The organism is Alteromonas sp. KUL42 (assembly GCF_006538325.1).
In the GTDB taxonomy this organism is placed as follows: domain Bacteria; phylum Pseudomonadota; class Gammaproteobacteria; order Enterobacterales; family Alteromonadaceae; genus Alteromonas.
Map to the genome: position 1 here is coordinate 1 of NZ_BJKK01000006.1, position 230,686 is coordinate 230,686.

At 43.2% G+C, this 230,686-nt stretch carries 188 protein-coding genes, 1 tRNA gene, 5 pseudogenes and 1 riboswitch (1 of these 195 cut by a window edge); of the genes and pseudogenes, 122 read left to right on the forward strand and 72 right to left on the reverse strand.

Annotated elements, in window-relative coordinates:
- Nucleotides 1–8 precede the first annotated feature (8 nt).
- Nucleotides 9–497, forward strand: a complete 489-nt coding sequence (locus EYR97_RS10160) for a hypothetical protein (protein ID WP_242634987.1) — start codon at nt 9–11, stop codon at nt 495–497.
- A 56-nt stretch (nt 498–553) separates the two neighbouring features.
- Here the strand turns inward: EYR97_RS10160 and EYR97_RS10165 are convergent, their stop codons facing one another.
- Nucleotides 554–1,774 (reverse strand): acyl-CoA dehydrogenase family protein, encoded by a 1,221-nt coding sequence (locus tag EYR97_RS10165; RefSeq protein WP_131093712.1) that lies wholly within the window; start codon nt 1,772–1,774, stop codon nt 554–556.
- 164 nt (nt 1,775–1,938) lie between these two features.
- Between EYR97_RS10165 and EYR97_RS10170 the strand changes: the two genes are divergently transcribed.
- From EYR97_RS10170 to EYR97_RS10185, 4 genes are all read left to right on the forward strand, one after another.
- Complete coding sequence (locus EYR97_RS10170; protein WP_131093713.1) at nt 1,939–2,862, forward strand: LysR family transcriptional regulator; 924 nt, start codon at nt 1,939–1,941, stop codon at nt 2,860–2,862.
- Nucleotides 2,863–2,901: 39 nt separating this feature from the next.
- Nucleotides 2,902–3,663 (forward strand): MBL fold metallo-hydrolase, encoded by a 762-nt coding sequence (locus tag EYR97_RS10175; protein WP_131093714.1) that lies wholly within the window; start codon nt 2,902–2,904, stop codon nt 3,661–3,663.
- Nucleotides 3,664–3,854: 191 nt separating this feature from the next.
- Nucleotides 3,855–5,240 carry a YcjX family protein gene (locus EYR97_RS10180; RefSeq protein ID WP_131093715.1) on the forward strand — a complete coding sequence of 462 codons (1,386 nt, stop codon included), beginning with the start codon at nt 3,855–3,857 and terminating at the stop codon, nt 5,238–5,240.
- 2 nt (nt 5,241–5,242) lie between these two features.
- A complete protein-coding gene (locus EYR97_RS10185; RefSeq protein ID WP_131093716.1) occupies nt 5,243–6,148 on the forward strand; it encodes a YcjF family protein in 906 nt (301 codons plus the stop codon).
- A gap of 27 nt (nt 6,149–6,175) precedes the next feature.
- Here the strand turns inward: EYR97_RS10185 and EYR97_RS10190 are convergent, their stop codons facing one another.
- The 11 genes from EYR97_RS10190 to hemC form a co-directional block, all read right to left on the reverse strand.
- The gene (locus tag EYR97_RS10190; protein WP_131093717.1) at nt 6,176–7,402 is read right to left on the reverse strand and encodes a threonine/serine exporter ThrE family protein; all 1,227 of its coding nucleotides are present in this window, start codon (nt 7,400–7,402) and stop codon (nt 6,176–6,178) included.
- Nucleotides 7,403–7,621: 219 nt separating this feature from the next.
- Nucleotides 7,622–8,764, reverse strand: a complete 1,143-nt coding sequence (gene thiH / locus EYR97_RS10195) for a 2-iminoacetate synthase ThiH (protein ID WP_131093718.1) — start codon at nt 8,762–8,764, stop codon at nt 7,622–7,624.
- Nucleotides 8,761–9,531: a thiazole synthase gene (locus tag EYR97_RS10200; protein WP_131093719.1), complete on the reverse strand. Its 771-nt coding sequence runs from the start codon at nt 9,529–9,531 to the stop codon at nt 8,761–8,763. The genes thiH and EYR97_RS10200 overlap by 4 nt, the downstream gene beginning before the upstream one ends.
- Nucleotide 9,532: 1 nt before the next feature.
- Complete coding sequence (gene thiS / locus EYR97_RS10205; RefSeq protein ID WP_131093720.1) at nt 9,533–9,742, reverse strand: sulfur carrier protein ThiS; 210 nt, start codon at nt 9,740–9,742, stop codon at nt 9,533–9,535.
- Nucleotides 9,739–10,485, reverse strand: coding sequence for a HesA/MoeB/ThiF family protein (locus tag EYR97_RS10210; protein ID WP_131093721.1), 747 nt, complete (start codon nt 10,483–10,485; stop codon nt 9,739–9,741). The genes thiS and EYR97_RS10210 overlap by 4 nt, the downstream gene beginning before the upstream one ends.
- On the reverse strand, nt 10,478–11,998 hold the full coding sequence (gene thiE, locus EYR97_RS10215; RefSeq protein WP_131093722.1) for a thiamine phosphate synthase: 1,521 nt from the start codon (nt 11,996–11,998) through the stop codon (nt 10,478–10,480). Before thiE ends, EYR97_RS10210 begins: the two co-directional genes overlap by 8 nt.
- Nucleotides 11,995–13,893 (reverse strand): phosphomethylpyrimidine synthase ThiC, encoded by a 1,899-nt coding sequence (thiC, locus tag EYR97_RS10220; protein ID WP_131093723.1) that lies wholly within the window; start codon nt 13,891–13,893, stop codon nt 11,995–11,997. The genes thiE and thiC overlap by 4 nt, the downstream gene beginning before the upstream one ends.
- A 257-nt stretch (nt 13,894–14,150) precedes the next feature.
- Nucleotides 14,151–14,262: riboswitch (TPP riboswitch) on the reverse strand.
- A gap of 132 nt (nt 14,263–14,394) precedes the next feature.
- Nucleotides 14,395–15,570, reverse strand: a complete 1,176-nt coding sequence (locus EYR97_RS10225) for a heme biosynthesis protein HemY (RefSeq protein WP_131093724.1) — start codon at nt 15,568–15,570, stop codon at nt 14,395–14,397.
- Nucleotides 15,567–16,751: a uroporphyrinogen-III C-methyltransferase gene (locus EYR97_RS10230; protein ID WP_131093725.1), complete on the reverse strand. Its 1,185-nt coding sequence runs from the start codon at nt 16,749–16,751 to the stop codon at nt 15,567–15,569. Before EYR97_RS10230 ends, EYR97_RS10225 begins: the two co-directional genes overlap by 4 nt.
- Nucleotides 16,752–17,504 (reverse strand): uroporphyrinogen-III synthase, encoded by a 753-nt coding sequence (locus EYR97_RS10235; RefSeq protein WP_131093726.1) that lies wholly within the window; start codon nt 17,502–17,504, stop codon nt 16,752–16,754. It lies immediately after the preceding gene.
- Between the two features lie 20 nt (nt 17,505–17,524).
- Complete coding sequence (hemC, locus tag EYR97_RS10240; protein ID WP_131093727.1) at nt 17,525–18,463, reverse strand: hydroxymethylbilane synthase; 939 nt, start codon at nt 18,461–18,463, stop codon at nt 17,525–17,527.
- 233 nt (nt 18,464–18,696) lie between these two features.
- Between hemC and EYR97_RS10245 the strand changes: the two genes are divergently transcribed.
- Nucleotides 18,697–19,758 (forward strand): GGDEF domain-containing protein, encoded by a 1,062-nt coding sequence (locus EYR97_RS10245; RefSeq protein WP_131093728.1) that lies wholly within the window; start codon nt 18,697–18,699, stop codon nt 19,756–19,758.
- Nucleotides 19,759–19,789: 31 nt separating this feature from the next.
- Here the strand turns inward: EYR97_RS10245 and EYR97_RS10250 are convergent, their stop codons facing one another.
- Complete coding sequence (locus EYR97_RS10250) at nt 19,790–20,461, reverse strand: alpha/beta hydrolase (RefSeq protein ID WP_131093729.1); 672 nt, start codon at nt 20,459–20,461, stop codon at nt 19,790–19,792.
- A gap of 220 nt (nt 20,462–20,681) precedes the next feature.
- Between EYR97_RS10250 and gmk the strand changes: the two genes are divergently transcribed.
- The 5 genes from gmk (at nt 20,682) to trmH (ending at nt 25,141) form a co-directional block, all read left to right on the forward strand.
- Entirely contained in the window at nt 20,682–21,323 is a 642-nt protein-coding gene (gmk, locus tag EYR97_RS10255) for a guanylate kinase (protein WP_131093730.1), read from the forward strand.
- 167 nt (nt 21,324–21,490) lie between these two features.
- Complete coding sequence (gene rpoZ / locus EYR97_RS10260) at nt 21,491–21,763, forward strand: DNA-directed RNA polymerase subunit omega (protein ID WP_131093731.1); 273 nt, start codon at nt 21,491–21,493, stop codon at nt 21,761–21,763.
- 144 nt (nt 21,764–21,907) lie between these two features.
- Nucleotides 21,908–24,019: a bifunctional GTP diphosphokinase/guanosine-3',5'-bis pyrophosphate 3'-pyrophosphohydrolase gene (spoT, locus tag EYR97_RS10265; RefSeq protein ID WP_131093732.1), complete on the forward strand. Its 2,112-nt coding sequence runs from the start codon at nt 21,908–21,910 to the stop codon at nt 24,017–24,019.
- 24 nt (nt 24,020–24,043) lie between these two features.
- Nucleotides 24,044–24,430: a RidA family protein gene (locus EYR97_RS10270; RefSeq protein ID WP_131093733.1), complete on the forward strand. Its 387-nt coding sequence runs from the start codon at nt 24,044–24,046 to the stop codon at nt 24,428–24,430.
- Nucleotides 24,431–24,433: 3 nt separating this feature from the next.
- Complete coding sequence (gene trmH, locus EYR97_RS10275) at nt 24,434–25,141, forward strand: tRNA (guanosine(18)-2'-O)-methyltransferase TrmH (protein ID WP_131093734.1); 708 nt, start codon at nt 24,434–24,436, stop codon at nt 25,139–25,141.
- Nucleotides 25,142–25,246: 105 nt separating this feature from the next.
- Here the strand turns inward: trmH and EYR97_RS10280 are convergent, their stop codons facing one another.
- Together EYR97_RS10280 and EYR97_RS10285 are read right to left on the reverse strand one after the other, a co-directional pair.
- Nucleotides 25,247–26,527: a serine hydrolase gene (locus EYR97_RS10280; RefSeq protein ID WP_131093735.1), complete on the reverse strand. Its 1,281-nt coding sequence runs from the start codon at nt 26,525–26,527 to the stop codon at nt 25,247–25,249.
- Between the two features lie 85 nt (nt 26,528–26,612).
- Nucleotides 26,613–27,668, reverse strand: a complete 1,056-nt coding sequence (locus tag EYR97_RS10285; protein ID WP_131093736.1) for an AraC family transcriptional regulator — start codon at nt 27,666–27,668, stop codon at nt 26,613–26,615.
- A gap of 230 nt (nt 27,669–27,898) precedes the next feature.
- On the opposite strand from EYR97_RS10285, the gene recG reads away from it, so the two are divergent.
- The 21 genes from recG to EYR97_RS10390 all read left to right on the forward strand — a co-directional run bounded on the left by recG (nt 27,899) and on the right by EYR97_RS10390 (nt 49,171).
- Nucleotides 27,899–29,971, forward strand: coding sequence for an ATP-dependent DNA helicase RecG (recG, locus tag EYR97_RS10290; protein ID WP_131093737.1), 2,073 nt, complete (start codon nt 27,899–27,901; stop codon nt 29,969–29,971).
- Nucleotides 29,964–30,752: a class I SAM-dependent methyltransferase gene (locus EYR97_RS10295; RefSeq protein ID WP_131093884.1), complete on the forward strand. Its 789-nt coding sequence runs from the start codon at nt 29,964–29,966 to the stop codon at nt 30,750–30,752. The genes recG and EYR97_RS10295 overlap by 8 nt, the downstream gene beginning before the upstream one ends.
- A gap of 9 nt (nt 30,753–30,761) precedes the next feature.
- Entirely contained in the window at nt 30,762–31,235 is a 474-nt protein-coding gene (locus EYR97_RS10300; protein WP_131093738.1) for a peroxiredoxin, read from the forward strand.
- A 281-nt stretch (nt 31,236–31,516) separates the two neighbouring features.
- The gene (locus tag EYR97_RS10305) at nt 31,517–32,326 is read left to right on the forward strand and encodes a hypothetical protein (protein ID WP_131093739.1); all 810 of its coding nucleotides are present in this window, start codon (nt 31,517–31,519) and stop codon (nt 32,324–32,326) included.
- Nucleotides 32,327–32,335: 9 nt separating this feature from the next.
- The gene (locus tag EYR97_RS10310) at nt 32,336–33,370 is read left to right on the forward strand and encodes an extracellular solute-binding protein (protein ID WP_131093740.1); all 1,035 of its coding nucleotides are present in this window, start codon (nt 32,336–32,338) and stop codon (nt 33,368–33,370) included.
- Complete coding sequence (locus EYR97_RS10315) at nt 33,367–34,887, forward strand: iron ABC transporter permease (RefSeq protein ID WP_131093741.1); 1,521 nt, start codon at nt 33,367–33,369, stop codon at nt 34,885–34,887. Before EYR97_RS10310 ends, EYR97_RS10315 begins: the two co-directional genes overlap by 4 nt.
- Nucleotides 34,887–35,918 carry an ABC transporter ATP-binding protein gene (locus tag EYR97_RS10320; protein WP_131093742.1) on the forward strand — a complete coding sequence of 344 codons (1,032 nt, stop codon included), beginning with the start codon at nt 34,887–34,889 and terminating at the stop codon, nt 35,916–35,918. Before EYR97_RS10315 ends, EYR97_RS10320 begins: the two co-directional genes overlap by 1 nt.
- Nucleotides 35,919–35,921: 3 nt before the next feature.
- Complete coding sequence (locus tag EYR97_RS10325; protein WP_131093743.1) at nt 35,922–37,103, forward strand: NAD(P)/FAD-dependent oxidoreductase; 1,182 nt, start codon at nt 35,922–35,924, stop codon at nt 37,101–37,103.
- Between the two features lie 165 nt (nt 37,104–37,268).
- Nucleotides 37,269–37,673, forward strand: coding sequence for a PssD/Cps14F family polysaccharide biosynthesis glycosyltransferase (pssD, locus tag EYR97_RS22685; RefSeq protein WP_404840962.1), 405 nt, complete (start codon nt 37,269–37,271; stop codon nt 37,671–37,673).
- The gene (gene pssE / locus EYR97_RS10335; protein WP_131093745.1) at nt 37,670–38,122 is read left to right on the forward strand and encodes a PssE/Cps14G family polysaccharide biosynthesis glycosyltransferase; all 453 of its coding nucleotides are present in this window, start codon (nt 37,670–37,672) and stop codon (nt 38,120–38,122) included. The genes pssD and pssE overlap by 4 nt, the downstream gene beginning before the upstream one ends.
- A gap of 2 nt (nt 38,123–38,124) precedes the next feature.
- A complete protein-coding gene (locus EYR97_RS10340; RefSeq protein WP_131093746.1) occupies nt 38,125–39,312 on the forward strand; it encodes a glycosyltransferase family 4 protein in 1,188 nt (395 codons plus the stop codon).
- A 35-nt stretch (nt 39,313–39,347) separates the two neighbouring features.
- Entirely contained in the window at nt 39,348–41,543 is a 2,196-nt protein-coding gene (locus tag EYR97_RS10345) for a glycosyltransferase (RefSeq protein ID WP_165478020.1), read from the forward strand.
- A gap of 276 nt (nt 41,544–41,819) precedes the next feature.
- On the forward strand, nt 41,820–42,638 hold the full coding sequence (locus EYR97_RS10350) for a nitroreductase family protein (RefSeq protein ID WP_131093748.1): 819 nt from the start codon (nt 41,820–41,822) through the stop codon (nt 42,636–42,638).
- Entirely contained in the window at nt 42,628–43,779 is a 1,152-nt protein-coding gene (locus tag EYR97_RS10355) for a polysaccharide pyruvyl transferase family protein (RefSeq protein ID WP_131093749.1), read from the forward strand. Before EYR97_RS10350 ends, EYR97_RS10355 begins: the two co-directional genes overlap by 11 nt.
- Nucleotides 43,776–44,897, forward strand: a complete 1,122-nt coding sequence (locus tag EYR97_RS10360; RefSeq protein ID WP_131093750.1) for a glycosyltransferase — start codon at nt 43,776–43,778, stop codon at nt 44,895–44,897. Before EYR97_RS10355 ends, EYR97_RS10360 begins: the two co-directional genes overlap by 4 nt.
- A gap of 26 nt (nt 44,898–44,923) precedes the next feature.
- Nucleotides 44,924–46,231 carry an arylsulfotransferase family protein gene (locus EYR97_RS10365; protein WP_131093751.1) on the forward strand — a complete coding sequence of 436 codons (1,308 nt, stop codon included), beginning with the start codon at nt 44,924–44,926 and terminating at the stop codon, nt 46,229–46,231.
- A 20-nt stretch (nt 46,232–46,251) separates the two neighbouring features.
- Nucleotides 46,252–46,536: a hypothetical protein gene (locus EYR97_RS10370; protein WP_131093752.1), complete on the forward strand. Its 285-nt coding sequence runs from the start codon at nt 46,252–46,254 to the stop codon at nt 46,534–46,536.
- Nucleotides 46,523–46,900: a hypothetical protein gene (locus EYR97_RS10375; RefSeq protein ID WP_131093753.1), complete on the forward strand. Its 378-nt coding sequence runs from the start codon at nt 46,523–46,525 to the stop codon at nt 46,898–46,900. The genes EYR97_RS10370 and EYR97_RS10375 overlap by 14 nt, the downstream gene beginning before the upstream one ends.
- Nucleotides 46,893–47,375, forward strand: coding sequence for a hypothetical protein (locus EYR97_RS10380; protein WP_131093754.1), 483 nt, complete (start codon nt 46,893–46,895; stop codon nt 47,373–47,375). The genes EYR97_RS10375 and EYR97_RS10380 overlap by 8 nt, the downstream gene beginning before the upstream one ends.
- Nucleotides 47,376–47,491: 116 nt before the next feature.
- Nucleotides 47,492–47,980, forward strand: a complete 489-nt coding sequence (locus EYR97_RS10385; protein WP_131093755.1) for a hypothetical protein — start codon at nt 47,492–47,494, stop codon at nt 47,978–47,980.
- Between the two features lie 39 nt (nt 47,981–48,019).
- Entirely contained in the window at nt 48,020–49,171 is a 1,152-nt protein-coding gene (locus EYR97_RS10390; protein ID WP_131093756.1) for a phytanoyl-CoA dioxygenase family protein, read from the forward strand.
- A gap of 157 nt (nt 49,172–49,328) precedes the next feature.
- Here EYR97_RS10390 and EYR97_RS10400 read toward each other — a convergent pair whose 3' ends face one another.
- Complete coding sequence (locus EYR97_RS10400; protein ID WP_131093757.1) at nt 49,329–49,718, reverse strand: Cd(II)/Pb(II)-responsive transcriptional regulator; 390 nt, start codon at nt 49,716–49,718, stop codon at nt 49,329–49,331.
- An 84-nt stretch (nt 49,719–49,802) separates the two neighbouring features.
- On the opposite strand from EYR97_RS10400, the pseudogene EYR97_RS10405 reads away from it, so the two are divergent.
- The 4 genes and pseudogenes from EYR97_RS10405 to EYR97_RS10420 all read left to right on the forward strand — a co-directional run bounded on the left by EYR97_RS10405 (nt 49,803) and on the right by EYR97_RS10420 (nt 55,445).
- Nucleotides 49,803–50,537, forward strand: a pseudogene (locus EYR97_RS10405) (transglutaminase family protein).
- Between the two features lie 117 nt (nt 50,538–50,654).
- Complete coding sequence (locus EYR97_RS10410) at nt 50,655–50,996, forward strand: hypothetical protein (RefSeq protein WP_131093758.1); 342 nt, start codon at nt 50,655–50,657, stop codon at nt 50,994–50,996.
- Between the two features lie 64 nt (nt 50,997–51,060).
- Complete coding sequence (locus EYR97_RS10415; RefSeq protein WP_131093759.1) at nt 51,061–52,284, forward strand: efflux RND transporter periplasmic adaptor subunit; 1,224 nt, start codon at nt 51,061–51,063, stop codon at nt 52,282–52,284.
- Between the two features lie 11 nt (nt 52,285–52,295).
- Entirely contained in the window at nt 52,296–55,445 is a 3,150-nt protein-coding gene (locus EYR97_RS10420; RefSeq protein WP_131093760.1) for an efflux RND transporter permease subunit, read from the forward strand.
- 96 nt (nt 55,446–55,541) lie between these two features.
- On the opposite strand, the gene EYR97_RS10425 is transcribed toward EYR97_RS10420, so the two are convergent.
- Nucleotides 55,542–56,126 (reverse strand): hypothetical protein, encoded by a 585-nt coding sequence (locus EYR97_RS10425; protein ID WP_131093761.1) that lies wholly within the window; start codon nt 56,124–56,126, stop codon nt 55,542–55,544.
- 96 nt (nt 56,127–56,222) lie between these two features.
- The gene (locus EYR97_RS10430; protein WP_131093762.1) at nt 56,223–57,107 is read right to left on the reverse strand and encodes an ArgP/LysG family DNA-binding transcriptional regulator; all 885 of its coding nucleotides are present in this window, start codon (nt 57,105–57,107) and stop codon (nt 56,223–56,225) included.
- Between the two features lie 172 nt (nt 57,108–57,279).
- Here EYR97_RS10430 and EYR97_RS10435 point away from each other — a divergent pair, with 172 nt between their 5' ends.
- A complete protein-coding gene (locus tag EYR97_RS10435; RefSeq protein ID WP_131093763.1) occupies nt 57,280–57,882 on the forward strand; it encodes a LysE/ArgO family amino acid transporter in 603 nt (200 codons plus the stop codon).
- A gap of 116 nt (nt 57,883–57,998) precedes the next feature.
- On the opposite strand, the gene EYR97_RS10440 is transcribed toward EYR97_RS10435, so the two are convergent.
- Nucleotides 57,999–58,709, reverse strand: coding sequence for a DUF1499 domain-containing protein (locus tag EYR97_RS10440; protein ID WP_131093764.1), 711 nt, complete (start codon nt 58,707–58,709; stop codon nt 57,999–58,001).
- Between the two features lie 126 nt (nt 58,710–58,835).
- On the opposite strand from EYR97_RS10440, the gene EYR97_RS10445 reads away from it, so the two are divergent.
- The 6 genes and pseudogenes from EYR97_RS10445 to EYR97_RS10470 all read left to right on the forward strand — a co-directional run bounded on the left by EYR97_RS10445 (nt 58,836) and on the right by EYR97_RS10470 (nt 67,671).
- The gene (locus EYR97_RS10445) at nt 58,836–59,510 is read left to right on the forward strand and encodes a DNA-J related domain-containing protein (protein WP_131093765.1); all 675 of its coding nucleotides are present in this window, start codon (nt 58,836–58,838) and stop codon (nt 59,508–59,510) included.
- A gap of 326 nt (nt 59,511–59,836) precedes the next feature.
- Nucleotides 59,837–60,979 carry an efflux RND transporter periplasmic adaptor subunit gene (locus tag EYR97_RS10450; protein ID WP_131093766.1) on the forward strand — a complete coding sequence of 381 codons (1,143 nt, stop codon included), beginning with the start codon at nt 59,837–59,839 and terminating at the stop codon, nt 60,977–60,979.
- Nucleotides 60,980–61,000: 21 nt separating this feature from the next.
- On the forward strand, nt 61,001–64,102 hold the full coding sequence (locus EYR97_RS10455) for an efflux RND transporter permease subunit (protein ID WP_131093767.1): 3,102 nt from the start codon (nt 61,001–61,003) through the stop codon (nt 64,100–64,102).
- Nucleotides 64,103–64,160: 58 nt separating this feature from the next.
- Entirely contained in the window at nt 64,161–64,658 is a 498-nt protein-coding gene (locus EYR97_RS10460) for a YqiA/YcfP family alpha/beta fold hydrolase (RefSeq protein ID WP_131093768.1), read from the forward strand.
- Nucleotides 64,659–64,866: 208 nt separating this feature from the next.
- Nucleotides 64,867–66,709: pseudogene (locus tag EYR97_RS10465) on the forward strand (GNAT family N-acetyltransferase).
- A complete protein-coding gene (locus EYR97_RS10470) occupies nt 66,706–67,671 on the forward strand; it encodes a histone deacetylase family protein (protein WP_131093769.1) in 966 nt (321 codons plus the stop codon). The pseudogene EYR97_RS10465 and the gene EYR97_RS10470 overlap by 4 nt, the downstream one beginning before the upstream one ends.
- Before the next feature lie 56 nt (nt 67,672–67,727).
- Here the strand turns inward: EYR97_RS10470 and EYR97_RS10475 are convergent, their stop codons facing one another.
- Both EYR97_RS10475 and EYR97_RS10480 read right to left on the reverse strand, forming a co-directional pair.
- The gene (locus tag EYR97_RS10475) at nt 67,728–68,249 is read right to left on the reverse strand and encodes a DUF6436 domain-containing protein (protein WP_131093770.1); all 522 of its coding nucleotides are present in this window, start codon (nt 68,247–68,249) and stop codon (nt 67,728–67,730) included.
- Between the two features lie 3 nt (nt 68,250–68,252).
- Nucleotides 68,253–69,734 (reverse strand): methyl-accepting chemotaxis protein, encoded by a 1,482-nt coding sequence (locus EYR97_RS10480; protein WP_131093771.1) that lies wholly within the window; start codon nt 69,732–69,734, stop codon nt 68,253–68,255.
- A 317-nt stretch (nt 69,735–70,051) separates the two neighbouring features.
- Between EYR97_RS10480 and EYR97_RS10485 the strand changes: the two genes are divergently transcribed.
- Complete coding sequence (locus EYR97_RS10485; protein WP_131093772.1) at nt 70,052–70,927, forward strand: RimK family alpha-L-glutamate ligase; 876 nt, start codon at nt 70,052–70,054, stop codon at nt 70,925–70,927.
- 53 nt (nt 70,928–70,980) lie between these two features.
- Here the strand turns inward: EYR97_RS10485 and EYR97_RS10490 are convergent, their stop codons facing one another.
- The 5 genes from EYR97_RS10490 to EYR97_RS10510 all read right to left on the reverse strand — a co-directional run bounded on the left by EYR97_RS10490 (nt 70,981) and on the right by EYR97_RS10510 (nt 78,426).
- Nucleotides 70,981–72,516, reverse strand: a complete 1,536-nt coding sequence (locus EYR97_RS10490; protein ID WP_131093773.1) for a DUF3300 domain-containing protein — start codon at nt 72,514–72,516, stop codon at nt 70,981–70,983.
- Nucleotides 72,517–72,734: 218 nt separating this feature from the next.
- Nucleotides 72,735–73,349, reverse strand: a complete 615-nt coding sequence (gene ribA, locus EYR97_RS10495) for a GTP cyclohydrolase II (protein WP_131093774.1) — start codon at nt 73,347–73,349, stop codon at nt 72,735–72,737.
- A 357-nt stretch (nt 73,350–73,706) separates the two neighbouring features.
- A complete protein-coding gene (locus EYR97_RS10500) occupies nt 73,707–76,523 on the reverse strand; it encodes an EAL domain-containing protein (RefSeq protein ID WP_242634976.1) in 2,817 nt (938 codons plus the stop codon).
- A gap of 179 nt (nt 76,524–76,702) precedes the next feature.
- Nucleotides 76,703–77,029 carry a hypothetical protein gene (locus EYR97_RS10505; protein WP_131093776.1) on the reverse strand — a complete coding sequence of 109 codons (327 nt, stop codon included), beginning with the start codon at nt 77,027–77,029 and terminating at the stop codon, nt 76,703–76,705.
- Nucleotides 77,017–78,426, reverse strand: a complete 1,410-nt coding sequence (locus EYR97_RS10510) for a YdiU family protein (RefSeq protein ID WP_131093777.1) — start codon at nt 78,424–78,426, stop codon at nt 77,017–77,019. Before EYR97_RS10510 ends, EYR97_RS10505 begins: the two co-directional genes overlap by 13 nt.
- 233 nt (nt 78,427–78,659) lie before the next feature.
- Here EYR97_RS10510 and EYR97_RS10515 point away from each other — a divergent pair, with 233 nt between their 5' ends.
- The gene (locus EYR97_RS10515; protein WP_131093778.1) at nt 78,660–79,328 is read left to right on the forward strand and encodes a glutathione S-transferase; all 669 of its coding nucleotides are present in this window, start codon (nt 78,660–78,662) and stop codon (nt 79,326–79,328) included.
- Nucleotides 79,329–79,364: 36 nt separating this feature from the next.
- Here the strand turns inward: EYR97_RS10515 and recQ are convergent, their stop codons facing one another.
- A complete protein-coding gene (gene recQ / locus EYR97_RS10520) occupies nt 79,365–81,206 on the reverse strand; it encodes a DNA helicase RecQ (protein WP_131093779.1) in 1,842 nt (613 codons plus the stop codon).
- Between the two features lie 266 nt (nt 81,207–81,472).
- On the opposite strand from recQ, the gene EYR97_RS10525 reads away from it, so the two are divergent.
- The 5 genes from EYR97_RS10525 (at nt 81,473) to rarD (ending at nt 86,847) form a co-directional block, all read left to right on the forward strand.
- Nucleotides 81,473–81,967: a thioesterase family protein gene (locus EYR97_RS10525; protein WP_131093780.1), complete on the forward strand. Its 495-nt coding sequence runs from the start codon at nt 81,473–81,475 to the stop codon at nt 81,965–81,967.
- 46 nt (nt 81,968–82,013) lie between these two features.
- On the forward strand, nt 82,014–83,351 hold the full coding sequence (gene mgtE, locus EYR97_RS10530) for a magnesium transporter (RefSeq protein WP_131093781.1): 1,338 nt from the start codon (nt 82,014–82,016) through the stop codon (nt 83,349–83,351).
- Nucleotides 83,352–83,434: 83 nt separating this feature from the next.
- Nucleotides 83,435–83,863 (forward strand): lasso peptide biosynthesis B2 protein, encoded by a 429-nt coding sequence (locus EYR97_RS10535; protein ID WP_165478021.1) that lies wholly within the window; start codon nt 83,435–83,437, stop codon nt 83,861–83,863.
- 55 nt (nt 83,864–83,918) lie between these two features.
- Entirely contained in the window at nt 83,919–85,670 is a 1,752-nt protein-coding gene (locus tag EYR97_RS10540) for an ABC transporter ATP-binding protein (RefSeq protein WP_242634988.1), read from the forward strand.
- Nucleotides 85,671–85,932: 262 nt separating this feature from the next.
- Entirely contained in the window at nt 85,933–86,847 is a 915-nt protein-coding gene (gene rarD / locus EYR97_RS10545) for an EamA family transporter RarD (RefSeq protein ID WP_131093784.1), read from the forward strand.
- A gap of 10 nt (nt 86,848–86,857) precedes the next feature.
- On the opposite strand, the gene EYR97_RS10550 is transcribed toward rarD, so the two are convergent.
- From EYR97_RS10550 to uvrD, 3 genes are read right to left on the reverse strand one after another with little or no spacing between them, the layout of a single operon-like run.
- Complete coding sequence (locus EYR97_RS10550) at nt 86,858–87,760, reverse strand: diguanylate cyclase (RefSeq protein ID WP_307722611.1); 903 nt, start codon at nt 87,758–87,760, stop codon at nt 86,858–86,860.
- A complete protein-coding gene (locus EYR97_RS22345) occupies nt 87,649–88,116 on the reverse strand; it encodes a hypothetical protein (RefSeq protein WP_242634977.1) in 468 nt (155 codons plus the stop codon). Before EYR97_RS22345 ends, EYR97_RS10550 begins: the two co-directional genes overlap by 112 nt.
- Nucleotides 88,117–88,160: 44 nt before the next feature.
- Nucleotides 88,161–90,332 (reverse strand): DNA helicase II, encoded by a 2,172-nt coding sequence (gene uvrD / locus EYR97_RS10555; RefSeq protein WP_131093785.1) that lies wholly within the window; start codon nt 90,330–90,332, stop codon nt 88,161–88,163.
- A 247-nt stretch (nt 90,333–90,579) separates the two neighbouring features.
- On the opposite strand from uvrD, the gene EYR97_RS10560 reads away from it, so the two are divergent.
- The 3 genes from EYR97_RS10560 (at nt 90,580) to EYR97_RS10570 (ending at nt 93,585) form a co-directional block, all read left to right on the forward strand.
- The gene (locus EYR97_RS10560) at nt 90,580–91,773 is read left to right on the forward strand and encodes a hypothetical protein (RefSeq protein ID WP_131093786.1); all 1,194 of its coding nucleotides are present in this window, start codon (nt 90,580–90,582) and stop codon (nt 91,771–91,773) included.
- Between the two features lie 205 nt (nt 91,774–91,978).
- On the forward strand, nt 91,979–92,776 hold the full coding sequence (gene cysE, locus EYR97_RS10565) for a serine O-acetyltransferase (RefSeq protein ID WP_131093787.1): 798 nt from the start codon (nt 91,979–91,981) through the stop codon (nt 92,774–92,776).
- Between the two features lie 95 nt (nt 92,777–92,871).
- Nucleotides 92,872–93,585: an ABC transporter substrate-binding protein gene (locus EYR97_RS10570; protein ID WP_131093788.1), complete on the forward strand. Its 714-nt coding sequence runs from the start codon at nt 92,872–92,874 to the stop codon at nt 93,583–93,585.
- A 17-nt stretch (nt 93,586–93,602) separates the two neighbouring features.
- Here the strand turns inward: EYR97_RS10570 and EYR97_RS10575 are convergent, their stop codons facing one another.
- Together EYR97_RS10575 and EYR97_RS10580 are read right to left on the reverse strand one after the other, a co-directional pair.
- Complete coding sequence (locus EYR97_RS10575; protein ID WP_131093789.1) at nt 93,603–95,108, reverse strand: diguanylate cyclase; 1,506 nt, start codon at nt 95,106–95,108, stop codon at nt 93,603–93,605.
- 66 nt (nt 95,109–95,174) lie between these two features.
- Nucleotides 95,175–95,543, reverse strand: coding sequence for a VOC family protein (locus tag EYR97_RS10580; RefSeq protein ID WP_131093790.1), 369 nt, complete (start codon nt 95,541–95,543; stop codon nt 95,175–95,177).
- Nucleotides 95,544–95,811: 268 nt separating this feature from the next.
- Between EYR97_RS10580 and soxR the strand changes: the two genes are divergently transcribed.
- Nucleotides 95,812–96,255 (forward strand): redox-sensitive transcriptional activator SoxR, encoded by a 444-nt coding sequence (gene soxR, locus EYR97_RS10585; protein ID WP_131093791.1) that lies wholly within the window; start codon nt 95,812–95,814, stop codon nt 96,253–96,255.
- An 18-nt stretch (nt 96,256–96,273) separates the two neighbouring features.
- Here the strand turns inward: soxR and EYR97_RS10590 are convergent, their stop codons facing one another.
- Genes EYR97_RS10590 through EYR97_RS10625 form a run of 8 tightly spaced genes read right to left on the reverse strand, consistent with a single transcriptional unit; the run spans nt 96,274 to nt 102,597 of the window.
- Entirely contained in the window at nt 96,274–97,014 is a 741-nt protein-coding gene (locus EYR97_RS10590; protein ID WP_131093792.1) for an HAD-IA family hydrolase, read from the reverse strand.
- Nucleotides 97,015–97,025: 11 nt separating this feature from the next.
- Entirely contained in the window at nt 97,026–97,946 is a 921-nt protein-coding gene (gene xerC / locus EYR97_RS10595) for a tyrosine recombinase XerC (RefSeq protein ID WP_131093793.1), read from the reverse strand.
- A 5-nt stretch (nt 97,947–97,951) separates the two neighbouring features.
- The gene (locus EYR97_RS10600) at nt 97,952–98,647 is read right to left on the reverse strand and encodes a DUF484 family protein (RefSeq protein ID WP_131093794.1); all 696 of its coding nucleotides are present in this window, start codon (nt 98,645–98,647) and stop codon (nt 97,952–97,954) included.
- Entirely contained in the window at nt 98,644–99,474 is an 831-nt protein-coding gene (gene dapF / locus EYR97_RS10605; RefSeq protein WP_131093795.1) for a diaminopimelate epimerase, read from the reverse strand. The genes EYR97_RS10600 and dapF overlap by 4 nt, the downstream gene beginning before the upstream one ends.
- A gap of 35 nt (nt 99,475–99,509) precedes the next feature.
- A complete protein-coding gene (gene lysA, locus EYR97_RS10610) occupies nt 99,510–100,760 on the reverse strand; it encodes a diaminopimelate decarboxylase (protein WP_131093796.1) in 1,251 nt (416 codons plus the stop codon).
- On the reverse strand, nt 100,760–100,957 hold the full coding sequence (locus EYR97_RS10615) for an LPS translocon maturation chaperone LptM (RefSeq protein ID WP_242634978.1): 198 nt from the start codon (nt 100,955–100,957) through the stop codon (nt 100,760–100,762). The genes lysA and EYR97_RS10615 overlap by 1 nt, the downstream gene beginning before the upstream one ends.
- Before the next feature lie 52 nt (nt 100,958–101,009).
- A complete protein-coding gene (locus EYR97_RS10620; protein WP_131093797.1) occupies nt 101,010–102,077 on the reverse strand; it encodes an MJ1255/VC2487 family glycosyltransferase in 1,068 nt (355 codons plus the stop codon).
- A 1-nt stretch (nt 102,078) separates the two neighbouring features.
- Nucleotides 102,079–102,597 carry a phosphatase PAP2 family protein gene (locus EYR97_RS10625; protein ID WP_131093798.1) on the reverse strand — a complete coding sequence of 173 codons (519 nt, stop codon included), beginning with the start codon at nt 102,595–102,597 and terminating at the stop codon, nt 102,079–102,081.
- 336 nt (nt 102,598–102,933) lie between these two features.
- On the opposite strand from EYR97_RS10625, the gene rraA reads away from it, so the two are divergent.
- Nucleotides 102,934–103,419, forward strand: coding sequence for a ribonuclease E activity regulator RraA (gene rraA / locus EYR97_RS10630; RefSeq protein WP_131093799.1), 486 nt, complete (start codon nt 102,934–102,936; stop codon nt 103,417–103,419).
- Between the two features lie 57 nt (nt 103,420–103,476).
- Here the strand turns inward: rraA and EYR97_RS10635 are convergent, their stop codons facing one another.
- The 3 genes from EYR97_RS10635 to mpl all read right to left on the reverse strand — a co-directional run bounded on the left by EYR97_RS10635 (nt 103,477) and on the right by mpl (nt 106,359).
- Nucleotides 103,477–104,280: a S1/P1 nuclease gene (locus EYR97_RS10635; protein WP_131093800.1), complete on the reverse strand. Its 804-nt coding sequence runs from the start codon at nt 104,278–104,280 to the stop codon at nt 103,477–103,479.
- Complete coding sequence (locus EYR97_RS10640; RefSeq protein WP_131093801.1) at nt 104,274–104,915, reverse strand: flavin prenyltransferase UbiX; 642 nt, start codon at nt 104,913–104,915, stop codon at nt 104,274–104,276. Before EYR97_RS10640 ends, EYR97_RS10635 begins: the two co-directional genes overlap by 7 nt.
- A 94-nt stretch (nt 104,916–105,009) precedes the next feature.
- Nucleotides 105,010–106,359 (reverse strand): UDP-N-acetylmuramate:L-alanyl-gamma-D-glutamyl-meso-diaminopimelate ligase, encoded by a 1,350-nt coding sequence (gene mpl / locus EYR97_RS10645; RefSeq protein ID WP_131093802.1) that lies wholly within the window; start codon nt 106,357–106,359, stop codon nt 105,010–105,012.
- A gap of 318 nt (nt 106,360–106,677) precedes the next feature.
- Between mpl and EYR97_RS10650 the strand changes: the two genes are divergently transcribed.
- The 3 genes from EYR97_RS10650 to EYR97_RS10660 all read left to right on the forward strand — a co-directional run bounded on the left by EYR97_RS10650 (nt 106,678) and on the right by EYR97_RS10660 (nt 108,882).
- On the forward strand, nt 106,678–107,646 hold the full coding sequence (locus EYR97_RS10650; RefSeq protein WP_131093803.1) for a class 1 fructose-bisphosphatase: 969 nt from the start codon (nt 106,678–106,680) through the stop codon (nt 107,644–107,646).
- A 141-nt stretch (nt 107,647–107,787) separates the two neighbouring features.
- Nucleotides 107,788–108,318 (forward strand): inorganic diphosphatase, encoded by a 531-nt coding sequence (gene ppa, locus EYR97_RS10655; RefSeq protein WP_131093804.1) that lies wholly within the window; start codon nt 107,788–107,790, stop codon nt 108,316–108,318.
- Between the two features lie 78 nt (nt 108,319–108,396).
- Nucleotides 108,397–108,882, forward strand: coding sequence for a DUF3299 domain-containing protein (locus EYR97_RS10660; RefSeq protein WP_181409141.1), 486 nt, complete (start codon nt 108,397–108,399; stop codon nt 108,880–108,882).
- A gap of 38 nt (nt 108,883–108,920) precedes the next feature.
- Here EYR97_RS10660 and EYR97_RS10665 read toward each other — a convergent pair whose 3' ends face one another.
- Nucleotides 108,921–110,138 (reverse strand): aminotransferase class I/II-fold pyridoxal phosphate-dependent enzyme, encoded by a 1,218-nt coding sequence (locus EYR97_RS10665; protein ID WP_207308053.1) that lies wholly within the window; start codon nt 110,136–110,138, stop codon nt 108,921–108,923.
- Nucleotides 110,139–110,317: 179 nt separating this feature from the next.
- Between EYR97_RS10665 and EYR97_RS10670 the strand changes: the two genes are divergently transcribed.
- Both EYR97_RS10670 and EYR97_RS10675 read left to right on the forward strand, forming a co-directional pair.
- Nucleotides 110,318–111,211 (forward strand): dihydrodipicolinate synthase family protein, encoded by an 894-nt coding sequence (locus tag EYR97_RS10670; RefSeq protein ID WP_131093805.1) that lies wholly within the window; start codon nt 110,318–110,320, stop codon nt 111,209–111,211.
- A gap of 27 nt (nt 111,212–111,238) precedes the next feature.
- On the forward strand, nt 111,239–112,420 hold the full coding sequence (locus EYR97_RS10675; protein WP_131093806.1) for an MFS transporter: 1,182 nt from the start codon (nt 111,239–111,241) through the stop codon (nt 112,418–112,420).
- Between the two features lie 76 nt (nt 112,421–112,496).
- On the opposite strand, the gene EYR97_RS10680 is transcribed toward EYR97_RS10675, so the two are convergent.
- Nucleotides 112,497–113,195: a 2OG-Fe(II) oxygenase gene (locus EYR97_RS10680; RefSeq protein WP_131093807.1), complete on the reverse strand. Its 699-nt coding sequence runs from the start codon at nt 113,193–113,195 to the stop codon at nt 112,497–112,499.
- 18 nt (nt 113,196–113,213) lie between these two features.
- Entirely contained in the window at nt 113,214–113,633 is a 420-nt protein-coding gene (locus EYR97_RS10685) for a thioesterase family protein (RefSeq protein WP_131093808.1), read from the reverse strand.
- Between the two features lie 318 nt (nt 113,634–113,951).
- Between EYR97_RS10685 and EYR97_RS10690 the strand changes: the two genes are divergently transcribed.
- The 3 genes from EYR97_RS10690 to EYR97_RS10700 all read left to right on the forward strand — a co-directional run bounded on the left by EYR97_RS10690 (nt 113,952) and on the right by EYR97_RS10700 (nt 117,455).
- Nucleotides 113,952–114,425 (forward strand): MarR family winged helix-turn-helix transcriptional regulator, encoded by a 474-nt coding sequence (locus tag EYR97_RS10690; RefSeq protein ID WP_131093809.1) that lies wholly within the window; start codon nt 113,952–113,954, stop codon nt 114,423–114,425.
- A 46-nt stretch (nt 114,426–114,471) separates the two neighbouring features.
- Complete coding sequence (locus tag EYR97_RS10695; RefSeq protein WP_131093810.1) at nt 114,472–115,779, forward strand: S41 family peptidase; 1,308 nt, start codon at nt 114,472–114,474, stop codon at nt 115,777–115,779.
- Between the two features lie 173 nt (nt 115,780–115,952).
- Nucleotides 115,953–117,455, forward strand: a complete 1,503-nt coding sequence (locus EYR97_RS10700; protein WP_131093811.1) for an Hsp70 family protein — start codon at nt 115,953–115,955, stop codon at nt 117,453–117,455.
- A 116-nt stretch (nt 117,456–117,571) separates the two neighbouring features.
- On the opposite strand, the gene EYR97_RS21885 is transcribed toward EYR97_RS10700, so the two are convergent.
- Complete coding sequence (locus EYR97_RS21885; RefSeq protein ID WP_165478022.1) at nt 117,572–117,739, reverse strand: hypothetical protein; 168 nt, start codon at nt 117,737–117,739, stop codon at nt 117,572–117,574.
- Between the two features lie 110 nt (nt 117,740–117,849).
- Nucleotides 117,850–120,672 carry an excinuclease ABC subunit UvrA gene (gene uvrA / locus EYR97_RS10705; RefSeq protein ID WP_131093812.1) on the reverse strand — a complete coding sequence of 941 codons (2,823 nt, stop codon included), beginning with the start codon at nt 120,670–120,672 and terminating at the stop codon, nt 117,850–117,852.
- Between the two features lie 279 nt (nt 120,673–120,951).
- On the opposite strand from uvrA, the pseudogene EYR97_RS10710 reads away from it, so the two are divergent.
- Nucleotides 120,952–122,290 (forward strand): annotated as a pseudogene (locus tag EYR97_RS10710) (MFS transporter).
- A 117-nt stretch (nt 122,291–122,407) separates the two neighbouring features.
- Nucleotides 122,408–123,010 (forward strand): HAD family phosphatase, encoded by a 603-nt coding sequence (locus tag EYR97_RS10715; RefSeq protein WP_131093813.1) that lies wholly within the window; start codon nt 122,408–122,410, stop codon nt 123,008–123,010.
- A 10-nt stretch (nt 123,011–123,020) separates the two neighbouring features.
- Here the strand turns inward: EYR97_RS10715 and EYR97_RS10720 are convergent, their stop codons facing one another.
- Entirely contained in the window at nt 123,021–123,638 is a 618-nt protein-coding gene (locus tag EYR97_RS10720) for a hypothetical protein (protein WP_242634980.1), read from the reverse strand.
- Between the two features lie 272 nt (nt 123,639–123,910).
- Between EYR97_RS10720 and EYR97_RS10725 the strand changes: the two genes are divergently transcribed.
- Nucleotides 123,911–124,798 (forward strand): alpha/beta fold hydrolase, encoded by an 888-nt coding sequence (locus EYR97_RS10725; protein ID WP_242634981.1) that lies wholly within the window; start codon nt 123,911–123,913, stop codon nt 124,796–124,798.
- A gap of 455 nt (nt 124,799–125,253) precedes the next feature.
- On the opposite strand, the gene EYR97_RS10730 is transcribed toward EYR97_RS10725, so the two are convergent.
- The gene (locus EYR97_RS10730) at nt 125,254–126,255 is read right to left on the reverse strand and encodes a LacI family DNA-binding transcriptional regulator (RefSeq protein ID WP_131093815.1); all 1,002 of its coding nucleotides are present in this window, start codon (nt 126,253–126,255) and stop codon (nt 125,254–125,256) included.
- A gap of 308 nt (nt 126,256–126,563) precedes the next feature.
- Between EYR97_RS10730 and EYR97_RS10735 the strand changes: the two genes are divergently transcribed.
- From EYR97_RS10735 to EYR97_RS10755, 5 genes and pseudogenes are all read left to right on the forward strand, one after another.
- On the forward strand, nt 126,564–127,592 hold the full coding sequence (locus tag EYR97_RS10735) for an aldose epimerase family protein (protein WP_131093816.1): 1,029 nt from the start codon (nt 126,564–126,566) through the stop codon (nt 127,590–127,592).
- A 202-nt stretch (nt 127,593–127,794) separates the two neighbouring features.
- Nucleotides 127,795–128,850, forward strand: coding sequence for a UDP-glucose--hexose-1-phosphate uridylyltransferase (locus EYR97_RS10740; RefSeq protein WP_131093817.1), 1,056 nt, complete (start codon nt 127,795–127,797; stop codon nt 128,848–128,850).
- On the forward strand, nt 128,843–129,982 hold the full coding sequence (gene galK, locus EYR97_RS10745; protein ID WP_131093818.1) for a galactokinase: 1,140 nt from the start codon (nt 128,843–128,845) through the stop codon (nt 129,980–129,982). The genes EYR97_RS10740 and galK overlap by 8 nt, the downstream gene beginning before the upstream one ends.
- Before the next feature lie 391 nt (nt 129,983–130,373).
- A pseudogene (locus EYR97_RS10750) lies at nt 130,374–131,937 on the forward strand (sodium/sugar symporter).
- 246 nt (nt 131,938–132,183) lie between these two features.
- Nucleotides 132,184–132,756, forward strand: coding sequence for a single-stranded DNA-binding protein (locus EYR97_RS10755; protein ID WP_131093819.1), 573 nt, complete (start codon nt 132,184–132,186; stop codon nt 132,754–132,756).
- Between the two features lie 111 nt (nt 132,757–132,867).
- Here EYR97_RS10755 and EYR97_RS10760 read toward each other — a convergent pair whose 3' ends face one another.
- Nucleotides 132,868–134,544 carry a bifunctional 2-polyprenyl-6-hydroxyphenol methylase/3-demethylubiquinol 3-O-methyltransferase UbiG gene (locus EYR97_RS10760; protein ID WP_165478023.1) on the reverse strand — a complete coding sequence of 559 codons (1,677 nt, stop codon included), beginning with the start codon at nt 134,542–134,544 and terminating at the stop codon, nt 132,868–132,870.
- A 271-nt stretch (nt 134,545–134,815) separates the two neighbouring features.
- Between EYR97_RS10760 and EYR97_RS10765 the strand changes: the two genes are divergently transcribed.
- From EYR97_RS10765 to EYR97_RS10800, 9 genes are all read left to right on the forward strand, one after another.
- Nucleotides 134,816–135,679, forward strand: coding sequence for a hypothetical protein (locus EYR97_RS10765; protein WP_181409142.1), 864 nt, complete (start codon nt 134,816–134,818; stop codon nt 135,677–135,679).
- A gap of 111 nt (nt 135,680–135,790) precedes the next feature.
- Complete coding sequence (locus tag EYR97_RS10770) at nt 135,791–137,641, forward strand: asparagine synthetase B family protein (RefSeq protein WP_131093822.1); 1,851 nt, start codon at nt 135,791–135,793, stop codon at nt 137,639–137,641.
- 76 nt (nt 137,642–137,717) lie between these two features.
- A complete protein-coding gene (locus EYR97_RS21890) occupies nt 137,718–137,876 on the forward strand; it encodes a hypothetical protein (protein WP_165478024.1) in 159 nt (52 codons plus the stop codon).
- A gap of 98 nt (nt 137,877–137,974) precedes the next feature.
- Nucleotides 137,975–138,811 (forward strand): hypothetical protein, encoded by an 837-nt coding sequence (locus EYR97_RS10775; protein ID WP_131093823.1) that lies wholly within the window; start codon nt 137,975–137,977, stop codon nt 138,809–138,811.
- Between the two features lie 6 nt (nt 138,812–138,817).
- The gene (locus tag EYR97_RS10780; protein ID WP_131093824.1) at nt 138,818–139,651 is read left to right on the forward strand and encodes a sulfotransferase domain-containing protein; all 834 of its coding nucleotides are present in this window, start codon (nt 138,818–138,820) and stop codon (nt 139,649–139,651) included.
- Nucleotides 139,652–139,978: 327 nt separating this feature from the next.
- Nucleotides 139,979–140,893, forward strand: coding sequence for a PleD family two-component system response regulator (locus EYR97_RS10785; RefSeq protein WP_131093825.1), 915 nt, complete (start codon nt 139,979–139,981; stop codon nt 140,891–140,893).
- 5 nt (nt 140,894–140,898) lie between these two features.
- Nucleotides 140,899–141,099, forward strand: a complete 201-nt coding sequence (locus tag EYR97_RS10790) for a hypothetical protein (protein ID WP_131093826.1) — start codon at nt 140,899–140,901, stop codon at nt 141,097–141,099.
- Between the two features lie 44 nt (nt 141,100–141,143).
- On the forward strand, nt 141,144–142,196 hold the full coding sequence (locus tag EYR97_RS10795) for a hypothetical protein (RefSeq protein WP_181409143.1): 1,053 nt from the start codon (nt 141,144–141,146) through the stop codon (nt 142,194–142,196).
- A 153-nt stretch (nt 142,197–142,349) separates the two neighbouring features.
- A complete protein-coding gene (locus tag EYR97_RS10800) occupies nt 142,350–143,639 on the forward strand; it encodes a dienelactone hydrolase family protein (protein WP_131093827.1) in 1,290 nt (429 codons plus the stop codon).
- Between the two features lie 85 nt (nt 143,640–143,724).
- On the opposite strand, the gene EYR97_RS10805 is transcribed toward EYR97_RS10800, so the two are convergent.
- From EYR97_RS10805 to glpK, 4 genes are all read right to left on the reverse strand, one after another.
- Nucleotides 143,725–145,854 carry an alpha-galactosidase gene (locus tag EYR97_RS10805; protein WP_131093828.1) on the reverse strand — a complete coding sequence of 710 codons (2,130 nt, stop codon included), beginning with the start codon at nt 145,852–145,854 and terminating at the stop codon, nt 143,725–143,727.
- Nucleotides 145,855–145,974: 120 nt separating this feature from the next.
- Entirely contained in the window at nt 145,975–147,411 is a 1,437-nt protein-coding gene (locus EYR97_RS10810; RefSeq protein WP_131093829.1) for an SLC5 family protein, read from the reverse strand.
- 67 nt (nt 147,412–147,478) lie between these two features.
- Nucleotides 147,479–150,223: a TonB-dependent receptor gene (locus EYR97_RS10815; protein ID WP_131093830.1), complete on the reverse strand. Its 2,745-nt coding sequence runs from the start codon at nt 150,221–150,223 to the stop codon at nt 147,479–147,481.
- A gap of 305 nt (nt 150,224–150,528) precedes the next feature.
- Nucleotides 150,529–152,013 carry a glycerol kinase GlpK gene (glpK, locus tag EYR97_RS10820; protein ID WP_131093831.1) on the reverse strand — a complete coding sequence of 495 codons (1,485 nt, stop codon included), beginning with the start codon at nt 152,011–152,013 and terminating at the stop codon, nt 150,529–150,531.
- Between the two features lie 164 nt (nt 152,014–152,177).
- Here glpK and EYR97_RS10825 point away from each other — a divergent pair, with 164 nt between their 5' ends.
- From EYR97_RS10825 to EYR97_RS10885, 13 genes are all read left to right on the forward strand, one after another.
- The gene (locus EYR97_RS10825) at nt 152,178–152,936 is read left to right on the forward strand and encodes a DeoR/GlpR family transcriptional regulator (protein WP_131093832.1); all 759 of its coding nucleotides are present in this window, start codon (nt 152,178–152,180) and stop codon (nt 152,934–152,936) included.
- A gap of 287 nt (nt 152,937–153,223) precedes the next feature.
- Nucleotides 153,224–154,759, forward strand: coding sequence for a glycerol-3-phosphate dehydrogenase (gene glpD, locus EYR97_RS10830; RefSeq protein WP_131093833.1), 1,536 nt, complete (start codon nt 153,224–153,226; stop codon nt 154,757–154,759).
- Between the two features lie 26 nt (nt 154,760–154,785).
- Nucleotides 154,786–155,376, forward strand: coding sequence for a phosphoglycerate mutase family protein (locus tag EYR97_RS10835; RefSeq protein WP_242634983.1), 591 nt, complete (start codon nt 154,786–154,788; stop codon nt 155,374–155,376).
- Between the two features lie 96 nt (nt 155,377–155,472).
- A complete protein-coding gene (locus EYR97_RS10840) occupies nt 155,473–155,979 on the forward strand; it encodes a hypothetical protein (RefSeq protein WP_131093835.1) in 507 nt (168 codons plus the stop codon).
- 308 nt (nt 155,980–156,287) lie between these two features.
- Nucleotides 156,288–157,331, forward strand: a complete 1,044-nt coding sequence (locus tag EYR97_RS10845; protein WP_014947909.1) for a rod shape-determining protein — start codon at nt 156,288–156,290, stop codon at nt 157,329–157,331.
- 37 nt (nt 157,332–157,368) lie between these two features.
- The gene (gene mreC / locus EYR97_RS10850; RefSeq protein WP_131093836.1) at nt 157,369–158,259 is read left to right on the forward strand and encodes a rod shape-determining protein MreC; all 891 of its coding nucleotides are present in this window, start codon (nt 157,369–157,371) and stop codon (nt 158,257–158,259) included.
- The gene (gene mreD, locus EYR97_RS10855) at nt 158,252–158,728 is read left to right on the forward strand and encodes a rod shape-determining protein MreD (protein WP_131093887.1); all 477 of its coding nucleotides are present in this window, start codon (nt 158,252–158,254) and stop codon (nt 158,726–158,728) included. The genes mreC and mreD overlap by 8 nt, the downstream gene beginning before the upstream one ends.
- Before the next feature lie 31 nt (nt 158,729–158,759).
- A complete protein-coding gene (locus tag EYR97_RS10860; protein ID WP_131093837.1) occupies nt 158,760–159,344 on the forward strand; it encodes a nucleoside triphosphate pyrophosphatase in 585 nt (194 codons plus the stop codon).
- 2 nt (nt 159,345–159,346) lie between these two features.
- On the forward strand, nt 159,347–160,813 hold the full coding sequence (gene rng / locus EYR97_RS10865) for a ribonuclease G (RefSeq protein WP_131093838.1): 1,467 nt from the start codon (nt 159,347–159,349) through the stop codon (nt 160,811–160,813).
- A gap of 56 nt (nt 160,814–160,869) precedes the next feature.
- Entirely contained in the window at nt 160,870–164,847 is a 3,978-nt protein-coding gene (locus tag EYR97_RS10870) for a YhdP family protein (protein WP_131093839.1), read from the forward strand.
- A complete protein-coding gene (locus EYR97_RS10875; protein WP_131093840.1) occupies nt 164,840–165,658 on the forward strand; it encodes a carbon-nitrogen hydrolase family protein in 819 nt (272 codons plus the stop codon). Before EYR97_RS10870 ends, EYR97_RS10875 begins: the two co-directional genes overlap by 8 nt.
- Complete coding sequence (gene tldD / locus EYR97_RS10880) at nt 165,651–167,093, forward strand: metalloprotease TldD (RefSeq protein ID WP_131093841.1); 1,443 nt, start codon at nt 165,651–165,653, stop codon at nt 167,091–167,093. Before EYR97_RS10875 ends, tldD begins: the two co-directional genes overlap by 8 nt.
- Before the next feature lie 46 nt (nt 167,094–167,139).
- Entirely contained in the window at nt 167,140–167,883 is a 744-nt protein-coding gene (locus tag EYR97_RS10885) for an ABC transporter substrate-binding protein (RefSeq protein ID WP_131093842.1), read from the forward strand.
- Nucleotides 167,884–168,007: 124 nt separating this feature from the next.
- On the opposite strand, the gene yjgA is transcribed toward EYR97_RS10885, so the two are convergent.
- A complete protein-coding gene (yjgA, locus tag EYR97_RS10890) occupies nt 168,008–168,562 on the reverse strand; it encodes a ribosome biogenesis factor YjgA (RefSeq protein ID WP_131093843.1) in 555 nt (184 codons plus the stop codon).
- Nucleotides 168,563–168,634: 72 nt separating this feature from the next.
- Here yjgA and pmbA point away from each other — a divergent pair, with 72 nt between their 5' ends.
- Nucleotides 168,635–169,966, forward strand: a complete 1,332-nt coding sequence (gene pmbA, locus EYR97_RS10895; RefSeq protein ID WP_131093844.1) for a metalloprotease PmbA — start codon at nt 168,635–168,637, stop codon at nt 169,964–169,966.
- Here pmbA and EYR97_RS10900 read toward each other — a convergent pair.
- The gene (locus tag EYR97_RS10900) at nt 169,963–170,826 is read right to left on the reverse strand and encodes a helix-turn-helix transcriptional regulator (protein WP_131093845.1); all 864 of its coding nucleotides are present in this window, start codon (nt 170,824–170,826) and stop codon (nt 169,963–169,965) included. The genes pmbA and EYR97_RS10900 overlap by 4 nt on opposite strands.
- Nucleotides 170,827–171,038: 212 nt before the next feature.
- On the opposite strand from EYR97_RS10900, the gene EYR97_RS10905 reads away from it, so the two are divergent.
- A complete protein-coding gene (locus EYR97_RS10905; protein WP_131093846.1) occupies nt 171,039–174,215 on the forward strand; it encodes a beta-galactosidase in 3,177 nt (1,058 codons plus the stop codon).
- Nucleotides 174,216–174,333: 118 nt separating this feature from the next.
- Here EYR97_RS10905 and arcA read toward each other — a convergent pair whose 3' ends face one another.
- The 6 genes from arcA to EYR97_RS10935 form a co-directional block, all read right to left on the reverse strand.
- Complete coding sequence (gene arcA / locus EYR97_RS10910; protein ID WP_131093847.1) at nt 174,334–175,041, reverse strand: two-component system response regulator ArcA; 708 nt, start codon at nt 175,039–175,041, stop codon at nt 174,334–174,336.
- A gap of 155 nt (nt 175,042–175,196) precedes the next feature.
- The gene (locus EYR97_RS10915) at nt 175,197–176,843 is read right to left on the reverse strand and encodes a sensor histidine kinase (protein ID WP_131093848.1); all 1,647 of its coding nucleotides are present in this window, start codon (nt 176,841–176,843) and stop codon (nt 175,197–175,199) included.
- 124 nt (nt 176,844–176,967) lie between these two features.
- The gene (glgA, locus tag EYR97_RS10920) at nt 176,968–178,389 is read right to left on the reverse strand and encodes a glycogen synthase GlgA (protein WP_131093849.1); all 1,422 of its coding nucleotides are present in this window, start codon (nt 178,387–178,389) and stop codon (nt 176,968–176,970) included.
- A 168-nt stretch (nt 178,390–178,557) separates the two neighbouring features.
- Nucleotides 178,558–179,640 carry a methyltransferase gene (locus EYR97_RS10925; protein ID WP_131093850.1) on the reverse strand — a complete coding sequence of 361 codons (1,083 nt, stop codon included), beginning with the start codon at nt 179,638–179,640 and terminating at the stop codon, nt 178,558–178,560.
- Nucleotides 179,640–180,359: a tRNA (guanosine(46)-N7)-methyltransferase TrmB gene (trmB, locus tag EYR97_RS10930; protein ID WP_131093851.1), complete on the reverse strand. Its 720-nt coding sequence runs from the start codon at nt 180,357–180,359 to the stop codon at nt 179,640–179,642. The genes EYR97_RS10925 and trmB overlap by 1 nt, the downstream gene beginning before the upstream one ends.
- Before the next feature lie 91 nt (nt 180,360–180,450).
- Complete coding sequence (locus EYR97_RS10935) at nt 180,451–181,155, reverse strand: alpha/beta fold hydrolase (RefSeq protein ID WP_131093852.1); 705 nt, start codon at nt 181,153–181,155, stop codon at nt 180,451–180,453.
- A gap of 113 nt (nt 181,156–181,268) precedes the next feature.
- Here EYR97_RS10935 and mutY point away from each other — a divergent pair, with 113 nt between their 5' ends.
- The 8 genes from mutY to EYR97_RS10975 all read left to right on the forward strand — a co-directional run bounded on the left by mutY (nt 181,269) and on the right by EYR97_RS10975 (nt 191,868).
- On the forward strand, nt 181,269–182,327 hold the full coding sequence (gene mutY / locus EYR97_RS10940) for an A/G-specific adenine glycosylase (RefSeq protein ID WP_131093853.1): 1,059 nt from the start codon (nt 181,269–181,271) through the stop codon (nt 182,325–182,327).
- Nucleotides 182,328–182,336: 9 nt separating this feature from the next.
- Complete coding sequence (locus tag EYR97_RS10945; RefSeq protein ID WP_131093854.1) at nt 182,337–182,609, forward strand: oxidative damage protection protein; 273 nt, start codon at nt 182,337–182,339, stop codon at nt 182,607–182,609.
- A 150-nt stretch (nt 182,610–182,759) separates the two neighbouring features.
- Nucleotides 182,760–182,835: transfer RNA gene (locus EYR97_RS10950), tRNA-Phe, on the forward strand.
- 357 nt (nt 182,836–183,192) lie between these two features.
- Nucleotides 183,193–185,874, forward strand: a complete 2,682-nt coding sequence (locus EYR97_RS10955; RefSeq protein WP_131093855.1) for a TonB-dependent receptor — start codon at nt 183,193–183,195, stop codon at nt 185,872–185,874.
- 72 nt (nt 185,875–185,946) lie between these two features.
- Nucleotides 185,947–187,440, forward strand: coding sequence for a phosphoesterase (locus EYR97_RS10960; protein WP_181409144.1), 1,494 nt, complete (start codon nt 185,947–185,949; stop codon nt 187,438–187,440).
- The gene (locus EYR97_RS10965; protein WP_165478025.1) at nt 187,433–187,963 is read left to right on the forward strand and encodes a sigma-70 family RNA polymerase sigma factor; all 531 of its coding nucleotides are present in this window, start codon (nt 187,433–187,435) and stop codon (nt 187,961–187,963) included. Before EYR97_RS10960 ends, EYR97_RS10965 begins: the two co-directional genes overlap by 8 nt.
- Nucleotides 187,963–188,904, forward strand: coding sequence for a FecR domain-containing protein (locus EYR97_RS10970; RefSeq protein WP_131093857.1), 942 nt, complete (start codon nt 187,963–187,965; stop codon nt 188,902–188,904). The genes EYR97_RS10965 and EYR97_RS10970 overlap by 1 nt, the downstream gene beginning before the upstream one ends.
- A 6-nt stretch (nt 188,905–188,910) precedes the next feature.
- Nucleotides 188,911–191,868, forward strand: a complete 2,958-nt coding sequence (locus EYR97_RS10975) for a TonB-dependent receptor (protein ID WP_131093858.1) — start codon at nt 188,911–188,913, stop codon at nt 191,866–191,868.
- Between the two features lie 267 nt (nt 191,869–192,135).
- Here the strand turns inward: EYR97_RS10975 and EYR97_RS10980 are convergent, their stop codons facing one another.
- On the reverse strand, nt 192,136–192,318 hold the full coding sequence (locus EYR97_RS10980) for a hypothetical protein (RefSeq protein ID WP_131093859.1): 183 nt from the start codon (nt 192,316–192,318) through the stop codon (nt 192,136–192,138).
- A gap of 39 nt (nt 192,319–192,357) precedes the next feature.
- Between EYR97_RS10980 and EYR97_RS10985 the strand changes: the two genes are divergently transcribed.
- The 5 genes from EYR97_RS10985 to EYR97_RS11005 all read left to right on the forward strand — a co-directional run bounded on the left by EYR97_RS10985 (nt 192,358) and on the right by EYR97_RS11005 (nt 200,449).
- Nucleotides 192,358–193,701 (forward strand): amidohydrolase, encoded by a 1,344-nt coding sequence (locus tag EYR97_RS10985; RefSeq protein WP_131093860.1) that lies wholly within the window; start codon nt 192,358–192,360, stop codon nt 193,699–193,701.
- Nucleotides 193,698–194,111: a Dabb family protein gene (locus EYR97_RS10990; protein WP_131093861.1), complete on the forward strand. Its 414-nt coding sequence runs from the start codon at nt 193,698–193,700 to the stop codon at nt 194,109–194,111. The genes EYR97_RS10985 and EYR97_RS10990 overlap by 4 nt, the downstream gene beginning before the upstream one ends.
- Before the next feature lie 95 nt (nt 194,112–194,206).
- Entirely contained in the window at nt 194,207–195,292 is a 1,086-nt protein-coding gene (locus tag EYR97_RS10995) for a peptidase M42 (protein WP_242634984.1), read from the forward strand.
- A gap of 179 nt (nt 195,293–195,471) precedes the next feature.
- Nucleotides 195,472–199,944, forward strand: coding sequence for a S8 family serine peptidase (locus EYR97_RS11000; RefSeq protein WP_131093862.1), 4,473 nt, complete (start codon nt 195,472–195,474; stop codon nt 199,942–199,944).
- A gap of 163 nt (nt 199,945–200,107) precedes the next feature.
- Entirely contained in the window at nt 200,108–200,449 is a 342-nt protein-coding gene (locus EYR97_RS11005; RefSeq protein WP_131093863.1) for a hypothetical protein, read from the forward strand.
- A 12-nt stretch (nt 200,450–200,461) separates the two neighbouring features.
- Here the strand turns inward: EYR97_RS11005 and EYR97_RS11010 are convergent, their stop codons facing one another.
- The gene (locus tag EYR97_RS11010) at nt 200,462–202,720 is read right to left on the reverse strand and encodes a TonB-dependent receptor (RefSeq protein ID WP_131093864.1); all 2,259 of its coding nucleotides are present in this window, start codon (nt 202,718–202,720) and stop codon (nt 200,462–200,464) included.
- Nucleotides 202,721–203,020: 300 nt separating this feature from the next.
- On the opposite strand from EYR97_RS11010, the gene EYR97_RS11015 reads away from it, so the two are divergent.
- From EYR97_RS11015 to EYR97_RS11025, 3 genes and pseudogenes are all read left to right on the forward strand, one after another.
- Nucleotides 203,021–204,043, forward strand: a complete 1,023-nt coding sequence (locus tag EYR97_RS11015; RefSeq protein WP_131093865.1) for a LacI family DNA-binding transcriptional regulator — start codon at nt 203,021–203,023, stop codon at nt 204,041–204,043.
- A gap of 150 nt (nt 204,044–204,193) precedes the next feature.
- Nucleotides 204,194–205,427 (forward strand): annotated as a pseudogene (locus EYR97_RS11020) (MFS transporter).
- 78 nt (nt 205,428–205,505) lie between these two features.
- Nucleotides 205,506–206,972 (forward strand): trehalase family glycosidase, encoded by a 1,467-nt coding sequence (locus tag EYR97_RS11025; RefSeq protein ID WP_131093866.1) that lies wholly within the window; start codon nt 205,506–205,508, stop codon nt 206,970–206,972.
- A gap of 132 nt (nt 206,973–207,104) precedes the next feature.
- Here the strand turns inward: EYR97_RS11025 and EYR97_RS11030 are convergent, their stop codons facing one another.
- The gene (locus tag EYR97_RS11030; RefSeq protein ID WP_207308054.1) at nt 207,105–208,691 is read right to left on the reverse strand and encodes an RNA polymerase sigma factor; all 1,587 of its coding nucleotides are present in this window, start codon (nt 208,689–208,691) and stop codon (nt 207,105–207,107) included.
- A gap of 304 nt (nt 208,692–208,995) precedes the next feature.
- On the opposite strand from EYR97_RS11030, the gene EYR97_RS11035 reads away from it, so the two are divergent.
- From EYR97_RS11035 to EYR97_RS11045, 3 genes are all read left to right on the forward strand, one after another.
- Entirely contained in the window at nt 208,996–209,589 is a 594-nt protein-coding gene (locus EYR97_RS11035) for a CIA30 family protein (RefSeq protein ID WP_207308055.1), read from the forward strand.
- Between the two features lie 76 nt (nt 209,590–209,665).
- Entirely contained in the window at nt 209,666–210,898 is a 1,233-nt protein-coding gene (locus EYR97_RS11040) for an acyltransferase family protein (protein WP_219996018.1), read from the forward strand.
- Nucleotides 210,899–211,075: 177 nt separating this feature from the next.
- Nucleotides 211,076–213,337, forward strand: a complete 2,262-nt coding sequence (locus tag EYR97_RS11045; protein ID WP_131093869.1) for an ATP-binding protein — start codon at nt 211,076–211,078, stop codon at nt 213,335–213,337.
- 112 nt (nt 213,338–213,449) lie between these two features.
- On the opposite strand, the gene EYR97_RS11050 is transcribed toward EYR97_RS11045, so the two are convergent.
- Complete coding sequence (locus tag EYR97_RS11050; RefSeq protein ID WP_131093870.1) at nt 213,450–215,228, reverse strand: diguanylate cyclase domain-containing protein; 1,779 nt, start codon at nt 215,226–215,228, stop codon at nt 213,450–213,452.
- A 248-nt stretch (nt 215,229–215,476) separates the two neighbouring features.
- Nucleotides 215,477–216,373, reverse strand: coding sequence for a DMT family transporter (locus tag EYR97_RS11055; protein WP_131093871.1), 897 nt, complete (start codon nt 216,371–216,373; stop codon nt 215,477–215,479).
- A gap of 270 nt (nt 216,374–216,643) precedes the next feature.
- Here EYR97_RS11055 and EYR97_RS11060 point away from each other — a divergent pair, with 270 nt between their 5' ends.
- Nucleotides 216,644–217,159: an HAD family hydrolase gene (locus EYR97_RS11060; RefSeq protein ID WP_131093872.1), complete on the forward strand. Its 516-nt coding sequence runs from the start codon at nt 216,644–216,646 to the stop codon at nt 217,157–217,159.
- On the opposite strand, the gene EYR97_RS21895 is transcribed toward EYR97_RS11060, so the two are convergent.
- A complete protein-coding gene (locus EYR97_RS21895) occupies nt 217,156–217,314 on the reverse strand; it encodes a hypothetical protein (RefSeq protein WP_165478026.1) in 159 nt (52 codons plus the stop codon). The two genes, EYR97_RS11060 and EYR97_RS21895, sit on opposite strands and share 4 nt — an antisense overlap.
- Before the next feature lie 79 nt (nt 217,315–217,393).
- Between EYR97_RS21895 and EYR97_RS11065 the strand changes: the two genes are divergently transcribed.
- The gene (locus tag EYR97_RS11065; RefSeq protein ID WP_131093873.1) at nt 217,394–221,287 is read left to right on the forward strand and encodes an ATP-binding protein; all 3,894 of its coding nucleotides are present in this window, start codon (nt 217,394–217,396) and stop codon (nt 221,285–221,287) included.
- A gap of 23 nt (nt 221,288–221,310) precedes the next feature.
- Here EYR97_RS11065 and EYR97_RS11070 read toward each other — a convergent pair whose 3' ends face one another.
- The 3 genes from EYR97_RS11070 to EYR97_RS11080 all read right to left on the reverse strand — a co-directional run bounded on the left by EYR97_RS11070 (nt 221,311) and on the right by EYR97_RS11080 (nt 223,762).
- On the reverse strand, nt 221,311–221,634 hold the full coding sequence (locus tag EYR97_RS11070) for a DUF3392 family protein (RefSeq protein WP_131093874.1): 324 nt from the start codon (nt 221,632–221,634) through the stop codon (nt 221,311–221,313).
- Nucleotides 221,635–221,802: 168 nt separating this feature from the next.
- Nucleotides 221,803–222,726: a sugar phosphate isomerase/epimerase gene (locus EYR97_RS11075; protein ID WP_242634985.1), complete on the reverse strand. Its 924-nt coding sequence runs from the start codon at nt 222,724–222,726 to the stop codon at nt 221,803–221,805.
- 25 nt (nt 222,727–222,751) lie between these two features.
- The gene (locus EYR97_RS11080) at nt 222,752–223,762 is read right to left on the reverse strand and encodes a LacI family DNA-binding transcriptional regulator (RefSeq protein WP_131093875.1); all 1,011 of its coding nucleotides are present in this window, start codon (nt 223,760–223,762) and stop codon (nt 222,752–222,754) included.
- A 530-nt stretch (nt 223,763–224,292) separates the two neighbouring features.
- Between EYR97_RS11080 and EYR97_RS11085 the strand changes: the two genes are divergently transcribed.
- The 6 genes in view from EYR97_RS11085 to EYR97_RS11110 are tightly spaced (at most 44 nt apart) and all read left to right on the forward strand, a layout consistent with a single transcriptional unit that may run on beyond the window.
- Entirely contained in the window at nt 224,293–225,450 is a 1,158-nt protein-coding gene (locus tag EYR97_RS11085; protein WP_131093876.1) for a Gfo/Idh/MocA family protein, read from the forward strand.
- 36 nt (nt 225,451–225,486) lie between these two features.
- Nucleotides 225,487–226,554, forward strand: coding sequence for a sugar phosphate isomerase/epimerase (locus tag EYR97_RS11090; RefSeq protein ID WP_131093877.1), 1,068 nt, complete (start codon nt 225,487–225,489; stop codon nt 226,552–226,554).
- A 26-nt stretch (nt 226,555–226,580) separates the two neighbouring features.
- Complete coding sequence (locus EYR97_RS11095) at nt 226,581–227,855, forward strand: nucleoside permease (protein WP_242634986.1); 1,275 nt, start codon at nt 226,581–226,583, stop codon at nt 227,853–227,855.
- Nucleotides 227,792–228,688 carry a hydroxypyruvate isomerase family protein gene (locus EYR97_RS11100; RefSeq protein ID WP_131093879.1) on the forward strand — a complete coding sequence of 299 codons (897 nt, stop codon included), beginning with the start codon at nt 227,792–227,794 and terminating at the stop codon, nt 228,686–228,688. Before EYR97_RS11095 ends, EYR97_RS11100 begins: the two co-directional genes overlap by 64 nt.
- 44 nt (nt 228,689–228,732) lie before the next feature.
- Complete coding sequence (locus tag EYR97_RS11105; protein WP_131093880.1) at nt 228,733–230,418, forward strand: GMC oxidoreductase; 1,686 nt, start codon at nt 228,733–228,735, stop codon at nt 230,416–230,418.
- Nucleotides 230,418–230,686, forward strand: the start of a protein-coding gene (locus EYR97_RS11110; protein ID WP_131093881.1) for a gluconate 2-dehydrogenase subunit 3 family protein. 349 nt of this gene lie beyond the right edge of the window; only the first 269 of its 618 coding nucleotides appear in the window; it begins with the start codon at nt 230,418–230,420; the stop codon falls past the right edge of the window. The genes EYR97_RS11105 and EYR97_RS11110 overlap by 1 nt, the downstream gene beginning before the upstream one ends.

Here is a 230,686-nt window from a genome sequence, read left to right on the forward strand (position 1 = left end):
TGGCGTTAGTGGTATTGGCTAGCTTAAGTAGCCAAGCATTTGCACAGTTAGATAAAAAAGACATTGAGCACATTGAAGTACTCGGTCAACAAACCACGCCGCAATTAGTGCGCGCGTTTGAACAACAGCGTTTTGCATTCTTAGAACTTTACAACAGCATTAATGAAGTAGCGAAGTTTGACATGATTTGTAGTACTGTTAAGCCTATAGGCAGTCAGATTGCTCGCAAAGAGTGTGAGCCTCGGTATCTAAAATCATTCCGTGCGTTAATGGTACAGGCAGCAGGTAATACCTCAACAAACAATACAAGAATGTCTATTGATTTAGGGCGCTTGGCAAGTAACGATGATGCTCTATTTCTAACCAAGGAAACACGTGAAGAGAGCTACGAACACGTTGCCGCGCTAATTGCGACGCATCCGGAGTTATTCGAAAGCTTTGTAAAGCTTGATGCTATTAATCAAAAAATTAAACAGCGTAAAGAAGATAACAATTAGTTGGTAAAATAAAACGCGGTGCTGAAACAAGCACCGCGTTTTTTTCATGTATATGGTTACTGGTATTTCTTTAGCTCTAACCGAGATACCATTCCCTTATGCACTTCATCTGGGCCATCAGCCAAGCGCAATGAACGCGCACCAGCAGCAAAACGCGCCAGTGGGAAATCACTGCACATACCTGCACCACCGTGAATTTGAAGCGCCATATCAACAACACTTTGCAGCATATTAGGTACCACCACCTTAATAGCAGAAATTTCTGTCATGGCGTGTTTTACGCCAAGGTTATCTATTTTCCATGCGGCATGTAACGTTAGCAATCGCGCCTGTTCGATGGCCATACGCGCATCGGCTACACGCTCTAAATTACCCCCTAAACGGATAATTGGCTTGCCGAATGCTACGCGCTCGTGACCGCGTTTAAGGGCAAGTTCTAACGCTTTTTCTGCCATACCAATAGCGCGCATACAATGGTGAATTCGACCAGGGCCCAAGCGACCTTGTGCAATGGCGAAACCTTTACCTAAGCCCATAATTAGGTTGTCTTTACTAACCCTAACATTGTCAAAGTGCATTTCACCATGACCATAGGGAGCATCATAATCGCCGTAAGCATCCAGCATACGCTTTATGGTGATCCCCGGTGTATCAAGGGGAACCACAACCATACTGTGACGACTGTGCTTGTCATTTTCTGGGTTAGATAAACCCATAAAAATAGTAATGGCTGCATTGGGATGACCAAGCCCCGTAGACCACCACTTTTTGCCGTTAATGACCACATCGTCACCATCTTCAATAATAGTGGCGGCCATATTGGTGGCATCAGAGGACGCGACATCCGGCTCAGTCATGCCGAACACAGAGCGGATCTCGCCAGCAAGTAAAGGTTTCAGCCATTTCTCTTTTTGCGCCTCGTTGCCGAAGTGATAGAGTACTTCCATGTTTCCCGTATCAGGTGCGTTGCAGTTGAATATTTCTGGTGCGAAAATATAACGGCCCATGCGCTCAGCCATAGGCGCATATTCTAAGGTGGTTAAACCTTGGCCTAACTCTGCATCGGGCAAAAACAAATTTGCAAGCCCAGCTTCGCGAGCTTTTGCTTTAAGGGCTTCAGTTCCAGGGTGCAATTTCCAGTTTTTCCAGTCGCCGTGATTATTCTCTTTGTGGTGAAAGTCATACACTTCGTCTTCAATAGGTACAATGTGCTGTTCAATAAAAGCATCTAGTTTGTCTAGCAAGGCTTTTGTCTTGTCGTTATGAGAAAAATCCATAGGGCACCTTTTTATCAGTTAGCTTCTATAAGCAAGCGTAGTGTTTTGTCTAATAAGCATACTAATGAAAGTTGTTTAATGAATGAAATGAAATATAATCTCAATATGTTATGAATATTATTCATTGCTATGGTGGTGAATATTTCCTTTAAGAGGGTGACGCGTTGCTCGAAAGTAGACAGTTTGAAAAGCTCGATCTTAACTTACTCAAAGTTTTTGAAGCGCTTTGGCAACACAAAAATATGACACGTGTTGCTGAAACACTGCATATAACGCCTTCTGCAGTTAGCCATGCAATGAGGCGTTTTCGCGATATTTTGGGTGATCCACTCTTTGTAAAGGAAAAGCAAAGCATGTTGCCAACGGCGGCATGTGAGCGTCTTGCACCTGCCATATTGCAAGCCCTCGGTGATATTAGAAAAGCACTCGGTGAGTTCACTGTATTTAATCCACAGCAAAGTCATCAGCGATTTGTTATTGCTATGCAAGAGTCGTTAGAACTTGGCGTTTTACCTACGTTACTCGCCACCTTAGAGCAACAAGCCCCTAATATTGAGATTGTAAGTACACGACTTCATCGCGACAGTATGTTGGCAGACTTAAGTAACCGAAACTTGCATTTGGTTATAGATATAGGGCGGGCTATTTCCGCTCCTATAGCGCACTCACTACTACGCCGCGACAATTACCGCGTCCTAATGAGTAAGTACAATCCGCTGGTCAATGCGTTAGATAAACGGAAATACTTGCAGGCGCGCCATATCACGGTTTCTAACCGTGCTAAGGGACCATCCGTAGAGGAAATTGCACTTCAGCAATTGGGGGTAAGTCGACCGTCAATATGGCGCTGTCAAAACTACCGCGCAGCGGCTGACGTGGTATCTAAAACGCAGGCAATACTCACTTTACCCGGGTCTGTGGCCGACTCTGTGCACGATGAAAATCTCATAAGCTTTAAATTGCCTTATGGACTACCTGCATTAGAAACGCACTTATATTGGCATACCCAACAAGAAGGCGAGCCGGGGTTAATGTGGTTAAAAAACTTAATGCTACAACTGTTCGCTGAATCTGGTCTAACCAGCTAGTTTTTGCTAGTATGCTGGCAGTTAGCGAAGAGTCTTTTTATGAAATTACATACACTGTCAGGTTACATTCAGCACATATATTTAGTTGAAGACAATGCTGGGTTGCTGTTACTTGATGGCTGTAGCAGGGCCGATGTCGATATGGTGTGCGACTATATTACCCAGACGCTTGGCCGGCCTTTGAATGACCTGAAGCTAATTGTGGTAACACACATGCACCCTGATCACGCTGGTGGTGCTATGCGACTTCGAGGCCGCACCGGCGCACAGGTTGCCGCCCACCCCAAAGCGTCAAATTGGTATTCGGGTATAGCTGGGCGCACAGCGCATAGTATCGATTTATTACTGACGTTGTGGGTTGCTAGCCGAATAGGCAAACATAAAGCGCCGGTATGGTACAACCCAATTTTAGCACCTGACTTGATAGTTAAAGACGGGCAACGACTACCACAATTTCATGACTGGCAAGTCATGTACACGCCGGGCCATACTGATCACGATTTGTCCTTGGTGCATTTACCTACCAAGCAAGCCTACATTGCTGATGTACTTGTGAAAGTGAAAGGTGAATTAGTTCCCCCATACCCACTTTGTCATCCCAACCAATACCGCGAAAGTCTCAAAATACTCGCGCAGTCACAAATTGATACATTCTTTTGTGCCCATGTTCCACCGACCGCTAAAGCGGATATCGATTTTGAACACGTTATAGAGAATGCACCGCGAAAGCCCAAGAATCATTGGCACTCAAGCAAAAATCGTATTAAGAAAAAGTTGTTCGGATTAACCCGTGAGCACTAAATATTGCTTCGTGCTAACGCGCTGATATTGCGTTTTAGATGGCAAAGCGCCTGCTTACCCTTGCATTTGTTTGCTTAGTGACCACATTTATATAATGCTGGCAGTTTCTTTATTTGGGGCTGGTTTTGCTAGTTTTAAACTACTAGCAGGTTAAGCCTTGTAGCGGAAGTACTAGGAACAACATCACTCATATGCAAGAAAATATCGCAACGATTTTTGATAAGACACGAGCTGTAGCGTCGCTTACGGGCGATAAATTGGCCGATGTGTTTAGTAAAGAAACCCACAGATTTACGATTACTGGGTTAAGTCGTAGCGGCAAATCTATGTTGTTTACCAGCCTGATAACGATGTTAAAAAGTCGCAGTGAGGAAGGTTACGCCTGCATGCCTCTACTGCGTTATTTACCTCCGTCACAAGTACTCGATATGCACATTGCGCCCATTGATGGGTACCAACCCTTCCCACATTTGGACAATCTCGAAGCACTAAAGCTAGGTGAATGGCCTTCAGCAACCGAAGAGGCTTATGGGTTTAAGCTTATTGTTAGATTGAAGCAAACAGGGCCTCTGAAGAAACATTTGTTACCACACACAGACGTGGTTTTTGAGTTTATTGACTACCCAGGTGAGTGGATCACCGATATTCCCATGCTTAATAAGCCATACGCACAGTGGTCAGACTCTGCGTGGGCACAACTTAGTAGTGGTCCTCAGCAGTATTTTGCCACGACTTGGAAGCAGTTTGTCAATGAATTCGATTTCGAACAAGCCCCAACACCAGAGCGAATAACGCAGCTCATTAACGCCTATCGCGACTACTTAATTGAAGCGAAAGCCAACGGTATATCCCTGTTACAACCGGGTAGCTTCTTATTGGAGTCGAGTGATTTTGATTGGAAGAATTTCGGCTTTACACCGTTGCCGTCAAGTATAACCAGTGATATTTCCCACCCTTGGTTTAAGGCTTTCGACAAGCATTATGGTTCGTTTCAAAAAGCGTGGTTAACCCCGCTGAAGCAGAACATTTTTAAAGAAACAGATAAGCAAATCATATTGGTCGACTTGTTTGAAGGTCTTAATCACAGCAGGCAGCATCTTTATCAACTAAAAGAAACATTAAGTCATTTGGCCGACACCTTTGTGTATGGGCAGAGTAGTTGGTTTTCACGTACTGTGCTTAAAAAGCAGCAAATTGGTCGTGTGGCCTTTGTTGCGACAAAGGCCGATCTTATTCCTTCAAACCAGCGACAAAACTTACTGAGTTTACTGACGCAAGTTACAGAAGGTGCAAGGGCGCGCTTTAACGATAAGCCCATAGAATTTGAGCACTTCTTAGTGTCGGCGCTACAGGTTACCGACGAGGGTGGAAATGCCAATGCCATTCGTTACAAAAATAGCGAAGGTCAATATGTAGAGTCAACCTTTGAAGCATTGCCGCGAACACTGAAAGAGATGGAAGAGGGCAGTCACTTTCCCGTGCCTCGCGTTACCGTTCCTCAAGACTTTAAAGCACGTATCTTAGCGGGCAAAGGCATCGACAGATTACTGCAGTTTTTACTGGGTAAAGGAGAATAGTTATGAGTGAGCAACCTCAATACAAAGCCAAAATTACCACACAAACGTTAAATATTGCCCAGCCTGAAACTGCGCTACCTCAGCAAATTGAAGACGATAATTGGGACATAGAAACACCATCAAAAGGTATTTCATTGGGCACAGCTACCTTGGGGTTTGGGGTCTTTTCTCTTATTGGTTTTTTCGTGTTTGAAGCATACACCACATTGGTTGCCAACGTCGCTGAGCACCCTATTGGCACTACAGTTTTAGGTACTATGTTAGTGGGCTTTGTTGGCTGTCTGAGTTTACTGAGTGCGAAAGAGTGGCGTGGTTACAAGCAAGTGAATACTGCTATGTCTGATGCAAACGCTATTCGCGCTTTGTATACGAATTCAAGTGCTCAAAGTGATGTGCACAAGGTTGAGCGTACGTTAACGCAGCACGGTAAACGCTTTTCAGCTGACTCTTATGCGGCGTATTGCTTTTCACAGTACCAACGACAAATTCAAGCTGATATGACTGCCAAAGAAAGGTTAGGGTTGTATGAAGATGTTGTATTGAAGCCTGTGCAAGACAAGGCGCAAAAGGTGCTTAATAAGGAGTCGTTAACGGCAGGCAGTGTGGCCTTTATTAGCCCGAACAATTTAATCCAAACCTTTGCGGTTATTTGGATAAGTTTTCGTACCATAAGACGTATGGCTAGGGTTTATGGCTTACGACCTAGTACAGTAGGGAATTGGAAATTACTTAAAGTGCTGGCGCAAAACATTGCTGCGCAGGGCATATTTGATTTAGCAACAGACGAAGTTGCCAATCAAATTGGTGGAAGTTTGTCGGCGAAGTTTATGGAAAACTCCGCCGAAGCCATTGCAGCAGGTGCGTTAAACGCGAGACTTGGGCGAGCCTTAATTAAGCTGCTGAAGTAGAGCTGTTTTACATTCCAAAAGGTGCTTTTACAGCGCCTTTTTTGTTGGCATGACGACGTTGGCAAAAATAAGCCCCGCCAACAGTGACATGAAAATCAAAAACACTTCTTGCCCTAGATGATCGGCTTTGACGAAATCCTGCCCAGTCATAAAAGAGTTTAAGCCAATGTAGGTTTTAGAGCCCGGAACCAGCACAATTAACCCGTGCATAGCGACTATGGTGGCCGGTTGGTTGGCAATACGGGTAAAGGCATTGGCAAATATGCCTAAAGCAAAAGCGCCAACGAAGGCCCCTAAACCTGGGCTCATGTAATCCGAACTCCACGCGGTAGCGCTATAGGCAATAAATGCCGCAGCAAGTGCCCAAGGTATGTGTTTTACACGGGTACGAAAAATAGCAACAAGGGCAAAACACAACAGAAAAACGGCTAGCCATGTCGCCCAATAAGGCAATGACTCTGCAGGGGTATAAATGTTTTCGCCAAAGGCACTAAAGCCCACAGAAACACCAAGAAAGGCACCGAAGTAGAGTTTAAATAACTGCATAATGGCATCCATGGTGCGCGCAGTGCCCGACACCATATTGCGAGATGACAGTTCCGCTAAGCCCATGGTTAGCGCAAGACCAGGCACAAACACAATTACTGACGACAGCACTACAAGGGGTATATTGATGCCAGGGTCGATATAACTACCGATGGCACAGGCGAGTATACCTCCGAGAAAGGCAGTAACAGGCTCAAGCATCAGGTTCACCCGTTTTGAGCGCTGTGCCCATAGTGTCCACATATAGGCAATAATACCCAAAGCCCCTGACCAACCTATTTCACTCCAACTGGCACCCATCAACATGGCAAATGCGCCCGTTGCCATAGCAAAAGCCACACCTGTAATAACTTTGCCGTAAGGGCTTCCCATGGCATCTATTTCGTCAAGGCGGTTGTCCGCTTCGCTTAATGTTAGCTTGCCCGCTAGTAGCTCACTGGCTAATTCGTCGGTAAGCGACAACGCGTTCATATCAAGGTCGCCCGGTAGAAGACGAGCGGCATGGTTGTACTCGTCTTCGTGACGATTACTCCAAATTACAAAGGTTAATGACGTAGGGGTGGAAATGAATGACGCATTAACCCCTAAATACGTCGCTACTTCGCCAAGATAAGCTTCTAGCCTAAATGCGGGCGTACCGTATTTGTGCAGCATTTTCCCTAGCTTCACTATAAATCTACGAATTTGAATAAATTCAACGGTATCCAACGCAATGTCCTTTATAAGCCCTAATTAAATATGAGGGAAATGTGAGAAAAAAGCCAGACGAGAAGTTTTCGGTCTGGCTAAAATTTGGGCGGATTGTACGGAGTGAAAACAGGGAAATCAAAACATATTTTTTCTATTTTTATGATAGAAAAACTAATGTGTTAAAAATACTTAAATAACGCATTTTACAGCGCTTTTTGCATTTGTTGATTGCACTTGTTAAACCGACTTATCCCGCAACTGAAAGGGCAACCAGTCTTGCCAAATTGTGTCTAAGCCATTAGCGTGAATGGCATTAACTACTTCGCTCACGGTTCTGTTGTCATCAATATCAAACTGATTAAGTGCTTGGGTGGGCTTACTGTAACCCCCTGGTTGTGTTTGTGATGCTGCACTCATTGATGTGATACCCAGTGTCATCGCGCCATCTCTGAATTTAGCGGATTCTCGGGTAGATAAGGTTAATTCCGCATAAGGATTGTAGATGCGATGTGCGCATATAAGCTGCAGTAGTTGCCTTTCGTTCGGCAAGTTTAGGTTTCTATCTATACTGCCAACTTCACTGTTGCCTTCACAGCGACGAAGCCGAGGGAAAGCAATAGACACACGGCTTTGCCAATAATGTTGCTGGATAGTTTGTGCATGCAACGCGGTCATTACACTGTCTACACGCCAGTTGCCTAAGCCCAGTAGCGCCCCAATACCTATTTTATCGATACCCGCTTGACCAAGGCGGTCGCTGGCTTCAAGTCGCCACATAAAGTCCTGTTTTTTCCCTCGCGTATGATAGTTGCTATAATAACTGGGAGAATAGGTTTCTTGGTAAACCAGTACGGCGTCTAGCCCCAGTGTTTTTAGCTTTTCGTATTCTGTGCAATCGAGTGGCTGTACTTCCATCATTAAATAACTAACGTTATCGCGAATGGCATCAATAACTTGCTCAAAGTAGTGCATACCCACTTTGCTCTCATGTTCACCGGTTACTAGCAGTACCTGCGAAAACCCCATTGTGTTAATTGCGTTTATTTCCTCAAGGGTTTCGTTTATAGAAAGGGTGGTGCGCTTAATTTTGTTGCTCATGGTAAAGCCGCAATAGGTACACTCGTTGGCACATAAGTTAGAAAGATACAAAGGCACAAATAACTGCATGGTATTGCCAAAGCGCTGACGTGTTAATGTGTGCGCACGTGTGGCCATATTTTCCAAATAAGGTGTTGCCGCCGGGGAAATAAGTGCCATGAAGTCGTCTAAATTCAGCACACTTTTACTTAACGCCACCTCGACATCCCTCGCAGTCTTGCTGTTCACTGACAAGGCAATGTGTGAAAGGTCTTGCTGCAATAAGGTTTGCGCTACTTTCACAATGCATCCTCCAAAAACGCAGTAAACGGGCTAGATGCGATCCCTTGAGAGCGCGTTATACCAAACCCTGCTTCAAACGCTAATCTTCCCGCTTCAACGGCATTCGCAAACGCTGTTGCCATGGAGGTTGGGTTGCTTGCGGTGGCGATGGCAGTATTGACCAGTACGGCATCCACTCCCATCTCCATTGCTGCCATGGCCTCGCTGGGCTTTCCAATACCCGCATCAACAATAACGGGCACATGGGCTTGCTCTACGATTATTTGTAAAAACGGCTTAGTTTGAAGCCCTTGATTACTGCCGATAGGGGCACCTAACGGCATAACAGCAGCGCATCCAACATCTTCAAGGCGTTTGCACAAGACAGGATCGGCGCCGCAGTAGGGCAGTACAGTAAACCCTTTTTTTACTAGTGTTTCTGCTGCAATTAATGTTTCGATGGGGTCGGGGAGTAAATAACGTTGGTCAGGGTGAATTTCGAGTTTGATCAGGCGGCTTTGAATGGCTTCAAAAGCGAGTTCAGCCGCAAAGATCGCTTCTTTTGCATTCCTAGCGCCAGAGGTATTAGGAAGCAAGGTTACACCGAGTTTACGCAACACTTTGAGGGTGCTATCTCCCTCACTGTTATTGGATATGCGTTTCATGGCAAGAGTAACAATATTACTGCTCGATGCCACAAGGGCTTGCTCCATGCTATCGACACTGCTGAATTTTCCCGTTCCTGTCAGTAGCCTTGATGTGTATTGATGGTTGGCGAGTGTGAGCATGTTAACCTCCTGCGACAAGTGTAAAAACATCGACTTTGTCACCACTATTCAAATAGGTTTTTGACCAGTCGGGTCTACTTACGATGGTGTGATTTTGGGCGATGGCAGTGCCGATGTCGTCGAGTTGGTTCAGAGCAATTAGCTCTGCAATCGATATTGGTGATATAACCGACATAGGCGTGTCGTTTACGAAAATATTAATTTGTGTCATTGGCAAACCTTGCAGTGAATAGAGCGCGTAAGAGCAAAAGCGCGAATAGTGCTTTGTGCGGCGTCACAATGGATGTATTGGCCCCATTTAATATCTGCGTTGTTGCCTTTGGCTAAAAACAGTAATGCTTGTGTGGCTTGGTGGCAGGCAGCCATGCCCACCACAGGACCTAAAACGCCTTGAGTTACGCAGTCTTCTCGCACTTCTATGGTGTTGGTTAAACAGGCATAACAGCCCGCATTGGATTGATTCGGAAGAAGGTTTACTGCTTGCCATGTGCAACCGCTGGCTGCGGCGATAAAAAGCGGTTTGTGGGCAAAAAAGCAGGCCTGATTGATTAGCTTTCTAACTGCTAGCGTATCTGTGCAGTCGAGCACGCAGTGAGCGCTTTGAATAATGCACGGTAAATTATCACGGTCTGCATAAATACATTTACCTTTGATGTTTACAGATGGGTTTACCTTCCTTAATTCATTGAGTAGGGCTTTCGCTTTAAGCTCTCCCAAGTGCATTTCGTTATAGGTTACTTGGCGTTGTAGGTTACTGATGTTTACGATGTCACCGTCAACAAGTGTTACATTCCCTACGCCAGCACCAACCAGAAAACGCGCAGCTAAGCTACCTAAACCACCTAGCCCTATTATGACGACATGAGACTTTGCAATGTTCTCATGGCCTTCTTCTTCTATCTGAGGCAGCATGAGCTGCCTGCTGTAACGTCTTATTTCGCTACTACTAAGCATGCTCTACCTCCCGTATCAACGCATTACAGGCGTGCAGCGGGTCACTCGCTTCGGTAATAGCCGTGACTACGGCAACACCCTGTACCCCAGTGGCTTTTACGGGCTTAATTCTAGATTGTGTTATACCGCCGATTGCAACAGCTGGAATGTCACCACACAAAGGCACATAATTGGCTAGTCGTTGTAACCCTTGTGGTTTCGAGGGCATGACTTTAGTGGTAGTGGGAAAAATATGACCTAACGCAATGTAAGACGGATTGAGTTGTTTAACTCGCTGAATTTCCGCATAGCCGTGGGTGGATATACCAAGGCGTAATCCTGCTTTTCGGATAGCATCAAGGTCAGCTGTTTCAATATCTTCTTGCCCCAAATGCACCCCATAGGCACCCAATTCTATGGCCAATGCCCAATGATCATTAATAAACAACTGACATTGGGAGTGTTTTGTTAACTGAACGGCGTTAGCGATCTGTTCCCTAATTTCATCCTTTGAACCTTCTTTTATACGAAGTTGAATAACTTTTATGCCTGTGGGCAGCAGTGCTTTTATCCATGCAACACTATCGACAACGGGGTAAAGACCAAGGTTGGGGTTAAGCAGCGGGAGAAATGAAACATCGTCGTTTATGTTAGGGGCAACGTGCCCGTTTATTTGTGTATTTGCGCATATAGTCAAACGTGGAAACGCATCGGGGTTAGAGGGAAACCCGTTTATGCTTGCAACAAAATAGTCGCCGGTGCTGCGTAGTGCTAAAGAGCGAGTCTCTCTTACATAAGCGATAGCTAGCGTCACCGCATCAATAAGGCTATAGCCTTTGACCACAAAGCCACAACAGGCACTGGCTAGCATACAACCTGTACCTCTGAGTAATACTGTGTTGTGTGTAGATAGAGTAAAGTAAACTATCTGCTCGCTAGTGAGTAATACGTCTACCATGTCATCTTGCCAGTGCGCATGACCTCCTTTCACCAAAACCGCTTTTGCCCCCAGTGATATAAGCTGCTGCGCTGCCGCTACTAAAGAGGATTGATCGGTGATGGGTAACCTAGATAGTGCAGCAAGTTCTTCTATGTTGGGAGTAACCACATCTACCGTGCGCAATAACTGTGTAATCGCAGTATGAGTCAAACTGCCCAGATGGCTTAAATGACCGCCCGATGAGGTAATGAACACAGGGTCCCACGCTATAAAAGGGCGGGGTGAAGACAGGCGCTGAATGTTGCTGCAGATAGTGTGAGCTTGTTCGTCATTTGCCAGCGCACCAATTTTTATGGCATTGGGTGGTAAGTCGTTTTCAAGTACTTGCCACTGTGTGTTAAATACATTCGATGTAGTGCCCTCACTGCGCAGCAGGTTTGTATGAGATTGAGCACTAAGCAGTGTGGTGATGGCGCAAGCGTGAATGTTTAAGCTTGTTAGGGTTGTGATGTCGCGGGTTATACCCGCGCCACCACTTGAATCTACGCCGCCGACACACCATACAACAGGGCTTGGTATTGCCGGGGTTGTCATGGCAGCTCTACCTTACTGTCTGTTGAGTGGTAAAGCTCGGCACCTGAACGATTAAAGGCCTTTGCCATGTCTTGCATGCCCTGATTTTTTTGTTCAGCTTGCTTTGCAACATCGCGTACTTCTTGTGAAATTTTCATGCTGCAAAATTTAGGGCCGCACATAGAGCAAAAGTGTGCAACTTTGCCTGATGCCTGTGGCAAGGTTTCATCGTGGTATGCACGCGCTGTGTGTGGGTCGAGTGCCAAATTAAACTGATCTTCCCAGCGAAATTCAAAGCGGGCTTTTGACATGGCATTGTCTCGAATTTGCGCGCCAGGGTGGCCTTTCGCTAAATCAGCAGCATGTGCAGCAATTTTGTAGGTGATGAGACCTTGTTTGACGTCTTCTTTATTGGGTAACCCCAAGTGTTCTTTAGGCGTGACGTAGCACAACATGGCGCAGCCGTACCAACCAATCATGGCGGCGCCAATGCCTGAGGTAAAATGATCATAGCCTGGTGCTATATCGGTCGTTAATGGGCCTAAAGTGTAAAACGGCGCTTCGTGACAGTGTTTCAGTTGCTCTTCCATGTTGGCTTTAATCATGTGCATAGGCACGTGACCTGGGCCTTCAATCATTACTTGAACATCGTATTGCCAAGCAATTTTAGTGAGCTCGCCTAGGGTGCGTAGCTCAGAGAATTGAGCCTCATCGTTTGCATCGGCAACACTGCCAGGGCGCAACCCGTCACCTAATGACAATGCAACATCGTATTGTGTGCAAATCTCACAGATTTCAGCGAAGTGTTGGTATAAAAAGCTCTGTTTGTGGTGGCTTAAACACCATTTCGCCATAATTGAACCACCACGGGATACAATACCCGTAACCCGTTTAGCTGTTAGGTGCACATACTCAAGCAACACGCCTGCGTGAATAGTAAAGTAATCCACACCTTGCTCTGCTTGCTCAATAAGGGTGTCTTTAAATACTTCCCATGTTAGGGCTTCTGCAACACCGTTAACTTTTTCCAGTGCTTGATAGATGGGAACAGTTCCCAGTGGCACAGGACTATTGCGCAAAAGCCATTCGCGAGTTTCATGGATATTGCGACCTGTAGATAAATCCATGATGGTGTCTGCTCCCCAGCGCGTAGACCAAACGAGTTTTTCCACTTCTTCTTCTATGGACGACGTAACCGCAGAGTTACCAATATTGGCGTTAATCTTTACTAGAAAGTTGCGCCCAATAATCATTGGTTCAAGCTCTGGGTGATTGATATTACATGGGATTATGGCTCTACCTGCTGCTACTTCTTGGCGTACAAACTCAGGTGTAATCGTATCTGGCAAGTTGGCGCCAAAGTGTTCACCGTTATGCTGCTGCGTTAACTCCGCATCTTTGATCGTTTGCCTTCCCATGTTTTCTCGAATAGCGATGTACTCCATTTCAGGGGTAACAATACCTTGGCGAGCATAGTGGAGTTGGGTCACATTTTTGCCTAGCTTGGCTTTGCGTGGTTTTCGCTCGCTTATGAAGCGAAAATCTTCGGTGAAAATATCATTTTGACGGGCTTTGGCGAATGTAGAAGAGACACCGTCAAGTGAGTATGTATCACCGCGTTCGTCTATCCACCGCTGACGGCGTGGCGTTAACCCTTTATGTACATCAATGGTTTCGGCTGGGTCGCCATAAGGACCTGAAGTATCGTATACGGGAATAGCTGGGTTGGGTTGAAACAGTGGGCTTTCTTCTGTACCTCCTACCAAGCTGTCGTGCTGGTGGATGTGGCGCATGGCCACTTTAATATCTTCGCGGCTGCCTGTTTCGTAGTAGCGAGTAGAGTTGGGGTATGCTTCACCCGCGAGTTCATTGATAAATTGTTGCGCTTGTTCGCGCTGTTTACGTCGAGTCGACATAGCATTTTGGCCTTAAGTGTTTAGGTTTAAAAATGCTTGTCAGGAGTGAAGGAGAATATAACGTGAGCGTGATTGCCGTTAAACCGTGATTACCGTTAAACGATATGCCCAGCGAAAAAATGATTCATGTAAATGCTAGTTACTGCTTCTTAACCGCATTCAACAAACCGTTTGACCGTGGTCGCCTATCGATACCTATTTCTATTGTTTCAGTTGTTCATCATCAACTGAGTAGCAGAAATATTCATGGTATTAGTACGTTATATTTTCTTGTTCCCTTCGCAGGTATTAGCCTGATCAGGTTCAACGGATCCCGCTTTCGCGGTCTCAGCTTACTGGATATCCAGTGAAGCACTCCGACAAGTAACTTGCTTTTTACTATATCTTTAAGTCGTGATGTTTGACAACCCTAGATCAAATTATTGCTTTGGCTTGATGATATTGAAATGCGACACCACACGACAATGTTGTCATTGCCGTGTGGTGGATAAAAGTAATCGCTTATTGCGGTAACTGTTGGCTTTCTTTGAAAAACTTAAGTGCAGTGACCGAATCTTGATTGCGTTCGTTAATAGCGGACAACAACAGTAAATCATCCTTGCGGGTTTTCAATTTAGTGGCCTTTAGCAGTGCTTTTTCTGCCAACATATCGTCACCGGAGTTGAACGCCACTTGACCCAGTGTTGAATAAAGCGCCACATTATTTTCATCCTGCTTTATCCAGCTTTCAAGCAGGCGTAGTGAAGGTGAAGAGTCTGGTAAATTCAACTGGGCAAAAAGCGGAAATAATGTTGCGTTTCGCCCGCGCTTTTGCCACTCGACCAGTAAGGTTTGTGCATCAGCATGCATACCTTGATCGAGCAATTGCTGAACGTACGCAGCGCGATAAGCGTCATCGTGACGCAATTTTCGAGGCAAGGTTTCCCAATACGCTTTGAGCTCAACCGCACCTTGTTTACTGGCAATTTCAGCAAATTTCCCTTTCGCAATACGCTGTGACCAACTGATATAAGCGTCCTTCGGCAGAGCCTTTCGCCACTGCCCAAGATTGTCTTGAAGTACCTGCCATTTGCCTAACTTGGCGAGAATTTGTGCCTTTAGCTGAACAACTTGTTTGTTGTCACGGAATTGTTCATCTAGCGCTTCAAGCTTCTCTAGCGCATCAGTGTACTTTTGCTCTGTAATATCGATACGCGCTTGCATGATGGTTGCTGGCACTAGCGCATTAGAAAATTCTATTGCTTGCTCTAAAAAGTAACGGGCTTTGGGTAAGTCACTATTGGTTAATGCAATTTGAGCAGACGCAAGATAGTTTACCCCTTCAAAATCACCGTTGGTGGTTTTACTTAGGGCTTTTTGTGCAGTCTCAAAGTCGCCCGACGCCATGGCGTGTAAGCCATCATAAAACGCTCGGCGGCGTTTACGTGCACCTAACGCACCAATCCATTTATGCGAACCGGTTATCAGGCTTAATGCCCACAGCACCAAGCGTGATAGTACATACCATGCGACCAATGCACCAATAAGTAAAATACCAAAGCTGATGATGTTCATCTCAACAGCGGTACTACCTAAACTAAACAGCACATACCCTTGGTCACCAAGTAACATTGGGCCAACAATTAGTGCTGCGACAAATGCGGCTAATACCGCAAGAGCAATTGCTAACCATCTCATAGTACGCTTGCTCCTTGACCAAATACTTGCTTAACACGACTGTCCAGTAAGCGTTCCAAAGGTTGTTGCGAGGCGAGTTCGCTAGGAATAGGGCGCGAAACATCCGTATTTAGTAAGTTTTGTAATGCACTCACAAAGCCACTTACTTGACTGGTTTGCGTATCAAATTTTTCAATCAACAAGGTTTGTGCATATTGCAACGACTGGTTGTACAACCCGGCATCACTTTGCAACGCAGCAGTTTGTGCGTGCATTAATTGAAGGCGTAATTGCTCTTTGACTAGAAACTGTGCTTCTAGTGATAATACTGGCTCAACAGGCCCTTCAATTGTCTTGATAGTAAGAAAATCATCGACCAATGAGCGCCATACTTTCGCGAGGTTGTCTTGCCAGTCGTCAGTTGAGTTAGACAGTGTGGTGTCTTGGGCATCAACAGCTTTTGGTTTTTCGAAGGTATCAAGGGGGAGTTTATCAATTTGCGCAATCATGCCGCTAAGTGCAAGGGCAACTGAGCTTTGTGATACAGGGTTTAATTGTTGTAGCGTTTGAATGTCTTCTGCCAGTGCTGCGCGAACGGGAAGCACAGACGGGTCTGCTAATGACTTTAAACGTTTGTCAGCGTTTACTAACAACAATATGGCAGTACGAACGTCACTCTCTAGCCACAATTTACGTCCCGCCATGCGAACTAAATAATCCGCCTCAGCAATAAGCCAGTCTGCGGGACGGCGACCTTCCATATTTTTAATTTGCTCCAACGCAGATTCTGTTTGAAGGGCCAAATTTGCATTTTGTGTTTGCAGCTCGGTAATGGCTTTTTCTAATTCACTATTAGATTTAGTCGCATCGCGAAGCGCAGCTGATAGCGTCGCGCGTTCACTTTCAATTGCCTTAATTTGATCAGTATTGGTTTGCTGTGCTGCGGTGATAGTCTGACTTGTAGATACCTGTTGCATATAATACCAATAGCCTGCACCAGCCATAGCAATGACACTGGCAAAAAGTATTAATACAACAAACCATAGCAACCCATTACCTGAGGACTTTGGTTTTTTCCCTTTGGTTGAAGAAGTGTCTGAAGTGCTTGGCGAGGTGTCGACAACATCGTTCTGTGTTTTGTCGCTCAATCTGTCGCTCAATAACACTTCATCTTTCGTTGTGCTCTCTTTATCGTTAGCCATTCAATACTCCCAGTTATCCTTTACCCAGGCAATCAGTGCCTGATCGGTGGCCCGCGAACACACTGAAACCCGCGTTGCCCCCATTTTAATTAACGACGCTGCTATGCGCTCACTAACACACACCCAAGGTAATGGAAGTAGTGCGTTACCGAAGTACGCTAACAATTGCATCGCCATTGATTCGCTTGTTGCGATAATGCCGCTAACGTCGCTTATTTTCCAGTATTTTGTTGAAATAGGGCTAGAAAGTTGCTCTCTTTTATAGACGCAAAAAATACTGATATCTAGCACTTTTCCAAGTTGTTTATGTCTGTTGCGAAGCCCCTGCTCAATAGCGTCACGGCCTCCTTCACCTTTAATAATAACGACGTGTTGCACGTTTTCATCATCAAATTGGTGCATTGCCAATATACCCTCAGACGTATGAGTACTTGGCGTTAACACGGTGGCACCTTTAATATTGGCTAATCCAAAGCGGAGCTTTCGCGCCGTTGCATCGCCAACGGCAATGAATATAGGAAGCGCTTGGCTTGTACTTTTAGCAACACTTGCCACAGCTGTTTCCACAGCATAAACACTGGTGACGATAACAATATCCACGGTGTTATCACGTAAAAACTGACGAGCAGCATCGCTTTCTGTTCTTACATACACAATGTCAGTAGTTGCAACACCCACAGCGTCAATTTCTGCTTGCTCAAAGGCAGCGGCACTGACATTGAGTTTGGGTAGTGGGCGCGTAAACAACAGCATCAGATAAACCTTTTTGAAACTCAGTTGTACAAGGCTCTTAAGATATCGCCCGCGCCTTGCGCAAGTAATGCTTCAGCTACTTCAATGCCTATTGATGTGGCGCTTTCTCGCGGTGCGGTGGCAGAAGCAAAAAGCAATTCAGTTCCGTCGGGCTTACCTACCATACCTGTAAGCGTTAAGCTGTCGCCATCCAATGTCGCGAAACTACCAATCGGCACCTGACATCCTCCTTCTAAACGTTCGTTCATCGCACGCTCGGCGGTTACGCGGGTGTTTGTATCGTCATGGTTTAATGCTTGAAGTAAAGCAATGAGTTCCTCATCATCGTTTCTACATTCAATACCTACCGCACCTTGTCCAACGGCAGGAAGTGAAATATCAGCCGTTAATGGCATGCGAATTCGAGAAGCCATTTCTAGGCGGATAAGGCCTGCAGAGGCAAGAATAATAGCGTCGTACTCACCAGCATCAAGCTTAGCCAAACGCGTGTTAACGTTTCCGCGCAAATCCTTAATCATAAGGTCTGGGCGATACTTTCTAATTTGGCATTGGCGTCGCAAACTCGATGTGCCGACTACGGCGCCCTGTGGCAATGCATCAATACTGTCGAAGTTATTCGAGACGAATGCGTCATAAGGGTTTTCTCGTTCGCAAATAGCGTGCAAACCAAATCCTTCTGGAAATTCAACAGGCACATCTTTCATTGAGTGAACAGCGATATCGGCGCGACCTTCTAACATGGCCACTTCTAGCTCTTTAATGAAAAGCCCTTTACCGCCAATTTTAGCCAGAGGGGTATCAAGAATTTTGTCGCCTTGGGTACTCATTGGCACTAATTCAACAACCATTGAAGGGTAGTGTTCCAATAGTTTGGCCTTCACATATTCTGCTTGCCAAAGTGCAAGCGCACTTTTTCGTGTTGCAATTCGAACGGTACGTGTGGTGTTGAGTTGACTCATGCTATTTCCAAAACAATAAATAAATTAACGACTAACCTTTCAAAGACATATGTAGATTAAACAGCGTGCCATTTCCGTATGCTGTTAGATGCGTTATGCCCTTTGGTAGTATACGCATTTTCTTGGTTAATGTTTGGAATTGCAAAGAGATTTCTGCTTGGAGATATGTTCCAGATCAGTCTATGCTGTGATTTTATTATGCAATTGAAATGTAAGTGGGGATTGCGGGCTGCATGGACACATCATCAATTCGACAACTATTGAGAGGTGCACAGCAAGACGAGGCTGAAGCTAAGCGCAGGCGTTTAACACTGTACTTTATATCTTATGTTGGCGGCATCATCATGGCCGTAATGGCATGGGTTAATATGGGTCGTGGTGATACTTTGTTAGTGGGCTCGCTAGCAGTATCTTCTGCGGTAGTGTTTGCTAACGTACTTCTTTCGCATATTTATTCCCGAAGCGATATTTTTTATTACATTGCTGGCGTCATTGTATTTTTTACTATCAATGCTTTGGTGTATACCGGCGGTCTACATAACACCGGTTTGTATTTTATCTATCCACTACTGTTTATTCAGATTATCGTCGTCACATTCAAGCCTGCTATTGTGTATGTGTCGGTAACAATGGGCGTGGCTATATTTATGCTGTTTCACCAAGACAATATTGCAGCAAACTACCCGCCAGAACATGTTTCACGTTTTCTTATCTCAACCCTTGCTTTTATTTGCGTAGCTTTTATCGGAGAGAATTTCTGGCACCAAAGTAGAAAGGCGCTGTTAAAAGAAAATCTAGAACGTATGCGCCAAGCCAATACAGACCCATTAACGAAATTACCCAATAGAAGGTTTTTAGAAGCGGTATTTTTTGAAAAGGCGATGCAAGATCCCACCGCTTACTTTCCTATCAGTGCCGTGGTTGTGGACATCGATCATTTTAAAAGAATTAACGACTCCTACGGGCATGATATTGGTGACGAAGCGTTAATTCACGTTGCCACTTTGATGAAAGATACGGTTCGAACAAGCGATATTGTTGCGCGCACAGGAGGAGAGGAGTTCCTTATTCTATTTCCACATGCAACGCTTACTCAAGCGGTAAAACTGGCAGAAAAGATACGAGCAACAATAGAACAAACCCCTTTTGAAAAAGGGGATATTCATCACGTGATTACAGCGAGTTTTGGCGTGGCGACGGCATTAACGGATAGCAACTTAAACGCCACACTCAAACAAGCAGATGACAACTTATACAAAGCCAAAGAACAGGGTAGAAACCGAGTCGTTGAATGAGTGGATAATGAATAGACTGTCTAGTGTGTGCTCAATCAAGCACCTTTTTTAGCCACAAACCTATATCAGTTAATTCTTGCATACACACATTGTGCTGCATGGTGTAGGTTTGCCATGTGGCATTAAAATTGTTCTCTTTTAGGGCGTTGTACGCTGCGTTGCCCATGAAAACAGGAACGACTTCGTCCTCTTCTCCGTGAGCCATCATGATGGGGGTATCACGGTTGATGTCTATAGCATCCTTCGCCAATAAATCGGGCTCACACATATAAGTAGACAAGGCCAATACGCCGGCCAGTTTTTGGCCAAAACGGGGAGCTAGGTGTAATGCAATCACACCACCTTGTGAAAAGCCCGCCAATACAATTCGATTTGCGGGAATTCCACTTTCAATTTGTGTGTTTATTAACTGCTCGACTTGTGCCGATGACTCTTGCACACCACCTAAGTCAGCCCGACTTTTAAAATCCAGTGATTTGATGTCGTACCAAGCGCGCATTCGCATGCCGTTATTTATGGTAATAGGGCGCTCAGGCGCATGTGGAAATATAAATTTTACAGCCATAGATGCTGGCAGTTTTAATTCGGGGACAATAGGCGCAAATCCATGGCCAGAATCACCTAATCCGTGTAGCCATATAACACAAGCGTTTGGTGACGCAGATGGGCTAACCTCTACGAAAGGAAGAAGTTGCTGATTCATTCTGTTAGTTCCTTTAATAAGTATCGTTTCCTGAAGTTCACAATACGGCAAATTAGATTCATGAACTCTTGCTGTTATTATTTTTTATTTTCCAAGCGAAACATCACTTAATTTTACTGTGCAAAACAGCGCGTTAAACATTCGCTATTACGGCAATACTGTTTACTATGCTATCATTGCGTTTCGAGATCATCATATTTTAAAAGAATTTTAATACTCTATGGCTTTACAACTTGGCAATCTCTTCATTCTTGCAGCGCCCTCTGGTGCGGGTAAATCAAGTCTCATAAAAGCATTGATGGAAAAGTATGAGGGTAATACCCATTCACCCATGCAGGTGTCCGTGTCTCACACCACTCGACAGCCTCGACCTGGTGAAGTCGACGGTGTTCATTATCACTTTGTGAGCCGAGAAGAATTTGAAGCGCTTATCGAGCAGGGTGTCTTTTTTGAATACGCTGAGGTGTTTGGTAACTATTACGGTACGTCACGCGTGACAATTGAGCAAACGTTGCATCGCGGTATTGATGTATTTTTAGATATTGATTGGCAGGGCGCACGCCAAGTAAAAGCGTTAATGCCAGATACTTGTGGTATCTTTATCCTTCCACCTTCATTAGAGGTGTTAGAGCAACGCTTGACTAATCGTGGTCAAGACAGTGAAGAAGTGATTGCTGGGCGCATGTCTCAAGCCGTGTCTGAAATGTCACACTTTAATGAATTTGACTATGTGATAGTAAATGATGATTTCGCAACGGCCCTAAATGACCTTGAGGCTATTGTGACGTCTCAGCGTTTGAGAAGCATTAAACAGCAAATGCGTTATCAACCATTGTTAGATGAATTACTGGGTACTGCTTAAGTTAGGTTTTACCCACTTAGAATATTGAAATTGTTTTTAAAGTGCGGCGATCAAAGTGATCGCGCTGCTTTAATTTCAAACAAAACACTAGGATCGCGTATGACATCTGTGTATACTACGCGGCCGTTTTTTGAATTACTTGCTCAACCTAATTTTCGGAGAAATACATGGCTCGCGTAACTGTAGAAGATGCCGTAGATAAAATTGGTAACCGCTTTGACCTAGTGCTTGTTGCCGCACGTCGTGCGCGTCAAATTGCCACTGGAGGCAAAGATCCTATGGTTGATGTTCAAAACGACAAGCCAACGGTTACAGCGCTGCGTGAAATTGAAGAAGGTTTCGTAACTGCAGCAACCCTAGAGCAAGCTGAGTTACAAGCGCAAGAACAACAAGAACATGTTGAATTTGCGTCAGTTGCTAGCATACTTTCTGATCAGTAAAAACTCCCTTTTAAGGGCTTTTACAGGTTATTTGGCGCCAGTGCTTTGAAAAAAGCACTGGCGCTTTACTTTTGGCGTATTGGCTTATAGCGCAATAAAACGTATTCTAAACACTGTAACGTTATTCAAGGGTCATGCTGCACTGTGTATTTGTTTGAAGGTTTAAAGCAAAAAGTAATTGAGTATTTACCAGCCGATCGGGTACAGCTGGTGCAAGATGCTTTTGTTCTGGCGCAAGAGGCGCATGACGGCCAAATGCGTTCAAGCGGCGATCCTTATATTACACACCCAGTTGCAGTTGCGGGTATTCTTGCTGACATGCACCTAGACCATGAAACTATCATGGCTGCACTACTTCACGATGTAATAGAAGACACTCACTACAGTCAAGAAGACCTAGCTGAGGCATTTGGCAATACGGTGGCTGAATTGGTTGAGGGCGTCAGTAAACTCGACAAACTCGCTTTTAGTACCAAACAGGAAGCACAAGCAGAAAACTTCCGCAAAATGATGATGGCCATGGTGCAAGACATCAGGGTTATTCTGATCAAGCTAGCCGACCGTACGCATAATATGCGTACTTTGGGTTCACTTCGCCCAGACAAGCGACGTCGTATCGCTTTAGAAACACTAGAAATATACTCGCCTATTGCCCATCGTTTGGGTATTCACGATATCAAAAATGAGCTTGAGGATTTAGGTTTTCAGGCCATGTATCCAATGAGACATCGCGCGCTTAAGTCGGCTGTACGTCAAGCACGAGGCAACCGAAAAGAAATTATCGAGAATATTCGAGAAGAGCTGAATACACGGTTACAGGCATACGAAATAGAATCTGATGTACTGGGGCGCGAGAAGCACCTTTATTCCATTTATCGTAAAATGAAAAACAAAGAACTGATGTTCAATGAGGTAATGGATATTTATGCGTTTCGTATCGTGGTGCAGTCGGTTGACAATTGCTATCGCGCACTAGGTGCAATGCACGGTTTATATAAGCCCATCGAAAATCGCTTCAAAGACTATATCGCTATACCTCGAACTAATGGGTATCAGTCTTTACACACCTCACTTATTGGCCCGCACGGCATTCCTGTTGAAATTCAAATTCGTACACAGGAAATGGATCAAATGGCCGACAAAGGTGTGGCGGCGCACTGGTTGTACAAAGAGCCTGGTGACAATGGCACCACAGCACAATTGCGAGCTCGTAAGTGGATGCAAAGCCTGCTTGAACTTCAGCAATCAGCGAGTTCATCTTTCGAGTTTATTGAATCGGTTAAGACTGATTTATTCCCCGATGAAATTTACGTATTTACACCCGATGGACGCATCATCGAACTACCGATGGGCGCAACTGCCGTAGATTTTGCCTATGCGGTGCACTCTGATGTGGGAAATACCTGTGTAGGTGTACGTGTAGAGCGTAGAAACTTCAGCTTAAGTAAGCCACTTGAAAATGGACAAACGGTTGAAATTATTACCTCTCCTAAGGCAAAGCCGAATGCCAATTGGCTCAATTTTGTGGTGAGTGCTCGGGCGCGCACGCGTATTCGTCAGTACCTGAGGAAGCAACATTCCCAAGAAGCGGTAAATATGGGTAATCGTCTGTTGCGCCATGCATTAGGTGCGGTGAAATTAGACGAAATTCCGCAAGAAGATATTGACCGTGTAGTGGCTGAGACAAAGCACGACAGCTTTGACGATTTACTCGTAGATATTGGCCTTGGCAACGAACTAAGTGCCATTGTGGCTCGCCGTTTATTAGGAGAGAGCACATCTGATCTTTCTGATAAAAAAGGCAATGTGGCCATACGCGGAACGGAAGGTTTGTTGGTGCATTATTCGCGCTGTTGTCACCCAATTCCCGACGACGAAATTGTGGCTGTTTTAAGCCCAGGGCGAGGAATGACTATTCACCAAACAGGCTGTAATAACATTCGCAAGCTCACTAAAGAAGAGCCACAGCGTGTACTGCCTATGCAATGGGATGATGAGCCTCAAGGCGAGTTTAAAGCGTCACTACGCATAGAGCTGTTTAATCACCAAGGCACACTGGCAACATTAACTAACACTATCTCAGGGTGTGATTCTAATATCATTGGTCTGCAAACTGAGGAGAAAGAGAGTAATATTTACTTTATTGACTTAGAACTCACTACGCACAATCGTGTGCACTTGGCCCGCGTAATGAAGAAAATTCGTACCATGCCTGAGGTTCAAAAAGTCTCACGTCACAGTAAATCTCGACACTAATTTAAAACATATTTAGGAAATATTATGTCTAAGTCTATTATTCAGACCGATAAGGCACCTGCTGCTATTGGTACTTACAGCCAAGCTGCTAAAGCAGGTACTACGGTTTATTTATCGGGCCAAATTCCACTGGTACCAGAAACCATGGAAATGGTGTCTGAAGAGTTTGAAGCGCAGGCAGTGCAAGTATTCGAAAACATCAAAGCGGTTTGTACTGCAGCTGGTGGAACCATGAATGATTTGGTGAAGGTAAATATCTTCCTTACTGACTTGAGTCATTTTGCAAAAGTAAATGAGATCATGAGTCAGTACTTCAATAAGCCTTACCCTGCGCGTGCAGCAGTACAAGTGTCTGCGTTACCTAAAGGGGCGCAAATTGAGATTGATGGTGTTATGGAGTTACCGGAGTAAGCCATGTCACCTGAGCGTTACCAGCGTATAAGAAACGTGCTGGATAGAAGACAAACGGATTTAACCGTTTGTCTTGAAAATGTGCACAAGCCACATAATGTGTCTGCTGTTGTGCGAACTTGTGATGCAGTTGGTATTCACCGCGTCCATACGGTATGGGAAGAGAAATATCAGTTTCGTCGCGGAACGGCGATGGGCAGCCAGCTATGGGTTCGCCAAACGAATCATGACAATATTCAAGATGCAATGACGGCCTTAAAAGGGCAAGGAATGCAAGTACTTGTCACCCATTTGTCTGATACTGCCATAGATTTTCGCGATGTAGATTACACTAAACCTACCGCTATTTTGTTCGGTCAAGAGAAGTACGGTGCTACCGATGAAGCCATTGCTATGGCCGATCAGGACATCGTTATTCCGATGATGGGCATGGTACAATCGCTAAATGTATCGGTTGCCGCTGCCTTGGTGTTGTATGAAGCGCAACGTCAGCGCACTATTGCAGGTATGTATAATACTCAGCATTTGCCAGAAGCTGAATGTCAGGCACTCGCTTTTCAAAACGGCTACCCCAAGCTATTTAAGCTTTGTCAGCGCAAAGGGCTTCCATTCCCGCCAATCAATGAGTTGGGCGAAGTTGCCGCCGAAGACAGTTGGTGGCAAGAAATGCAAATTACCCAAGCTGAGGCTAATGCGCTCGAGGCCAATTAGTAAAAAGCGAAAAGCCTTAAGCACAGTGCCATAATTTGGTTTTAAAGCCTCGTTATGGCACCGTCTTAGTGCTTAGCAACACTCGTAGCTCTGCACAGTAAAATCTCACTCGCTTTCGCTTTTGTTTTGCTGTGTTGACACAATGCTGGAATCTAAAAACAGGCGAATTATGTCGCCAACAATACTGCTAAATTCTTGAAACTCGGCTGTATTAGTATTTATATTAACAGCTAGTGACAGCTTGTATTTGGGTACAACTACCAAAAAGCTTTGGGCTCCTCTGGATACACCGCCGTGGTGTGCGTACTTAACCTCTTCATCATTATTCAATGTTAATGTATGTATCCTCCAACCAATGCCGTAATTTTGCGGGTTCACTTTGCCACTGTTAAGCACTTGTGGTGTCCAAAACTCAGTGCGTATCGACGGCTCAACAAAGCTATCATTAAGAAACCCTTGCCCAAGCTTTGCTAAGTCCTTAGAGGTAGACAGCCAACCACCGCCGGCAAGTCTGTGACTTAAGTCAACACTTCGCCAGACGCGCACGTTTTTTTGCTCACTTCTATCCTGCCAATAGAAGGTGGACGATGACTTGTCTGCCGTACTTTGACCTTCAGGCATTGTATTGCTCATACCAAGAGGGCTTAACACTTGTTGTTGCATCCATTGCTGATAAGTCTGTTCCACACTGTTTTGCATAGCCGAGCTGAGAAGAACAGTGCCAAGACTTGAATAGTAAAATTGCTCGCCAGGTGTAGATAGCAATTCACTGTCGTCAAACAATGAAACCGCATCATCAACATTGTCGTAGTGGGTATTTAGGGTAATTGATTTTAGCAAGCCGTAGCGGTCTGTATTTTCTTTATAATGAGGCATGCCAGCACTGTGTGATGCCAAAAGGCGAGGTGTAATGTTTGCCCATTCAGGGTTTGGTAAAGAAGTGAAAATAGCGCTCAAAGGGGTATCAAGGGCGATGTGGTTTGATTGTACCATGCGTGCAAGACCTGTAGATGTGAGTGCTTTTGATGTGCTACCTATGCGCAGTTTTGTGTCGGCAGTCATAGCCTGCTCACTTTCAATATCTGACCACCCAGACGCTGCTGCCCAAACAAGTTTCTGGTCGATTGCTACAGCAATAGAAAGCCCCGGTGCGTTTATTTTCTTCCTATGTTCACCAATAAGTGCTTGGGCATTTTCAGCAATTTGCGCTAGGTCTCGCTGGTGTAATTCGCTGTATTGCGGAGCCTCTTCCGGTATCGATATGTCACCCCATGGCACTAACATTGGCACTTTATATCGGTGTGCATAAAACTGGTAAATAGGAAGAGAAAAATAAATAAAGAGACTAGTGATCACAATGAAGATGACCGATTTTTTGTATTTCATTAACGCGTACTCATAAAAGTTTAATACGCACTAGTTAACTGAAAAATATTGGTTTTATCTTATCGTTTTTAAAAAAATATGATCATTATTGAAACTGATCACGATATTGACTTGGTGTTTTGCCCATATGATGTTTGAAAGCGCGATTGAACGGTGCAATAGAGCCATAGCCTGCTTCAAGTGCCAACGTCAAAATAGGAATGTGTCGTTGTTGCTTATCTTCTAATTGACGACATACATATGGAATGCGATAGCTATTTAGGTAATGTGAGAAGTTACTGAATCCGAGTTCCTGGTTAATGACCTTTCGCAATTGATGTTCAGGTATGCCTATTGTTTCAGATAGGGTACCAATGGAAAAAGCCTGTTGTTTGTAAATACCCGAATCCATCGCTGCGGCTAATTTGTCTGCATGTAAAGAGCGAGGTTTTGGTGCGGTATGAACATTAGGTGAAGGTATATCAGTAGTGTTGGTAGCAGTTGCACTCTCAATATGCGAACTCTGCGCTATGTATTTAGCTGTATATAAGCTCGATAGTAGCGCGATGATTAGGGCATTTATGAAGCTAAACAGGGTAAAGTTTTTTACCTCAATCAAAACCAATTCGAACAGTGTTAATACTGCCATGTAGATACCACAGCCAATAACAATACGAAGCCTTGCATTTCGACGCTTATCTATGAGGTCATCAAAGTATCCGTAAGAACAGACAAAAACCACATAGGCCAATGTAATAAAGCCGATAACGTGATTTATATCGTGCATAATTCCCTTCGCTGAGGAAAAGAGGAAAAAATACGCTAAGCCCATACACCAAATAGCAACAGGAATGGTTACCCACTTGGGATATTGTAACAATGACTTATTTGGTTTAAGTATCTTAAGAGCAAGAAACCAAAGTGAAAATGCGGTTAGATCTGTGATTAGCAACAGTGGACGTCGCAACCAGCCATAATCTTCATCTGCAATAGGTGTAGTTAGCAGTATGTAGCTGATGATACATAGCACAAAAAACTGATAGGCACGCTTTTGACCAACTGCAGTCTTTCTACCAAACCAAAACATCAATAGAGACAGTTGACCACATGCCGCAAAGCGCAGTGCTAAATCTACTATCTCTAATTGCGTTAAGCTGATCATTATTTTAAGTGCTGCTTATGCCAATATTTTTTCGAAAGGTATTAGTTACTGTAAACAATCGCAACCACAGTTTACACAAGTGTATTAATTTATGTTTTAGCCTTGTTGATGTTTATTCTATGAAAACTGACCTAAAGCGTACTCGCCAACTTTCACGCAATCCTTTACACTTCGTTTAAATTTAAGCGCTTAGCGTTTGTATCAATAATGTGAAAGAAGGACGTCGACCAATGCAAGCACTGGCCACTACACCAATTACTGCGCTAAAGGGCGTGGGTGCAAAGGTGGCAGAAAAGCTCAATAAAATTGGCTTGTTTACCCTTCAGGACATTTTGTTCCATTTACCGCATCGCTATGAAGATAGAACCCGTATCTATAGTGTTGCAGAGTGTCGCCCTTTCACACACGTGAGCGTACAAGGCGAAGTCATGAGCGCCGATATCCAATATGGCAAAAAGCGTATGCTGGCGGTAAAGCTTAGTGATGGAACCGGCACTATTACACTGCGTTTTTTTCACTTTGGTGCAGTACAGCGTTCAATGATGACGCCAGGCAACACAGTTCGCTGCTTTGGTGAAGTACGTACGGGTAAATGGGGCATTGAAATGATGCACCCTGAGTTTAAGTTGGTAGACCAAGACGCTCCACCAAGTGAAGAGTCGTTAACTCCCGTCTATCCAACCACCGATGGCGTTAAGCAACTCACTTTGCGCAATTTAACCGAACAAGCCCTTGTCCTTCTGGATAAAGGCGCGCTAGCCGATTTGTTACCTGAAGGCATTTACGATGAGCAAATTAGCTTAAATGAAGCGTTGCATTTGGTGCACAGGCCACCGCCTGATGTTGATGTGCATGAGATGGAAGAGGGCTTACATCCAGCGCAATATCGTCTTATTTTAGAAGAGTTACTCTCGCATCACTTAAGTGTACTCAAGGTGCGCAAACTTTCTGACGCACAGCCTGGTATACCTATAGCTGTAAATCAAACCTTAATTGACAAAATGCTAGCCCAACTGCCGTTCTCACCCACTGGCGCCCAAGCCAGGGTTGTCGCTGATATTCAAAAAGATATGCAGCACGCGCGACCTATGATGCGTTTGGTACAAGGTGATGTGGGCTCAGGTAAAACATTGGTTGCGGCGCTTGCAGCGTTGTCTGCAATTGGCGCAGGGTATCAAGTTGCGTTAATGGCGCCCACTGAACTATTAGCAGAACAGCACGCTAATAATTTTAGAGGGTGGCTAGAGCCGTTAGGTATTGAAGTGGGCTGGCTTGCTGGAAAGCTTAAAGGCAAAGCACGTAATGAAGTGTTAGCGCGTTTAGAAGCTGGTGATATTCAAATGTTGGTAGGTACACATGCCATATTTCAAGAGAGTGTGAACTATCAACAATTGGCGTTAGTGATTGTTGATGAGCAGCACAGATTCGGTGTGCATCAACGGTTAGCGCTACGTGATAAAGGTGAGCAACAAGGTCGTTACCCTCATCAGTTGATCATGACAGCTACGCCTATTCCAAGAACACTGGCCATGACTGCCTATGCTGATTTGGATACATCGGTTATCGATGAGTTACCTCCGGGGCGTACCCCTGTGCAAACGGTGGTTTTACCCGATACTCGTCGTGCTGATGTGATTGAGCGCGTACGGCAAGCGTGTAAAGAGAATGGGCGACAAGCTTATTGGGTTTGTACCTTGATTGATGAGTCGGAAGTGCTTGAATGCCAAGCAGCTGAAGATGCAGCAATTACCTTGCGAACGGCGTTGCCTGATTTGCAGGTTGGCTTGGTACACGGACGACTAAAACCTGCTGAAAAAGCGCAAGTGATGGCTGACTTCAAAGAGGGTAAACTAGACTTGCTAGTGGCAACCACGGTAATTGAAGTAGGTGTAGATGTGCCTAATGCCAGTATTATGATTATAGAAAACCCAGAGCGTTTGGGGTTAGCACAATTACACCAGCTACGCGGCCGTGTTGGACGGGGGGCGGTAGAAAGTCAGTGTGTTTTGATGTACCAAAGTCCGCTGTCTAAAACAGCCACACAGCGTTTAGGTGTTTTGCGCGAGTCAAATGATGGTTTTTATATCGCCCAGCGAGACTTGGAAATTCGAGGTCCGGGTGAGTTTATGGGAACCAAACAAACCGGTATGGCTGAACTGAAAATAGCCGACTTGGTGCGCGATGCCGCACTTATTCCTAAAGTACAGGAAATTGCCTATACCTTGTGGGAAAAATACCCCAGCCATGCCCAAGCAATTATCAATCGATGGATTGGTCATAAGGAGCAATATGGCCATGCTTAATGTACTTCCTCTTGTTGTAACAACTAACACCGCCAGTTTGCATTACGCTGCTGATACTCAATTGGCAAACAGTATTGCTGATAAATGGGGCTTTCCTATTACTCGCGAAGAACATAAACCCACAGAAGGGTTTTATCTGCTTGTAAGTGACAACGTGTTAGGGTTAGCGGATGCCAGTGAAAAAAAGGTACTGCCGATAGTGGTAGGTTTTGCGTCGCCGGCGAGCTTGTATCGCAAACAGCACGGCGGAGGCCGCAAAGAGCCCATTGTTAAAGCGGTTGGACTAAAGGGAAATGAGCAATGGCACGTAGTAGATGCTACCCCTGGCCTTGGACGTGACGCTTTTGTATTAGTGAGTGTGGGCTGTAAGGTCACAATGATAGAGCGTTCGCCTATTGTCGCGGCGTTATTAGAAGATGGGATCAGGCGACTTGCTATTAATTTCCCAGAGCTAGCACAACGAATGGCACTTCAGCATGGAAATAGTGCTGAGGTAATGCAATACTTCAGTGGTGAACATGTAAATGCTGTGTATTTAGACCCCATGTTCCCACACAAAAAGAAATCTGCCTTGGTGAAAAAGGAAATGCGACTGTTTCAGCAATTACTCGGACACGATCCCGATGCTGACGCGCTATTGGCACCAGCGCTTGGGCTAGCAACACATCGTGTTGTCGTCAAACGCCCTAATAGTGCTGATGTGCTAGCCGGTGAAAAACCATCCATGGCTATTGAAAGCAAGAAACATCGATTTGACGTGTATTTGTGTCAGAAAAATTAGGAGAACCGCATGATACAAGTTGGTAGCACTCTACCTGAAGTAGATTTTAGCCTGTTAGAAAATGGCGAGGTTACAAACCCAGGTACTAACGAACTTTTTACCGATAAACGTGTTGTAGTTTTTGCGGTGCCCGGTGCATTCACGCCAACCTGTTCACAAGCGCACTTACCTGGTTACGTTGCATTAGCAGACAAAATTAAAGCGAAAGGCGTAGACAGCATTATATGCTTAAGTGTTAATGATGCGTTTGTTATGGATGCATGGGGTAAAGCGAATAATGCTGAAGACATCATCATGCTAGCTGATGGCAATGCTTACTTTACTAAGCAAATTGGTTTAGACATGAACACTGGTAACTTTGGTGGCTTGCGTTCATTGCGTTATTCAATGCTTGTTGAAGACGGTGAAGTGAGAAAAATTAACGTCGAAGATCCTGGTCGCTTCGACGTAAGTGACGCGCAAAGCATGTTAGATAGCCTCTGATTGCCATAATTGTCTTTACTCATAATTTAAAGGCTCGCAGCGTCAATGCTGTGGGCTTTTTGTTTTTATAGTAAAGTTAAATATTGGGCAAAGATGATCTTACGCATAATAATTCCCGTTGAATAGCGATAAGATAAAGATGTCTTTTATCTGCTATTTATCACTACAAAAATACACATTTTGTAGTGAGTCATATGGCATGTATGTTCGTTCAGTTACCTTTACTTGCTTAATGATAATAAGTATCATTTGCGCGATAGGACAACCTCATAGGAAATAACATGACAACAACACTGAGAAAAATGGGCGCGATGGTATTCGCTTCAGCAGTTACGCTTTTTACAATGACAGGTAACGCGTTTGCTAATGGCGATATTGGTGATCACGTAAACAACTTGCACGCGCATATCGGTGAATATACAGAGGAAGTTCACTGGCTTGAAAGTAAGTTTGGCAGTGTTGTTGATGGATATGCTGCAAGTGATAAGTCAGTAAAGACCGATGCGCTTATTGAGTATTGGGAAGAAGTCGATTTTCATTCGGCAATTGAGACACAATTCGTGCCGGTTTACGCCCTAATCTGGCAAGGTATCTACGGCGTAAAAATGGCTATTGATAACGGCAAACCGCTTAAAGAAGTGCGTGAAGAGCAAGAGAAGCTAAATCACGCCTTGTGGCAAGCGCTAGGCGCAGTTAAACTTGCGGCCCAATACCAAAAGCAAGGCTTAGTCAGTAAAGTTCAGACCACTGAAAAAGAACCGACAACGGGCCCAGAAGTTATCGACGACATTAAAAAGCGTCTCGACCGCGTTGTTGCAAAATACGCAGAGCAACTTCACGAGGTAGCTACCACACTGGTTCACGACACTTATCTTCAGCGTTTTGAAGGTGTGGAAGGCGATCTAATTGCACAAGATGCGGCATTGGTAGAAGATTTAGAAAAAGACTTTAACGTTACGCTTCCACAAGCTATCTCAAAAGACCTAGGGGTTGATGCAGTGCGTAAAGCTGTAGAGGCCATGCAGGTGAAATTAGACCGTGCACGCGAGCTTCTTGTAAAAGCAGAGAAAAGCCGTAAAGACGTATTTTAAGGAAGCAATATGCAAAGAAGAACATTCTTACAAGGCTTAGCCGCAGCAAGTGCGCTAGGTAGCCTGCCACTTGGTTTGGGTCATGCAATGACACAGACTTCCAGTGTATCAGTGGAAACATTGCCAAAATTAGAAGGCGAGTTAACGCTTTATCTTGGGCGAGGTGAGGGCGGTCTGTACGAGAATGTTCTGAAGGCTATTGAAAAGCGCAACCCTGAGTTAAATCTCAAAATTCGCAGAGGTGGCTCCGCTGCCTTGGCGAATACCATAGTGGCAGAGACTAAAGCAGGTGTGAAACGGGCTGATTTGTTTTGGGCCGTTGATACTGGATCTATCGGTATGGTTACCGATGCTGGTGCGGCAAAACCTCTGCCAGTCGATTTAACCGCACAACTCAAAGAAGGGTTTCAATACCCAAGTTGGTCACCGGTTACGGGTAGAGTGCGCACATTGCCGTATAATACTCAGCGGGTAAAGCCTGAAAATATTCCAGACAGTGTGATGGCATTAGCCGACAGTGACTTGAAAATTGGTTGGGCGCCAGCGTATTCGTCATTTCAATCGTTTGTTACCGCTATGCGTATTTTAGAAGGTGAAAACGCCACTAAGGCTTGGCTGAAAGGTATCAATCGCAACGCTAAAAAATACGCGGGTGAATTAGGCGTAGTAATGGGCGTAGAACGTGGCGAAGTGGATATTGGCTTTGCTAACCATTATTACACGTTGCGCTTAAAATCGGGTAAGCCCGATGCTAATGTCGCCATTGCATATACCAATAATGATGCAGGGTGCTTAGTTAATGCATCTGGAATTGTGGCGCTCAGTGACGGCGATTTACCTGTAAACTTCATCCGTTACCTACTAAGTCATGAAGTGCAATCGTATTTGGCAAGAGAAGCCTACGAAATCCCACTGGTTCAAAATGTAGCACAGCCAGAAGGCCTAGCAAGCTTGAGCAGTTTGTCACCACCTGATATGGACTTGCGTAAACTCGCAGACTTGCGACCTACACTGAACATTATGAGGGAAGTAGGCGTACTGTGACAAATTGGCCTAAGTCGTACCCTCTAGCGCTACTTGTGGCGCTAATGGCATTGTTGCCGGTTGGCGTTTTATTCTCGCTTGCCCAAGACAGTGCGCAACTGTTTGATACTCACAACCTACGCGTGCTGGGCAATACACTTTCTTTGGTATTGTTGACCATTGTCGGCTCTGTGTTAATTGGCGTGCCATTAGCTTTATTTACTGCTTACGTTCACATGCCTTTTAAACGCTTTTGGCTAATTGTATTAGCAGCGCCACTGGCGTTACCCAGTTACATTGGGGCTTTCGCCATGTATTTTTCTTTCGGGCAAGGGGGCGAGATAGAAAACGTATTGGGTATAAGTACACCGCCCATCAATGGCCTGTGGGGCGCTGCACTGGTAATGAGCCTGTATACTTACCCCTTTGTTATGATGACTACCCGAGCGAGCTTGTTAAGTTTGGACGCGAGTTTGGTTAACGCTGCGCGTACCTTGGGGTTAACGTTAGCTGCAAGTTTGTGGCGTGTAGTACTTCCACGTGTATTTAACAGTATTGCAGCGGGCGCATTACTTGCTGCGCTGTATGCACTATCAGATTTCGGTACGCCGGCTATTATGGGTTTAGACACCTTCACCCGAGTGATATTCGTGGAATACAACGCCTTTGGGCTTAGCCAGGCTGCCATGCTAAGCCTTCAATTGATGGTCATTGTCGGCCTAATTCTTTTTATTGAAAGTCGAATAGGTAGTGCCAAAGAGCGCCCCGGTCGTCACTTAATGTTGTTCCTTTCCCGTTGGCAACGCTATCTGGTGTTAATTGCTACTATGCCGGTTGTATTCATGGCAATTGTATTACCCCTTGCTGTATTTCTTCTGTGGTTGGTACGCGAAGGTACCGGTGGTTTTGAGTTTGAATACGCGTGGAATTCCGCACACGCCTCATTTATTGCAGCCATAGTGGCTGTCTTACTGGCAATACCGGTGGCTAACGCAGCAATAGCGGGTAAAGCAGGGCGCTTTATGGAGCGTATTACTTACTTTGGATTTGGTGTGCCGGGTATTGTGATGGGCACCGCACTGGTTTATGTAGGGTTACAATTACCCGCGTTATATCAAACCTTAAGCTTGTTGGTTATGGCCTATGTACTGCGCTTTATTCCTTTAGCAGTAGGTAGTGTTAGAACAACTTCAGAGAACATCGACTCTGGTTTGGTGAAAGCGGCAAGGGTATTGGGTGCTAGCCCGCGAGAAGCGTTTATGCGCATTACACTGCCGCTTACGCTTCGTGGTATGATAGCAGGTGCAGCACTGGTCTTTTTAGAGGCAATGCGCGAGCTTCCTGCTACATTGATGCTAGGGCCTACCGGGTTTGAAACGCTAGCAACCTATATGTGGCGAGTGTATGAGGCGGGCTATTTTGGTCGTGCTGCTGTGCCAGGGTTGCTACTTGTTTTGTTATCTGGTGTGGGTTTAATACTCATGCTGTCGGGCGAACGCAAAGCCCAATTTACCGTTACCGAGGATGAACGTTCGTAATGCTAAGTGTAAATAATTTGTCAGTGAATTATGGGTCTACCCGCGTAGTCGACAAGTTAAATTTTGAACTTGGGCAAGATGAAATTCTCATGCTGGTAGGCCCAACAGGCTGCGGTAAAACAACTATACTTCAGGCGCTAGCGGGTCTTATTCCTATCTCTGAAGGGGAAATGACATTAGGTAGCTGGCACAGTACGGCGAAAAAACACGTTCCGCCAGAAAAGCGCAATGTGGGTATGGTATTTCAAGATTTCGCCCTTTTTCCTCACCTAACTGTACAGCAGAATGTTTGCTTCAGATTAAAAGACACTAAACTTGCCGATCATTGGCTGAACTTACTTGGGTTAGATGCGTTTCGCGATGTAAAGCCATCGCGTTTATCCGGTGGGCAAAAACAACGTGTAGCTTTGGCAAGAACCTTGGCCCATGAACCTGCTTTCATATTACTTGATGAGCCGCTTTCTAATTTGGATGCAGCGCTTAAAGACAGTTTGCGCTGGGAAATTCGCGGTGCATTAAAAAAGGCCGGCGTGCCTGCTATTTGGGTAACCCATGATCAAGATGAAGCCCTTAGTGTGGGTGATAGAGTGGGTATTTTGAATAAAGGTGTGCTTGAACAACTAGACACGCCAGAGGCTTGTTATTCAACACCTGCAAGCCGTTTTGTTGCGCGTTTTATGGGCGAGGCGAGTTTTTTAAGTGCCACCTTCGATGACAGTGACAATAACCCTGAAAATATCGTTACAACCGATATCGGGAACGTTCCTGGCACACCGCTTCAAGGCGCAAGTGGCGAGGTAGATTTGCTTGTTCGCCCTGATGACCTAAGCTTAAGTGCATCACATCCACAGCCAAATGGTACTGTGGATTGGGTCCGTTATGAAGGTGAAAGCCGTTTATATGCAGTAACCTTAGACAATGGCAGCCAATTAAAAGTGCGCGTGAGCCACGAAAATGCCATTAAGCCAGGTGCACGTGCACACATGGCATTAATTACTACCCATCCACTCGCTGTATTTCCAAGAGACTAAAGCGTGATAAAACGCGACGTAATCATTATTGGCGCGGGCGCAGCCGGTTTGTTCTGTGCAGCACAAGCCGGTGCACGCGGGCGCAGTGTTGAAGTTCTTGATCACGCCAAAAAAGTTGGGCGTAAAATACTGATGTCTGGCGGAGGTCGCTGCAACTTCACTAATATGTATGCAAGCCCAGAAAACTTCCTGTCGAACAATCCGCATTTCTGTAAATCTGCATTAAGCCGCTACACACAGTGGGATTTCATAGGCCTAGTTGCCGAACATGGCATTGCTTATCACGAAAAGACCTTAGGGCAATTGTTTTGTGATGACAGTGCTAAAGACATTGTGGATTTATTGCTAAATGAATGCAGCAAAGCTGGTGTGACTATTACCACGCGCTGTGAAATTTTAACGGTTGAAAAAGATGAAAGTGGGTACTTACTTTCAACTTCTAATGGCGATTACAGCTGTGAGTCATTAGTGATAGCAACGGGCGGCTTAAGCATGCCTAAGTTGGGGGCAACGCCATTTGGTTACAAAGTCGCTGAGCAATTTGGCCTTAACGTGCTGCCGACACGCGCTGCACTTGTGCCATTCACCCTGCATGACAAAGACAAAGAAACCCTTGCCGAACTAAGTGGCATTGCTACTGATGTTTATGCCACTTGTAATGGCACCACATTTAAAGAGGCTATGCTATTTACACATCGCGGGTTAAGCGGCCCGGCAATGTTGCAGGTTTCCAGTTATTGGGAAGCGGGAGATACGCTAAGTATCAATATGCTGCCGAATAATGACGCCCATGAGCTTATTAATAACGCGCGAGAAGCCGCGCCAGATGCTTTATTAGCGACGTGTTTAAGCAAAGTTTTTCCAAAGCGATTGGTACAGAGTTTTATCGAATATAACGGTTGGCGCAATGTACCTGTGAAGCAGTTATCACACGGCGAATGTGATGCCATTGCCAATACGCTCGAGAATTGGCAAATAAAACCCAATGGCACAGAAGGCTATCGTACCGCAGAGGTCACTATTGGTGGTGTTGATACCAACGAACTATCTTCTAAAACCATGATGGCCAAAAATGTAGATGGCCTTTTCTTCATAGGTGAAGTTGTTGACGTGACCGGCTGGTTGGGTGGCTTTAATTTCCAATGGGCGTGGAGCAGTGGGTGGGCAGCTGGCCAGGTTGTCTAAATTGAAACTGGCAACCGAACTTTTTGAATCTTTACGCACTTACATTTAATATATCGTAAATGTAGTAAATATGTAGAGCAAACTGTGCACGCTAAACAAAAAGTATTGTTGTTAATATACGGAGAAGGCGGGCATAGAACGGAAATGGTTCGTTTGGTAAAACAAATGACTTCAAGTTCCAGTTCTTTATTGTACGTATCCTTGGGGAGTTCACCGTTAAAGTCGGGAGAAGTCGCTCACTATTTCGCACCGTCAACTCGACATAAATACAGCTGGATAAAAACGTTTTTTTTGCTACCTGGAATTATAGTAACTTTTTTGAATTTGCTGAGAATCCTATACAAATATGAAGTTACGGGTGCAATATCAACAGGCCCTGGTTTGTGCGTTACCCCCATGTTAATCATGAAGTTAATTGGTATAAAAACCCTTTACATAGAGTCTTTCTGTCGTATTTATAGTCGTTCTATTTCAGGAATAATAATGAGTAGAATTGCAGATAGATTTCTTGTTCAATCTGAAGAACTTCTATCTCTATATCCAAAAGCTGAATACAGCGGTAGATTATGAATATTTTGGTGACAGTGGGGACTACACCATTTGATTCTCTTATTAAAGCCACAGATGAGCAGATCTCCAACAAAAAACATGCAGTTATTTGTCAAATCGCTTCAGGTCGATATTCGCCAAAAAATCACTCTTACTTTACTCATTCAGAGACTTTTCAAGAGTTTGTTGCACAAGCCGATTTAGTTATCACGCATGGCGGTGCAGCAACAATATTTGAATTATTAGAGCAAAGTAAGAAAATCGTTGTTGTCCCTAATCTAGTGCGTATAGATAAACATCAGTTGGAACTTGCGAAATATATAGAAGCAAATAATTACGGTGTTGTTTGTGAAAACTTAAATAAGCTGAGCGAAAAAGTAGTTGAATGCTGGGCGTCTAGTTATAGCGCCTTTGAGAGGAAACCTTTTTTTATGCAAAATGAAATTTTGAATTATTTTGAGATTTCATAGCAATGAGACTTTTGTTCTTAACCCCTAAACTTCCTTTCCCTCCTATAAGTGGAAGTTCAATCAAAAGTTTTAGAGTATTAGAGCATCTTTCACAATTACACGATGTATCAATTGGCTGCTTTCTAACTAATGAAGAAGATGAAAGAAATACTGAGAGTCTTACTGCGCTTATATCAAATATAGATGTGTTCCACTCTTTCTTGAATATTCCTAGAACACCGAAGAATTTATTCAAAAGTTACTTCGCCAACATACCATTAACTATTTACCGAAATCATTCAAAAGCGTTTAGAGCATTAGTTGAGGAGCGTGCTTATAACTATGATGTTATTTTTGTTGATCATTATCTGATGTATCAATACGTGCCTAAAAGTTATCAAGGGCGAGTAGTCGTACATCAGCATAATGCAGAGCATGTGATGTGGTTTAGGTATGCAGGTTTAACGTCGAATATCATAAAAAAATTCGCCATTTACTTTGAGGCTCTTAGAATAAAGCGGTATGAAATCGACATGTGCCGTGTAGCGAATAAAGTGCTGACTGCACCAAATGATAAGATAGCGCTGACTAAAGCGGGTGTGTCAGTTCAAAAGTTTATCGATACATATCACTTGGGAAATGAATCGTCACTCACTGCGCCAGAAATGGTATTTGAGGATACTTCCGTCAGCATACTGTTTATAGGAACACTAACATGGGAGGCAAATGTAGATGGGCTAATTTGGTTCTTAGAAGTATGTTGGCCAATTATTCAACAGAGTATTCCAGAGGTTACATTTAGTATTGTAGGTCGATATAACGACGCTATAAAGCGAAGGGTTCATTCCCTCAATCAAAACATCCAGTTACTTGGTTATGTTGAAAATTTAGAAGAAGTATACAAAACGCACCGTGTATGTGTTGCACCACTGAGGTTTGGCAGTGGAATAAAAGTCAAAGTTGTCGATGGCTTGTATCGCGGAATACCAATGGTTACTACAAATATTGGTGCGGAAGGTCTATCTCTCGTACATGGTGAACATCTATTTATAGAATCAGATAAAGAAGGTTTTGCGCGAAGTGTTATTTTACTTTTGAAAAATAAAGCCGAGTGGCAGCGTCTTAGCAGCAACTCACGTCAAATTATGAAGGAAAAGTACACTTGGGAAAGCGTATTTGAAAACATCGATGAGAGTTTAAAATACGTATGAGAGAGTATGACCAGCAGCCGTTAGTTAGCGTATATATGGCAACGAAAAATCGTGCATATTTACTCAAAAGAGCTATTGAGTCTGTACTTTCTCAAGACTATTCAAATATGGAAATTGTTATTGTTGATGATGCATCAACCGACGAAACTTCGGTGCTATTGAAACGTTACAGCGGGAATGATGAGCGGGTTTTCTGGCTTAAAAATGATATTAGCCAAGGCGCAGCCGCAGCGCGTAATAAGGCACTTGAAGCCTGCCGAGGAAAATTTGTTACTGGACTTGATGATGATGATTATTTTTTACCGAGTAGAATTAGCTCACTGTTAAATGCTTATGATAAACGATATGCGTTTGTATGCAGCGGTGTCGTTTGGGATTTTGGGCATCGCAAGAAGAAAGTAGATACGAAGCCTTTGGAATTCAATTTAGAGCAACAGCTTAATTATAACCATGCGACGACACAGGTGTTTGTAGAAAGAAAACGATTCCTTGAAATTGGTGGGTATGATACCAAGCTATGTGCTCGCATAGACTATGATGCATGGACACGTTTGATATTAAAATATGGTAAAGGGCGACGCATTAGTTGCCCAACTTATGTTTTAGATCGAACTGAGGGCATTGATCGGATAACAAATAGTGATTTCAATGCAATAGGCAATCATCAATTTATAGCAAAGTTTAAACACTTAATGAGCCGGAAAAATTTACTGAACCAAGAGTTTTGGGCTCTATATGCTAAAGGAGAACGACTGCACTTTCGTGAATTAGTACCTCAATTGCTGGCTGGTAATTCCATGATGAAATTAAAGCATGTAGTGCGTAAGTTTTTTTGCTCCTTAAACGCCAGTGAAGTTGTCCTAAAAAAACACCATGCGCTAAGAGACGGCATGTTAAGCATTAGAAAGAGCGATAAAGAAGTGCAACAAAAAAGTGAAAAGCAAAACCTAATTTGGTTATTGATTGAAAAAGTGTTTAATCTTTTTTTGAACTTTGCTTTTTTTCTTATTCTAGCGCGTTATCTAGGACCTTCAGATCTAGGTCAATTCTCCGTTATTGTTTCACTATTCTTTTTATTGATCCCTATTTCTAGTTTAGGCCTAACGGGGATAGCTACAAAAGAGTTTCTAGTAAAAGGTGAAGACGAGCAGACGGTGTTTGGCACTGTAACAGGCATACGGTTAGTTGGAAGTATTTTAGCGGGTTTAATTGCAGTAGCTTCGGTATTAGCAGGCGTATTTAATATTTCGTCAGAACAATACTCTGTTGTTGTGATGCTCGCATTTGCCAATTTGAGTAGAAGTTTAGGTGTCATAGAGCTTTATTATAAAGCAAACGCTATAAATCATTATGCTGTCATAGTTCGTTTAGTGGTTCTTTTATTTTCTTCAGCAGTGAAATTCTTAGGAATTTATCTGGAATGGTCGCTTAGTACATTCTTGCTATTCGTAGGAGCAGAGTGGATAACCATACATCTAGGGTACTATTTAACACTTTTGTATAAAAAGACCGAAATAGCTCGGTGGAAGTTTTCGTTCAAGTACAGCAAACAGCTGATACGGCGATCACTTTGGTTAGTCTTTTCTGGGCTTGCTTCTTATGTGTATTTAAAAACAGATATACTAATGATCGCTTACTTGATTGATGAAAAAGAAGTTGGACTCTATGCCGCTGCCACGAGAATGTCTGAGATTTGGTATTTCGTTCCTGCATTGATAATGACGGTGTTTTTTCCAAAATTACAGAGTCTTAAACATGACTCACATACTGAATATACCCAACTACTTTCAAAGGTACTGCAGTGCCATCTAATATTGGCTTTTGTTATTGCCACAATTACTACTGGGTTGTCACAGTGGCTTATTGCACTACTTTATGGAGTAAGCTATAGCAATTCATCTTCAGTGATCGCAATTCAAATATGGGCTCTGATATTTGTTTTTATTCGAGGAGTTTACTCTTCGTGGTTGATTTTAGAGTCACATTATAAATATTCATTGGTTTCTCACTTAGCAGGAGCTGTGACAAATATTTCACTCAATTTATTCCTAATTCCCCAGTTTGGGGGCAAAGGAGCCGCAATTGCAACGCTAATTGCTTATTTTGTCTCGAGTATTTTGGTTGTATACGCTTTTTCTAAAACTCGTGAATTTTGGAATATCACAGTTTGCGCTACCAAAGCGATATGTACATTTCCATTAAATTTTTTGTCAGGGATTACTCAGCGATGAGCAACATCAGACTACTACTAAAGAAATTGGTGCCGAAGAGGACCAAACGTTTGATTTTGATCCTGCACGCCTTGTCTTTACGATACACATTGCATTTTTTTACTCTTAGACCATTTCTATCTTCTGTGTATTATTGCTTTTTTAGTCGAAAATTTGATCGCGAGCATCTCTCTGTACTGTCAGGTCGACTTGCCTATCTCAAAAAAAACTGGTCAACAAACTACCAGCAATACGCTATTGAGAAGGAATATACATAGGATTGAGAAAGGCTTGATAATGGAGCCTAGAAAGTGTGTCTTTGCTTTAGATTATATAGACGAGACAGTTAATGCCTTTTATGAGGCAAGTCGAAATCCGTATCATAGTGAGCGAGAGATTAAATGGGCCAGCGACGTTCTTTGCGAATATTTTGATGTCATCGAGAGAGAGCACCTTTCACTCAAAACAGTATTACTCCTTGAGCAAGTAAAATGTAGAGTTAATAAAATAGCTAGACACAATGCAGATGCGCATATCCCTTATACCTTTTCAAAAAGGAAGCTGGCGAATATTTCATATGAACAGTTAAAAATGCTATTCGAACAAAGAAGGTCAGTTCGTTGGTTTGAAAATAAACCAGTACCGAAGTCTGTGATAGAAAAAGCCGTAGATCTTGCGACTTTAGCGCCGAGTGCCTGTAACAGGCAGCCATATCACTTTTTAGTTATAGACGATGGACAATTACTAGATGAGTTAATGGCTTTACCCATAGGGACCAAAGGTTTTGCGCACAATGTTCCCTGCTCGATAGTTGTGACCGCTGATTTGTCTTATTTTCCCACAGAGAAGGACAGACACTTAATATATATCGATAGCGCATTGGCGACAATGCAACTTATGTTGGCTTTCGAAACATTGGGGTTAAGTTCGTGTCCAATTAATTGGCCAGACATAGAAGAGAGGGAAGAGAAAATATCTTCACTACTAGACCTAGACACTACTGTCAGACCCATTCTGCTGCTTGCGGTTGGTTATGGCTCGGAAACCGGAAAAATCCCATATTCTCAAAAGAAGGGCGCGAGTCAATTAGTGAGCTACATTAACAATGAAAGTTGAAATAAAAGGCGTTGAGTTTTGCAATAAAGGCGCCGAGCTTATGTTGTATGCCATCATTCGTGCACTTACTTCTCATGTTCAGGGTTGCGAAATTGTTTTGGCTCCAGGTTATTTGTTGCCTTACGAGCGAAGAGCTAAATTAGGTGCATGGCAAAAGTTTAGCTTTCGCTTTTTGGGAATAGACTGGACATGGTTAGGTAATGTTTTGCCGTCACCAGTTAGACAGCAACTTCGTCACTTTGGTATTGTCGCCGAAAGAGACATTGATGTTGTGCTAGATGCATCAGGCTTTGCTTATGGGGATAAGTGGGGGGCAAACAACTTCAAGCAGACACTCAAACAACTGAAGCGAATTAAAAAACGCAAAGTACCTTACATCTTCTTACCACAGGCGTTTGGTCCATTTAAAAATGAAATTAAAAATAAACTAATGAGAAATATTGTTTCTCATTCAACGTTTGTTATTGCTCGCGATCCAGTTTCGTTGGCTCATCTGAAAGCGCTAAAGGCGCGACAAGGTGATAACAAAATAACACTTTTTCCAGATTTCACGCCTTTGGTGGATTCACGATATATAGAGGTTCCAATCAGCCTACCCGATAATTTGGTCAGTATTATTCCAAATTACAAAGTGTTTTCTCACCAAGATGAGCAACGTTATGATAAGTATATTCAATTTTTGGTAGATACGATTACTTGTATTCGGTCATTTGGGCTTACCCCAATTCTACTTAATCACGAGGGTGAGCGAGATCACCAAATTTGTTTAGATGTTTCTGCGATGCTGCAAGAGAAACCTTTAATTTTGTCTGAGTTAAATGCACTTGAAGTAAAGAAAGTTATAGCCTCAAGTTTGTTTTGTGTTTCTTCTAGGTTTCATGGCTGTGTAAGTAGCTTAAGTCAAGGCATTCCTGCTTTAGCGACAAGCTGGAATCACAAATACGAAGAATTATTCGACTACTACGAATGTTCAGATTTTATTATCGATATAGACACATCAATTTCTACTACATATGACTTAGTGGCACATTTGATTGAAGAAAGAGAAACCATAGCAGAGGGTTTACATGTTCGAGCTAAAGCACATAGAGCATCTGTTGAAATGATGTGGACAGAAGTGCTAGAGCATGTAAAAAGATGAGAGTAGCCATACTTGCAAACGACAAAGCTAGCTTTATCAAGCCGATGGCTGAAGGGTTGGCTAACATGCTGCGCCGTTTGGATGCAGAGCCTGAGGTTTTTTATGATGGTTTGGCAATTCTAGACTTCAGTGTATCGGAATCGCTAAAACGCAGTACTAAAAATGGTATAAAGATCCTCTTAAATGGTTTAGGTCAACGTCATCATGTACTTGAACAAACAATATCTCGAGAGCGATTATCCAGTTTTGAGAAGCAGTTAAAGACGTTTGATGTATTGGTTGTTGTTTGCAATATTCCCGATGCTTTTCTTGCTAGTAGGCTTATCGGTATAGAGCGCTTTCGAAGAAAGTTCAGCCTTCCAGTTGTTCTTTATCAAAACTATTATCTTGCGACTCGCGGTCCATGGATAAACAAGATAAAAAAGTGTGGTGGTTTTGGCTTAGAGCGATATGACTGGTATTTAGCTGCTTCTATGGTCAGTGAATATCCTTTAACTACGGCTCGTCATCCGTGTTCACTGATAGGTCATGATCTAAGGTGTAATTCACTTAATAGTGAAAAGAAAAAGCATTTTCGAGTGTTACTGGACTTTGAGCGAAAGGGAAATGAGAAAGAAAGAGCGCTCCAAATTCAAGCACTGGAAACGCTGAAAATAGATTACTTACAATTGGAAGGTCACTACAGTCAACAAGAAATCAGGCAACTCTACAGTCAATATAGCGCTATATGTTTATCTTCCCGAGAATCATTTGGACTGCCAATAGTAGAGAATCAATTATGTGGAAATTTAATATTCACGCCACACAGAAACTGGGCTCCTTCTCATTACATCAATAAATCTGTGCTTGAACCGGGAGAAGCCTCATTGGGTCGCAACTTTTATGTCTACAACAATGATATGAATACATTAAAAGAACAGTTGTCTTATGTTCAACAACATTACGAGCCTAAGCATGTAATTGAGAACTTTCGGCAAGAATATCCTCATCTATATCATGGCGATCTAACAGCATTAAATGACTGCATAACGAAAGTACGCAAAGGAGACATTACCTGTCATTCTCACTTGGAGTATGAGAAGTTAAATTCAGAAGTTGTGGCAGATAGTGATTGTTAATTGAAAGCGCTAGCGAAGTATTACATATGAATAGCCGTTCTTTTTTTCTTATTGCGCTTACTATTATTAGCATGGCTTACGGTATCGCATCACAAAAATATCAGTGGTTTCCTGCTCCTCAAGCCCGTGCAGTTATAGGGCAAGCAAGGTTGGCCTTGGACGAACTGTTCTTCTCTGGAGAGCGTTGGTATTACTTACCTTCTGAAGGTCGTGCACTAGTTCCTACTTATGAGGCGGAGCAGGTACAGCCAGGATTTACTCTGATTACCGGCATTGCACAAGACAATACCTTACAAATCAGGATCGTTTCATTTAAGGGAGAAATTATCCACAAGTGGAATGTAGACTGGTATAGCATATGGCCAGACGCAGAGCATCTTCCTCAGTATCTTCAGCCCAAAGGGAAGCCAGGTACTCACATTCATGGTTCCAAATTGATGGACAATGGCGATATTGTATTTAACTTTGAAAATTTGGGCCTTGTAAGGCTTAATGCATGTGGTGAGACTGTTTTCAAACTGCCTTATTTGACACATCACGCCATTAATGTTGATGACAACGGACACTTTTGGTTACCTGGAAGAGTAGATTATGTTACCTCGCTCTCTGACTTCCCGAATTATATCCCACCTTTTAAAGACGACACAGTCATAGAAGTTACCAATGATGGTCATCTAGTTAGAGAAATTTCTGTTATGAAGTTACTTAACGACAATGGTTATGCTGGTTTAATGTACTTGGCTGCTGCAGGGACCAAAGAAACTTATGTTAGTGGTGATGTATATCACATGAACGATGTGGAAGTTTTCCCTTCTCATCTTAACCAAGGCGTTTTCCGTCATGGTGATATCATGGTTTCATTGCGAAATATCAATACGGTATTCATTTTTAATAAAGATACACTGAAGATACGTTACCTCACGACTGGAAAATTTGTGAGGCAACATGATCCTGACTTTATCGATGGAAATACGATATCTGTCTATGATAATAATCACATTGCTCCCGATGATTTTGGTCACAACAGCAGGATTGTGCTCGTCAATGCAGATACCAATGAAGTCTCTACGTACTTTGAAGGTAATGATGAGGTGCCTTTTTATTCCCATAAAATGGGAAAACATCAGTGGTTGGAAAATGGAAACCTTCTCGTTTTAGAGTCTATGAATGGCCGAGTGTTTGAACTCTCTAAGGAGAAGGGTATTGTGTGGGAATATAATAACATTATTGAAGGCTCGGAAGTGGTTGGTATTATGGAAGGCGCAGAGAGAATATCATTAAAATTTAATAAGGCTTTCTTTAGCAATAAGTTGGCTTCTTGCAAACCGCACTAGTTATCCTCTAGAGAAGTAAAATGACGAATGTTAGAAAAGTAGCTATATCAATCATTTTCATGGTGGTGTCTTGTGATGCTTTCTCCTATATGGGGCCTGGTGGCGGGCTTACCGCTATCGGGGTGTTGATTGCCTTAGTTGGGTTCATTTTTTTCACTGCTTTAGGGTTTGTTTGGTACCCGATTAAGACTTTCTATAAGAAAATTAGAAAGCAGTCTTTAACTCCTAATAATACCGATGAAATGCAGCTCAAGGATGCTGAAGACGAAGGTGCAAGAGAGCAAGCAAAAAATGATAGCGTTTAGTGTGTCTCTCGTATCAGTATGTGTATTTGTATGGCTAATTCACATATTCAATATTGTTGGCCTACTATTATCAGCCACTCGCTTAATTTACCAAACCAGTCAAAAAGTCGTAACTTCAAATATTAGTGATGCAGAGAAGCAAGCCATAGCGCAAAGCGTGGCGGTAGATCTGTTTGCAAATATGGTCAAAGTCATCCTTCGTTGTTCAATGGCATTATTGGTGTCTCTGCTTCCTGTGCTCATAGCCGTAATACTTGGTGTTACTTCGAAAGACGCCATGCTTGACGTTTTGGGCTCTCCAATTCTCCTAATACTGAGCGCAGTGGCCTTTGGTATTTCTTTTATGGCAATAAGACGTGTCTGAATTTGAAGATAACTACAATACCTTAGACAAGACCTTGCATCGCTTGGCTTTTAATACAGTCAAAATACAAAAATGGTTGGCAGAATTTGAAAGCGATTTATATAGAACACAATTGCGCAGTATAGAGGTAGAACGCCCTGTATTTATTTCTGGACTGCCTCGTTGTGGCACAACGGCGCTTTTAAATGTTCTGTGTAGAGCAGAAGAGTTTTGTTTTCACACGTATCAAGATATGCCATTTCTCTTTACTCCTATAATATGGTCACAGCTATCACAGCGGTTTAAGAAAAAGTTGCCGTGGACAGAACGAGCACACCGAGATGGACTTAAGATAAATCAATCAAGTCCAGAAGCGTTTGAAGAGATGTTGTGGCAAGCTTTTTGGCCTACAAAGTACTCATCATCTATATCAGTGTGGTCAACAAATAGAAGTGAGCAGTTCGATTCGTTTTTTGTCCAACACATAAAAAAATGATGTTAAGAGAGCAGAAAAGCGGAGAATGTAGACACCAGCGATATATTTCAAAAAATAACCTTAATATCGCGCGCATTTCATATATTAAATCGCTTTTTCCTGACAGTATAGTAGTTGTGCCATTTCGAGAACCCGTTCAGCACGCTTACTCATTGTATAAACAGCATCAAAATTTCATTGAACTGCATAAAAGTAATGCGTTTGCTCGGTCTTACATGAAAGCCATAGGGCACTACGATTTTGGCATCGATTTCAAACCAATTAATTTTAACTTGTGGCATGATAGCGCGAGTTCGAATCCTAATGAGCTAATTTTTTGGCTTGAATATTGGCATCAAACTTACCAGTTTGTTCTGAAGCACTTCGCACAGTCATGTATTTTTGTTGATTATGACTATCTCTGCCAAAACCCTCAAAACAGTATTGAAGTGTTGTCAGCAGCATTACAAATACAACCTAGTAATATAGAGTCACAGGTTTCTGGCATACGTTCGGCAACGAAGCATAACCTGAATACTACAATGTTGAGTGAATCACTTGTTTTATCGTGTTCTAATATTCACGAACAACTACAAACAATCTCCGTTAATAATTCTCAGCGGTAATCTGTGTGATTTAGCAAAGTAGTAGGGTAGTGGGAAACAATGAACATTAAAAAAAACTTGGGTTTTTACTATAGGCTAGTTCAGCAATATCGCAAAAATAAAGCGGTATTTGATAGACTGTTAAAATTAGAACATCACCCACTTACTTACTATTCTGTTTTAAACAAAGCGTTGATCGAAGAGCGAGATGTAATTCAGGCCACTATGGCTGGTGATATTGTCATCGTAAAGGACATCATCGGAAATCTGCAGTTGACGGCTCTTGTTGATGAGTTGTGCAGAGACCACTTTGATCATGGTTATGAAAACTTAGAAAACATTCATGCAACAAAAACGCTTCATGAAATGATTGATTGTGCGTTGCAGGTCAAAGATGCATTACCCACATTAGTCATTCAGTCTTCTATAATGCAAAGACTGCTCGCCCCCCATTCCGAAACTTTCTTTTTAGAGCAGCAACCTAATTTTAGACTACATTTGCCTTATTCAACGGTTTCGCAGAACGAAGATTATATTGAATCTAGAATAGGAAGAGGGAAATTGAATCCTCATGGCCAGCATAAGGACTCATGGCGATATCATCCACAAAATACGATAAATGTTTGGATTGCGTTAACACATGCAACTGAGAAAAACGGTCTTTCACTATTACCGAAGAGCTCAGAATATCACGCTAAATTCAATGCTGATGAACGGGAAATAGATCCACGAGTAAAGACATACCCTGCTTTGCAATATGTAACAAATTTGGATCCGGGTGACGCATTGATATTTCACGCTGAGTTACTGCACGGCTCTATTATTAACACCACAAATAAAACCAGAGCAGCCTTATCGATGCGATGTACACTAGATAAGCCAGAGTTTCATAAAAAGTATCAATACAATTACATCAAAGTCGACAAAGGATATTTTAACAACTTAACTAAGGAAAAACTCTCTCCACAAGGTCGGTTTGAGCCAAAATCACAATCGCTAAGTTGCCTTGCTTTCGATGAAAGAGGATCTGAGTTGCAGCCCCAGAGCTATGATGAAAGTCATATATACATCAAAACACTGGGTGAGACGCGCAGGTTTCCTAGAAAGTGTCCACATGCTGGTGCTGATTTGTTAAACGGCGAGTTGGATGAATCTGGGAAACTCATTTGCCCTTCTCACAGGTTGTGTTTTCACGGCGAAGTATGTAACTAACAGACTTGGATTAATGCGTAAATATATCTTCAAAAAAACCAAGCTGTCAGTACGTAGTGCCCTTCTACTCCAGACTTTGAATACACTGAGCATGCCTGCTGTCTAACGGTTTTTTCTTTGGTGTTTCGCGCAGCGGCTATGCTGCAATGAGCCATATTCAGACTTCTAGTGTTTTCATAATCCCACATTTTTCAACGGTATTTTCTGTTGAACAAGCTTTCTTCATAACTTGAAGCTCTAATTTTAGTGCTCGCAAGTCCTCAATACGTTTGCTGACCAAATCAAGTTGGTTGGCAATGAGACTATTGATTGAAGAGCAGCTTTCTTCAGGTCTGTGTTTTAGCTCAATTAAAGTCTTAATATCAGTCAAAGGAATATCAAGGCTTCGACAGTGTTTTACGAACACTAGTTCTTTCAGTGCTTTCTCGTCATATAGCCGAAAATTCCCCTCACTACGACTAGGTGACTTTAGTAAACCTTCCTTTTCGTAGTACCTAATTGACTGTATGGAGCAACCAGAAGCTTTAGACAGTTGACCTATCTTCATATTTTCAAAATCTTGCTTGACTCTATAGTTACTATAGATTTTATAGTTGTGGAATGCAAAGCTCATTAAAAAAGTGTATGTGACATGAACGAGAGTTATTTATCCGAAACAAAAATACTGAATTTTAATCACGAGGCTATCCAGCAATTGATCATAGAACGAGATTGGATGAATTTAGATAGCTACAACAAGATAGGTGCTGCTTACACTTTTGTTAAAGATGAAATTTACTTCGGTTACAACCGCAGCGATGATATAGCGGCAAATGAAGTGTTAGCTGATGGATACGGACAGTGCAATACCAAGGGAAATTTGTTGATGGCACTATTACGGGCACTGGGAATTCAATGCCGATTTCATGGTTTCACTATTGAACAAAAACTTCAAAAAGGTGCTATTCCCTCTTATGTGTTTTGGCTTGCGCCTAAATACATTATCCATAGCTGGGTCGAAGTTTTTTAACGGTGAATGGATTAATTTAGAGGGTTTTATACTCGACAATACTTATCTGAGCGCAATTCAATGTAAATTCAGCAAAACCAAAGAGAGTTTTTGTGGTTATGGTATCGCTACAAACTGCTTAGAAGCGCCAAAAACTGAATGGACTGGAAAAGCCACTTATATACAAAAAGAAGGAATTCACGATGACTTCGGTTTATTCCATTCCCCCGATGAGTTTTACAATCAAAAGGAACTAATTTATCGGGTTTAAAGCGTTGGATATATCAATCGGTGATACGTCATCTTATTAATATGAATGTCAATAGATTGAGAAATAGTCAAAGCCAAACTGGGGATGAGAGAGCGCAGCCACAATGATAGTGAATGCCGTTATTGATTTGCTCTCCTTTATCAATACTTTCACTTTATATCAGGCTTAGATTCTTACTGATAAATTTGTTATCTTACACCCGTCTAATCGAAGAGAATAGCGCTGTGAATACCAAGGTTGCTGTAAAGATATTGTTGATAATATCGATTGTTTTACAATCGCTCTTTGCTGTATCTGCAACTATGGAAAGCCATCAGTTAGACGTAGAGCATTTGCAAACTGTTCATGATCACCAGACCGATCATTCATCTAAGGCTGATAATGATAAAGACCACGATATGGAAGACTGTCACCATTGTGGGCATTGTAGTGGTAATCATACCAGTTGGATTTTGACAAAAGTGTTTGCATCAAACCTGTCGTTGAATCACCCTCATGATTTCAACAGATTGACGCTATCACCTCTTGGTATTTCAAATAGGCTTTATCGACCACCTATAGCTTAACTTTTTTCCATACAGCGCGTATTCGCGCAGACACAATTTGGTTTAATAAAAGTTAAGAGTAACTATGAATAGTATTTATCGAACTATTGGCGTAGCGTCAGTGGTCATTATTGCTGTATTTGCAACAAGCAAAACATTGGCTAGTGAAAGTCAAAACTCATCCCCTCAACATGAACAATCCCACAAACATAATAAGCTCAAAAATGAGGCTTACTACAAACGCGTTGACAATGAAGAAAGCAAAACAACGGGACTTGTGGAAAAGGAAGAACAACATGAAGAGAGGATTTCTTTAAGTGCTGAAAAAATAAAATTAGCAGGCATTAAAGTTGAATCAGTGCTCCCTAGTATACACATAAATATGGTGTATGCACCGGGTGAAGTTAAAGCCAATGGCTATAAGAGCTACATTGTTTCGCCTCGCACAGACTCGGTAGTGATTAATCGTCACGCAAGTTTAGGTGACCAAGTAAAACAAGGTCAAAAATTAGTTACCTTGTTCAGTGAAATAATGGCCCAAAATCAGGCTGATTTTTTAATTGCATCGTCAAACTGGGAGAGAGCCAAAAAGCTAGGTAGCGATAATTTAAGCGAACGTATGCTAGTTGAAGTCGAAAATATTTATAAAGGCGCCTACGGTAAGCTAGTTGCATTGGGTTTAACAAAGCAGGCAATTGAAAAAATATCTCAACAAGATAGTTCGACGTTTGGGAAATACGATCTTATTGCTGAACGAGACGGTGTTGTCTTGCAAGATGACTTCGTGCAAGGACAACACATAAAGGCTGGCGAGGCGATTATGTTACTCGCCGATGAGAACGATCTATGGATAGAAGCTAATGTTGCCCCATATAAAGAGTTAAATTTAGCGTTAGGAAGCTCTGCGCTAATTGATTTGAATGGCACTAAATACCCAGCAAATGTCATACAAGAAGCTCACACCATCAACCCTGTTACTCGTACTCGAACCGTCAGATTGTCGGCAAGTAACACTGAACATAAATTGCATTCGGGTATGTTTGTGAAGGTATATTTTCAGTTTGACTCGAACAGTGAAGTAATAGCCGTACCAGAAGAAGCGCTGATAAAAAACAGCGATAGCGATTGGAAACTGTTTGTCGAGGAGCATCCAAATGAGTTCAGAGCGGTTGAAGTCACAAGAGGCCGATCTTTTGGTGAATATCGGGAAGTCTTGGGAATTGAACCTGGAACTAATGTCGTTACGCGTGGCGCTTTTTTTATAGCCTCAGAGATGGCAAAGGGCGGGTTTGATCCGCACAATCATTAAGGAGGCCCGTCATGTTTAATCGAATTGTAGATTGGTCTATTAACAACAGGTTGCTTGTAGTACTTGCATTAATTGTATTGATAGCAAGTGCGGTTTTGGCACTACCAAAATTGAATTTAGATGCGTTCCCAGAGGTAACTAACGTACAAGTTGCTGTTAATACCGAAGCATTGGGCTTAGCTGCTGAAGAAGTAGAGCAACTTATTACTTATCCCATAGAAGCGGTAATGTATGCGTTACCAGATGTTGAACAAGTGCGTTCTATCTCTAAAACAGGATTGTCTGTAGTTTCGGTAATATTTAAAGAAGGAACCGATATTTATTTTGCGAGGCAATTAGTTTTTGAACGCCTACAGGCGGCGAAAGAGCTTATCCCGGCTGGCGTTGGAACGCCCGAGATGGGCCCTAATACTTCAGGATTAGGGCAAGTATTTCAATATCTTTTGATATCTGATGATACAAGCAAGTATGACTCAATGGCGCTTAGAAGTTTCAATGATTGGATCATTAAACTACTAATCATGCCTGTGGATGGCGTGACGGATGTATTGTCATTCGGTGGAAATGTTCGTCAATATCAGGTTAATGTCGATTCATCCAAGCTAATGTCATACCAGTTAACTCAAGAAGATGTAGTTTCAGCGCTAAAAAATAACAATGTTAACGTTGGTGGCTGGTACATGAATCGCGGCCAAGAGCAACTTGTTATTCGAGGGACTGGTTGGTTTGATAGCGGTGAGAAAGGCATTGAAAATATTCAACAAGTGCCTGTGAAAATATTTAATGGCACTGTTGTTACCGTCTCTGATGTAGCTGAGGTACAGCTTGGCGCAGAGATCAGACAAGGTGCCGTGACCATGACACGTAAAGCGGACAATGGGAGAGTAGAAAAGTTAGGTGAGGTAGTATCAGGAATAGTACTGAAGCGCATGGGGTCCAATACCAAAGCAACGATAGACGGTATTACTGCAAGAACTAAACTTATTAATCAGGCACTGCCAGAAGGTGTCAGATTTGAGCCTTTTTATGATCAAGCTGATTTAATTGAAAGAGCAGTGGCTACGGTTGTTGAAGCGCTTATCTTAGCGTTTATTTTTATTAGCATTGTACTTGCGCTTTTTCTGATGAATTTAACAGCAACATTTTTAGTACTGATATCTATTCCCATTTCTATTGGTATCGCATTAATGGTGATGGCTTGGTTAGGCATTTCAGCCAATTTAATGTCGCTTGGTGGTATCGCTGTTTCTATTGGAATGTTAGTGGATGGTTCAGTTGTTATGGTTGAAAACATGTTTAAACACCTAAACAGACAACCAGAAGACAACAGTGATGGATCAGATTACGCAACGAAGACGAAACTTAAAAAGGCAGGTAAAGAAGTTGTTCGACCGATTTTTTTTGCAGCATCAATTATTCTCGTAGTTTTTTCACCACTATTTAGCTTTGAAGGAGTAGAAGCAAAGCTATTTCAGCCAATGGCTATTAGCATTATGCTAGCTGTGGTATCCGCTATCGTCGTTGCACTATTTGTTGTTCCAGCGCTTGCTACTTTTATGTTTCAAAAAGGGGTTAAAAACAGAAAAAGCCTGATATTGAAACCTATCGATATTTTGTATCGAAAGCTTTTAAATGTCGCTTTAGAACAAACCAAGCTAGTTGTGTTTGTATCAGTGGCATTTATGATTTCTGCATTGACCATTCTTCCACAAATTGGTACTGAATTTGTTCCCGAATTAGAAGAAGGGACTGTCAACCTCCGGGTCACTTTAGCGCCATCAGCAAGTTTGGAAACAGCACTTTCGGTCGCCCCTGTGTTGGAGGAAAAACTAATGGCTTTTCCAGAAGTAACTTATGCGCTAAGTCGTATTGGTCGGGCAGAAATTGGCGGTGACCCAGAGCCTGTTAACAATATAGAGATTTACATTGGCCTTAAACCGGTATCCCAATGGAAAAGCGCATCTAGTCGACATGAGTTGCAAGATAAAATGAAGCGTTCATTGGAAGAGTTTCCGGGTTTACTGCTAAATTTCTCGCAACCCATTGCAACCCGTGTTGATGAATTGCTGTCAGGTGTGAAAGCGCAACTTGCCATTAAACTATTTGGCGCTGACTTGCAGGTTCTAGCAAACAAAGGACGAGAAATAGAAACCGCCATTAAGTCAGTTGATGGCGCTAAGGACGTAGCTTTAGAACAAATTTCAGGCGAAGCACAACTTGTAATAGTACCGAACAGACTCGAGCTCTCTAGATATGGTTTGTCTGTTAGTGATGTCATGGAAGTAGTTCAAAATGGAATAGGTGGTATTACTGCTGGACAAATTATTCAAGGTAACGAGCGTTATGATATTTATGTGCGACTTGATGAAGCGTTCAGGTCAAACAGTGACGCAATTGCTGATATCCGACTGCAATCTCCTACTGGCGCTTGGGTTCGAATCGGCGATGTTGCTTCTGTGTCCTATGAATCAGGTCCACCACAAGTTAGGCGTGACGATGTACAACGACGAGTGGTTATTCAAGCTAACGTCCAAGGCCGTGACATGGGGAGTGTGGTTGAAGATATTCAAGAAGCAATAGCAGCCAATGTCCGATTGCCCGTAGGTTATTCAGTATCGATAGGCGGTCAATTTGAAAATCAGCAGAGAGCACAATATCGACTTTCTATTGTCGTGCCGTTATCGTTAGCATTGATAGCTTTACTTCTTTATTTTGCGTTTGGCTCAGTAGGACAGGCGATGCTTATCTTACTCAATGTCCCATTAGCAGTTATCGGCGGTGTATTTTCACTCTACCTTTCAGGTCAGTATATATCAGTTCCAAGTTCTGTCGGTTTTATCACTTTATTTGGGGTGGCTGTGCTCAATGGTGTTGTCATGGTGGAAAGTATAAACCAACGCATCAAAGATGGGCTTGCAACTGCTGATGCAATATTTGATGGCGCTACATCAAGGTTACGTCCCGTTCTAATGACTGCTATCACGTCAGCGTTAGGGTTAATACCTATGTTGATGTCAAATGGACTCGGTTCTGAAATTCAAAGGCCACTTGCTAGTGTAATTGTAGGTGGCTTAATTACGGCTACGTTGTTGACGCTTTTTGTTGTGCCATGCCTGTATAAGCCTTTTTCTAAAGGTAAAATTAAAGAGTACACGCAGTAGGAGCATAACCTAGCTGTAGTTTTTTCTGAGTATCAGAGCGTTAACTCTGGTACTCAGATTTATTTGTCTAACGTTTCTTCCCGCTGGTGGGGTTAATCAAAACTGGTATCGGGCGAACAAGCCGAAGACCTGTGAGTCTGAGAATTTCGTGTATTCAGCACCAACTGAAATTGCATCCCAGTGGTATTGGGCACCAAGGTTATATGCTTTTTGGTCGCTGCCTTCATCCCAAAACTGCCATTCAAGCCCTGCAAATAGCTCCCAATTTGCATTTAAACTATGGCGTACATTAGCTTCCGCCATGTAGTAATTTGTGCCAGTCGACACTGATTCCTCACCATTACTCAGGCCTAGTTCAATGTCGCCGTAGCCTACTTGATAGTCAAATACCGTTTTTGACGAAAACCTGTGAATATAACCAACGGCCACTTCCCATTTATCGGCATCAAAATCGAGCCCATTCTTGTCGTCGCTGGTATCAAAGTAAGTCGCTTCACCGAAAAAACCGTATCCCAGTTCTTTACTCGCCTTTAATTCAAAGCCACGGGCGTCGAAAGGCGGAATGTCGGCGAAGTCGGTTTGTACTATGCCCGCTTGTACATAGTCATAAGAAAGCGGAGAGTTTTGTGCTGTTGCCACTGCACTAATTAGCAGTGAAGAGATAACGAGTAACTTTTTCATCTTCATATCCTTATTGTGTTGAGAACGACGCAAAGGTTAATCGTTTGAAAGTGAATGCAAGGTGAACGGAGCACGCTTTAGTATAAATTACTGATGTTACTTGAGTTGTTGTTTTGCTATGCCTTTAACTGCACGGGTTAAGTCAGCCAAGGCCGCAGATTCTAACGTTGTCCAATGCCAAAATAGCGGCACGTCTAACTCTTTCGTTGGGAAAAGCGGTACAAGTAGGCCATCTGCTACTTCCTGCTTTACTTGCAGAGTAGGTAGTAGGGCCCATACCACACCATCAAGAGCCATTTTGACAAAGCCATGTGATGAAGGATACCAGTGGCAGGTTGAGAATGTAGGGGGCATTTGTAAACACTCGCGTTGGTAGTCAGTAAGCAAGCTTACGTCATGTTCGTCGTATAATAACCCTGGCGTTAGCATAACCTGCTCTGGCGTAATACCGTTTTTAAGATACCGTGTAATGAATTGCGGTGATGCATAAAGTTGGTACCTCATGGTACCTAAGCGCGTTGATTGCCCACCGGTCACAGGGGTGCCGGTTTGGCTAATGCAGGCCATTACTCTTCCTTGCTGCAATATGTCGCGCGTTTGTGTTTGATCAGCGTTGACTATGTGAACTGGGTTGGGGCGTTTATCGCTAAACGTGGCCATCACTTGTGAGAACCAGGTAGCCAGTACGTCATTATTCACCGCCACACTTAACGGTGCTGCATGGGAGGCTAAGCCACTTTTAATATTAAGGGTTTCCTCTAATACGCTGACTTTTTGTATATGGGCGAGAAGTTCTCTCCCCAAAGGAGTAGGTCTAAGTGGTTTGGTGCGGATAAGAATTGGGCCGCCAACACTTTGCTCTAAACGCTTTATCTTTTGTGACACGGCTGATTGTGTCAGATTGATTGCTTGTGCGCCTTTCTCAAAACCACCATACCGCAATACTTCGTGAAAACAGTGTAATGCATCGTAATCTAACATCGCTCGAGTACTCGAAATACGTCTTGTTATTAATTTTATTTATTAAATAAAAAAATCATTAATTTAATTTAGCTTGATGAGCTGTATAAAATCAAGCCAAAGTTTAGGTCTATAAAGAATATAGAGTTAAACCTCGACGACGCATTTCACATATTTTAAAGAGGCATTGGTCATGTTGGCGGCAGCAACAAGCGGTTTTGTAATGGGTGGTACACTGATTATTGCAGTAGGTGCGCAAAACAGCTTTCTTATTGAGCAATCTATGAAGCGACAATGGACTGCATTGTTCGTTATTTTGTTTATTTTGAGCGATACCATTTCCATAAGCTTAGGGGCTATGGGTTTTGGACTATTGCTACAAGAATTTCCAATGTTAATTACAATAACAAAGTGGGCTGGTGTAGCATTTTTACTTTGGATAGCGTTTAACAAAATAAAATCTTCAATGGCAAATGATGCATTGGTTTTAGAGATGGCTAAAAAGCAGTTGTCGTTAAAAAAAGCAATGCTAATTGCGTTGGCTGTTACATGGTTAAACCCGCACTTTTATTTAGATACATTGCTTTTAATGGGAAACTTGGCAAGCCAGTGGCAAGAAAATAAATGGTGGTTTGTGGGTGGCGCTATTGCTGCGTCATGCGTCTGGTTTATCGGTCTAAGCACACTAACGGCAAAGTTTTCACACCATATGCAACGACCTAATTTCTGGCGCTGGTTTAACCGCATAAATGCGGTAGTTTTGGGTATGGTTAGTATTCAGTTGGCAAGCTTATAGCGTAAAGTAAACCACTCAAAAGTGCCCGCGATTTGCATAGCTTTCATAGTATAAATAGTGCAAAGAGCGGGCACTTCTTTTCTTAATGAACCGACTTAAGCGGCGACGCTAGTTGATTAGTTGCTTAGCTGCTTGCGTAGCTCATCAAAAAATGCGTTGATGCGCTGTGCATTTTTTCCTAAATCACTTTTACCCACACGAGACTTACTTCTTACATCCACTAAAGTATTGTTATTCTTGGGGGTTAAGCGAATAACCACATCGTCTTTAAAACCAAACCACAATGTTGTGTCTGTGGCTTCTAGGGTATTCGGCAAGGCGCCTTGCGCACGTTCCCAACCTAAAGCCACAATGGTGTTTTCCGCTGCTGATAATACAGCTTCAAGGTTTTGTGGTAATAACTGTGTTTTGATTTCGGGGTATGCCTCAAGTTGTTGCTTGGTTACTTCGCCACCTTCATAGGTAATGGGGTTAGGTGCACCCTCTCGAAGTGGTGCTACCGCAACAAAGGCCGGAGGATTGGTAACATCCGTGGTAATGTCGTGAATAGGAGGAACTGTACTTGCTTTGCTCATCATGCTTACTGGCATTGCCACTGCTACAAGGGCTAAAGCAGCGTATACAAGTGTGCTACTCCATTGGATGTTCTTTCTGTTCAGTAGTACGTTCAAAACAATAAGAATAAACGCCGCACCACCAACGTAAACACCAAATCGCAATGAAGTAAATGCCGTGCCTAAGCTAACGCCGGCAAATTGATACAAAGGGCCGGGCAATAGAACCATTAAAAAACCTACAATACTCGCTAAGGCAATAAGTACTTTCACGGGAACTCCACGTTTGTTGATTTAATATAAGTTGTTATATTAACAGTGAAGGTGGCATTTTGGTTTAATTGTTGGGCTAAAAACTCTTTTTAGGTATTGTTCAACAGAGAGGGCTAAGGACAAATATTGGAAACTACATCATTGGCGTCAAAAAAATACGAGCTCAAAGCTGAGCTATTGATAGATGTACTTTCAACATTTAAAACTGAGTTTAAAGCAGGGATTAGTGAGTTTTCTCTTATTACTCGTTTAAAGCAGTCGCCACAAAGTCTATTTGATGAACAGTCGCTGCGTGACCCATTGCTACTTTTTAAAACTCACTTTGTGTTATTTCATGCGCTCTATCGATTGCGCGAAAAATGGCAAGCAGACAATACGGGCTATCTCGATATTCACGCACTAAATATTCAGCTTCAAGAGCCTACAGGGCCTTGTACTTCAAGCCTAGGCTCAAAACCTACAGGTGCCCGCGATGTTGGAGAGCATGATGCTTTAGCGGCTTACTACCTTGACTGGCGTAACTTTGAAGAAACCCAGCGGGGCGAAGTCGATGCGCTGCTTGATGAATTTTGGCACAAAATGCAACAAGGCGGCGCTCAGACATTTTCACAGGTTGAAGTGGATAATGCCCATGCCACACTTAATATGACAAAAAGTGATGACATTTCATTAAGCGTGCTTAAAAAGCGCTATAAGAAAACCTTACAGCGCGCCCACCCTGACAAAGGTGGAAGCCAAGAAGAGGCGCAAGCTGTTATTAACGCCTATCATCTTTTGCTGGGCTATTATTCGTTTTCATAGAACAAAATGGCCCATATTTCATCGTTTTATCTGTGCGGACTGGTATAAAGAGGCAGTTGACCGATAACTTCAGTAACTTCGACTACCTTTACTTTCAAAATAGCGATTTAATGCGCACAATATAGTCTATAAGAGCGTAGCCTCGTTTTAAAACGAACACCTAACTATGCCATATCACTTCCTGTTATTCATATCGCCACGGCTTACGTTCAAACAAAGAGCACATCGGCGCAAAGGAAGCACAAACTTAATTTTAATATCACATGTTGGGTGTGCGGGTTACTAACCGCGTCTATACACATTAGTTATTGGGAAACGGAAAATTTATGAGTCGCATTTTTTATGTTACTGCAGCAATGATAACGCTGTTAAGCGTAGTCGGATGTTCTAACGAGGCTGAGCAAACTCAAGGGCAATCACAAGGTATGCCAATGCCTTCAGTGTCAGTTGTGACATTGAAAAAGCAACCTGTAGTACATGAAATGGTGTTACCTGGCCGCGTAAGTCCATCGCGTCAATCTCAGGTTCGCCCGCAGGTCGATGGTGTTATTACCGAGCGTTTGTTTGAGGAAGGCGCGCGAGTTGAGAAAGGTCAGCAACTCTATCAAATTGATGAGGCACGCTATCTTGCACAACTTAACAGTGCAAAAGCTGATTTGAAAAGTGCAGAAGCGAATTTAAAAACCCTTGAAGCCAAAGCCCGTCGATATGATGACTTAGTGGCAAAAAATGCTGTTAGCAAGCAAGAGTACGATGACGTTATTGCGCAAAAAGAGCAAGCCGAAGCGGCAATAAGCGTGGCAAAAGCAGCGGTGGATGTGGCCAAAGTGAATATGGGTTACACCAAAGTGTATGCGCCTATTGGCGGACGTATTAGTCGTTCATATGTCACAGAAGGTACGCTGGTTACAACAAACCAAGCGCAACAACTCGCCACCATTACACAATTAGACCCTGTGTATATTGATATGCAAGAGTCAGGAGCTTCAATTCTTACCTTGCGTCAGTCGATGAGTAAACAAGGTGCAATGGACGTTGAGCTTACCGTAGACGAAGTAACGGGTGAGCGCTATTCACAAACTGGCAGCGTTAAGTTTTCTGAAGTTACCGTTGATGAGAGCACGGGATCAGTGACGTTACGAGCGGAAATGCCTAACCCCAATGGTGTGCTTTTGCCAGGGCTTTTTGTAAAAGGGCATGTTATCACCGGTAGAGAAAACGCTTTGTTGGTGCCTCAGCGCGCAACAACGCGACAGCCAGATGGCTCGTTATCTGTTTACGTAGTGAATGGAAATAACGAAGTGGAAGGTCGAACGTTAGAAATAGGCAAAATTTATCGCGATAGCTATGTGGTACACGGTGGCGTGAATGAAGGTGAAAAAGTCATTATTACCGGTTATCAAAAAGTGAAACCTGGGGCGAAAGTAAACGCATCAGCATGGCAACCCTCTTCACGTGGCTCTCGCTAAGCAAGCAAGGAATTAAGTATTATGGCTCGCTTTTTTATCGACAGACCCGTCTTTGCATGGGTGCTGGCAATTATTACTATGATGGCTGGTGTACTGGCCATCTCCACACTACCTATAGAACAATACCCTAAAGTAGCACCGCCTTCAGTGAGCATTAGTGCGGCTTATCCTGGTGCGTCGGCGGAAACGGTTGAGAATTCGGTGACGCAGGTTATAGAGCAAAACTTGTCGGGTATTGACAACTTGCGCTATTTTTCGGCCAGTAGTTCAAACGGCAATATGTCAATAAACTTGACCTTCGAGCCGGGAACCGACCCTGACATCGCACAAGTTCAAACGCAAAACAAGGTGCAAGGCGCGTTGCCGCTATTGCCCAATCCTGTGCAGCAACAAGGTGTTACGGTAACTAAATCAAATAGCTCATTTGCGTTGGTCATCGGCTTTTACTCAGAAGACGATACCATGACTCAATACGATTTGAGTGACTTGCTTATCTCTCAATTTCGTGACCCCATTTCTCGGGTTAACGGTGTGGGAAATGTACGCGTTTTTGGCGCACAGCGCTCTATGCGTATTTGGTTAGACCCAGACAAACTATATAGCTACAACTTGACACCTAACGATGTTCAAGCTGCGGTTCAAGTGCAAAACACCGATGTATCAGCCGGTCAATTAGGTGGCATGCCTGCTATTGAAAATCAGCAAATAAACGCGACCATTCAAGCGCAAAGCCGCCTGCAAACTACCGAAGACTTCGAAAGCATTGTACTGCGTGTTAACACCGATGGTTCTCAGGTGCGCGTGCGTGATGTAGCGCGAGTTGAACTGGGTGCTGAAAGCTACGACGTTATTGTTCGTTATGACAGAAACCCAGCATCAGGTATGGCGGTGAGTTTAGCCTCTGGTGCAAATGCGCTCGATACCATTGAAGCAGTAAAAGCCCGTGTTGAGGAACTGCGCGCAAACTTACCGGATAGCGTGAAAGTGGTGTATCCACTAGACAGTTCGCCGTTCATCGAATTGTCAATTGAGTCAGTTGTACACACTCTCATTGAAGCGGTAGTGCTGGTGTTCTTAGTGATGCTGCTGTTTTTACAAAATTGGCGTGCAACGCTTATTCCTACTATTGCTGTTCCCGTCGTTCTGCTAGGTACATTTGCGGTATTGTTGGCATTTGGATTTAGCATCAATGTACTGACAATGTTTGCCATGGTTTTGGCAATTGGTCTGCTGGTCGATGATGCCATTGTGGTAGTGGAAAACGTTGAGCGGATCATGGAAGAAGAAGGTTTGTCGCCAGCAGAAGCAACCAAAAAATCAATGACCCAAATAACCGGTGCGCTGGTGGGTATTGCTGCTGTATTGTCTACCGTATTTATACCAATGGCCTTTTTCAGCGGCTCTGCAGGCGCTATTTATCGTCAGTTTTCTATCACTATTGTTTCTGCCATGGCCTTTTCAGTATTGGTTGCCATTGTGTTGTCGCCGTCTCTGTGCGCTACGCTGTTAAAGAAACACCCAGAAGATCACGACAAGAACAAAGGCTTCTTTGGTTGGTTTAATCGCACCTTCAATAAGGGCCGTGACAGCTATCAACGTACAACCACACACATGGCACAACGGGTTAAGCGTTATTTTGTCGTGTACGGTTTGCTTGTTGGTGGAATGGCATTTATTTTCAGTCAGTTGCCGGGGTCATTTCTGCCAAACGAAGACCAAGGCCGCTTGATGGTACTGGTTAGTACGCCACCCGGCGCAACTGCGGGGCGTACGTTGGAATCTGTGAAAGATGTTGAAGACTATTTCTTGAATAATGAGCAGGGCGCGGTAAATGGGCTATTTACTGTTGTTGGTTTCAGTTTCGCAGGTCAAGCTCAAAACGCAGGTATGGGCTTTTTGAACCTAAACGATTGGAGTGTGCGAGATGAAAGTAACTCAGCCTTTGCTCTTGTAGGTCGTGCTTTTGGCGCCTTCACCCAAATACAAGATGCTTCTGCTTTCCCTATTGTTCCGCCACCTATTATGGAGTTGGGTAACGCCACCGGTTTTGATATGCAATTGGTCGATCGCGGTGGAAACGGACATGAAGCCTTGATGAATGCGCGTAATCAATTACTGGGGATGGCAGCACAGAACCCTAAGTTGGCTGGCGTTCGTCCAAATGGTTTAAGTGATGTACCGCAATTTAAAATCAATATCGATAGTGAAAAAGCTTCTGCACTGGGATTGAATTTAAGTGAAATTAATAGTGCACTTCAAATTGCCTGGGGCTCGAGCTATGTGAATGACTTTATCGACAGAGGCCGTATTAAGCGTGTTTATATGCAAGCTGATGCGAAACACCGTATGACACCTGAAGACGTGGATAAATGGTTTGTGCGCAATAGCGACGGCGAGATGGTAGCGTTTAGTACGTTTGCCACCACAGAGTGGGTGTATGGCTCTCCCAAACTAGAACGTTTTAACGGTGTGTCGTCAGTCAATATTCAAGGTAGCCCAGCAGAAGGGATTTCTTCAGGCGAGGCGATGGCTGAAATGCAGAAATTAGTTGCACAATTACCACCTGGCTTTGCTATTGAGTGGTCTGGCCTATCATTTGAAGAACAACAAGCCGGTGCACAAGCGCCTATGTTGTATGCTATTTCAATATTGGTGGTCTTCTTGTGTTTGGCAGCGCTTTATGAAAGCTGGTCGGTACCATTTGCGGTAATGCTTGTAGTACCTCTGGGTATTTTGGGGTCAGTGACAGCAGCATATTTGTTTAATTTGCCCAACGATGTTTACCTGCAAGTGGCATTCTTAACAACGGTTGGTCTTGCTGCCAAGAACGCTATTCTTATTGTCGAGTTTGCTAAAGAGCAGTACGAGAATGGTGAAGATATTATGGTGGCAGTATCGAATGCGGCATCGCAGCGTTTCCGTCCTATTCTTATGACATCGATGGCCTTCATACTGGGTGTTACTCCGCTGGCACTGGCAAGTGGCGCAGGGGCTGCAAGTCAAAATGCCATTGGTATTGCTGTGATGGGTGGCATGTTTGCAGCAACTTTCTTAGCTATTTTCTTTGTGCCTATGTTCTATGTATTAGTAGAAAAAATGTTCCACAAAGAAGACAAACAATAAGTGGTTGCGCTACATTGAATATAAAGCAGCTGATTTTATTAAATAGGAATGTTGGGTAATGACCACTGTTGTATTTTCTCATGGAAAAGAGAGTGGCCCTTGGGGCAGCAAAATAACCACACTTTCTAATGTGGCGAAAGATATGGGGTTTGCGGTAGAAAGTATAGACTATCGCGACCTTGACTGCCCCGAAGACCGGCTAGAACGATTAAAGGAAACCATTACACAAAAGAGCAATGACGTTATTTTGGTGGGTTCCAGTATGGGAGGCTATGTGTCTCTTGCTGCTGCCAGCGAAGTGTCTGCTCGCGGTGTTTTTTTAATGGCTCCGGCGCTCTATATGCCAAAATATAAAGTGCAAAATTACCCTTATGATGGATATGTTAGTGTTGTTCACGGTTGGAATGACGACGTTATTCCTATTGAAAACAGCATGAAGTACGCACAACAGCAAAAAGCGCAACTCTTGTTGTTAAATGATGGTCATCGCTTAGCAAATAGCAAATCTGTCATCTCGCCGTTTTTTCGGAATTGGCTGGAAAAATTTCAGTTCTAAGTTTTACATTGTTCATTCTCATTAAAAGGCCCGCTTAATATTGCGGGCTTTTTTATGTAAAGGTGAAAGCGAGCCAAGTCAGGCAACGCATGCACTTGATTTGGGTCAACCTACGACCAAACGACTATATTTTTCAGCGCATTGTACTGCAGGAATAATGTCGAGTTGTGGCATGATAGACCTCTCGCGATAGTAAAGGCAGAAGGATATGGCTATTAAATTACCCCAAGCGCCTAATTGGCCTGCATTAATTAAATCGGGTTGCCGTGTTTTTGTTGGTGGCAATGCTTCCGTTCCTCACGCACTCGTACAGCATCTTATCGACAACAGTGAAGGCTTTAGTGACATTGAGCTCGTACATATGTTGGCGTTAGGTGATACTCGATGGGTGAAAGACGAGTACCGCAACCTGTTTAAAGCCAATACGTTTTTTTATTGGCGGCGAAGCCATGCGCAAAGCAGTGGATGAAGGTCGTGCTGACTATACGCCTGTCTTTTTATCGGAAATCTCCAGTTTATTTAGCGATGGCACGCTTTCCTTAGATGCTGCATTAGTGAATGTTAGCCCGCCAGATGAATTTGGCTATTGTTCATTAGGCGCTGCTGTTGATATTGCTATGTCCGCTATTCGTCAAAGCAAAAAAGTCATTGCACAAATTAACCCGCAAGTACCGCGCACAGCAGGGCACTCTTACATACATATTAGTGAGATTACCGCTTGTATTGAGGCGGATGAGCCGTTGGTGGAAGTACCACCACCACCTATTGACTCAGTAGCAGAGCGGATTGGTCAGTATGTGTCTATGCTGGTTGACGACGGCGCCACTTTGCAATTTGGTATTGGTAAAATACCTAGCGCAACACTCAAGTACTTGTGTCATCACAAAGATTTGGGGATCCACAGTGAAATGCTCACCGACAGTATTATTGAGCTATTAGAGTCTGGTGCAGTAACCAATAAAAAGAAAACCTTCCACCCAGGTAAAGTAGTTACTAGTTTTGCTATTGGAACCCGTAAGCTATATGACTTGATTGATTGCAATCCGCACATTGAGTTTTACCCAAGTAGCTACGTAAACAAACCCACTAATATTGCAAAAAATGACAATATGGTGGCCATTAACAGTGCTTTGGAAGTGGATTTGACCGGCCAAGTTGTGGCCGACTCATTAGGCTATGATTTTTACAGTGGTATTGGTGGTCAGGTCGATTTTGTTACTGGCGCATCTATTAGCAAAGGCGGGAAGGCAATTATCGCGCTTCCGTCTACCGCTAAAGGCGAAACGGTCTCGCGGATCACCCCGAGGATCAGCGAAGGTGCAGGTGTGGTAACCTCACGAGGCAACGTGCAATATGTAGTCACTGAATACGGTATTGCTTCGCTTAAAGGCAAGAGTATTCGCGAGCGAGCGCTTGAACTTATTAGGGTTGCGCACCCCAAGTTTCGCGCCGCCTTGTTAGAAGATGTACGCCAGCATTACTGGGTGCCGCACTATCAGGAAAAATATCCCACCGATATTCCGGAGCTTGGTGCGATACAGCTTAAAAAGTTGACTATCCAAGGGGAAACTTATTACATGCGGCCGTTAAACCCTGCTGATGAACGTCGACTTCAAGAGTTCTTTTACTCTCATACCAAAGAGACATTGCGGTTGCGTTATAACTACGACCCCAAGCAAATGTCACGAGAGAAATCATGTAACTTGGTGTCGGTGGACCAAAGTAGCGATGCTGCCTTATGTATTGTAAGGCAAGAGGGGTCGCGTATCACCATTCACGCCGTTGGGCGTTTTTACTACAACTCTTCAGACAATTCGTGTGAGGCGGCATTTGTTACGCGTGAAAACCAGCAAGGAAAGGGAATGGCAAGCCGCTTACTCAACGAACTTGTGAATATCGCAAAAGAACGTCGTATTGGAAAAATGATGGCGTATGTACGTGGTGATAACAAACCCATGATAGCAATATTTGAACAGATGCAGTTTAAACGTAAATTTACCGGTGATCCGAGCGACGTCGAGCTGGTCTTAGATGTGGCGTCACTGACATGACAGTAAGAATTTTTCGCGGTAAACACGGTACAAAACACGACCTTGGAAAGGACCATCCTGAGTCACCAGACAGGCTTTTCGCAATTGATGACCAGCTATTATCATCGGGTATAGACATGATTTGCGAACATGCTGATGCCACGCCAATAGCTGAGGCTTACCTTCAGCTCGCTCACGACCCCTATTATATAAAGAGCGTTTTTGAACGAGCAGCACAAGCGAACTTTAGTGAAGAAGAGAAAACCCTCTATTCAGGTAATGCGCAAACCATAGCGTGGTTAGATGAGGACACTGGACTAATGCGTCACAGCCTTACCGCTGCGCTTGAATCTGCGGGAGCAGGGTGTAATGCAGTAGACTGGGTAATGGAGAGTAATGACAGGCAGGCCTTTTGTGCCACCCGGCCACCAGGGCATCACGCGACTTATGACAGTGCTATGGGTTTTTGTATATTCAACAATATCGTTTTAGCTGCCCGTTACGCACTGCAAACTTATGATTTAAAGCGTGTGGCTATTATCGATTTTGATGTACATCACGGTAACGGTACTGAGCAAATAGTAGCCGGTGATCAACGCATTATGTTGTGTAGTAGCTTCCAACATCCATTTTACCCTCACTGTGGTTCACCCGTATCAGCCAGTAATATTCTTGCTGTACCACTTGATGCCGGTGCCAATGGGACAGAATTTAGAGAAAAAGTACAGCACTGGTTTGCCGCACTCAAAAACTTCCAGCCTGAACTGATTTTGATATCTGCAGGCTTTGATGCGCACGCTGAAGATCCTATGGCACACTTACGGTTAGTTGAAGATGACTATTTCTGGATAAGTCAGCAATTACGACGTATTGCCGATGAATGCTGCGATGGCCGAATTGTTAGTATGCTAGAAGGCGGCTATGAACTAAGCGCATTGGGCAGAAGCGTGGTGGCACATATTAAAGGTATGAGCCAGCCATAAGTGCTACTTTGCTCAAATTCCAGAGGGACCTTTGTAAAAAATGAGGCAAAACAACTTTAACAAAAGCAGCCGACAGCATCGGCGTTGATCACTGCGCCATGGTAAGGGGTAGTTTGGGTGTAACTAATAATTTGCTGTACTAAATTCTTACCAGTGAAGCAGCCGTATCCCGTGGCGTAGGGCCCTAAGTAACGAAGTTGGTAGTGTTTATCGACAACAATGAGTGCGGGAACTTGCGAAAGCAACGCGCGCAACGGCGCTGCATCTTCGATATTTATATTTTGTAAGGTGTATGCATCACTTTCTAAGTAATTGGCCAATTGTGTTTGATGTGGTGTGGTGAGCGACTCGCAATAGCAGTGTTGATTACTGCCTATGTGCACGATACTGGCTGCACGAACGTCGAGTTGTTTCAGTATGTTGGTAAGCTGGTGGTCAAAGTTTGGTGACGTGGATTGATGCAATAGTAGTCCATCTGGATCAAATTCGGTGAGTTGTCGCTGTGCATAAACAAGCAGGGCGGTGAGAATACCCACCGCCCACAGCAACAATAAAACCCAACTGACGCTTTTTGACATGGGTTAAAGTTTGAAACGCTCTATGGCTTGGCGCATTTGCTTAGAAATGCCCGATAAGGTTTCAACTTCTGATGCCAATGATTTAGCGGTATCTAGCTCTTCTGATGTGAACTCACTTAAGCGAGCTGTACTTTTCGCAATAGCATGAGAAGCGGTTTCTTGCTCCATAGCTGATGATGCCACTTCTGTCATACTTTCGTTGGCCTCGCGAATTTGTTGCATTATTTCGCTCATAGCACCTGTGGTATTTTCGCTGGATAACACCGCTTCATCAACCAGTTCAATACAGGTTTGCATTTGTTCTACAGAGCTCGCTGTTTGGGCAACAAGCTGCTCGGTAATGCTGGTAATTTGGTCGGCACTTTCTTTTGAACGAATAGCCAAAGTACGCACTTCATCAGCAACCACTGCAAAGCCTCGTCCGTGTTCACCTGCACGGGCTGACTCGATTGCTGCATTTAATGCCAGCAAGTTGGTTTGATCAGCAACGGCAGTAATTGAACGCATAGCATCAGAGATATGAGAACACTGTTCGTTTAAGGCAATATTTGTTTTTGCCGCATCGTTTAAGGTGCTGCGCAGAGAATCAATAGTTTGACTCGTATTTGTTATCGCATCGCGAGTGCGCTGTGAGGCATCTGTTGCTGCATTCGCTTTGTCACTTGCTAGCGTGGCTTGCTCTGTTGAAATTTGCATTGTTTGGGCGATTTCTTCAGATGAAGCTGAAACTGCTGTAACCTCTTGGTCAGTATCGTGGCTAATTTTAAACATACTATTAGCCACATTTTCCATTCGGCCAAGGCCTTTAACAACGTCATCAGTTAGAGACGATGCCGTTTCAACCAACGATTTCACTTGAGAAACCAAAACTGCGAAGGGCTTGAGTATCGCGTGTTCCTGATTGATTTGTATCGTTAAATCTAAGTGTCCATCTGCTCGTTGCATATTTTCAATGGCTAGACGTAATTGTGCAGCGCCAGCTCCTTCGTCATGGGCATGTTTGGCCATATACATCAACACTAAGCCTTCTGCTAGTGCAAACGCTGCGTGCATAAGTAAAATAGAAAAGGTCACATGCCCTTCTTCGAAAATAAACAATGCCGCCCCACCAGACTGTAAGAAAAAGAAACTGATATGGTGCACTGCAACAACAGCAGTGCCTATTGCAACAACGGTCCAGTCGCGGAAATACGACAAAAATGCAAGTAAGACGAAAATCTCAAAGTGCATTTCAATAAGACCAAAAGATTGATGAATATGCAGCGCCGTTAACAATTGCACACCAATGGCCATAGCGTGTCGACTTAGACTCGAGAAAGGGTCTTGAAAACTTAGTAGTAGTGGCACAATCGCGATGGGGATTCCAAATATAAACGCAGGAAGTAACTCGCCCGTGATTAAACCGATAACTACCGAAATAATAAGTTGTGCAATTATGACAACGCGAAAGATTTTATGGCCTTCAAGTAGCCAAGGATACTGCATATCATTCTCCGTCGAGACATTTCGAGTAAGTGTAGGTGAAAAATATAGGGAATGCCCAATCAGTAAAATTTTAATCTAATTACACTGTTGTGCCATGTAACTTTGGTATAGCATTTTGACAAAAATTGACGAAGATCAAACTTGAAGCCACTGCATAACAATCAACCTTATTCTGTTTCACGATGGCACATCGATAAGTAATTTAGTCGCATGGGCTGCTCTGTAAGTTACAAGCGTTAATTAGATAGACGCCTTTAAATGCAGTAAAGCTGTATTTAGATCACATTTTTTCGACCATAAGGCTTTAAGGAACCGCCATGCCACACATTGCTTTTTTATCTACAGATAACCTAGAAGATTTCTTTGTCTATGATGAATTGCTTATTCCGCACTTCGAAACGCTAGGTTGGCAGGTATCTACGGTGTCATGGCATTGCCAAACCGTCGATTGGGATTCTTTTGACTATGTGATAGTAAGAAGTACATGGGACTATCAACAACACGCTGACGAATTTATGCAGTGTTTAAAAGGCATAGAGCAATCCAAGGCGGTTCTTCTCAATTCGCTGGCATTAATGCAGTGGAATATCGAAAAATATTACTTAAAAGACCTCTCGGAAAAGCAAGTTCCTATTGTTGAGACCTGCTGGCATGATGACTTTTGCGATGCCTATATTGAAGAGGCTTTTCTTCATTTTGACTGCGACACTATTGTGATTAAACCGGTACTAAGTGCGAATGCTGATGATACATTTAAGTTACATCGCAATACGTGGAGAGAACAAGTAACGCTATTAAGTGAAGTTTTCGACCAGCGGAAATTTATGATTCAGCCTTTTCTTTATAGTGTTGTTGAAGAGGGTGAGTACTCACTTTTTTATTTTTCTAGGCGCTACAGCCATGCAATCAAAAAAGTACCAGAAAAAGGCGACTTTAGGGTGCAAGAAGAACACGGTGGAAGTTTGTTTTCTGTTAATGCAGATTCAGAGCAACAGGCGATAGCGGAAAAGGCGTTAAATGCGATGCCACAAAATGCGTTGTACGCCAGAGTTGACTTGGTTCGACAACGTGGCCAGTGGGCTATCATGGAATTAGAACTTATCGAACCCTCGTTGTATTTTAATCTAGATAGTGAGTCGCCTAAGCGCTTTGTAGAGGCGATGTTGAATTTGCACTCTACATATCAGAATTAATGCGCGGTAAAAGGGCCCCAGCGGCGCAGTTCAACCGCCGAGACCAAAAAGGACTACTCTTTAGATAAACGCGCTTGTGAAATGGACTTTTCGTTTCGGGAAACACTGCGTTGTGACTTCACAGGGTTGTGCTCTCTTCCCATGTTTACCGATGCCTTAGAAGAAGCCTCTGGTCTGCTGTAACTTTTACTACTCGATTGTGAAGGCAATCTGACTGGCTTTTCAGATTTGTAGACCTTATTTTGGGGTCTAGGTTGTACCGCTTTAGCACGCTCCGTTACCGACCTATTAGTGCGAACGTCTGATCTATCAGTTTTAATTGAACTCGGCTTATTATATTTTTGCTTAAAATCGGGTTTATTGTAAGCATGCTCACTGCGCAGAGACGGTGTTGTTACAGGCTTACTTGTCATCACTTTATCGTGCTTTAGCCGCTTTAAAGTTTGCTCGCTAGTTTTGCGTTTGGTCGACGCCACGCTTTGGTTACGCTTTAACGCGTGTTCAATGGTCTCTTTTCTGTTCACTGTTGGTTGCTGATGATTTTTTATAGCATTTGCCTTGTACTCACGAAGCGGTGTGACAGTTTTCGGCGGAACCTTTTTCGTTGTATTAATGCCTTTGTCCGTGCGCAACGACGCATTCTTGGCACTATGCTTCATTTCTGCAAATGACTGCTTGTGATTGCGCACAACGCCTTTTGATTCAAATCGCGTTGGTGCACTTCGCACCACTTGTGATGAATACCGTGCACGACGATGGTCACTGCGGTGCTCCCAGCGCTGATAACCTGTGCTAACAACGCGTTTTCTTGGGCTGCCATGATAATAGCGGCGCACAGGCTCACGGTGGATCACTACATGTCGGTTATGCCAATGGACACCACCAAAATAGAAGAATGTCGATAGGCGTATACGGGGTGACCAATAGACATTGTGATGGTGATGGTAACTTACACGGTGACTCCAATAGATAGGCGTGTTGCTATGCCACCAATGACCGTACACAACATGAGGGTTATAGTAGGGCACATACACCACTTCTCGTTGGCGAGGTTCAATATAGATAATCTCTCTATTGCGTTCGCGTTCCGTTTCTACTTCTATGTAGTCGTTGGTAACCAAATTTCCGGTATTGTGGGCGTGTTGACGCAGCACTTGAACTCTGTCGAGCACGCGTTCTTGACTTATCAACACGTTATCACCTAATTGCTGTAACCACTCTAAATCTTCAGCCATGGTGTTGAGTAAATCAGTAAATGGTGCAAGTGCTTTGACACTTGGGTCCCAGCTCACGCTTTCCAACACATTTTCAACCTGCTCAGGTGTCAAGTGCTGGTTACTTTGACGCCATCTATCAGCGGCTATGACATCTAGTGGGTAGGTGGCAGCGATGAGAATATGGGTTAGTAGTGTATCTGGGTAAAGAGCAATAGGGGCTAAGATACTATCGAGATCCGCATCGGAATACTGTTGCTCGTTTACTGCAAGCGCTACAGTGTCGGCAGTATTTAGCGCGCTAGTTTGGGCAATCGCCGGCAATGCGCCAGTTGTTGATATAGCCAATAGTACAGATAAGGTTATGTTTTTCATACATTCTCCTTACATTGCGCTGTTTATTCACTGACAATGTGAGGTCGCAATGTGGTAAGTCTGTATACGTTATAACCAACCTTTAATTAACGTAACCTGAATACTGTGAGTATGTTGTTCTTATTGAAGTGATGAAAAGGCTAAATAGAAGAGTCTTGATGGGTAGTTAATAAAACGCCCACTTGATGGTGGGCGCAGTGTTACTTATGAATGTAGGACTACTTGAAAACGTGAGGATCGAAGGCGTGTCCAAGCTTTTCGGTTTTGGTTTTAAGATAGTGTTTGTTGTCTTTAGTGATCCCATGATCAATGGGCTTTCTGGCAACGACATCAATACCCAACGCCTCTAGCGCGGCTAATTTCTTTGGATTGTTCGTCATTAATTCAACACGCTTAACGTTCAAGGTATCTAGCATTAACTTACAAATGTCGTAGCTTCGTAAGTCGGCATCGAAGCCTAAGTGTTCATTTGCTTCAACTGTGTCCATGCCACTGTCTTGAAGGTTGTAGGCGCGAATTTTATTCAGCAGCCCAATCCCACGGCCTTCTTGGCGCAAATACAACAAAACGCCATGCCCATTATCTACGATATTTTGCATGGCCTTTTCTAACTGAAAACCACAGTCACAGCGTGTACTGAAAAGAGAATCGCCTGTTAAACATTCAGAGTGGATACGGATCGGCACCACATCATCTTCATTCCAGGTACCGTAAGACAAGGCGACATGTTCTTGTCCACTGGCTTCCACGAAGCCGTGTATTTTGAAATCACCAAGGCGTGTTGGTAATTTTGCTGAACTGACATATTCGTATTTGGGCTGTTTGCTACTCATGTTACTTCTACACTTTGGACAGTAGGCATTAAGTGGGGTTAAGTTTTGGTTTTGCAAGATACCAAATCGCAAATACCACCATGCAGCTTATTGATATGGCATTTGCGTATACAGCACACATCAAATGCGTTAACTGATGGACCTATTTGGTATCTGTATTCAAATTGAACTAGGCCTACTATGCTGCCGCCTTAATGCCTTAGACGATCTAACTTTTCATTTCCTTTATTATACGCTTTTTCAGCGCATTTAGGGGAATTGCCACATCAATCTTTTTTATACGCAAGCTGAATTTTGGCGAATGTTAGAGAATAGTGATAGCGGCAAGTCCATAAACTAAAAAAATTTGTTGAATACTTACAGTGGTGTGAAGTCATGCAGAGGACGGGGTTTGGCTACGCCATAGCCTTGAGCAAAGTCGATGCCCATTTTTCCAAGTTGTGCCATAGTAGCCTCGTTCTCTACGAACTCTCCTACCGTTTGCATCCCCATCGCTTTGGCTACATCGTTTATTGACGCAACCATGGCGCTATCGACACCATCCTTGAGCATATCTTTAATAAACAAACCGTCTATTTTTACTTGGCTTACCGGTAAGTCTTTAAGGTAACGGTAAGATGAAAAGCCGCTACCAAAATCGTCAAGAGAAAATGAACATCCTAATTGATTGAAGGTTTGCATAAAGGCAAGGGTATCTTCCATTTTAATAATGGCAACTGATTCAATAACTTCGAAACAGATCTTGCTGTAAGGAATGCGGTAGGCTTCAAATGCATTGAGAATGAACGAGGTGAAGTCTCTGTCTGCTAAGGAATGGCAATTCAGGTTGATACTACAACGTTGCAGTTCAGCCAAATGCTCTGGATGTTCCGATAGCCATTTAAAGGTATTGGTTATTACCCATTTATCTATGTTTACGTTCATTTCAAAGCGTTCGGCTGTTGGTAAAAAGTTGGCAGGTTCAACCAAAACACCATCTCTTTCGCGCAGTCGCAGGAGAACTTCATAGTAATGACCATCATTGGCTTTACTAAGTGGTCGTAGCGATTGATAAAACAATTCAAAACGACCTTCTTCTAAAGCTTGATTTATTGAGGATACCCAGTCGAGTTCACGTTGATATCGCTGCATACTTTCATCGTCTTTGTTGTATCGATGAATTTGATTGCGACCTTGCTCTTTTGCAAAGTAGCAGGCTGCGTCCGCCATACTGAGATATTCCCCTGCACTGAAGGCAAGGTCATTACAGACCACCATGCCAATACTCACGCCCAAATTGAATATGCGGTTGTCCCACATAAAACGATATGCTTGAACTGCATTGAGAATTTTCTCTGCGTTGGCATACACTTCATCTTCTGTGGCTTCTGTGTAGATAATACCGAACTCGTCGCCACCTAGTCTCGCCAGTAATGCATTGTTATTAATGGCATTATCTATAAGCCGAGCAATGTCTTTTATCATTACATCACCAGCCTTATGACCACAGGTATCGTTGACTACTTTAAATCTATCGAGGTCTAAAAAGAGTAAACATACGGGAGGTTCAGCTGGTGCAGATACTCTTGCCTTAAATTGGTTCTCAAACTGCCTTCTGTTATATACACCTGTTAATGAGTAGTGAGTTGCAAGGTATTGCAGGCTTAAATCAGATTGCTTCTTTTCAGTGATATCAATGATAGAACCATACAGAAAACTGCCTTCATTATTTTCTCTGCTTTGACAAGATAGCGAAAACCAAAATTCACTACCGTCTTTTCGCTTGCCTCTTATTTCTTTACCCGTTACATGACCTTGCTGAGATAACTCCCCTAGCAATACATGTCTGTCTTCAGGTGATACATAAAACTGTTTTGTGCTACTTACATCTGCAAGCATTTCTTGTTCATTGCTGTAGCCAAAGACCTTACACATAGCGGGATTTACTGAAATCAACTCACCATCCCAGGTTGACGTATAGTGACCTTCTGCAGAGTTCCTGAAGAGATCATAGAAGTGGTTTAAATTATTAATGGTTTCAGCTTGTTTTGACAAAGCGAGCTGGTTGATTGAATGGTCTTTTGTAACTGATGAGTAACCGAGACACAAATAACCCGTGGTGATTAGCATTATCATACCTAGTGCAATATCAAAGGTATAGGCAAGGCCGCTAAACAAGTTAAGAGTGATAATGGCGAAGAAAAGAAAGAATGTTAGCCAAGCAACAATATAAGCTCTGCTAATTACAATGTTGTTCTTCTCGTGAAACACAAGTGCTAAACAGACGTTGTATAAACCAACCAAAGTAAACACCACAAGTGTACTTAGCGTGCTTGTATGGGCATCGAGAGTGAAAGCCAAAACAACTGCCGTAACAGGAATGCAGTAGTTAGTAATTCGCCAAAAAAGTGGAATTCGAGAGAAGATGTAATGGGTGACTTTGGTAATAGTGAGTAAAAGCATACATATACATGCGGAATAGGTTATTTCAGCAGTATTGGTAAGTGAGGGCCAAAACGCGAGTCCACCTTGGGTGGCAAATAGAAAAGCAATTGCGGCACACGAAGACATGGTGAGCCAAAATCGAGATGGCATTCTTTGGTGAACGTAGGACAGTAGAAAATAGGCCGCGAGCAGAAAAAATATACCGAATGTCGCCCCGAGTAATAAAAGCATTTGTGTGTCATGTTGCTTTAAGGTTTCCCTTTCCCATAGCGTAATGGGGAAGGGAATGACGCCGGTGTCTTTAATGCCGACAAGTACACGTGCATTTTGATAAGGCTGTAAAGTGAAGGACAATCGGATATGAGGAAGTAGATAGTCTAGCGAGTAGTCGCCTTTACCTGCCTGATAGCGATACGATTTTATGATGCGATCACTGCTGTCTAAAACGTATATTTGCAAATCATCTATGTTGAGCCTGTCGATATTAAGTACCAGCCCAATAGTACTATAGCCGTCGTGAATAACGGGGGTGAAAAGCCAAGTTCTCGCCTCGTCGGACAAAAGAGCCTGAGTGCTGGTGCGAACGCCTTTTATTACATCAAAGTATGTCGCTGAGTGGTTTGCAAAAATTTGCGATGCATGTTCATTGATGAGAGTGTGTTCGAAAGATTCATCAATATAAAGCGCTTGATTTTGTGATGCATTTGCACCCATACACATCCAGCTTAATAGCAGGAACAATGCGAACATGTAAAGCCGCTTTGTTGGCATGGGCATGGTGACCTTTAGCTGTTAAATATGTGTTTTCTTTACATTAATACTAGAACATACCAATCGCCAAGTACATAAAATATACGCTAAATAAGTGGCTAGCATTTAATGTGGCTACAACCGTGTCTGCAAGAAAAATGTAAACCAAATCTCACAACTTAAACATTGCCCGAGCGATGAAGGTAGTTTGCTAGGGTCTCAGTATTTTGTTGTACTCCCGTAGGCTCCAGCCATATGCTTTCACACAACCATTCAATGCACAAAATACAACGCAGTTCGTGCTCTTCCTCTGAGGCAGACAACATTACTTGATAGCGATCAGCGCCCCAATCTCCCTCGGTACAATGAAAACAAAATAGAGTAGCGAATTGCGCTACCCATTGTTTTGTCTTCAGTGGTGTAGAAGGTAAGGGGAGGCGGATTTCCAGTGTTTCATTGTGTACTGATAAATGTGAAAGAACGTCCTGTCGCGTTAACTGCTGCATGACAAACTAACCTTGTGTGTTGATGTCGGTGGAGTAGAGAACGCATGGTCATCCCAAGATGTACTAAATGGCGTTTTTACTGCATCTAGCAGTGCTTGGGCGAAGTCTAAATTTCCTTGTCTAGCGTTTGCAATCGCCTCTTCTAATACGTGGGTTCGGGGTACTAGCGAGGGGTTGAGCGACAGCATATCTTGTGGTGAAACACATTTGAGGTAACGCTGATACCAGCGATCAAAGCGGCTGCGATCGACAAAGTCATCGCGCAAATTAGTAGGTAACAGGTCATGCTGGGCAAGCGCTAAGCGTCTAAAAATACGTGTATAGTCTTGTTGTTCACTATTGATGATAGAGATAAATTCTTGCATGAGCGCCACACCCTCATCATTGGTGGGCAATCCCATTCGCTCAACCATTAAACCTTGATAATGGGCAATAAATGTGGGTTCAAATAACGTAAGTGCGCCTTTGATTTCTTCTACCGAGCAATAGGTTGAAAAACCATGTGCCAACGCATTGAGGTTCCACAACGCGATACCTGGTTGCTGATTAAAGGCATATCGACCACTATAGTCTGAGTGATTGAATACGGCATCTTCTTGATAAGTGTCCATAAACGCATACGGACCATAATCAAACGTAAGCCCATGTATAGACATATTGTCGGTATTCATAACGCCGTGCACAAAACCATAGGTTTGCCACAATGATACGAGCCTTGCTGTGCGTAGTACTATTGCTTTGAGTAGTGCTGCATGAGGATTAGTGGCAGTAAGGCATTCACTGAAATGATGAGTAAAAATAAAGTCAAACAGCGCGTCTAGTTTGTCTTTTTGTTGAGTGTAATGAAAATACTCAATATGTCCAAAGCGAATATGACTCGGCGCTGTGCGTATCATCATAGCCCCGTCTTCTGCCTGTTCCCGATACACAGTGTCGTTACTGGTGAACATTGCGAGCGAGCGACTTGATGGGATACCAAGGTGATGCAGCGCTTCACTACCGATATACTCACGAAGGGTAGAACGCAATACGGCTCTCCCATCAGCATGTCTGGAATAGGGGGTTGGTCCCGCGCCTTTTAAGTGCAAGTCTGTTACAGCGCCTTTTTCATCAGCGACCTCGCACAGTAAAACACCACGCCCATCGCCTAATTCGGGGTTCCACTGACCAAACTGGTGGCCTCCATATTTTTGTGCAAAAGCCTTCTTGGTAAAAGGGGTTGTGGGTGAAAGCAGCCAAGGTAGAAGCTTGTCCTTAGAACCAATAGATGGCATCAATCCAATATCAGAAGCTAGGGTTTGGTTGAAAAAAGCCAGTTGCATATCTTTTAGCGGTGAGGGCTTAACTGCATGTCCAAGCGATGACAATGTATCAGCGAATATATTAGTAATTGCCACGTTGGCTCCTAACTCGAATGCAGAGACACAAGGTGTAGTATTGTCACTAGTTACCCCGATAACTCTTGATAGCTACGAAAAAGATAACTACGAAAATTTACAACAAAAAAATACTATATAAATTTCTGGTGAGAGAATGAATAAGTAAACTTTCATACGCCACTGTCTGTATATAACTTTATATATTACAACACAAAAGCTTTAGCGTTAATTAAAGTGTCTTAAGGATGGATATGCTAACACTACATCATTTAAATAATTCTCGGTCTCAGCGGGTTCTATGGCTACTAGAAGAACTGTGCGTTGAATACAATATTGAATTTTACGAAAGAGACAAAACTACCAACTTAGCACCAGATGCGTTAACTAAAGTGCATCCATTGGGGCGCTCTCCTGTGTTGACCACGCCGCATGGTAATATTGCAGAGTCTGGTGCCATCGTTGAGTATTTAGTTAAAAATCACGCTGATGAAACATTTGTTACTCCCCAAGATGGTGAGGCGCTGCAGCAGTATTGGTTTTGGATGCACTTTGCCGAGGGCTCGCTAATGCCACCATTGGTTGCCAATTTGGTATTAGAGAAAGCGCGTCAAAAAGGTTCTAAGCCCTTTTTTATTAAGCCTATTACTAACAAACTCATCGATGGTATTTTAAATGCGTATTACGGGCCGAATCTTGCGAAAAGCCTACAATATGTTGAATCCTATTTAAGCCGTAATACATGGTTTGCCGGAGATGCACCAACAGGGGCTGATGTGCAAATGATATTTCCCCTTGAATCACTGGTTGCCAGTGGCAAGGCGAAAGATCTCAAAGCTATACAAGAATTTGTGGAGCGTGTGCATGCGCGACCTGCTTATCAAGCTGCGCTGGCAAAAGGTGGCGAGTACGCCTACGCGTAATTTCTGGTGCTGAGCTTTGCCGTGAAATTCAGCACTCTAACCTTCGCGACTAATGTAGTCGCTAATCAGCTGCATAAAAGCTTCGCCATAGCGTTCGAGCTTAGTTTGGCCAACACCACTAACATCTAACATGGTGTTACGTGTTGTGGGTAACTTACACGCCATATCAACCAGTGTTGCATCGCTAAACACCACGTATGGCGGCACCTCGTTTTCCTCTGCAAGTACTTTGCGCAAATGTTTGAGTCGTGTAAACAGCGTGCGATCATAATTGGCAGGCGCCAATTGTGATTTCTTTTTATCTGGTTTGAATTCAAGGCGAGGTACTGCCAGTAATACCGCTACTTCGCTTTTTAATACAGGGCGTGCTGCTTCGGTTAAACGCAGCGCTGCATGTGCGGTGATATCAACTCGAATAAGACCTTTGTGGATCAGTTGGTTGATAATGTTGTGCCAATAACTGTCCGACTTATCTTTACCAATACCATAGGTCGAGAGTTGATGGTGCCCCGCTTCCTGTAACCTTCTTAGTTGCTTGCCGCGCAATACATCAATGACATATTGGCTGGAGGCTTGTTGTGACAAGCGCAATATGCACGACAACACCTTTTGCGCAATGACTAAGCCATCTATCATCTTCGGCGGGTCAAGGCAGATGTCGCAGTTGCCACAGGCACTGTCGCTGAACTGAGAAAAGTAGTTGAGTAAAACTTGCCTGCGACAGGTTTGTGCTTCGGAAAAGGCTTCCATAGCCGCAAATTTTTGCAGCTCAATATTGTTTCGCTCGGCAATTTCACCTTGCTCAATCCACTGTTTCACTCGTGCCGCGTCTTTTTCATCAAATAGCAATAGTGCTTCAGACGCCAGGCCGTCTCGCCCAGCTCGTCCGGTTTCTTGATAATAACTTTCAACACTGCGTGGTACATCGTGATGAACAACGTAGCGTACATTGGACTTGTTAATTCCCATACCAAAAGCGACGGTGGCAACCACAATGTCTATCTTGTCGCTGAGAAACTGTCGCTGTACCAGTTCTCTTTCATCGCTATCCATACCGGCATGATAAGCCGCACAACGAAACCCTTGGCGGAATAATTTGGCATGTAAATCGTCTACCTTAGCGCGGCTATTGCAGTAAATAATACCGCTGCCTTCTTGCTGTTTTACGTAAGCGACAACTTGATCGAAGGCTTTGTATTTACTCATCACGCGATAGCGAATGTTAGGGCGGTCGAAACTGCCTTTATAAACTAACGGTTCGTTCAAGTTTAGTTGCGTAAGAATATCTGCTTGAGTAGCGGTGTCTGCCGTGGCTGTTAACCCAATAACCGGAATGTGTGGAAAACGCGACTTAATTTGTCCCAGAGCACGGTAGTCTTGTCTGAAGTCATGCCCCCAATGGGAAACACAGTGCGCTTCGTCTATGGCAAACAAAGCAATGTTGGCGTTGCTGAGTGATTGTTGGAAGTGGTATTGCATCAGCCTTTCAGGTGATACATACAACAAATCGAGCTCGTTTGCATGTAGCGCGCTATTGATTTGGGCTTGCGCTTCGACTTCCAATGTTGAATTGAGATAGGCCGCTTTTACGCCTAACGCTTTAAGTTGTTCAACTTGGTCTTGCATTAAAGATATGAGGGGAGAGACAACAATACCTGTTCCCGAGCGAACAAGGGCGGGAATTTGATAACACAAGGATTTCCCTCCACCAGTTGGCAATAGCACGAGGGCATCTCCACCATTACAAACGTGGTGTATAACGTCACCTTGCCCGTCGCGGAAAGTATCGTAACCGAAAACATCCTTTAAGATGCGCTCCGGCGAACTTGCCTCCTCAGCAGAATTAGGTGTATTGGAAATGTCTAGTGCAGTTGTCATGGCTCGGGATTTTACGCGTTTTTCCCTCATGCTTCACGGGGCAATTGCAAAAACTAGACTAAAATCCAGCGAATTCATTTTTCACTAGAGTGCAAAAGGTCAACAAGCTCTAGTGATAAGCATCGCTGATATCGAATTATTGTTGGTAAGAATTTCCTCTGACATTGTGTTCAGTAGTAGTGTTATTAATCGGCGACGACTAAAAGGGCAAAGACTGGAACAAAGCAACGTCGCATTGAGACTGTTTATTAAGGAGACATATAGTCATGCAAAAAACACCTCAAAATCAGCAGAATATTACGCACAATGTCATGATAGAGCATGTGATTTCGCTCTTTCGTGATACCATGCCTTTCAACCAATTGTTGGGTCTAGAGTTTGTTACTCAAGGTGTTGGGTTAGAAACTGAAATTGCCTTGCACCTAAACTGGCAACCGTCACTCACAGGCAACCCCATGCAAAAAATTCTTCATGGTGGTGTGACGGCTACTATGCTCGATACTATCGGCGGTCTTGTTTCCATTGTTGAAACAATCAAACAGACGCCCAAGGATGAACTCGTTAACCTTCAAAGCCGCTTGTCCACAATGGGCACAGTAGATATGCGTGTCGATTATCTTCGTCCGGGACGCGGAGAACAATTCATCGCCACGGCTTGTATTATTCGCAAAGGCAGTAGGCTGGTGGTTTGCCGCATGGAGTTGCATAATGAAAAGGGCGATCACATCGCGTTTGGCACGGGTACCTATATGCTTGGCTAGATTTTCTCGCGATTGGTGATGTCTTCGTTTTTACAGGAGGTGTTTTATGGCTGAGCCATTACCAGATTTAATTGAAGAGATTGTCACTGACAGTATGGGGGATGACCCTGCTACATTGTTGGCTACGCTAAGTGGTCAAGACGACGTTTATATTGCATCTTTACTTGAGTCACTTCCTGTCGAAAAGCGTTTGGCTGTATGGGAAGGGATTTCTCGCGACCGCAAAATCGACGTTTTGGTTGAGATGCGTAGCGACCCCCGTGAAATTCTCATCGACAACACGCCTCATGACGAATGGGCATCTATTTTTTCTGACATAGACGCTGAAGATTTGCTTGAGCTACTCGACTCACTGCCCCAGCGCTTAGTTGATATGGCCTATGAATCACTTGATTCAAAAGAGCGTAAGTACTTCCGAGAGGCTACGCAATTTCCAGACAATCAAATTGGCCACTGGGTGAACCACGAACAGCTTGTGCTTCCGTCTAACGCCAAAGTACGTGAAGGGTTGCGTCTGTTAAGACGGGATGTGCCTCAACACTGCGATAGTATTTTCTTAGTTAATCGCTCGGGGCAGTTTTCCGCGTTAGTTAAAATTAGTCACCTCTTTACAGCGCAAGATCACGTTTCACTGTTCGATTTATCTGAAGAGAGCGTAACGACCATTCAGGGAACCGATGACACCACAAATGCCTCTTTACTTGTCCAGCGCTCTGGACTAGCGTCACTGCCTGTTGTAGATGAAAACAATAAATTGTTAGGTCGCCTTGATGTTACTTCTGCCAGTGAACTGGTAAATGAGTTTTACGAACGACAAGTTATGGCATCTGCGGGTATGGATGAAGACGAGGATTTGTTCTCACCTGTTGCAAAAAGTGCGAAAAATCGCGCCTTGTGGCTGGGTATTAACCTGCTAACAGCGTTTCTAGCCTCTTGGTTTATCGGCTTATTTGAAGGAACACTTCAACAAGTTGTTGCCTTAGCGGTACTTATGCCGGTGGTCGCCAGTATGGGAGGTATAGCAGGAAGCCAGACGTTGACACTCATAGTGCGAGGACTTGCTCTTGGCCAGGTGACACCCGCGAACTTAAGAGTACTTATGGTGAAAGAGCTGAAAGTAGGTGGCGTAAACGGTGTAATTTGGGCTTTGGTGATTGGTATTGTGGCTTATTTCTGGTTCACAGATGCCATGCTCGGTATGGTCATTTGTTTAGCGATTTTGTTTAATATTGTCGCTGCTGCATTAGCTGGTGTGTTTGTACCCGTAATTTTGGACAAGCTAAAAATAGACCCTGCATTATCAGGTTCAGTGATCCTTACCACAGTAACCGATATTGTTGGCTTTGTGGCTTTCTTGGGGCTGGGGACGCTTTTTTTATTGTGAGTACAATTGGGCTATTTAGATGAACACTGTATTTAGAACAATCGCTTATGTTTAAAAAATTGCTCAGTTTTACGCGACTGCCAGTGCGCGAAAAAATATGGTTCATTTTATTCTATCCACTTAGTGGCATTATCAGAGCCATGATTCTGACCATTCCATATCGTTATTTGTCCAAATTCTTTGGCGAGTATCGTCGAAATGATCAACTGTCTGTGTTGGTAAATGAAACCGAAAAAATGACGGCATGGCGTATAGGTAGGATTGCTGAACTCTGCTCTGCCTATACGCCTTGGGAATCAAAGTGTTTAGTGCAAGCGACGATGGTTCGCATTTTATTAGGTTATTATGGCATTCCTTATATTATGCATTTGGGAGCGACGCTAACCAAAGATCTGAAAGAGCCCATGAAGGCTCATGCTTGGGTTAAGGTCGGTCCTTGGGTTGTTTCGGGTCGAGATGGGCATACAGCATTTGGTATTACCGCAACCTACACCTCACGGTCTATTGGTTGAAAATAATAGCGAGTCATCGAACTGAGTTACGAATAAGGTTTAGTATTTGACTAATATGAAAGGGAATAAAAAGGTTGTACTTTGGCGTGCATTCCTAGACTACTACCGTTTTGCGCCAAAGCGCCAGTGGCAACTAATGTTACTAATGCTGATACAGGGGCTCGGGTCTGGTGTAGGTCTGCTGTTTATAATTCCTTTGTTGCAACTAATTGGGCTGGATTTAGGGCACGCAAGTTCAAAAAGCATTTCTGGTTTTGCAATCGAGTCTTTTCATTTTCTACATATACCCTTAACCTTGGCGAGTGTTTTATTGTCCTATGTTGTGATTGTAGTGTGTCTTGCCAGCGTTAGGTATTTATTATCTGTTCAATCAACCCAGTTGCAGCAAGCCTATACGGGTTATTTACGTGATAGCTTATACAGAATACTGCTTCATAGTCGCTGGGCCTTTATTACACAGAACAAAATGTCAGATTTCACCCATACGTTGACCGGACAAGTGCAGTCGATAGGTCATACCGCGTATTTGTTGATGCAGTTTTCGAGTCAAATTGTGGTCAGCGCCGTTTTGGCTGTGCTTGCGTTTGCTTTGTCTTGGCAGTTGAGTTTACTGGCATTGGGGCTTGGTCTGTGCATATTGCTGGTACTTCTGCCTATCAACAAGCGTGTTTACAAGTCAGGAGATAGCCACTTAATTAATTACAAAAGCATTTTTCAAATGTTGTCTGATCAGCTTGGTAGCCTGAAGATGATAAAGAGCTACGCGTCCGAACAGTATTACGCTGATCGGCTTAAGTTGACAAGTGATCGACTTGAAATACAACAAGTAAAACTAAATCAGTTAAATGCCCTTACCAGTTGGGTATATCTGGTTGTTGCAGTGGTGGCTTTCAGTGTGTTCTTTTATGTTGCGCGTCAGTATTACTCTGTACCGATCCCGACTCTACTTTTGTTGTTGATAGTTTGTGCTCGTCTATTGCCTCTTCTATCAAACTTACAAAAAAACTATCAGCAATTACTACACAAAGTGCCCTCGTTGCGTGATGTTGAGCAAATGCGACTTTCCTGCCAACAACATCAAGAGAATCTGTCGAGCGCTAAAGTCCCCGTGTCATTCGAAGACAAGTTGGTTGCCAGGAACATTTCCTTCCGATACCCAACAAAAAGCGAACCAGTATTTGAAGAGATTTTTTTGTCCATTGAGAGGAATGAAACAGTTGCACTGGTTGGTCCATCTGGCTCAGGAAAGTCTACCTTGGCAGATATTTTGGGAGGACTTCTATTGCCGGATGACGGTAAGGTAGTCTGCGATAACGTGGAAATTAATCAAAATAATTTATTAGCTTGGCGAAGTAGAGTGGCTTACGTTACGCAAGAAGTGTATCTGTTTCACGATACGATCCGTAATAACTTGTGTTGGGTCTCCAAAAAAACTGTGTCGGATGAACAATTATGGGAAGTACTCAAACTCGCCGCAGCCGAAGACTTTGTAGACGCATTACCTGAAAAGCTAGACTCCGTCATAGGTGATCGCGGTATTCGCTTGTCCGGTGGAGAAAGACAGCGTCTAGCGATGGCGAGAGCCCTGCTATCTAATCCTTTATTGCTTATCCTTGATGAAGCAACAAGTGCCCTTGATAATGAGAATGAAGCACAAATACAGAAATCTCTGGAACGGCTCGAAGGCAAATTAACTATTTTGATCATCGCTCATCGTGAAACCACGATTCAACATGTCAAGAAGCGTATTGAGCTAGGTAAACAAGCTAAAGCTGCAAGGGTTGATACAGAAGTATCAGTGCCATAACACGCTTCTTTCGTAGGTTGAAAGTACCCCATGGAGTTTTGAGTTGGCGTTATTTTTTGCCAAATCAGCCGGCGCACATAAAATTGTATCGAGCCGTATTTTTAGTTCATTGAATTCCGCCGTTTTTTACTTGAAATACAATCATAAAATAAATAGATGTTGGTCACTTTGCCTCATCGGAAAGTAATAAACCTTGTGTAGAATGCCTCTGTGATAAACAATACGCGCCTTCTACCTTCTCAATCTATGTGTGGAGCCTCCCTTGTCTAAGCAAACCAATGCCGCTCAAGTTGGTGTTATTTGTGCCATCGCCGCTTACAGTATGTGGGGAGTTGCCCCTGTTTATTTTAAACAGCTGATTGTATTACCCGCGGCTGAAATTCTTATGCATCGGGTTATTTGGTCGGCGCTACTTTTAATCGGGCTTATTGCAGCATTAAAGCAATGGCCAAAAGTAATCGCGGCAATTAACAACAAACGTGTTATGCAAATTTTGTTTGTGGCTGGTTTACTACTTGGTGCAAATTGGCTGTTGTTCATATGGGCAATTAATAATGACCATATCTTAGATGCCAGTTTGGGCTATTACATAAATCCACTAATTAACATCTTCTTGGGTAGACTTTTTCTGGGTGAGCGTCTTCGCACGTTGCAGCGTGTTGCCGTTGGCCTTGCCGTTGTTGGCGTTGCAGTGTTAGTGTTTTCTTACGGCCATGTACCTTGGATAGCACTAGTGCTGGCAGGAAGTTTTAGCGTGTACGGTTTGTTGCGAAAGCAAGTTGCCGTAGATTCTTTGCCGGGCCTTTTCATCGAAACCCTGATGTTGTCACCGTTCGCTATTGTGTACTGGATATTTTTCGGTTCTCAATACAGTAATTTGTTTAACAATGACACCTCGTTAAACTTACTTATTCTTGCCGCGGGCATTGTTACTACCGCGCCATTGCTGTGCTTTACTGCCGCAGCGCGACGTATCATGTATTCAACGTTGGGCTTTTTCCAGTATATCGGTCCAACGCTCATGTTTATTTTGGCGGTGTATCTATATGGAGAGCCATTAGAAGAAGCAAGATTGGTAACCTTTGGCTTTGTGTGGTTTGCACTACTCTTATTCAGTGCCGACTCATTAGTCAACTATCGCCAGCAACGAAAAATGCGCAAGCTTGCAGTGGAATAGTGTGTTAGTGCTATTTGGGTAAGCAGTCTATTTGGTCGCATATCACTTGATTGCGGCCATTGTTTTTCGCTTCGTAAAGTTGTTTGTCTGCTGAGCTCAATAACTTGTCCACCCGCTGGGTAGATTCGCCACATACACCAATGCTACAGGTGACTTTAATATTAGCTTTAGGCAATTGAATTACTTCAGCTTCTACAACTTTTCTGAAATCGTCTAAGCGCATACAAGCCTCTGCAACAGGCGTGTTGGGAAAGTAAATGCAGAACTCTTCTCCACCAAAACGAGATATAATTTCATCAGGAAAGTAGAATTCAATTAAGGCAGCCATGGCTTTTAAGACGATATCTCCGGCATCGTGTCCATAGGTATCGTTAATAGATTTGAAGAAATCCAAATCTATCAGTGCAAGGGCGTGTTTGTCAGACAACAACTGGCTTTGCACCGTAACCATATAAAAGAAATGACGGCGATTGGGTAACCCTGTTAGGTAGTCGGTATTAGCAACTCGGCGAATTTCTTCAACACTTTCAATGTATTCAACGTTTTGCATTACCCGACATAAAAACTCTTCGTGGCAATAGGGCACACGTAGAAAGTCGTTGGCACCACTTTTTATAAAGTGAGCTGACATCAGCATGCCTTGTCCACCGGCAATGCCCATGATCGCAAGTTGCTCTTTAGAAAACGCTTTGCGCAAACTCGCCACAAATTGGGTGCCTGTCATATCGGGCAGGGTGTTGTCTGTGATAACTAAACGAATATTATTGTGTTCTGACAAACATTGCATGGCATCGTTTGCTGTTAGGCACTCAAATGCAATGAAGTTATGGCGCTGAAGTAGTGATACGGTTCGTGTTCGCAGTACGCGATTAGTGCTAACGACGATAACACCGGTAGATTTATTTTTTCTAATCGCCCAATAAGTCGACTAAGGTAATCGTAGTTCTGTGAATTCTCCTTTGGAACGTAATCAACTACATCACGCTCAAGTACTTTATCGCGAATGTCATTATCAAGAGATTCTGTGGTGGCAATAGTTGGGATAAACGCATTGATAGCAAAGTCGATAGCTTGGCCTTGTTGGGCATCTGGGAGTGAATAAGCGACAATTGCACACAGGAACGTTTCGGGCATATTCTGCTTGAAGCGAGCTTTGCCTTCTGTGAGCGATGTAGCGCCTACGGGAGTCAAGCCCGCACGACGCACTAATTTCGCGATAAGTTCAAGGTTGCTTTCACCGTTTTCGATGATGAGCACATGTTGCTGCATACATATCAACTATGGTTTGTGGCTGCCGTGCCTTAAAAAATTATCTACACCTTTTCTAGCTTAGCATAAGCGAGGACAAGCCACTTACTTCCGAACTCGTCAAAGTTCACTTGTACTCGACCATGCTCTCCGCTGCCTTCATAGTTAAGTACTATGCCTTCGCCAAATTTGCGGTGTACCACACGCTCACCTAACTGGAAGCCAGTTTCTGCGAAACTCGCATGAGAAGCCACCTGACTAAATCGATTATGTACTGGGCGAGAAATTGTTGATTTCAAACGTACTTCTTCTACACAGTCCGATGGCATTTCACGGATAAAGCGCGACGCTGTATGATACTTATCTTGACCATATAATCTACGACTTTCTGCATAAGTTATATACAACTTTTGCATAGCTCTGGTCATACCCACGTAACACAGGCGTCGTTCTTCTTCCATTCGACCGGGCTCATCGTTCGTCATCTGACTCGGGAACATACCTTCTTCAACACCCGCCATAAACACGAGGGGAAACTCTAAGCCTTTGGCTGTGTGGATGGTCATCATCTGTACTGCATCCTGGTCCTTATCGGCCTGAGTTTCACCCGCCTCCAGTGATGCATGTGCCAAAAATGCAGCTAATGGCGTCATTTCTTCGGCTTCTTCAGGAACGATAAAAGTTTTACAGGCCGATACAAGCTCTTCTAAGTTTTCAAGTCGTGCTTGCGCTTTCTCTCCGCGCTCGGCTTGATACATGGCGTACAAACCAGATTGACGAATGGCTTTGTCGGCTTGCTGGTCAAGTGACTCATCGAGCGTTGCTTGTTCAAGCTCAGTGATAAGTAACACAAAACTTTGCATGGCATTGAGTGCGCGTCCTTTAAAACTGCCCTCATTGATCAAAAGTTGACTGGCTTGCCACATTGAACAGTTGTGCATTCGCGCGGTATCACGCACTTGGCTAAGAGTTTTTTCGCCAATACCGCGGCTTGGTGTATTGACGACACGTTCAAACGCCGCATCGTCATGTGGATGGCTCACCATACGCATATAGCCTAAGGCATCTTTAATTTCTTGACGTTCGAAGAAGCGTAAACCACCATAAATACGGTATGCCAAACCTTCGTGAAGTAAGGCTTCTTCCAGTACGCGAGATTGTGCGTTATTGCGGTATAAAATAGCCGTGTCACTTAGCGCATGACCTTGATTAAGCCAGTCTTTAATTTTTGAAACGATGAAACGTGCTTCATCTAATTCGTTAAAACCTGCGTAAACTGATATCAGTTCACCTTGCGCATCTTCTGTCCAAAGCTCTTTACCTAAACGTCCCGTATTGTTGTCGATTACTGTGTTTGCTGCTTTGAGTATATTTCCTGTTGAACGGTAATTTTGTTCAAGGCGAATAGTGGTCGGCTGAGCAAAGTCTTTCAAAAAATGCTGGATATTGTCGACGTTGGCCCCGCGCCAACCATAGATAGACTGGTCATCATCACCAACAATCATAATATTATTAGTACCACCGCTACACAGCATGCGAAGCCATGCATATTGAATATTGTTAGTATCCTGAAATTCGTCGACCAAAACGGCTCTGAAACGGCGTTGATAGTGCGCTAATACTTCGGGATTCTTGGCCCATAATTCGTGTGCGCGTAATAGCAATTCCGCAAAGTCGACTAGCCCTGAGCGGTCACATGCATCTTGATAAGCCGCATACACTTCACGCATGGTTTTTTGGATATGATCACCATGGGTTTCGATGTGCTGTGGGCGCAGTCCTTCGTCTTTGTTGCCATTGATGTACCACTGAATTTGACGAGGTGCCCAGTGCTTCTCATCTAGGTTCATGGCCTTCAAAATGCGGCGAATAAGACGGTATTGATCGTCAGAATCGATAATTTGGAAGTTCTCTGGAAGGCTAGCTTCAGCATGGTGTGCGCGCAATAAGCGATGAGCAAGACCGTGGAATGTACCAATCCACATATTGTGAAGGCTTCGGCCCATAAGCGACTCGATTCGACCGCGCATTTCTTTTGCCGCCTTGTTGGTAAAGGTGACGGCGAGTATTGAAAAAGGCGCGATATTCTCAACGTCCATGAGCCAGGCAATTCTGTGAACTAAAACACGGGTTTTACCGCTACCTGCACCTGCTAGTACTAACGCGTTGGACAGAGGCGCCGCTACTGCCTCGCGTTGTTTGTCATTGAGCTCGTCTAGCAGTCGAGATACATCCATAATGTGGCACCTATATTGTCGAATTTTGTCACAGAAAAAGCAGCGGTATTATGCCAGCTGACTGTGAATTTATACAGTCTAGTTTTGTTTGGGGTTGCTAAAGCCTAAAATAACGTACGGTGTTGCAACGCTTTTTATCGCGGTGTGTAATGTGGAATCTAGATAGGGTTTGCGGTTTCTCAAGTGCTCATAACTCGTTACATGTAAATTCATCATTGATTTCATTGTCGGAACAAACTGTTATTTTATGAAAATCCTCGTGCTTGGCACTTCAAACTCAATACTAAAAAACGGCTATATTAGCGGTATGAAGCGCGCTCTCGCCAGAGCGTCATGGACTAATTTATCTTCTGGCGCGTCACCAGGTGTGCAGTTTGCGAAATATGCTCACATGGATTTTAGCGCTTACGATATCGTACTGTTTGACTCTGTTCCCAATGATGAACAGTATGCTTTGCAAACCCCTGGTTATAGTTATAGTGAGGACTTCAAAGAAATTCTTTTTGAATTACTATCAACTATATCCTCTCAAACACGGTTAGTCGTTATAGGCATCTCTGTGCGAGAGTTTTTGAACAAAACCTCAACAGTTTATAAAGACAGAGAGCGCTTAGCGCAGTTAACCAACGCACAGTTTATACATTTTTCAGAAGCACTGATGATATACAAACATCTAGAAAAAGAGGTGTATTCTGACCACCCTGCTCATCCAAAATTAGAGCTTGCTGACCGCATTGGCTTCTATATTGGTAATGCAATTCAGCAACATTATAGCCAATTAGAAAAAGGACACGCGTGTGAAAATTTTAGTCAAAATTTCGAGCGTGGCGTTGAACATTTTGCTTGCGAAGGAGAATTCGTTAAGCACTTCAAGAACTCTCTGACAGAGGGTAAATTTCTGGCGATGAGGTTGGGCGATAAGGTTGAGATTCAGAGTAATCATGTGCTCATCGGATTCCAAGTTAACAGTTTGCAAACAAACGCTAGCGTTAATTTGTTAACTGAACATGGGCAAAGCATACGTTTCAATTTGTTTTATGAGCGAAAACACAATGGCTTCTTGAGTTTGTTTGTACCTTTGAAAGATTTTCAAAAAGTAAAATGGATACAAATGCAAAGTAATGACGAGCAAGACAAGGACAAACTGGCTACAAACGTACAGCCAAGAATGACACATGAGTGCAGAGATAAAGAGGAAGCGAACCTGCAATTAGGTGAGCTACTCTATTGGAACAATAGATCTGGGTATTATCATAAAAGCGCGAAGCCATCGCAGAGAACAAGCCATTTATGTCTTAACACAGATATTCAAAAAAGCGTTATCGATGAAGTTTTAGTATCAATGAATAGGGCATATGAAGCTGGTTCGTTCGTCAAAAAACTACAGTATTTTTTTCGAATACTACGTTTCAAACGTTGTTATAGGACAAACAAGCTTTAGTGTTTTAATACTCGTTTGGCATTGCGTCGGGGGAATTTAGGCAATGGCTCGAGTATAGGGAGTAAAGGGTAATAAGTAATAACGAAACAATTCGACAGGTTGGGTGAATTTTACGCTTGGCAGGTGTTACATAGGTATTGAAAGGTACCAAACTCAGGTAAACTGTTCATAACAGTCAACTCGATAATTACATTGGAACATGCCCATGACCGCACTTTCTATCCCAATCGATTTTTGGTCGACGCTAAAGCAAGAGGCGAACGTTGTTGCAAACAGCGAACCTTTGTTGTCTAGCTATGTTCATGCCAGTGTACTAACCCACCATAATTTCGAATCAAGTTTGAGTTTTATCTTATCGAATAAAATGGCTGATGACGTAATGCCCGCATTAGCTATTCGTGAAGTATTCGATGAAGCGTATTTGTTAGAGCCTGGCATTAGCGAGTCAGCGATTGCTGATATTCTCGCTATTAAATCAAGAGATGCTGCGGTTAATGATTACCTAACTCCATTGCTGCATTTTAAAGGTTTCCATGCTGTACAGGTTCATCGGATGGCGCATTATTTGTGGGTGCATGGCCGTCACCAGCTTGCTTTGTTCTTGCAAAGCCGTAATTCAGCCAGTTTTGGTGTTGATATTCACCCTGCTGCGCGCATTGGAAGTGGCGTTATGTTCGACCACGCAACCGGTATTGTTGTGGGGGAAACGGCTATCATTGAAGATAATGTGTCTATTTTACAAAGTGTTACCCTTGGTGGTACGGGTAATGAATCTGGTGATCGTCATCCTAAAATTCGTCAAGGTGTGTTGATTGGTGCGGGTGCGAAAATTTTGGGTAATATCGAAATTGGTGAAGGCTCTAAAGTAGGGGCGGGAAGTGTTGTGTTAGATAACGTGCCACCGCATGTGACGGTTGTGGGTGTACCTGCGAAAGTTGTAGGACGACCCGTGTGTAAAAGCCCATGCGAGTCAATGCGACAAAACGTTCTAGAAGATAATTAGGCGCTAGCTCCTAAGAAAAAATCTTATCTTGACGGCGTCTATTTCAATGGCTTAGATTGGATATTGTAAACGTTTAATGCTCAGCTGGATTTTTCATGCGTTGGATATTACTGGCTTTATTGGCGTTGCTCATACCTTGCCAAACAGTTTTTGCTAATCAAACCCTCAAGGTGGCGGTAAATATCGGGCCGCCGTGGGCTTTTTATGAAGAAGAACAAGGTGTCATTGGTATCGATGTTGATATCATTACGCATGTGCTCAATTCTCTTGGCTATGACGCAGAATTTCATTTACTGGCGTACAGTCGTCTTATAAATGATTTCAATGCGGGTAAGTATGATATTGCTAGTCCTGCAGCATTCGAGTCAGATGTGGGTTCTTTATCCGATGTTTACCTACCTTTTAAAGATGTTGCTATCTCTCTAAAAAGAAAGAATTTTGATATTGATGATGTAGAAGACTTAAAGGGTAAAACGATTGTTGCTTACCAATCTGCAACTCAGGTGTTGGGGCCGGAATTTGCTGATGTGGTACAAAATGAAAATTATCTTGAGTTAGCGGAGCGAGAAATACAAATTAAGCTCCTAGTCAATGAGCGCACGGATGTTGTTGTGGGTGAATGCCGATTACTCAGTTATATTGTGCAAAAGAATTACCCAAATGTTGAAGTGGTTATTCACCCTATATTTCGTGAAATTTCATACGGTGCCATTATTCAAGATCCTATTTTGCAGCAGCAATTTAATAGTGAATTGAAAAATATGATGGCTTCAGGTCGTTTCCAAGAAATTCTCTCTCGTTGGCCTTAATCGTATATCAGGGTGTTTTATCCCAACGTAACCGAATTTCCACCTTCTTTTTTTGATACATAAAGAGCGGTATCTGCGCGCTTAATTAACGATTCCAACGTATCCTCTGGTGCTAACTTTGTAATCCCAAAGCTAGACGATAGCTTCATACGAGCCACCGTTATAGCATTAATTGCTGTTCTTATTTTATCAACTAACTTTAACGCCTTGTCTTCGGTAATATCCGGTAACAAGAGTACGAATTCGTCGCCGCCATAACGGGCAAAAATGTCGGTCTTTCTCAAGATTGCTTTTGTTGTGGCGCTAAGGCGCTTTAAGGCATGATCGCCGTCAATATGTCCCAGTTCATCATTGATGAGTTTAAACTTGTCTAGGTCAAAGATGACAAAAAAGAGGGGGCTGCCTGACTCGTGGCTTTGCGCAATTTCCAGTTCAGCGCGTTGCGTGAGGTATTCACGGGTATAGGCTTGAGTAAGTGTATCTATGAAGACTCGATCTTTTAACAGCTGATTGTCGGCTTGCAATTGTGGTATCGCAATTCCAAACAACGCATTGGCGGCGATCACATTAAGTGCAAATTGATAAACCTTTACGTGATCCATCAGTGAAAAAAAGTGAACTAATAAAACAATAAATACGCTACTTATCGCAAGGCTTATTACATTGAGTTTCGGGCTCTCCGTGCAGGCAATCCACATGTGTGTAATCGCTAGGAAAAATATCGCAAATGCACTGTCTCTTGAGCCTGTAAGCTTCGCTAGTAGCATAATGAAAAATATCAAAAGTAAATTAATGCTAACCTTTTTGAAGAAGCTCGCCAGGCTGGGTGAGTTAAATTGTGAAAAAGGTAATAAGTCTATTTTCGAGTTGATATAAAACTTCGTTAGCATGCCTGCAAGTAGTGGCGCTAGCACAACTACCCCTGCCATATCGCCTATCCAAAATGGGAGAAAAGCAATAGACATTTCACTCATGGCCATTTGGCCAGAAAAAACCAATGAAACGAGCACGAGTTTTGTAGTTAGTAGTGAAGAAATACAACCAATTAATAAGAACGACACAATCAACTGCGGTGTCGTGATGTCTTGTTTACGGGCAAGAAAACTAAGCAAACTTGCTCCGACATAATAGGGCAGCATATGGGCAAAGCCGAACAATACGCCTCCCCAGATTAACTCGCGATCGGATAATGCCAACTCATAGTGATGACCGTTCCATAGCGTAGTGAGTATGGCGGCTATCATAATAGGTAGAGATGCTCGAATACCTATCACTAGGAAACAAGAAAATGTGAAGCCCGCTGCAGGAAACCATACGCTCGCGTGGTCGGTATACTCTACAATTCGTCCCACTTGCCAAATAGCTAACCAAAACGACACGATAAAGATGTCGGTAGTGATACCTGACAGGCGCATTACGCTCAGCCGCTCGAACAGCGTCGCATGGCTCGACGTTGATGCCAACCACGCATTTGATTGATATTCGCTCTGTGACTTAGCTTTTGAAACTGCCGGCTTCTTCATGTAGGTAAAATATAATGCACCTAACTTGAGTGTAACGCGTGTATAAGCTGAGATCCACTAGCTTAATTACGATACTCTCCATGGTGGGTTGAGCCGGTTTTCTCCTGCCCAATAGAATATCAAACTATTTCCTGAAGGGTCTTTCAATGAGGCCTCTCGCCACAAATAGCGCTTGTCTTCAGGTAGATGTGTGAATGTCACTCCCTTTTTCTCCAATTCAGCAACACATTCGTCTACATTCGGTGTTTCAAAGTAGACACTTACTCCTGTGCTTGCATGGTCTGATGCACTAAGTGAGAAAGAAGCACCGTCATTAGGAGATGCAAAACGCAAGTAGTGCGGGGTATCAACAATCAGGGTAAAGCCCAATGTAAGGTAAAAGTCTTTTGACGCTTTTATATCGGTGCAGGCCAATGTTACTTGGTTCATATTCATTGTCTATCCCTTCTTTAGCTATTCACGTTTGACGAGTTGCAGTGTTGTCTTGTGTTGTCCGCTATTACTTTGTTGTGCGGGAATTCACTTCCAATGAGTGTCATGCTCCACATTTTGAAAAAAGAATGCTGATTACATGTGTTGTTCATTGTGTGGAAAAGCGCATTCATATATTTCGATATCATGGTTTTTATCTCCTTGAAGTTGGATGATAAAAAGGTTAAAACCTCAACTTAGGTTGAGGTAAAGGCTTTTTTTAGAAAATATTATGGAACGAGTATTGACGGTAGGCCAATTGGCTAAACGAAGTGGTGTTAAGGTTTCTACATGCCATTTTTATGAGCAAAAAGGGCTCATTAAAAGTCGTCGAAATTCGGGGAATCAGCGTCGCTATCACCCTGATACATTGCGGCGTATCTCTGTTATTAAAGCTGCGCAGAAGTTAGGTATTTCGCTTCAAAGTATAAAGGCCGCCTTTGCGACCTTGCCTAACGAGCGAACGCCTACTTCGCATGATTGGAAACGGCTGTCACAAACCTGGCAGCATGAGCTTGACGAGAGGATCTACGCGCTTCAGCGTTTAAGGGATAACCTTGACAATTGTATTGGTTGCGGTTGTTTGTCATTACATAGCTGCCCTCTGTACAATCAAGACGATCATTTAGCGAGTCGCGGAAGCGGGCCTGTTATTTTAGAAGAGCGACACCGATAAGCAGGCGAATGATCTCACTCAGATGAATGCAAGCAGCTCGTCCAGTGAATCTAAGACAAGGTGAGGGAGTACTGCTACAGGCTCATTAACTAAGTTCATGGGGCGATTACACGCAAACCACGCTGACTGGTAGCCAGCATTCACAGCACCCTTTACATCCTTAATGAGGTTGTCGCCTACATGTAATATGTACTTGGACTCAATGCTTAGCTGTTGCGATGCCTCGTTAAACATTGCGGGAGATGGCTTCATGGGGCGCTGAGTACTGGCGTGTAAAACGGTTTTGAAGTAGTTGTCTATGCCTATCTTTTGTGTGTCCACATTGCCATTTGTGATACCAACAAGCGGTATATGTTGGCTAAGTGCATGTAATACGCGATGAACATTTTCATCTAAGGTAAAGTCACTTCGGGCGTCGTAAAAACAGTTAAAACAGGCTTCCACATCTGCATTGAGTTGGCCATCTAGAGGAGGTGCGGTGCTTAGTTGACTGGCAGGTGTACCAGATAATGCGCCAGCAAGTACTACTTTGCGCAATCGCCCCATATCAGATGCTAAACGTTTGTCTTTGCGAATAGCTGCGCGCTTTAATACCAACCAATCTCTAGGGGTTAGCATTGCCGCTTGCTTGTGATACTTAGCGATGTGTGCTTGCAATGCAGCGTCTGCACGTCGAATAATGGGCTCATTGTCATAAAGGGTATCATCTAAGTCGAAGGTCATTGCCTTTACAGCATTAAGCGGTTTGAAGAACTGCATGGAATCTACCTTTATTTCTTGTGCGCGCGAGGGTGGGCTGCGTCGTATACTTTTGCGAGGTGTTGGAAGTCAAGGTGTGTGTACACTTGCGTTGTGGACAAATTCGCATGGCCCAGTAACTCCTGCACTGCACGCAAATCGCCACTAGATTCTAACACGTGTGTCGCGAATGAATGTCGCAATTTGTGGGGGCTTACTTTTTGCGAAAGTGATTGTTCATTCGCCATCTTGTTTAAGCGGTTTTCCACCTGTCGATTTGAAATACGGGTTTTTCGCTTGCTAACAAACACAGCACTTTCATAGGGTGATGCGTAGGCAGGACGTACTTTTAACCATGCGTTAAGGGCTTTTTGTGCTTGTCGGCCCAGTGGCAATATCCTCTGCTTACTGCCTTTGCCCATGACTTTTAGCGAGCCATCCTTTAAGCAATCAGCCAAATTTAAGCCTGTTAACTCACTAAGGCGCAATCCACATCCATACAAAAGCTCAAACATAGCAATATCGCGAAGCAGCATTCCTTCGTCATTATCGTCACTAGAAACGGTTGAGTTAAGCAGCTGCTGCATATCGTCAACGCTTAATTGTTTAGGAAGTGGTTTGCCTTGCTTGGGGGCTTGAATACCTTCTAATGGATTACTAAAAAGCTGCTGTTGTGCAATTAAATACTGGCAAAATGTTCGCAGTGCAGAAAGTCGCAATGCAATACTGCGAGCACTGTGACCAGACAACTTAGCATCTGCCATGACGCGCTTAATATCACTAGGTGTGAGACCTGACCATTCGACTAGGTCAAGGAGCTTAGCGACTTCAGTAAGTTGGCGTTGATAATTTTTTATCGTGTGAGGCGATAAGCCACGTTCTACTTGTAGGTGTAAAAGGAACTTGTCTAACCAATGTTGGCAGTTTTCGCTAATAAGGGCGTCCGCAGACACAGCACCTAGTATCCAATCATGTCAGGCAAGGTAATATTTAGCACTTGCTGAAGCTGTTGAAGTAACAAGGTGTCCATCTCTGGCGTAAAGTGGCTTGCGTCACTGCTACCGATACCTAAGATACCTAAGTCTCGTTTATCACCAAGTAACATTAGTGCTACAGATTCGGCTTCACTCTCACCGAACAGTAATTGACGTTCATGCTGTGAAAGGCGCCCAAAAAAGAACTCTGTGTTCTTAAAGCGTTTTTCGGTAAACAAACGCTGTTGCAATTCGGGAATAGCGTGCGGCCCTTTAAAGCTTTTAATCACAGCACAAGAAAGATTCAAACGCTCCTGCAACACATCTTCTAATGTGAACTGTACTTCAGCCACGCTTTCACAGCGCAGTAACTGCACATTAAGGTCGGTATAAACCCGATAAATTTTTTCGTTTTGCTTAGCAATAGTAACAAGTTGATTAAGCTTGAAGTTGAGTTGGCGTACTTTTTTACGCAGTTGCTCACTTTGAATTTCTACCAGCGAAACACTGCCTTTTTGTTCGTGGGGTAGCTTTACTTTTTCAAGCAACTCAGGATGTTGAACGAAAAAGTCAGGATTTTCTAATAAAAACGCTACTACGGCGTCAGGCGACAAGTCAGCCTTATCGTTAAACGGCTCAATTAACTGGGTAGCGCTAGCTTGTCCTGACAATTCACTCATATATTTATTTGTCCATCAAACACGTGTTCTGCGGGGCCGGTCATTTTTAGGACGCTGTCTATACCAGGCCAACGTATTCGTAGGCTTCCCCCAGGTAAGTCCACTCTGACATCTTTGCTTAATTTACCTTGTATGTGACCAATTGCAACAGCGGCGCATGCACCACTACCACAAGCAAGGGTCTCACCTGAGCCTCGTTCAAATACGCGTAGCTTAATATGAGAATCGTTGATGATTTGCATGAAACCCACATTTACGCCTTCTGGAAAGCGCTCGTGTTTTTCTACTTTAGGGCCAATTTCTGCAACATTTGCTGTGTCTACATCATCGACTTCCATCACACAGTGAGGGTTACCCATAGAAGCAGAGCCTATAAATAGTGTGCTGTCATCAACACGCAAAATATAAGTGTTTTCCTGCTTATTGGCTTTAAGAGGAATATTTGCTGGGTCAAATTCGGGCTTGCCCATATTAACGGTAACCTGGCCGTCTTTTTCCAAATACAGCACCATCTTTCCGGCTTTCGTACTCACCACAATTTTATTGCGATTAATCAGGCCTTTTTGCTTTACAAAACGCGCAAAGCAGCGCGCTCCGTTGCCACATTGTTCAACTTCGGAACCATCAGCATTGAAAATGCGATAATGAAAATCTTGCTCGGGATCGTAAGGTGGTTCAACCATCAATAGCTGATCGAAGCCAATACCGAAATTACGGTCAGCCAGTTGTTGTATTTTCTCTTTTGAGAAAAATACGTTTTGAGTAACGTTATCAATGACCATGAAGTCGTTACCCAAACCGTGCATTTTTGAAAATTGAACCTGCATTAACCGCGCATCTTTCTTATTGAGTTGGCCTTAGTTTACGGAAGTTTATACTCACCTTTCCAGAGATCTTTTTGATTTTCTCTCTCACGCACAACGATTACCTTGTCGCCATCAACCATAATTTCTGCTGGGCGGCAGCGGCTGTTGTAGTTTGAGGCCATCACAAAGCCATAAGCTCCAGCACTTCTTACCGCTAATAAATCTGTCGGCTCAATAGCCAATATGCGGTCTTTACCTATAAAGTCACCTGTTTCACATACAGGGCCTACCACATCGTAGGTGTGAGGTTTCACCGTCGATGCTTCTTTGACGGGAATAATCTTTTGCCACGCAGAATAAAGGGCAGGGCGAAGTAAGTCGTTCATGGCTGCGTCTACAATAGCGAAGCTCTTCTCTTCCCCTTCTTTAATGAACTCTACCTCGGTAACCAAAATACCTGCATTGGCAGCGATGGCACGGCCTGGCTCTAGAATCAGTTTGAGGTTCTCTCTGCCAACCATCTTTTCAGCCATGGCTTCTGCATAGGCTTTTGGATGTGGTGGTTGTTCTTCGTTGTATGTAACGCCTAAACCACCGCCAACATCGAGGTGTTCAATAACAATACTGCGTTCAGCGAGTTCATCGATTAAAACTAATAATCGTTCTAGTGCATCAACGAAAGGGCCAATTTCTGTAAGCTGAGACCCGATATGGCAATCCATGCCCACAACGTTCAAATGGGGCAGAGAGGCTGCTAATTCATAGGTTGCCATGGCGCGCTCGCGCGCAATGCCGAATTTATTTGCCTTAAGGCCAGTTGAAATATAAGGGTGAGTCTTGGCGTCAACATCGGGATTGATACGTAGCGATATTGGCGCTTGTACACCAAGCTCGCCAGCTACTTCGTTTATGCGATGTAACTCGGGCTCAGACTCAACATTAAAGCACATGATGCCTTGTTGTAGTGCATAGCGAATTTCATCGTGCTTTTTGCCTACACCTGAAAACACAACTTTGCTGGCGTCACCGCCGGCTTCTATCACTCTTGCAAGCTCTCCGGCTGATACAATGTCAAAGCCCGAGCCAAGCTTAGCCAAAGCACTCAACACGCCAAGGTTTGAATTTGCTTTCACCGCATAGCAAATAAGATGTGGATGAGAACCAATTGCATCATCGAATGCATGCCAATGGCGCTCTAGCGTTGCGCGAGAATAAATATAAACAGGCGTTCCGTGGGTGGCCGCGATGTCTGCAACAGCTACATTTTCAGCATGCAGTTGACCTTGGCTATAGGCAAAATAATCCACTAGTTCAGCTCTCCAGAAGTGGGCGCGGGTAAAGTACTGTTAATGTTTGAGGAGGAATTAACACTTTGGGTTTCATTGGATGTAGATTCTGCCGGTGCGTTTTGCTGTGGTGCATCAGGAATATACAAAGCCCCTTTGTAGCCGCAGCCACTTAGCACGCTGAGTGAAAATATTAGAAAAACCGACTTTTTGAGCACGAAACAATCCCGCGAAGAATACGACAAATGCCGCTATCATCGCATTGCCGTGCTAAATTGCAAGAGCCAAAAGGCGTTCTCGTGTTTTATCGCCATAATGGACGTTTTTCCACAGTGCATCACACAAACTTTGGATGTCAGAGAAATCGCCTTTCTTAAGCCAGTCAATTAGTATAGTGGGATCATCAGGAAAGGTGATCGCTTCATTTTCGGGGGCTTCTAACCACTCTTCAACAATATCTGTGTCTAACTGGAATAGCGTTTGGCATAGGTCAAGTTTGTTGAGGGTTAACACGTTAGAGAGCTGCTCAAACTGCCCATGTAATGGTTTGATGAGCAATTTCTTGCCCAATTGCAGAGCTTCACTCGACAATTCGAAACCACCATTGGCGATAACGCCATCACAATGCTGAAGTGCGCGCTGAAAATGTTTCTTGGAAGTAGGATTCCAGCGAATATGACCTTCTTCTCTAACTTCCCCAATGTCGGGATGAAAGCACTCAAAAGCCTGGTCGCTTAAGGGTTCAAGCATTTGCTGGATATCGTCGACTTCTTCGAAAGGAAGATAAACCAGTACATGCCCTCGGGCAGGCGCAATGGCGGGCTTATCTGCTACAAATGGTGGAATGATTGGCTGATTGAAATGATACCAATGTACGCCCAGTTGAAGCTGGGTTGGAGCAAACAGCTTTACAAGGAGTGAGTCTAAAATGGTATTACCGCTTTTAGGCACGTCATAAGAAAAAGCCGCTTGATGACTAATTGATATTGAAGGGAGGTTATTGCGCTTCGCTGCCCACGCTGTCACGGGCTCAAAGTCATTGATTAATAAATCATAACCATTGACATCAAAAGCTTTTACGTCATTGGAGAATTGACGGAGGTTGGCTCGGCGAACAGTGCCCCACTTATCTACTTTGCCACCCTTAGTGATAAAGCTTAATCCAGTTAGGGTTCGGTACTCACCAAATACATCCATATCGAAATACTTTTCAGGGGCACGGCCACTAAAAACGAAGTCTACATCAATGTCGCTGCGCTGTGCTAATGCAGAAGCCATAATTCGAGCGCGAGCGATGTGACCATTACCCGTGCCTTGGACACCATATAAAAGTTTCATATTACCCCAGAATGGCAAGACTTAATGAAGCGATAGTGATACCCAGAAAAGTGCCGGCCACTACGTCTGATGGATAATGCACTCCCAGTAAAACCCGTGAAAGCCCTATTAAGGCTGCCCAGCAGTAAGCGAGCAAAGTAAATGAGGGATAATAGTATGCAACAATACTTGCCATTAGCCATGCAGCGGCGGTGTGCCCTGAAGGCAGAGAGAACTTGTCTGAGGGGGTAACGTGTGCAGTAAGGTTTATGAGAAAATCACAAGGGCGAGGCCGTTTGAACATCTTCTTCAACATCACATACAATGGAAGCTCTAACGCATAGGCCATAAGTGCCGTGTAAAGGAAAAGCTCGCCGTGCTCAGGCTCAAATGCCCACAACAGCATACCAATGGCGAAATACAAGTATCCATCACCGGTCTTAGAAAGCCAGATGATACTGCGACAGTCTCTTTTTTGCGTCAGTTTATAGAGGCGATAAAAAAGGTCGGTATCGTATTTCGTCAACGATTTTATCAGCATCGCCTTGTCCTCTATGTGTTGATTAATAAGTAGGCTAAGTGCGATGTGTGACCAGTGGGTGAAGAAAAAAAGAAACTTTTCTTACAATGGTACTCAACTGAGGGTACTGGTCTATTGTTACTGCCTGTAATATCGCCCACGAATTCATGCCTTCTACACTTAATCAAAGCAAGATATGTGCTAAGTTCGAGGGTAATGTAATAAATACATTCGATTTTTCACCAATCAATACAATTCGATGAATCGCATTAAATCAGTGGTTTGCAAGGCAACATTTAATGCTATGCTAAGGTTGTAAAAGTCGTCCTAACCCTCTTGATAAAGTAAGGCACAACAATGGAATACAACACATCTGAATTATGTGATTTGTTTGCAGACAGCGTAGACGTGGTCGATCCAATTTTCGCGAGCTTTGGTGGCCGTTACTCTTTTGGAGGGGAAATCACAACCATCAAATGTTTTGAAGATAGAGGGTTAATCGACAGAGTGTTGGCTCAACCAGGAGCTGGGAAAGTTCTGTTGATCGATGGTGGCGGCTCGACACGTCGCGCATTATTCGATGCATCCTCTGCACAAATTGCCATCGATAACGATTGGGAAGGCGTTGTGTGCTATGGCAGCGTTAGAGAAATTGATAGTTTGGCGGAGCTGGACATCGGTGTTTTAGCTGTCGCTGCTATCCCGGTTAATGCAGATAGCGAAAGTACAGGGGAAGTGGATGTACCGGTGAATTTTGGCGGCGTTACTTTCTTGCCTGAAGATCACTTATATGCCGATAGTACAGGGGTTATCTTATCTCCTGAGCCGCTCGATATTGACTAAATCAGCTAATTTTCACCAATGTGTACAAGGCTAAATAGCCTTGTACACAAAAATACATCACTTGTTCGCAGCCTCAAACACAGCATTGAGATAAAGCGCAATACGTATCCCCGCCATTTGTAAGCGCGTTTTGGCAGTGGGGAGGTTTACATATAAATAGTCATAATTGATGTCATTCGCGTTTTTAGGGTAAATGGTATCGCGAATTTCCGTACTCTCTTTTATCCACACCATTACGTCAGTGGTCGCCCATTGACGAATTTCTTCTGCAGTAATGGCTTCAGTTAACCACTGTGTCCATTCCGTGTATGACAACTGGCGTTGGTCTAGCATTTCTGAATCCCAAACTCTATGTAAGTTAGAGTCTTGCCAGAAGAAACGAACCTTAACATCGTTGCCCCCTCTATCAGTGCCATTACCTGCGTGAAGAGGTTGGTGCAAGTCACCAATAATATGCACGATAAACTGCAGTGCTAGGCGTTTTTCTTCTAAGCTTGCAGTTTTGCTTTTCAGGGTTTGAGTAAACTGAGTTAATGCTGTCACTGCGTCGCCTTCTTCGGGCGCATTTTCTATCGAGTAGGTTGTACCATGGGGAACCGAGACATAATGCCAAGGGCTTGCAGTCTTTTGCCAAAATTCGCTCTTATCTGAACGCATGTCATCGGCGTGGGTAGCCGCTTGCGCAAGTGAGCCATTGGGCAATAACTCCATAAGCGCTGCGCGTGATAACGGGCTTAAATACTGCTCTGCAATAGCGCCTGTTACGCGATGACCTGTTTGCCCCCAACCAAAGACAGGTGTTGCAACGCTTAAAGTGAGGAACGTGCTCAGCGCAATGGCACAGGTTTTATTGATCAACATGAAGAACCCTTTGTGTGTTTCGATGATTGGTAACCCCATCTGGCTACCAAAGATTGTTCTATTCCTAAGTGGTCTAGTATACGTGCCACCACAAAGTCTACCAGGTCGTCTATAGATTCTGGATTGTGATAAAAGCCCGGCGAGGCAGGCATAATTGTGGCACCCATTTGTGACAGCTTTACCATATTCTCTAAGTGAATAGTGGAGAGTGGCATTTCTCTCGGTACTAAGATAAGTTGACCGCGCTCTTTGAGTACCACATCTGCAGCGCGTTCGATTAGGTTGTCACTCGCGCCAATGCTAATTGCTGATAAGGTGCCAGTTGAACACGGGCAAACTACCATTTTTGCAGGCGCTGCTGAACCTGAAGCAACTGGTGAAAACCATTCTTCCTTTCCAAAAACTTTAATTTGGTCGGGCTTTGCATTGCAATGTTGCGAAAAAAAGGTCGCAACGTCTTCTGGCCGAGCCGGAATTTTAATGTTTTGTTCAGTAGCGAACACCACTTTAGCAGCGGACGATATCAGGACATAAACTTGATAGTCTGCCTTAACGAGTGACTGAAGAAGTGTTAACGCATAAGGAGCACCTGACGCCCCTGTGATAGCAAGCGTTACCTGCTTATCGTGTTTCATTATATTGCCTCATTGTTTGGCTTCATTTGATATTTCTTAACTATGTCTCTGCGAGCATTTTTATGCTGCCAGAATTTTGCACTGATGAACTCGCTTATTGAGCCTCTAGTGCAGTGAGAATTCGACTGTGAATACCCTCAAAGCCACCATTGCTCATAACAAGAATATGGTCGCCTGGTTGTGCTACGTGAGCTAACTCCTTTACGATCGCTTCCACGCTATTAAAGCAGGTTGTGGGCGTGGTACTTAAGCTGGCCGTTTCTGATAAAGACCAGTCCATTCCTTCAGGTTCGTATAGCAACGTCATATCAGCATTTTGCCAAGATTGCGCCAATGTATCTTTGTGTATACCCATCTTCATGGTATTAGAGCGAGGTTCTAGTACGGCTATAATGCGTGCACCTCCAACACGGTTACGCAGGCCATCAAGTGTGGTTGCAATGGCGGTTGGATGGTGCGCGAAATCGTCATACACAGTAACGTTATTCACCGTACCTTTAATTTCCATGCGTCGTTTAACGTTCTTGAAATAAGACAAAGCTTCAATAGCATCGTTAAGTGTAACACCGGCGTGATGTGCTGCTGCTATGGCCATTAAGGCGTTGTCCACATTATGCTGACCGAGTAATGACCAAGTCACAGTTCCTACTTGAACGCTGTTATGTAGAATGTGAAAAGCGCTGCCATCGCTTTGTATCAACTCTGCTTGCCATTCTTTCCCAAGCGATTGGCGCGATGACCAACAACCGCGAGCTAAGGTTTCTTCAATGGAAGGAGTGTTGTTGGGTGTGAGTATCAATCCATTTTGCGGCACCATTCTTACTAGATGATGGAACTGGGTTTGAATTGCGCCAAGGTCAGCAAAGATATCAGCGTGATCAAATTCTAAGTTATTAATAACAAGAGTTTTAGGGCGATAATGCACAAACTTGGAGCGCTTATCGAAAAATGCACTGTCGTATTCGTCTGCTTCAATAACAAAGAACGGGCTATCTCCAACACGCGCAGAGACACCAAAGTTTTCAGGTACGCCACCTATCAAATAACCTGGGTTTAACCCAGCGTGCTCTAAAATCCAGGCAACGATGCTGCTGGTGGTAGTTTTACCGTGTGTGCCTGAAACCCCAATTACCCATCGGTCTTTCAATAGATTGTCGAGTAACCATTGAGGGCCGCTAGTGTAGGGTAAGTTTCGGTCCAAAACGTACTCAACGGCAGGGTTGCCTCGAGACATTGCGTTACCAATAACAACCATATCTGGGGCAGGATTAAATTGGCTTTCGTCATACCCTTCGGTTAACTCAATACCCAAGGCTTCAAGTTGTGTGCTCATGGGCGGGTAGACGTTTTTGTCTGAACCGGTCACTTTGTGGCCCATGGCTTTGGCAATAGCAGCAATACCACCCATAAAACTGCCGCAAATACCTAGTATATGTACATGCATAGTGCATTCTCAACGAATTATCATGTGATGGGGTTACTGTATCAGAACCTAATTACACAGGGATAACGCAATTTCCCAAAAAAACGTCGTACTAACGTAAAATCGTTGCTACATCAACTGGTATGGTGTGTAAATGGCATACTATAAGCATATTCCACTTCGTGTCGAACACGGTTACAATCTACACACACAGGGTCAATATTCGTGCTTAAGGTAAAAATATTGATTTACCTGTCAATGTTGTGAGCGATAAGCCGGTAAGGAAAGCTGGGCACCTTACAACATAAAACCCTACACACCAAAAAAGGCTTACATTCAATGAAACGTTTAAACTCCCAACTGCAACAAGATGGCGCGCCACTTGAGTTGATCTTACTCATTCGAACGCTACTTGCAGGCTGTAAAGAAATTTCTTTCCGCGTGAGTCAAGGTGCGCTTGCAGGCGTACTTGGTTCAACGCTTTCTGAAAATGTTCAAGGCGAAACCCAAAAGAAGCTCGACGTTATCTCTAACCATATTTTAAAAGATACGCTACGGGAATCAGGTTATGTGAAAGCGATTTCGTCGGAAGAAGAAGACGATGTTGTACCGTGTAACCCAGAAGGTAAGTATTTGGTGAGCTTTGATCCACTCGATGGTTCATCAAACACTGAAATTAACAGCCTGATAGGGACCATATTTTCTATAGCGCATGCTCCTCAATGGATGGACGCTGACGACCCTTCTGCATTTCTACAGCCCGGTACGCAAATGGTTGCAGCAGGTTATGTACTTTACGGGCCATCAACCATGTTGGCGCTAACCACTGGCCGTGGCACACATATTTATACACTTGATAAAACCCATGGCGGCTTCCTGCTTACGCATCCTAATATTCAAGTACCAACAGAAACCTCTGAGTTTTCAATAAACGCATCAAATCAGCGTCATTGGGAACCATCAATGCAAGCCTATGTTGCTGACTTGTTGGCGGGCAAAGATGGCCCACGAGGCAAGGACTTTAATATGCGTTGGGTTGCAGCGATGGTGGGTGATATACATCGTCTATTATGTCGCGGTGGTATTTTTATGTATCCCTTTGACAATCGCGACCCGTCAAAACCAGGTAAATTACGCCTGTTATATGAAGCAAACCCAATGGCATTTTTGATGGAACAAGCGGGTGGTAAAGCGGAAACCGGCAATGGTCGCATTTTAGAGGTTATGCCAGAAGAAATTCATCAGCGCGTGCCTTGCCTTATTGGTTCAAAAGACGAAGTCGATATGTGCCTGAGTTATCGAGAGTAGGCCAAATAGACCTACTGGCGGCAAAATTTAATAAAAAATACTGAGAATACTACGACAAGAGTCGTAAACCGTTTTTATTTTGCCGCGGTCACCGTATACTTAGGGCCAAAATTTTAAACATATCAATGAAAGGATCGAAGAATGAGCTTAAGTGCTATTTCTGCTGGTAAGAATGTGCCAGACGAAGTTAACGTGATCATCGAAATTCCAGCCCACGCTGACCCGGTGAAGTACGAAGTAGATAAAGACACAGGTGCGCTTTTTGTTGACCGCTTCATGGCAACATGTATGCACTACCCAACGAACTACGGTTACGTGAACAACACATTGTCTGAAGACGGTGACCCAGTTGACGTACTTGTTATGACACCTTTCCCACTACTTGCGGGTTCTGTTATCAAGTGCCGTCCTGTTGGCGTACTTAACATGACTGACGAGTCAGGTAAAGATGCGAAAGTACTTGCTGTACCGGTAGACAAACTGTCTACTATCTATCGCGACGTTAAAGAAATTTCAGACGTGCCTCCGCTACTACTTAAGCAAATTGAGCACTTCTTTGAACATTACAAAGATCTTGAGCCAGGTAAGTGGGTTAAAGTTGACGGCTGGGCAGATGCTGCTGCAGCAAAAGACGAAATTACCGCAAGTATCGCGCGTTTCGAAGCAGAATAATTTAACCTGCGTGCAATTGATGCTAAAAAGGCTGGTACTATCCAGCCTTTTTTTATTTGTTTGAAAAATAGAGTGTGTATGACTCATCGAAACACAACGTTTAAACTGTTATTTACTTTGCTGTTTACTTTACTGGGCGCTAGAGCGTTGGCAGATGAAGCACCAGTTGAAGTGTATTGGGAAGACTTAGTCCCCGAGGGCTTTAATGAGTTAGCACCGCCTGCTGTGCAGCACAATGGAGAAATGAGTCAACTTCAACCCGATGCACCTGTTGTTGCAACCTACGATGGTAAACGCGTAAAAATACCTGGTTTTGTTGTTCCTCTGGAAGGTACAGCAGAATTGACGACGGAATTCCTTTTAGTACCGTATTTTGGCGCGTGTATCCATGTACCCCCGCCGCCTTCAAATCAAATTGTTTACGTGAAGTTTGAAGAAGGCGTACGCATTGACAATATTTATGATGCTATTTGGGTAACCGGTGAGCTTTCCACAGATGGCTGGAAAGGTGATATTGCGTCGGTGGGCTACCGTTTAAAAGGTGAACTCGTAGAAGCGTTTTAGTAATGTAGGGGCTGCCTAATGATCCCTAATAACCATAGTCAGCCTCTAATAATATCAGCCAAATCGCGCGCAAACGTATCAGCGGTTTTTGCCTCTATTTTTTGAATACTCACTCTTATAGCTTCAGACTTCGTGTCTACGTCAAACGAGCTTCCCGGCCTCACTAACCACCCTTTGCGCGTAAGCGAAAACGCAGTTGCCTGACTGTCTTGCTTTACGGGAACCCACACATTTAGCCCATCAATTGTATCAACTAATGAAATACCGTGGTGTTTCAATGCCTGTATAAGTGTGCTTCGGTGGGCCGCACAATGCGCTTTAGCAAGATGCAATTGCTGTACGAATTTATCGTTTGTTAGACAGGTATACACCATAGCCTGAAGCACGCGACTAACCCAAGACATGCCTGGAGCAAGACGTGTATTAATGCGTTTAACTGATTCGCGGTCAGCAGCCACAAAGGCCATTCGAAGATCTGGTCCTAAGCCTTTGGACACCGAGCGATATATTGCCCAGTTGCGTGTTGTGGGGGGAATAACAGAGTAGTGTGGAGTCAGGGCAAGTAATGAAAAGTGGTCGTCTTCCATTACAATCACATCAGGATAGCGCGCAAGCACGCTTTTAATTTCCTCGGCTCGTTCTTGGGTAATATTAACGCCCGTTGGATTGTGCGCCCTAGGTGTAACCAATACCGCCTTTGCGCCCTTTTCTAGCGCCGCCTCAAGGGCTTCAGCTTGCATACCATGCTCATCGACCGTTGCACCAATCACTTGCATTCCAGCCAAACGAATAGCGTTGGCTGAACTGATATAACAAGGGTCTTCAACAACCACTTTGTCTCCGGGAACGAGATGCGCTGCCATCATACGCTCAAGGGTGTCTATGGCGCCGTTACACAGGGTGATTTTAAAGTTTTGAGGGCATGCGCCTTTAAACCAATTACGTCCATACTCCTCCACGTGAGGAAGAATGGTCTCTTCACCATAAAGGTACTGATTGAAAAGCGTAGATGCAGCAACGTCATTTAAATCAGGCAGCCACGCTTTGCTTGGGCTGCCATCGGCTAGATCAAAGAGCTCCGTTTTTGTTGCGCCCTCTTGCTCTCCTGGTTTTAGGTCAGCGCATATACGCGTGCCTAAACGCCCTTGTGTAATTGCTATACCCGCTTTAGATAAACGTTGGTAGGCTGAAGAAACGGTATTCCTGTTCACGCCAAGCTGTTGTGCAAGCTCTCTTACGGGGGGGGAGTGAGTCACCGGTTTGCAGATCACCTGACTTAGTAAGTTCACGCACTGACTCAAAAATTTCTTGCGCAGAATGACCTGAAATCTTGACTTTCATTTTTGTCCTATGTCAATATTGTTTTTGTCATGGGGTTTTGCTGTTGTCCCATGTTTTCATTTTATTACTGTATTTTAAACAAAGAGTACGCCCAATGTTTACTGGTTTATCAGCTTTTCCTATTACGCCTTTTAAAAACGAGCACATTGACCATAACGCATTTGTACGGATTATAGAAAACCTTGTTTCCGCAAATGTTGAATCAATTTGTGCTATGGGTTCAACCGGACTGTATCCTTACTTAACCAGAGCGCAATTATCTGAACTAACCACATTGGCAGTTGAACAGGCTACGGATATTCCCGTTATGGTGGGTGTAGGAGCGCTACGAACTATTGATGTTTTACACAATGTGGAAGCAGTGCAAAAAGCAGGAGCGAAAGCAGTACTCTTAGCGCCAGTTTCCTATCACCCGCTTAACGAAGACGAAGTGTTTAGTTTGTATAGTGCAGTAAGTCAGGCAGTATCTGTCCCTGTTTGCGTATATGAAAACCCTAGAGTAACCAACTTTACTTTCAGTGATGCACTTTACCGTCGAATTGCTGAACTTCCGAATATTGGTGCAATAAAGATCCCGGGTATGCCGTTTGCGACACAGCAGGGTTCTGAGCGTTTAGCAACACTGAGAGGCTTACTTCCTGAACATATTGCAATTGGCGTCAGTGGTGATGCCTTTGGCGCTAAAGGAATGGCTGAAGGCTGTGACTTGTGGCTTTCTGTTATTGGTGGAATGTTTCCTAGAACAGTCAAACATATTATTGCGCTTGCTCAGTCGAATGAGTCAGCGAATGCTAATACGGTATCAGAGTCGTTGAACGGTGTTTGGGAGCTATTTGCACGTAATGGTGGTGGATTAAGAGTAATGGCTGCTGTGGCTGACATTCTTGGCTTTTGCGAAGGCAATAGCTTACCATCACCGTTTTTACCAATAAGCTCGAAAGACCATATGGAATTGGACAATCTAATTAATAAGTTGAACTTGGTATAACCTCACTTGCATTTGAAGGTATCTGCGATGGCAATGTCCTTTTCTTCTGGGCTTACACGCTATATGTTTGCCGCAGTACCAGCCCGTATTACGACGGGAGGTGCTACGGTAGCGGTTATATTACTAGCGCGCACCTATGGTATGAATGGTAAAACAGCAGGTGCGCTAGCTGCATGTTTGACCGCTCCGCATATCTTAGGGCCGGTATATGGCCGTTGGTTAGATAGCAATACGGACCCCCGCTTTACTATTTCTACAGCGTGTTTTCTATTTGCAGTATGCTTTCAAGTTGCGGTTCTTGGGTTTGAAAGCCAAGCGACATGGTTGAGCGTGCTAGCGCTCTTGATATGTGGAACTTGTACTTCGTTTATGATGGGGGGCTTGAGTACCCAAACAGTAAAATTGGTAAACGACGATCTTACTTCGAAGCGCAAAGCGCAAAGCCTAGATACATTAACTTACGGACTTGGCTTAACGCTCGGCCCCATGTTGGTAGCCTTGCTTAGCGAACTCTACCCGATAAAGCTGAGTATTAGCGCTGTTATGTGGTTACCTGTAGTGGCCGGTATCTTCACGTTGTGCCTACCTTCATTGGCATCAATGCAAAGAGGGGAAGGAGCTAAGGCCGCTCCCAGTTTTAAGCTCGTTATCTCAACAATAAAGGGGTCAAAACCACTTCGACTGACCATAGCAATGACGTCAGGAGCATCGTTCAGTATTGCAGCTTTACCTGTAATGGCAGTTTATCTTAGTGAGGCTTGGTTACACAGTAAGGAAAGTGGCGCTTATTTAGTTACTTTATATGGTGTTGGTTGCTTGTGTGGCGCTGTTCTATTGATGTTTAGGCCACTACGTAGTGACGCCTTAATATTACTACGCAATATTGGCGTACTGCTGTTTCTTACATTAATACTGGTTTTGCTGAGTGGCTCGTTTTCTATGGGGTTATTTGCATTTTGGCTATGTGGCGTCATCAATTCGATTTTTTTCGCCGTCACTTTGGCGGCACGCAGTGAATACGCACCTACTCAAGGAGCGGCACAAATTTACATGTGGGTGGCTGCTGCCAAAATTAGCTTTGCATCACTAGGCGCTTTTGTTACTGGGTTGCTGGTAGATTTTTCCATTCAGCTATCATTGATTTTCTCTTGTTGCGTATTACTGGGCACGCTACTTTTTTGCTTTTTACCAAAGATTAACAGGCCCTAAGCATACACTTGCACCTAGAGACACAAGTGCTTTGAATAAATCTACCTAGAGCTTGCTAGTCTTTGGGATAAACGCGTTAACCTTGCGTATAAATCTTCTCAGCACGGTTAAATAAAAGCCAAGAGGTTAGAATATATTTGTCGTTACTTTTTGGTATTTGACCACGATGAGTATGGGTGAAGTACGCCGGGGCGATCACCATTCTACCGGCTTTGGGCCTCACCGCGCGGTTCTGATAATAGAACTCGGTTTCTCCGCCGTCTTCCACGTCGTTTAGGTAAAACATAAATAACAGTACCCGATGCAGCGCATCATTGTGTTGCACCTGTGGGTACACCTCTGAATGCCAATAAGGATAACCACCGTTTCCGGCAGTATACCGCTGCGCGTTAACATCACCTATACGGAACAAATAGTTAACTAAATTGGGCAGGTTAGGCTTGCCAACTTCATCAAAATTTTCTGCTGTCACTTTAACTGGCTCGCCAGTTTTAGGGTGGCGTACGGTTAACCCTATAGGGCCCACCAGTGCAAAGTAATATTTTTCTATGTAGGCAACCAATTGCTGCCCGGTAAATTGCATTACTTGTTTGAACAAGTCTTGAAATTCGCTGTTGCGACTAATTGACACATCAGTGCTACGCTTCTTATCCAAGTCAACACCACCACCAGTACGACCTTGACTTAAATTTGGACTTTTCTCAAACCGCTCCATCAACTGAGTGCATAACTCTGGTGGAAGAACGTTATCTATGACTTCTATTAAATCGCTCATAGTGCCTCTATTTTGTACTTATTGTTGTGACAAGTCTTTGAAGAGAGATTGCAATGATGCCTTCACTGAATCTGGGATGGGTGCAGAACGCTGTGTTTTGTAGTCAAAATGCACCATGGTGGTTACACCAGTAGAACAAAGTTTGTCATCTTGCCAAAGTTCTTGATAGACATCGAATGCACTATTGCCTAATCGGCTAACATAGGTTTTTACGGTTACAGGCATACCATAGAAAATCTGTGCAAGAAAATCGACTTTATAACTGGCAAGAATGAGAGGCCAGTTTTGTAAGTCTAATTCTGGGGTGAACATACGAAAAATAGGCTCTCGAGCCGCTTCAAACCACGCTACAAGGGCGGTGTTACTCACGTGCTGTAGTGCGTCGGTTTCGCAAAATCGCACATCAAATGACGTGACTAACGGTGTTGCATTATTCATAAATTGGCAGGGTATCTGTATTTGTTTTTCATCACTTTAGCATTATGCGACTGGTATTTCAGTAGGCAAAAATCACGGTCACTGTCTTTCTTCCACTGCCTAATTTTAAAATCAATTTATGAACAAAGATAAACAGGCTCTATTACTAACAATAAAAAAAGGTTGATTTATGAAAATATTTGCGCAAATATTTTCATAAATTATCAATGCTCGTAGTTAAAGCCTGTAATGTTAAGTAAGAATTAGATAAGAGCTATGCAAGTGCTGAACAAAAACGACACGCTCTAGTAAGTAACGTTCGAAAGGAATGAAAGGATAATGATCAGAAGTCCACAGTTTGGTGCCATATTAATGCGCTGCGCCGAGCTTATCGCTATACAAGGCCAAGACGTATTTAACGAATTAGGCATTAATTTACCCGCTAATCGTATTTCAATTCTATTGGCCCTTTATACACAGGGCCCGTTGTCTTCTACAGAATTGGCTGAACATATTGGTCTTTCTCGACAGCTTATTGAAAGTAGACTGAAAAGTAGTGTGCAGGACGGCTTTTTCACATCGCAGCCTGACCAGCGAGATTCGAGGAAACGGGTCTATCTTATTGCCCCTGAAGCCGAGCAGGAAGCCGCAAAGATAGTTTCAATTATGCAAGACTTCGAGCACGTCTATGACAAGCTATGGCAAGAAATCGATGTGGACGTAGAGCATGCTCTGACACAAATGGAAAAGGCATTAAAAAAGAGACCATTGGTGACCCGTCTATTGGAACACTACCCAAAGTACGAGTCGTAATATCAAGTGGCTCTTATATTTAAAACCGATTTATAAAAGGATTATTATGTTTTATCGCATTGCTACTATTGGCTTTCTACTTGTCACTTTGATGAGTTGCGCCCAGTCTCCACAATTTGATGCTAAGGCCAGTTGGCAAGAATTTGTACAACTAGTGGAAGACAATTACGCCTATCTTGATACAGCTCCTGTTGATTGGCCTGCCCTTAAGCAGTACTACTCAAAGCAAGCCATAGCCATACAAAGTGAAGAAGAGTTTGTTGATTTTTTGCAAGTGATTAAGCAGTTCTTTATCGACCCGCACTTCAATGTTAGCCCACTTAACAGTAATGATTTTAGCGTAACGCCCACAGGGTCAGATATTTGGGTAGCTAAACATGCTGATAAATTTGTGATTGAGCGAATAAAAGCCGGTAGCGCAGCATCGAAGAGCAAATTATCGGTTGGTGATACTGTGACTAACATTGACGGTAAAACAATTACCGAAGTGATAAACACGGTATTCAACCACACAACTTTCCCACTTACCGACAACCACAAAGTGTGGGCAGTTAACGTGGCTCTTGGAGGCTATCGCAACCAACCTAGAGAAGTGAGTGCTATTGCGCAAAATGGTGATGTGGTCACCGTGAATTTAGCACCATCTTATGAAGCAATTAATGCGCTTAAAGATGGCCCAGCGCTAGTGGTAAAAGAAATTGATGACGTAGGGTACATTCGATTTAACAATAACTTGGGCGATAGCAATACCGTTAGCGCTTTTACCCGCGCAATTGAGGAGCTAGCACATACCAAAGGGCTTGTGATTGATTTAAGAAATACCCCAAGTGGCGGTAATACCAGCGTTGCAGAGCCTATTTTGGGGCACTTTGTGGATAGAAAAACCGCGTATCAAAGGTATCAACTGCAGACACCGAAACAAAATTATCAAGACGCGACATTACAAACTGCTTATGTTCAACCAACAGCCCCTCACTACAATAAACCTGTGGTTGTGCTTGCTGGACGTTGGACGGGGAGTATGGGTGAGGGTATGACCATTGGTTTTGATGCAATAGGCGCGAAGGCGGTTGTAGGTGAACCCATGGCTGACTTATTAGGGGGAATTTCTCAGTTCACTTTACCTAATTCATCCATCACCGTCGAGCTTGGTTTTGAGCGTTTGTATCATGTGAATGGTAGCTACAGAGAGAATTTTGTTCCTCAATCTGTAGCCAATCAAGATGCGTTCAATCATAACACGCCCATTTTAAACACTATGTTCTCTGGAGATAGAGAATTGGCTTATGCAGTGTCGATGCTTGCTGATAAGTTCACGGGCAATTTTATGGTCAAGAATGAGACAGTTGAATAGTTAACACTCTCTATTTATCTTCTGACGTGTCTTTTTAAGGGGATTAAGGGGGTGTTGTTCTTTGTTTTTTATTTTGAAATTTAAAAAGCAACATACCCTAGAAAGAAACGCCGTATTTACTTACAATCCGCTCCTTAACTTTTTAGCGAAGATTCTATTTAAGCGAAAACATTATGACGGCGATTGGGATTGATTACGGCACATCAAATTCAGAAGTTGTGTATTTTGATGGTACAACCCATCAGCACATAAAACTGGATCCGCTTTATGCGAAAGGGAATAAAATCCGTTCATCGGTATTCATCTATTTTGAAGATGAACTACCACCTCCGCCCGATGCAATGGTGGAAGCGAAAGTAGCTCAGCTACAACGCGCGATTAACGAACAAATTGAAAAGGCTAAGGATGGCTATTACTCTGCGAAAGATCCCAGAGAACAGTCGCTTTACAATGATCGCATTAACTCCTTACGCGGTGATTTGCACAATAAGCCCGCTTTGCAAAGAAAGGCTATTGCCCAGCTTATGCACGCCATGTCATTGGATGAAATTCCGCTATTGAGACTGGTTGAGCACGGTAAATTTGCATTTGGCGAAGAAGGGTTTCGTCGTTTCCTTAAAATGCCCGACAAAGGTCGGTTAATTTACTCTCCTAAGAACTTCCTAGGCGCTTCTTTAGACACAGACCAAAAACAAGCCTTCATTGGTATTATCGCTAAACAGTTGGCGTATTTTAAACAATGTGCTGAGCTGCAGCTAGGTACAGCGGTGACGAGCGCCGTTATAGGCCGCCCTATTAAGTTTCACGGTACCCGTGGCGAAGAAGGTAATACTCAAGCCATACAAATAATGACAGAAGCTGCTACTCAAGCGGGTTTCAGCAATGTTGATTTTTTAGATGAACCTATTGCTGCGGCGTACAAAATTGAACAAACTTTGCCAAAAGATACCACGACATTAATTGTGGATATAGGAGGGGGGACTACAGATATTTGCTGTATAAAACTGTCGCCAGTTCGTTCAAATCAGTTACATCGAAAAGAAGACGTATTGTCTGTTACAGGAAGGCGTTTAGGAGGCATGGACTGCGATAAAAGTGTCGTACTAAAAGCCATTGCGCCTGAAATGGGTATGGGGTTGAAGATGATAAATGGTCTACCCGTACCCCCGACATACTTTTCCGATATGTGTGCCGTAGACAATATTCCTGCGCTTACGCGATTTTTCTCAGATGACTACGGCCTTGATATCTCACAAACTATGTCTGTAATCAAAGAGCCTGCCCAGTTAGAACGCCTTTTACTTGTGCAAGAGAACAAATTGTCTGCTCGCGTTGTTAACTCAGCTCGCATGGCGAAAGAACTTTTGTCGAGTAAGCAAAACATAACCTTACCACTGCACTATATTGAAGATGACTTTGACGTGGAGATTACACAAGAGACCTTAAAGAAGGCCCTTAAACCTTGGCTAGATAAGGTCAAAGCACTAGTCGTAGAATGTTTAGAAAACAGTGCAGAAACACCTGAAGTGGTGATGATCACAGGGGGGATGAGTTTGTCGCCTATTGTGGTAGATGCCCTTTATGAAAACCTACTTACTGGGTTACCTCGATTAGAAAATGACGCGTTTAACTCGGTTTGTGAAGGGTTAGCCATTCAAGCGGCAAAACATCAGTAGCGTATAACACGATGACGCTGACATATTTGTGTAGCGTCATTATACAAAAAGCTCAGATTTTTTTGAGTAATGAGGGGAGTGGATAACACCCCTCATTTCAAGCTGTAGTGCTTTAATTAGTGCTTAATAATATTGTGCTTTTTCAGGTAACTCGCTATCGCTTCCGGCGATTCAAATGCTTTTAATAGCATTTCTTGTGCACGCGCTTTCACATCGTTATCTTCAGATGAAGACAACAAGTGATACCATGTTTTCACTAGCGCTAATGGCGGTGTTTGATTCATTGGTTGTTTCCCCAGCAATTTTCACTGCAAAAATGACACTGCATTATCGTATATCATGATTGACTAATACAAGCTCTGACCAGCATAAAATACTGGCCAGACTTCACCTGTTACAGCAGAGGTTTTAAGAAGCGCCCCGTATGCGAGACGTCTTGCTCAGCAACATGCTCTGGTGTTCCTTCTGCAATAATCTGGCCACCTCCAGATCCGCCCTCTGGTCCAAGGTCGACAATCCAGTCAGCAGTTTTGATCACGTCAAGGTTGTGCTCAATAACTACAACGGTATTGCCGTGGTCACGCAGCCTGTGAAGTACCGCCAGTAACTGCTTAATATCGTGGAAATGAAGTCCCGTGGTAGGCTCATCAAGAATGTAAAGTGTCTGTCCAGTGTCTCTTTTTGACAACTCTTTCGCTAACTTAACCCTTTGCGCCTCGCCACCAGAGAGCGTGGTAGCTGCTTGGCCTAGACGAATATAAGACAGACCCACATCCATTAATGTTTGCAGTTTTCGTGAAATGGCTGGAATGGCATCGAAAAAGTCACGGGCATCTTCAACGGTCATTTCCAATACTTCGTGAATGTTTTTATCTTTAAATTTAATTTCTAACGTTTCACGGTTGTAACGCTTACCTTGGCAAACGTCACAAGGCACATAAACGTCGGGTAAAAAGTGCATTTCAACTTTAATAACACCGTCGCCTTGGCACGCTTCGCAGCGCCCACCTTTCACGTTGAAGCTAAATCGACCTGGTTTGTAACCCCGTGAGCGAGATTCTTGGGTACCCGCAAAAATTTCTCGAATAGGAGTGAATATACCCGCGTAGGTGGCAGGATTAGAGCGCGGCGTTCTGCCGATAGGGCTTTGGTCTATATCAACAACTTTGTCGAGTTGTTCTAGCCCTTCCATTGAAACATGAGGAGCAGGTTCAGCGGTCGTCGCTTTATTAAGTTCGCGCTGGGCAATCTTGTAAAACGTATCGTTGATAAGGGTCGACTTACCTGATCCAGACACTCCCGTCACACAGGTCATAACACCTGTAGGAATACGCAAATCGACAGATTTTAAGTTGTTACCTGTGGCGCCATTAAGCACTAACCACTGATCGTCTTTTACTGGTGTTCTTGTGGCAGGAACATCAATTTTTTCCCTGCCAGATAGATATTTTCCAGTTAGTGAGTCTTCACTATTTTTGATGTCATCTAAAGAGCCTTGAGCGATGATCTCACCGCCATGGACACCCGCACCAGGCCCAATATCAACAATGTAGTCGGCTTCGCGAATAGCGTCCTCGTCGTGCTCTACCACCAATACGGTGTTACCTAAGTCACGAAGATGTGTCAGGGTTTTTAGGAGGCGTTCATTGTCTCGCTGGTGCAATCCGATAGACGGCTCGTCAAGTACGTACATAACGCCAACTAAACCTGCGCCTATTTGACTGGCCAGTCGAATGCGTTGGGCCTCACCGCCAGATAGGGTGTCAGCACTGCGCGACATGGAAAGGTAATTAAGACCGACGTTAACCAAAAAACGCAAGCGATCGAGAATTTCCTTTAAAATTTTCTCTGCAATTTGTGCTTTTTGCCCTTCCAAACTTAAGGTTTCAAAAAAGCTATATGCATCGGCAATGGACATATCGGCAATAGTCGGTAATGTTGTATCTTGAATAAATACATTACGGGCTTCCACGCGAAGTCGCGTACCCTCACAACTATTACAGTGTTGTTGACTTAAATACTTAGCGAGCTCTTCGCGTACCGCATTAGATTCAGTTTCGCGATATCGACGCTCCATATTGGGAATAATGCCCTCAAATGGATGCTTGCGCTCCATGATATCGCCGCGCTCGTTGATGTATTTAAACGACAGCGATTTTCCTTTTGAGCCATAAAGTACGATATCTTTGTGACTATCTTCTAACTCTTCAAACGGAACCGTTAAGCTAAACCCATAGTGATCAGCAACCGCTTGTAGCATTTGAAAATAATAATAGCTGCGCTTATCCCAACCGCGAATTGCCCCGCCAGATAAACTTAACTCTGCGTTGCCTACCACACGAGCTGGGTCGAAAAATTGTCTTGTTCCTAGTCCATCACACGTTGGGCATGCACCTGCAGGGTTATTAAATGAAAACAGGCGTGGTTCAAGCTCGCTTAAGCTGTAGCCGCAATGTGGACATGCAAAGTTAGCGGAAAAGACAATTTCCTCAGCGTCTTTATCATCCATGTCAGCCACGACTGCATTCCCGCCGGCAAGGCTTAACGCTGTTTCGAAAGACTCAGATAATCGCAGTGCCATATCGTCACGCACTTTAAACCTGTCCACTACCACTTCGATGGTGTGCTTTTTGTGCAAATCTAAAGTGGGAGGATCTGACAAGTCGCAAACCTCGCCATCGATACGAGCGCGAATGAACCCTTGTGCGGATAAGTTCTGTAGGGTTTTAACGTGCTCGCCCTTACGTTCTTTTACGATAGGTGCTAACAACATCAACTTACTGCCTTCTGGCATCGCAAGCACTTTGTCTACCATTTGACTGACGGTTTGCGCGTCAAGAGGTACATCGTGATCTGGGCAGCGCGGTGTGCCGACACGTGCAAACATCAAGCGCAAGTAATCGTATATTTCAGTAATGGTCCCCACGGTTGAACGCGGGTTATGGGACGTGGATTTTTGCTCAATGGATATGGCAGGGGATAGACCTTCTATGTGATCGACATCGGGCTTTTCCATCATAGAAAGGAACTGGCGCGCGTATGCTGACAGCGATTCAACGTAACGTCGTTGGCCTTCAGCATAAAGGGTGTCGAATGCAAGAGACGATTTACCTGAGCCAGAAAGGCCCGTAATCACCACCAGTTTGTCCCGTGGCAGTGTTAAATCGATGTTTTTCAAGTTGTGGGTGCGAGCACCGCGAATTTCGATTTTATCCATTGAAGCCTAAGAGAAAGTAAAAGAGTCAGTATGCCATAGCTGACTACGAAAATGATATGACATTCACGTTATACTTAAATGCGTGATGAGGGATCACACCAAAGGTAAGCTCGCCATCATCATAGGATAACTATTTGCGTATTGAGGTAAGTAAGGTAAGTGGGCTCACCTTTAATTTGTGCTACACTTCGCGACCTTACGCTACATCTTCGCGTCACATTTTGCGAGCTGTGGTGATTGATACTCTCTACACTGAAACAATTGAGGAACATTGACGCTTTGAACGCTTTGGAATTACGCGCCGCCCTTGCACTTGCGTCCGTATACGTTTTACGCATGATGGGTTTGTTTATGGTTATGCCTGTTTTAGCCGTAGCCGCCATGGATTATCCTGATTACTCTCCGTTACTCGTTGGATTAGCGGTAGGTGGATACGGGTTAACGCAAGCTGCGTTGCAAATACCCATGGGTATGATGTCGGATAAATGGGGGCGTAAACCAGTCATTCTATTGGGGTTGAGCGTATTTGCCATTGGTAGCTTTGTTGCAGCCTATGCCGACAGTATGGCGTTGATGATTGTTGGGCGAATTCTTCAGGGCGCCGGAGCCATTGCAGGGGCAATCATGGCACTGGCAACTGACGTGAGTCGTGAAAGTCAGCGTGCCAAAGTGCTTGCGATTATTGGTATCGCAATTGGCTTTTCGTTTTATTTAGCCGTTATTTTAGGGCCGCTTATTGCCAACAGTTTCGGCCTTGCGGGTGTCTTCGCTATTACAGGTATTCTCGCACTAATGTGCATGCCGTTAGTAAAATGGGTTGTTCCCAATGGTGAAGCGTTGAGTAGTGGTGACACCCTACCTCAAAAAGGGCAGCTGGCGCGTCTTGTTTTTTCGTCACAGTTATGGCGTTTAAACGTGAGTGTCATGGTGCTGCATATGCTGATAACCCTACTTTTTGTTCAGTTACCAATCACCTTACTGCATTTTGATATGACATTAGAAAGCCACTGGACCGTGTATCTACCCGTGCTGGGAGCGTCTATTGTTGGGCTTATCATTATGATGGGCATTGCGCGCGGGCGAACACCTAAGTCTTTGTTATTTATCGGTGTTGCTTTGATGGGTATTGCGTTTCTAACACTAAGTGCTGAGCCTCACAACTGGTGGGCGGTAACCATTGCCGTGGTACTATTTTTCACCGGTTTTAATTATTTAGAAGCGAACTTTCCGGCCTTAGTATCAAGTATTGCACCTGCTGGGCAAAAGGGCACTGCAATGGGTATTTATGCCAGTTTTCAAGTTTTTTGGTGCGTTCTTAGGGGGTATGCTTTCTGGGCTCGTTACCGACTTTTGGTCGCAAGACATTGCCTATGCTGTCGGCGCTGCCAGTACATTGATTTGGTTTGTTGTATTGTATGGTATGAAGGAAGTGAGTCGTGTGAAGCGAGTCATGATGCAAGCGTCACTTAGCGGCAACCTTTCTGAGGAAATGCAAAAACAGTTAATGCAAGTACCCGGTGTGCTTGAAGTGACCATAAATGTTCAGAGTGATTCGGTATATCTAAAAGTGGACCGTGATTTCGATGCTGTTCAAGCGCGAGCAGTGTTAAACGCATAAATCTACTGAAACGTCGATTTGCCTAAGCGCGTAGCTTTTCAATCTATGGTTTTCAAGCTCACGATTTTCAAGAGCTGGGGTTTTGCGGTTATCACATGGAATTGAAGGAGAGTATCAGTGATAGATTTGACGTCATTTAAAGCCATTATTTTTGATATGGACGGTACCTTGATTGATTCGATGGCCGCGCACATTGATGCATGGGAAGCAGCATGCGAGGCGTTTGGTTACCCTTTCGACCGTGACTTTCACTACAGTTTAGGCGGCGTACCTTCTGAAGCAACCGTGCACTTAATGAACCAACGTTATGCTATGACACATCCTGCAAGTGAAGTGGCACATGTTAAAAAGTTGGCATTTGAAAAACAGTCGTTCTTACCGCCAGTTATCCAAGATACCTTATTAATCTTTAACCATTATAAAAATCAAATGCCAATTGCCGTTGGTACTGGCGCAGATAGAGAACATGCGACGGTTGTACTAAACCACCACGGCATATTACCGCAGCTAACTACACTTGTTACTGCAGACGATGTAAAAAAGGGTAAACCTGACCCTGAAACATTTTTACGCGCAGCACTAGAAATGGGCATAGAGCCTGAAAAATGTGTGGTATTTGAAGATACCGAGATGGGTAGACAAGCCGCACTTGATGGCGGCATGGCTTGTATTATGGTTGAACATGGCCGTGTTGTTGGCGACATTGCCCGCAAAAGCTAATGCAGCCTCATTAGGTAATATCTAATCCATCTGTTGGATCTTCGCACTTATGAAGTAAAGAAGACTTTATACGTTGTGTAGCTCTTAAAATCGCTTCTTCTACAACGCCATTTGCCATTTGTGACTGTAAATCTTCTTTCATGTCTGTGTTGACTATTACACTTTGCCCTTTATAGCTCACACTTGGTGAGTAAGTGTCTGAATAATGGGGTTTGTATTGTACGTTAATGACAACAGTTGCCGTAATATTACTACCTAGGCTCTTAACAAAGGCACGCTCTAATGACACTTTTACTCGGTTATTTGAGTTAATGTCAGGAGACACGTTCATACTGTGCAAACTCTGTTTTAGCATGGCATAGACGGTATCTTGAGATACATTGTCATTGCCCACGAGTAAATCTTTGCTGGCACGCTCATCAACGAGTTGAGCGAGATTAATAGGGCATGCTTTAGCCTTAGATAAACTTGCTTGGTACACCTTTCTTTGAGACTCGGGTATCAACGAAGAGTCGAGTTCGGGAGGTGGAGTCGATTCGCACGCAACCAATAATGGAACTGAGCACGAAAGTAAGAAATTTCTAATTAAAGTGAGTGGCTTAGTTGTGTTTTGTTCGGTATTTTTCATGCAAAGCCTGTTTAATTATCCATAATGTTAAGTCCGTCTGCACATTAGCAGTATTGTCGGAGCTCTAAACTTAAAATTATAAGGAAATTAGGTCGTTCGCAACATCAATCAAATGTTGCAAACTGTTTCAAGTTCTTCTCTAGTCTATTTGAATAACGCTATTCACTAATGATAAGCACATGTTACTGTAGAGCAACAGCCTTTAATCAACTTCGAAGGACAGAAACTTTGGCTTGAAGGTCAACACAAATTAGGTCGAAGGAATATTCACTATGAAGAAAATCATCATTGCTATTATTGGTTTGTGTTGTCTATTCACTACTGGTTGTGCGATAAATGTTTCACCAACGGCATTCTTTTATCAAGACTCTGCACAAAAGCCTCTGGACACAACCAAACTTCACGCTGCAATTCAAAAAGACAATACTTCAGCAGAAATCACTCGCGTAGAAGTAAATAATAAGCAAGGGATAACTTTACGCGGCTTGGCCGTTGCCTATCAAAAGCCTGTGGTTAACATCGTATTTTTCGCGGATAATCGTATGCCTATTAGTGAGAATAACAACGTTATTCATCGGTTAGGTAAGCTACCTGCCAATATACTGTGGTTGGATTATCAGGGAGTTGGTTCTAGTGATAGGGCAAATACGTTAAGCATAAATGCTATAAAGCAAGATGCATTAACCCAATTTGACTATGCGCAAAGTGTTTTCGACAGCGCGCTGCCAACCATTGTACACGGTCGAGGTATCGGCAGCTATTTTGCCAGTTTCGTAGCGGCGAATAGGCGTATTGATGGACTAGTTCTCGACGGTGCATTTAATAATATCTCCGATCTTATCGCCAATATGGTACCTAGCTTCTCCAACAGTTTCACTTCAATGAAACTTCACGATGAGGTACATAGCATGCAAATAGCACCAATCCTGCGTCATTATGAAGGTCCACTTTGGTTGCTAGTAGGAAAAGATGACAAAATCACGCCTTATCCTATAAGTGAACAATTATTACTGGATGCATCAAGCAGCAATAAATATATTTCTGTTATCCCCGATGCCACTCATAATGCAACACTCAAATCAGAATTAGCAATTCGAGAGTACCAGCAATTTCTGGACTATTTCGTTCAAAAAGCGAATGATGACGCTGTGGATAAGTAGTGGAAAACCTTGTTGGTAAGTCTGTTAATAGCCTTATATCATCACAATTCTGGATCGTTTAACACGGAAGTGGTCAGATCACGTAAATTCAATAAAATCAATAGCTGTGGGCGAGTTAAGGGGGATCTTTTTAGATTTTGATCGTAAGTATCAGAAGGATCGTGAGATTTTTATTGTTGGGGATAAAATTTTGTTTGGCAAGATCAACTCAATGTCTTTGTCAATACATAAAAACTGTGAATTTTTTCGAACCTTTATTATTAAAGCATGTTGAGTGTTACTAAAAAAAATGAATGGCACGTGTCAATATGTGCCTGTTGTTGTGATGTGAATACACAACACGCATACGAAATGGTAAGCCCAGTGAATTGACACAATGCTAGTTTGTTGTAAACCGTTTCAGTTGTGTCCCAAAACTGATAAACATGCTTGAAACGGTATCTGGAAAAAGTACGTTAAACACGAACAACTGAGTCGCGCTTCACCACAGTAGGTGTGTATTTAAAGGTAAGTCCTTCTTCAGGTACACTGCCAGATGCGTATTTGAGTGCTAATTCTGCTGCTTTTGCTGCCATCATCTCAATTGGATAACGTAATGTGGTCAATTTTGGACGACAATACTTTGCCAGTAATACATCGTCATAGCCCATTACAGACACTTGTTCAGGCACGGAAATACCGTGATCTTGCAACATGGTCATTGCACCAGACGCCATAGCATCATTGTAGGCAAGCACGGCGGTAAATTGAGCACCCGTTGCAAGTAAATTCTGCATTGCCAACTCACCGCCTTCTTGATCTGGTGTCGCATATTCAATCATGCTTTCTGGCAAACTCAGGTTAGCTGCTTCAACAGCGTGATGAATGCCTTCTAGTCGATGATTAGGATCATCAATACTATACTGACTGCTAATAACGGCAAGGTGTTTGTGACCCTGATTAATAGCGTACTCAGCCATTAATTTGCCACCTGTTATATTGTCTAACCAAACACATCGATTAGCAATTTCTGGGATATAACGGTTAATTAGCACAAAGCCTGGTACTTGTTTGGCAAAGCCAATCAACATGTCGTCATCCAGTGCCTTACTGTGCACAACCATTGCTTCTACACGATGCTCTAACAGGGTTTCAATGGCACGAAGTTCGGTTTCTTTTTCTATGGAGCCTGCACTCAATAGTATTTGCACGTTATTTTTACGCGTAATGGACTCTACACCATGGGCAAGCATTGCGAAAAATGGGTCGTGTAGTTCAGCTATCACAACACCAAGTGAAGCACTGCGCTTGGTGACAAGTGCACGTGCATTGGCATTGGGTCGATAACCCATTTCTTCCATTATTTTTTTGACCCGCTGACGTGTTTCATTGCCTACTTTTGGCCCGTTGTTGATCACTCTTGAAACCGTCGCGAGAGAAACACCTGCAGCTTGGGCTATATCTTTTATTGTTGCCATTATCTTAAAACTTCATGTTCGCAATAAATAAGGGGCGTATGCCCTAAACCGACATAGCGTACATTAAATTTACAAAAAAGGTAAACTTCTCGCTTTAAGATCAGATTTCTAGAGCCTGTTTTTGTGGCTAGATAATTGAATTGTGTTATGACTGTTAAATTAAAGCGACCAAATAGCTGTCAAACATGATGGAAAACGTATAACCTTCAGCAACTCGAACAATCTTTCGAATTGATCTTCGCCATGTTGAGCGCGAAAATTCCTCGGTCAATACGCTCTAATCTACATTGAAAGGTAAACAGTTTGTTATGAATATCGAAGTCTCAGTTTTTGGTCATGCAAATGGCGTGGCAGTAAACGAATATGTGTTAACCAATGACAATGGAATGCGTGTTACATTACTCAATTACGGTGGAATTATTAAAGAGATTATTGTTCCAGACAAAAGCGGGATAGCAAAAAACTGTGTGCAAACCTTCGATACACTCGAGGAATATATAGAAGACGCCAGCTACCGTGGCGCAATTGTAGGTCGCTACGCCAACCGTATAGGGCATGGAAAATTTATCTTAAATGATGAACAGTACAACCTCGAGTTAAACGGTGGAAAACACAATCTACACGGTGGTTTAAACGGCTTTCACAAGAAAGTATGGGAAGCGACAACAAACCAACAAAGTGATGAGGTGAGTCTTTCACTTAGTCTATTTAGCCCTGATGGCGAGGGTGGTTTTCCTGGCAATGTTAACATAAAAGCGCGTTATACACTGACCAATGACAATGAATTGATATTTCACGTTTGTGCTGATACTGACAAAGCGACCCCGCTAAGCTTTACTCAACACGCGTATTTTGTTTTGAGCAATGAAGATACAGTGGGAAGTACAAAGCTTAAGATAAATGCCGACAGTATCACCGACGTTGATGATACATTGCTACCAACCGGTGACTTTGTTTCAGTTGCAGGGACGCCTTTTGACTTTCGGGATGAGGTTAAAATATCTACCAGAGCACATATGGCTGATGCGTCAGAACTCTATACCATGGTAGGTGGTTACGATCACAATTATGTATTGAATGAGGTGGGAAAAGACGTACCCCAAGCAGTAGTAAAAGCTCCTGATTCTGGCGTAACTATGGCACTGTATACTACTTTACCCGGTCTTCAATTTTATACAGGAAACTTGCAGTCAGACGTTCAAATAGGCGCATTGTGCTTAGAGCCGCAACACTTTCCTGATGCGCCAAACAAAGTACACTTTCCCAATTGTATAACGCACCCGAACAATCCGTTTGAAATGACAATTCGTTATCGTTTTGGCGTACAGTATGACTGATAGTATGCATAGTATAGCTTCAAAGTTATCGAATTAATCCGGTAAGAAGATAATGGATTGTTATTATTTTTAACAAATAATTTTCTTGTTACAGAATTGATCATTTAGCATGCTTGCTATACTATTGCAGGGTAAACGTTTAACCCTATTGCCGTTTTGCTTGAGTACTATCATGACAAGGCAACATCAGTGAGAGTGAATAATGGGAACGCCATTTGACCCAACAAATGATCCACATCGCCGCTTTAATCCATTGCTTGGAGAGTGGGTACTGGTATCACCGCATCGCGCTAAACGCCCTTGGCAAGGACAATCGGAAGAGCCTAATAACGAGCAGAAACCCTCTTATGATCCGACGTGCTATTTGTGTCCGTCAAATACGAGGGTTAATGGTGAAGTCAATCCTGCGTACGAAGGTACATTTGTTTTTGAAAATGACTTTGCTGCGCTTAAAAAGGATACCGAACAAACTAGCGAAAAGAACGGACTGTTTCAATTCGAAACAGAGCAGGGCTGCAGTCGAGTTATCTGTTTTTCACCTGATCATAGTAAAACCCTGCCTGAATTGTCTGATAGCGAGCGCACTGAGGTTGTGAATTGTTGGAAGGCGCAAACGCAAGAGCTTGGTGAAGACTACCGTTGGGTACAAGTGTTTGAAAATAAAGGGGCGATGATGGGGTGCTCAAATCCGCATCCCCATGGACAAGTATGGGCACAAAAGCACTTACCTACAGACCCTGCCAAAAAGCTTGTGCAATTGAAGCAATATTACAGCGAACATGGCAGACCATTGTTGGTTGAATATGCTGAACAAGAAATTGCCAAACAAGAGCGTGTAGTATGTCAAAACGATCACTGGGTGGTAGTAGTACCATACTGGGCAGCATGGCCATTTGAAACCTTATTGTTGCCCCGTTTCGACGTGCAGTCTATGCATCATTTAAACGAAGTACAGTCGGCAACGCTTGCAAGAATACTTGGTGAGATAACAGCTAAGTACGACAATTTGTTTGAAACGTCTTTCCCATACTCAATGGGGTGGCACAGTGCGCCATTTGACAACGAGCAGCATCCAGAGTGGACACTTCACGCACATTTTTTCCCACCTTTACTGCGCTCTGCAAGTGTTCGCAAATTTATGGTGGGCTATGAAATGATGGCTGAAGCACAACGAGATTTAACGCCAGAACAAGCTGCTGACCGATTAAAGGCACTATCAACTGTGCACTATAAAAAACGTGAGAATGCGAATGGATAACCAAATTCTATCTACCACTTTCCAACAACAGTTTGGTACCGCCCCAGCGTTGGTTGCTCATGCTCCTGGTCGAGTGAACCTTATTGGCGAACATACTGATTATAACGAAGGCTTTGTTTTTCCTGCTGCCATAAATTTTGGAACATGGGTTGCAGCATCCACACGTGATGACAACAACATTTCTGTAATAGCGATGGATTATGGTAATCAACACAATGAATTCGCCTTAACTGATATTCAACATGACGAAAGTCAAGGTTGGGCTAACTACGTTCGAGGCGTAATAAAAGTATTAGCTGATACGGATGTTGAATTTGGAGGTGCAAACCTACTAGTGACAGGAAACGTACCTCAAGGTGCAGGTCTGAGTTCATCTGCTTCTTTTGAAGTGGCTATTTTAAAGGCCATTAGTGCATTATATGAACTGCCTATTGACGGTGTGCAGGCTGCGTTGCTTGGCCAGAAAGCAGAGAATACATTTGTGGGTTGCTCTTGTGGCATTATGGATCAGTTGATTTCCGCTATGGGGAATGAAGGTAAGGCGATGCTTTTGGATTGCCAGTCGCTTTCAATAGAGCACTCACCTTTGCCAGACTCGCATCAAATTGTGATCATTAACTCTAATGTGAAGCGCGGTTTGGTAGATAGTGAATACAATTTACGTCGACAACAGTGCGAACAAGGCGCTTCTCTAATGGGCGTGGCATCACTGAGAGAAGCGACCATGGATTTGCTCGAAACAACCAAGCCACATATGCCGGATGTGGTATACCGAAGAGCGAAACATATCATTACAGAGAACGCTCGAACGTTAGCAGCAAGCAAAGCCCTTAAATCAGGTGATATAGCTACAGTGAGCGAAGCTATGGCGCAATCGCACGTATCGATGCGTGATGATTTTGAAATTACCGTTCCTCCCATTGATTTTCTGGTAAAAATTATTGATGAAGTATTGGGAAAAAGCGGTGGTGTTCGCATGACAGGAGGCGGTTTCGGTGGCTGCGTGGTAGCACTAGCGCCCACTGATAAAGTAGAAGCTGTCAAACAGGTAGTAGAACAAAAATACTTTGATGAGACAGGGTATACAGCTGATATTTACGTGTGTACAGCAACACAAGGTGCTTTTGCATAACGACACATCACACTCTCTCCCGTATGTAGATAGTACAATTGTAAACTAATGATTGTTGGTGTCCCTTAGGCCGTATCCTCGTGGATACGGCTTTTTTTATTGCTTTACTATTTAACTAAATTAGTTAGATATCGTTTGATTATATAAATAATGATATCCACCCACGTTTTTAGATGAAAAAAGTAAACAAAATGTGATACTAATAGGCACTGCAATGTTTACGGTGTGTTTACAACTAATCAACACAAGAAAAGTTACGTTGCATAACTACGCCTTTATTGGCGATAAAATAACGGTGTGGCAATACCTCAAATAATAATAAAACTTTTCACCTGTGTACCCTGCATAATATGTTAAAGCCACACTCAAAATAAAAACTTTGGGAACTATTATGAATCTAGCTTCATTGGATATCACATTTTTTGTGATATATGTTGTTGCGCTCATCGGTATAGCTTGGTGGGTTTCACGCGAAAAACAGGGTCACGAAAAAGATACAAACGATTACTTTCTTGCAGGGTCCAGTTTACCGTGGTGGGCCATTGGTGCTTCGTTAATCGCGGCAAATATTTCTGCAGAACAAATTATTGGTATGTCAGGCTCTGGCTATAAAGTGGGGTTAGCAATAGCTTCCTACGAGTGGATGGCCGCTATAACACTTCTTATTGTGGGTAAATTCTTCTTACCTAGTTTTTTTACAGCACAAAATTTACACCATGCCGCAGTTTTTGGAACAACGGTATGATCACCGCGTTAGAAAAGTAATGGCAATATTTTGGTTAGGTGTTTACGTTTTTGTGAACCTAACTGCAGTATTGTGGTTAGGCGCATTAGCAATTAATACGATTGCTGGCGTAGACATGATATACGGCATGATGTTCTTAGGATTATTCTCGTTAGCGTATTCACTTTACGGCGGGCTGAAAGCCGTGGCGCTTACCGACATCATTCAAGTGGTGTTACTGGTTTTAGGTGGTTTGTTTCTGTCGTATACGGCGTTGAATCTTATCAGTGACGGCAATGGAGTTATCCAAGGGTTTGTCGATCTAACCAACAAGCTGCCAGAAAAATTCGACATGATCTTGTCACAAGACAACCCGCATTATATGGACCTGCCGGGTATTTCAGTGTTGATTGGCGGTATGTGGATAATGAATCTCTCTTATTGGGGGTTTAACCAGTACATTATTCAACGCACCCTTGCTGCAAAGAGTGTTCATGAAGCACAAAAAGGTATCGCTTTTGCTGCATTCTTGAAATTACTTATGCCGCTTATTGTAGTGTTGCCAGGTATTGCAGCTGTGCTTATTGTGCCTGGGCTCGATAAAGCAGACCAAGCATATCCTAGTTTAATGACGCTGATGCCTGTGGGGTTAAAAGGCGTAATTTTTGCCGCGCTGGTTGCCGCAATAGTGTCGTCACTAGCATCAATGACCAACAGTGTATCGACGATTTTCACCATGGACTTGTATAAAGACAAGCGTCCAAATGAGTCACAGCAGCACTATGTTAAAGTAGGTCGCGTCGTAAGCTTAGTTGCGCTTATTATCGCTATGGTGGTGGCTAAGCCATTATTGGGTAATTTCGACCAAGCGTTCCAGTACATTCAAGAATTCACAGGGTTCTTTACTCCGGGAATATGCGCACTGTTCGTACTTGGTATGTTTTGGAAGAAGACCACTGCAAATGGTGGCCTACTTGCTGCACTTGGCTCGTTTCTACTGAGTTTAGCATTCCGCTTTTGGTGGCCAGAACTGCCGTTCATAGACCGTGTTGGTTTAGTGTTCTTATTGTGTGTTGCGCTAGCTGTGGTTGTGTCACTTGTTGAGAAAAAAGGCGTAAGTGAAAATGCGGTAAATCTCAATGAAGTGCAATTTGCAACAACCAAAGGCTTCGACGTTGCGGCAATAGCCGTTATTGCGCTTACAGCGGCGTTTTATATTACGTGGTGGTAAGTTTATTCAAGACGAATATGCCATAGTTAGTGGCATAAAATAAACAAGGCGAAAGTGCAGAAGATGTAATTAGTAAATGTTGATAGTATTTGAAAAGGCAAATGTGTTGGTGAAAAACTTCCAATTTTGTTTGCAAAATACGATATACTAGCCGGCTAATACCGAAGAACTTTCGCGCTTGTTGTTTTATGTGTTTCATTGCACAGTATCCCAACAAGCCATACATATACGTTACAGGAGACATCAATGGCAACGAAAGGCGTTAATAAGGTTATTCTTGTTGGAAACCTTGGCAATGATCCTGAAGTTAGATACATGCCTAACGGAAACGCCGTTGCGAACTTAAGCCTAGCAACCAGCGAAAGCTGGAAAGACCAACAGGGTCAGGTTCAAGAACGCACTGAGTGGCATCGCCTTACTATGTATCGTCGCTTAGCTGAAATTGCCGGAGAATACCTGAAAAAGGGTTCACAAATTTACGTTGAAGGTAAATTGCAAACGCGTAAGTGGCAAGATCAGCAAGGCCAAGACCGTTACACAACGGAAATTATTGTCGACCAAATGCAAATGTTAGGCGGTCGCGGCGGCGAAGGCGGCGGCAATGGCGGTGGTTACCAACGACCTCAAAATAATCAGCAGGGCGGCGGATATAATGCCAACCAAAGCGGTGGTTACAACCAAGCGCCTGCTCAAGGTGGTTACAATAACAATCAAGGTGGCGGTTATAATCAAGCACCACAAGGTAATAATCAGCCTCAACCCAAATCACCACCAATGGCTGAGCCAGATTTTGATTTTGATGATGATATTCCGTTCTAAATCCAAAGACAAAAATTAGAATGTTGAAAAATAATTTAGAAAGCCGCTATTAAGCGGCTTTTTAGTACAAAATAGCCTCGCCTCCACGTAACCAAAGTCAATATTAAGCTACTATTTTTTCTTACACCAAAATTGATACATACCTATAAAAGTATCAGGGTTTTCGGTCTCAAAACTTGCCCAATTGTCAAGGTTTATGCCCGCTTGGTCTTCAGGAAATATAGAACGATACTTACTTAAATGCCTCTTGTTGTCTAACTGAAATCCTCGAAATTCTAATCCTAGTAATTCCAACATCGCTTTAAGTTGAGGTATATCAAAAACCTTTTCACAGGCATTAAATGCCAAGTCTTTAAGATGGTTTGTATTATAAAAATCCGCATAATGAATCAGCTTTCTTAAATCAGAGGTTTCTCTTGACTTGAGAACAAAGTTTCGAAACGCTCTCATTCCTTCGATATCATCACTAAAATTTTCTTCTGCAATAACTTGTCTTGCAAATTCAATGTACCTCCTCGCCAAACGACTGTATACACCGATTTTCATCCAACCACCTTGATTTAATAAATCAACTAATACTTTTAATGTTCTTATTGGGTCTATGGTGTGATGAATAACGCCGACAGATTCAATTAAGTGGAATTGTCTCTCCCAATTGGTCAACTCTAAAATATCAGCTTGGTAAAACTCTATATCAGGATAGGTAGCTCTATCCACTTTCATTCTCGCATACTTTAAACTTGTGGCGCTAAAATCTATGGCTGTTATCGTACTGTAGTAGTAACGTTCGGCTAAAGAAATAACATGCTTTCCCGTTCCGCATCCAGCAACAAGAATATCAATATTATCAGGGACGCTTATACTCTTATTTGATGATTCGCGATGTTCCATGTGTTCACGGAATGTGCGCTTAGATTTAGAGGTGAGGACATTGCTCCAGCGTGGAAATGGATAGTTTTCATATTGACTTTTGACCTCGGTTACAGGCGCTCTTTCTTTGATATTCCCTCTTGAAAATAATAAAGGAACTGTGTTGGCATCACCTAGGTAATCCAAACGCTCATCTATATGTTGGGAAAGCTTTCGTTCTACTTTTGTTTTGCTGTTTATCGAATTAAATTTTTGTTTAAGGTTTTCAGTAGGAGGAAGGTACATTGCAAGTTTAATAAAACACGTTTTCTCAAAGTAATCGTCAGTTTCTTTCTCTCTGCACTCATGTTCCAGAGTTGCTAACTTACCTAATTCGTCCTCAGAAATATCGAGTATATAATCACTATGACAGGCCTGAATCGCAAGACTGACAGCGAGGTTGTAGTAACTGGCATTGCAGGAAAAAACGTCATTGCTTAAATCCAGTATGGTAGTTCTGAGCTCTCTAATTTTATGCTCTATAGATATATCTACGTTGAAGAAGCTCTGTAAGTAAAGCGTAAATAACTCGTTACCTGCGAAATACTCTAACAATTTAGAGTGTTTATGATTAAACATTTTCGACTTTAAATGGCGTAGTATTTGCTCTGCCACTATTGGTGCCATTGATTGGTCAATCGATTGGGAAGTTGACAAAATTCGGCAATAGTCGTTAGTTAAATCAATAGGAGGCAAAAAACTAAGTCGACACAAGCACATATCATACAGCACCTGTTCTTCATCAGACAGCTGTGAGGTTGATTTTACTCTATGTAAAAGAGTTGCAGCTATCTCAAAGAAGCCTTTCTTCATCAAGCTTTTATAATTTGATTTAGTTTTAGAATGGGAAGCCATCTCTTCCTTAGTTTTGCTCTTCACAGTGTCACTACTCTTAAATTTACATACTGGCTTCGCGAAGTTGCCGCATATTAGTATTTGGAATTTAATTAATATTAAATCAATGGTTTGGATTCTTGAGAAAAGCATCAAATCTCAGCTCTCGGCATGTACTCGATAGCCGGATGGCATGGTAGACTATAATGAACTCAACTTTAAATAATATGAAAAAATCAAGTTCATGTCTGCCCCTTTAGTTAATCAGTACTTTTTCTACCGTAGCTTTGGATTGAAAATTAAGAGTCAAATTGCTTTGAAAGAACTCCGACCTGCTGTTTTTGATGTTCCTGACGTCATGATCTATTTCGGAGAGGTATTCGAGCATTTATCAAAGCCTGCCATTGAACACGAAAGATTCGAGATATCTGACCAAACTTGGCTAATTAAGTCAGAGGAATATTGCGGTGCGAGATTACTTGTTAAAAAAGGCCAAAATATCACCATTGAACACACGGACGACTTAAATCAAGACCGGCTTGCATTAGTTCTCTTGGGGATGGCTTTTACTGCGATACACTTTCAACTTGGAAGATTACCACTTCATGGGAACACGCTAATGGGGAAAGCTGGTGCGATAATGTTGGTAGGTGATTCAGGTGCAGGAAAGTCCACACTATCTCTAGCTCTCACGAGGAAAGGCTATAAGCTGGTCTCCGACGACCTAAGTATAGTGGATACATTGGGTGAATATGACGAGAAGTTTAGGGTTTTTTCAGGTTGTACTAGGTTGAAGTTGTGGGAAGAGACATGTATCCATTACGATATCAACATGAGTGAGCTGAACCTGATAGATTCAAACAGAAAAAAATTTGGCCTTGAATTAGAAAGTGAGGAATTGCTCTTTTCCTATAAACTCAATCGCATATACGTGCTGACTAAATCGCACTGCACATCAATCTCTTTTAGACACATTACAACAACGGCTGAAAAGCTCTCTATTTTTGGGAATTTACTTTCGAAGATAAGTGTATCAGACGCTCAGTCTGTGTGGCCAAATGTATTTAGTAATTTGGCCTCCGTATTAACACGTACTCCAGTTGTTTTGGTAGAACGTCCAATATCAAGTTGGTCTGTTCCAAAGCTTATAGAGAAAATATGTAATATCGAAACTTGCTAAGCAACAATATAAAAGAATCGAAGTCAAACGAGTTTTGAATAAAACTGCACTATAAGAATTAAAGGGCCAGCACCTAAAATTCGAGTAAATGGTTAAAGAGAAATTTCTAGCATGAGTACGTTTTATGGTTTGATGACGATTAGCTCGCATGAGTATGCAAAGCTAGCGCTCGAAAAAATGTTTAAAGAGTCGACGAAACATTGGAAATTTCAAGAGGCCTCAAGTTGGGTGAAAGGCCAAGTTGGGTTTGGACAATTGCTCCGAAGAGTCACACCAGAAGACGAGAGGGAAGCTCTTCCATTTTTTAGTCCTCCCTACGTAATCTGTGGGAGCTTTTATCTTAGTAACCGAGATGCACTCATTGATACCCTAAACGACAGACGAATAGATCCTCAGATAACTGATGGACAGCTAGTAATGCTACTGTGGCACCGATTCAAAATGGAAACTCTCAATTTGTTGGATGGGATATGGGCTTTTGCCGTTTATGACTGTGAAGACAATAGTCTCATTATCGCACAGTGTGCCAGTAAGGGAGTGACTTATTACGCTCGAACCGATAACAATTTTTATTTTTCTACGAGCGTTCAGGAAATATTGTGTCAAGCTGATATAAGTCGTGAGCCTAACCTTGATTATTTAATCGAAGGGTTTATCAATTCTCAGCGACAGGCAAAGCCCGATGAGACAGGCTTTAAAGGTATATTTCAGATTCCAAAAGGTCATTATTTATATATTCAAGGCTATGCCTTAGAGGTTAGAAGATGGTGGCAGCCAGAGCGACTTAGTCCTTTAATTTATCGCAATGCTGAGGAGTACGATGATGCTTTTAAAGATCTATTTTTTAAACAAGTATCAACTGCCGTGCGTACCTCCTCATCAAAGGTCGCATCACACTTAAGCAGCGGTATAGATTCGTCAGCAGTTCTCGTAGCAGCCCTCACCGAAATATCATCTCAGAAAAAGAAAGTAATTTCGTATACTCACACACCAAATTTTAGAACTCCAGAAGAGAGTCCTAAAATTCAATATGATGAGTGGCCCATTGCTTCTACAGTTGCTGAAATGTATCAAATAAGGCACGAAAAAGTTCTCTGCACCGACGTTTCAATTTATGACGCTATTTTATTAGACGCAAGCCTTCATGCCTCTCCCGCATTTGGGAGCAACAACCTTTATTGGCTTCATGAAATTAACCGGCTAGCAACAGCTAATGGGGCTAATATTTGTCTAACTGGTCAAGCAGGAAATTCCTCTATCTCTTACACGGGAAATCCCAGTTTATGGCCACTTGTCAAGCAGGCTAACCTTTCATTCGTTTTTAGAGAGCTTTACTCGGAACGAGGTGGATTAATAGCTGGATTAGAAAATAGATTACTTAAACCTATTTTTAATAATCTGCGTTACACCAAACTGAATTCGCAATACCAAAGGTCTGCAACCAAATTCTTAACGAAAGAGTGGCGAGACAGTATTAGGTTCAATAAGTACCTAGGCAATCAAGAGCTTCTTCGTCAGTTTCGAGCTTTTGAGCACATTGGCTTGGTAAGACCGGGAAATATGGTCAATAGCGAGTATTTTGGCATCACAATTGTAGATCCAACGTCATTGAAGGCAATTATGGAGTTCTGCGGCCGGATTCCCGAGCACATCGTTTGGAGACATGGTGAGCAGCGCTCAATGATACGAAATGCTATGAGGAAACACTTACCCAATAGTGTTTTGTATCCGACAAAAAAGGGAAAACAGAGTGCAGATTTAGCGCACAGGCTTTCAAAGCAATTCTTCACTTTTGAGGCAACTTTCGAGTGCTACATACAGAACCCAGTTGTTCAGGAAGTCTTGGATGTCGAAGCGGTTGTTAGTTGTATCAAAAAAATAAAGTCTGGACAGAATGTCGGCATATCTCTCTCTCAAATAACAAGATGCTTGTCATTGATGGCTTTTCTTACTCAATTTTAACAGCAATAATTTGAATTAAGCTTCCCGTTGGAGTAACTTTGCTATTTGAATAGAAAAAATTAGTGGGGAGCGAATAGTGAACAAAGACTCTATAACGGAAGAAACTAAAAAAGTTAATGAAAATCAACTAGAAAAGCTTGTCTGGCGTAAACCAGAATTGCTTGTATATGATGTGAGTACGAAAACACAAAACAATTTTAATGGCGGTGGCAGCGACGGAAAGTTTTTCTCATAATAGTTATATCCAAGTTACTCTGTTCATAGTAGGTAAACTGCGATTTCATCCGTATTGTTTGAGACGTTGAATATGATAAGTAGCAAAAAGTAATCGTCGTGCTTGCATCTACAGAAGAGGCTCTAAAGCAGCTACAGAAGTTGCTTGGGCGTAAAATTGATATATCAAAAGAAAGCTTTAATTTAGTTGGCCTGAAACGTGTCAATGCCTCCATTTATGTAGAAGCTCGCAGTTGTGTACTGAGGGGTATCGACGGCATCCAACTGAAAATGCAGCGGTGTAACGCTTTGTTATTTTTACCCACAAAATCGAGTTTAAACCTGTTTTTGCGCGCAATGGCAAGCTCTATTTTAGCTATAAAAGCGCTACTCAACAAAAAGCTCGTTTTGAAATCCACAACCGCTTTAACTCCCAACGGTAAAGCGGTGATATTTTGCGGAGAGACGGCTATAAAGAGAAATACTGTGGGGTGGGAAACCGCCTCGGGTCGCTATGAATTAGTTTCGAGCGAGATATCTATTCTGTCGATGCACAAAGGTGTTCTTTCTGTTGAGGCGACTCCATTGCTTAATCTATTAAATCCCGTTTCCAACCAAACTACTAATTTGCAATCACGTGCACTACTCGCTGATACTGGCTTTAGCCACAAAACTGTGGACTTTACGATTTGTGCTGACAAGAGCTATTTTCCCGTGAGTGATGTTTATTCTCTTCACGCTGAATATATAAAAAGCATATCCTCACAGCCAGTCAAAGGTCTAAAACGATTAACTTTGCTATCAGAGCATATCTTTTTGCCTTCTCTCTCTTTTGAGCTTTTACCCGCTGCTTTTGTTAGTCAAAGTCTACTTTTCCTAGCCAAACAGTCTAGTATGGTCAGGGTCAGGTACCCCAGCCACAAGGGGTCATTCGCTGATATTTTAAACTCTTTGTAACGACAAATGAACAGCCCTCGCATTTGGTTAGTTACGTACCCTAAGTCTGGAACGACCTGGGTCCGAAGTATGTGGTCGGCCCTCGAGCAAGATGGCAAAATTGACATCAATGAATTAAATTCGATTAATAGCTCAGACCGCTACTGGGTTGAGTACACCATGGGTATATCGACAACATTTCTTGATAATGCAGAAATTCGTTTATACCAGTCAGAGGCTTGTCGATACTTTTTTGAAGCAGAACATAACCAAACTTTGATAAAGTCTCACGATGCTCTTATCGGTGAAGATGAAATCGAAAAGCCAATATTAAATCAAAGTAACTGCGATCGCATCATACATGTAATAAGAGACCCGAGAGATATAGCAGTATCGTGTCAGTATTATTTTCAAATTAGTCTAGACAGGGCGATAGATATGATTTGTGATTCCAAATGCTGGTTAAACACGAGCAGGGTCTATTCTACGCTCCCCATTTTCTTGTCTGATTGGAGTGCTCATACCAAAAGCATCTTTGACTCGAATTTGCCATCGCTATTAGTTCGTTATGAGGATTTGAAGCAATCGTCAGTGAAAGAGCTTGGTAGAATAGTAGAATTTTGTCAGTTACCTTATTCAAACGACGCAGTACGAGCGGCTGCAAACAGCTGTAATTTTCAAAATTTAGCGCTGCAAGAGAGGTTAGTCGGTTATAAAAATAACCCCTCTCAAGATACAAGTCGATTTTTCAGACGAGGAGAATCAGGAAACTGGAGGAAAGTTATGAGCATCGCACAAGTGAAAAGGATAATAGATAAACATGGTCTAGTTATGGAAAGTTTAGGATATTTGTCTGACTAACAGCGATATAATACAGCTATCACTATCGAAGAGTCAGTGAAAGCCTTGACTAAAATTTTGGATCTAAATTCTTCATTTGCAATCATGCTAACAAATATACTTTTTTGAAAAAAAAGCCAGTAATTCACGTTAACTCAAATATTCATAAATACCATACAAGTAATTGTTAAGAGTGAATATGGCGGCCGCTTCGCATACATAAGAAAAAGTTAATCGAAAGTTCAATAACCACAATAGTGTAAGTTCAACTATTGTTAGTACTATAGACAAAAAATGTCTCAAATTTTCAAATACGATCTATAGACTAACGCAGGAATTTACACGCATATGTCCAATCTATTGCCTGAGCTTTTAATTGTTGACGATTCAAGTATCGACCTAACTATTCTGAAAGAGATGTTGGGAAACAACTATCAATTCAACGAAGCTGAGAATGGTGCCAAGGCTGTAGAGCTGTGTTTGAGTGGCAGTTGTAGCCCAAGTGTCATACTTCTTGATGTGTCTATGCCTAAATTGAATGGCTACGAAACCTGTATTCAAATAAAGGAGATTCTTGGTTTTGAGCACGTTGAGGTTATCTTCATTAGTGGTAATGACTCTATTGAAGAAAAACAACATGGCTACGAAGCGGGTGGATCTGACTACCTTACTAAGCCCGTTAATCCAGAAGAGTTGCGGCAAAAAGTGCGTCTTGCGGTAGAACGAGGGCAGCAGAGAAAATCATCCGAAGCACAATCAAAAACGGCTTTGGATGCGGCTATGACAGCGATGATGGACGCTGGTGAGCAAGCTGGTGTTATACATTTTCTACGCGATAGCTTTGGTTGCAAAACCCTCGAAGATCTTGCACAAGCCATTGTTACTGCAACGTCTAATTTCGGTCTTTCTAATACAGTTCAAATTCGCACGTCTTCAGATAATATTACCGTTTCTTCAAACGGTGCTTGCCCTCCGCTGGAAGTAGAAATGCTTACTTCATTGCGCAATATTGGGCGTATTCATCAACGAGGTAAGCGCTTAATTCTAAATTTCGGCGATATTTCTCAGCTGATTAAAAACCTACCTGACGACGATGCCAAAGTAGGGCGACTTCGCGACCACCTTGCTATCATTTTAGAAGGGGCGGAAAGTCGTGCTGATGCACTGTTAGCTGTTGATGAAATGAAAAAGCTATTGAAAGATACTGAAGAATCTATTTGCCATATTCAAACGTTTGAAAAATCTCAAAAGGGTAAAACGTAAAAATTATGGATACAATGATAGAAGAAATTCACGCGAGCCTTTTCGAATATGGATTAACCGAAGAGCAGGAGAATGTGTTACTAAAAATGGTTGAGCGATATTCTGAAGATATATTTAAAGTATACGAAGAAGGCCAGCAAGTAGGAGACAGCTTAAATCATGTCTCTGCAACACTAAACCGCGCTGTGACCAAGTTCTTGGCCTAGTCCGTTCATTATGATTTTAGATTAGTGGCGTATATGAGAGATGGATGAGCACACATGGGATAAGTGTTTGTTTACAATCTCCCACTTTTTCTCACGGCACTTCTTTAAATTGGGCGGGCACATTGTCACCTCTACAAATTTTCCAGCTTTTACTTCTTACTCTGATAATGTTCCCTCGTTTTTGCTGCGCCCATGAGCAAAATGTAGAAGAGACTCGTCATAGTGCCGCAACCCTAAATCGCCCAACTGTGGTATGGCTGCGTCCGCCTGAAGTTGGCGCGTCAACTGAAGGTATTCGCATTTCAGAAGGCCCTATGTATGACAATATGTTCTTTTTGGCGACAAACCTAAAGGGTTACGAACATCGGTTTGAGGCTTATCCTATCAAGCGTGCGTGGTCTTTGGTTAAATCGGCAAGCACATCAGATGAAGTGTATTGTTTTTTCGGCGCTTCTTATCGCAAGGAAAGGACAACGTGGGGCTATTTTTCTCAACCATCTTCAGTTAATTTGCCCATGCTAATTGTCGTCTCTGAAAGTTTGCATCAGCAGTTAGTTTTAGATGATGTCGCCCCTCAACAATCTCAAAGTGGTCTATTTGAAATGACATCACTAGAAAGGCTGTTAAGCGACAATTATCGTACTGTGTTGTACAGTGAAGTTAAGAACACGTTTTCTGAAGTGATACAACCGTGGGTTAATAATCGGAATGTGATTATGCTCAATGGGCTAGGAAAGGATTTAGGATTACATACCATAGAGCTTATTAAAAATGGGCGTATTGACTTTGGTCACGTGGGACATATGGAGCTGTATAGCCTTACGTCAGATCAACTTGAAAGCACATACGTTTATCAAGTAGAAGAACTATCGGATGATACGCGTGGGACGAAGAGGTTATTTTGTTCTAAAACCCCAATGGGTAAACAAGTAACCGAAGACTTTAACTATGCGCTTGCCAACATCAATCAAGATAAAGTAGCTAGCGCCCAGCTGCGCGAAGTAAGTTTTATTGCTGATGGCTATCCTACTCTTTTGAAGCCAATGTTTGATGCTAGATGGAAGTCTATGCAGTTGCGTAATACAGGCCCACATTAATTTATCATTTGGGTATACGTTTTACTGTAGTGTTACTAGAGAATTAACCAGTCTTATTTTTTCTTATCATCAATAAAAATGGTGTTTTGGTTGTTAATGAAACCCACATCGGTAATATGACTGTGTCGGTGTTCAACAAAAAAAAGACTGCATATGAAAACGTTATCCCTCTTTTTAAAGGCGTCAGTTTTTGCTTCTCTATCAACGATAGCAATAACGACCCCTAGCTTTGCTGCTCAAAATGTTTACAAGTCCTTTCCCGCAGATGTTATGCCTGAACTTAGCGAGGTTGGTGGATATCGTGTTGGTGTAAAAACCATCAATATCACTTACCCAGAATTGGTTACTGACTTTGTTAAAGGTGATGTTGAACGCGCGCTTACACTTGAAGTGTGGTATCCCACCAGTGAAAATGGCGCTTTGACGACTTACAATGACCAAACTCGCAGCGGGCAAAAATTCGAAATTCAAGCAAATGCAATACGTGATGTTGCTATCGCCAAGAGTGAAAGTAAGTATCCAGTTGTTGTTATTTCTCATGGGTATACAGGGTATCGCACGCTAATGCATTACCTCGGTGAGCACTTGGCATCGCATGGTTATGTTGTTGCGGCAATTGACCACACTGACTCTACCAATAAAGAGGTTAACTTTGTCGAGAACCCTTACTCAGGTTTTCCCAGTACACTATTAAATCGTTCTCGCGACCAAGCATTTACGCTAAATGCCATAGTCAAAAATCCTTTCTTTAAAGGAAATGTAGATAGCACAAAGGCCGGTTTAATTGGCTATTCAATGGGTGGCTACGGTGCGGTCAGCACAGTTGGTGGATGTTATGCTTTTAATGATACAACCGCAGCTATGTTTACAGGAACCAAAGAACCACAAGCAGTAAATATGGTGAAGCAAGCCCTTAACACTTGCGCCGGTGGAGAGGCATCAAGTGATGACGTATTACCAGCGTGGAAAGCTGCTTTGGCTCTTGCACCTTGGGGCGGCCAGCATCAATTGTTTGATGTTGCGTCTCTCAACAATATTCATGTACCTATTCTTTATGTTGCTGGCGATAACGATGATATTTCAGGTTATGACGGCATACGTTGGTTGTTTGAAAATACGGGTAATAAGAGCAGTAAACTGCTTACCGTGGTAAACGCGCGTCACAATGTCGCGCCTCACCCTGCACCTAGTGAAGCTTATGGTAGTGAATTTGACCTAGGTAGCTACATTGAGCCTGCGTGGGACAATCAAAAGCTCAATGCTATTAATGAGCATTTTGCATTAGCATTAATGAATTGTCATGTGAAAGGCATAGACGAGTACTGTGCATTTTTGGATGTGACGGGCAGTAGCGATCAAGCCCCTGTTGAAGGCAAGGTGCCGGAACCTTGGAAAGGGTTTGATAATCGTTGGGCGTTGGGGTTACGAATGGAAGGAAAGTAGGAAATTCACTACTTTCGTTTAAAAAGAAAGGGCCACTACTGGCCCTTTTGATTTATTCACTTAATGGTGCAAAGTCAGTATTCTCTTATATTGCTTTAACCGCGTAAATTAATGCGGTTTGTGGGAAGAGAACAGGTAACTGCATACCATAATTCATCAACACTTCACCTGAAAAAATTTGTCCTTCCGTTTGCTGCAAGATAGAAGGTGTATATTCTTTTAGCTTCTCAGGCCAAATGCGCTCTAAGGTGTATTGTTTGTTGGCATCAAGCCCTGCAAAGTAAAAACGAGTGGGCGTAGTTCGCAGTGTTTCTTTAACACTGTTATACGCGAATAGACCTTCTGTTTTATCTTTTGAGACATAGCCAAACTTTACATTCAACCCATCATCGTCCATGCGATACAAATCGCCGAGGTGGGTTAGGTGACGATATTGCTTGTAAAGTGAAATTGCATTAGTCAGTACTTTTTGCTCATGCTCTGTTAATTCACGTGGGTCCATTTCAATACCCATGTGGCCGAACATAGCCACGGCCGCGCGAATTTCTATGGGTAAGTGTCGCCCGGTAATATGACAATCTCTTGGGCCTACATGGGCGCCCATTACTTCAGAAGGAAAGAAGTAAGAGAAGCCTCGTTGAATGTACAAACGGTCAAGCGCATCGTTTGAGTCTGACGTCCAGAAACGGTCAGTATGGGGAAGAATGCCTAAATCTACACGCCCACCACCCGAGCAGCAGCTTTCTATTTCAATGCCCGGATGCGCAGCTTTAACACGATCAATAAGCGAATATAGTGCCGCCGTTTGGCCGTGCATCGCAGGCTGACCTTGCAAATTGCCTGGATGGTTCACATCGCGGTTCATGTCCCACTTAATGTAACTAATTTTCGGATAGGCTTTAAGTACATCAGTGATGACCTTATACAGATACGCAACCACTTCTGGATTAGTTAAATCAAGTACATATTGATTTCTAAAAGGCACATGTGGGTTGTTTTGAGTTTGTAGTGCCCACTCAGGATGTGCGCGATACAAGTCGCTGTCTGGGTTTACCATTTCAGGTTCAAACCAGATGCCAAACTCCATACCAAGTCCAGTAACGTGGTCAATAAGCCCATCTAAACCTTGTGGGTAGATGGCCTTATCCACAAACCAATCGCCTAAACCCGCTTTGTCGTGTCGTCTACCTTTAAACCATCCATCGTCTAACACAAATCGCTCTATACCCAAAGGTGCGACCTTGTCAGCGAGGGCTTTTAGTGTGTCTTCATTGTGATCAAAGTAAATACCTTCCCATGTGTTGTAGTGCACAGGGCGAGGTTTCGACTCAGCGGTATGCGTTAATATATTTTCGCGTATAAAGTTGTGAAACTGCCGAGACAAAGAAGAAAAGCCTTTTGAACCAAAGCCTGTGTATAGCACAGGTGTGGTATAACTTTCCCCTGCCTGCAATACGATTTCGCCCGGGAATAAAAGCTCACCAAACTGCACATAGCTTCTACCGTCAGCCATGAGTTCGGCGCGTAGTTTGTGATTAGCTGATGCACCTAAGTGAAATCCGTAACATTCGCCATCTAATTCCCCCGTGTGTTGCGGAAAGGCAATAAGGCCAGGAAAGGTATCATGAGAGGTCTTCCCACGTCGATTTTCTCGAACGTAGCTACCAAAAAATAAATCGTGATCTTGCGTTTGAAATTCCGCCGACCAACGCCCCTCAAAAGTCTTAATTTTTGTCATCGTAGCAGGCAACGGTAAGCTTGCAGCATTTAGGTAATTGAGGTTAAGTGCTTCACTGCCGATATTTTCAAGACGAGAAAAGAACTTAACTATCGACGTAAGATTGTCGAGTTCAACAAATGTAATTAAGCGCATGCTGCGATGTGTATCTTCACCAACAAACTCTACGGAATTATCCGTTTGATTTGCTTCGCATAGTGTGAAGCCCGCTGACCATTGATCTGCGTTACCGAATACTTCCAGACCCGGTTGGCCAGTCCACCCCTCACCATGGGTTGGAACTAGCGAAATAGGTGGTTCATTAACCGGTGCGCATTTCGCTTCCTGGCGGGTGTTTAAGACATTGAGCATTTCTGGTGTAGTGGTATCACTTAGTAGGGCACCATAATAAATCACCTTGGGCATGCGACCTTGACAGTCAAAAATAATCGTAGTGCTGTCATTGGATAAGCGCACAAAAGAAGATAGAGACGACATAAGTACCTCGTATTGGGAGCAGCGATGCTTACATAGCTGCTGTGCTATGCGTAAAAACATAAGGTTGGAGGGCAGCCAATAGATTGGCACCCTCTATCCATTTAGATAAGTAAAGCGGTATTAGTCAATTAAACGTCCGCGCCATTGTGCGCTTTGTTTGAAAACAACTTTATTTAATAGCAATGCAAGAGCTATACAACACCCAAGTGTTATTGGCATTAGATGTATGTAGTGTAAGCCGAAAGGGGCGTGAACAAAGCTGAAGAAAGAGTAAAGTGCCACACCAAATATCACGGCTAATATTCCTGCTTTGGCGTTTACATTATTAAACAGCAAACCTACTACAAAGATGGACAGCACCGGCATACTGATCAGGCCCCACAGTTGCTGAAGCAAATTGATGATACTTTCTGCTTGCGCATAAATGGGTACCATGAGTAATGAAACAACGGTTAATATTGCCGTTACAACTCCGCTTAAGCGTGCAACGTTAGGTTTCTTTTGGAAGTAAGCTTCGTGAATATCACATACGTAAAGTGCTGTGGCTGAGTTAAGGTTACTGTTATAGGTAGTGAGTACAGCCGCAGCGAGTGCAGCAGCGAAGACACCTGATAACCAACTAGGCAATACATCGCCCACAATAGTGCCGTATGCTGCGTCGTTTATATCACCGTACAGCTTATATGAGATAATACCCGGAATTACGATAATTGAAGGTACTACAATAAAGCGAATAACTGCCGCAGCATATACGCCTTTTTGTGCTTCTTTCAAGTTTGGTGCGGCCATCGCTCGCTGAGTTATTACTTGATTGGTTCCCCAATAAAAGGCTTGAATGAAGATCATGCCAGTAAGTAATGTGTGCCAAGGCAATGGTGAGTCGTTGTCACCGATTAACGTAAGTCGTTCTTTGGGAATACCTGAAAAATCGAAATCAATTGCGAAAAGTGCCAGTACAACAACCACAATCGCCATCGTGAGTAGCAAAACACCTGAATATGTGTCGGAAACAGCAACAGCTCGTAATCCACCGAAAATTGCATAAAGAGCACCGATAAGAGCGAATGCAGTTGCTACGTACATAAGGGGGAGATCAACATTAAACATATTGATCATAAATAGTGAGCCAGAATAGATAACCGCTGGCATGAAAATAAGACTACTACCTAAAAAGAACAACAAACCAATAATTGCTCTGATGTGCTTGTTGTTATAACGCAATTCAAGCAGTTCGGTTGTGGTTGTGCACTTGTAGTGGTAGTAAACCGGCAAAAATACTTTAGCAAGAATAATTAAGCCAATTACAGCAGCAAACTCCCACCAGGCTAATAAAGCCATTTGATTACCATTCATACCCACCAGTTGGTCAGTACTTAAATTGGTTAACGTAATGGAGCCTGCGACGAAAATCCACGATAGTCCACCACCCGCAAGGAAGTATTCCTTGTTTTCGTTAGCAGTACTATGCCCATGACCGCGACACTTTAAATAGGTAAGAAGGCCAATAAGTGCGGTTATAAAAAGAAAAACGACAAGTTGGATTAAGCTGCCTGACACGAAAAACTCCTCAGCAGTATAAAGACAAAAAGGGGGCGTCAGCGCCCCCTTAACTTTCTAATTGTTATTAGAAGGTAGCGCGAACACCAACAGCGTAGCGCGAACCATCAGCAACTTGTTGTACAAATTGCTCAGACAAACGTCCACGACGTGTTAGTTCTTCATCAGTAATGTTGATACCTTCGAAGAACACGGTAAACGTTTCATTTACGTCATAGCTTACACTCATATCTACTTGAGTATAAGTTTCTGTAAAGCGAGGCTCTGTTCCACCTAATGTGCTAATTGCTTCTTGCATAAAGGTTTCACGATTGTTAAGTGCTACACGTGCTTGGAAAGCATCTTTCTCGTAGAACAAGGTAATGTTCTGAGAGTTACCTAAACCAGGCAAGCTGAATTCAGCATCTGAATTTACAATAGTCGCGTTCGCTTGAATACCGAAACCACTTTCAAGGGTATGCAACCAAGCAAGCTCTAAACCTTCAACTTCTAGTGCTTCACCGTTACGTGGACGAAGTACACTAAACACGTACTCACCGCTGTCTAGGAATAATGATTCGTCAGCGGTATCGTTTGCTATAAAGTCTTCAACTTCTTTATTGAACGCTGCTGCTGAGAAGTAACTTGTGTCATCGTAATACCACTCTAGTGATACGTCCCAGCTTGTCGCGCTGTATGGTTGTAGCGCTGTGTTACCTGCTTGTGCTTGCAAATTACCAGGGCGAGACACAGTTACATTAAACACAGGTACCAAGTCGTCCATCATTGGGCGAGTCAATGTTTCTGAGTATGCGTAACGAAGGTACAAATCATCAGTTAATTGAAGCTTCACATTCACATTTGGAAGTAGTGAAGAATAACTGTTGGTTTCGTTTACCGGAGCACCAGCTTCTGTCTCGTACACAACGTTCAGATCTGATGGGTCGTTTGGAATAGGCTGTAAATCTCTAACGATTTGACTTGTTCCATCTACAGACGTGTCAGTTTCACTGTAACGGAAGCCAAAATTCACATCTAATGGCATGTCTGATATTTCAGTAGAGAAATAGAACTGTGCATAGGCGCTAAGCACTTCTTCACCAACAACAAATGAGTCGTTACTTGGCTGTGGGTTTGCGATGTTTGTCGCGTCGATAGTAGCGCGTACATCAGCGAAATCTAAACCAGTAGCGTCTGCAATTTGTTGTACCGCAGCGTCAGAAGTTGCGTAGTTGAAGAACGCTTCTGGATCGTATGTTAGCCATTGGTTAGGTACACCACCGAAGTAGTTCTTGGCTGTGAAAACAGTAAGAAGCTCATCGGGTAAGTCGAAGGTGTAACCACAGTAAACATTACATGCTGAAGCGAAGCGACGAGTGTTCGTTTTTTCGCGATCTTGATAGTAAAGACCAAAGTCTACTTTATAGAAAGCATTGTCTGAATCTGGTACCCATGTGAAGTCTGCACGATACTCGCTGATGGTATCTTCTGTATCGAAACCATTGCGCTCATTGTAGTGCATTCTGCCTAAAGAAGGTGTTTGAAGTGCAGCATCACCGCCCGCTACAGTAAGCGAAGGAATAGAGCCAGAATAATCAACACTGTATTCATTGTTGTAACCAACAACAGTAAAGAAGTTTGCACCACCACTGGTATCTTCCGCAGTTGATGTTGAAATATCGATGTTTGCGGTAAGGTTATCGTTTACCAACCACTCGAAATTAGCACCAAATGCTTGAATCTCAACGTCGCGACCATAGCGGCGACGGATAAAGTCAGTTGCACCGCCTACGCCATCAACAACGGTACTGGTTACGCCTGAAAGGCTGCCGTTGTCAGTGAAAGACATGTTGTCTAGGTTGCTATCAGAGAACCAGTGACCAACGCTGTGTGCATCTGAGTCTACTTCAAACTTTGAATATAAACCGTCTAACGTCAATGTCATGTCGTCGTTCGGTGCATATTGAACAACCAAGTTTCCAGACGTTCTTTCACGATCCACTAGGTCAACAATTTGGTCAAAGTTTTGAGGAATATAAACACCGTTAAACTGTGCGTTGTCTGCGTATGCAGGATTGTCTAGCTCTGAACGGTCTGTGATGCTTACACCTGGACGCCAGTAACGGGTTTCCAGCATGTTTGTTTGAAGTTTACGCTGTTGGAATGACGCGGCTGCTAAAACACCTAGTTTACCGTCAGCAAATGTATTGGTAATCAGGCCTGACATTTGCGGCGTGGTTTCTTCTGAAATGTCTTCGTACATGCCTTTAACACTTGCAACAGCCTTGAAGCCATCAAATGCAAAAGGACGAGCTGTTGTAATTTCTACAGTAGAACCGATACCACCTTCTTGCATCGATGCAAGTGGGCTTTTATAGACTTTTGCGCCACTAATTAGTTCGGCTGGAAGTGTGTCGAAACTGAATGCACGACCTTGGTTTTCAGTAGCAATCTGGCGGCCGTTTACCAGTACGGTGTTAAAATCTGGGCCAAAACCACGAACAGTAATAAATTGACCTTCACCACCTGAACGGTCAATTGCTACACCGGTAATTCTTTGTAGTGATTCAGCAACGTTTTGATCTGGGAATTTACCAAGGTCTTCTGCGGTAATACCATCATAAACAACATCGGATGCTTTTTTGTCTAACATCGACGCTTTTAGTGAGCTGGTAAAACCTTTAACTTCGATGACTTCTACTTGGTCATCTTTTGCTTTCGTTTCTTCCTGTGCCAATGAAACTGGGGCATGTAGAGCAGAGGCGATAGCAACACCTAAAAGTGAGCGTTTAGCAATCGGTCCTAACTGTAGTGTGTTAATTTTGTGTGTCACTGTGTTTTCTCCGTGGATATGCTACGTTTTAACGTATTTTGCACTTAAATTACGTTTTTAGTATGTGCGGATCAAGCTTATTAACAATGTTTTTACACGTTTAACGTTATATTTCCGTTTTGCATGTATTTAACATATTGAAAATTAACGTTTTTGTGTTTTTAGGTAAAAGGTGAAACGTTTACCTTGTTTGCAATACTAGCACATAATGACAATGTAATGACAATGTTATAAAAATTTTTTTTGTATAAAAAAAGTGCGGCATATAACCGCACTTCATTAACAATCAGAAAAATAAGAGAAAATTAGCTACAACGAATGCGTTCGACAGCGTGCTTCCATCCTTCGTAAGCATGGTCGCGTTGTTGTTTTGTTAGGCGTGGAGTGAAAACGCTATCACGCTTCCAACAAGCGGTAAGTTCGTCGATAGAATGGAATACACCTGCTTTAAGGCCAGCTAAAAACGCCGCACCAAGAGCAGTTGTTTCGGTAATTTCTGGCCGTTCAACTTCTGCACCTAAAATGTCGGATAGGAACCCCATTACCCAGTCATTGCGTGACATACCCCCATCTACGCGAATAGTCGTAGGCCTAGCGCCGTCACTTTCCATAGCCTTTTGAAGATCTTTGGTTTGATAGCAAACAGACTGTAAGCCAGCCGCGACTATTTCGCTGATGCCGGTATCTCTGGTCAAACCCAATATGGCACCGCGTGCGTCAGGGTCCCAGTATGGGGCGCCTAACCCTGTAAACGCGGGTACTAAAAATACGCCATTGTCTTGACGAGCCCGTTGGGCTAATGCTTCGGTTTCTGCTGCATCATCAATGAGCTTAAGGCCATCGCGCAACCATTGCACAGTGGCTCCAGCCATAAAAATACTGCCTTCAAGTGCGTAGGTTGTTTTTCCATCTAGGCGGTATCCAACTGTGGTTAGTAGCCTGTTTTTGGATTGTAGTGGCGCATTACCGGTGTTCAAAATCATAAAGCAGCCCGTGCCATACGTGCTTTTAGCCATACCTTTTTCGAAACATGCTTGTCCAACCAAAGCTGATTGCTGATCACCAGCAACACCGTATATAGGAAGTGATGTACCTATAATGCTATTATCAATAGTGCCAAAATCGGCTGCGCAGTCCATCACTTCAGGTAACATTGATTTAGGAATATTAAAGGTACTCAGTAACTTCTCATCCCAACATTGCTTATTTATATCGAATAGCATTGTACGCGATGCATTTGTAGCATCAGTTTTATGAGATTTGCCACCCGTTAAACGCCAAATAAGGAAGGTATCAACCGTACCAAAAAGCAATTCGCCTTTTTCCGCTTGCTCTCTTGCGCCTTCAACATTATCTAGTATCCACGCCACTTTAGTTGCAGAAAAATAGGGGTCAAGTAATAACCCGGTGGTTGCCGTAATATGATCAACCAAATCTGAATTGTTACTCAATTCTCTGCAAAGTTGAGATGTGCGTCTATCTTGCCAAACAATGGCTGGATAAACTGGCTTGCCGGTTGATTTTTCCCATACCAGTGTGGTTTCGCGCTGATTCGTAATGCCTATTGCAGCAACATCATTAACTGAAACGTCACTGTTCTCAAAAACGTTCTTTAATGTGGTGATTACGCTTTCCCAGATTTCTTCAGGATCATGCTCAACCCAACCATCACTAGGGTACTTCTGCGAAAATTCTTGTTGCGCAATTGCTTCAATGTTTCCTTTTGGGGAAAAAATAATACTACGCGAGCTGGTTGTGCCCTGATCAATGGCAAGAATATGTTGTCCCATGACGTCACTCCTGAAGGTAATTTGGATAGAGTTTGCATCATTTACAGTAGATTAACAACGCTATATTTTCGTAAACGAACATTTTGGTTTTCGAATTGACGTGGGAAGTTGGAAAATATCCACGTATACTAAACAGATGGACAAATGTGATGTACGAGATTTTTATGAACCAAGCACAGAGACACGAAAAAATTGTTGGGCTTATTAAACAACATGGCTTTATGTCTATTGATGATTTGGTTTCTACTTGCAACGTAACGCCGCAAACTATTCGTCGCGATCTTAATCAGCTTGCAGATAATGGTGTACTCAGTCGTTATCACGGCGGCGCTGGGCTTAACAAGAGTTGGGAAAATACGCCCTACCAAGAGCGCAAAACACAAAACAGCCAGGTTAAAGAGAAAATTGCGGAAGCCGTGGCTGCAATGATCCCAGATGGCGCATCACTTTTTATCAATATTGGTACAACAACGGAGATGATTGCTACCAAATTGCTTAATCACAAAAACTTACACGTGGTAACTAATAATATCCATGTGGCCACTATATTGTCCGCAAAAGAAGACTTCTCTGTAATCATCGCAGCAGGTGAAGTGCGCTATCGCGACGGGGGTATTATTGGTGAGGCGACTTGTGATTTCATCAGTCAGTTTAGAATGGACTACGGTATTATTGGCATCAGTGGTATTAGCGCAGATGGGGCACTTTTAGACTTTGATTTTAGAGAAGTAAAAGTCTCACAGGCCATTTTGGAACATACTCAGCATGTTATTTTAGCCGCAGATTACAGTAAGTTTGAGCGTCGTGCGATGGTCGAACAAGGCCATATATCTCAAGTGGACTGCCTTGTATGCGATAAAACACCCCCTCCTAGTATTAACAAGATTATTGAAGACAACAATATCACCTTCGTCAAAGCGTAGGTGTTCCACTTTCAAAAAGTATACTGCTCAAAGGTAGGCTAAACCCTGCTGATATCAAATAATATTTATACCAATCCGCATAGATAACTGCCCACTCAGAAGGTAATTATCTGTGCGGACTGGTATTACGGCACTCTAAATCTGTTTATGCACTTCATGGTCAAGTGATATTTCATTCTACTGCTTAAACTACCTCTCTATGTTCGTTTTTGTTCGTTTTGTGTTGACATGCTTTCTTTTTGGTTGTCAAATGTACAATATATTGAAAGGCCAACAAGGGGCATAGAATGGGTCAAAGTAATCATACTGACAAAGTAGTCGACGTTTTAGTGGTCGGCGGTGGTGTTAATGGCGTTGGCGTAGCGCTTGATGCCGCTGGTAGAGGTTTGTCGGTTGTACTATGTGAAAAAGGTGACTTAGCTGGGGCCACGTCATCGTCTAGTAGCAAGCTCATTCATGGCGGTTTGCGCTATCTAGAACATTATGAATTTCGACTAGTGAAAGAGGCATTAGCAGAACGAGAAGTCTTGTTGAAAAAAGCGCCCCACATCATGTGGCCTTTGCGTTTCAGGCTTCCACATCAGAAACATTTACGCCCAGCTTGGATGATCCGCATTGGCCTTTTCCTCTATGACTCGCTTGCGAAAAGAAACATGTTACCTCGTTCACGTAAACTCTCTACATCACCCGATGGCCCGCTAGTTAGTGACATTTCAACATGTTTTGAATACTCAGACGGTTGGGTAGATGATGCGCGTTTAGTGGTTCTCAATGCAATTGCTGCGCAGGAGCAAGGCGCCGAAATTCACACTCGAACTGAATGCATTCAGGCTGAGAAAGATGAGAATACATGGTTAGTAACTTTAAAGAGTCACGAAGGGAAAACGTTTACCGTTCGTGCTAAATCTATTGTAAATGCGGCAGGGCCTTGGGCAGTTTCCTTCTTGGACAGACTAGTAAATATGGATAACCCAAATGCTATGCGCATGGTCAAGGGCAGCCATTTCATTGTGCCAAAATTGTATGACTCTCAGGAGGCGTACATTCTTCAGAATAAGGATGGTCGTATTGTTTTCGTTATTCCATATGAAGGTGATTTTTCATTAGTGGGAACCACGGATGAAGATTTCGTTGGTAACCCATCAGATGCAAGAATCTCAGAGGCGGAAACGGATTATCTGATTGACGTGGTGAATACGTACTTTAAGTCTAAGGTTTCTCGTGATGACATTGTTCACAGCTACAGTGGTGTTAGACCGTTACTTGAAGAGAAAAATGCCTCTGCGCAAGAACTAACGCGAGACTATAAAGTGGAGCTGGCAGGAAGCAAAGGTTCCCCAGTGTTACTCAATATTTTTGGTGGAAAAATTACTACTTATCGCAAGCTAGCAGAGCACGCGGTAGACAAACTAGTTACCTGCTTCCCACGAGCGAAAAGGGCATGGACAAAAGAAGCACCGTTGCCTGGTGGCACGTTTACTAGTCAAACTGAGCTAGTTGCAAAGTTAACCAGTGAGTTTCCGTGGTTAGGAGAATCACTTGCCCAGCGCTATACCAGACAATACGGTCTTTTATGCTATAAGTTTCTTAAAGGCGCTACTTCACTTGATGCTTTAGGGAAGGACTTTGGTGCGAGTCTGTTTAAAGCCGAAGTGGACTATCTCATAGTGCATGAGTGGGCCATGTCTCTTGACGATGTTATTTGGCGCAGAACTAAACATGGTTTGCGACTCAGCGACATACAGAAAAGTGAACTGAAAGCGTATATTGAAAGCGTTGTTTACGGTGATGTTATAAACGAAGAAAACAGAGCAACTGCATAACGGACTCCCTGAGCATGGATGTGAAGATGGACGCGAATAAAAGCAAAGTACTAAATGCCAATAAACGGCAAATAGTGCTTATTCGTCATGGGCGACCGAAGTCTGCTCATAATGAGTTCGTTAATGCAGTTAATTACAAGAAGTGGGTTCACGATTATGATAGGTCTGCACTCGACCCAAATAGTCTTCCTCATGAAAAGGTCAACTTAGATTCGAGTTACATCATCGTCAGCCCTTTATTACGCGCAAAGTTATCAGCACAAAAATACGGTGTAATGCGAGTCGACGAGTATTGTGAATACCTAAAAGAGATGGATATTCCTTACTATAAGGTGCCATTTATCTCGCTTAGAGCATGGCAATGGGTTGTTGTCAGCCGATTTCTATGGTTTCTGGGAGTCAAAGGGCATTTTGAGAGTTTTAAAGAAGCCAAGAGGCGTGTTGTTAAACTCGCAGACCACGTAGAAAGCTTAGGTGAGCATCACCAAAGAATTATTTTGTTTGGTCACGGAATGATTCACTACTTCACGCGAAAGGAACTCATAAAAAGAGGGTGGCTTTTAACCCAAAAGAATAGCGATTTTTGGGGTATTACCTCATTAGAAAGCAATGAATGACAAGAAGGTGTCTTAACATTTTCTTTATATTTCAAATAGACGGCCGATACTTAAAGTACCACTATAATAAAGCATGTTGGTATTTGGAAAATAGTAATGAGCCGCATACAAAAAGACCCTTTTACACTGATTAACGTCATCAAAGTGATGGTGGTCGTAGGTTTTGCTATTGTCTTAGGCGTATTAATTAACTATTTCCACACTGATGAAAGTGACACGACCGAACAGGCCTTCAAGCAGAAAGTTAATACGTTCAAAAATCACGTCAGTACAGCGCATTGGCAGTGGAAAGTGCAACAGCCTACGTCCATGATAATGTTGGTACATTACAATGATACTGGAAAGGAAATAAACCGAAAGCCGGTACGCATGAATCACAATGGGTGGCCCGCTATCGACCACACCGATGAAGGGTGCGAAAAAGTGTGGACATCTCTTGTTGCTGCTCCTTTGATGGTAGACGGTTTTAGGGTGCATTCGCGATATTACGTTATAGACTCAGAAAGTGACGACAGTGAATACGGGTGTCGTTATAGCTTGAGTAGCGGTGCATTCTTTGATTACTTTCCTGAAACAGGCGAGACCAGCGAATTGGTGTGGTAAAGCATGGTATGTGTATCAAAAGGGTGCGAATATGGTTGTGTTTAATAATAATCGGTAAATAGTGGGAACCTTCTTTTTCCTCGATAGTCACTCTTAAGGTCTAATCTTAATTAAATGAGCTCGTTATTTCGTCATTGTTAGTAAGGTCGCGGCGATTATCAAACATAATTTAACTTCAATGGTAGGCATTACTTGCCCAAATTTGCCCCCATTGTTAAAGTGTGCTGATAAATATCGACTTCACGTTAAAGCGTCGCCATCTCACCTTTGAATATACGCGTTAACACAGAAACAGGAATACACTCTTCATGTTTAAAAAGCTTCGAGGCATGTTCTCTAACGATCTGTCCATCGACCTCGGAACAGCTAATACGCTGATTTACGTTAAAGACCAAGGTATTGTACTCAACGAACCGTCTGTAGTAGCTATTCGTCAAGAGCGTGCAGCGGGGCCAAAAAGTGTTGCTGCGGTAGGTGCCGAGGCTAAGCGAATGCTGGGCCGTACACCAGGAAACATCAGAGCAATTCGCCCGATGAAAGACGGTGTTATTGCCGATTTCTACGTGACTGAAAAAATGCTCCAACATTTTATCAAGCAAGTACACGACAATAATTTCTTACGCCCTAGCCCTCGAGTGTTAGTCTGTGTGCCATGTGGTTCAACACAAGTTGAGCGTCGTGCTATCAAAGAGTCTGCGCTTGGTGCAGGCGCGCGTGAAGTGTACTTAATAGATGAACCAATGGCTGCTGCGATTGGAGCGGGCTTACCGGTTTCAGAAGCAACAGGTTCGATGGTCGTGGACATCGGTGGTGGTACAACCGAAGTTGCAATTATCTCATTAAACGGTGTGGTTTATTCATCGTCAGTACGCATTGGTGGTGACAAGTTTGATGAAGCTATTATCAACTACATTCGCCGTAACTTTGGTTCACTAATTGGTGAAGCCACAGCAGAGCGCATCAAGCATGAGATTGGCGCAGCTTATCCTGGCGAAGAAGTACGCGAGATAGAAGTACGTGGTCGCAACCTCGCTGAAGGTGTACCACGAGGTTTCACATTAAACTCAAACGAAATTCTAGAAGCATTGCAAGAACCGCTAACGGGAATTGTATCTGCTGTAATGGTTGCATTAGAGCAATCTCCACCAGAATTAGCCTCTGACATATCTGAGCGCGGTATGGTATTGACCGGTGGTGGTGCTTTACTGAAAGATCTCGATCGCTTACTAATGGAAGAAACGGGTATTCCTGTGGTCATCGCTGATGATCCACTAACTTGTGTAGCACGCGGTGGCGGTAAGGCATTCGATATGATTGACCTTCACGGTGGCGACCTGTTTAGTTACGAATAAGCAGGAAAGGCAACCATAAGGTTGCCTTATTTGTATCATGGATACTATTTTTACCCGCGGTCCTTCCCTAAATAATCGACTTGCACTGGCATTGGTTTTGTCAGTAGTGCTTATTTTTGTAGATCACAAGCTAGATGGTTTCAAGTCAACACGCGTTTATCTCAATTCATTGATGAGCCCACTTCAGTATATTGCCAATTTACCAGGCCTTATGCTAAACGAAAGCGCCCAGCGACTCACTTCACACGAACAGCTACTTGAAGAAAACAAAAAACTGAATGACCAATTGCTATTGATGAGCGAGAAGCTTCAACAATTTGATGTGATAGCTAAAGAGAACGATCAGTTAAGAGAGTTATTAGAAGCGCCGCTTCGTATTCAATCTCGTAAAGTTGTGGCTGAATTGATGGCTGTCGATAAGAACCCTTACAGCCAGCAAGTGGTAATCAACAAAGGTGCTATTGATGGTGTCTACTTGTCACAACCAGTGATTGATGAAGAGGGTATTGTTGGACAAGTGATGGAGGTCGGTTCAACAAATAGTAGAGTATTGCTTATCGCTGACGTAACCCACGCAATACCTGTACGCTCTCTTAGAAATGATATTCGCTTTATTGCCACGGGTAGCGGTGCGATCAATGAACTGTATTTAGAGCACGTCCCTCACAGTGTGGATATTGTTGAGGGTGATACTCTAATATCATCTGGCTTAGGGAAAGTATTCCCTGAGGGCTACCCTGTCGCTAAAGTAACGCAAGTTATCAGAGATGAAAGTCGCCCGTTTGCTCGCGTTATTGCTACTCCACTTGCCAATTTAGACAGGCTAAGGCATTTGTTACTGCTTTGGCACACGCAAGAAAATCAAAATAAAGCGGATGAAAGTGAAAATGGCAATGACGAGGACGTAGAAGGGGCGAATGATGCGTAAGCGTAACCTTGTTATTTGGATTAGTATCGCCATCGCTCTGGTACTTCAAATTGTGCCCTTGCCTATTCAGGTGGATGTATATCGCCCTGATTGGGTACTAGTGGTCATTGCCTATTGGAGTATGGCTTTACCACACCGGGTTAATGTGGGAGTGGCCTTTTTAACGGGTATTGCAATGGACGTACTAGTAGGTACGACCTTGGGTATTCACAGTTTAGGGTTCAGTATTTGCGTTTATATACTTACCGCAAACTACCAGCGCTTGCGCAACTACTCTGTTTGGCAGCAAGCCATCATTATTGGCTTACTTTCTGCTCTTTATCATTTGCTGACGTTTTGGGTGCAGCATTTGTTAACTGACATTTACTTTCAAGTTGATTATCTATGGCCTGTAATCACTTCTATGGTGTTGTGGCCATGGGTATTTTGGTTACTGCGCCGCACGCGTAGACAGTTTTCCATTTATTGATTGCCCAGAAGTTACAGATAAAGGCTGAGTTATGACAAAATCGGTAGTATTAGCTTCTGCCTCACCTAGGCGAACTGCTTTACTAAAGCAGATGAATATTAAACACCGTATTGTGCCCGCTGATATTGATGAGGCGCCGAGAAAGGATGAAACACCTGTGGCGCTGGTTGAGCGGCTAGCCGCTGAAAAGGCGCTGGCAGTGAAATCTGCACTTGAAGCATCAGGCGAGTTTGCCGATGATGATGTGATCTTAGCCAGTGATACGCTGATTGCGTTTAACGGCGAAAGTGTAGGCAAGCCCACCGATAAGAGTGATGCGCGGCGTATTTTGCGAATGCTATCAGGGAATACTCATGACGTACTTACGGCAATCAGTGTGTTGGATAAAAATAATCAATGTACTGAAACAGTAGTCACACAGGTGACTTTTGCCGCATTGACTGATAACCAGATAGACGCATACTGGGATACTGGGGAACCCGCAGATAAAGCGGGAAGTTACGCCATCCAAGGTATTGGTGGTGAATTTGTGGTGTCGATTAATGGTAGTGCGAGCTCGGTTGTAGGCCTTCCGCTTTACGAAACCCGTCAATTACTTAATGCATTTGGAGTGTAGTTGTGAGTGCTGAATTGCTAATTAACGTTACGCCATCCGAATCGAGAGTGGCGCTTATTGAAAATGGGATTTTGCAAGAGATCCACGTTGAGCGTCATACTAAGCGAGGTCTTGTTGGTAATATCTACCGCGGCAAAGTAAGTCGTGTGCTACCTGGAATGCAGGCAGCCTTCGTGGATATTGGTTTAGAGAAAGCAGCCTTTCTGCACGCTTCAGATATTGTCATTCACAATGAAATCGCAGAAGAAGTGTCGGCTAGTCATATACAAAAGCAAGATATACGTGAATTGGTACGCGATGGACAAGATATTGTCGTGCAAGTTGTAAAAGATCCCATTGGTACAAAAGGCGCACGCTTAACTACAGATATTACCATTCCAAGTCGCTATCTAGTATTTATGCCTTCGGTAACGCACGTGGGAGTATCCCAACGCATTGAAGAAGAGGCCGAGCGTGAGCGTTTAAAAACACTGGTTCAAGAGTTCTGTGATGAAAATGGCGGGTTCATATTGCGCACCGCTGCTGAAGGTGTCGGCACCAATGAACTGCAATCTGATGCGGCCTTCTTACGGCGCTTGTGGGACAAAATTCAGTCGCGAATGAAAAAGCGCAAGTCGAATGTACTTTACGAAGACCTACCGCTCGCTAGACGTGTACTTCGCGACTTCGTGGGAACTGAGTTAGATCGCATTCGAATTGACTCAAAATTATCGTTTCAAGAGTTGCATCAGTTTACGAAAGAATACGTGCCGGAAATGAACGGGAAATTGGAATATTACACCGGTGATCGGCCAATTTTCGATTTGTACGATGTGGAGAATGAGGCACAACGAGCACTAGAAAGGCGTGTTGACCTTAAATCTGGCGGTTATCTTATTATTGACCAAACAGAAGCGATGACCACTATTGATATTAATACTGGCGCGTTTGTAGGTCATCGTAACTTAGAAGAAACTATCTTCAATACTAATACAGAAGCCACACAGGCTATCGCGCGCCAATTAAGGCTGCGCAACTTAGGTGGAATGATCCTCATCGACTTTATCGATATGATTGAACCAGATCACAAAAGGAGGGTCTTACATTCACTAGAAGTAGCGACGAACAAGGATAGAGCCAAAATAAATATTCACGGTTTTACTGCTTTGGGGTTAATTGAAATGACCCGTAAACGCACCCGTGAAAGTATCGAGCACATCTTGTGTGGCGAATGCCCTGTATGTAAGGGCCGTGGTACAGTAAAAACCATTGAAACCATTTGCTTTGAAATTATGCGTGAAATCGTTCGAGTTAATCGAGCTTACGACGCTGATAAGTTTGTGGTTTATGCCTCACCAAAGGTTGTTGAAGCCCTAATGGGTGAAGAGTCTCACATGCTGGCCGAGTTGGAAGTGTTTGTGTCGAAACAAATTAAGGTACAAACAGAAACTTTGTATAATCAGGACAAGTACGACGTCGTCATGATGTAGTGCCTTAACAGTTGTAAAGGCATTGATTTCAAAGGCACAGATTCTTAAGGCATAGTGTGGCAAATTTTTCGTCAGTGGCAGCTTACTTACTTAAAAAGTTCTGGCTGTTACTTGCCGTTTTGCTCGTGGTTTTTGCACTGGTGTTAAGTGCAGCGAGATATGCGCTTCCGCATATCGAGCACAATAAACATCTATTAGAAAACTACATCAACGAGCAATATGGTGTAAACCTAACAATAGACAGTGTACATGCAGTGTGGCAACGCAATGGGCCAAGCATTGTACTCAATTCTGTGTCTTTAGCTAAAGACAACGCGTCACCTGTTGCACTTGATATCCGCCAGATCTATGTCGAATTGGATTTCTGGCAATCCTTACGTCACCGTCTTATCTCTTCAAATCGCTTTGAACTTCGCGGTCTACAATTAGATATTGATGCAGATAGACTCTCTGGCGACTCAAAAAATAATTTTCCTGTCGTAGATGCACTAGAGCGGTTGTTTTTAGAACAGCTTCAGAGCTTTTCATTGGAAGGCGGCATGGTGTCTATTACCCGACAAGGTGAAACCAACGTATTGGATGTCGAGAGCTTGTCGTGGAACAACGTGGATGAGCGACATCAAGGTTTAGGCTTAATGAAAGTAGCGGGTTTGTCTGCTAATTCGGCCTCTTTTATTGTTGATATCGAAGGGACTCGAGACGATTTTGAAGGAGTGTTCTATGCAAAAGCAGAAGACCTAGATATATCGCCTTGGGTGAGTGACTTCATCAATATCAAACGCCCTCTTGCGCAAAGTCGAGCCAATTTCGAAGTATGGTCCAATTTTACTAATAGTAGCGTTACGAGCGTGCAAGCACAGCTTCACAATAGTTTGTTGCAGTGGGGAGATGACAGAATAAAAACCGTTACTGGCATCACCAATGGCAGCCTTCAAGCGCTTCCTACGCCAATGGGGTGGAATATTCGCGTTGACCAACTCGTACTTAACTCAAGCAATGAAACTCTCACCACCGACCTTATAGGTAGTGTCAATCGAAATGGCGATGTGCTTATTAATACGGTTAAACCGGTCCAAATTAATCCATTTTTGCTTCTCTTACCTTTATTTATGGATGACACCAGCGAAGATGAAATTCGAGCACTTAACCCCAAGGGCGAACTGGCAACACTGCAATTTCATCTTAATAACGGTGAGCCAGAAGTTGCAGCGAAAGTTGTCGACCTACAATGGTCCCAAACTGAAAAAGTGCCGGGATTATCATCTCTGGATGTAGATTTTTACTGGTATAACAATAATGGTGCTGTTTATCTATCAAGTGAACACAGTGTTATCACTGCCAAAGGTAATATTAAGAAAGACTTGTATGTTAATAAGCTGAATGCCGACCTGTTTATTTATCCGCAAAGTGAAGACGGTGCCGAGAATGGCAACACACCTTCACAATGGCTGATAAAAGGGACTAACATGCTTTTAGATACAGACAGTATTACTGTACACCCGCAAATTAAGCTGAATACGACAACGGGTTTCTTATCACTATATGTTGACGTTGAACCTATAGCGGTAGAAGGGGTAAGTGATCTATTTCCTTCGTCAGTCATGGGAAGTAAAACTGATGAGTATCTCACTCGCGCTTTTGTAGGCAAAGGCGATATCGAAAATGCACGTATTTTATGGCATGGCCGTACCAAGGATTTTCCCTTTGATGATAATTCGGGGATATTTCAAGCGTATGTTGATATTAGTCAGGGCGATTTTCTCTTTGCACCAGATTGGCCTGCGTTAAACGAGTTAGACCTGTCTTTGTACTTCGTTAACAATGCACTAGTAATGGAAAGTGAGAGTGCGAAGTTAGGTGATATGAAGATAAGTAATATGTCTGCAGCTATTCCTAGCTTTAAACCTGGATCACATTTGCTAATTCACGCCAATGGTAAAGGCTCAGGAGATGCACTCACCGAGTTAATGATGTCATCCTCCATTAAGGATTCTTTGGGTAAAGTACTGAAGGATGAGGTGCAGGTACAAGGCGATTTATCGGCGGATATTAAGTTGGACATTCCCCTTAATGGCAAAAATATAGTGGCATCGGGCACAGCGAAATTGGCTGAAAATGCCATTTATATAACCCGAACCAATATGCTATTTGAGCAGGCAAACGGCGCTATTTCATTTGAAAATGGCAATATAAACGCAAAGGGTATAACAGCATCATTTTTAACACAGCCTATCAATTTAGCATTCGAAGGTGTTCAGCAAGACAATTATGATCTGAATGTCAAAATGGATGGGCGTTGGCATGTTCATCCACTGACCAATTATGTGAATACAGAGCTTGCTGATTTTATTGATGGTGAAACCCAATGGCAGGCTGATGTTAACTTAGCGCTTTCACACAGTGACTTTTCATACAAAGCGACACTGAATGCTGATTTAACTGCTACAAAAAGTTTGCTTCCAGCACCCTTTGACACGCCTGCGGGAACCAGTTTACCCCTGAGTATTTCGAGTGAAGGCGATAGTATTGCTTCGAATGTTAGGGCTACACTGGGCAAAAATATCCGCTTTAGCGGTGTTTTGCCTCATCAAGAAATGCAATTTTCTCGGGCGCATTTGGCGCTAGGCAACAGTGAAATCAGTAATATCGGTACTGGATTTAGTATAGCAGCCAATTTACCCGAAGCAGATGTGCACGAGTGGTTTAATACCATTGATATGTTAGTGTCGGGCAAAGGTCAAGTCGAGCAATCAGTTGCATCAAGATCTACAGCATCTGAAACCAATAACACAAAGCGAAATAACGCTAATATCTTTGGTACGCCGTCGCGCATTTTCGCAAAAGCAGACAAGCTTAAATTTGCCGACTACACCATCAAAAACGCGGAGCTTAATGCTACTGAGCGAGATAGAGATTGGATCTTAGATGTGACATCCGCTCAAGCAAGAGCAACGGTTCGAATTAACAGTGACTTGGAACAGCAAGGCATAGACATCAACGCAGATTATCTTTCGTTGGATGCACCTGAAGAAGATCCAATAGTGGTGAGTGATAGCAATAGTTTAGAAAGCGAAGTTAATGCAGAGATCGCTTCTTCACCTTATGACATCGACCCGACCACCTTACCGCCTATTTATTTTTACTGTCAATCTTGCAGTGTACACGGTATTAATTTAGGCGAAATTACCTTAGATATTGCGAAAGAAAGCAAGGGGCTCGCAATAAGGCAGCTGTTAGTTAAGTCACGAGATACCAACATTACTGCAAGTGGAAATTGGAGAAAGACCGGCCAAGGTATAGCGACAGAGCTTACTGGTACATTAGCATCACAAGACGTAGGGATGATGCTTAAAGAGTACGGTGTTGAGTCGGGGATCAAAGACTCCCGAGCAGATGTAGACTTCAACATCAACTGGCCAAATGCACCTATGGATTTTGCACTGGCACAACTCAATGGAGATGTAAATTGGTCGTTGTCTGATGGATATCTTACCGAACTGAGTGATAAAGGTTCGCGTATTTTTACGTTGTTTAGTCTAAATTCATTGGTTAGGAAGCTGAGTTTAGATTTTAGAGATGTTTTCGCGAAAGGCTTCTTCTATGATGATATGGGAGGGTCTTTGAGTATCGCTAAGGGGAAGGCGTATACTGATGACACTGTCATTGACGGTGGTGCTGGAGAAATTGAAATTACGGGGTTTACCGACTTAGATACCGGTGAATTGAATTACAACGTGTCTTTTGCTCCGAATGTTACGGGCAATTTACCATTTCTAGTCTATTTTTTAGCTACGCCACCTACAGCGTTAGCTGCGTTAGCGATAGACCAAGTACTAACATCGGCGAAAGTTATTTCGAATGTAAACTATAGTGTGACAGGGACAATTAAAGAGCCTAAATTCGATGAAGTTGAGCGCAACAGTAAAGATATAAGCTTGCCTACACAGAACGCGCCGCTACCAGAAAATCCACAAGACAGACCGCTAACGGAAGATGATGTGAAGCGTCTTAAAGTAGAGATGATCGATGGTTAATCTTGTTGCAATTCAGATGACATCAACGCCAGACGTTGAAGATAATTTAAATGTTGTTGCCGAAGAAATGGCCCGCGCCGCTATTAAAAAAGATAGCTTAGTAGTATTACCTGAATGCTTCGCGTGCTTTGGTGGTAAAGATAAAACACAATTGGCAATAGCTGAAACTAAAGGGGAAGGCTATATTCAATCTCGGCTTTCGTCGTTAGCCAAGCAATATCAATGTTATGTAGTGTCTGGTACTTTTCCCCTTGTTACTGAAGACGAAAACAAGTTCTCCGCCGCTTGTCTGTTGTTTGGCCCAGATGGTCAACTTTTAGCTGACTATCGCAAAATTCACATGTTCGATGTATCGGTAAACGATACTACAGGAAGCTACAAAGAGTCGCGTACAACAGAACCTGGTGATAGTGTGGTTACAGTTGAGACGCCAATAGGCAACATCGGACTTGCAGTATGCTATGATGTGCGTTTTCCGGGTTTATTTACTGCAATGGGAGATATCGACATTTTGGTATTACCTGCCGCTTTTACTCAGCGTACTGGAGAAGCGCATTGGCATGCGTTATTGAAGGCGAGAGCTATAGAAAAACAATGCTTTGTTGTCGCGGCTAACCAGACAGGCATTCATGCCAATGGGCGTGAAACTTACGGGCATAGCCTTGTATTGTCACCTTGGGGTAAAACTCTTGCTGAGCTTAAGACCGACAAAGGCGTAGTTGCAGCAAGTGTTGATATTGCAGAAAGAAAAACCATCAAACAGAATATGCCGGTTGCCGAACATAACCGATTCAGGAGTCACTTTGTTTAAATCTGTAGAGCGTCATTTATTATCTGACTCAGGGCTGGATATAACTAAGCTAGAGAAAGCGCTAGCCACTATTCATCGTCATGACACCGATTATGCCGACTTGTATTTTCAGTCAAGCCAACACGAGAGTTGGGTGCTTGAAGATGGCATTATCAAGGAAGGCAGCTACAACATTGAACGCGGCGTAGGTGTTAGGGCTATTAGCGGTGAAAAGACCGGCTTTGCTTACTCTGACGAAATTAGTGAAGAAGCATTAAACAAGGCGTGTAAAGCTGCTCGAGGTATAGCCCCTAATGGCGGCACACTAGAAGTTGCAGCATTAAATCAACACGCTGTTGCGCCTCGCTACAGTGAAAACAATCCTATTCTTGCTATGCAAGATGCTGAAAAAATCTCCCTGCTGAAAGCGGTTGATACCTATATTCGCAAGCAAGAGCCTTCAGCCAATCAGGTGGTGGTTAGCTTGAGCGGCGTGTACGAAGAAATATTGGTAGCAGGCAGTGACGGTACATTGGCCACAGATATTCGTCCGCTAGTACGTTTAAACTGTTCTGTTTTACTTGAGCAAGGTGATAGACGTGAGCGGGGCTCAGCTGGTGCTGGTGGCCGTTATGCGTATTCGTTTTTTCAAGCTGATGAAAATGGCAAGCCTTACTACGAAGGGCTCGCTGATGATGCACTGCATATGGCAAGAGTTAATATGCAAGCTGTGGCGTCCCCAGCTGGTGCCATGCCTGTTGTGCTAGGTAATGGTTGGCCAGGCGTGTTATTGCATGAAGCAGTAGGGCATGGGCTAGAAGGCGACTTCAACCGTAAAGGTGCTTCTACATTTAGCGGTAAAATTGGTCAACGTGTTGCGGCTAAAGGCGTAACGGTTGTGGATGACGGTACATTAAGCGATCGTCGTGGCTCATTGTCTGTCGATGATGAAGGAACGCCTACTGCGCACAATGTGCTTATCGAAGATGGTATCCTTAAAGGATATATGCAAGACAAACATAATGCGAAACTTATGGGTGTTGCGCCAACGGGAAATGGTCGTCGTGAGTCATATGCACATTTACCTATGCCAAGAATGACCAATACTTACATGCTGGAAGGGCAGCACGATCCGCAAGAAATTATTGCGTCTATCGATAAAGGTATTTATGCACCGAATTTTGCGGGTGGTCAGGTTGATATCACATCTGGGAAGTTTGTGTTTTCAAGTGCCGAAGCATACCTTATTGAAAACGGTAAGATTACCGCGCCAGTGAAAGGCGCGACATTGATTGGCAACGGCCCTGATGTAATGCAAAAGATATCTATGATAGGTAATGACACAGCGCTAGATAAAGGTGTTGGCGTTTGCGGCAAAGACGGTCAAAGTGTACCTGTAGGTGTTGGTCAACCAACGCTTAAAATCGATGAATTGACGGTAGGTGGCACTGCTTAGTTTCATCTGCAGCTTCATACAAGTTCTGGTTTAACAAAGTAACAGTATGGTGATGAAACTATTCTTGGCTAGCGCGCTTTTCGTAATATTGATGGTAGGTTGCCAAGTGTGCAACGCCAACACTTATGAAGACTCGTGTGCTGTGACGCTTAGAATAAGTGTTCTTGATGATTGGCCACCTTATTCATGGAAAAACGAAGCAGGTGAATATCAAGGAATAGATGTCGACTTCGTAACTTCTGTATTTTCCAAGTTGGGTTTTTGTTGGGCGTACAATACTTATCCATCATCAACAAGGGCGTTCAGAGAGCTTCAAAAGGGGAATGTGGACGTTATCTTTGCTGCAAGCTATTCAGAAGAGCGTGCACAATGGTCGACTTTTAGTGTCCCTTATCGAGTGGAAGATATGAGAGTAGTGCGCCATATCAGTGACAAAAGCACTAACTGGAGTAATAGTAACTCTACTATTGTCGTTAATCGTGGAGGCTACTATGGCGAACTGTTTGAACAGTTCAAAGAGCAGTGCTCAACGTGTGTGTATGAATCTAATGCTGCCTACGAACGTCTTAACATGGTGCAGAATAAACGAGTAAGGTACGCGTTAGAAGACTACGCTGCTACTACATATATAAAGAAACAGCACAATCTTGAAGAGATCGAAGTCTCAGGCGAAACCATTCACTCCAGTGATATATTTTTGATGCTAAGGCCCGATGCGTTAACATCAGAACAACTAGAACTATTGAACCGCCAACTAGAGCAGCACAGCAAAGATCTGCATATGCACTGATAAAGGTTTGTGGAAAGTACAGATGCTTTCCAACAAGTTTCTTGTGAGGATTTGCCTGCTTCGCAGCTGTTAATTAAAGTATAGCCAAATTAACAGCTACTTTATTCACATGGCATAAACTAGGTCAATCTTCGTGAATAACTTCTTTTAAATACTGAAACAGCTCTCTAAACGCTTTGGGTGGTGCGTTTTTCTCTCGCTCTTTTTTAATTTGTCGATGAAACTGTCTCAGTTTTTGCCTATCAAGTTCAGGGTATTCTTCAATTAGCTTTTGAATGGCTGAATCACCTTGCGAGATAACGGCTTCACGGGCCTTTTCAAGTGCGTGAAATGCAGCATTGCTTGCTTGGTGTTGATGGGTGATTTTGGCTAAGGCTTCTTCAATGGGTGCAGTATCACGTTGGCGCAGTACTTTTCCAATAAACTGAAGTTGACGTCGATAACCGTCTTTCTTCTTGTTAATTCTTCGAGCAATAGCCACCGCGTCAGCAAGCTCTTCATTCATAGGAATTGTTGCAACGTGTGCATCAGTAAGGCCTACCAATGTCTCACCTAACTTGTGCAGTTCCTTTGCCTGACGTTTTAATTCCGTTTTGCTGATTTCCTCTTCTTCGAAGCTATCAACGGATTCATCTTCAAAGTAAGGATCTTCAGGAGAATTGTATTTCTGATCACTCATTTCAAACTCATTAGTGTTACACTTTAGCTAAATTGTAACTATCACAGTCGAATTAAGACAGCGAAACTTACTATGCAAATTGAGCAGCAGTTAGCCGACATACAAAATGTCGTAGATGATGTACTGAAATTAGCCTTGTCTAAGGGCGCGACACAAGCCGAAGCCAGCATGTCGAAAGTACAAGGCATTGCCGTGTCTTCACGTATGCAAGAAGTTGAAAACGTTGAGTTTACCAACGATGGTGGACTTGGTATTAGCGTGTATGTTGGCAAGCGTAAAGGCAGCGCATCGACCGCCGATTTAAGCAAAGCGGCCTTAACTCTAGCGGTAGAAAAAGCAGTAGATATTGCTCGCTATACAAGTGAAGATCCATGCACAGGTTTGGCTGATGCCGAGCTTATTGCCACAGAATTCCCCGATTTAGATTTGTATCACCCGCAAGAGTTGGATACAGAAAAGGCCATTAAGACAGCCATTGAGGCTGAAGCGGCTGCCATGAACTACGACTCGCGCATAACGAACTCAGATGGTGCATCGTATAACGCCAATTTAGGCATGCGTGTTTACGGGAATACGCACGGCATTAATGCTGGTTACCCAAGCAGTCGTTATTCATTAAGTTGTATGGTTATCGGCTCTGAAGGCGATGATATGCAGCGAGACTATGCGTATACCGTAGACCGTCAAGCGCCCTTACTTAAATCTGCTGTTTCCGTTGGGCAAGAAGCCGCGAAAGCCACGGTCGAACGATTAGGCGCACGTAAAATCAATACGGCAAACGTACCTGTAATTTTACACAGAGATATCGCCTCTAGCTTATTTGGACATTACGTTGGTGCAATTAGTGGTGGTAGTTTGTATCGCCGTTCTAGCTTCTTACTCGACAGTTTGGGTAAGCAAATATTTCCCGAGTGGCTAAATATTGAAGAGCGACCTTTTATAAAAGCAGGGTTAGCAAGTTCTAGTTTTGATAATGAAGGTGTTGCGTGTTCAGACATGACAATTGTGGATGCGGGTTGTCTAGCTACGTATCTGTATACCACTTACTCTTCGCGTAAACTAAATACCAAATCCAACGGCCATGCTGGAGGTATTCACAACTGGCTAGTGGGTGATACCGGTCATTCTGACGCAGAGCTGCTCAAAGAAATGGGCACAGGTTTATTGGTAACTGAGCTAATGGGGCAGGGCGTTAATGGCGTAACCGGTGACTATTCAAGGGGCGCGGCGGGCTTCTGGGTAGAAAACGGCATCATTCAGTACCCTGTACATGAAGTTACCATTGCTGGAAACTTACGGGATATGTTTAGCGGTATCGTTGCCATTGGCGCAGAAAAAGATGTTCGTGGCAGTGTGCAAACAGGCTCTATTCTCATTGACCAAATGAAGATAGCGGGCAGCTAAGCGTTGATTCCATGCTGTTCGCGATACGCTGAAGGCGATAATCCCACTGATTTTTTAAATCGCTTTGAAAAGGTAAATACATTGGCGTACCCCACATAATGAGCAATGTAGGAAACGGGCCATTGGGTGCTGACGAGTAAATTTTTAGCCCGTTGCATACGCAAATGTATAACTTGCTGTTTAGGGCTTCTGCCATAGTTCTTAATACATAGTCTGTGAAGGTGAGGGGCCGAGTAATGCGCCTTCTCACTTAGGTTCTCCATGTCCCACTCAAACTGTAATTGTTTGTCTACGGCGGAAAATAGTGCTGCCAATCGCGAGGTGTGCCGGTCTTTAATTTGTAACTTATTGCTAGCAGCCGAACGGTTGTTTAGGGTTAGTTGACGCAGATAGTGCGATACAATCTGCATTGCAGCACGTCGATTATCGCTATTGCGCTCTAGGTACAATAACTCCATCGCAAAATGCAGCCCCTCAAGCGCTGCGTGGTCAATTACTGTTGCTATATCTTTCGGGAGCGATTGCCACATATGACTATCAGATAAATTGAGCCAAATAATATCCCAATGCTCGCTCACGATCTTCACTTCGAAGCTTTGCTTGGCGGGTAGTATTATTAATTGCCCATCATTCAACGGAAAATTACCGCTTGGTGTACGAAAAAAGCCTTCACCTTTCAGTGAGTAAAATAAGGTGTGGTTTGGCGGTGAAACACGGCCAACTACATAATCGCCTGATAAGTTTGAGCAACCCGCAAGCTCAATATCAAGTGTGGCAATTTCTGGCGCATTACTACTGTCAATAAAGCGTTCGAAACAACACTGGCCAATATTAACAATGTCACTGAAAGAAGGTTGCATAATTGTAAAATGATAGTTTTGGATAAATTGTTGAAAGGATAGAGCATAAAGGAAATCTTAATTGTCCGCTATATTTCAGCAATATCCATAGCCCATACGCGTTTTAATATGATTGGTTTTGACTAAAGCAATCTGCTTAAAGCGTACTTTAAGTTATATAAAGTAAAGGGCTACTTGCTTAGGCAAGAGAAACTAATCAAAAAGGAAAAGCGATGACAACCGTTGCGCAAATAGTGGCACAAAATGACTGGCAAAACCCCGTTGTATTTCAGCGTAATCGCATCAATGCGCATAGCCCACATAATGGGTTTCGCACCCTAGACGATGCAATTAATGGCAACAATGCTCAAAAATGCAGTTTGAACGGTGAGTGGGATTTTCGTTTATTTGATGCTCCTCATCTGGTTTGTGAAAGTCTTCTCGACAAGGCGCTTTCTGCAGAACAAGCGGCTCAATGGCATTCTATTTCTGTGCCCTCTAATTGGCAGTTAAAAGGCTTCGATAAGCCTATATATTGCAACGTGAAGTACCCATTTGCTGTGAATCCGCCAATTGTACCAAGTGACAATCCTACGGGTTGTTATCGCACCACGTTTAAGGTTACTGACGAAACGTTAGCGCAGCGAAATCATATTGTATTTGAAGGGGTAAATAGTGCATTTCACTTATGGTGTAATGGCCACTATATCGGCTATTCGCAAGATAGCCGATTACCTGCTGAGTTTGACTTATCTTCGGTGTTAGTTGCTGGTGAAAACCGCTTGGCTGTCATGGTGATTCGTTGGTCTGATGGAAGCTACTTAGAAGATCAGGATATGTGGTGGCTAAGCGGCATATTTCGCGATGTCAACTTGGTTTCAAAACCTCGCAATCATATTCAAGATGTCTTTGTTACACCTTCTCTGGATGCTTGTTATCGCGATGGCAAAGTGGCGGTGCGCACCGCTATTAAAGCACCACCCACATACAAAGTTGGTATTCAGCTGTTTGATGCACAAAAGGCTGTGACTGAAGAAGTCATCACCGGTACCAACAATAAACGCATTGATGAAAAAGGCGGGTGGGATGATGTGGTGTTCCAGTATCTTAATGTGACTGCGCCCAAACAGTGGACGGCTGAAACCCCAAACCTCTACCGACTTGTTGTTTCGCTTATTGATGAAGGCGGCGAAGTTGTTGATCGTGAAGCTTATAATGTCGGCTTCAGAACAGTAGAGATAAAAGGTGGTCAGCTGTTGGTCAATGGCAAGGCGGTTCTTATTCGTGGTGTTAACCGACACGAACATCACCAAGAGAAAGGCCATGCTATTAATGAAGACGATATGCTTGAAGACGTTAAACTGCTTAAGCAAAACAACTTCAACGCTGTGCGAACAGCACACTACCCAAATCATCCCCGTTGGTATGAGCTATGTGACGAATATGGCTTGTACGTTGTCGATGAAGCAAATATTGAAACCCACGGCATGTTCCCCATGGGGCGTTTGTCTCGCGACCCGCAGTGGGCTGGCGCATACATGGCGCGCTTCACCCAAATGGTAGAGCGAGATAAAAACCACCCGTGCATTATTATTTGGTCGTTGGGCAACGAAAGTGGACACGGTCCAACTCACGATGCCATGTATGGATGGGCCAAGTCATTCGACCCTTCACGTCCTGTTCAATACGAAGGTGGTGGTGCAGATACAACAGCCACTGACATAATTGCGCCTATGTATTCTCGAGTGGATACCGATGTAGCCGATGAGGCAGTACCAAAATGGGCAATTAAAAAATGGTTGTCGATGCCTGGAGAAAATCGCCCACTTATCTTGTGTGAATATGCACATGCAATGGGTAACAGTTTAGGTAGTTTTGATAAATACTGGCAGGCATTTAAAGAATTCCCGCGATTGCAAGGTGGTTTTATTTGGGATTGGGTCGACCAAGGCTTAACCAAATACACCGATAGCGGTGAAGCGTACTGGGCGTATGGTGGCGACTTTGGTGACACTGAAAACGATAGGCAGTTTTGTATCAATGGCCTACTTTTCCCTGATAGAACACCGCATCCACACTTACATGAAGCGAAGTATTGCCAGCAGCATCTGCAGTTCTCTCTAGCTCAGCAAGCAGAGGGTTTAGCCTTAACTATTACCAGTGACTATTTATTTAGACACACTGATAACGAGCTTTTGCGTTGGAGTGTGCTGGAAGATGGTAAATCAATATTGGATGGTGAGCAGGTGCTCAGTGTTGCACCACAGGCACGGACAAGCATGCTAGTAACACCGAAAATTGAGTTTAAAGCTGGTGCAAAATATCACCTCAATATTGATGTAGTGTTGGCTAAGGATTGCCCTTGGGCAAAAGCTGGTCATGTGATGGATACAGCGCAACTGCCACTTAATAATGAAGCGGGCATATCGCCTTATAAACTCAGTCTAACTGATAGCAACGATTTTACACATGCTTCTCTTGCAAAAGAGAAAGTAAGTGGTGAGTCATCGTTATCGGTTGAACGGGCTGAAAATGTTCTCACCATCACTGCAGCACAGAATGTATTTAGTTTCTGTTGTAAAAGCGGGCTACTAACCTCGTGGTTAGTCGAGGGTAATGAAAGATTGAGTGCGCCTATTGAGGATAGTTTTTTCCGAGCACCTCTTGATAACGATATTGGAGTCAGTGAGGTGGACAACCCAGATCCCAATGCGTGGGAGTCTCGCTGGCGTCGTGCAGGAATAGGTCAGTGGGAGCGAGTGTGTACAAGCGTTGATGTACAGCAAAGTACAATGGATGTACGCATAATTGTGATGTGCGAATACCATTTCGAGAATAAGCTGGTTGCAGCCACTAAATGGGTGTATAGCATTAATACACAAGCAAAAGTGAATATAGCGGTTGAAGTATTGCTAGATGATAGCCTTCCGCCTATGCCACGTATTGGCTTAAAAACAGCGGTTTCTGCGTTTAATACCTATGCAGTTAACACAGACGTGGATCGCGAAGATGAGCTTACGGTTACATGGCAAGGTTTAGGCCCCCATGAGAATTACCCAGATAGAAAAGCAGCGGCACGTTTTGGGTACTTCAGTGAGCGTTTGAGCAATATGCAAACCCGTTATATTTTCCCTACTGACAATGGGCTGCGTTGTGATTGCTTGGCACTGGATGTAGCTGGGTTACATATTTCGGGCAATTTTCATTTTAATGTAAGTGAGTACGGGCAAGCCCAACTTGATAGTGCAAAACACACATCGGATTTAACACCAAAAGACTGTGTGTTTGTTTATATTGACCATGCACATATGGGCGTTGGTGGTGATGACTCGTGGAGCCCGAGTACGCATAAAGCCTTTCTACTTGAAGCAAAACACTATGCTTATTCTGTGGACTTAAGTGCTTCTTAGGTAGGCTAATTTAAGCGCATGATTCGCCCTAACAAAGGGCGAATTTCAATATAAAAAGAAACAAAAAAGCCGCTAGCAAAAACTAGCGGCTTCTAAACTGTGCTACGGCTTTAGTTTATTAACCATCTACTTGACCACAGAAGCGGTAACCTTCACCGTGAATGGTCACAATCAATTCTTCATCTGTAGGATCTGATTCGAAGTGCTTGCGAATACGACGAATAGTCACGTCTACTGTACGGTCATTCGGGCGCAACTCACGGCCTGTCATTTCCATAATAAGCTGTTCGCGGGTAAGTATTTTTCCTGGGTTGCTTAAGAATAAGTGCAACGCGCGGAACTCACTGCGCGGTAAACGGAATTCCTTACCACTTGGTGAAATTAAAGAGCGGCTGTCGCCATCTAATGTCCAACCGTTAAAGCTTACGCGGCTTGGTAAATCGTCATCTTCTGAAGAGTTAGTTGTGCGCGATAACAGGTTGCGAGCGCGGATAGTTAGCTCGCGTGGATTGAACGGCTTAGTTAGATAGTCGTCTGCACCAATTTCAAGACCAAGAATACGATCTACGTCGTTGTCACGGCCCGTTAGAAAGATAAGACCTACATTTTTACGGTCGCGTACTTCACGCGCAAGAATAAGTCCGTTCTTACCCGGTAGGTTAATATCCATGATAACCAGGTTGATTGCGTGATTCTCGAAGAAATCATGCATTTGATCGCCATTTTCAGCTTCAAATACATTGTAACCTTCCGCTTCAAACAAGCTTTTAAGCGTGGTACGGGTTACCACTTCGTCTTCAACAATTAACACATTTGGCGTTTGCATGGTGTTCTACACTCTTTCTAAATATACGATTTAAGCAACTAACTGATTAAATTCTAATATTCATAGACTTGATTGCAAGTAACTTATGAATAAACTTAATACAATGGTATTGGGGTTAGCCAGTAAAATTCAAGCAAAGTTCATACTTTATGTAACTAGTCGGATGTTTTAGCATTTGTGACGGGGAAAATTATGACAAACTCCACGCCTTTGCCTTCCTCGCTGGTGATCGAAATCGAACCATTGAGTCCTTGAGTTACCAAGTTATATACCAAATGCATTCCTAATCCTGAGCCGCCTTGACCACGTTTAGTGGTGACAAAAGGATCGAATATCCGTTTTCGAATCTCAGGTGGAATGCCTTTTCCGTTGTCGGTATAAACTAGCTTTAATTTATTACTGCTTACCAGTTCGGCACGAATATCAATCGTACCTTCTTCTATATTTTCAAATCCGTGAATAACCGAGTTCATAATAAGGTTAATCAAGATCTGATTTATTGGGCCAGCCTTCGTTTCAACACTTAAGGTAGGGTCACAAATTAGGTTGATGTTGTGCTTTAGTTTTTTTAGTCGAGGCTGCAACGACAATAGTATCTCATTAACTAGCTGTGCAACGCAAAAACTTCGACTCGATTCTGACGTTTGATCCACCGCAACTTGTTTAAAACTTGAAATTAATTCAGCTGCACGGTTCAAATTGCGATAGATAATATTGAGGTTTTCACTGCTCTCATCTAAAAAGCGCTTCATGGCACTGGCTTTAAGCGTTTTGTTTTCAAAATCTTTTTGAATAACGGCAAGACGGTCAAGCATCATGGTTGATGCCGTTACCCCTAGACCAATTGGCGTATTTACCTCATGAGCTACGCCGGCAACCATGTCGCCCAAGGATGCCATTTTTTCGTTTTGAACAATTTGCCGTTGGAATTGATGTAGTTTTTCCAACGTTTGTATGAGTTCTTGGTTGGCGTCTTTAAGGGCCGTTGTTCGATGGTTTACCATATCTTCAAGACTGGCGTTAAGCTTGCGATGTTGTTCTTCAGCCTGTCGTTGCTTTTGCATGTATTCTTGCATGCGAAATAGCATGACGTTTACCGCATCAGCCAGTATTGCTAGTTCATGAATGGTAGAGCCCTCGGCACGCGCTGAGTAATCACGCTGTCTAGAGGTACGCTGTAAAAAGTTGGCAATTTCTTCCACCGGGCCCGTTACCACTCTTTGCATTCTTACCGCTGAATAAAAACTAATGCCCAGTAGCAGCAAAGCAACGGCTAAGTTTAGCCAAATAGATTTGCCAACCAGTTGATTGAAGTTTTCTGAAGACACACGTAGATAAACCCAGCCAAGCTGGATGTTTGATTCTTCGTCAAAGACTTTGGTGCTAACTTCTAGATAGTGACCGGTATCTGCCAATTTGGGGGTCAAGAACAACGCCGACAACTGGTTTTCTTTTCCACCTAACAGTAATTGACCTTCTTTGTTAAATGATGCGAATATCTCTGGTGGACTTTCAGTGTCCTGAATTATGTATACATGGGCGTTTAAAACATAGTCGGCAGCACTTAAGTTTTTGAGCGCGTCTTCAATACGTTCAGGAGTATCGTCGTATAAATAAGTAGCAGAACTTCGTGCCACGAGTTTAGCCAACACAATGGCATTTGATTCAAGCTCATGACGATAGGTTTTTATTTGGGTGTAAATAGATAGGCCAGACAAAACGGCGAGTGAAAAGGCGGTAATAGACATTACGACCCATAAAAATAGGCTGCGAATTGAGAACTTAACTACTTTATCTGTCATGTCCGTCTTTTCATGCTATCTATCGCATCTTCCATCATTCCATATTGGCGCATAATTACACAAAAAGAAAGATAGTATTAAACAATAATTAATGTGTTATCAACACACTTGTTACAGACATTATTTATTTCGCAATTGTTTGATAGAGTTGCTGATAGCTCAATGCAGACGCTTCCCACGTAAAGCGCGTATTCATGCCTCTTACTTGCATCTCTCTGAACTTGGTTGGATCTTCATAATACGCCAGCAAAGCGCGGCGGATACATGACAGCAAGGCTAAAGGGGTTGGTTCATCGAACACGAAACCCGTACCACCATCGCAGCTAAAGTCAACAACCGTATCTTTTAAACCACCTACTGCGCGAACAATAGGCACAGTGCCATAGGCCAAACTGTACATTTGGTTCAGGCCGCAAGGTTCAAACTGCGACGGCATAAGGAAAAAGTCAGCGCCAGCTTCGACCAAATGAGCGTGCTCTGTGCTAAAGCCATTAATAAACGCAAATTGTTGTGGGTGCTGCTGAGCGAACTCACCTAAGTCCATGCACACTTTAGGGTCGCCGGTACCTACAATTACAATTTGAATTTTGTGTTTCACCAAGTCGTCTAGGATAGGCAGTATATAACCAAACCCTTTCTGGTCGGTTAGGCGACACACCATACCAACTAGAGGAATGGAAGGCTGCTGGGGCAAAGAAGATTTCTCTTGCAAAACGCGTTTGCACGCTGTTTTTGGGTGTAAATTTTGAGCGCTGTAATTTTCGGGTAAAAAGCTGTCAGTTTCTGGATTCCACTGTGTGTAGTCGCAACCGTTTAAAATTCCGCTTAAATCATTGCTTCTATTCACTAGCCGCTCGTGTAGGCCGTGACTGCCTAAGTCCGTTAATAGCTCACTTGCATAATTAGGGCTAACGGTGGTGACTTTGGTTGCATATTCAATACCGCTTTGCAGCATATTGATATAGCCACCATGCACTTGAGCCAAGATATTCGGGTGATGACGCAAGAACGGGATGGTATCGAGGCGGTGTACGCCTTGGAAAGCCGCATTGTGAATAGTGAATACCGTGCGGGTTTGATCAAAATACCCTGACTTATCGTGGGCAAGCAAAAAGGGTAGCATGGCGGTGTGCCAATCATGGCAGTGAATAACATCAGGCTTTCTGTCAATTGCTTGAAGGGTTTGTAAAACTGCACCACTAAAGAAGCTGAATCGCTCACCATTGTCTTCATAGGCGTCGTAGGCATTTGAATATAAACCGTCACGCATAAAATGTTCAGGTGAGTCGACAAAATAAACCGGTATATTTTGAAATTCCATGTGGCGAATATCAAAGTGATACACTTTGCCTTCGGTAAACAGTGTTTGCTTTTCTGTCACACAAGGAAGGTTAAGCTGGTCTGCTAACACCTTATAATAGGGCATAACAATGGCGACGTTGTCACCAAGCGCGTGAAGGGCAATCGGCAGCGCTTTACCAACATCGGCGAGCCCACCTGTTTTTACCAGTTCTTCTACTTCTGAAATCGCAAATACTATGTTCACAGGCAATCCTCTTTAATGCATGAAGTGCAACGCACCAGCAAAAAATTCACCAAATATCCCGAAAAGATGTCGACTTATTGCTATATGAGTAAACACTCACGTCATTAATTCAACGCGAGTGTTTTAGGCAAGACAAATTAAGTTAGCACAACCCGTGGCGTTTTTTAATTATAAAGCCGCTTGATAGACTGAAAATTGCGATGTTTGTGCTGTGGTGTATACCGTAGGAAATTGCTCAGCTAGTAAACCAGGGTAGGGTAGAAAACGATTAGCGACCATCTGCATGGTTCCCTTGGAAGTCAAACGCTCTTTCGCGTCGGAAATGAAGCGCTTGGTGATGGTGTAATCGGTTTTAATACCTGTGTGAAACGGAGGGTTGGTCACCACGTGTTGCACTTTTTGCGTAATACCATGTAAGCCGTCTGCCGCATATAAAGTAGCTGCCAATTTATTTTCGTGCAAGGTGAGCGCACTGCAATACACGGCAAGGGCACTAACATCGGTTAAATACAGTTTTACATGTGGGAATTTAAGCATGATGTAACTGGCGATAACACCCGCACCACACGCAAAATCGAGGATATCGCCGCGAAGTGTGGTAGACATCTTCTCAAGCAGCAATTGGGTGCCAGCATCTAGCTCTTTGTAGCTAAATACGCCAGGCATAGAAGCGATTTCCCACTCAATACCATCCACACTGTACGTGTTAAAGTTTGTCCAATCACTTGGGTCAAATGCAGCGTGAGGCTGCTCTACAATCACGGTGATTAGGCTGCAATGTCGTGCAGAATCGACCTTTTGCGTAGCACCGTATTGTTGCATAAGCTTGGCAGCGCTTTTTATTCCGCCTTTGTTTTCACCCACAACGTGAATGCGGCCATGTTGACCTACCATGCTCGCAGCCAAGCGAAGTAACATTTGAAAGTGGGTTTTGGCTTTTGGTAAGAACAGCATTACATCGGTATGCGATTTTTCCATCGTCACAAAGGGGGCAAAAATATGGGTGTGATTACCCACCTTTTGTGTGACCTCGAAGCCTTTAGTGGTGATATCTCTGCTGTCGAAGGTGACTGATGGGATCACGCGAACACTTTCAGAAAAAACATCAAAAAATTGATGAATTGCTGTAACTTCTTTTGATTTTAAACTATCTAAAAAATAGGCATCAGATGGGTTGATAAATGCCCATTGCCCTTCATCGAAAAGGGTGATGTTTCGCTCTAACAGCTGGCTTTGAGGAGATAGAATCATTACTTAGTGCGCTCGTAAATTAGGTCCCATACACCGTGGCCAAGCTTTTGACCGCGTGTTTCAAACTTAGTAATTGGGCGATAGTCTGGGCGTTCTACATAATTTCCGTCAGTTGCCGTATTTGTGTAACCCTCAAGGCTATTCATTACTTCTGCCATGTGCTCTGCATAATGCTCCCAGTCTGTTGCCATGTGGAAACATCCGCCTATGGCTAGTTTTGAGCGCACAAGCTCTGCAAATTCGGCTTGCACAATGCGACGTTTATGGTGGCGTTTCTTGTGCCATGGGTCGGGGAAAAACAACTGCAAGCGAGACAAGCTACCATCGGGTATCATATTTTTAAGTACTTCAACGGCGTCGTGTTCCATAACACGCAAGTTTTCTACGCCTTTTTCGCCAGCGTCAGATAAACAAGCACCTACGCCAGGACGATGTACTTCAATACCAATGAAGTCTTTTTCAGGGGCAGCCGCTGCCATTTCAACTAATGACTTACCCATACCGAAGCCAATTTCTACCACTACTGGCGCGGTACGACCGAAAAGTTCAGCTAACGATAGGGGGGCATTAACGTAGTCGATGCCCATACTTGGCCAGTAGTCTGCTAATGCTTTTTCTTGTCCTTTAGTAAGTCTGCCTTCGCGCTTAACGTAGCTTTTTACCTTACTTACATATACACCAGCGGCTTCTGCTTCCGCCTGACTTTTGAATTGCCTCATATGCAATGCCTTACTTACCCAATTTTCTGGTGGCGCATTATCCACTTACCTGCATCTTATGCAACGGCATAATGGCAAAAATGCTGTATTTTTAAACGCTAATTTGTTTTGCCAAAATAGCCGCCAATGCGTCAACTTGTTCTAGAGGGATCATATGCCCTGTATCAGTAAGTTCATGCAAGGTGGCACGTGGAATGGCCTTAATAGTGTGCTTTATACTCGCTGCTGGAGCTATATTGTCTTGCTGCGCAGCAATAAAGGTTATCGGTACATTAATCTTTGCGAGCGCTTGCGTCGTATCTTCTCGTGGCGTGGTTGCCAGTGTGTGATTGAGCAGCGTGTTTTTCCCTAAATCTTGCGCCATGGCTTTGACCACATCTACAACGTTTGTGTCATCTAAGCGCGAGGGGTGAATAAAGCGCGCTAGGTAGGCATCGTTGTTAGGGTTAAAACTCCCTTTTTTAAGCATGGTGGTTAGTTGTTGGCGCTTGGAAATTTCGTCTTGCGTTAACCCTTCAGGGTTGTAACCAATAAGCGTGATTGAGGCAATATTTTGAGGTTTTAGTTGAGCGAGTAACGCGGCAATGTAACCGCCCATCGAATAGCCCACAAGATGGACTTTTTCATCATCGAGAATTCGGTCTGTGCTCAAAGCAAGCATATCATCTTTGGTTGAAGCCCATTGCAAAGGAACATAGCGCCGCTGGTAGCCAGAAAATGCTTGCCACAAAGGCAAAAAAATACGCTCATCACACAAAGTGCCAGGAAAAAACAAGACAGGGTGTTGTGCCGCCACGCGGGCTCCTTAGCTAAACATTAATAAGATACATGCTACCATAGCGCGGCGTTTTATAAACAACTGCATGGGCGATAGTTGCAAGCAGTTATTATTACAAAATTTAAGAATTTATGAGCGAACAGGAAAGTAAAGTGACCGACAGTTTTGCCCAACGTGTATTGGCATGGTTTGATCAGTATGGTCGCAAGCACTTGCCATGGCAACAAGATATTACCCCTTACAAAGTGTGGGTGTCTGAAATTATGTTGCAGCAGACACAAGTGACCACGGTCATTCCTTATTTTGAGCGGTTTATGACGTCGTTTCCATCCGTTTATGCGCTGGCTAATGCATCGCAAGATGACGTGCTTCACCATTGGACTGGATTAGGTTACTACGCCAGAGCGCGCAATCTTCACAAAGCTGCAAAAGCGCTGGTGGATGAGCATGGCGGTGAGTTTCCCAATGACATTGACGCTGTAGTGGCGTTACCTGGTATTGGTCGCTCTACTGCTGGGGCAATTCTATCGTTGTCACGCAATGAACGTCACCCCATATTGGATGGAAACGTGAAACGCGTTTTAGCCCGTTACTACGCAATTGCGGGTTGGCCAGGCCAAAAAGCGGTGGAAAATGCCTTGTGGGAAGTGGCCGAAAAAAACACCCCACTTGAACGTTGTGGTAATTACACCCAAGTAATGATGGATTTGGGGGCAATGGTATGTACGCGAAGCAAGCCTAAGTGCGACATGTGCCCCCTTCAATCTGATTGCATTGCTTATGCCCAAGGCGCGCAAGCAGATTACCCGGGGAAAAAGCCTAAAAAGGCTTTACCGGTGAAATCAACCTTCATGATGGTGGCGCAGTTTAATCAGCAGGTGTATTTAGAACAGCGACCACCAACAGGTTTGTGGGGGGGCTTATATGGCTTTATTGAGGTGGCGTCTGTTGAAGAAGGTATAAGCACACTTCACGGTAAAGGTATTGAGGTAGCCGATATTCAAATGCTGGAAAGCTTCAGGCATACATTTAGTCACTTTCATTTAGATATAACCCCTGTGGTTGCCGTGGTAAACTCGACACCAACGAAACAGGTGGCAGAAATTGCATCGAAATGGTTTATGCTTAATGAACCTATTGAAGTAGGGCTGGCAGCCCCCACAACTAAAATCATCAAACAATTGGTTTAAGGATCACTCATGGCGAGAACCGTTTTTTGTCACAAGCTTCAAAAAGAAGCCGATGGCTTAGATTTTCAGCTTTACCCAGGTGAGTTGGGTAAACGCATTTTCGATAATATTTCCAAAGAAGCTTGGGCAGAGTGGCAAAAGAAACAAACCATGCTGATTAATGAGCACAAGTTAAATATGATGGACCCAAATGCGCGCGCGTTTTTAGAAGAAAAAATGTCGGCGTATCTTTTTGATGGTGTTGAACCTACGATTGAAGGCTATGTTCCGCCTGAAAAATAAACAAAAATACCGTTTTTGAATAAACAATGTGCAAACAGTCATAAAAGCGAAAAAAAAGAGAGAAAAACGGTTGACTTGTTAAGACGAAAACCGTTTAATACGCACCCACAGCAGGACAGGTACTAAACACCTAGAACGCTAAACAGTTTCGCCTCGATAGCTCAGTTGGTAGAGCAGCGGATTGAAAATCCGCGTGTCCCTGGTTCGATCCCGGGTCGAGGCACCATCATTAAAGGCCTTGCAGAAATGCAGGGCTTTTTTGATTCCGGTGGTAGAAAATACAGGCACACGCTAACGTGCCTCTGCGCGGCGCGTTACAATCCCGGGTCGAGGCACCATTATTCAATCGTCTCCACTTTCGAGACAAAGCTGTCTCCCTTATACATAACCAATCTCGCTATCGAAATTTATTATTGCAATAACAATGCATACACATACTTTTGTGTAAAAGCCTTTCCTATTAGTTTCGTCACAAAAGTTTCATCAAAAAGTCTGTCTACTTTTTTCAGCTACTGACTCATTACATGTGTTAACCGTGCGCACCGGAACATCTATCTTTTACTTTGCACAACTAGGATCACACATGAAAAATCAATTTACTAAAACCACACTCTCGTTGAGTGTATTGGCTGGGTTAACGGGTGTTACGCCCGTTATGGCACAGCAGTCATCAGTTGCCGAAGAAAACGTTGAAGTAATTGAAGTCACTTCTTTTCGTAGCTCACTAATTAGAGCGAAAGATTTGAAAAAAGGTGCCATTATCTCCCGCGATACAATCTTGGCAGAAGATATCGCAGACTTTCCAGACCTCAATTTGGCCGACTCGCTGCAGCGAGTGCCAGGGATTACTATTACCCGAGAAGGTGGCGAAGGCCGCCAAATTTCATTACGCGGCCTAGGCCCCGATTTTACGCGTGTTCAAGTAAACGGTATGGAAGCCATGGGCACGTCTTCATCACCCATGGATGCTCGTGGTGGTGTAAGTCGTACACGTGGTTTTGACTTTAATGTTTTCGCATCTGAGTTGTTTAATCGAATCGACATCAGCAAAACCTACTCAGCCGATCAGGAAGAGGGAGGCATTGGAGGAACGGTCGGGCTATTTACCGCAAAGCCATTCGATTATGACGAGTTCAAAAGTGCATTGTCGGTACGAGGTGGCTACAACACTAATAGCGAAGAAACTAACCCCCGCATTGCTGGGCTTATTTCGAATGTATGGAACAAATTTGGCGCTTTGGTTTCCGTAGCGTACAGTGAACGTGAAACTGCCGAGTATGGAACAAATACTACACGCTGGCGCCGAGAGGGTGGAAAAACTGCTGCGGATCCAGAAAATACTGATCTGCAAGCTGAGTTAGATTCAGGCGAACTTTGGTTTCCTCGTGGTCATCGCTTTTCTCGCTGGAACAATACTCAAGACCGCCTGGGTGTCACCGCCGCATTTCAATACAAACTGTCAGATTCTTTTTCACTTACTTTAGACATCATGCATGCAGAGTTAGAAAACAATACCGATGAACATCACTCTGCAGTGAAAGACAACAAGGTCGTTTCTGATCTTATATGGGAAGAAAACGACGGACAAAAAGAAGTTGTTTACGCCTTGTATGAGAATGCAACGTGGCGTAACGAGAACTCTCGTCGTTACAATGAGTCGGAATTTAACCAATATACGTTCAGTATAGACTGGACAATCAACCCTGAGTTCTATGCCACTGCAGTTATTGGAACAAGTTCATCTGACTTTGATCAGCCTGAAGTTATAAAATCGAATATCCATGCCAAAGGTATCGTGGATATCGCTACAGACTTCAGACAAGATCGCTTTTACGGTATTAGCACTTCGCCTGACTTCGATACTACGCAACTCGATGGCTACGAGATGAAAGATATCTACCTGCAGGAAAACTACATAACCAATGATTTTGATACAGCAAAAGTCGATTTTACCTACCTCGTTGGTGATACAGGAGAGCTCCAATTTGGAGTGAACTATAAAAAATTCGAGAATTCTGCTTATCAATTAACCCAAAGCAATGCGCAAAATATCGCACCTGAAAATACCGGTGTCACCACACTAAATGATGCTTTGGTTGAAGTGTATAGTGAACATCCCAACACAAGCTGGCTTCAAGGTGATTTAGACGCATTGCTAAACTCTTATGGGCTTAATGGCTATAAAATTGATGACAGTGAGCTTACACGAAATGACAAATCGCCAGTAACAGAAGAAACGTTGGCGATGTACGTGCAATACGGCTGGGAGAAAGATTTTGCAGGTAAGCCGCTTCTAGTAAGTGCTGGGTTACGATATTTTGAAACAGATATTACGGCGGCCGGTAAATCATCGGGTGTTGCCATAGAGACCACCCGCTCGTACTCAGATGTTTTACCTACTATCAACCTCGTTTATGAGTTGCAAGAAAACATGTTATGGCGCGCATCGGCAAGCAAAAATATAACCCGTCCTTCCTTGGGGTCGCTAAGCTATAACGCGTCAGTTTCGCAGACATCGGGGGATGCGATTACCAGCGTGACGATGGGAAATCCCATGTTGAAACCCTTTGAATCGATTAATTTAGATACTGCGTTTGAGTGGTATTTCGAAGACGTTGGTTATGCCGCAGCTGCGATTTTCTATAAAGATATCGATAATTTCATTGTCGATACTACCAGTGAAGTAGTGTATTCATCACTAGGCCTACCGACAGAATTACTACCTGTAGATAAAACCGTAGACAGTATTTTTTATTTACAGCGTCCAGAGAATATGGACGCCTCGAAAATTAAAGGTGTTGAGTTAACTTTCTCTCGCGATTTAGATTTTCTACCTGCTCCATTTAATCATTTAGGTGTTATTGCAAACTATACCTATGCAGATGGTGATGCCCTGTATCGCAATATTTATGGTGAAGCGGGCAATGATCAGGAAAAGCCCTTCACGGGACTATCAAAAAATAGTTATAACTTTACGCTGTACTACGAGCAAGAAGGCTGGGGCGCTCGAGTGTCAGCAGCATACCGTAGTGCATATCTTACTGGCGCGTCTTCCAGTGGCGATCAGGATGAATCAGGTTATCATGGAACAACATTCATCGATTTCTCTTCATTCTACCAGCTAACCGACACTATTAAACTGAGCTTTGAAGGCATTAACCTTACCGATGAGCGTCAGGAGCTATATAGCGACTCTCACGATCGTGCATACAATACCACGACCAGTGGACGTACTTATATGCTTGGTGCAACCATGCAGTTTTAAACTGACAGCATACCAGGCTTGCCTGGTATGCTTTTTCAAACGGAAGTTTAAACGGCAATGAAGAAAACTCTAATGACAACGCTCGCAAGCGGGTTACTTGTCTTGTCAGCGTGTGTATCGGTAAACCACCAACACAATGAAAGCCTTGTTTTTGTGCCTGAAGATGGAAAAGCTTGGCTAGCCGGTGACCACCATATTCATGGTAAATATAGCGCACGATGGAACTGGAAGACTCAACCCCCTTCACCGCTCTTGTTTGGTGACGCCCATTATTTCACTGCATTGAACGCTAAAATGGCAGCATTTCATCAATTAGATTGGATGGTAACAACCGACCATGGCGGTCCAAACCACAGTACAGTAAACCGAAATTCAGCGTACCCGGAACTGGTTGCCTCCAGAGCCGCCATTCCAGAAATTATGCAGTTTTATGGGATGGAGTTCGACACACCAGGCGCGCGACACAGTACGCTGATTATTCCAAAAAGCGAGAAAGAAGCCGACCAACTTTTTGAGTTGGAAAGTCAGTACAACCGTAGAGAAATTTACCCAGACGAATCTCCACGAGATACGCAGGCTTTTATGCTTACCGCGTTAGCAGCTATGCAGAATATGTCACCACGACCGGTGTTGTTAGTGAATCACCCCGCCCGAAAGGCTACTGATTTGAATGTGTACCAAAAGGTTACACCGCAGAAAATGCGGGAGTGGCAGGATGCTGCGCCAGATGTGGTCACCGGTATGACCGCGATTCCCGGGCATCAAGCTGCATCAATAAACCCAGATGGTACGAATGATCCAAGAGCGCCTCGCGCAGAGTATTTTGGCTATCCAACCCATGGTGGCACTGACCAAATGTCAGCCGTTGTTGGAGGGGTTTGGGATAAATTATTGGCTGAAGGCAGAAAGTGGACGGTTACCGCTGTCTCTGATAGCCATGCGCATTATACCGAAGGCCGAACAGATTTTTGGCCAGGAGAATACGCAAAAACGTATGTACGAGCGTCACGAGACTACGACAGCGTACTAGATGGTCTGCGCGAAGGAAATGTATTTATTGTTACCGGTGATTTGATTGACGAGCTGTATGTGAGTGTTCAGCATGGAGCTAAGCGCGTTGACATTGGTGATACGTTAGATTTAGATGTTAACAATAAAGCGCCTGTAACTGTTACTGTCGCGTTTCACGATCCGCAAGGTGCTAACTTCAATCGTCAGTATCCGGCGGTAGAGCGATTAGATATCATCTATGGAGACGTGCTTGGCGAATACCCCCAAACAGAAAAAGCGCCTGTGAAGGTGAGCCACCGTTTTTATCAGCAAGATTGGAAAAGACAGGGAGCGTATAATGTTGTGCAATTTACTTTGCCCGCACCTAACAACGATGCCTACATAAGAGTACGCGGGACCAACTTAAAAGAAGAATTGGAGCCAGAGGTTGATCCCAAAGGCGAGAATCCGTGGGATGATCTCTGGTTTTATAGCAATCCCGTATATTTACATCACCCCAATCCTCACACTTCTCGACACTGCAATGAATCTGTCACAGGTGAATGCGATGATTAGTGACCATTATAATAATACAGCAATATCGTCGTTAGACATGCCAGAAGAAACCTCCAGCGCTTCACTTCAAACGCTGATAAATTCAAAAGTTCTCAAGCAATACTTGCACAGGCACTCCGTTAACAGTGAAGAGGCGGCTGATCTTTATCAAGAGTCAATCGTTCGCGTTTTAGAACAATCTAAAGCAACCGTTATTGATAACCCTCTTGCATATGCGTTTCGCGTAGCGAGAAATCTGCTTTCGAAACGCCAGCTTCTAGACACTGACAATGCTGATGAACAACAATGCTACCGACAAAATCCAGAGCTGCACCTTGAAACACAACAACGCATCGAGCTCATTGCTCAAGTGATGAATGCCATGCCAGTTCAACGTCGGCGTGTTTTCGAAATGCGTCGTATCGAAGGTCAAAGCCGTCAAGCCATAGCGTCTAGCTTGAATATTTCGGCAGAAGCAGTAACAAAGCATATTTCGCGCGCAATGGCAGATATTCAACTGCATCTGGATAAAGCAGGTAGATAATGACAAGCCAACAAGAAAAGACATACCTAGAGGCAGGTGAGTGGATTGACCGGCTCGCAGACGGAGATTTAGATGCGTTAAATAAACGTCGTTTTATCCGTTGGTTAGAAGAAAGTGAGCAACACCAAGAAGCGTTAGAAAAAATGATAGCAACTTGGGAAGAACCAGCAATTCATGCTGCTTATTTAAAGGCTCAAAAGTCGTCGCGAACCGCAAGCCGAAAGCGTTCACATGTGACATGGGGAAGTGCTATTGCCGCGTCGTTACTTGTGATTGCGTTAATATTTTCACACTATCACGTTACAACACCCTCTACCTCTCCACAGCTAATTACTTCCGCGCACCAGGCATTAAGTGATGGTAGTGAAGTGCAATTACAGCCCAAAAGTGAACTAGTTGTTCTATTTTCTGACGCTAGCCGCAACTTGAACTTGAAAAAAGGACAAGTGTATTTTGATGTGGCGAAAGACCGAACTCGCCCGTTTGCAGTGAAGGCCGGGCTGACTTCAGTGACGGCTGTTGGCACGGCGTTCAACATCGATAGGCATGGACAGCGTATTGATGTGGTAGTACACGAGGGCATTGTAGAAATTCGAGGTACGGTCGATAGTGCGCCTTTACTACTTAAGGCCGGCGAGAAAATAACGATTAATAGGGGAATTGTAGAGCCGGTGCAGCGTGTTGATTTGTCACAAGTGGTAGATTGGCGCACCGGATGGATAGAAGTAGATGATGAGTCCCTTACTTATTTGTTGGAACGATTGAACCGTTATTCTGATAAGCCTATTTTGTTGATAGATAGCACTATTGGTAAACACAGGGTGGCTGGTCGGTTTAAACTAGAGGACACTGCGCAAACGTTAGCGATACTTAGTTCCCTCTATCAATTGGATGTTGCTGATACTCGTTCAGGTTTCGAAATACGTCAACAAGTTAACTAAATTGGTATGATAAATCGAAGCAGCAAAAAGTCAGTGGTCATTGCTAATCACTTTTTTTGGTTGATAGCGGTCGGTTTATCGCCTACTTGTATTGCTGCCCAAGAAGCGTCACCAGACGAAGCTATCAATACTATTCCCTTATCACGGCTTATTACTGAATTTAGCCGTAAAGCCGGCGAAACCATTGCCTTTGACCCCACCTTACTTAAGGGGTTAACTACTACGCTTGAACAATGGCGCACGACTAACGCCAGTGATTTATCTTCACTACTGCAACCGTTTTCACTTTGTTTAGCGCCTGTTCAAAATGGCTGGGTTATTCACCGGTGCGACACACAACAAAACGAAAACACTAGCAAAACAACCCAAACAGAAAGCAACGCTACCACTCGTACTCATCCTACTGTTGAAATAGAAGTTACAGGATTTCGCCAATCTCTTATTCGTGCCAGAGAGATTAAGCGTCTTGCCATGGTCACTCAAGAATCAATTTTGTCAGAAGACATTACCGATTTCCCTGATTTGAATTTGGCTGATTCATTACAACGTATACCAGGCATTACGATTACCCGTGAAGGAGGCGAAGGGCGACAGATTTCACTTCGGGGATTAGGTCCTGACTTTACCCGCGTAAAGATAAATGGTATGGAAGCCATGGCAATGACGTCATCGGCAATGGACGCCAGAGGAAGTGTGAGTCGCACCCGAGCCTTCGACTTCACTCTGTTTGCATCAGAGATTTTTAACCGCATTGATGTAAGTAAATCGTATTCGGTTGAACAAGATGAAGGCGGTATTGGTGGCACAGTTATGTTGTATACGCCAAAACCCTTCGATTTTGTGGGTGATATAAATACCTTTACCGTCAAACAAAGTTATAACGAAAACAGCAAACAGCTGGACCCAAGTATGATTGGGTTGTTCAGCCGACGAAATGACAAACTAGGAGGTCTTGTTTCTGCCGTATACAGTCAGCGACACACTACTGAGTTTGGAACTAATACTACGCGGTGGCGACAGGAGAAAAAGCGTTACAGCGGAGAAGAAGATAGTGTGTTGCAGCACGAATTAGCACAAGGCGTATTCTGGTTTCCCAGAGGTCATCGATATTCTCTTTGGAACAATAATCAACGTCGATTAGGGGTAACAGCCTCACTGCAATACGCGCCAAACGATAAGTGGCAAATTGCGTTTAATGGTATTGCCAGCCGTTTACAAAATAGTCTTGATGAGCATCATATTGCCGTGAAAGATAATGACAATGTAACGCTACTCGCATGGGAACAAAATAAAAACGACAAAGAGATATTGTTTGCGAAATATACGGAAGCTACATGGCGTATAGAAACTCGGGAAGATGAAAACACGTCAACATTTTATCAATTAAATATGGAAAGTCAGTGGTGCCCCACTTCTGCACTAAGCTTTTACGTTAGCCTTGGCACCAGTGCCAGTAATTACTTGCAGCCTAAAGTGAACAAAGTGAACATTCGTAAAACAGGAGTGGATATTGTTACCGACTTTCGTGAAGACCGTTTTTATGGAGAGAGCTATTCTACCAATATGGATTCGGCATCCCTAACCGGATTGACAGTGAAAGATCTCTACTTTCAAGAAAACGAAATGCATACTTCGTTTGATAATGCGAAGGCATCCCTTCGCTATTTACTTAGTAACGGTGATTCTGTGTCGGTGGGAGCACATTATAAGTCCTTCGAGAACACAGGTATGGATCGCGCTAGAAGTATATACCCTACTCTTGATAACAACGCGCTGTCTAAAGTGCACTTATCTCTGTTCAGTCAGCACCCAGATAAAACATGGATACAAGGCAACCTTAACGCTATTCAAACGCATTTTGGTTTGGCGAATCTGCAGCTTGCGGCCGAGGACACTATAGAAAGTTCCAACTTTAAAATAAAAGAAAACACATACGCGCTATACGCGATGTACGATAGCGTAGGACATGGGCTGGGTAAGCCACTTTATACGCAAGGGGGCATTCGGTATTTCAATACGCAGTTTACGTCTTCAGGTATTCAAAAGGGATTGCCGTCCACCGTCACCAAAACTTATGACGACGTACTTTTTAGCCTAAATACCGTACTTGAACTCAATTCCAACTGGTTATGGCGTGCCAGCGTAGATGAGAATATCACGCGGCCGTCTATTCAAGATTTGGCTATTACCGCTGAAGTGTCGCAAGCATCCCGGAATGAAGGCGACATTGGACAGGTGTTTTTAGGCAACCCTTATTTAAAGCCCTTGAAGTCATTGAATGTAGAAACCGGCGTTGAGTGGTATTTCGAAGATGGTGGTATTTTGGCTCTTTCTAGCTTCTTCAAGCGGATTAATAATTTCGTGGTGGAAGATGCAGAAGCTATACCGTTTCGCGAACTGGGGCTTTCCGCCAGCTTGCTTCAAGATGGGGATAGTGTAGATGATATTTTTTATGTCAGTACACCGCAGAATACCGATACAACCACCTTTAAAGGTTTTGAAATTACTTATTCCCGTGATTTAGCATTTCTTCCTTCCCCTTTCGATTTTCTTGGGGTTAATACCAACTTCACTTACGCAGAGGGAAAAACTCTTTATCGAGATGTACAAGGAACGGGGGAGAATCAGGTTAAAACGTTCGCGGGGCTATCTAAATGTAGTTATAACTTTACGTTGTATTACGAGCAGCCGCAATGGTCGGCCCGTGTTTCTGCTGTCTACCGCAGCCCTTATTTATTGTCTGCCCAGCCAGGAAATACTGACCAAGACGAATCAGGCTATCATGCAACTACTTACATTGATGCATCAGCGAGTATGCAGCTCAGTCAATCATTAAGGGTGACAATAGAAGGTCTAAATTTAACTGATGTTAGAGAGGAACTATACAGCGATTCAAACGACCGAGCTTATAATACTACATTGAGTGGGCGTACTTTTTTAATAGGGTTTTCATTAGAGATTTAACCACGAAATAAAGTAAGTAAAGATACATAAATATTAATTAAAGTGCAGAGTTCTGCATTTGGAAGCCGGTACACGTTGCAGTGGTTCAAAACGCCCAGCATCAAAGTTGCGAATAGATTTTTGGTTTACTTTGCCATGCTGGTCGTAGGTCATGAAACGCTAGCTTATGCAAAAAAATAAAAAACTAATTAAAACAATCAATTAAACTCTTGGATTACATTGAAAATCCGCGAGTCCCTGGTTCGATCCCAGGTTGAGGCACCATCATTAAAGGCCTTGCAGAAATGCAAGGCCTTTTTCAATCTCAGTATTAAAACCACCGACCGTGTCGGTGCCAGTGCCTGGCGCGTTACAATCCCGTCTGGCACCATCATTAGAGGCCTTGCAGAAATACGAGGCCTTTTCTTGTTTCAACCACTGTAAACGTTTTGCTGTTTCATCATCTTCCACTGTGAGGTATTGTTCTTAGATATCGAAGGAGATGCTGTTATGAAAAAAACAATGAGAGCGGGTTTGTGCTTGGTAATGCTGGGGCTTGGCAGTGGCATAGTGCAGGCTGAATCAGTTGAAGTGAAAAAAGCTGTACAGGATGATATTCCTCAGCTCATGAACATGTACAAGTACTTGCATGCTAACCCCGAGTTAAGTGGTTATGAAGTGAAAACCGCAGCATTTCTCGCGAATAAGGCCAGAGAACTTGGCTTTGAGGTGACTGAAAACGTGGGGGGTACGGGTGTTGTAGCGGTACTTGAAAATGGTGAAGGGCCTGTAGTGTTAATTCGTGCTGATATGGACGGATTACCTGTGGTAGAGCAAACCGGATTGCCTTTCGCTTCAACGGTTACCGCTACTACTGATGAGGGCGTAGAGTCTGGCGTAATGCATGCGTGTGCCCACGATACTCATATGTCTGGTTGGTATGGCACAGCAAAACAACTTGTGAAGTTTAAAACACAATGGTCGGGCACCGTTGTTATGATTTTGCAGCCTGCCGAAGAACGCGGCAAGGGCGCGCGGGATATGCTCGCTGATGGCCTTTATGAACGTTTTCCAAAACCTGATTACGCCTTTGCTTTTCACAACTCGGCAGCAATTCCAGCAGGGGTGATTGGCTATACTCCTGGTTATACCTTTGCCAACGTGGATAGCGTGGACATTATCGTTAAAGGTATTGGTGGTCATGGCGCTTATCCGCAGGCTACGAAAGATCCGGTCGTACTTGGCAGTCGCATTGTATCGTCGTTGCAAACATTAGTGAGCCGAGAGTTGGATCCTCTCGACTCAGCGGTTGTTACGGTCGGTAGTTTTATCGGCGGTTCGAAGCACAATATTATTTCAGACAAAGCAACGTTGTTGCTAACGGTAAGAAGTTACTCAGATGCATCACGCCAACAGTTATTAGACGGTATAGCGCGAATTGCCAGAGGGGAAGGTATTGCCGCTGGGCTATCAGATGACATGCTGCCTGAAGTTATTATTAAAGATGAATATACGCCTGCGGCATTTAATAACCCTGAATTCGCTGAGGAAATGGCGACGTATTTTAAATCAAAGCTGGGTGAAGAGATGGTAGTCAAGCAACCTCCGACTATGGCAGGAGAAGATTTTGCTCGCTATTACCGAGCTGACAAGTCGATTAAAAGCCTGCTGTTCTGGGTTGGTGGCGTACCGAAAGAAAGCTGGGAAGCTGCGCAACGTGGTGAGAAACCTTTGCCGTCGTTACACAGCCCGTTTTGGGCTCCAGATGCTGAGAAAGTAATAACTACAGCAACGGAAGCCTTAACGTTGGCAACCATGAAGGTGCTGTCAAAACCGAGTAAGGAAAAGAAATGAACACGTCTACTATCACTCGTCGTCAATTTTTAGCCAGTGCTGGTGCAGCAGTTGCGCTTACAGCGTTGCCTACTCAAGCCGAAACACAAGCTTCTCTTCCTAGTGTTATTCATACGGTATTTTTTTGGTTGAAAGACCCTACATCCCAAAGCGACAAAGAACAGCTTATCGCTGGCTTAAAGGAATTGGCTGCCATTCCTCAAGTTAAGTCACTGCACGTAGGCGTTCCAGCTTCAACACAAGAACGTGATGTTATTGATAGCAGCTATCACGTATCGGAAATGATGATGTTTGAAAGTGTAGAGGCACAAAATCAATATCAGGTGCATCCGCTACATGTAAAGTTTGTTGAAAACTATGCTCACCTTTGGGAGCGAGTGGTGGTTTATGACTCGGTGACAGCAGGCTAACGCGTGTCGTTACCATTAAAATTTATCATTTCACTTTTTCACAATAAAGTCTGAATATTGAGCAAGATTTTAGGCTTTTTTATTTCGGACTTTTTATGTCATTGGTTACTTCATCAATGGATAACGCGTTAGGTTTACCTGAGCAATTTACCTCGTTATTACATGCATTTATGCGCCAACCAAGTGTGGTTGGCAACGAGCATGCATTCTTTCGTGTGTTACAGCGTGAACTGGAAGAGCGCGGTGCCTCGGTTACGTGGTATGAAGGGTTATTAGTTGCACAAGGAAGTAAACCCGACCAATTCTATTTATCGGCCCATATTGATAGACATGGGCTGGTTTGTACTGGCCCCAATGAATTCCAATATGCGGCGTTTGTAGCGGGTGCCCGTTCAGACTTACTGGGTAACTCGGTATCAGAACAGTTGATGAACAAAATTGTTGGTAGGTTTCAAGGAGAAAAAGTTTACGCTTATGAACCTTGGTCTGGCAGCTATCGCGGTGCAGGCTATATTGAATCTGCCAGTGTATGTGAGTTTCGAAATAACCTTATTTTCTCTTTAAAGGGTTTAGAGCATTTGGTAGCCGGTACGCCTGTAGCGTTTAACGATCACCTTTCTGTCGCAGACGATTTTGTTGTTGGTCAGTTAGATAACGTATTAACAGCAGCCGTGTTAGTGTATTTATTTGAACTCGGTTTTGAAGGGACTGCGTTTTTTACTGCTCAAGAAGAGGCGGGTAAAAGTTGGCGCTATTTACTTGAATGGTTTAGGCGTTTTGGTGGCCAAACAAACCAGTTGATTGTGGTAGATACAAGCCCTTTTGACACTAATGAATTAGCGGCTGAACAAGATTTGGTGTTAAGGAATAAAGACGCCAATGCTAAGTTTAACGTTGAGTTAACTCAAAAACTGGCTCAACTGTGTTCAGATATGGGCTATAAAACCCTGTTTAAAGATGAGTATGTAGAACAAAAAAATGCATTAAAACCTGCTGATGAGACACCAACATCATTAGGCTCAACAGAATTAGGGCGCATTATTGCGGCTTCGTCAGGGCTGGTGGACGGCACAACACTGCAAATTCCTAGCAGCGGTTATCATACTATGCATGAATCGGCGCCCATTAAATCTGTTATGGCATTCATTCAATTATTAACGAAGATGATTGTGCCAAAATAGAGTGCTTATTCTATGAATTACAAAAGCTTAAGAAGAGTTCTTAAGCTTTTGTTAGAGGCCAATCAGGCAAACAACCTTCATGTTCAATCAACTAAAGGACTATCATAAAATTGACAGTTCGTTTTTTGACCACTATAAAATACTGTGAGGAATAAAATTAAAATAAACTTAAGGGAATAATGATGAATTTTTCAAAAGGGATTTTCTCGAGCCGCGTTTTTGCAATTCTCTCCTTACTTACTTTCTCGTCTAGTGTTTACGCGTCAATTCCTCAGGCAGGTGGTTGCTCTACGAAAATATTGTTTAAGACCGTTCCTGACCTCAACAATACATCAATCTCTAGCCATTCTGTTTTACAGCAATTTACAAAGCAGTTTGGAGAAAGCCAGTCGTTGTATCCAAGCAGAATGGTCAGTAAAGTGGCAGAACGCCAGCGTTCAATTATTAAAAGTAAACTCAAAGAAAAACAACATAATTGGTCAAGTGGCTTAATTGAATCGGAAGTACTAAATCACATCCAAATATTAACGCCAAGTACAGAACTAGATTGTAAATCTATCTTGAAAGCTTTACGCAATAGCCCTTCGATAGAGTATGCGTTACCTAAACCATCCTATAATACTTGGCAGTCTGTCCCTCGTGTAAATGACGAATTTTTTTCTCAGCAGTGGTCACTAGATGCTATGGCTATAGATGTCGCGTGGGAAAAGTCTATGGGAGAGGATGTTGTAGTTGCAGTACTGGATACTGGGATAGATATTAATCATCCAGATCTTGCTGACAATATTTACAAAATACCGGGTGAAATTCCAGAAAATGGCATCGACGATGATGGCAATGGATATATTGATGATGTTTACGGTTGGAATTTCAACACTCAAAGTAATGATGTTTCCGATAACAACGGTCATGGCACCGCTGTAGCTGGAATTATAGGCGCAGTGAGCAATAATGCATCCGGCATTGCCGGCGTGTCACCCAGTGTGAAAATTCTGCCATCTGTTGGTTTTACTATTGCTGTGCCCTATGCCGTGGCAAATGGTGCTGACGTAATTAACCTAAGTGGAGGGATAGAGAAAGGACAGCTTAGTGAAGAAGACTTTTCTGCTAGGATTTTATTTGAGAAAGATATTTTGTCTGCGGCAGAGGCATCAGGTGTCACCGTGATAAAAGCTGCTGGGAACAGCAGTTCTAGCATTGAGCAAGCGCTACCACCTAAGGTTCCTTATGGTATTACTGTTTCTGCTATGGAAAAGTCATATGATGAATCGGAACAGCAATTCATAGAGAATAAATACGAACCAGCGTCTTATAGTAACTTTGGTTATGGAGTCGATGTAACTGCCCCCGCGGGAGATAATTATTCAGATTTTTATGGTCGCGGTGTTTTGACATCTGGTCCATCATCACTTGATTTGTTTCAGTCTATAACAGGAAGTGACAACGGCACTTATTATCACTTCATCGGTACTTCTGCAGCGGCGCCTCATGTTACGGGGCTTGCCGCAATACTTAAATCTCTTAATCCTCAATGGTCCCCGGAAAATATTAGGCAAGCTCTAAGGCAATCTGCTGTGAGCGTATATGAAAATGAGATTAACTACTATGGTAAAGGCTTAGTAAGTGGAAGTGTCGTTGACTTTAGCTCAGTGGGAGAATCTCGTATTACCAACCCGATGACGGGAGATGTCGTTCAACAAATACTCTCAATTCAAGGCGTCGCCAATAGTCAGGATTTCAAATCTTGGTACCTGAAAATACAATCGGCTGATCAACAGATACTTTTTGAAGAAACTAGCGATAAGGCTAGTCATAATTCTGAAGAACTGGCTCAACTGGATACCTTACAGCTAGCGGAAGGAAAGGCAACTCTCAGTTTGGAAGTTGAAGATGATAGCGGTATTACCTTTGATGATGTCATAAGTATTCTTGTAGATGACATCAGTTTTTCTCTCAATGCTCCATATAGAGTAAAAACTGGAGATTCGTTAAATACTAGCATTGCAATAAGTGAGGGGAATACTACATATCCTTTTGAGTATTTTGAAATAGTCGCGACGAAAGTCGATGACTCAGCTACTTCAGAGATAACACTGATACGCGAAGAGAGCTTCCCTAGTGGGGGGCGCAAATTACTCGACATCGATACCAGTAGCTTAAGTAGTGGCGAGTATCAATTACAACTTAAAGTACAATACAAGAACTCGTTAAAAATAGAATCACAAAAGATCGTTGTAGATGACGCGCTATTGTGGAGTAAAAAGTTGGATGCGAGCCCTTATGCACTACATGTTGCTGATTTGAATAGTGATGGTACCAATGAAATTGTCTTTGTCACGTCTGGAACATTTTCAACGCCGAGCATGATTTATGTTACTGATTATCAAGGTAATATTCTTCCGGGATGGCCGGTTGAACTATTCTCTAGCAGTAATAACTTTGCCCTGGCAGATATCGACAACGATGAACAGCTTGATGTTGTGATAACGGGTGCTAGTACTAGTTTAGATGCCACACCTAGTTTGTTTGCTTTTGATGTAAACGCGGAGATTCTAACTGGTTTTCCCAAGTCCATAGGTGGAGGGTTTCATAATACATATGTTGCGGTTGAAGATATTTCTCATTCTTCAAATAAAGAAATTATCGTTTTAGGCAATCAAAACGATTCCTTACAAGCTAGAGTTCACGTTTTTAGTAACGCTGGAGATATAGTAGACGGATGGCCAGTAGATCTTACATTGTCTGAGGATGCCAGTTTTGGCGGAGAGTATGGATACAGTATGGCAATCGCTGATTTAGACTTTGACGGGCTTTACGAAATTTACGTCAAATCTGGATTGTGGAAAACGGAATCAAAAGTGTGGGCACTAGATCACTCTGGTGAGATCAAAGCTGGTTTTCCAGCATCACTTTACGAGAATGATAACTCTTCTACAATTCCCGTTTATATCTCAGCGTACGTTGAGCCTAATGATGAAAACACGGGTATCTATTTATCTTCTTTTTACATAAATTCACATGGTGTTGTTACAGATATATCAAGCCAATCTAGTGAGTTAGACGCATCTTTTTCCGTAGCACTTGCAGACATAAATAACGACAAACAGCCAGAAAGAATTATGTTTGTTCGAGATGGCTTTTTGCCTGAGTTAGATGCATTTTATAAACAGCATTTCGATATTACTACTTTTTTCGCTAGTCAAAATTTGGTTTCAACGACGTTGTCTGGTGATGTTTTAGGTACTTCAAGTAATAGTCCTCTAAGTGTCAACTACAATGTTTTTCATACTGAAAACTTAACACCAGTTGTAGCTGATCTCGACAATGATGAAGAGGTGGAGTTTATTGTATCTGGAAAAGACATTCAGGTTTGGCGTGAAGATGGCAGCCTATGGAATAATTTTCAACGGGAAGGGTGTGACGTTGAGGACAGTTTTCCATTTAGACTTCAAGTACATGATTTAACCGGAGATAAGCATCCAGAAATTATTGCCCATGGGTGTGGCAACGTAACTGTTTGGAGTTTTCAGTCTGAGGAACTTGGAAAGGTTCAGTGGAATTCAGTGAATGTAAATACTGCCAACACGGGTACGTTCCAAAACTCATCTAGTCAAACAAATTTTGTTATGTTTGATTACGATGGAGACAGTATTGCAGACATTACAGTTAGACGACCTTCGGCGGGATATCAATTTATCAAACGCTCAAGCGATGGTGAAATAGAACGAACATTCTTTGGTGCCAATGCGACAGATGTTCCAATTTCAGGAGATTTTGATGGCGATAAAATAGCTGATATTGCGATATTTAGGAGTAGTGAAGGTAATTGGATCGTAAGAAACTCTTCAAACGGGAACATATCGAGATTCTATTTTGGAGACAAACCTGGCGATATTCCTATACCTGCTGACTATGATGGTGACGGAATAACGGATTTGGGGATATATCGAAACAGTAATAATGAGGGCACTTGGATAATTCGCCCTTCTTCAGATGAAAGTAATTATAGGTATTTCGTTTTTGGAAATCGTACAGGTGATATTCCTGTTCCTGCTGATTATGATGGTGATGGTAAGGCTGATATTGCGATTCGTCGTCCCGAGTATGGACAATGGATTTTGAGAAAAAGTAGTAGTCCAAATCAAATAGAGCGTATTTCATTTGGCTCTGAGAAAGATGATATTGCGGTACCTGGAGACTATGACGGTGATGGAATAGACGATGTGGCCGTGCGTAGACCGAATGTTGGCATGTGGTTCATTCGTTACTCATCAAATAACGAGATATATCGGCTTTTCTTTGGCGCAAAAGCTTCAGATATTCCTGCTCCAGCCGACTATGATGGTGATGGCAAGACAGATTTGGCCTTTCGGCGTCCAGCAGTCGGCCAAATAATTGTTGCTGAAAGTGGTGATAATTTTAGATTTGTGAGAATGGCCTTTGGAAATTCAACGGATATTGCGCATGCATATCCAGTTGAAGAGCGAATGAAAGTTGTCAATCTGCAAAACAGCACAACTTTCGATGGGAAGTCTGATACTCAGATTGATTTTACTTTGATAAAAGAGCGATATGTAAAGCTTGAACAACTAAATCAACAGGAACACAAAGAAATATTTAAGATAGAGATAACTAACTTAAAGGACGATTGATTGTATCGTTTAGTATAAATATCGAGTTTTACTTATTACTACGTATCGTTTGCAACATCATGTAATGGTGATTAGCTGCTATATTTTTAAAGGACTAGGAAGTCGTTGGGTTTTACACTATGCGATTAAGTATAAGAACGATGATGATTTATCGAGGGCAAGCATGAAGCGATCTAGCGCGTTACTAACGGTATCACTTTTTATTTTGCTTACCTTTTTACCCTCTTTTAGGGTAATGGCAAGCGGTGGGTTTGAGCCTAGCAAACGTATTTGTTTGAATGTAGACAAAGAAATTTCTCGAGTAAGTGATGAAGTGGGTATGGCCACATCGAATATTCAGAAGTCATGGCTACTTCGACAATTAACTGCACTTGAAACCAAGCGCTCTTCATGCAGCATCAATGGATTTGGTGCAGTTCAAGCAGAAAACTGTCAAGCCATTCTCATTTGTTCTAGCCCAACAAAAAGCCGGCAACTTCGGGCCGGCTTTTACACATCACACTAAGTTTTTAGGACTTTAGAAGAAAAGGTACGATACGCTCAATTTCATGCTACGAGGCATGATGTAACGGCCATTCGGTGAGTCTGGGTTGCGTGGATCACCTTCTGTAATACCTTGCTCATCGGTTAGGTTATCAACCGAGAATTGAACGCGTAGTGATTCAGTGGGTTCAAGTGTTAAACCTACATCCACTTTCTCATAGCCTTCCAGTACAACCGTGTTTTCGTTGTCACCAAAACGGTCATCAACAGCAGACAATGTGCCGTATACCGTCGCATACATGTCACCAATATCGAAGCCGTAACTAGGTGTTACGCGTACTTGCCAGCCTGGTTGACGTTGGGCTTCATTACCTTCATTTGTGGCACTTGCCGTAATTTCTGTTTCCTGAAGCGTTGCATTTACGCTAACAGAGAAACCCGAGTCGTGGCTGTAACGACCATCTAATTCAACACCATAAGCTTCATTGGTAAGAATTTCAGCAGGCGCTCCAGGAAGACGTACAAATGTGTCACCTTTAACTTCGTTGGCAAAAGCGGTAGCGAAGAATTGAATGCCGTCATTCATATATTTGTAGCCAAGTTCGCCCTGGGTCACTTCTTTAATAAGATCATTGCCGCCTGTGTAAGCACCCCAGTTGTCGCGGAAGTCATCAAAGTAAGGCATTTTGAAACCGCGGTTCATACGTACAAATACACCGCTGGTATCGTTTAGTGCGTAGTTTGCACCTAATGTCCACGATGTTTTGGTTTCATCGTACTCAAGTGCCTTTGTAACAACCCCGTCTAGTCCTTCATCTACAGAATAACTTACTTCGTGATTTTCACGGCGAAGGCCAAGGTCAATGCTTAGGTCCTCAGTAGCATACCAAGTACCAGTTGCATAAAATGCGAAGGTGCTCGCATCGCCTACAGAATTAATGTCGTAGCTCCAGCCACAACCTTCTGGAGTATTGTTACATTCGATACCATCTAGCATTTCACCGCCTGGTACTAATACGTGGTACGCATGGTTTCCAATGCTCCACCAGTCTTCTGCTTTTGTTGTCGCAGTATAAAGACCAAATGAGGCGTCGAAGTCTTCCCAGCTTTTAGAAACGGCAATGTCGTTAGTAAATGATTCAATGTCTTTTAGTACTACCCAGCGACCAATTTGCTGAATAGGTGTATCACCATCATATACAGTACCTGTCACTGCGCCAGTCGCGGTTTCACCGTTATCAGCAACATCTGCTACGGTTACTGCCGAACCATTGGGTACAAGACCAAAGGTATTAGCTTTACCTTTTGTTAGGTTGAAGCGATCGATTAGGAACCAGTCGTTAGGCAAATCAAGTTTTAAGCTACCGCCACTCACGTGACCATCCCAACCACGACCGTCGCCAAAGTCGAACGATTCAGTAGTATTATTTGGACCGTAGGTAATGTCTGCTTGACGATTCAATGGCCCAATTTGCGTGTAGTTTGCATCAATGCCATCTACGTTTAGTGGTGTTGGTAAGTACCATGTGCCGTGATCGTCTGTTTGGCGGGTATAGAGGTTCAATTCACCTTTGCTAAATATTTTAGTTAAGTTGATTGTGAATTGGTTGCCTTCTTCTGAATTGAAGCCAGCATCACGAATACCTTGTGAGCTCTTTATATAACCACCAACCATGTAGTAGAAGTCATCTGCTAGTGCACCACTTGCCACAACATCCACACGGTTAAGGCCATAATCTGACACAGTGTACTTAGCAAGTGCTTCGGTTGAATCACTGCCGCGCTTTAAGCGGAAGTTGGTTGTTAAACCTGGTTGACCGTTACTTACGACAGGGTTTGGACCACCTCGTAAACCTTCTACCATTTCGATAGTTTCATCGATTCGAAATAGTTGAGAGTTTTCTAAAAATGAAAGCGTTGGCGCTGGATAAATAGGAGAACCGTCTAGCGCAATGGTTAAGAAAGGGGCATCACCGCCACCTGGAAAACCGCGCACAAATACGTTTGCGCCAGATTCACCACCAGAACTTTCAACCCAAACACCTGGAATTGCTTTAAAAAGGTCTGCGGTCGATTTAGGGGCAAGTTTGCCAATGTCATCTGCATCGATATTTGTTACAGCAAAACTAGCATCGATCTTTCTGATACCTGCGCCACCTGGCGTACCACTAACAATGATTACTTCTGTGTTATCAACAGTTGGCTGTTTGGCATCTTCTTGTGCCATTGTAGGCTGCGCTAGTGCTACCGCTACTGCACTTGCCAGCATTCCTTTTGTAAACAACGTTTTCATGGTGTGTGCTCCCGAAAAGTGTGTTGGTGCGTTGTTAACTGAATGCGTTAAACAAGTTTAAAAAATGTTACACGCATCGTGAATGGTGAACAAAATAGATCTGTTTGCAAACGATTGCAAGGATAAAATGCAATCGTTTGCAAATTTTTTGTAGTTTGTTGTTAACAAGGTTTTACGCTTGGCGTTTGTGCGTTATATTGTAATTAGCGCCGTAAAGCGTCGTTTATGTACTTCCTACTTTTGTGTGTGCATAGAAGAGACAGGGAACGGAAGTGATACAATTAGCTGAGTAAATAGACATTGGCATCTGATACAAAATTAACACTGGCCAAATTGGCAGAACTTGCAGGCGTGTCTACGTCTACTGCATCTCGGGCACTTAAAGATAACCCTCTTATCAAGAAAGAAACGCGTCTAAAAATACAAGCGTTAGCTAAATCGCATAACTTCAGTATTAATGCTGCGGCAAGCCGTTTACGTACGCAAAAGACACACGTTATTGCGGTAATTCTAAACCTTATCGACAATACTGAGCAAAGCACCACCGACCCATTTTTACTTAAATTAGTGGGGGAGCTTAATCAGGCATTGAACGCGAAAGGTTACGAATTATTGCTTTCTAACTCGTTTATGGCGTCAGACGATTGGGCGAATTACTTTATACATAGTCAGCGGGCCGATGGCATATTGGTAATTGGGCAAGGTAAAAGTACAGCCAAAATAGATTTGGCTGCCAAAAGTGGTGTGCCTATTGTGGTGTGGGGGGATGCGAAGACCCAAGCGCCATACCCTATCGTTGGCGGAAATAACTTCCAAGGTGGCTATCAAGGAACGTCACACCTACTCAGTCGGGGTGCCAAGCGAGTCTTGTTTCTAGGCGATTCTGAACACGCAGAAATGCAAGAGCGTCATAAAGGATATACACAAGCACATGCGGAAGCGGGGTTAACACCTGACCCTTCGTGCACGTGCGCAATTGATATTACGTCTAAGGCTGCCTACCAATACATTAATGAACGAATCAAATCGAATGGTTTAGATTTTGATGGCATCGTGTGCGTGAGTGATATGGTCGCATTAGGGGCATTGAAAGCCTTGAAGGAACGTTATGTTGGTATTCCTAGCGATGTGGGAATAGTAGGCTATGATGATATTTCACTCGCTGAGTTAATGCATCCATCATTGACGACAATACGGCAAAATACACAGCAAGCGGCCGAGCTAATGGTAGCGCAATTGATAAACCAGTTGGAAAACAAGCCAACGGAAAGCCAAGTTGTTGAAACCTCGCTTATTGTGCGCCGCTCAACTAAACATGATTAACAAGTATTTGTCTTTTTTGTTAGCCTTGTAATGTTTTCTGTCAGCGTTATTCGTTGTAGTAATTAGGCTGAAGCTGGGCTTTGCAAACGTTTGCATTTTTGTTCTCTTGCGTCTACACTCCTGCCTAATTACGTTAACAGAGTGTTACATATGTCACGATTAATGGTCATTGCAGCAATTGCAATTAGCTACTATGTCTTTGCCATACTGCTAAACAGTGTGGGTACTGTTATCCTTCAGTCAATCAACAGTTTTGATATCAGCAAACCTCAAGCTAGTACGTTAGAAGGGTTTAAAGATCTTTCCATCGCCATTGTCTCTTTCTTTGTGGCAAGTGTTATTCCTCGTGTGGGTTATAAGCTTTCTATGCTCGTCGGTTTGGCGCTAGTTGCTGTGGCATGTGCTGCGACGCCAGCTATTAGTAGTTTTTGGTTTATTAAAGTGCTGTTTGCATGCATAGGAACAGCCTTTGCACTGGTGAAAGTGTCTATCTACGCCATTATTGGGCAGCTTTCTTCTTCAACAAAAGCGCATTCATCATTGATGAATACTGTTGAAGGTATTTTCATGCTGGGTGTGTTGTCGGGCTATTGGGTTTTTGCATGGTTCATCGACCCGAACAACGATGCGTCACTGAGCTGGTTGAACGTTTATTATCTATTAGCTGCGCTGGTGGGGTTCACGTTTATCATTGTTATGCTAGCGCCAATACATCCGGTTAACGTTGAACATTCAAAAGGCATAGCTCAAGAATTCTTCAGTATGCTTAAGTTGGCGTACCAACCTTTGGTGTTAGTTTTATTTTTCGGTATTCCTGTACGTGTTAATAGAGCAGGGTATAGGCTCTTGGCTGCCCACGTTCAACAAAGAAGTACTGGGTCTACCCACGCAAGTCAGTATTCAAATTACCAGTATTTTTGCTATTGCCTTAGCTGTTGGACGTCTAACCGCCGGCGCTGTACTTACCCGTATGAATTGGTATCCATTCTTAAATATATGCTTAGTGGGTATGGCTGTTGTAATGTTGCTGAGTCTCCCATTGGCTGAGAATGTCACGGGTGCTGAAATAACTAGCTGGTCAGATGCCCCTTTAGCGGCATTTCTTATCCCACTTATTGGTTTGATGATGGCACCAATTTACCCGGTTATTAATTCTGTTATGTTGAGTGCACTACCTAACGAACAGCATGCATCAATGACCGGGCTAATTGTGGTGTTTTCCGCCTTGGGCGGAACCACAGGCTCTATTGTCACGGGCTTCATTTTTGACGCTGTGGGAGGCCAACAAGCGTTCTATTTATCGTTATTCCCCATTAGTGCTTTAGTGGTGACGCTGTTTTTCTTTAGAAGAGCATCGTCTTCTTTGACTGCGAAAGGTGCCTGATTGCTATGAATTCTTTGTCTCATAACTGGCGAGACAGCTTGTCATTTTTTTGCCAGTGATCTGTTTAAGCATGTGCAAATGGCCGCGTTGTTTCCAGACAGCAAGACTTTTGCAGATGCTGTAGTAAAAACCGATTTAAGTTCAGTGTTAAAACAGTATGAAAAGGAAATGCTTGAGGCTGAACGAGAAGGGAAAAGTGTCGATTTATCTGCGTTTGTAACGGCACATTTTGATTTGCCGCATTCTAATAATATTACGTCAAAAACGCATTTCGACAACGTAGCACAATACATTGACTATATGTGGAGTGTGTTAACACGTATTCCTGATAGGCAACATAAAGACAGCTTAATAGCATTGTCTAGACCGTACATTGTACCAGGTGGTCGATTTCGTGAAATTTATTACTGGGACAGCTATTTTACCGCACTTGGGTTAATAGACGCTGGCCGCACTAGTATGGCTATTAACATGTTAGAAAACTTTGTTGATATCCTTAACGAAGTGGGATGTATTCCCAATGGGAATAGAGCTTATTACTACTCGCGCAGTCAACCTCCAATATTGGCGTTGTTTTATGAATTGCTAAAACACGCATTAAGCGACGAACAAAAGCGCTATGTCATTGAAGGCATGAAAAAAGAATACGCCTTTTGGATGAAAGGTAGTGCAAGCGAACCGTTAGCAGCAGTATCTAATAAACCTGCTGCACATTTGCGCGTAGTTAAAATGCCATCAGGTGAATTCCTTAATCGCTATTTTGATACTGAAAGCACGCCTAGACCCGAATCTTATCGAGAAGATATCGAAATTGCTGAGAATATTGGTGTTGATAAAGCGGCTTTTTATCAACATGTACGCGCAGCGTGTGAGTCTGGGTGGGACTTCAGTTCACGCTGGCTTATTGACCCACAATTACTTTCCAGTATTAGAACTACAGAAATCATTCCCATAGATTTAAATGCATTGCTGGTTACGCTGGAACAAACGTTAGCCAGTGTAACTGTGGGCGATGAACAAGCCATGTATGCTTCCGCCGCTACTAATCGCATTAATGCCATAAATGCGTATTTGTACAGTGAAGCAAAAGGGGGCTACTTCGATTTTCACTTTCCTACAATGCGTCAAACTGATGTGGTATCTGCTGCCATGAGCGTGCCCCTGTTTGTGGGAATTGCAAGTAAACAGCAAGCTGCATCTGTAAAAACTACACTTACGCTTTCCTTATTGCGAGAAGGCGGCGTAGTGACGACCACCAACACAACATCACAACAGTGGGACTCGCCAAATGGGTGGGCGCCACTACAGTTGTTTGCCGTTGAAGGCTTACGTCAATATGGTTTTTACAGCGAAGCATCAGAAATCATGCGTCGCTTTTGCAAGACTATCGAAGATACCTATGCAAGTAGCGGTGTTTTACTTGAGAAATACAATGTGTGTGAGCCCGCGATCAAAGCGGGGGGCGGGGAGTATGACGTGCAACTTGGGTTTGGTTGGACTAACGGGGTTTATACCCGTTTTCAAACGCACTTAAACGGGTCATAACTGCTTCATAATTACTCGTCATCGCCATTCACAGCTACTTTCTTTCAGATAGCGAATAACCTAAGTATCTTAAGTAGAAAGCGCAGTGCAAACACTGCGCTTTTCATTAAGGCGGTCTATCACCGAAATAACTCATACCTTCATTCTTTTTCGAACCGTGTAAGCGTGTAGCGCCGCTGGCACTATAACCAGTACAGCAATGGCTGCTAAAAACCAATGATAGTGAATATTGAGCAGGCTGAGTTGGGCCAGCTGTGCTGCGATATCGTTGTTAGTGTGCTCACCTATGGCAATAGGGCCAATAGCGGCTTGGTTTGCAAATGAGAACCCTTGGCTAAACGCACTTTCTAAACCTACAGACGATAGCGAAGCATACGCTTTATAACCTATTGCCGAAGCGCCAAACGCAATAACACCGAAAGCGACTGTACCCATGCCGAATATGCCTACTCCCACTGCACCAACAGTAATAACGCCCACCGAAATAATGCCCACACTAATGGGGGCAATAGCAACACCTCCCCAGGCAAACAGCAGCCCGTAAGCGTGTGTTCCCCCCGCTACCCAGCCATAGGCGGGTTTGTCGCCATATTCAGGCATACCAAATTGGAAGTGACAAAGTGGAACACCGAAAAGCTGCCATTTACTGATGTATTCTCTTTGCTTTGATCCTACTTGTGACGCACAGTCGCTGAATGCTTGAGGGTTGTATTTACGCTCAAAAGCCCTAAGTTGTTTCATCGAGTGCACCATTCGGTAAACCAACCAGAAGTACACGCATACAAATAATGTAACCAACACTTGTGATATGAGTGCAAATACAAAAGCAGCATTGCTGTTGACTAGCGCCAGTTCCTTTAATAAAAACATGCCTAAAACGTAGATGACTGCACTGACTACAAAGGCGCCCACAATTTTAAATAATAGCTTTCTTTCGTTTTGCGTACGTGTTTGCGCCATACCAGCTTGCAAGCCCAAAAAAGTACTTATTAATCCAGAAAAAGAAGCGAGCAGGGTGAGTAATGCTGTGAACTTGAAGAAGCTACCTGCTTTTGCGATACCTGTACCGTAAGCTGCTGCTTTAGCCGGAGGCGCTATAGCACCAATTGCTGATACCACCGCAACTGTAAATGCCACACCGGGTTTACTGTTTTTAAGAGATTCTTCAACAAAGGACGACATGGCTGCTTTCAGCATTTTTCGCCCACGAGAAAGTCGTTGCTTCACTGTGTCTTCAGAAAGCTCAAGTTCAGCGGCTACACGTTCTACTGACTGCTGTTCACGATAAAATAGAATCAAAGGCTCGCGATAGGTAGTTTCCATGTTATTTAAAACAGACCACATCAGCGACTGGTGTTGCTGTTGTATTGCTTCTTCATCTAAGGGCGTTACGGCATTACAAGACTCAGTCGTTTCGCTAATGTCTTTCGTTGTGTCATCTATATGCTTACTTTCCCGTCTGCGAAAGTGGCTGACTTTAAAACGCAATATACCACACAGCCAAGATTTGAGCTTTTCAGGGTCGCGAAGAGTGTCAAGCTTTACCCAAGCGTCAATAAAAGCTTCTTGAGCAATATCTTCACTTTGCTTGATATCACCAACCGATGAATAGGCGAGGGAACACAATAGGTTTTGGTATCGACTGACTATTTCACCAAAAGCATCGCGATTACCCCCCAGTGAATGCATGACAAGTGCTGCATCATCTTCGTTATCCAAAATAACTCGTTTTCTAAACATAATTCACATCGATTGTTGTTGTGTGTAATACCTAAGTGCCGTGCTTTGGTAAAAAGGTGACAAACATTTTATAGACTGTGTAGATCTTGTCGTCTAAATCATAAACACCTTGCTGCAAAAATGTACCGAGTAGCTCAACAGGCTCCAGTTTTCTCTTCTTTCAAAAAAAATTCAATTTTCTTGTCACCTTTTCTAACCGAATGGGCACTTATTCTTACCATGGCAGCGCATACCTTAGCTGACGCCGTTCTTTATCACTAAATGTAGAAATGAGAGCTTACAAATGACAAACAACTTAACAATGACTTCCAGAAGCGCGCTACTGATGGCGCTAGCACTTTTGAACGCACCTTTCACTGTGTTTGCAGCTGAAGCAGAGTTGGTAGACGACTTTTCGCATGCAACCAAAACTATTGCTGGGTTTGAAAGGCAGTATTTAAATGATTCTGTAGCTGGTGGTGCTTCGCAGACAGAACAAACCATAGATAGTGGTGTTATTAAAATAAGTGGAGATCTAACACCGCCACGAGGTCAGCCAGGATGGGCGAGTACTGTGTTGCCATTAAGTCCACTAGGCGTGGCCAAAGACGCCAGCAAATTCGAAGGCATCAAGCTTTTGGTTAAAGTTGATAAAGGAAATTTGTCTATTTCAGCGAATAGCACGCTAGTGACTAATTTTGACTATCACGCAGCACCCGTGATGATAGCCGCTGATGGAAAGTTTCACGAAGTTAAAATCCCTTTTTCAGCAATGAAAAGAGGCTGGTCAGAGCAAACTACATTGGATACCTCAACATTAAATAGCTTAAGCATTGTGGCTTATAGCTTACAGAAAGCGTCGTTTAGTTATGCCTTGGATGATGTCAGTTTTTATTAATTAACTAGCGGATTTGCGGCTTTAGACAGAGTGCGAGAGAAGTACCAGCTTATTTGACTTAGGGTAAACAATGGCCATGCTACAACAAAGACTAGACTATTTGGACGCAGTGCGATGTTTTGCGCTTATATTAGGTGTTGTATTTCACGCAAGCTTGTCGTTTATACCTGTGTTCATAGGTTGGGCGGTGATGGACATCAACACCAGTGAAAGCGTAAGTGCTTTCGTATTAGTAAGCCATTCCTTTCGCATGGCGCTTTTTTTCTTAATAGCGGGCTTTTTTAGTCGAATGAGCTTAAAACGAAATACTTCAGCGGTGTTTTTTAAGGTACGGTTTGTAAGAATTGCGCTGCCGTTTGTTGTGGGTTGGTTTTTGCTTCGCCCATTATTAGTGGGTGGTTGGATAATGGGCGGGCAGAGTATGCAAGGCGACGTAGAGATATTATTAGCCTTGAAACAAGGCTTCGAAAATTTAGCACTAAACTCTGAATCAACGATACCCAGTGACTTATTCGTTGGTACGCACCTGTGGTTTCTATACTACCTAATGCTTATTACCTTATTGGTGACTGGCTTAAGATACATAGCGTGTCTAAATGCAGAGGTACTACGCCACATCTCGCAATGGGCAGATACGTTTGTGCTTTGGCTGTGTTTTACGCCACTATCTAAAATAGTATTGATCATTCTGACGGCGCTTTGTCTATGGTTTATGCCTAGTTGGGGATTATATACACCAGATAAATCTCTTATACCGCATATACCTACCCTCATGACATATAGCTTGTTCTTTTTCTTAGGCTGGTTGCTGAACCGCAAGTCTATATCTATTGATGCGTTTTTTCGTATTAGGTGGTATGACGTAATCATTGGGCTAACAGCGATTATAGTGGCAATAGTAATCGCAGACTATGAAATGCAATGGGGTCATCCCAATAGAGTATGGCTTAAGGCGGGATTTGTTTTGTCTTATGCCATTATGATGTGGTTTCTTGTTTCTTTTTCTATTGGTTTGTGTAAGAGGTTATTTTCATCACATAAACGGTCGGACAAAGATTTCAACATACAGTCGAGTAAATTACCAAGTAAGTTAATGAACTACATATCAGGTGCTTCCTACTGGGTTTATTTAGTTCACCTTCCCGTGGTGGTGTATTTGCAAATTGCCGTAGCCGAATTGCCCTTTCACTGGGCTTTAAAGTGGGCCTGTGTTTGCATTGTTACCTTGATGTTCTGCTTGCTCAGTTATGAACTCTTCGTACGCAAAACGTTTATCGGGCAAATTCTCAACGGTAATAAGCGAAAGTAAGAGTGAATCATTCATTCGCAATTACAAAAGCAAGGCAGCGATAAACATGCAATTTTGCGTACAACAACGCAATGCCAGCTATTAGAAATTCACCCTTTAGATACGATTTTAAAAATTGCTGTTTCAAACTAATTCAATACCGCTATACTGCTAATACTAGAGTTCTCAGGTGATTAAATGTTTGAGCGTGATTTAGTAGTCGTCTGCAGGCGATCATTGCTAACATTTTTAGTCGTTGTAATCTTCTTTGTATTCGCAAATGCTGGAAAAGCAAATGCGAGTTCCGATCGCGCCTATAGCATTATTTTAGTTAATTCTTTCAACGAGTCTGACTTCGAAGTTCGAATGATGTACCGTTTGATGAATGGCATTGCTGAGGATGAAAACATTATTGTGCTGACTGTCCCTCCTTACTACGCCGATGCAGTAGATACGCTAGGGGACGATGTTAAAAAGACGATTCTTGATAACTTTAATTATCAGCTGAACAGCTTAATACGCGTTCCTGCTGGCGCAATTTTTACTCGGGTAATCGCCATAGGCAGGCATGCAAGTGTGTTCATTGATTCTAACCCCAGTGTGTTGCCCAATGCAGAGCGCTTGTTTTTACATATCGATTGGAAACCGCGCAATGGTGGTATTGCATTACCGTCTGATTACGACGCAAAATCATCCTTTGCGCAAATAATATCGAGCTTTCCCGAGCAGAAGGACATTTTCTTTATATACGGTTCACGTGGTCTTGGCGTTGATGAAGGGTTAGTAAAGAACTTCTTATCCAATGCGCCTAGCTCAGTCAATGTGCGTTATTACAACCCTATGGCTGAAGAAGAAGCTACGCTGAACGCACTAAAAAGTAGTAAGCCCGGCACGCCCATTATTTACATTAACTACAAATACTTCGAGCGCAAATGGGAGAATGCTCACAATTGGCTAGTTAACCAAACTCTGTATCCAGTGTTTACTATCTTTGCCCACAATGTAGACAGGTATGCGGGTGGAGCTGTTGTTGTACCAGAAAAGTTGGCCGACAAAGCCATTAGCTTAGCTAGAGGCGAGCCTTTCTCGTTAACTGAAAACGAAGTTGTGAGTATTCAATATAATGCACAGCAGCTTAATCAATGGGAAATTGATAAGCACTCATTTCCGAAAAACGCTGAAATCGTTAATAAAAAGCCCGATGTATTTTCGTTAGAAGCAGTCTTGATAATAGTGTGCATGTTCATGGCCATTATTGTTGTTCTGACCATTTATATTATTGTAAAGATAAAATCGAGCAATGTAAGGTTGGCAACTGCGCTTGAACAAGCTGACAGTGCAAATAAATCAAAAAGTGCTTTTTTGGCGAACATGAGCCATGAAATCAGAACTCCCATGAATGGCATTTTGGGTACCTTGCAAGTACTTGAGCGTGAAAATATCAATAATAAGGCGCGGTCGTTGGTTTCAAAAGCCACCTATTCGGCAGTCACGCTTTTAACCATCATTAACGACATTCTCGACTACTCCAAAATTGAAGCCAATAAGTTATCGCTTGAAGCACGTCCTTTTTCAATACTGGCAGTTATAGAGTCTGTGTTGTCTGACCTAGGTGTAGATGCGAAGAACAAAGGTATTGAGTTGACCAAGCATATTCAACCTGACTTTGTTGATGGTTGGATGGGTGACCTAGTAAGAGTTCGTCAGATTGTTCTGAACCTAGCCTCAAACGCGGTTAAATTTACTGAAAAAGGCGGCGTAAAAATTAATGTTGGTGTTGTGCAAACCAACAACAATCAAGAGCAGTTGTGCATAGAGGTAGTTGATACCGGCATTGGTATGAACGACGACGCGAAGCAAAGCATTTTTGAACGTTTTACTCAGGCGGATAACTCGACTACTCGAAAATTCGGTGGCACGGGGTTAGGTATGTCAATTACGCTGAGCCTAGTTAAAATGATGCAAGGTGATATCGAGATCGAAAGCGATGCAGGGCGGGGCACAACCGTAAAGGTGAAGTTACCTCTGGATAGAGCGGAACTATCGAACGAACCTAAGGCTAACGAGCAAAAAGCACCACCGCTATTGTGTGAAATGCGAATATTGGTTGCGGAAGATAATATGATCAACCGCGCAGTATTGGAGTCGATGTTAGCGCCAACGGAAGCTCAGGTAGACATGGTTGAAAACGGCAAACTTGCACTTGAGGCAGTAGAACAACATCACTACGATTTGGTTTTAATGGATATACAAATGCCAGTGATGGACGGCATAGAAGCGTGCCGTTTGATTAAGGATAAAATACCTGATTTACCTGTAATAGCGTTAACGGCCGATGTTATGACACAAGACGTCGAGCGCTATCTACAATACGGTTTTATTGAACACATTGGCAAACCTATCGACATGAATAAGCTATACCAACACTTGAAACGTTACGGCATGCATTGCAGCCAATAAAACCAAACAATACCAACGCATTGCGCCTTACAGCGTATTAAAGAGCAGCGTATTCAAGAGCAACGTATTCAAGAGCAACGTATTTAAAGCAACCTCAGTTTCGCACGCTTCTCTAACGGCTTCGTAAATCAATCGACATCACCATTTCATCTAAGATCTCATTAAGACCGGTGATTTTCTCATGAGCAATGAAAACACTCATATTCGATTCAACATGAATGTTGTCGTTCTCTTGGGTATTTTCAAAGGTATTGTCTAAAGCACTTTTTACACGTTGAAAGAAGGTGCGTGCACTACGCTCTTCAATGTTGTGCAAACACAAAATAAACTGTTCGGTACCAAAGCGCCCTAAAATATCATTCCCACGGGTGGTATTTTGTAGTGTTTGCGCAATTTGTCTAAGAATAGCATCGCCCTTTGTTGACCCTTTTTGGCGAATAATGTCACGTAAATTGCTGATATCAAATATAGCGATGGCAATGGCGCGATTTGGCTTCGGCGAGTTGAGTTTATTTATACGCGCAATGGCTTTATCTGCATTTAGTAACTGGGTGATAGGATCGATAGCTTGACTGGCCAAGTAGCGCCTTCTTATTGCGTAGCCAGCGATAGCGCTAATGATTACGAAAATAGCAATTACCACTACTAGGGTATTACGACGTAACTCTTCAGCAGATTCTATTTCAGACTCTAGATCGTAAATGCGGTTATAAAGATTAGCGGCACTTAAAATACGCGCTGAGTCTTGATTTTTCACGCGGCGCTTCTCTACTTCTGCTGCGAATAATTCGTTAGCCACTTTTGCTTTTTCTAAATCGCCTAAAGCAATATGCATAGCAAGGTTAAAGCTAAGGTAGTCTAAATTAGTTCGAAAACTCGACGGTATGTAGTTTTCACTTTCCGCTAAATTATCGAGGTATTCCCTTACACAAGGTAAGTCTTTATTGAACAAGCACACTTCGGCTTTGTGCCATTGATACATCAACTGGCCAAGCGAACTTGAGACTTCTGAAACCGCCTTTTCTAAGTCGGGTAACGTGTACGCAAGTTGATTGAAGTCACGCGTTTTTCTGTAGTAGTAAGACAGCGCATATTGATAATGATAGTTGGTAAGCGGCGTATTAATTTCGCTGTTAAGTGCACCGTACTCAAGAATGCGCTGGTAAGCTTCGTCAGTTTGACCGCTAGCTAAAAGCGAAACTATAGCGCTTATTAATATGCTTAATCGGTTACTGCCTTTATACACCTGTAGGCCCATTTCATGTGCCTTCAAGTACTGTTCAGCAGCAAGGGCGTGTTGCTCTAAATCGCCATACAGCAGGCCAATAGAATTGTGAATATGGGCCAGTTCACCGGGGCTACCAACATCTGAATAACGCTCAAGTACACTGAACATTCTTCCTAGTCGTTCAGCTACATCTGAAGATTGCGAGCAGTAGGTAATTAAGCCGAGTGATGAGCTGGTAAATATATCGCTGTGCTTTTCAGGCGAAGAAAGCTTTTGTGCATTGCTGTAGTAGTCGCAACGTGCTGGATGTTCGCGTACATCGTAAATAAAGCCAATTTGATATATAGCTGACGCATACGCATAGGAGTTTTTATCTACGCCTTTTTGTTGTATTTCGTGCTGTAACAGCGTTTCTGCTTCTGCAAATTTACCTTGGCATATCAAAAATTGCCCTTTCGCCACCGCTAGCGAGAAGCGTTGGTGTGTACTTATAGATGGTCGCTGCAAGGCTTCTTGCAAGGTAGGCAAAAGGGATGCATCGGGGCAATCGTAAGAAGGTGCGCGCACACTCGCTATAATGCTGTCAATTTCATCATTGGCAAATGACGGCATCGACACACAGCTTAAAAAGAGTAAGGCAGAAAGTAGAGCTTTAAAATACATGAAACAAACGTTTAATTTTTTTCTTCATAATATCGACTTGAGTACAGAACTACTACAAAAGTAGTGGAAAAATTAGGTATTTCTATGCGTTGCTGTAATTTTGTTCGACGTTAGTTATAGCATTGAACACGATGTGGCTGCTTTGTTTTAACGCTTTAGGGCAAATGAAGTGGTTTTATAGCACGTCAAATCAGCACTTCAGCACAGCGTGCTGTGCAAGAAGTTCAATGTAGCATGAAAACCCACAACTAATGTACAGCAGGCGCACCAAAGCTAACTAATATGGCCACGCCAACTAAGGCTACAGCCGACCACATAAACGTTGCTTTAGTGGCTTTTTCGCCTAACACCCAAGCTACGCCTAGTGACATTAGTGCGCTGGTGGCAATAAGGGTTTGTACTACAGCAGCTTTCGCGTAGGCAAAGGCAAACATTTGTAAGTAAATGGCGGCAGTGGTACCAAGCAAAGTGGCCATAATAAAGGCCGGCCAAACCCGTTTTCCGCTGTCGTTTTGGTAGTTAATAACAGGCATATAACGGGTTTTAGTAATAGCAATAAAAGGCACAACAAATACCATGCCGCCAACAAGGCGTAAAAACGCCGCGCTGGCTGCATCAATGTCGCCTGTGCTTAAAATGTCGCGACTTACCACAGCACCGATGGCCTGACAAAGCGCCGCAGCTACACCATATAAATAACCGCTGGTGGCGAACACATGGGTAGTACTGCGCTTGCGCGCTTTTATCACCATATCGACAGACAATAACACTACCGCAACACCTACCCATTGCTGCCACGTTATCCATTCGCCAATAAATGCCATGGCAAAAAGGGCAGTAAATAATGGGGCGAGGGTTTCTGCCACTAACACAGCTTGGCTGTCGCCAATGCTTTGTAGCGCCTTAAAAAAGCAGGTGTCGCCTATGCCAATACCAATGAAACCACTTATTAGCAGCCACACTATAGTTGACGTACTAAGTGATACAGGTTGCACAAATACCAGCACCACCGCCAATATGCCAATGGAGATTAAGCCTTTCCAAAAGTTCATGGTAAGGGGCGAAAACGCATTGCCCGTACCCCTGAAAAGACGAGCAGCAATAGCCCAACAAAGCGCTGTACCTAACGCAGCAAAAACACCCATAAATTACCTGTTAAAACGCGCTTAAAAAAGCAGGTAGAAAAAAGAGCCGCTATGCTAATGCATGCCCTTTAAGCGGTAAACAAAAATGCATATTTCACAATAATATTTAATACGCTTACAACAAAGTGACCGTTAATGTTGTTTATGCGTATAAGGCCAATGAAGTGTACAAGTACGAAATAGGAATGGCAGTGCTGACGCGATAAGCTAACGCATAGCTAATAAATAGTTAAACCATCAAACGAAGTGTTAAATAATACAAGGTAAAACATGAATATAGCGGGCTGTTTTAACGGGGTAAAAGGCGTAATTTTTGATTTAGACGGCACATTGGTGGAATCGGCCTTAAACTTTACACAAATGCGTGCCGATGTGGGTTGCCCTCAGCATGAAGACATACTTACCTTTGTTGATGCTATACCCTGTGAACAAACCAAGGCCAATGCGCACAGCGCGATATTGCAGCACGAGTTAGACGACGCGCAACACGCCAAATGGTTAACGCTAGGCAAGCAATTGGTAGAACACGCGCAAGCCCTTAATTTGCCAATGGCCATAGTAACCCGCAACTGCCGTGAAGCCACTGCCATTAAAATAGCCAATAACAATATACCCATTAGTTATGTACTAACCCGCGAAGATGCCCCCGCTAAACCCGACCCAACTGCCCTGTTGATGGTAGCCAATACATGGCAGCTACAACCTGAAGACTGCCTTTACGTAGGTGATTACATTTACGACCAACAAGCCGCTGAGAATGCGGGGATGCGGTGGTTGTTGGTTTAGATCTCTATTCCGTTACCGTCAGGTGGAATTGGAGTTTCGGGTAACGCATAAAACAACTCTTGCTTGGAGCCTGAAAAATTTACGGTCCCTCCATTTGTATTGCTACATTCTTCGTGTGTTAACTCTCGCATGTCTGAATTTTGTTCTATATTCATTATTGAAGTCCTTATCTAAAATAAAAATTTAAATGCTCATAGAGCAAGGAAACAATAGTTTGTATAGGGAAATACAGTTATGCAAAAAAAGACGAAGTTAAGACTTAATTGGAAAAAAAGTATTCTTGGCTCGATTTTGATATTTATACTTTTGAGTCAAATACAGCTCGCTTGTGCTTTTGGTAGGTCATTCGAAGGTAAAACAAAGTTCTCCGGAATACCCTCTGGTATCATTAGAGACCTAGAAGTTATAGGAGATACCACCTACATAGCATCTGAAAATGGAGTTTTCAAAATATTAGGGGGGAGCTCTGAGCTAATAAGTTTTGAACAGTTTGGATCGGAGAGAGGAACCGTTTCCGACCTGTTTCATGGTGAAGGAAATGATTTGTGGATAACAGAGTATGGTGTTGGAGTCTTCAGGTTAAGGCTTGGTACAGAAACTCTAGATAGACTTTATGAGTCCCATGCTTGGCCAAAATATGCTTGGAAGGTTATTGAAGTAAATGACTACCTTATAGTTTCTGTCATTCGAGGAGTCTTGATAGTTGATAAGAGAAGTGGGGAAATTCAGGACTGGGCAAAAGAAATAGGTGTAAACCAGGTAAAAAATATATTTTCACTCTCAAAATTTGAAGATGATTTTGTTTACATTGCAGCAGAACAGCAACTAATTAAAATTAATGTTAAAGAACGCTCTATCGACAAAATTGATATTGCAGCATTTCCCAAGTTATCTGGTATTGAATTCGTTTCGGGATTCGATAACTCACTTTACATAGGCGGTTCGCAAGGTATTTATAAATGGAGCCCCTCAACTGAAAAGAAGTTATTCTTTCCTTTCGAAAAAGATTCAATTCCAACTCACAAGATATCCGACATTTTCTTTACAAAAAACAATAGGGTTTTTGTTGCCGCAGGTAATCTATTTGAACTTAAAGACAGTCAAATAAGAACGCCAGACTTTATGTTACCTCTTCTTAATTCTGAGAGTATCAAAAGCATAGTTAAGCTAGATGAGCTTTTGTCTGGTGAATTGCTACTTGCTTCGTCCCAATTGGGTTTGATCTTGCTTTCTTCTACACATGAAGCAATTAATATTGTCCATCAGAACGATAATGTATTGAGAAAAAATATAAAGCGGGTTGGTTTTATATCTGATTCAGAGCTTATAGTTGGAACTGCTAATAAGAGGTACTTTCTTGAACTTGAAACAGGCTCACTAACACATTTGATTGCTCCTGAATGGCAAGATCATCAATGCAACAGTTTCCGCGAAATTGAAATTAGAAAAATCTACATAGATGGGCCTGAGTTGTTTGACTACTGTACTCTCGAATACAGGAATCAAATTAATATACGAGGTGAATTATATTATTCGTATTTCGATGATGGAGCTGATGCCTATTTTGATGTGATAAAAAGCAAAAAAGTCCTAGATCGTATTTCTGCTCCTAGATTAATGGTGAATTCTTTTATTACTTATTCAGGAGAGATTATTGGCTTTGATAAACGAAATGCTATTCACATTCAGTTATCAAAGTTTAATTGGAAAACCATTTCCCCTGATGAAGGAGGTTGGAATTCCGTTACATGCCTTATAGAGACTGATGAATCTTTCCTAGTATGTACTTCCGGTAACGGAATTAAAGAGATCTACAAGAAGTCTGGAAGAATTGAAGATTCAAAAATACTCTCGGAATACGATGCCAGGTTTATAAGAGGGGGCGTCAAAAGTTCTTCAGGGAACTTATGGTTTACTACAAACAAAGGTCTTTTTTTGGTAACAAAAAGGCAAAAAGTCTATTCTTTTAGCGAAAGTGAAGGTGTTTTTGACACTGATTTTGAGTATGGAGGGATCTTTGAAATATCGGGGAAGTTATTGGTACTTGGTGATAGGTATTCCTACGTAATCAGAGAAGAAGAAGCGGTTAGTTCTATCATAAAAAAGGCTTCTCTTGAGCGTCGAGTTATTTTTTCTGATGTATCTTGGACTGATGCTGATGAAAGAGGCTCAACTTTAAGTCCTTTCTTTATTGCTGAAGGTAATCCAATTGACCTTCCTAGTGACTTCAGTGAGTTAAAGGTTGAATTCCGGTCAAATAGCTTTTCAGAAATTAATGATGATAAACTAGAGTTTCGAATATTAGGGATTGATGACGTGTGGAAGTTACATCCTCAATCGCAAGCTTTTCTTTCTCTATCTGATATTGCTCCTGGTAGCTATGAGCTACAAACGAGAGTCGTTGGAAATGAAACTCCAGTAAATTCACTGTCATTCACGGTTAAAAAGCCAATTTATCTTTCAAGCCAGGCGTTAATAGGCTACTTAATTTTATTGTGTCTACTAATTGTAGCTTACAAAAGCAGACTATTAAGAAAGTTGTGGTTGGAATTCAAAACCACCCAAATCTATACTGTTCTTACTCGATATGAAATCACAGATGGCCAATCGAAATTCGAGAAAATGCTCAGAAGTAAAGATAACTTTATCAATGAGCTAACGCATGAGTTAAGTACGCCTATACAAGTGATCAAAGGTGCTTTAGAAGATGTAACTGATTCGTCAAAGGAAAATACGAAGGAGCTAATTAGTATCAAGACAAATATGCGTCGTGTTGAACAGCTCATAGAACAAATGCGCAACGGTTCTCCTCACTCTTTCGATGCTGAAGACTACTATAAGGTATATACCCTCGACGCAATCAGGTTTATCGTAAACTCACTTGAACCCCTCGCTAAGCAAAAACGCCAAAACCTTGATGTACGAATTAAAGGTAAGCACTCAATTTCTTTGATCAACGATAGCTTAGAAAAGATCCTCTCTAACTTGTTGCAAAATGCCATAAAGTACACTCCTGAACACGGCAATATTAAAATTGCGGTGGTTGTCGACAGTAAAGAGTTAAAAATAGTAGTCAGTGACGATGGCGAAGGTATTGAGGAGCATTTAACTAAGGCTATTTTTGAACGTTTTAAAAGAGGGAATACCAAAGAAGCGGGAGAGGGAATTGGTCTTGCTATTGTGAAAAGTCTTGTCGAACTCAATCAAGGTACAATAGAGGTTGAAAGTAAAAAGGGGGTGGGTAGTAAATTTACAGTTCGTTTACCGATAGATGATATTGAGTACATTAATATTCAACAGGAAAAGCGCGAAATTAATGAGAGAGCTGATCAACGAAAGTCGATTTTAGTCGTTGATGATAGCAGAGAGTTTAGGGCTTACATGTTTGACTTACTCTCGAATAAGTATCGTTGTTTGGTCGCGAAAAATGGCGAGCAAGCGTTAGAGGTAATGCAGCAGTTTTTAGTTGATTTGGTTGTTACCGATCAGATGATGCCTATTATGGATGGGCTAACACTAGTCAAAGAAATTCGTTCACATGCAAAGTATGCCGCTACTCCTATTTTGATGCTCTCAGCTAAAACAGACGCGCAATTTGAGAAGTCTGCGTTAACTGAAAAAGTAGACTACATCTTGTCAAAACCAACCTCTAGAGAAGATTTGTTATTGCGTATAGAGCACCTTCTCACGGTCAGAGATACACAAAGCGAAAACGTCGAATACATAAATAAACCTGAGTTTGAGTATGGTTGCCTTGAAATACCTACCTTCAGTTGTGAAAAAGACATGTCATTCTATCTAAACTTTATAGCAGTGCTTGAGAAGAATTATCAGGATGAGAGCTTCAATAGAGATCAGGCAGCAGCGCAGCTTTTAATGAGCACGAGAAGCTTGAACAGACGTTTGTCTGAACTATTTGAGTACAATTTTAGTGAGTTTCTCTCTCGTTACCGCATTGAGCGATCTATACCTCATCTGTTAGCAGGTGAGCCGATATTAGAGACATGTTTGGAGGTAGGCTTTGTAAACGCGGCGTATTTCTCAACGTCGTTTAAGAAAATAAAGCACATTCCACCAAAGAAATACGCTGAGCAATACACTAATTCTCAACTGGAAGTGGCCAAATAACGGTAGCGTTTGAGCAAGGAAGCTTAAATATACCTTCTTCGCTCAGCCAAAAAGCCAATTAACATAAACGATGCCACATAGCCTGCGCCTTGGTACTGCCAAGGTAAGTAGGCTAATACATGCTTTACAAATGGCGCGCCGTATAAGGTAAGTGCACCATAGCCAAACGCACACAACACCACAAATAAACTCACTCGAACAACAAAATGGTAAGGCGCTAAAATGCGCTTTACATGGCCGTTAATAATATCGCCGTATACCACTAAAATAGTGGCCATTAGCATAATGCTCATTTCGGTGTAGTAGGGGCTTAATGCGCGAGAAAGGGCGCTGAATAATTCGTTCATTGTGTTACTGCTTGTACTGCGTTTTTCGCATAATACCTTGTAACGAATTTAGAAAGAAGGCAAAAAGGCGCATGGTGTGCGCCTTTGTCTGTATATGCATTTCTTCTGGGTATTAGCTTATTACTTTGCTTCTAATTACCTTTTTTAGCTACCTTTTCTAGCCCTTATTCACGCTTTGTTCAGGGCTTTCACCGCGCGGTAACCTTGCTCAATAGTGGCTATGCGGTCTGGGGTTTGGTCGCGCTCTACAAACTTGTGTTCAATACCTGCCAATTCGCCGTGGGCAAATATATCGGCAAAGTTAATGGTGCCAGTGCCAACGTCGGCAAAGCTGCCGTCTTTTGCTAAATCTTTCACATGCCACAGCTTAAAGCGGCCAGGGTACGCTTTAAAATAATCAATGGGGTTTTTGCCGGCTTTTACCGTCCAGTATAAATCTAGCTCCATGGCTACCAAGTTAGGGTCGGTTTGCGTAATCAACACATCTAACGGGGTTTTGCCATCGCGCACTTCAAACTCAAAATCGTGGTTGTGATAGGCAAGGGTAATACCTACTTTATTGCATGCTTCGCCAAGCACATTTAGCTTTTCTGCCAGTGCTTCGTACGTACCAATAGTGGTGCCACGCTGCTCTTCACTTAACCACGGAACCACTAAATATTTATGCCCAACGGTTAGTGCATCGTCCAGCACTTGCTGTAAGTTATTGTCAAAGGCGTCTAGCATAATATGGGCAGACGGCGCAGTTAAACCATTGTCATCAAGCAATTGCTTAATGTTTTTAGCGCTGTGATCAAAATACCCTGCAAACTCCAGTTCTGTGTAACCCACATCGGCAACCAATTTCAGCGTAGCAGGTACACTTACTTTCATAATGTCGCGTAAGGTATAAAGCTGAAGTCCCACAGCATTAGCACGGGTATGATGCATTGCCATTCTGTCTGACGGACTGCCACTGTGGTTATGAGCTAATACAGCAGGGGCACTCATAGCCGCCAAGGCCGTTGATGAATACTTAATAAATTGGCGTCGTGTTAACGTAAAAGGCTTAGCAGGCACGCTGCCTAGCTTATTCATTTGTTGTAAATTCATTGCTCGGTCCTTTTGCTGTATTAAATTATTCGCGTGTTGAAATGGTGCCAGTGCTTTCGCGCACAATCAGCTCAAATGGCATAATTACCTTTGGCGCTTTTCTAATTTTGCCGTTAAGCAAGTCCACCAATAAGGTGACTGATGTACGGCCAAATTCTTCTGCGGGTTGGGCAATGGTGGTCAGCGGTGGGTCAACAAATGCTGAAAACGCGATGTCGTCAAACCCCGCAACAGAAATATCATCAGGAATGCGCAAATTGGCTTGTTTGAAAGCCTGCATAGCGCCAATAGCCGTTTCATCGTTTTCGCAAAACACTGCGGTAGGGCGGTTTGCCAATGTGCTAATGGTTTCACCAGCGTGATAACCGGCTTGAAGCGTAAAGTCGCCGGGAAACAACAATTGCTCGTCAAATGCGATATCAGCGTCACGCAATGCGTCTTTGTAGCCACATAAGCGCTCTTGAGTTAGCGGACTAGAATCGGGGCCTTTTACCATTGCAATACGCGTATGCCCTAAACCAATCAAATGCTCAGTCATGGCTTTAGCGGCTGCGCGGTTATCAAGTGACACCACGGGGTATTGTCCATCGTCAATAACTTCACAGGCATTCACCATAGGAAGTAAGCCATTGTCGTTTATTACACTGGCATCAAAAGGGTTGTGCGCCCGCAATTGAATAAGCCCGTCTGCCTGAGAGGTCGTTACCATTTTGGCGTAATGCTGTTCAATATCGGCGTTGCCTAAGGTATTAGCCAACAAAATGGAATAACCCAGTTCGGCTGCGGCTTCCTGCATTCCGCTAATAACCCGTGCAAAAAACACGTTGGCCACAGTAGGTACTAGCACAACAAGATTGTGGGTTTTGCCCGAGCGAAACTTTACCGCCATCAAATTTGGGCGGTAGCCAACGGCTTCTACTGCCGCCATCACCTTACTTCGGGTTTTGGGCGATACGCGCTCTGGTTGTTGAAGTGTCCTCGACACTGTTGCAACAGACACGCCAGCGCTATCTGCTACATCTCTAATATTTGCCATTATTTGTTATTGTTAGTCGTTATCTTATTGAAGGTATTGTAAACCTAGGCCTGCCTTTGCGGCATTATTTATTACTCGCTATTACACCCAAGATTACTCGCAAGTTGCTTACTCTCTCGTTGCTATTCGCCAGCTTTGGCTCAGTAAATTTAACGTTCAAACATCAATACTGTGCAACGTTTTTGTGAGCAGTGTTTTTGTTCAAAATAACCTAAGTTACAAACTAAGCTGCAAAATGTAACCGATTTCATTTTTTAAAAAGAATACTCACTTTCATGAGAAGGTCAAAGGTAATTTGTATTAAATTTGTAAATTTTAGCTAGGCTATAGCTAATGTAATACGTTCAAGTGCGCACGTATTGGCGTGCCAAGCAGTCATTTGTAAACTTTAGTTTAACGAAATGGTGCATTTTGTGTTGACATTACAAAATGTAACGGGTTACATTTCTTCGGTATATGTAAACGATTACACTAAAAGCTTGCTGTGAAAAAATACGCAATCACGGTGAGCTTGAATTGAGGAATAAACAATGCAGCCAATTCGAATGGGAATGATAGGCGGTGGACAAGGGGCATTTATTGGTGCCGTTCATCGTCACGCCGCAGGATTAGATGGTCACTATCAATTGGTATGTGGAGCATTTAGTCGCGATGAGGCGAATAACAATAGCACAGGTGAAGCCTTAAATATTTCTCCATCTCGTCGTTATGACAGTTGGCAAACCATGCTTCAAGCCGAACTTGCTCTTCCAGAAAGCGAGCGCATGCAAGTGGTTGTCATTGTTACTCCTAATCACCTTCATGTACCTATTTCACTAGAGGCCATTAAAGCGGGTTTTCACGTGTTCTGTGAAAAACCGGCAGGCGTTAATTTTGCAGAAGTGAAAGCGCTACAAGATGTTATACACGCCAACAATAGCTTATACGGTTTGGCACATACCTATTTGGGGTACCCAATGGTGTGGCAAGCTCGTCATATGGTGACATCGGGCATGCTAGGCAATATTCGAAAAGTATACGTTGAATACCCTCAAGGCTGGCTGTCAGGTGAAGAAGAAACCTCTAACAGACAAGCGCAATGGCGCACCGACCCTGCTATCTCAGGTGCAACTGGTGCTATGGGTGACATTGGTACCCACGCATTTGGTTTAGTGGAATTTGTATTGAACGACAACGTTACTGCATTAAGCGGTGAGCTGTATACCCATGTTGATGGACGACGCTTAGATGATGATGGCGCCGCACTTATCAAAACACATAAAGGAGCGACAGGTGTACTGATTGCCTCACAGGTGTGTGCAGGTGAAGAAAATGCACTCAAAATTCGAGTATACGGTGATAAAGGTGGGCTCGAGTGGCGTCAAATGGAGCCAAACTCTGTTGTTTATCGTCCTTTAGGTGCGCCCTATCAAGTATTCCGTGCGGGCCAAGGGCAAGCAGGGTTGTGTGAAGAAGCGTCATCTCGCTGCCGCGTGCCGGCAGGTCACCCAGAAGGCTATTTAGAAGCCATGGCTAATTTATACAGTAGCTTCGCCAAAGCCGTTCGTGCCAATCAGAAAGGTAAAGCCGAAGGCGTACCTGGCATTGACTCGGGGCTGCGAGGCATGGTGTTTATCGATGCAATGTTAGCCAGCTCTGGCAGTGACACCAAGTGGGAGTCGGTCAGTCAAGAAGGTGCACAAGCGTAATGATTAGAATGAATCAATTGAAAGAGGAATGTGCTCATGGCGAATAGTCAACAGCCAATCAAAGGGCCTGCTATTTTTCTAGCTCAATTTATGGGGAAAGAGGCGCCCTTCGACACACTGGAAAACATGGCGAAGTGGGCAGCATCGTTAGGTTACAAAGGTATTCAGGTTCCTACAGATCCTAGCCTTTTCGATTTGGAAAAGGCAGCAGAAAGCCAAGAGTATTGCGATGAAGTAGCGGCAATCTGCCGAAAAGCGGGGGTTGAGATCACTGAGCTTTCTACGCATTTACAAGGGCAACTGGTTGCGGTGCACCCAGCATACGACGAATTGTTTGATAATTTTGCTCCACAGCATCTTCATGGTAAACCGCAAGAGCGCACAGAATGGGCAATAAACCAGTTAAAGTGCGCAGCCATTGCCAGTAAACGTTTAGGGCTTAATGCTCATGCCACTTTCTCTGGTGCATTAATGTGGCATTTAGTATACCCGTGGCCTCAGCGTCCAGCTGGCCTAGTTGAACAAGGTTTTGCTGAGCTAGCCAAACGTTGGAAGCCCATTCTGGATGCCTTCGATGACGCGGGTGTGGACGTATGCTATGAAATTCATCCGGGTGAAGATTTACATGATGGGGCATCGTTCGAGCAATTTTTGCAAGCGGTCGACAATCACCCTCGTGCAAATATCTTATTCGACCCAAGCCACTTTGTACTTCAACAACTCGACTACCTCGATTTTATCGACAGGTATCACAGCCGCATAAAAATGTTCCACGTAAAAGACGCGGAATTTAACCCCAATGGACGCAATGGCGTGTATGGCGGTTATCAAGACTGGCAAGACCGCGCTGGTCGTTTTCGTTCACTAGGCGACGGGCAAGTCGACTTTAACGGTATTTTTAGCAAGCTAACTCAATACGGATATACCGGTTGGGCAGTTTTAGAGTGGGAATGCTGCTTAAAAGACAGTGCTCAAGGGGCAGCTGAAGGCGCGCCATTCATTGCTTCACATATTATTCAACCCAGCAAGTATGCTTTCGACGACTTTGCGGGTGGTGATGTTAGTGAAGAGAAAAACAAACGCATTTTAGGCATTGAGCGCTAAGCGCTGAAAACAGGACATTAATAATTATGATAACCCTACGTCTTAGTTTAATGATGTTTTTGCAGTTCTTCATTTGGGGGGGCTGGTTTGTCACACTAGGCACATATTTGTCGAATACGCTTCAGGCAAATGGCGGTCAAATTGGTATGGCTTTTTCTACCCAAAGTTGGGGGGCAATTATTGCTCCTTTTATTATAGGGCTAATTGCAGACCGCTTCTTTAACGCAGAAAAAATACTCGGCATATTGCATATTGTTGGTGCAGTGCTGATGTTCTTTATGTATCAAGCAGACAGCTTTAGCAGTTTCTACCCTTATGTTCTGGCCTACATGATTGCGTATATGCCAACACTGGCATTAGTTAACTCGGTGTCGTTTGGTCAAATGGACGACCCATCAAAGCAGTTTGGAAAAGTGCGCGTATGGGGTACGGTAGGTTGGATTGTTGCAGGGCTTATGATCAGTTATGCCTTCTCGTGGGATTCCGCACAGTCAATTGCCGATGGCATGTTGAAAAATACGTTTTTACTTTGCAGTATCGCAAGTTTAGCGTTGGGTATATTCAGCTTCACACTACCCAATACACCTCCTCAAGCAAGTGGGCAGAAAGTAACACTGCGCGATATTCTTGGGCTAGATGCATTGGCGTTATTAAAAGACAAAAACTTCTTCGTGTTTTTCCTTTCATCGGTGCTTATCTGTATCCCTCTGGCTTTTTACTATCAGAATGCAAACCCTTTCTTAACGGAAATTGGCGTAGAAAATGCCACGGGCAAGATGACGTTAGGTCAAGTTTCTGAAGTGCTATTTATGTTGGCTCTTCCTATCTTCTTAAATCGCTTTGGTATTAAAGCTACCTTGGTTATTGGCATGGCAGCGTGGGTTATTCGCTACACGTTATTCGCCTTTGGCAATGCAGACGAAGGATTATTCATGCTTATTGTGGGCATCGCACTGCATGGAATTTGTTACGACTTTTTCTTTGTGTCTGGTCAAATTTATACCAATGCGAAAGCTGGCGAAAATATAAAAAGTGCTGCACAGGGGCTTATTACACTTGCTACTTACGGCGTTGGTATGTTGGTAGGTTTTGCTGTGGCTGGTGCTATCACCGACACATACACACTAGACGGTGGTTCACATAGCTGGCAGCAAGTGTGGCTATTCCCAGCAGGTTTTGCGGCTGTTGTCTTAGTAGTTTTCGCTTTGTTATTTAAAAAACGAAAAGGTAAACGCAGATGCATAATTCTACAAGAAGAAAACTTCTTCAAAGTATGGCGCTTACTGGCGCAGGTGTGCTAACTGCCATGCCGAGCTTTGCTGCGAATACGTCGACCAAAGGTTCGAATATGAGAAAGCCGCTCAAAGGTAATGTCAATCATTCGGTGAGTCGTTGGACTTATGGCGATTTAACTATAGAAGAGCTGTGTCAAACCGTTCAAGACTTGGGCTTCTCTGCAATTGACTTAGTAGGTCCAAAAGACTGGCCTGTGCTTAAAGCGTACAACATCGATTCTTCAATGTGTAACGGTGCTGAAATAAGCTTAGAGGACGGGTTCATTCACGCTCACTTGCATGATGAACTGGAAAAGCGCTACTTGAAGCACATCGATTTAGTGGCTGATGCGGGTTACACCAACCTTATTTGTTTTAGCGGTAATGCCAAAGGTATGTCACGCGAAGAAGGGTTGGAAAATGCGGTAAAAGGATTAAAACGAATTCTACCGCATGCAGAAAAGCGCGGTGTGGTGGTCTTTATGGAATTGTTTAATAGCAAAGTCGATCACCCAGATTATATGGCAGATAACTCCAAGTGGGGCATTGAACTGTGCAAACGCCTTAACAGCAAGCACTTTTCATTGCTTTACGACATCTACCATATGCAGATAAACGAAGGCGATATTATTCGCACTATCCGTGACAATCATCAATATTTTGGGCACTACCATACCGCAGGTGTTCCTGGAAGACACGAAATTGATGGGTCACAAGAACTCAATTATGAAGCTATTGCTAAAGCTATCGTTGAAACAGGTTTTAAAGGCTACTTAGCACAAGAATTCATACCTACTCCTAAAACCAAGGCCAGCAGAATAGTGTCGCTTCAAGAAGCGATTCAGATCTGTGATGTTTAACGTGCAACAGGCACAGCGACGAATAAAGTTACGAAGGACACCTAATGGCAAATAACGAATACGATGCAATAGTAATAGGTTCGGGCATCAGTGGCGGCTGGGCAGCAAAAGAGCTGACAGAGAAAGGCTTGAAAGTGCTAATGCTAGAGCGCGGCCAAAATATTGAACATCTTAAAGACTACAAGAACGCGCATAAAGAAAACTGGGACTTTCCTCATCGAGACTTACCGACACAAGCGATGAAGTTGGATTACCCTGTGCTAAAGCGCGACTACCCATTGAACGAAAAAACACTGGGCATGTGGGCGAACGAAAAAGAGAACCCTTATGTAGAAGACAAGCGCTTCGATTGGTATAGAGGATACCACGTTGGTGGCCGTTCATTATTATGGGGTCGTCAAAGTTATCGTTTAAATAAAGAAGACTTTGAAGCCAATGGTAAAGAAGGTGTGGGGGTAGATTGGCCCATTCGTTATGATGATCTTGCGCCTTGGTATGACTATGTAGAAAAGTTTGCTGGTATCAGTGGTAATCGCGATGGCTTAGACGTACTTCCTGACGGAGTTTATCAGCCTCCAATGCCGATGAATATTGTTGAAAAAGACGTTGCTGCTCGCGTTAAAAAGGCGTTTAAAGGCACTCGCCATATTGTTCACGGACGCACGTCTAATATGACGGAAAGCAAGCCAGAGCAAGGTCGTGTGCATTGCCAATATCGCAACAAGTGCTGGTTGGGTTGTCCTTTTGGTGGTTATTTCAGTACTCAAGCGTCAACGCTACCTGCTGCAGTGAAAACAGGTAACTTAACACTTCGCCCATTCTCAATTGTTAAAGAGATATTGTTTGATAAAGACAAACAGCGCGCAACGGGTGTTGAGATCATCGATGCTGAAACTAATCAAACGTACGTGTTCAAAAGTAAAATTATCTTTGTTAACGCATCAGCCTTTAACTCAGCTTGGATCTTAATGAACTCCGCTACCGATGTTTGGGAAGGCGGATTGGGAAGCAGCAGCGGTGAGCTGGGCCACAATGTTATGGACCACCACTTCCGCGTAGGTGCTTCTGCTGATGTAGAAGGCTATGACGACAAATATACCTATGGTCGCAGACCTAGTGGTTTTTATGTCCCGCGCTTTAGAAACTGGGGTAATGACAAGCGTGACTACCTTCGTGGCTTTGGTTATCAAGGTGGTGCTAGTCGTTCAGGATGGCAGAAAGATATTGCTGAGTTGGGTATTGGTGCAAACTTAAAAGATGCGATCACCGAACCAGGTCCTTGGACCATTGGTATGACTGCGTTTGGTGAAATGCTTCCACATCACGATAACCGAATTTATCTCAACAAAAAGGTTACTGACAAATGGGGCCTTCCTGTTTTAGCCATGGATGTAGAGATAAAGGAAAACGAACTTAAAATGCGTAAAGACATGCAACAAGATGCAATGGATATGTTTGAAGCTGCTGGTCTTAAGAACGTACAAGGGTGGGATGCAGATTACGCTCCTGGTATGGGCATACATGAAATGGGAACAGCGCGCATGGGGAGAGACCCTAAAACGTCTGTGCTGAATGCACATAATCAGGTATGGGATGCGCCAAATGTATTTGTTACCGATGGTGCAGCTATGACATCTGCAAGCTGTGTTAACCCTTCATTGACGTATATGGCGCTGACTGCCAGAGCTGCTGATTTCGCAGTGGAAGAGCTTAAGCGAGGAAACTTGTAATGGAACGCAGAGAATTACTTAAACTTATTGCTACAGCCACAGGTACAGCATTATTTGCTGGTAGTGCATTTGCCTATAAAGATATTGCGCCAGTCCCTTTAAGCGATACGTTATTTAGCAAAGATGATGTAGCGCTTTTAAATGAAATGGCTGAGGTTATTATTCCTCAAACCGATACGCCGGGAGCAAAAGCGGCTAATGTGGGCGCTACTATGGCCGTACTAATTACAGATTGCTACACCCCATTATTGCAGAAGACCTTCATGAA

Coding starts and splice junctions, on each gene's coding strand:
- EYR97_RS10165 (WP_131093712.1), bottom strand. CDS start 1,774: ATGGATTTTTCTCATAACGACAAGACAAAAGCCTTGCTAGACAAACTA.
- EYR97_RS10175 (WP_131093714.1), top strand. CDS start 2,902: ATGAAATTACATACACTGTCAGGTTACATTCAGCACATATATTTAGTT.
- EYR97_RS10180 (WP_131093715.1), top strand. CDS start 3,855: ATGCAAGAAAATATCGCAACGATTTTTGATAAGACACGAGCTGTAGCG.
- EYR97_RS10185 (WP_131093716.1), top strand. CDS start 5,243: ATGAGTGAGCAACCTCAATACAAAGCCAAAATTACCACACAAACGTTA.
- EYR97_RS10200 (WP_131093719.1), bottom strand. CDS start 9,531: ATGCTCACACTCGCCAACCATCAATACACATCAAGGCTACTGACAGGA.
- thiS (WP_131093720.1), bottom strand. CDS start 9,742: ATGACACAAATTAATATTTTCGTAAACGACACGCCTATGTCGGTTATA.
- EYR97_RS10210 (WP_131093721.1), bottom strand. CDS start 10,485: ATGCTTAGTAGTAGCGAAATAAGACGTTACAGCAGGCAGCTCATGCTG.
- thiE (WP_131093722.1), bottom strand. CDS start 11,998: ATGACAACCCCGGCAATACCAAGCCCTGTTGTATGGTGTGTCGGCGGC.
- thiC (WP_131093723.1), bottom strand. CDS start 13,893: ATGTCGACTCGACGTAAACAGCGCGAACAAGCGCAACAATTTATCAAT.
- EYR97_RS10225 (WP_131093724.1), bottom strand. CDS start 15,570: ATGAGATGGTTAGCAATTGCTCTTGCGGTATTAGCCGCATTTGTCGCA.
- EYR97_RS10230 (WP_131093725.1), bottom strand. CDS start 16,751: ATGGCTAACGATAAAGAGAGCACAACGAAAGATGAAGTGTTATTGAGC.
- EYR97_RS10235 (WP_131093726.1), bottom strand. CDS start 17,504: ATGCTGTTGTTTACGCGCCCACTACCCAAACTCAATGTCAGTGCCGCT.
- hemC (WP_131093727.1), bottom strand. CDS start 18,463: ATGAGTCAACTCAACACCACACGTACCGTTCGAATTGCAACACGAAAA.
- EYR97_RS10245 (WP_131093728.1), top strand. CDS start 18,697: ATGGACACATCATCAATTCGACAACTATTGAGAGGTGCACAGCAAGAC.
- EYR97_RS10250 (WP_131093729.1), bottom strand. CDS start 20,461: ATGAATCAGCAACTTCTTCCTTTCGTAGAGGTTAGCCCATCTGCGTCA.
- gmk (WP_131093730.1), top strand. CDS start 20,682: ATGGCTTTACAACTTGGCAATCTCTTCATTCTTGCAGCGCCCTCTGGT.
- rpoZ (WP_131093731.1), top strand. CDS start 21,491: ATGGCTCGCGTAACTGTAGAAGATGCCGTAGATAAAATTGGTAACCGC.
- EYR97_RS10270 (WP_131093733.1), top strand. CDS start 24,044: ATGTCTAAGTCTATTATTCAGACCGATAAGGCACCTGCTGCTATTGGT.
- trmH (WP_131093734.1), top strand. CDS start 24,434: ATGTCACCTGAGCGTTACCAGCGTATAAGAAACGTGCTGGATAGAAGA.
- EYR97_RS10280 (WP_131093735.1), bottom strand. CDS start 26,527: ATGAAATACAAAAAATCGGTCATCTTCATTGTGATCACTAGTCTCTTT.
- EYR97_RS10285 (WP_131093736.1), bottom strand. CDS start 27,668: ATGATCAGCTTAACGCAATTAGAGATAGTAGATTTAGCACTGCGCTTT.
- recG (WP_131093737.1), top strand. CDS start 27,899: ATGCAAGCACTGGCCACTACACCAATTACTGCGCTAAAGGGCGTGGGT.
- EYR97_RS10295 (WP_131093884.1), top strand. CDS start 29,964: ATGCTTAATGTACTTCCTCTTGTTGTAACAACTAACACCGCCAGTTTG.
- EYR97_RS10300 (WP_131093738.1), top strand. CDS start 30,762: ATGATACAAGTTGGTAGCACTCTACCTGAAGTAGATTTTAGCCTGTTA.
- EYR97_RS10305 (WP_131093739.1), top strand. CDS start 31,517: ATGACAACAACACTGAGAAAAATGGGCGCGATGGTATTCGCTTCAGCA.
- EYR97_RS10310 (WP_131093740.1), top strand. CDS start 32,336: ATGCAAAGAAGAACATTCTTACAAGGCTTAGCCGCAGCAAGTGCGCTA.
- EYR97_RS10320 (WP_131093742.1), top strand. CDS start 34,887: ATGCTAAGTGTAAATAATTTGTCAGTGAATTATGGGTCTACCCGCGTA.
- pssD (WP_404840962.1), top strand. CDS start 37,269: ATGACTTCAAGTTCCAGTTCTTTATTGTACGTATCCTTGGGGAGTTCA.
- pssE (WP_131093745.1), top strand. CDS start 37,670: ATGAATATTTTGGTGACAGTGGGGACTACACCATTTGATTCTCTTATT.
- EYR97_RS10340 (WP_131093746.1), top strand. CDS start 38,125: ATGAGACTTTTGTTCTTAACCCCTAAACTTCCTTTCCCTCCTATAAGT.
- EYR97_RS10345 (WP_165478020.1), top strand. CDS start 39,348: ATGGCAACGAAAAATCGTGCATATTTACTCAAAAGAGCTATTGAGTCT.
- EYR97_RS10350 (WP_131093748.1), top strand. CDS start 41,820: ATGGAGCCTAGAAAGTGTGTCTTTGCTTTAGATTATATAGACGAGACA.
- EYR97_RS10355 (WP_131093749.1), top strand. CDS start 42,628: ATGAAAGTTGAAATAAAAGGCGTTGAGTTTTGCAATAAAGGCGCCGAG.
- EYR97_RS10360 (WP_131093750.1), top strand. CDS start 43,776: ATGAGAGTAGCCATACTTGCAAACGACAAAGCTAGCTTTATCAAGCCG.
- EYR97_RS10365 (WP_131093751.1), top strand. CDS start 44,924: ATGAATAGCCGTTCTTTTTTTCTTATTGCGCTTACTATTATTAGCATG.
- EYR97_RS10370 (WP_131093752.1), top strand. CDS start 46,252: ATGACGAATGTTAGAAAAGTAGCTATATCAATCATTTTCATGGTGGTG.
- EYR97_RS10375 (WP_131093753.1), top strand. CDS start 46,523: ATGATAGCGTTTAGTGTGTCTCTCGTATCAGTATGTGTATTTGTATGG.
- EYR97_RS10390 (WP_131093756.1), top strand. CDS start 48,020: ATGAACATTAAAAAAAACTTGGGTTTTTACTATAGGCTAGTTCAGCAA.
- EYR97_RS10400 (WP_131093757.1), bottom strand. CDS start 49,718: ATGAAGATAGGTCAACTGTCTAAAGCTTCTGGTTGCTCCATACAGTCA.
- EYR97_RS10415 (WP_131093759.1), top strand. CDS start 51,061: ATGAATAGTATTTATCGAACTATTGGCGTAGCGTCAGTGGTCATTATT.
- EYR97_RS10420 (WP_131093760.1), top strand. CDS start 52,296: ATGTTTAATCGAATTGTAGATTGGTCTATTAACAACAGGTTGCTTGTA.
- EYR97_RS10425 (WP_131093761.1), bottom strand. CDS start 56,126: ATGAAAAAGTTACTCGTTATCTCTTCACTGCTAATTAGTGCAGTGGCA.
- EYR97_RS10430 (WP_131093762.1), bottom strand. CDS start 57,107: ATGTTAGATTACGATGCATTACACTGTTTTCACGAAGTATTGCGGTAT.
- EYR97_RS10435 (WP_131093763.1), top strand. CDS start 57,280: ATGTTGGCGGCAGCAACAAGCGGTTTTGTAATGGGTGGTACACTGATT.
- EYR97_RS10450 (WP_131093766.1), top strand. CDS start 59,837: ATGAGTCGCATTTTTTATGTTACTGCAGCAATGATAACGCTGTTAAGC.
- EYR97_RS10455 (WP_131093767.1), top strand. CDS start 61,001: ATGGCTCGCTTTTTTATCGACAGACCCGTCTTTGCATGGGTGCTGGCA.
- EYR97_RS10460 (WP_131093768.1), top strand. CDS start 64,161: ATGACCACTGTTGTATTTTCTCATGGAAAAGAGAGTGGCCCTTGGGGC.
- EYR97_RS10470 (WP_131093769.1), top strand. CDS start 66,706: ATGACAGTAAGAATTTTTCGCGGTAAACACGGTACAAAACACGACCTT.
- EYR97_RS10475 (WP_131093770.1), bottom strand. CDS start 68,249: ATGTCAAAAAGCGTCAGTTGGGTTTTATTGTTGCTGTGGGCGGTGGGT.
- EYR97_RS10480 (WP_131093771.1), bottom strand. CDS start 69,734: ATGCAGTATCCTTGGCTACTTGAAGGCCATAAAATCTTTCGCGTTGTC.
- EYR97_RS10485 (WP_131093772.1), top strand. CDS start 70,052: ATGCCACACATTGCTTTTTTATCTACAGATAACCTAGAAGATTTCTTT.
- EYR97_RS10490 (WP_131093773.1), bottom strand. CDS start 72,516: ATGAAAAACATAACCTTATCTGTACTATTGGCTATATCAACAACTGGC.
- ribA (WP_131093774.1), bottom strand. CDS start 73,349: ATGAGTAGCAAACAGCCCAAATACGAATATGTCAGTTCAGCAAAATTA.
- EYR97_RS10500 (WP_242634976.1), bottom strand. CDS start 76,523: ATGTTCGCATTGTTCCTGCTATTAAGCTGGATGTGTATGGGTGCAAAT.
- EYR97_RS10505 (WP_131093776.1), bottom strand. CDS start 77,029: ATGCAGCAGTTAACGCGACAGGACGTTCTTTCACATTTATCAGTACAC.
- EYR97_RS10515 (WP_131093778.1), top strand. CDS start 78,660: ATGCTAACACTACATCATTTAAATAATTCTCGGTCTCAGCGGGTTCTA.
- recQ (WP_131093779.1), bottom strand. CDS start 81,206: ATGACAACTGCACTAGACATTTCCAATACACCTAATTCTGCTGAGGAG.
- EYR97_RS10525 (WP_131093780.1), top strand. CDS start 81,473: ATGCAAAAAACACCTCAAAATCAGCAGAATATTACGCACAATGTCATG.
- mgtE (WP_131093781.1), top strand. CDS start 82,014: ATGGCTGAGCCATTACCAGATTTAATTGAAGAGATTGTCACTGACAGT.
- EYR97_RS10540 (WP_242634988.1), top strand. CDS start 83,919: ATGAAAGGGAATAAAAAGGTTGTACTTTGGCGTGCATTCCTAGACTAC.
- EYR97_RS22345 (WP_242634977.1), bottom strand. CDS start 88,116: ATGCAGCAACATGTGCTCATCATCGAAAACGGTGAAAGCAACCTTGAA.
- uvrD (WP_131093785.1), bottom strand. CDS start 90,332: ATGGATGTATCTCGACTGCTAGACGAGCTCAATGACAAACAACGCGAG.
- EYR97_RS10560 (WP_131093786.1), top strand. CDS start 90,580: ATGAAAATCCTCGTGCTTGGCACTTCAAACTCAATACTAAAAAACGGC.
- cysE (WP_131093787.1), top strand. CDS start 91,979: ATGACCGCACTTTCTATCCCAATCGATTTTTGGTCGACGCTAAAGCAA.
- EYR97_RS10570 (WP_131093788.1), top strand. CDS start 92,872: ATGCGTTGGATATTACTGGCTTTATTGGCGTTGCTCATACCTTGCCAA.
- EYR97_RS10575 (WP_131093789.1), bottom strand. CDS start 95,108: ATGAAGAAGCCGGCAGTTTCAAAAGCTAAGTCACAGAGCGAATATCAA.
- EYR97_RS10580 (WP_131093790.1), bottom strand. CDS start 95,543: ATGAATATGAACCAAGTAACATTGGCCTGCACCGATATAAAAGCGTCA.
- soxR (WP_131093791.1), top strand. CDS start 95,812: ATGGAACGAGTATTGACGGTAGGCCAATTGGCTAAACGAAGTGGTGTT.
- EYR97_RS10590 (WP_131093792.1), bottom strand. CDS start 97,014: ATGCAGTTCTTCAAACCGCTTAATGCTGTAAAGGCAATGACCTTCGAC.
- EYR97_RS10600 (WP_131093794.1), bottom strand. CDS start 98,647: ATGAGTGAATTGTCAGGACAAGCTAGCGCTACCCAGTTAATTGAGCCG.
- dapF (WP_131093795.1), bottom strand. CDS start 99,474: ATGCAGGTTCAATTTTCAAAAATGCACGGTTTGGGTAACGACTTCATG.
- EYR97_RS10620 (WP_131093797.1), bottom strand. CDS start 102,077: ATGAAACTTTTATATGGTGTCCAAGGCACGGGTAATGGTCACATCGCT.
- EYR97_RS10625 (WP_131093798.1), bottom strand. CDS start 102,597: ATGCTGATAAAATCGTTGACGAAATACGATACCGACCTTTTTTATCGC.
- rraA (WP_131093799.1), top strand. CDS start 102,934: ATGGAATACAACACATCTGAATTATGTGATTTGTTTGCAGACAGCGTA.
- EYR97_RS10635 (WP_131093800.1), bottom strand. CDS start 104,280: ATGTTGATCAATAAAACCTGTGCCATTGCGCTGAGCACGTTCCTCACT.
- EYR97_RS10640 (WP_131093801.1), bottom strand. CDS start 104,915: ATGAAACACGATAAGCAGGTAACGCTTGCTATCACAGGGGCGTCAGGT.
- mpl (WP_131093802.1), bottom strand. CDS start 106,359: ATGCATGTACATATACTAGGTATTTGCGGCAGTTTTATGGGTGGTATT.
- EYR97_RS10650 (WP_131093803.1), top strand. CDS start 106,678: ATGAAACGTTTAAACTCCCAACTGCAACAAGATGGCGCGCCACTTGAG.
- ppa (WP_131093804.1), top strand. CDS start 107,788: ATGAGCTTAAGTGCTATTTCTGCTGGTAAGAATGTGCCAGACGAAGTT.
- EYR97_RS10660 (WP_181409141.1), top strand. CDS start 108,397: ATGACTCATCGAAACACAACGTTTAAACTGTTATTTACTTTGCTGTTT.
- EYR97_RS10670 (WP_131093805.1), top strand. CDS start 110,318: ATGTTTACTGGTTTATCAGCTTTTCCTATTACGCCTTTTAAAAACGAG.
- EYR97_RS10675 (WP_131093806.1), top strand. CDS start 111,239: ATGGCAATGTCCTTTTCTTCTGGGCTTACACGCTATATGTTTGCCGCA.
- EYR97_RS10680 (WP_131093807.1), bottom strand. CDS start 113,195: ATGAGCGATTTAATAGAAGTCATAGATAACGTTCTTCCACCAGAGTTA.
- EYR97_RS10685 (WP_131093808.1), bottom strand. CDS start 113,633: ATGAATAATGCAACACCGTTAGTCACGTCATTTGATGTGCGATTTTGC.
- EYR97_RS10690 (WP_131093809.1), top strand. CDS start 113,952: ATGATCAGAAGTCCACAGTTTGGTGCCATATTAATGCGCTGCGCCGAG.
- EYR97_RS10695 (WP_131093810.1), top strand. CDS start 114,472: ATGTTTTATCGCATTGCTACTATTGGCTTTCTACTTGTCACTTTGATG.
- EYR97_RS10700 (WP_131093811.1), top strand. CDS start 115,953: ATGACGGCGATTGGGATTGATTACGGCACATCAAATTCAGAAGTTGTG.
- EYR97_RS21885 (WP_165478022.1), bottom strand. CDS start 117,739: ATGAATCAAACACCGCCATTAGCGCTAGTGAAAACATGGTATCACTTG.
- uvrA (WP_131093812.1), bottom strand. CDS start 120,672: ATGGATAAAATCGAAATTCGCGGTGCTCGCACCCACAACTTGAAAAAC.
- EYR97_RS10720 (WP_242634980.1), bottom strand. CDS start 123,638: ATGAAAAATACCGAACAAAACACAACTAAGCCACTCACTTTAATTAGA.
- EYR97_RS10725 (WP_242634981.1), top strand. CDS start 123,911: ATGAAGAAAATCATCATTGCTATTATTGGTTTGTGTTGTCTATTCACT.
- EYR97_RS10730 (WP_131093815.1), bottom strand. CDS start 126,255: ATGGCAACAATAAAAGATATAGCCCAAGCTGCAGGTGTTTCTCTCGCG.
- EYR97_RS10735 (WP_131093816.1), top strand. CDS start 126,564: ATGAATATCGAAGTCTCAGTTTTTGGTCATGCAAATGGCGTGGCAGTA.
- EYR97_RS10740 (WP_131093817.1), top strand. CDS start 127,795: ATGGGAACGCCATTTGACCCAACAAATGATCCACATCGCCGCTTTAAT.
- galK (WP_131093818.1), top strand. CDS start 128,843: ATGGATAACCAAATTCTATCTACCACTTTCCAACAACAGTTTGGTACC.
- EYR97_RS10755 (WP_131093819.1), top strand. CDS start 132,184: ATGGCAACGAAAGGCGTTAATAAGGTTATTCTTGTTGGAAACCTTGGC.
- EYR97_RS10770 (WP_131093822.1), top strand. CDS start 135,791: ATGAGTACGTTTTATGGTTTGATGACGATTAGCTCGCATGAGTATGCA.
- EYR97_RS10780 (WP_131093824.1), top strand. CDS start 138,818: ATGAACAGCCCTCGCATTTGGTTAGTTACGTACCCTAAGTCTGGAACG.
- EYR97_RS10785 (WP_131093825.1), top strand. CDS start 139,979: ATGTCCAATCTATTGCCTGAGCTTTTAATTGTTGACGATTCAAGTATC.
- EYR97_RS10790 (WP_131093826.1), top strand. CDS start 140,899: ATGGATACAATGATAGAAGAAATTCACGCGAGCCTTTTCGAATATGGA.
- EYR97_RS10795 (WP_181409143.1), top strand. CDS start 141,144: ATGAGCACACATGGGATAAGTGTTTGTTTACAATCTCCCACTTTTTCT.
- EYR97_RS10800 (WP_131093827.1), top strand. CDS start 142,350: ATGAAAACGTTATCCCTCTTTTTAAAGGCGTCAGTTTTTGCTTCTCTA.
- EYR97_RS10805 (WP_131093828.1), bottom strand. CDS start 145,854: ATGTCGTCTCTATCTTCTTTTGTGCGCTTATCCAATGACAGCACTACG.
- glpK (WP_131093831.1), bottom strand. CDS start 152,013: ATGGGACAACATATTCTTGCCATTGATCAGGGCACAACCAGCTCGCGT.
- EYR97_RS10825 (WP_131093832.1), top strand. CDS start 152,178: ATGAACCAAGCACAGAGACACGAAAAAATTGTTGGGCTTATTAAACAA.
- glpD (WP_131093833.1), top strand. CDS start 153,224: ATGGGTCAAAGTAATCATACTGACAAAGTAGTCGACGTTTTAGTGGTC.
- EYR97_RS10835 (WP_242634983.1), top strand. CDS start 154,786: ATGGACGCGAATAAAAGCAAAGTACTAAATGCCAATAAACGGCAAATA.
- EYR97_RS10840 (WP_131093835.1), top strand. CDS start 155,473: ATGAGCCGCATACAAAAAGACCCTTTTACACTGATTAACGTCATCAAA.
- EYR97_RS10845 (WP_014947909.1), top strand. CDS start 156,288: ATGTTTAAAAAGCTTCGAGGCATGTTCTCTAACGATCTGTCCATCGAC.
- mreC (WP_131093836.1), top strand. CDS start 157,369: ATGGATACTATTTTTACCCGCGGTCCTTCCCTAAATAATCGACTTGCA.
- mreD (WP_131093887.1), top strand. CDS start 158,252: ATGCGTAAGCGTAACCTTGTTATTTGGATTAGTATCGCCATCGCTCTG.
- EYR97_RS10860 (WP_131093837.1), top strand. CDS start 158,760: ATGACAAAATCGGTAGTATTAGCTTCTGCCTCACCTAGGCGAACTGCT.
- EYR97_RS10875 (WP_131093840.1), top strand. CDS start 164,840: ATGGTTAATCTTGTTGCAATTCAGATGACATCAACGCCAGACGTTGAA.
- EYR97_RS10885 (WP_131093842.1), top strand. CDS start 167,140: ATGGTGATGAAACTATTCTTGGCTAGCGCGCTTTTCGTAATATTGATG.
- yjgA (WP_131093843.1), bottom strand. CDS start 168,562: ATGAGTGATCAGAAATACAATTCTCCTGAAGATCCTTACTTTGAAGAT.
- pmbA (WP_131093844.1), top strand. CDS start 168,635: ATGCAAATTGAGCAGCAGTTAGCCGACATACAAAATGTCGTAGATGAT.
- EYR97_RS10900 (WP_131093845.1), bottom strand. CDS start 170,826: ATGCAACCTTCTTTCAGTGACATTGTTAATATTGGCCAGTGTTGTTTC.
- EYR97_RS10905 (WP_131093846.1), top strand. CDS start 171,039: ATGACAACCGTTGCGCAAATAGTGGCACAAAATGACTGGCAAAACCCC.
- arcA (WP_131093847.1), bottom strand. CDS start 175,041: ATGCAAACGCCAAATGTGTTAATTGTTGAAGACGAAGTGGTAACCCGT.
- EYR97_RS10915 (WP_131093848.1), bottom strand. CDS start 176,843: ATGACAGATAAAGTAGTTAAGTTCTCAATTCGCAGCCTATTTTTATGG.
- EYR97_RS10925 (WP_131093850.1), bottom strand. CDS start 179,640: ATGATTCTATCTCCTCAAAGCCAGCTGTTAGAGCGAAACATCACCCTT.
- trmB (WP_131093851.1), bottom strand. CDS start 180,359: ATGAGGCAATTCAAAAGTCAGGCGGAAGCAGAAGCCGCTGGTGTATAT.
- mutY (WP_131093853.1), top strand. CDS start 181,269: ATGAGCGAACAGGAAAGTAAAGTGACCGACAGTTTTGCCCAACGTGTA.
- EYR97_RS10945 (WP_131093854.1), top strand. CDS start 182,337: ATGGCGAGAACCGTTTTTTGTCACAAGCTTCAAAAAGAAGCCGATGGC.
- EYR97_RS10955 (WP_131093855.1), top strand. CDS start 183,193: ATGAAAAATCAATTTACTAAAACCACACTCTCGTTGAGTGTATTGGCT.
- EYR97_RS10960 (WP_181409144.1), top strand. CDS start 185,947: ATGACAACGCTCGCAAGCGGGTTACTTGTCTTGTCAGCGTGTGTATCG.
- EYR97_RS10965 (WP_165478025.1), top strand. CDS start 187,433: ATGATTAGTGACCATTATAATAATACAGCAATATCGTCGTTAGACATG.
- EYR97_RS10970 (WP_131093857.1), top strand. CDS start 187,963: ATGACAAGCCAACAAGAAAAGACATACCTAGAGGCAGGTGAGTGGATT.
- EYR97_RS10975 (WP_131093858.1), top strand. CDS start 188,911: ATGATAAATCGAAGCAGCAAAAAGTCAGTGGTCATTGCTAATCACTTT.
- EYR97_RS10985 (WP_131093860.1), top strand. CDS start 192,358: ATGAAAAAAACAATGAGAGCGGGTTTGTGCTTGGTAATGCTGGGGCTT.
- EYR97_RS10990 (WP_131093861.1), top strand. CDS start 193,698: ATGAACACGTCTACTATCACTCGTCGTCAATTTTTAGCCAGTGCTGGT.
- EYR97_RS10995 (WP_242634984.1), top strand. CDS start 194,207: ATGTCATTGGTTACTTCATCAATGGATAACGCGTTAGGTTTACCTGAG.
- EYR97_RS11000 (WP_131093862.1), top strand. CDS start 195,472: ATGATGAATTTTTCAAAAGGGATTTTCTCGAGCCGCGTTTTTGCAATT.
- EYR97_RS11005 (WP_131093863.1), top strand. CDS start 200,108: ATGAAGCGATCTAGCGCGTTACTAACGGTATCACTTTTTATTTTGCTT.
- EYR97_RS11010 (WP_131093864.1), bottom strand. CDS start 202,720: ATGAAAACGTTGTTTACAAAAGGAATGCTGGCAAGTGCAGTAGCGGTA.
- EYR97_RS11025 (WP_131093866.1), top strand. CDS start 205,506: ATGGCCGCGTTGTTTCCAGACAGCAAGACTTTTGCAGATGCTGTAGTA.
- EYR97_RS11035 (WP_207308055.1), top strand. CDS start 208,996: ATGACAAACAACTTAACAATGACTTCCAGAAGCGCGCTACTGATGGCG.
- EYR97_RS11040 (WP_219996018.1), top strand. CDS start 209,666: ATGCTACAACAAAGACTAGACTATTTGGACGCAGTGCGATGTTTTGCG.
- EYR97_RS11045 (WP_131093869.1), top strand. CDS start 211,076: ATGTTTGAGCGTGATTTAGTAGTCGTCTGCAGGCGATCATTGCTAACA.
- EYR97_RS11050 (WP_131093870.1), bottom strand. CDS start 215,228: ATGTATTTTAAAGCTCTACTTTCTGCCTTACTCTTTTTAAGCTGTGTG.
- EYR97_RS11055 (WP_131093871.1), bottom strand. CDS start 216,373: ATGGGTGTTTTTGCTGCGTTAGGTACAGCGCTTTGTTGGGCTATTGCT.
- EYR97_RS11060 (WP_131093872.1), top strand. CDS start 216,644: ATGAATATAGCGGGCTGTTTTAACGGGGTAAAAGGCGTAATTTTTGAT.
- EYR97_RS21895 (WP_165478026.1), bottom strand. CDS start 217,314: ATGAATATAGAACAAAATTCAGACATGCGAGAGTTAACACACGAAGAA.
- EYR97_RS11065 (WP_131093873.1), top strand. CDS start 217,394: ATGCAAAAAAAGACGAAGTTAAGACTTAATTGGAAAAAAAGTATTCTT.
- EYR97_RS11070 (WP_131093874.1), bottom strand. CDS start 221,634: ATGAACGAATTATTCAGCGCCCTTTCTCGCGCATTAAGCCCCTACTAC.
- EYR97_RS11075 (WP_242634985.1), bottom strand. CDS start 222,726: ATGAATTTACAACAAATGAATAAGCTAGGCAGCGTGCCTGCTAAGCCT.
- EYR97_RS11080 (WP_131093875.1), bottom strand. CDS start 223,762: ATGGCAAATATTAGAGATGTAGCAGATAGCGCTGGCGTGTCTGTTGCA.
- EYR97_RS11085 (WP_131093876.1), top strand. CDS start 224,293: ATGCAGCCAATTCGAATGGGAATGATAGGCGGTGGACAAGGGGCATTT.
- EYR97_RS11090 (WP_131093877.1), top strand. CDS start 225,487: ATGGCGAATAGTCAACAGCCAATCAAAGGGCCTGCTATTTTTCTAGCT.
- EYR97_RS11095 (WP_242634986.1), top strand. CDS start 226,581: ATGATAACCCTACGTCTTAGTTTAATGATGTTTTTGCAGTTCTTCATT.
- EYR97_RS11100 (WP_131093879.1), top strand. CDS start 227,792: ATGCATAATTCTACAAGAAGAAAACTTCTTCAAAGTATGGCGCTTACT.
- EYR97_RS11105 (WP_131093880.1), top strand. CDS start 228,733: ATGGCAAATAACGAATACGATGCAATAGTAATAGGTTCGGGCATCAGT.